This window comes from Ilyomonas limi (assembly GCF_005233845.1).
Taxonomy (GTDB): Bacteria; Bacteroidota; Bacteroidia; order Chitinophagales; family Chitinophagaceae; genus Ilyomonas; species Ilyomonas limi.
Genome location: NZ_SZQL01000002.1, coordinates 57672 through 288357, shown reverse-complemented (window position 1 = coordinate 288357; position 230686 = coordinate 57672). Strand labels below are relative to the sequence as shown.

Genomic DNA, 230686 nt, shown 5'->3' with positions numbered 1-230686 from the left:
TGCGAGTGACCTGGGGGTTCTCAACCTCGGCGATTCTGCAACCTTTAATGTAAACATTCATTATGCCGGTGCAGCGTACGCCCCAACTGATATTACAGTAAACTTAGAAGTTGATGCTGCCGCACTTACCTCTTACAATGAAAGTGATGGTACAGACTACGTAGTACCACCAACGAGTGTTTATAACTTTCCTTCATCAGTAGTTATAAAAAAAGGTACACTCGAAAGCCAGATAAAAGTTGCCATTGTTCGTAATGCAGACTTTGATTTCGCTGCAAGCTATGCATTGCCTTTAAAGATAGCGTCTGTTTCAACCGGCCTTATCGGTTCTAATTATGGCACATGTATTTATTCCTTTTCTATCCGAAATGGATATGATGGTGTTTATGAGGTAACGGGTGATTTCGAGGACTTTGTTTTAGGTGCCGCTGCTACTTCTTCTTATCCTAAGACCATTGACTTAGTTACCTACGGACCTAATTCTGTTGGCTATTTTGATCCAAATTTAAATGGAGGTATTTATGGGTATTCTTTTGAAAATGGTGGCTCCGGCTCTTATTACGGAAATTTTGCCCCAATATTTGCATTTGATAATGATGGGAACGTAACGGGTGTAACTAATTATTATGGGCAGGGCACCAATCCGCAGGTAAGATCGGCTGAGTTAGATCCCTCAGGCGTGAACAAAATGACCTTCGATGGCACCACGCCGGTTAAGTTGGAAGTAAGTTATTTTATGATCCAGGCTGGAGCTAAAAGAATAGCTGTTTCAGAAGTGTTTACTTACACCGGAGCACGATAATAAAGTTCTTGAATGCATTGGAATAATATTTTACCCCTTGCAATTAGCAAGGGGTATTTTTTATTATTTATAGCGATGTTGTTACTGCATCAAGAAGTGCTGCTTACAGGTATTTGATTGATAAATACTATAAATAGGTTTTATTACTTTTTCTTAAAAGGTTGCTTTCTGATTGAAAGCAACCTTTTTATTTTATTACATTTGAAAACCTTAAAGAATTTGTTTATGCTTTATAAAAAATGCCTCTTAGCCGTGTGCCTGGCTATTGTTGTATGCCAAAGCTTTGCACAAGCTAAAACGGTAAAAAAGATGCTTTCACCGTCACTGGTAGAAAGTTACACTGTTTTGAAAAGCAATAAATATGTAAAGGAAGGTAGTTATATGGTAACGGATGCCGATAACCATGTGCTGGTACTGGGGCATTATAAAAATGGTAAAAAAGACAGCATCTGGAATTTTATGGATGCCGCCGGTAATGTAATACAGCAATACAATTATACCGATTCTGCTTTACTGCTCAACAACCCTGATAACAATACTATTGTACAGGCTGATTATAAGCTAACAGATGTAAATAATAGCGGTAAAATAGATGCGCCGGCACAGGTGGGTGGTGCCAATTATGGCTTTTACTTACTGTACGATCTCAAGTCGGTTCCTCCGCAGGTACTCAACCAAACTGCGGTAGTGAAGATGACCTATAACTTTGATATTGATAAAAGCGGAAAAGTAAAAGGCTGTACGGTTACCTATAAAGGAGCGGGTATTGACCTTACAGAAGCAATTCCGGCAAAAAAGTTTATGGATGAAGCCTATACCTTTTTGCCTGCCCGGGTGGATGGGCAACCGGTAGAAAGTAATCTATTATATACAGTAGATGTAAATATCAGCAAATCAAGACTGCCAAAGCAATATACTTCTCCTACATCGGACGGGGCCAAAATGAGCCAAGGCATTTATCATTAAGGAATTATAAAAATAATTATCTTAACCACAAGCCTCTCTGTATGCCAACAGAGAGGCTTGTGGTTTTTGCTGCGAATACATGTAAGATGCAAGTAGCAGTGGTTACTAATACTATTATATCTAAACCAAAGTAGCTTTTTATGGCCGTTTACCGTTCATCCAAAAATTACATTTTTTGCCCGGTCAGGGTGCAGCAGCGATGCCCCGCCCTATGTCTTAGCAAGTAGAGTATTATTTGCATTCTTAATTACCTATTTAAAACACCAATACATGAGAAGATTGATTTCTTTGATTTCAGCTCTGCTCTTTTCTGCCTTAAGCGTCTTTGCGCAGCAGCGCACGATTACCGGGAAGGTAGTGGACGACAAGAATGCCCCTGTTGCTAATGCATCTGTTGTAGTAAAGGGCACTACACAGGGAACTACTACTAATGAGGCCGGAGAGTTTACATTATCGGTTAATACTAAGGCTACTACACTGATAGTCAGCTCTGTAAACTTCACCACGCAGGAATTTGATATTACGACCAATACTTCCCCTGTTATTCAGCTAAAGCCGGGTAGCAATGCATTAAACGAAGTAGTGGTAGTAGCTTATGGCACGCAAAAACGTTCGGAGATAACCAGTGCTATTTCCACCGTAAGTGCGGATGCCATTAAAAGCCAGCAGGTTACTACTGTTGGCCAAGCATTACAAGGCACTGCTCCGGGCGTAATAGTGGTAAACACCAATGGTCAGCCCGGCGAAAACCCAACGATACGCATCCGGGGTGTTGCTTCTATATTGGCCAGTGCCGACCCGCTGATTGTAGTGGACGGCGTGGTTTTCAATGGCAATCTAAATATGATTAATCCTGCTGATATTGATAATTTCTCTGTTTTAAAGGATGCGCCGGCTACTGCATTGTACGGGTCGCGCGCAGCTAATGGTGTAATATTGATTACTACCAAAGCTGGCAAGAGAAATGCTGCACCGAGTATTACCCTGAGCTCTGTAGTGGGTATTTCTAAAAAAGCGGTGGGTGATTACTCTTATTTAAATACACAGCAGTTAATGGAATTAGGCTGGGAGGGTTTAAAAAATACCTATGAAGATGCTGGTGAGCCCAATGCTGCAGCACTGGCAACACAAAATTTAATTAACCCTGCATTCCGCTACAATCCCTATGGGCCAGCTTTTCCAAACCCCATTGATACAACCGGCAAACTGGTAGCAGGTGCGGTACCATTATGGAACGACAACTGGACTGATGCCTTGGAAAGAGACAATCCTATACGCAGAGATATTAACCTGGGAATAAGTGGCGGCACCGAAAAATCGAAGTATTATTTTTCTGTGGGTTATTTAAATCAGGATGGTTATGTAGCCCGCTCTAACTACGAAAGAGTATCTACTTTATTAAATTACACTACGTACTTAAAAAGCTGGTTACAGATAGGTGCCAAAGCTTCCATCGTTTCTTCTAAACAAAACTATCCCAACCAAGGCACCGGTAATTATGCGGATGTTATTCAATACGAAAGATCACTATCATCGGTATTTCCTATATATGCAAGAAACGACAGCGGTGTAATCATCAGGGATGCGAGTGGCAATCCAATATATGATTATGGTAAGCCTAATCCAAACCGTACTGTAAATATAAACAGACCCGTATTGCAGCCATCTAATGTAGTGGGTACTATATTTTTGGATGACTGGAACTACAAACGTCTGCTTACCGATTTGAATGCTTATGCTCAGATCAATCTTACGACTGGTTTATATTTCAGAAGTAATTTTGGTATTAACAGAAATTCTGTTGATCAGCTTCAATACCAAAACAGAGAGTTTGGTGATGCAGAATCAGTAGGTGGTCGTGTTTACCGCGAGCAAGACCTGACTACCTCCTGGACATGGAACAACATGCTGAATTATGAGCGCCGGTTTGGCGACCACCACGTAGAAGCTATGGCAAGCTATGAGGCATATAAGTATTTCTTTGAAACGCTGTATGGCTCCAAAACAGGCTTTCCTTTTTCGGGGCAGGAGCAACCGAGCAATGCTGCAACCATCGAAGACTTTGAAGGTTATACCACTACTTCTACCTTGCTTAGCTACCTGGGCAGGGTGAAGTATGATTATCAAGGCAAATATTTTGCAGAGTTTACTGCCAGAAGAGACGGCTCTTCCATTTTTGCGCCAGGTTTTCGTTATGGCTGGTTTCCGGCAGGTGGCGTTTCGTGGGTAATGAGCGAGGAGAAATTCCTGAAAAACTCCAATACTGTCAATTTTCTAAAAATACGTGCTTCTTATGGTGCATTGGGTAATAATGCATTAAACAGCTTTTTCCCGTATCTAAGCACCTATGCCTCCGGTTATAATGAACTAACAAACGCCGGTGTGTATTTAGACAATCTTGCCAACGCCCAAATACAATGGGAAAGGCAGTTGACTACCAATATTGGTATAGATTTCGGCTTTTTCAAAAATAAGCTGAGCGGTAGTATTGACCTGTTTGAAAAGAACTCAAAAAAGCTGTTGTTTAATCAACCACTACCGCCTTCTATCGGTTTTTCAAGTATCCAAACTAATATCGGAAAACTACAGAACAAAGGCATTGAGCTAAACCTTAATTACAGTGTTATCCGTAGCAAGGATCTTAACCTGAACCTGATGTTCAACATTACTTATGTAAAGAACACCATTAAAGAATTGCTGCCTGGACAGGACACTTCGGCTTCCAGTGGTGCTTTCAGGCGCGTAGTAGGCAAGTCGTTGTATGAATACTACCTGCCTGTGTGGGCTGGTGTTGATCCGGAAACCGGCGGTGGTCAGTGGTGGGTAAACGAAACCGATGCCAATGGAAACGCAACCGGTAAAAAAGTAAAATCGAATGACTATACCGAAGCATTGAACAGTGAAGAATGGGTAGGTTCCGGCTTGCCCAAAGTTACCGGTGGCTTTACTACCCGGCTGGGCTATAAAGGCTTCGACCTGAATATTTTACTCAATTACGCTTTTGGCGGTAAATACTACGATAACAACTATGCTAACCTGATGCACGGACTGTATAGTGGCTATGGTGCTCAAATGGATGTAGATGAACTAAGAAGATGGCAGAAACCTGGCGATATCACTGATGTTCCAAAACTGAATCCGAATAATAATGATGAAGAACAATTATCTACCCGCTTTTTATACAGCGGAGATTATGTGAGATTGCGTAATGTAACATTAGGTTATACTTTCAACCTCGATAAGAGCCAGAAGGTCTTCAAAAATATACGCGTGTATATACAGGCTGATAACATGCTCACCTGGGACAAACTGAAAAAAGGTTCAGATCCTGAATCTGCACTAAATGGTGATGCAGTAGGTAATGCTGTGATGTTTAAAACCTTTTCTGCCGGTCTTGACCTTAATTTCTAATACTAATTAAAGAGAAACACAATGTTGAACCAACAATATAGAATTCCTTTCTTTTTACTTTTACTATCTTTTACAGTGTTTTTAAATGCCTGTAAAAAAGACTTTATTAACGATGTGGCTCCTACCAATTCGGCAACGGCTGATCAGGTGTATGCTTCACCCGATGCTGTTCGTGTTTATTTTAATGGTATTTACAGGAGCATGCGTAGCCAGTGGCAGAGCATAGATGCCAGTGCTGGCGGATCAACAGACACCTGGGGCTATAACTCTATCAACCTGGCGCGCGATGCAAAAGGTATGGACATTGTAATGCCTTATAATAGCTGGTATTATTTTGATTATCAAAATGATAACCGGGAGCCGACTTACCGCAGAACAAGATTTACCTGGTATTTCTTTTACGAGCTTATCAATCAGGTAAATACTTTAATAAATGGTGTTCAAAACAGCACTACTATAACGGAAGAACAAAAAGCACCTCTTTTTGCAGAAGGAAGAGCACTGCGCGCTTTTTTGTATTTTGAATTAATCCGCGAGTTTCAGTTTGCTTACCTGAAAGATCCAAGTGCACCGGGTGTTCCAGTTTATACAGAGCCTGCCAGTGGCGAAAATCTGGAAGGAAAGCCGCGTGGTACTGTAAAGGATGTGTACAATCAAATTAATGATGACATCCAGTTTGCTGTTCAAAATTTAACCACAGACCGCGCTCTTAAAAGCCAGGTAAACCTGAATGTTGCCTGGGGTATGGCTGCCAGGATTTACCTTGAGCAAGGCAAATGGGCAGAAGCAGAAAATGCAGCCATTAATGCAAGAGAGGGCTTAAGCCTCGACGCTTCGGGCTATCCCGACAATTATAACGGGCTCACTTCCGATGAAGTGATCTGGGGCTTTCCGCAAACGATTGAAAATGGCGGTCAGAGTCTTTATTACGGTACACCAAGTTCCTTTTTCGAACAAACGGGTAATGGCTATGATGCATTTTGGATGAGCAGAGAATTAGTTGAAAACTTTTCTGCTACTGATATACGCAATACTTTTTATGTTTATGATCCTGATCCTACAGCAGCAGATTATCTAGCAACCAACAAATTTGGTATTAGCTCAGGGCAACCTGTTGAACTAATAAGCGGTAAAACGGTAGACTTGAAAACAATTGATTTCAATGAATCACTAAATATGATACGGGTTGGCGAAATGTATTTGATAGAAGCAGAAGCAAAAGCAAAGCAAGGCAAAGATGCAGATGCGGATAACATCTTATTCGAACTGCAAAGCAATCGCGATCCTAAAGCTGTACAATCTCATAAGACCGGTCAGGCACTGATTGATGAAATTTTACTGGAAAGAAGAAAAGAATTGTATGGTGAGTTGGGTATAGATTGGCTGGATGCTAAGAGGCTGCAGTTGCCTATAGACCGCACGAAATCTAACCATCCAACACCTAATGATTATTTCATTCCTGCCAATGATCCGGCATTTAATTTAAAAATACCACAATCAGAAATTCAGGCTAATGAAGCCTTGTCGGCAGCCGATCAAAATCCGTAGTTATTTAACTTACAACAATAAAGTAAAAGAAAAAATAAAAGGCAAACTGCATTAAAGTTTGCCTTTTACTTGTCACTAATCTTTGGTAAAGAATATTCAGCAGCTTTATAGAAAGCCATCACTTATGCTGCTTCATCTAATTCTTATTCTTCATCTATTTACAAAATCCATAATAACAGTTGGTATAAGGTGCTATGCCAGCTCAATAAGCGCATTTCTATTACCTTTAAAAATTGGATTATGGCTAAAGGCAGAAACAAACTTGATAATCCTACTGTCAGAAAAAGGAGTTGGATATTTGGCCAGTTTTGTTCTTTGTATATTTTATATACTTTTTTATAAAGCTGAATGCTTAAGAGTATCAGGGGTATATTTATGAATTCTGAAGTAACTGTTATGCAGATAAGTTTTGGTTGTATTTAAATATTTCAAAGAATATTTATTCATTAAAAATTCTTGTTGTGTATGTAGTAATTTCTGCCTCAAAAACAACTGTATTTGCAGTTCACCTTTTTAGTTTATAGCAACGTACATAACTCGTATCTTCGGCAAATTAAATAAAAACGTTTCTCATGTCCGATCAACAACCGCAAAATCAGATAAATATAGAGATATCAGAAGAAGTAGCAGAAGGGGCTTACGCCAATTTGGCCATTATTACACACAGTCATGCCGAGTTTGTGATAGATTTTGTGAATGTGATGCCGGGAACACCTAAGAGTAAAGTAAAATCGCGCATCATTTTTACACCCATGCACGCCAAACGCTTTATGAAAGCTTTGCAGGAAAATGTAATGCGCTACGAAGATGCGCATGGCACCATCAAGGATCTGGAGCAGATAGAAATACCACTTAATTTTGGCGGGCCAACTGCACAGGCTTAACTTTTCTTTCTTATAGAAGGCTTATTGACTACAATCTTATTTTTAGTTTTGACTAACCGCATTTGCCATTTAATTAACTGATGCAACCTCAGCAGGCAGTAAGTTAAATGGCATTTTTATGGTTACAGTATCAATTAACAGCAGGTATCAAAAGCTTTGGTTTATTTCTTTTTCAACGGCTCCAATAGACAGGAGAGTCCATTCAGTTTTATCTCGTACATCGTTGCCAGCAAAATGCCGAGCTTTCCTTTGGGAAAGCCTTTTCGCTGAAACCATTCTAAATAGGATATTGGCAAATCGCAAAGTACTACATCTTTGTATTTACCAAAAGGCATTTTCATAGAGACTAATTGTTCAAATAATTCTTTGTTAGCCGCATTATCCATATTATGGTTTTGTGATGTGAAGATAAATAGCTTTTTCATCCTGCAAGCGCAGCGAAGCAAAGACGCGTTTATTTTGCCGGAATGCAAAAGATGATTGATAGGAGTGATACACCAACTGCATCAGGCTTGTATTAAGCCGTAACGTAAACATAAAGGCAATAAAAAAGCCCCGCATTTTGCGGGGCTTTCAATTATTCAAAACCTGTAAAAAAGATCGTAATTACTTGTTGTTATTACCTTCTTCCTTTTTCAGTCTTTCTTTTATTTCAGCCAGTGCGCCTAAGTCGCCAAGCGTGGTTTTTTCCACTTTACTTTGAATGTTCTTCACGACTTTCTTAGCGTTTTCTTCTTCTTTTCTGGCTTCTTTACGGGCTGCCTCTTTTTCTTCCTGCTTAGCCTGTTCCCAAATACGGGAGTGGCTCAGCACGATGCGCTTTTCGTTACGGTCAAATTCAATAACCATAAATTCAGCAGTTTCATCAGCCGCTACGCTCTTACCATCTTCTTTTACGAGGTGACGGTTAGGCGCAAAACCTTCCAAGCCATAAGGGAGCAGTACTAATGCACCTTTATCGTCTTTGCGGATAACAGTACCCTCGTGGATAGTGCCTACTGCAAAGGTATCTTCCAGTGCATTCCAGGGGTCTTCTTCCAGTTGCTTGTGACCCAGTTGCAATTTGCGGTTTTCTTTATCAATGCTCAGGATAACCACATCTATGTCTGCGCCCACTTTGGTGTATTCAGATGGGTGGTTGAAGCGTTTGAGCCAGCTTAAATCGGAGATGTGAATCATACCGCCTATACCTGGTTCCAGTTCTACAAACACGCCGTATGGAGTAATGTTCTTCACCACGCCTTTGTGTTTGCTGCCTTCCGGATATTTGGTTTCGATAGTGCTCCATGGATCTTCGGTCAATTGCTTGATAGACAGACTCATTTTGCGGGCTTCTTTATCCAGCGTTACTACTTTCGCTTCGTATTCATCGCCCAGTTTAAAGAATTCCTTAGCGTTGATTGGCGTATTAGCCCAGGTGATTTCACTCACGTGCACCAGCCCTTCTACGCCAGGCATAATTTCGAGAAATGCACCGTAGTCTTCAATATTTACCACTTTACCCTTTACAGTGGCGCCTTCTACAATGTTTTCTGGCAATACATCCCAAGGATGTGGTGTTAATTGTTTAAGACCGAGAGAGATACGTTTTTTATCATCGTCAAAATCAAGCACTACAACATTCAGCTTCTGATCGAGTTTCAGCACTTCCGCCGGGTGAGAGATACGACCCCACGAAATATCGGTGATGTACAACAAGCCATCCAAACCACCGAGGTCCATAAAGGCACCAAAATCGGTAATATTCTTTACTGTACCTTCCAGCACCTGACCTTTCTCGAGGCGGCTGATGATTTGAGCACGTTGTGCTTCAATATCACTTTCAATCAGGGCTTTGTGCGATACAACGGCATTCTTAATGGCTTCGTTGATCTTCACCACCTTAAATTCCATTGTTTTACCTACAAACTGGTCGTAATCGGTTACGGGCTTCACGTCAATTTGTGAGCCTGGTAAGAATGTTTCCATACCAAATACGTCCACGATCAGGCCGCCTTTGGTTTTGCTGGTTACATGTCCCGTTACCACTTCACCGGTTTTGTGTACTTCTACAATGCGCTCCCATGCACGGAAGATGCGGGCACTCTTACGGCTCAGGTGCAGGTGTCCCTGACGGTCTTCTTTTTCTACTACCATCACTTCCACTACATCCCCGATCTGAAGATCTGCCAGGTCGCGGAATTCGTTCAGCGAAATCAAGCCGTCACTCTTAAAACCAATATTGATAACCGCATCGGTTTTGGTGAGTGCTACCACGGTACCATTTACAATTTCACCATCTTCAATCTGCACAAAAGTATCTTCATATACTTTGTCATATTTTTGCTGGTCTTCTTTGCTGTAATGGGCTACATTACGCTTGTCAATGCTCCAGTCGAAGTCGTCGTGAGCTGCAACAGTTTCAGCTACCGGTTCCTGTACTTTCACATCATTTTGTACTGGCTGCTCTTGTGCAGCATCGGGTTGTGCTTGTCCGTTGTTACCGTCAGCACCCTCCTGTGCAGGTTCATTTGTTGTCGCTGTAGCCTGCTCCTGTGGCTGTTGTGCCACCGGCGTTTGCTCCTGCTGTTCAGCGTTTGGGTTAACAATATTGTTTTCTTCCATAAAAATAAAATCCCGGTTTTTTATTCGGGGTTGCAAAGTTAAGATTTATTACAGTTAAAACGTGCGTAATATTTTCGTTGGATATTGCCATCTGCAATGGGATGATTACCAGTTAAAATAATCTATTTTCACTATATTTACTTACCTAAATTAATTCACAATTGTTGTCTTATTCGTGTACCTGAATTTTAAATATATTATGTATGATGTAAGCTTTTGATGTTTCATCTCCACCACTGGAGAATACCTATCCCGATACAGTCGCAAGGCACGACTGAAGGTTTCTTCTTACATTTGTGCCCTTTTTTCTAAAAATTCTCTTTTGCAGTCAGCTAAACAAAATTTCAGGGTTCAAAAATGGATAACACTGTTATCGGTGGTATTATTCATTGCAAAAATCATTGCGTATTACCTCACGCATTCGTTAGCGATTTTGACTGATGCGCTGGAAAGTATTGTAAATGTAATTGCGGGTTTTATTGGTTTGTATAGTTTATACATCGCTGCAAAGCCACGCGATGAAGGGCATCCTTACGGGCATGGCAAAGCAGAATTTGTTTCTGCAGCGGTAGAGGGTTCGCTAATTGTGGCTGCAGGTATTTTAGTACTGTATCAAACCGTACAGAACTTTTTTGAAGATAGGCCAGTAGGCTCATTGGATAAAGGGTTAATTTTAGTAGGAATAACCGGAATAGTTAATTATGTTGCCGGTTATATCTGTATTAAAATTGGCAGGCGTAATAAATCAGTTGCCTTAGAGTCGAGCGGTAAACATTTGCAGATAGATACCTATTCAACTCTGGCGGTGATTGCCGGTTTAATTATCATTTTATACACCGGGCAATATTGGCTGGATAAAGCAATTGCCATTACTTTGAGTGGGATTATCTTATACAATGGCTATCGTATCATCCGTACCTCATTGGCTGGCATTATGGATGAGGCAGATATGAAACTGCTGACCCGGATGGTGCAATTACTCAATGCTAACCGCCGCGAAAACTGGGTAGATATTCATAACCTGCGGGTAATAAAATATGGTAGTTTGTTGCACGCCGATTTTCACCTTACAGTGCCCTGGTATTTAAACATAAATGAAGCGCACGATGAAATAGATAAACTGAGAACACTGATCACCAGTGAGTTTGGAGACGCTTTCGAAATGTTTGTACACACAGACGGTTGCATACCACCTGCAGGCTGTGCCATTTGCATAAAAAGTGATTGCCCTGTTCGGCAGCACGTACTGGAAAAACGACTTGAGTGGACACTTGCCAATGTTCTCCTGAATGAAAAACATACATTGGAAACTGCACAGTTGAATGAAATGAAGAATAAGAAGCAAAATACAAGAACGGGAGAAACACGCGGTAAAGAATAAGCAACAAGCATAAAAGCTGCAACGGTGAAGATTCAGAAAAAGACATAAAAGTACAAGCGGGTAAATGCAAAGTTGTTAGCTATCACCTATTAGCTAATAATTGTCAACTATTCTTCACCACTTACTAACTACTTCTCTGCAATACCGTAGGCAATGCAATGCCAGCGTTGTGGTACCAATTTATTAAACAATTGTTCATCAACCGCAGCCAATATTTCCCGTTGTGGTTCGTTCTTGCCAAAGACAGATAAAAAGCCGGTAGTTGCTATGTCAACCGTCGAAAATTTTTTCATCAGGGTGTTGATTTCCTGCAGGGATACATACCGCCATTTGCTGCCCCATTGCCGGAATATTTTTCTTATAACATCATGCAATACCGATGACCTTAAGTTTTCTGCAAACAACAACTTGCCACCGGGCTTTAATGCTTTGTACATTTCATTCACGGCTTGCTCCTGTAACCTGTAATTGTTATTTTTCCCTATACCGCCCAGCACTGATTTAAAAACAATTACATCAAAATAATCTTCATACGGGATGCCGGCGGCGTCAATAGTTTCGTATTCTATTTTATCTGCCACTTTGTACTTTAGGTGTAGCTGTTCTGCTTCTTTTGAAATAACAATATCCGAGCAAATCACCTGCTTGTTTTTCAATGCCAGCCACAGGGATAAACCGCCTTCTCTTGCGCCGAGTTCAAGGCAGGTATTAACAGAAGACCAATCTATTTTTTTATCCCAAAAAAGAATGGCCTTACTCCAGGATTGAATGTCCCATTGTACTATGTCACGCATTAACTGTTTATCCATAGAGCTGGGAAAAATGCTAATGCCCGAATATAAAACAGAAAATGGCAAACAGCCTTTAATTAGCAGGTATATTTATGCAGAAATGTGCTTAACTGTTTGTTGGCGGGAGGATACAGGATTTTATAAAAGTTAAAACAATTACATGCAAAACATCACGGTTCAAGGATGTCAGCGTTCAAGGAAACCTGCTTTACCTTATAATACAATATTAATATTGAGGTGCTAAGACCACCAGTGTTTGAAACCTGCATTGCATGTTTGAGAGTAAAGCAACTTCGTCACTGCGAGATTAAGTAAAGCAGTCTGTGCATAGCCGTAAATCATTCTTAACAGGTTAATTGATGTTTATAATAAAGTTTATCATTGATTAGTGCATTAATACTGATGGCTTAGCCTGATTGTACTATCATCCACAGATTGCCTCACTCCGCTCGCAATGACGCAGCACAAGATTGCACTTCAGCAGCTTTCGAACACCTATGGTTCTAAAACCTCTTCATGCTTCTTAATCTTTACTATAACCGATTTAGAAGTTGGCTGATTGCTCACATCAGCTACGCAGCTTATCGGAACTAATACGTTTGTTTCGGGATAATAAGTGGCAACACACTTTTCTGGTATGTCGTATTGTATAACAATAAATTGATGGGCTATTCTTTCAACACCATCATACGTACTGCATATATCCACCACATCACCGTTATACAGTTTTAATGTAGCCATGTCAACGATATTCATAAACACAACACGTCTTTCGTTATGAATACCACGATACCGGTCTTCATATCCATAAATAGTGGTATTAAACTGGTCATGGCTGCGAATGGTCATCATTATCAATTCATCGTCCTTAATTTCAGGGAGCTGCAAGTTGGTAACGGTGAAATTTGCTTTGCCATTTGGAGTATCCCATGCTCTTATACGGCTGCCATTAGGCAAATAAAATCCGCCTTTTTGCCGTACCCGTTCGTTGTAATTATTAAAGCCGTTTACTACTTTTTCAATATCGTCGCGAATAGCGTCGTAATTTTTTTCATACTTATCCCAGTTTATTACTGATTTGGTGCCGAGAGTGGCTTTTGCCAGCCTGCAAACAATTACCGGCTCACTCAATAAATCATCTGATATAGGCTTTAAAATTCCCTTTGACATTTGTACAACACCTGTTGAGTTTTCGCAGGAAACAAACTGAACGATGCCATCATGCTCATCTTTATCGGTACGACCGAGACAAGGTAGAATAAGCGCCTCTTTGCCATGCACCAGATGGCTGCGGTTGAGCTTTGTAGAAACCTGAACAGTAAGATCGCAGTTTCTTAATGCTTCTGCCGTGTAAGTGGTATCGGGAGTTGCAGACAGGAAATTGCCGCCCATTGCAAAGAATACTTTTGCTTTGCCTTCGTGCATAGCGCGGATAGATTTTACAACGTCGTAGCCATGTGTTCTTGGTGGCTCAAAGCCAAATACTTTTTGTATCTGGTTCAGCAAAGCCTCGTGCGGTTTGTCAAGAATGCCTACGGTACGGTCGCCCTGTACATTGCTGTGCCCGCGTACAGGGCAGGTGCCTGCGCCGGGCTTGCCAATACATCCCTTCAGCAATAATAAATTTACAATTTCGCGAATGGTATCTACCGCGTTCTTGTGCTGGGTAATGCCCATCGCCCAGCAAATAATGATTTTGCTTTTACCTTTTAAAACATCCGCCACTTTTTTTATTTGTTCCAAAGGAACTCCAGAAGCAGTAGCAAGATAGTCCAGGCTGTATTTCTTAACCTGCGCAATAAACGCCTCGTAGCCGGCAGTATGTTCTTTTATAAAGGTAGTGTCGAATACAGTGCCGGGCGCCCGTTCTTCTTCTTCCAGCAGCAAATACTCAATGGCTTTTAGTAAAGCCTGATCACCGTTTATTTTGACCTGTAAAAAAATATCGGTCAGCTTTGAATTAATACCAAACACCCCTTTTAGTTTTTGCGGATTGCTGAAGCCAAGCAACCCCGTTTCGTGTAACGGGTTTACCGAGATAATGGTAGCGCCATTGGACCTGCCCTTTTGCAAAGCTGTCAACATACGCGGGTGGTTGGTGCCGGGGTTTTGCCCGATAATCATAATCACTTCTGCTTCATAAAAATCTTCCAGTTTTACCGAGCCTTTACCGATGCCGATTGCCTGCGCTAACGCAAACGAAGTTGATTCGTGGCACATGTTGGAACAATCGGGCAAATTATTAGTACCATATTCTTTGGTGAACAGCTGATACAGAAAAGCTGCCTCGTTGCTGGTGCGGCCCGATGTATAAAAGATGGCTTCATTAGGGTTTGCAAGCTTGTTTAAATGGTGCGCTATTTTATTAAAGGCATCCTCCCAGCTTATCGGCTGATAATGGGTGGCACCTTCCGGCAAATACATGGGTTGTGCAATGCGCCCGTTTTTACCAATGTGAAAATCATCTAATCCGGACAATGCCTTTACTGAATGTTGCGAAAAGAAATCGGGTCGCAACGCTTTGGTGGTGGCTTCATCAGCAACAGCTTTGGCACCATTTTCACAATACTCAGCAATGCCGGAGCGGTCATCATCCGGGTCGGGCCATGCACACGATGGACAATCATAACCCCCTTTTTGGTTGAGTGCTAATAATGCCTTCATTCCACGCCCTACATTCATCTCGCCAAATACATGCTGTGCAGCATGGTACACTGCCTCAACTCCGGCGGCAACTTTCATTGGTTCATCCACCTTTAAACCGCCGGTAAATGTTTCGGGGTTTTCGGCATTGGGCGTTTCCATTTCTTCCTTGTTCATATCAGCAAGCTTTTAAAGGATTTTCAAAATAGTCCGACTGGTCTTCACTTACATCGGCATCAATACATTTGAAATCTTTTTCTATTAAAAGATATAATGTGCCACCATTATGTACAGGCATGTTATAATCGAGCCCTACCATATTAGTAGCTGCCCATTGCTGTAGTAACTGCAGCGGAACATATAAGGTGATGTTTCCATCTGTAAAGTCGGCAGACAGTGTTTCGGTATTAGTGCTTTTAACTGCATAAATCAAAGTGCTGTTTACAAATTCAGTTCTTTCTTCTATATACCCTTTTTCTGCAAATACATCCACTTCCGATTTGGAGAGTCTTATACGAACCGAATTACCCTTGATACGAATTTTCATAATCAGAAATAATTATTCTATGTTCACCGGAATAAATATTAAAAACTTTTTCTCTTAAGAAGCCAATCAGTGTCATTCCAACTTCTTCTGCCATTTGAGCCGCAAGGCTGGAAGGCGCACCCACGGCAGCTACTATTTTAATACCTGCCATCCATGCCTTTTGAATTAATTCGAAAGAGGCTCTTCCGCTTAATAACAAAAGATAGCGATCTAACGGAAACAGCGATTGCGCCAGTGTTGCGCCAATGAGTTTATCTACTGCATTGTGTCGCCCAACATCTTCTCTTGCTAAAATTAAGTTTCCTGAAGTATCAAAAAGTGCGCAGCCATGCAAGCCGCCGGTATTTTCAAATATAGCTTGTGTGCTCCGCAAAAGGGCAGGTAACGTATAAATAGTTGCTGATGAAAACTGAAGTTCATTGTTCTTAATGGCGGGGAGGCGGCATACCGTTCTTACTGCTTCAATAGAAGATTTACCACAAACTCCGCAACTGGAAGTGGTATAAAAGTTTCTTTCCAGCTTACTTATGTCCACTGTTACTTCTTCTTTCAATTCTACCTTCACTACATTCTCGTGCAGTCCATTACAGTGCTTAATGCTATGAATGTCTGCAGCTTCTTTTATAATGCCTTCCGTAAATAAAAAGCCGGTGGCGAGTTCAAAGTCATTTCCCGGCGTGCGCATGGTTACGGAAATATTTTGCTGCTTTCTTTGCAAAAAAGCGCCAAAGCAAAGCCGTATCTCCAGTGGCTCTTCTGCGGCAAGCACATCATTAACGTGGCGTGTGGTGGTGCCATGTACTTTAATAACAGATTTTGATGAAATGGAAGACCTCGACATGAATGATGATTTTTTCAATGCAGAAGCAAGTTCTGCTACTTCAAAGCAAAGTAATGAGGTAAGTTAAGTATTTGCAACGATATAGAAAACAGTAATCTGTTTGCAACATACCGGTTTAGTAAAGGATGTAATTTTTTACAAACAAACTGCCGGGCTATTATTCTCTTTTTACATTGTCTTGCCGCTTTATATAGGATGTACATGAATAATGATATAAATATGATGATCTTTGGAATACAGACTTGCTGTTTTCATCATAGATGCTTAATTCAATTGAAAATCATACATTAAAAGACACCGCTGCTTCTTTTACTGCGCTTATTCAACACCCAAAAGCATTACATTCGCATTGCAAAAATAATATAACATGCAAGCCTGGAAAGACTATTTGGATCAACATAAAGACCGGTTTTTAGAGGAGCTGCTGCAACTATTGCGCATACCCAGCGTAAGTGCCCGCAGCGAGCATAAAGGAGACATGATTGCCTGCGCCAATGCTGTAAAGCAACGGCTGGAAGAAGCAGGTGCCGATACCGTAGCCATCTATCAAACAGCAGGTCACCCGGTAGTATTTGCAGAGAAAAAAACAGATGCCTCCAAACCCACCGTGCTGGTTTACGGGCACTACGATGTGCAGCCGCCCGACCCACTGGAATTGTGGCACAGCGGACCATTTGAGCCGGTAATAAAAGATGGTAAAATATATGCCCGCGGTTCTGCCGATGATAAAGGGCAGTTTTATATGCACGTAAAAGCACTGGAAATATTCACCAAAACCGCCTCGCTGCCGGTTAATATCAAATTCCTGATTGAAGGCGAAGAAGAAATAGGCAGCAGTCATCTGGAAGATTTTGTAAAAGCAAATAAGGAATTGTTGAAAGCCGATGTAGTACTCATCAGCGATACGGCTATGCTCAGTATGCAGAACCCAAGCATAGATGTGGGTGTGCGTGGCTTAAGTTATATAGAAGTAGAAGTAACCGGTCCAAACCGCGACTTGCATAGTGGTGTGTATGGCGGTGCTGTTGCTAATCCTATCACCATTTTAGCCAAAATGATTGCTTCGCTGCACGATGAAAACAATCATGTTACCATCCCGCATTTTTATGATGATGTGGTAGAATCGTCTGCTGCAGAAAGGGCAGAAATGGCAAAAGCGCCCTATGATGAAGAAGAATATAAAAATGATTTGGGGGTAAAGGAATTATGGGGCGAAAAAGGCTATACTACCAACGAGCGAACCGGCATAAGGCCTACACTGGAGGTGAATGGTATCTGGGGCGGGTACACGGGCGAAGGTGCTAAAACGGTATTGCCATCTAAGGCACATGCAAAAATCAGTTGCCGGTTGGTGCCCAACCAAAAGCATCAGGTAATTACAAAACTGGTGATTGATCATTTAAAAAAAATAGCTCCGCCTTCGGTGACTGTTAAAGCCGAAGAACACCATGGTGGAGATCCTTATTTAACGCCCATGGACAGTGTAGAATACAAAGCAGCTGCTAAGGCGCTGGAAACTGCTTTTGGCAAGCCACCCATTCCGGTGCGCGGCGGCGGCAGCATTCCCATTACAGCTTTGTTTGAAAGTGAATTGAATTGCAAAACGGTATTCCTGGGCTTTGGTTTGGATAGCGATAACCTGCATAGTCCGAATGAAAAATTTGAGTTGTTTAATTTTTACAAAGGCATTGAAACCATTCCCTATTTTCATCAGTATTATGCGGAAATGAAAGGATGAGTTTTAATTTGAACCACAGAGACACGAAGATCACAAAGTAGCGCGAAGAAATATAAGGATGATATACTTTGTGTAACTTAGTGTTCTCTGTACTTTGTGGTTCAAAAAATTCCTAACACCAAAAACTAAACTTCTAAATCAATCCATATGCAAAAGTGGTTATTCTTATGTATGCTGATGCCCGTTTTATTTTCCTGCAACTGGATGGGTGAAAGGGTGGAAGGGAATGGACAGCATGCAAATGAAAACAGGCAGGTTAGTTCTTTCAATAGTGTGGAAGCTTCGGGGCCAATGGATATTATTTTGCAAGACGCCCCCAATGCTGGCGTAAGAGTGGAAGCCGACCAGAATTTATTACCTTATATTCTTACTGATGTGGATGGAAAAACTTTACACATTAGAACAAAGAAAGGCTACAATCTTCACTCTGATAATCCTATGAGGGTGTATGTTGCAGCGCCGGTGTTTAATGAAGTGGTTTTAGATGGCAGCGGCAATATTACTTCGCAAGGTATGCTGGTGAACCCTGATGATATGACTTTGAAGTTGAGCGGCTCCGGCAATATTGATATGCAGGTAAATACGCCAGAACTCAAAAGCCTCATGAATGGCAGCGGCAACATAAAGCTGAGCGGCAGTGCCGATAAATGGGTTGCCGGTCTATCCGGTTCGGGCAATATTTATTGTTTTGGTTTAAATACACAAAAAGCTGAAGTAGGTATCAATGGCAGTGGTGATGCCGAAGTAATGGCTTCTAAACAACTGACCTTAAAAATAAATGGCTCCGGGCACATTAAATACAGAGGAAATGCTAATGTTGATTCACATATCAACGGCTCGGGCTCGGTTACTAAAGTGGAGTAATTAATAGTACTAAAAAGTGCAAGAAAATTAGAGATTTGATTTTGAAAGCAGCGAAATAAATGCCTGCAACGTAAGCGTGTTTACTTTAGGAAAAGTGATGTTCTTCAACATGTTGAAGTGAGCATCGTTGGTAATAATATAACCGGCATTAGCAGCAATGGCACAATCCACCAATTTGTTATCATCGGGATCAACTGTAATGAGATTTCAAGAGAAATCAGGCGTATAAAGCCTGACATTTGGTAACCGAAATAGACTTGTCAGTTCATCCTCTACCGAAAACAATTTATACCTAAACTTCAGTTGTTCTTCGTATTCCAAAGCGATTTCATTTGAAATCATCAAGTCTAACTTGTTATTCTTTATTAATTGATATACAAAGTGGTATTAAGATTTAGATGGAACGATTGCTATAAGCACATTCGTATTTACTACAACCCTCATAGGATTACTGGTTTCGATCGTTTAAAATAGCATCAAAATCTTCCTGTGTATAACCAAGTTTCTCAACTGCTGCATCAATTTTTTTCTGCAGCTTGTCCAAAAAATACCTGCCAATTAAATCCTTAATGGCTAATAAATCTTCATCAGATACATTATGGCTGTAAAGCCTTAACAATTCATGCTAAATATTGGTAAACTTGGTTGGTGGCGGAATATGCTCCGGTACAATCTGTTGCTGCTCTTCTGCCATAAAAAATTCATTTACTGTAAAAATAAAACAAAAAGCGGCGAAGTATTTCGCCGCTTTTCTATTTTCAAAACTTCAGTTATACCGTTTTCTCTTCTACTGCTTCCTGTTTCGGCTTTCTGAAAATGGCATATATTTCAATCACCAAACCTAATAAAATAATAATGGGAGCAACGGTAATGCGCATAGTACCATACACCAGCTTCGGATCAAACTGGTTTGGATTTTCATTTCTGCCACCACTCATCAAAAACATGCCTATGGCTACTACAATAGCACCCAGTGCCATCCACTTATAATTATCTTTAGTAAACAGCGAGGTTAAAGGCTGTTTGGCTTGCTTCGGCACAACGTTTCTCGGTGTTGAAGTTGTCCTTTTATTAGGCTGATAAGCCCTTTTTATTTCTGCCATAATAATTTTTCTACGATTAAGCTTGCAAGATTAAGATAAAAATGATAAGGTACAAGGCGCAATGCACAAGATACAGGTATTTAACAAGATTGAAATACACAAGATTGCTCCTGATGCAAGCGCTTCTTAATACAAATCATCCAGTTTTAGCTTCAAATACTTTACCACACTCCGGTGTGTGCTTATCAGTGAGATGCCAACGCCAATTACCAGCATACCACCAAACAGCATTAAGTTCAATTGTAAATCGTGAATGGCTTTCAGTTGCGGAATCCAGTTTTCTGCCCATTGAATTAATAAGAACAGCAACAGTATAGCAATGCCAGAGCTAATTAATCCATTAATCACCGCTCTTATATCCATGGGCTTGGTAATGAACTGCCGCGTAGCGCCCACCATCTGCATTGTTTTAATCAAAAACCGGTTGCTGAACATGGCAAGGCGAATGGTATTATCAATGATTACAATTACAATAATGCACAATATTATCGCTACTACCAAAAAGGCAACTCCAAAAGTTTTGGTCTTTTCATTCACAGTATTCACCAGTGTTTGCGGGTAGGTAATATCACTTATCTGGTCGGGATAAGTGCCCAATAACTGGTTGTTTATTTTTTGCAGGCTGTCTTTGTCAAGGTAATCCGCATTGGCATAAAAATCAATGCTTTCAGGCAGCGGATTGTAGTCCAAGATTTTATCCCAGTCTTCGTTGCCATCTTTATTCCACAAAGCTTTTGCTTTTTCCTTATCAATATATTCTACCTTTTTAGCATAAGGCTTCGTGGCAATAAACTGCTGTATCTGTGCAATCGTATCTTTATTCATTGTGCGCAGGTATGCGCTGATGCGAATGTCTTCTTTAAAAGAATTACCTACCTGCCTGAAATTTAAAAAAATCCAGCCCATCACACCTAACAAAAAGAGGATGAGCGATACGCCGATAATACTGTAAATGTAGCTTGCTTTGCTGCGTTTAGAAGAACCTTTGCCAAATTGCGCCATATGTAAAAGCGGTTTTAGAGGTCGGCAAATTTAGGGGTTTCACCTACATTTGCACACATTCTTAACGCAGCTTTTACGCGCTTAGTATGCAGGTGTTAGCCACAAAGTAGCAAAGACACGAAGAATACAGCTGTTTTTTGTTTTTGTGTATAAAAAGAAAACGAAGACAAAAATTTATTCAGTTAAAGAATAAGAGAGGTTGCGGCGAGCATCACATTCCTCAAAAATCTTTTTGTTTTTGAGTCTTTGTGGCAAAAATTAAAAAATAACAATGGAATATAATTTTAGAACAATAGAGCAAAAATGGCAACAGTACTGGGGGGAAACCAATGCCTATAAAGTAAGTAATAACAGCCCCAGGCCAAAGTATTACGTGCTGGATATGTTTCCCTATCCAAGTGGCGCCGGGCTGCATGTAGGTCACCCGTTAGGATACATTGCCTCTGATATTTTTGCCCGTTTTAAAAGATTGAAGGGCTACAATGTGCTGCACCCGATGGGCTACGATGCGTTTGGGCTGCCCGCCGAACAATATGCCATTGAGCACGGTGTGCACCCGGCAGAAAGCACCAAAAAAAATATAGAAAACTTCAGGAAGCAGTTAGATAAAATAGGCTTTAGCTTCGACTGGAGCCGCGAAGTAAACACCAGCGATCCCCAATATTACAAGTGGACGCAATGGATTTTTTTACAATTATTCAAAAGCTGGTATAACCGCGAAAACGACAAGGCTGAGTCTATCGACACGCTGGTAGCCATTTTTGAAAAAGATGGTAATCAGTCTGTAAACTATTACGATGCTGCATTATTTTCTGCTGATGAATGGAATACTTTTTCTGAAAAAGAACAGCAGGATATTCTGATGCAATATCGTCTTTGCTATTGCGGCTATGGCGAGGTGAACTGGTGCGAAGCATTGGGTACCGTACTGGCAAATGATGAAGTAGTAAATGGTGTGAGTGAGCGCGGTGGCTATCCCGTGGTAAAAAGGAAACTACGCCAATGGTACTTACGTATTACTGAATATGCTGACCGGCTGTTGCGTGGCCTGGATAATGTAGATTTTAGCGATGCCATGAAAGACATGCAAAGCAACTGGATTGGTAAAAGCTATGGTGCAGAAATAGACTTTGCCATTCGCAGCGATAAGTTTGCTACGATAGAAGATGAGCAGCGCCGTAAATTGAAAGTATATACGACGAGACCGGATACAATTTATGGTGTTGACTTTATGGTAGTAGCACCCGAGCACGAACTCATAGATTTGCTCACTACCGATGAACAGCGCGAAGCGGTGGATGAATATTTAGCGTATGTAAAAAGCCGCAGCGAGCGCGAACGCATGGCAGAGAAAAAAATTACCGGCGTGTTTACCGGCGGCTATGCCATCAACCCATTTAATAACCGCCATATTCCGGTTTGGATTTCGGAGTATGTGCTGGCTGGCTATGGTACCGGCGCTATTATGGCGGTGCCTTGCGGCGATGAGCGCGATTTTAAATTTGCAAAGCATTTCGATATACCCATTACTAATATTATAGGCGAACATTTTAATGGCGAGGAAGCCAATCCCACCAAAGATGCCATGCTCACCAACAGTGACTTTTTGGATGGTATGCTCATGCGCGATGCAATGAAAGTGGTGATGGATGATCTGGAAGGTTATGGCAAGGGCAAGCGTAAAGTGAACTATAAAATGCGCGATGCCGCATTTAGCCGCCAGCGCTACTGGGGTGAGCCATTCCCGATTATTTGGAAAGATGGTATTGCTTATCCACTGGATGAAAGTGAATTACCATTGGAATTGCCTTATGTAGAAAAGTATGGACCGGGACCGGAAGGGGAAGGTCCGTTGGCGAATGTAAAGGAGTGGTCCCTCATCCCCAGCCCTTCTCCACAGGTGGAGAAGGGGGCGTTGGGAGCAGCGAATGTGCCTAAATACAGCGTTTATACGCCTGCACAATATGAATTGGCAAAACAAATGCGCAAGGAGCATACCGAAGCAGAAGAAATTTTGTGGCAGGCTTTGCGCAACAATCAGTTAGGTGTAAAGTTTAGAAGGCAGCATCCGATTGATGCTTTTATAGTTGATTTTGTTGCATTGCAAAACAAATTGGTTGTAGAAGTGGACGGTGGTTATCATGAAACAGAAGAACAAAAGCTGTACGATGAGAATCGAACAAAAGTTTTGAATGAAATCGGCTTCACTGTTATTCGCTTTACCAATGAAGAAATATTACACAATCTTGATGCTTCTTTAAACATAATCAAAGAAGCCATTAACTTAGAAGTTGCCCCAAATCCCCTCTCCACCCGTGGAGAGGGGCAAGGGGTGAGGGAAACCAACACCATGCCTGGTTATGCCGGTTCTTCCTGGTACTTTTTGCGCTATATGGACCCGCACGATGATGCTATCTTTTGCAGCCGCGAAGCCAGCGATTACTGGAACCAGGTGGACTTATATATTGGCGGAACAGAGCATGCAGTTGGACATTTACTGTACAGCCGCATGTGGACAAAATTCCTGTACGATTTAGATTACATAGGTTTTGATGAACCGTATAGAAGATTGCTGAATCAGGGAATGATACAAGGGAGCAGCCGGTTTGTGTATAGGTTTGAACCTTTGGAAATCTCAGTTAACACATCAAGTCCAATCTTTATTTCACATGGATTATATGAGCAATGGAAGGAAGGAAATTTATCAACCCCCACAATTCTTGACTTACTAAATGAAATAATCCCTAATTACTGTAATAAAGAAAATTATTCTAAAGCGAAAATTTTAATTTCTAAACTTCATGTAGATGTAAATATTGTTGATGGTGTTGAATTAGACATTGAAGCGTTTAAAAAATGGCGTAATGGAGAATATGCAAATGCAGAGTTTATATTAGAAGACGGCAAATATATCTGCGGCATAGAAGTAGAGAAAATGTCTAAATCAAAATTCAACACCGTCAATCCGGATGACCTGGTAAACAAATACGGCGCAGATACCTTCCGCATGTACGAGATGTTTTTAGGTCCGGTAGAGCAAAGTAAACCGTGGGATACCAAGGGCATTGAAGGTGTGCATCGCTTTTTGAAAAAATTGTGGCGTTTGTTTTTTGATGAACTAAAAGGCAAAGTCTGGAATGAAGAAAAAGCTACGTCCCAGGAATTAAAAGTATTACACAAAGCCATTCAAAAAATAGAAGCCGATACCGAGCGCTTTAGCTTTAACACTGCCGTGAGTGCCTTTATGGTATGTGTAAATGAACTGAGCGATTTAAAATGCCAAAAGCGCGAAATACTGGAGCCATTGCTCATTTTACTTACCCCGTATGCACCACATATTGCAGAAGAGTTGTGGAAACAATTAAGCAATCAAAGCAGCGTGCTGGATGCTTCTTATCCAAAACTGGAAGAAAAATATTTAATAGAATCTACCAAAGAATATCCGGTAAGCATCAATGGTAAAATGCGTACTTCAGTAGTGCTGCCTGCCGATGTAGAACAGGAGCAAGCCGTGGAAGCAGTGATGAATAATGAGGTAGTGCAGAAATGGACTGTCGGCAAACAGGTCAAAAAGTTCATTTTTGTAAAAAATAAAATGGTGAATGTAGTAGTATAGGTAATTTTAAGAGAAGCGAACTAAACGCTTAGCCGGTTCCGAACCCTGCCAGCGTTATTTATAGTAAGGCATAGAGCAGCAATTGCTTCTATGCCTTTTTCTTTAGAGGGATATTATTGGTGCAGCATTCAATTTTACAGTTTTGTAACTTACATTTGCAGGCAGTATTTCAAATCCCAATCTTGTTGTATGACGTGGAAACGTGCTTTTACCTCCTCTATTGGTAGAAAAATTGTTATGAGTCTTACCGGTCTGTTTCTTATTCTTTTTTTGATTGTGCATGTGAGTATTAATGCCTGCATTTTCAATACTTTATTTGATGCAGGCGATAAAGGCGATACTTTCAACCGTGCTGCTTATTTTATGGGTTCTACCTTTTTGATCAGAGTAATGGAAATTGGACTGTTCGTCCTGTTTTTCATTCACATCATTCAAGGTTTAATGATTGCCTCCAACAACAGTACCAGGCGCGGTACGCCTTACCAGATAAAATATGGCAACCGTGGCAGTCGCTGGTACAGCCGTAGTATGGGCTTGCTGGGTACACTGATATTGCTTTTCCTTATTGTACATATTGCACAGTTTTGGGTGCCTTCGCGCTTTGGACAGTTAGAAGAAGTGCAGGTGCGCAATGGTACCGCAATGGTACATAACCTTTTCCTCCGCATGGAGCAGGTGTTTTCTCACTTGTGGGTAGTAATACTGTATGTACTGGGTTGCATCTCTTTGGGGTATCACCTGGCGCACGGCTTTCAAAGTGCTTTCCGTACATTAGGTGTGCACAACAAAAAGTATGTGCGTATGCTGGTAGTATTGGGCAACTGGTTCTCCATTCTCATTACTATTGGTTTTATATCTATGCCGGTAAGTATGTACTTCGGCTGGGTGCATCAATAGGTTAAATGTTGAATATTTGTTAGTTGAAAATCGGGAAAAAAATTGCTTACCGGTATAGTAAGTAAATGCTGATAAAGATGGATCATTGAGAATAAGTTTAAAGCGTCTGCTCATTACGTACATTTTAAGCTTCGTTATAAACAATCGCTGAATAATAAGCAGATGTTGAAGTGAGTTCCGCCACTGGCGGTTCCGGAAACCCGATGGCAACACAATAGTTCGTAACATTATAAAATAATAAAGCAAAGGGTGCAGCCCGATGCCTGAAAATATAAACCGCGTTTAGTATGTTGGATTCAAAAATACCGCCGGGAAGGCTTGAAGAAAAATGGACAGATTATAAAGGACATTGTAAGCTGGTAAACCCTTCTAATAAGCGTAAACTGGATATTATCGTTATCGGTACCGGGCTTGCCGGTGCCAGTGCAGCCGCATCGCTTGCCGAGCTGGGGTATCAGGTAAAAGCATTTTGCTTTCAGGATTCGGCACGCCGCGCACATTCCATAGCGGCACAAGGTGGCATTAATGCTGCTAAAAATTACCAGAATGATGGTGACAGTATTTTCCGACTATTTTATGATACAATCAAAGGCGGCGACTACCGCTCGCGCGAATCAAATGTGCATCGCCTCGCCGAAGTAAGTGGCAACATCATAGACCAATGCGTTGCTCAAGGCGTGCCTTTTGCCCGCGAATATGGCGGCTTGCTGAGCAACCGTAGTTTCGGTGGTGTGCAGGTACAACGTACTTTTTATGCAGCCGGGCAAACCGGTCAGCAACTACTCATTGGCGCTTACCAGGCATTGGAAAGACAAGTAGCTTTGGGCAATATAACAATGTACAGCCGTCATGAAATGCTGGAGATTGTAAAAATAGATGGCAAGGCTCGCGGCATCATTGCACGCAACCTCATTACCGGCGAGTTAGAAAGGTATTTTGGTCATGCGGTGCTCATTTGCAGCGGTGGTTATGGCAATGTATTTTACCTCAGCACCAATGCTATGGGCAGCAATGCAACTGCAGCCTGGAAAGCGCATAAACAGGGCGCTTACTTTGGCAATCCCTGCTTTACGCAAATTCACCCTACGTGTATACCGGTAAGCGGCGAACATCAATCGAAGCTGACGCTGATGAGCGAATCGCTGCGTAATGATGGGCGTATTTGGGTGCCTAAAAAGAAAAATGATACCCGCCGCGCCAATGAAATACCGGAAGATGAAAGGGATTATTACTTAGAAAGAAGATATCCTGCCTTTGGTAACCTCGTGCCGCGCGATGTAGCCAGCCGTGCTGCTAAAGAAAGGTGCGATGAAGGCTATGGTGTAGGTACGAGCAAGCAAGCCGTGTATCTCGATTTTGCTGCCGCCGTAATGCGTTATGGTCATATTGAATGTAATAAGCATGGTATTGCTAATCCTTCTGCCGAGCAGCAACGCGCATACGGATTGGAAGTAATTAAGGAAAAATATGGTAATCTCTTCGACATGTATGAAAAGATTACCGGCGAAAACCCTTATGAAGTGCCAATGCGCATTTACCCTGCTGTACATTATACCATGGGCGGCTTGTGGGTAGATTATGAACTGCAAACTACCGTACCGGGCTTGTATGCGCTGGGCGAAGCCAACTTTAGCGATCACGGTGCCAACAGACTCGGCGCAAGTGCCCTGATGCAGGGCTTGGCAGATGGCTATTTTGTAATTCCTTATACCATTGGTAATTATTTGGCCAATGAAATCCGCACAGCGCCTATACCCACCGACCATCCTGCGTTTGTGGAAGCAGAACAAAAAGTAGCAGACCGTTTGAACAGGCTGATGAATATAAAGGGTACCCAAACGGTAGAAAGTATGCACAAGCGCCTCGGCAAAATCATGTGGAACAAGTGCGGCATGGCGCGTAATGCAGCAGGCTTAAAAGAAGCTATTCAGGAAATACGAGCATTGAGGGAGGAATTTTGGAGGGATATACGCATCCCGGGCAGTATAAAAGGGGTGAATAATGAGTTGGATAAGGCAGGGCGTGTAGCTGATTTTCTGGAGTTGGGCGAATTGATGTGTATTGATGCGCTTGACCGTAATGAAAGCTGCGGCGGTCACTTTAGAGAAGAATACCAGACCGAAGAAGGGGAGGCATTGCGCGACGATGAAAATTACATGTTTGTATCTGCCTGGGAATATGCAGGTGATGGCAAATGGAATTTGCATAAAGAAGAACTGAACTACGAAGTGGTTAAGCCAACACAACGTACTTATAAATAAGAGAAGCCCTTCCCTGAAGGGGGCGGGGCAAAAACTAAAGAAATTAACTAAATAAGAAATAAACAGAGCTTTAAAATACCCTTTTAGGGATGGGGGCTTTTTATGGAACATTATACAATGAATCTCACACTCAAGGTGTGGAGGCAGGAAAATAGCACAGCACAAGGGCGCTTTGAAACATACCAGGTAAGCAATATCTCCAGCGAGATGAGCTTCCTCGAAATGTTTGATGTACTGAATGAACAATTGGTAATAGAAGGCAAAGACCCGATTGCATTTGACCACGATTGCCGCGAAGGTATTTGCGGTTCGTGTTCTATGTATGTGGATGGAAAGCCACATGGTCCCTGGCGGCATAATACTGTGTGCCAGTTGCACATGCGTGCTTACAAAGATGGCGATACGATTGTAGTAGAGCCGTGGCGTGCAAAAGCATTTCCGGTAATAAAAGATTTAATGACCGACCGCTCGGCATTTGACCGTATTGTACAAGCCGGCGGTTATATTTCGGTAAACACCGGCAATGCAGTGGATGGTAATGCCACGCCTATAGAAAAGGAAAAGGCAGATAATGCATTTGGCGCAGCTATGTGCATTCAATGTGGTGCATGTGTGGCAGCTTGCCCCAATACTTCGGCTATGTTGTTTACGGCGGCTAAAGTATCGCATCTGGCGCTGCTTCCGCAAGGTCATCCCGAGCGCAAAACGCGCGTGCTGGATATGATAGCACAGCATGATAAAGAGGGTTTTGGTTCCTGCACCAATATTGGCGCGTGTGAAGCAACTTGTCCAAAAGATATTTCGCTGAGCAACATCGCCCGCCTGAATAAAGAATACCGGAATGCAGCTTTGGTAGAATAATAGGAAAGACGGATGAAAATAACACATGCCAGCCTGCAGGCAGACAAGGATGACACGGACTAAAGCACAGATTTTAGACAAAGAATTGGAATTTATGTGTAACCAGATTAATCCACATTATAACTCATTCTTATCCACCATGCCGCTGCGGTATCCTCCGTATCTAAGTAATTCTCACCAATCATTCGTGTAAAAATAATCTGTGCTTTAGTCTGGTCATCCATATGCTAAGCCTCTGCTTTATACAAAGGAATATCTAAGATAAAAGTACTTCCCTTGCCCAATGTACTTTCTACCTTTATTTTTCCCTGATGCGCATCCACTACCTGCTTCACATAGCTCATACCTAAACCAAAACCTTTTACGTTGTGTACGTTGCCGGTGTGGGCGCGGTAGAATTTTTCAAAAATGCGCTTTACGGTTTCCTTACTCATTCCAATACCATTATCCTGCACCTGAATAACCAGATAGCGTGTAGTACAGTGTGTAGTAATTATCAGATGCAGATCTTCCTTGCTATATTTTACTGCATTATCTATCAGGTTATTAATAAGGTTGGTAAAATGCACTTCATCGGCACTGATGAGGTCATTTTTAGCATTCAGATGCAGCTCTGCCGTTCCACCTTTTTCTTCTAACTGTAGCTTAAAACCATTCAGTACTTTTTCGATGACAGCATGTGCATTGAGCGGCGCAAAGTTGAGTTTTAGTTCATTTTTATCCATCAGTGCAGCCTGTAATATCGTTTCTACATGCTTGTTCATACGCTTGTTTTCCTGGCGTATAATGCCACTGAAATAATTGCTTTTTTCGGGATTGCTTTGCACTTTGCTGTTTTGCAGCGCATCCACCGCCAACGATATGGTTGCCAGTGGTGTCTTCAGCTCATGCGTCATATTGTTGATAAAATCGTTCTTTATTTTGCTTAAATTCCGTTGGTTGATAATGGTTTTTACGGTAAGGAAAAAAGCAGCAATAACAATAATGGTAAAAGCTACCGAGCTAAGCAACACCCAGAGCAGCGAGTTACGTACTTCTTTATTAAAATTGGGTACCGAAATATAAATATGTTCAAAGGCTGGTTGGGGAATATCATTATTTACTTCCGACATTACCGGTGTATAAAACGTTCGGCTATTGATAGAATCGTTATACACACTAAAAAAATACTTCGACTGCATTTCCACTTCCATTTCGCTGGCATTGGAAGTAATGGCAAACTCAAAGGGCAGGTTTTTTAAACCCTCTTTGCTGAGTGCTTTTTGCAGCTTTACATATATTTCATTCGTTGTATAGCGCGAGGAAATGAGCGCAGGACGAACGGTAAAATTAAAATCAAACGGAAACAGGTGCATGCCCGAACGCGGTAACCGCATTGCCGGAACTGGCCCCTGGTTGCTTAGCTCACTGGCAACCGAAGAAATAGCCTTTGTTATTTTGATTTCATAATTATCCTGCTGTACCCGTAACAGGTTGTTGAGCCAGGATATCTGGATAACAATAATACCCAGCACCGAGAGCGCAACCAGCACTACAATAACAGGAAATATTTTTTTCATTGCGACAAAATAAAAACAACCTGTCATGTAAACAACAGGGTACAGGTTGTTTATAATCAATTTAACGGCCAAATGATTGTCCTTAACCTGCAAAGAGGAATTATTATCATCTTACAGAGCTGTGTGAGGACTAATAAGCGTAAATTGCTGCTCAGTCTTTTCTTACAACATTATCGCATTCAATACCAAATCCTGCCACATTCACTAATCCGGTTAACTAACGAGCCTTACAGTAATCTTCTTTCTGTTACCTTCACCTTGTGTTAATTTCTCAAGATACATTAGAAGCAATACTACAACAATCTGCAAATACTTTTCATCCGGTAGTGCCTTTTCATCCGGCAGAAGATAAATTATTGCGCATGGATTTTACGGCAACTAATAAAAATATCAAGGAAGAATGGTTATTAAATACCGAAACGTTTTGCAGTTACATAGATACTTTATTACAGCAAAAAAATTGCACGTACGGTATTGGCGGCTACAATGAGTACCGCACTATTTACAGCCGCAGTGATGTATTTGATGCCGGCAGTAGCAGCGAAGAGCCGCGCCGCCTACACCTGGGAATTGATATTTGGGGTAAAGCGGGTACGCCTGTGTTTGCACCGCTTAATGGCACCATACATAGTGTTGCCTTCAACGACCGTTTTGGCGATTATGGTGCTACTATTATAACGCAGCATCAGCTTAATGGCGAGCTGTTTCATATTTTATACGGACATTTAAGCCTTGCTGATTTAACCAATGTAACTGCTGGTAAACACATAACTGCGGGTGAAGTAATTGGTCATTTCGGGCAGCCATTTGAAAACGGTAGCTGGCCGCCGCACCTGCATATTCAGGTAATAAAAGATATGCAACATAACATTGGTGATTACCCCGGCGTATGTCGCTACAGTGAACGGGAAGTTTACCTGCACAATTGCCCCGACCCCGACTTCATTTTAAGAATGATGCAGTACGCTCAATAGCATAGGATGAAATTTGAATAATGATTGGACTGATAAAATGCGCCGGTGAAACTGATTCATCCACTTAATAAATTCTTTCTTGCACGCGCTGCAACCGTGCTATTTATATGCTCAAATGATTTGTGCAATTCTTGTAATTCACATTTGAGCAATTCGTGTATAAAAATCCGTGCTTAGTCCGTATCATCCCTGTCTGCCGACAGGCAGGCGTGTGCCGTAAACTGTTCAACCAGCAATTTCCATTCTTCCGGCAGACTTACATCAGGCATTGATTCACCAGCTCTGTTGTACCAATAATTTGCATTCCATTGGTCGCCTTCTACGCGATGCAAATAGGCATGTACACGAGCGGCTGTTTTATCCGAAAGATGATCTACCAAACTATGCGCTTTGTTCCAGTTGCCCTTGGCATCGTACCACAACGCTTGCAGATAAACCGATGCATCTTTTGGCGGCTGGTTTTGTGTAAGACTTTCTTCAAATTTTTGTAATGCAGACATACAATAATTTTAGCGTTTTTCTATCTGGTGGTAAAAGCCACCAAAGTTGTTTTTTTGCATCGCTTCTTCGTTAAAGAAGTCGTGCGGAAAGCCAAGTTCTATGGCACTGATGGCATTCAATCGTTCCATAGCTTCAACTGGCAAGATTATATCAATAACTTTCAGGTTATCTTCCAACTGGCTCAGCTTTGTAGCACCCACAATGGGTATGCAGTGAAAATCTTTTTGCATCGTCCACTTCAATGCCACCTGTGATGGCTGCACGCCCAGTTCATCAGCTATAGCAATCACCTCCCTGGTGATGCGTTCACTCCTTTCATTCAGCCGGTTGCTGCCTTCTTTCAATCGCCCACGATCGCCGCGCAGGTATTTGCCGGTGAGCGCGCCGCCGGCCAGCGGTGCCCAGGGTGTTACGGTTATTCCAAAATGTTTTGCCATGGGCAGCAACTCTCTTTCGGGTGTGCGTTGCAGCAAACTATATTCTATTTGCAGGGCAATGAATTTGCTCCAGCCCATCAGTTCCGCCATAGTGTTGGCTTTTGCCACAATCCAAGCCGGCGTATCGCTGATGGCGGCATAGTTTATTTTGCCTTGCCGCACCAAATCATCTAATCCGCGCAATACTTCATCTACCGGCGTCAAAAAATCCCAGGTGTGCAAATAGAGCACATCAATAAAACCAGTATTCAACCGCTTCAGGCTCGCTTCCACACTGCGCATCATGTTTTTGCGGTTATTGCCGCTGGCATTTACATTCGTCAGGTTATCGAACAACGAGTATTTGGTAGCAATCACAAATTGGTCGCGGTCGCGGTGGGTTACAAATTCACCAATAATTTTTTCGCTTGTGCCTGCTTTATAAAAATTGGCAGTATCCAAAAAGTTGCCGCCAGCATTGGCAAAGGCTTCCATAATGCTAAAGCTCGTTGCTTTATCCGCGCCCCAGCCGTTTTCGGTTCCGAAGCCCATGGTACCAAGGCATAGCTCGGATACTTTTAAGCCCGAAGTGCCTAAGAGTTTATACTTCATTGAATTTTTTTTAAATAAATATGAACTACACAAAGATAACTGCTAACATTCCATTGCCTGACGCAGGAGTGGCATTGGAGCACAAAAGTTGATTGAAGCTATATAGTTTACAATTTATCCGTTATCCTCATAGAAGTTCGCCCATCTGCTATTAGGATAGACAAGTGATAGCGGTATTTCTTTACTTCTTACTGCTAAATATTCCATTCGTATCTTTAGTATCAGGGTAAAAAGATCTAAACTGATTTGTCTGTCCTACCTGAATCCAAATCCTTCCACAATTTTCACACTCATAGATAGTTTGTGTTTTGTTAGCAAGATAACTTGTAAGGAGGTCGTGTATCATTTGTGACTTATTTAAATCTGTTGGATAACCAGGTAAAAATTTTCTTTTATCCATTCTGATTTTTTCCCGTTTTTTCCGCTTCCATAAGTGCGTCAATATTATCGGTATGGACATCCGACACATTGTAAATTTCTATCTCTGGTAAGATGTATCCCTTGAACGGAATATTATCTTTTTGGTCAGCAAGCGTGTGTCCACATTTACATCTTAGCTTACTCATATGTTTTTATTGAAATAGCCGCTTGTTATTGGTTTAAACCAGCCGCTAAGCTATTATATTTGTACCTTATCTTTACTGCATGACGCTTACCAGTTTATTGATTACAGCATCGGCGGCACTGCTGCTCATTATGCTTTTTGCAGGTGTAGAAACGGCTTTCATCAATGCCAACCGGCTGGGTATTGAACTAAAGAAAAAACAAGGGCGCCGCAGCGGCATTATCCTATCCAACTTTATAGAGGAGCCGGGAAAATTTATAAGCGCCTCTGTTGCCGCAACCGTTATTTTTATCACCATATTTTCGTTGTTGGTAGCCTGGATATTGCAAATAAGCCTGTGGACAGTGCCTTTTTTTGCGAGTATAGAAAATGAATACCTACGGCTGTTTATTGATGCATTGGTAGCCATCTCCATTGTACTGTTTTTTGTAGAGTACATTGCCAAAGCCATTTTCAAGGCAAAAAGCGATACGCTGCTTTCTTTCTTTGCCCCTGTAGCCCAATTTTTTTACCGTATTTTTTATCCTGTAGCTACTATTTTTATTGCTATTGCACAAGGCATTTTAAAGTTTTTATTCAATGTAAGAATAAAAGACAACGACCCTTTTGCAAAAGCTGATATTGAGCATTTTTACCAGCAAAGCAAAGAGCAGGATGAGGAAAATCCCGATCGCAACAAAGAGTTGTTTGAAAATGCGCTCTCACTGCCAATGGTAAAAGTGCGCCAGTGCCTGGTGCCGCGTACCGAAATTGAAGCGGTGGACATTCATACGTCCATTGCTGCAGTAAAAGAAAAATTAATTGAAACCAGGTTGAGCAAAATGGTCGTATATAATGGTAACCTCGATAATATTCTGGGCTACGTGCATCAGTTGGATTTATTTAAAAAACCTATTGATATACAATCGGTGTTGCTGCCCATACCTGCGGTGCCTGAGAGTATGAGCGCCACCGATCTCATCAATAAATTTTCGCGAGAACGGAAAAGTATAGCATGGGTGGTAGATGAGTTTGGCGGCACTGCCGGCATAGTAACAATGGAAGATGTACTGGAAGAAATTTTTGGCGATATACAGGATGAATACGATACAGAAGAACTGGTGGACAAGCAGTTGAGCGAAAATGAATACATTTTTTCGGGGAGAATGGAGCTGGATTACCTGAATGAAAAGTATGATTTTGATTTTCCTGAGAATGAGGCGGAAACACTTTCGGGCTATATTATAGAGCAGTACAAAAGTATTCCGCGGCAAAAAGAACGCATTATCATTGGGCGCTATGAGTTTGATGTGCTGAATGTAGGCAATACCCGTATTGAAACTATTAAAATGAAAGTATTGCGTTAACAACTGCACCCATACCTTTGCAACCTTTAAGACTGTTTTTTACCTAATGGCAAACTCTTTATTAAACCGCGGCGGACATGCAGATTCCGCGGAAATGTCTTTTATAGATCATCTGGAGGCGCTTCGCTGGCATATTATCCGTTCGGTTATTGCCATAGTTATTGTAGCAGGTGTTATTTTTTATTATCATGAGTGGGTGTTCGATTATATTATTGCCGGCCCCATCAACCCTGATTTTGTAAGTTATACTGCACTTTGCAAGTTCAGTCACTGGCTACATACAGATGCACTTTGTCTCAATGGCATCAACATAAAGATGCAGACCACTACTTATGGTGGCCAGTTTTTGGGTAGCATCAGTATGGCGCTGGTAGGTGGCGTTATTGGCGCTTTCCCCTATATATTCTGGGAGTTCTGGCGCTTTGTGCGTCCGGCTTTAAAGCCTAAAGAGTTGCGTAATACCCAATTCATCATTTTTTGGGTGTCTTTCTTCTTTTTTTTAGGCGCAGCCTTCGGCTATTTTGTTTTAGGTCCGTTCACTTTCAATTTTCTCGCATCGTTTAATATCGGCGGATCGGGCTTGCTGGTAACGCAACCTACCTTAGACGATTATTTAGATAATCTTACCAATATTATTTTGGGTTGCGGCTTAGCGTTCGAACTTCCGGTGCTGGCTTCAGTACTTACGCGTATCGGGCTAATCACCCCTATGCTTTTGCGCAGCTCGCGCAAGTATGCCATTGTAGTTATTCTTATCGTATCGGCAGTTATTACACCCAGTCCCGACTGGATAAGCCAGCTCATTGTATTTACGCCTCTTTTCCTGCTTTATCAGTTAAGCATCATTGTATCTGCCCGCGTGTATAAGCGCGACCAGGAGGAGGAGAAGAAAGAATGGGAATAATTTTTTAATGAATAGAAGTAACTACAAAGGCTAAGCTTTTCAACAAGCTTAGCCTTTATTATTAAAATGATTCTCTAACGCCAGCGTTTTATCAGTAGCCTCAATATTATTCAGTGCTTACTAAATTCAACTTCACAAAACTAAACAGCACCTTTTCATACCTTCAGGTAAGACATAATTCCTGTGAGTTGAATATTCACAATTGACAATTCACCATTCACAACTCACAATATTTTCACCCTTTCGCCGCATAATTATTCCGCATTGCCGTATTTGCAAAAAACGGAACAAGTTGGCGTTTATATTTGCGCCGCGCAATCTTATCACCGGCAAAGTGGATTGTTGTTTGCTATCACTACACACATTTGACTTTTTTATAACCAATCAATTTTATCATGATAACCAATCGAGTGAAAGGACTTTTATTTTTTTTGGGTATAATGACAGCACTATACTCCAATGCTCAAACTTCCAGTTACGACCAGCACGAAGCATTTGCGCCGATGTTTTATCCTATGTATGGCGATGAAGTAAGAGCTGCCGATGGTACGCCGGGACCTAAATACTGGCAAAACCGCGCCGATTACAACATTGACGCAAAGCTGGATGATTCGCTGCAATCTATCAGTGCTACAGTGCAGATAACTTACACCAACAACAGTCCGCAAACACTGCCGTATGTATGGCTTCAATTGGATCAGAACATTTACAACCAGCAGTCGCGCGCGGTGGCGGCAACCGCTATTGGCGGTGGCAGATGGGCAAACCGCAACAGCTTCAACGGTGGTTACAACATTCAATCGGTAGAAGTGGTCCAAAACGGCAAAGCGCAGAAAGCCGATTACCTCATCAGCGATACACGTATGCAGGTAAAGCTGGCAAACAGCATTAAAGCGCAAGGCGGCACCCTGCAATTGAGAATCAGCTACAATTTTGACATTCCCGAATACGGTACCGACCGCATGGGCAGATTAAAAACGCAGAATGGCTGGATAAATGAAATAGCGCAGTGGTACCCGCGTATGTGCGTGTATGATAATGTAAATGGATGGAATACCCTGCCATATCTTGGACAAGGAGAATTTTACCTGGAGTATGGCGATGTTACCTATAGCATTGATGCACCGGCAAACCAGATCATTGTTGGGTCGGGCGAATTATTAAACCCCAAAGACGTACTCACCCCCGAACAAATAAAAAGATGGCAGCAAGCAGAAAACAGCGATAAAACGGTAATGCTGCGCACTGCTGCCGAAGTAACCGATCCATCTTCACGCCCTACCGGCAAGAGCCGCGTTACCTGGAAATTCAGATGCACTAACACGCGCGATGTAGCCTGGGCCTCTTCGGCTGCTTTTGTGTGGGATGCTGCACGCATGAATTTGCCCGGCGGCAAAACAGCATTGGCTATGAGTGCTTACCCGGTAGAAGTGGCACAAGACACAGCCTGGAGCCGCAGCACCGAATATGTAAAAGGTGCTATTGAATTTTACTCCAAATATTTATACCCTTTTACCTATCCTACAGCTACCAACGTAGCGGGTATTGTAGGCGGCATGGAATACCCCGGTATTGTGTTTTGCGGCTGGAGGGCCAAAAAAGGTGGTCTTTGGGGCGTAACGAGCCACGAATTTGGGCACAACTGGTTCCCGATGATTGTAGGCAGCAACGAGCGCAAGTTTCCGTGGATGGATGAAGGCTTTAATACCTTTATCAATAGCCTTGCGGACAGTGCTTTTAATAATGGCGAATATTTAGATAGTAATGCTGCTAATCATCTGCGCTATGCAAGGTATTTCTTCCACGATAGCAGCGAAAGCATCTTTACCGTACCCGATATAACGCAACCACGTAACCTTGGGGCAGTAGCGTATAGTAAGCCCGGCATGGGTTTGACCTTGCTGCGCGAAAGTATTTTAGGCAGAGGCAGGTTTGATAGTGCCTTCAGTTTCTATGTGCATCAGTGGGCATTTAAGCACCCTACGCCATACGACTTTTTCCATTGTATAGAAAACTACAGTGGCGAAACACTGGATTGGTTTTGGCGTGGCTGGTTTATGAACCAGTGGAAAATAGATTTGGCTGTAGAAGACATAAATTATATAGGCAGAAATCCGGCTAATGGCAGTATTATTACCATTGCCAGCCTGGGGCAATTGCCAATGCCGGCTACAGTGGAAGTGACCGAGGCGAATGGCAAAACCAACCGTGTGCAGTTGCCGGTAGAGGTATGGCAGCATGGCGGCACCTGGAAGTTTAAGTATAACTCAACCAGCCCGATAACCAAAGTGGTGATAGACCCGGATAAAAGTTATCCTGATGTAAACAGGAGCAACAATTTCTGGATATCAGAATAAGTGTTTTACTGCTGATATAAATAAAAACACCCGGTAATATGCCGGGTGTTTTTATTTGGGTGATTACATTGATTTTAGTTTTTTCATAAACGTACCAAAGGCAGGAGCCAACGCTTTAAATAAAGAATATTTTCTGTTTTTTTGCATCACTTCACTAAATAGTTTTAACCCAAGAGCAAATTCAGCCGCCTCATTTTTATTGTTGAATATATTTTTCGCCTGTATTATTTCGATGATTGAGAATACATCATCATAATTATTGGACTCCGGTTGCAGAGGCTTATGTACCGCCCTGCTCCTTTTAACGTAGCAAAATGCTGTAATGTAACTTTATTGCTGTAATGTAATTTTATATTAATGTGCCCGCTTCTCCATAATATGTTTGTTGATTTAAGAAAAGAAAGTATAACGCCGTATAAAAACATACATCCTTTTATAAAGCAGTATCACTATTTGAAACCAAGATTCCTTTTTGTACACCACTTTATTGTATTATTGTTTCAATATTTTGCAAATATGAAATACCGTTTATTATCCTTATTAGCACTAACCACAACCATGAATGTACTTGCACAAAAGCCCGGCGCCTTTACAGGCACCTATCCAACCACAAAAACAGTAGTACAAACCGATGATTTTTTTGGCACCACCGTAAGCGATCCTTATCGCTGGCTGGAGAATGATACTGCTGCAGATACAAAAGCCTGGGTGAAAGAACAGGTGGCTAATACCAAGGCTTATTTATCGCAAATACCCTTCAGAGATGCCATCAAAAAACGCCTTACAGCATTGTGGAATTACGAAAAGTTTTCAGCCCCGTTCAAAGAAGGTAAATACACCTATTTTTATAAAAATGACGGCTTGCAAAACCAATCCGTTTTATATAGACAAACAGGAGAAGGGGAGCCCGAAGTGTTTTTAGATCCTAACCAGTTTTCTGCTGATGGCACTACTTCGTTGGCTGGTATAGACTTCACAAAAGATGGTTCGCTGGCGGCTTATCAAATATCGGAAGGTGGCTCCGACTGGCGCAAAGTAATTGTGCTGGATGCCGTTACCAAACAGCAAATTGGCGATACCTTGATGGATGTAAAGTTCAGTGGAATTGCATGGAATAAAAACGATGGCTTTTACTATAGCAGTTACGATAAGCCAAAAGAAGGCAGTCAATTATCGGGCAAAACGCAGATACATAAATTGTATTATCACAAGCTGGGCACGCCACAAAGTGAAGACAAACTTATTTTTGGGGGCGAAGCTACGCCGCGCCGTTATATTGGTGGCTATGTAACCGAAGACCAGCACTGGCTCATTATTTCTGCGGCGAATGCAACGTATGGTAATGAATTGTATTTGCAGGATTTAACTAAAGCAGCTGCGCCTATTATTCCTATTGCTACCGGTTACGATTTTGAGCAGGGCGTGGTGTATAGTCACAATGGAAAATTATACATTGCTACCAATCGCAACGCACCCAACCGCAAGCTGGTAGTTGTAGATGCGGCAACACCTACGCCCGAATACTGGAAAGATCTGATACCCGAAGCAAAATTTCCATTGGATATTTCTACCGGTGGCGGAAAGTTTTTTGCACAGTACCTTAAAGATGCGGTTTCGGAAATAGAGCAATATAGTTTGGATGGTAAAAAAGAAAACACGATAACGCTTCCGGGTTTGGGCACGGCAAGTGGTTTTAGCGGAAAGGAAGAGGAGAAAGAAGTGTACTACACTTTTACTTCGTATGTGTACCCGGCTACCATTTTTAAATATGATATTCCTACTGAAAAATCTACTTTATATAAGAAGTCAGGCGTTAATTTCAACCCTGATGATTATGAAAGTAAACAGGTGTTTTATACCTCGAAAGATGGTACTAAAATACCCATGATTATTACGCATAAGAAGGGACTGCAACTCAACGGTAAAAATCCAACCATGCTGTATGGTTATGGTGGTTTCAACATCAGCCTTACACCAGCCTTTAGCGTAAGTAATATTGTGTTTTTGGAGAATGGTGGCGTATATGCTGTACCTAATCTTCGTGGTGGTGGCGAATACGGCGATGCGTGGCACAATGCCGGTACCAAACTGCACAAGCAAAATGTATTTGACGATTTTATTGCAGCCGCCGAATTTTTAATTAAAGACAATATTACTTCCAAAGATTATTTGGCTATTTCCGGTGGCTCGAATGGCGGCTTGCTTGTGGGCGCCTGTATGACGCAACGCCCCGATTTGTACCGCGTGTGCCTGCCAGCAGTGGGCGTATTGGATATGTTGCGTTATCACAAGTTTACGGCGGGTGCCGGTTGGGCTTACGACTATGGCACAGCCGATGACAGTAAGGAAATGTTTGAATATTTATACCATTATTCACCGGTGCATAATGTAAAAAAAGGTACTTGCTATCCGGCAACGATGGTAAGCACTGCTGATCATGATGACCGTGTAGTGCCTGCACATTCCTTTAAGTTTGGTGCAGCATTGCAAGCGGCACAAAGCTGCGATAATCCGGTGCTGATGAATATTGAGACGAAGGCTGGTCATGGTGCGGGCAAACCTACTTCTATGATTATTCAGGAGCAGGCAGATAAATGGGCATTTACGTTGTACAATATGGGATTGAGTTATCCGCAATAAGTAAATTTTGATAAAAGAAAAGCCCGCTTTAACGCGGGCTTTTTAGTTGCTTATGACAGTATTTTTCTGATGTGTTCATTTTCTTCATCTGCATTTACCAGCTTGCCACCATCCTGATAGTATTGCTATTGTTTATCTAATTCAGTCCAGAAAGTTGCTGTGTATTCCCATCCGCCTGTTGCTAACTCTTCTTCAAAGAGTATATAGATTGCTTCTGCTTTTTATCTGCTGTTTTATGAATAGATTGATGCAGCTTTTGGCGAGCATTTGCAGCATCATAGCTACAACTTTAAACGGCTTTATTCCTAAACTGCCTTATCTCCCCTCCTTCTTCAATCCTCTTATTGCTTCAATAAACCTATTAATGTCTTCTTCCTGTATATCAAAAGAACATATCAGTCTTGCTTCGTTTATTGCTTCGTCCCAAATATAAAATGGCATTACACTTTGTAAAGCATCATACCAGGGTTTAGGTAAAATGGCGAATACGGCATTGGTATCTACCGGCTGCGTAATTTGAACTTCTTCAAATTGTTGCAAGCCTTTCGCCAGCAGCTTTGCCATGGCATTGGTATGCGTGGCTATTTTTTTCCATAAATCATTGCTTAGCATTGCTTCAAACTGGCAGGAAATAAAGCGCATTTTGGAAGCCAGCTGCATACTGCGCTTCAGCAAATAGCCGCTTTCGTTGTATAAGTCTTTATTTAAAAAAATAACTGCTTCGCCTATCATCATACCGGCTTTGGTGCCGCCTAATGACACTGCATCTGCACTTGCTACCGCTTCTTTTAAGCTACAGTCCAGTGCCACCGCCGCATTAAACAATCGTGCGCCATCAATGTGTACATATAAATTGCTTTTTCGTGCAATAGCTACCAGTTCTTTCATTTCTTCTAAGGTATAAACAGTACCATATTCAGTAGGTTGCGTAATGGTTAGCACTTTAGCCTGCGGAAAATGTATATCGCCAATCCGCGTAATAGCTTGCTCCAATTCCTGCGGAATAATTTTGCCGTCTTTTGTTTTTACCAGTAATAAACGACACCCGGTAAAAGCTTCTACCGCTGTGGATTCGCTTACAAATACATGTGCCATATCGGAACAGATGATGGCATTGTAAGAGCGCGTCATTGTACTTAATGCAAATACATTGGCGCCAGTGCCATTCAGCACAAAATGTATTTCGGCATCCTCACCAAATTGTGCTTTCATAACCGCTCTTGCTTTGGCTGTATAATTATCATTGCCATACGAGCGTTGATGCCCGCTGTTACATTGGATAATGGCATTTAAAATATCGGGATGAACGCCTGCATAGTTTTCGCTCGCAAGTGACAAATAGGTATCCTTCATAAGTATTGGCGTATTTAAAAATAATACGCAAAAGTAGGTGGTGGCGAATACGTTTTGCAAAAGCTGTTTAGATAGCAAAATGCAAACGATTTTACCTGTTATGACACTTATAATAAAACATGGTGATATCAGCCGAGACTTTTTCTTTTACTCAGCAACATCCATCCGCCTACGGCAGCAGTAAGCAGAATGGCTGCGGTGGTAATACGTTTTCTGCGCACTTCCGCATCAGCCGGCGAGTTCCAGCCACCGTAAATGCTGGTGCCATATTCTACGGGTTCAAACACATTGCCGCTGGATGGCAAGGCCGGTTCGGCATTTTTAAAGTAAGTGGTAAGCACGGTAGCAGCAATGCGCCTTGTAAGTCCGGGTGCCAGTTGATAACCCAGTTTGATTAAAGGCGACAAACCCGTTACCATAGAAGAAGGCTTTGGCTGCTGTGCCAGTTTTACCATAGCTTTTGCTATGCGCATCGGATCGAAAACAGGCGGTGCAGGCTTGAGTATAACACCTGTATAATTAGCCGCATGTTGTGTGCCAGGCGTATCCAGAAAAGCAGGATATAAATTGCATATATGAATATGTTTATAGCCATACAATTCGCCACGCAACGCCTCTGTAAAAGCACGCACACCATACTTGCTGGCAGAGTAGGCAATGCCATATGGCACCGGCATATAACCGCCAATAGATATGTTGTTGATAAGAATGCCTTGCTGTTGTTGCTTAAAATAAGGCAGTGCAGCATAAGCGCCGTATAAATAGCCTAATAAATTAGTTTCTATCACGCGCTTGTGTACTTCTACAGGCGTATGTGTAAACTCGCCTACGGCAAGCACCGCGGCATTATTAACCCATACATCTAATGTACCACCAAATGCAGCAGCTTCGGTAGCCAATGCTTTTACAGCATTGGCATCTGTTACATCGGTGGGAACGGTTTTAACGCTGGCACCAAATGTTTCGCATTCGGCAGCAATATCGTTTAATGCTGCTCCGTTGCGGGCTGCCAGTATAAGCGTGCATTGACGCTTTGCGAATTCGAGTGCAGCAGCGCGGCCGGCACCACTGGTAGCTCCGGTAATCACTACTACTTTTTCCTGCAATGGTTTATTGAAGCCTGTAGCCATATAATAATGTATTTAGCAGCATACATCTGTACAACATTTGAGCCATTAGCTAAATGGTATCTTTTGTTTTTTGTAAGTACCAATAAATAAAATAATACTGAATGAAGCATGTATGAAGGGCGCCTGTGGCATAAGCGATATGCTGGTTAATTGTATTGTTATTAAGAATGTTTATATAATAGCGAGTTAATTAAACGACTTCACGATAATAGATAATGTTATCTGTTTAACACAGTTTTAGATAAGTGTCATTAAATTAAAATCAGCGTGTAACATCCTATATACAAATGATTCATTAACCAATAAAACACTTAAATATGAAAAAGATTTTACACGCCATCCATAACTTCTTCAGCATCGAAAATGGTTATGTTGTTTTGCCAAGCAATATTTAATGGAACTCGGTTGATCTGCTTAAAAGCGTGGAATAATAAGCTGTTCAAAGTGGTGGATATGCCTTAAAAACAAGGTTCTGAACCGTTTAAAAAGTTTAGAACCTTTTTGCGTAGAACAGCCTTTCTCACCCGTCTTTTGCCACTAAACTTTTTTATCTTTCCGGTGTTCACTTATTGTTTTGTTATGCGTACGGATGAGGCAATTTTGTATCTTTTAAAATAATTATTTCCCTATTCTTAAACCTAAAAAACATGGCTTACAAACACAAGATTATCCGTAATGTAAAAACAGGGCAAGACATTTGTTTTTTGCAAACAAGTAAAGATACCAATGGTGCGCTCCTCGAAATGGAAGCTATCTTTAGTGCCAACTCCAAAGAGCCTGTAGCGCACTATCACCCCAGCCAGCACGAAGACTTTAAAGTATTGGCAGGACAAATAACTGTTAGAATAAACGGCGAACTAAGCGTGTTACGGGCAGGCGAGCAACTGCATATAGCTCCAAACACCGTGCATGCAATGTGGAATGATTCGGATGAAAAAGCAGTGATGAACTGGCAAATAAGACCAGCACTTAATTTTGAATACTTTTTTGAAACACTGTCGGGGCTGGCTGCTGATGATAAAACCGATGCAAACGGAAGACCCGGCATATTGCAAACAGCGCTTACTGCCAGCAATTTCTCAAATGTATTCAGGATAGCAAAACCTGCTTATGCCATGCAAAAAATAATATTCATGCTGCTTACGCCATTTGCTTACATGACCGGTTACAAACCCATGTATAAGCAATATCTGGACTAACGAAACCTGCACAATTTATGCTGGTTCACTTATAGCCTCATTTATAACGCAGCTATTGCCAGCCGCTCAGCCAAACAAAATAAGGTCGGTAATTATCGGCATTTGTCCAAATATCAGTTCCGCTTAAACTGTTGGTGCAATAGCCAACCAGCAATTCTCCGTTTTGTGTAAATTGGGTATGCGCAGTAGCATTATAAGTTATAATGTTGCCTTGTGTTTCGGGTGTTGTATATACTTTGCGCTTACGCGTAAACGGACCAACAGGACTGGCTGCATCCCATATATAAATATTGCTGCTTAGCAATATGCCTTCCTGTGATAGCAAGTAATATTTATTGCTGTATTTAAATACAGAATATTGTTCTGATACACCGCCCTGCAGTCTTGCACTTGCTGTTATGTCGGTGCTCCAGCCGCTACCGGTATAAAACTCTACTTTTTTAAAAGGGTTGCCAACAGCCGTGCGCATTACATGCATGTACTTGGTGTTGGGAAAAGTGCTGGTGCCTTCGGCGCCGTATATGTACACGTAATTACCTTCGGTAAAGGCAGCCGAAGACCAGTTTATTTTGTTGCTGGTTGTCATTACAGTTATCCTTTGGAGTGTCATATCGGGCAGGCTTAATACTGCAACAGCATTACCCGTTGTTTCAAAACCAAATATGCCGCCTTCGCCGGTCGCTTTTACACGCACCATCATTACATATACTTTGGTTTTTTGCTTATTTATAAAAGCACAGTTGGGCCAATAAAAATAGGGGTCTTTCGCATTGAAGAAGGGCTTAGGCTTGTTTGCTGTTCCTTTGTATAACGTAGTAAACAAACCTTGCGGGTCGGTAAGTACAATAGAGTTATGAATAAAAGGATCGAAAGGGCGATGACGATCTGCATACACCGTATCTACAAACGAATCGCCCCACAGCCACATAGACCTGCCATCGGGCAGTAACAACGAAAAAGCTACATCACCACCCGTCCATTCGCCGGCTTTATATCGTGTAAATAAGTCGTTGAAATAAGTTGCCCGCGTTGCGGTTGCAGCGAGTGTGTTTGCATTTTGTAATGATGTTGTTTCGCCGGCAGTTTGCAGCGCAGGCTTATCTGTTATTTGCTTGTTGCAGGCAGTTAATAATATGGCGGCAATACTGAACAGTTTTAAGAACTTACTCATGAGTTGGTTGGTAATTTGCCTGTAAGATAGGGTATTTTATATTATAATAAAAAGCCTACTATTATTACATAGCCATAATGAATGCATTAATTGCTTGTAATCTTCTAACAGAAAAAATACAAATTTTCTGTGCATACAACAGCGTTAACCCAAACAGCAACAGGTTTCAGAAAGTATATTTATAAGGGAACTGATTGTTCTACTTAAGAAGTAGAACGCTTTATAGTGAAGAAATGGAAATATATAGGTTTTTTTTATTCTTCTTTATGCCTAAATGGTTCAAACACAAGCACACTAAGCCGCATTAGTTCTATAACGTGCTTTGCGCGGAAAAAGCATCTCGGTTATAAAGATCAGCAACACACTTATTACGGTAGTGCCCCCTACTTTTCCAATAAAATACAAAAAGTCGCCAAATTGCATCCACTCTATAAAAATAAGATATGCATTATGGATAAGTGTAAGCAGCAATACATACACTAAGTACGGCGTAAATCCCAAGCTTTTAATACTTGGTTCGGCATAGCTGAATTCTGTTTTTTCCTGTGGTAATAAGAGGTTTAAAACAAAAGGCCGCAGGTAAGCAATGAGTACACATGGTGCAGCATGCAAGCCAGGCGTTCCCATAAAATAGTCCATGCTAAGCCCAAAAATAAAAGCTACTGTCAGTACGGCTAAGCGTGGCAAGCTAAAGGGGAGCCATAAGATAAATAAGAAATACAGCCACGGCTTTACAAAGTGGTGCAATGCCGGTACTTTATTGAGTACAAAAGCCTGCACCAATATAAATAATACAAAACGGATAATATTTTTCAGCAAGCTGCTCATCTTTCGTTTTTAGGTATTTGCGCTTCCAGGGCATGTTGCTCTGTCCATTGCGTATTTTCTATTAAATAAACGTATTGCAGGTTGTAAAAATTGGCTGCAGTTTTAAGGCGAAGCACATAAAAATTGCTGGACGGGTCGGTGGCAATATCATACACTGTTCCTACCATCAGCCCCTGCGGAAATGTGGTGGAAAAGTTGCTGGTAACAGCCGTATCGCCCTTCTTTACTTTCGCACTTTTCGATACGTTGTGCAGCGTTACGTAAGATGGATTTCTGCCATCCCAATCTACCGAACTATTACTGGCAGTATCATTTTTCAATCGGGCACTTATCTTGGAATTACGGTTGAGCATACTCATAATAACACTGTAGTTATCACTCACTAAAATCACACGTCCTACAACGCCATTAGCCCCAAGTACACCCATATCTTTCTTTACGCCCTGTTTGGCGCCGCGGCTGATGGTAATGTAATTATTCTCTTCGTTAACCGAGTTGTTGACCACGCGTGCTTCTAAAAAATGAAACCGCTGCACACGTCCCAAAGTATCGCGCAATAATGAATCTATTTTGAAGAAAGAAGCAGTATCAGCACCGCCATATTCGCTCTTGAGCAGGTTAAGCAATTCCCTGTTTTGCTGTGCCAGTTGTTCGTTTGTTTTCTTTAGGGTAAAATATTCATGCACTTTGTTATATTGCTTATCTATTCTGCCAATTATTTCGTTAGCATTATTGGCAAAAGCTGCCTCGTAAGTGCGGTTGTACTTTACCAGTATAGCAATGCTTAGTACCTGCAGCAGCAGGAATATAAACAGTACAAAAAAGCGCCTGATGAAAAGAATAATATTACGCATGAACGAGCAAAAATCAAAGTACAAGGTTCAAAAAACGAGGCACAAGAATTAAGATTCAAGAAACAAGAGACAGAGAACAGGCCGCGAGGTTTAGTGCGTTTTTGAAAGATTTAAAACATAACTGAATATTGATAAATGTATTTGCTTTAAACAATTCATTTTTCTGTTATATATTCCATCTATCGTGAGTAACTGTTTGTTTTTTCTTCAATGCTGATACTTGTATCTTGTCTTTCGTTTATTAATAATGTTATCTCATGATAAACGGATAACGCTGATAATGTTTTAAAGCGATACCGGTACCGCGCACTACGCTTTTCAGCGGGTCTTCGGCTATGTGCACCGGCAGTTTTATTTTCTGGCTTAAACGTTTATCCAATCCACGGAGCAACGCGCCGCCGCCGGTAAGATACAAGCCCCTGCGGTAAATATCGGCAGCAAGTTCAGGCGGCGTAGTTTCCAGCGCTTTTAAAACTGCTTCTTCAATTTTAAAGATGCTTTTATCCAGCGCTTCGGCTATTTCCTGGTAACTCACCATAATTTGCTTAGGAATACCGGTTACCAAATCCCGGCCATTTACAGGCAAATCGTCCGGCGGTGTTTCCAGATCTTTCATGGCAGCGCCAATCTGTATTTTTATCTGCTCGGCAGTACGCTCACCAATGAGTAAGCTGTGATAGCGGCGCAATGCTTCCATAATATCCATTGTAAACTCATCACCCGCTACACGGATACTCTGGTCGCACACAATACCTGCCAATGCAATCACCGTAATGCCGGTTGTACCACCGCCAATATCAATAATCATATTACCCACCGGCTCTTCTACATCTATACCAATACCTATAGCGGCTGCCATAGGTTCGTGCAGTAAATACACTTCTTTAGCGCCTGCCTGTTCTGCACTGTCGCGCACTGCACGTTTTTCCACTTCGGTAATGCTCGATGGTATGCAAATCATCATGCGCCAGCTTGGTGGAAAAAGTGGTTTTTTGGGATAAATCATTTTGATCATTTCCCTTATCATCAGTTCGGCAGCGTTAAAGTCGGCAATTACGCCATCTTTCAGCGGGCGAACGGTGCGAATGCTTTCGTGTGTTTTTTCGTGCATCAGCAGCGCGCGCTTGCCTACTGCCAGTACTTCTTTAGGATTGTTGCGGTTGAGCGCAACTATGGAAGGCTCGTTTACTACAATTTCTTCGTTATGTATAATCAGGGTATTTGCGGTACCCAAGTCCATCGCTATTTCCTGCGTAAATAAATTAAAGAGTGCCATTTATATTAGTGGATAAAAAAATTTTGAAATGCTGATTGATAAGGCTGCAAAATTGTACGAAATAAACTGAATAAACAAAGTGTGCAAAGCAATTTTCGCAGGTAAAAGAAATTAACAACCTTTTTGAATACACATTATTGATTATCAATAAGAGAATAACACATCAACTTTTGATTTCCTGTTTTGTTCAGCAGTACCTTTCTCCGTTCACCGGCGTTTAGCCCTAAAAAAGTCTTTCATCAACTGTGCACATTCGTGTTCCAAAACACCGTTGGTCAATGTAGTTTTTGGGTGAAAAGGCCATTGGTCTTGTGTTATATGTTTGTAGCCATTTTTATCATCACCGGTGCCATATACAATGCCACCTATTTTGCTCCAGTACGCTGCACCGCAACACATGAGGCAGGGCTCAACCGTTACGTACAAGGTAGCGCCGGGCAGGTATTTGGCACCAATAGCGTTGCAGGCCGAAGTAATGGCTAATATTTCGGCATGTGCTGTTGGATCTTTTAAAAGCTCTACCTGGTTGTGGGCGCGCGCTATTATTTTATTATTAATGACTATCACAGCGCCCACCGGCACTTCATCTTTTTCGTAAGCGTTGTGTGCTTCGCGTAAGGCATATTGCATAAAAAACTCATGGCTGTGCGGCAACATGCCGCTAAAGTAGTTATTCCAGCAATGTTGCAATAAAAAAGCAACCACATTGTGTAGTTGCATTTTTAGCTTTTGACATATAAATACCGGCTGTCTGGCACATTATTATTGATAATGCAGATTGCGGGAGTTATTTACCGGCCGTTACCACAGACCATGAAAAGAGTGCAAAACTTGCCAGGGAAGCAAATGTGCGTACCGTATGGAAAGTATCCCATTTATCACGGATGTCTTCCCAGTTATGTGGTATGATGGCTGTTGTCCATTGTTGTATCCTGTTATCAACAGGCACAAGTATCAATAAGGTAACCAGCAGTACGATGATAATTAAAACAAACGAAAGCAGTCCTGCATAAAAGCCTGCAGACTTTTTATCCTTATACTGCCATAGCGATAACAGCATGAGTAATATACCTGCAGGCATAATTATGCGCATGGGTACTGCCACATTTGCAATAATTACTTTACCTATATGGATGAATTCTGCTGCAGAAAAATCTTCAATAGAGCGGGTAAGTGTAAACCAGGTTCCCCAAAAGACACCAGTTATCAGCATCAACAGAAATAATGCGCTAAGACAAATAAATGAATGTTTCATGTTGATAATATTTATATGAATACAAATTGTTTGATGAGCACAATTGTTCAACAATCATCATTTATCCTCTTTAAAACATTCGTAATTGCCATATTACCTGTCAAAAAGAGCTTACTCAATCTTTACTTCCTGTGCCGGCTTTTGTGCTTCGGGTGTTTTAGGTAATGTAATAAGAAGCACACCATTTTCCTGCTTTGCACTAATATTAGCAGTATCTACCTGTTCATTCAAAGCAATTACACGCTCGAATGATTTGATGGGATATTCCTGCAGGCTGAAGTTGGGCAAATAGTTTTCATCCACTTCACGCGTACCGCTGATGTACAATACGCCATCGGCTACCGAAAGCCTGATGTTTTCTTTGGCAAAGCCTGTTGCATATACATGCACTTCGTAGCTACCGGCATTGTCAACAATATTAACAGGCACATTGTACTTTGGCCGCCTGAAGCCTGTTGCCCACGGATGGTTGCCAAACCGCTGGCGTGTAAAATGCCCATACTTGTGGAATGCGGGTCTGCTGCCTGCTGTGTTGCATTGTGAATACATATACTTGTTGTTTTAAAATTAATAATTGTGTTGTGGTGGCTGAGTATAAAAACTATCTGGTGGTGGCCCATAAGGTGGCTGTTGCCAGTAGGGGAGATGAGAATGCCAACGATGGTAATATCCTCTGCCATAATCGTGGTACCAGCCAAAATGATAGCGCGGACCTATAAAAGCAGTAAGGCTTGCATAGGTGATGATGGCTGCTGCAAAGCCTATAAAAAATCGCGTACCCCGTTTCATGATTACTATGTTTTAATTATTGTGGATTGGTGGCGGATTGTGTTCTGTTATAATTATGATAACCACAACCTTGATTTAAATTTTGTTTAAAACGGCTGTATTCTTCATCACTCATACTGCGGATATTATCGGTGAAACCTGTGTCGAAGCTGCGCCTGTAACCACGAAAACGCCCACCGATAAAGAAGCGGAAAATGGCGCCGATAATGAGGAAAAATAAAATGAACCGTATAAAAAAGAATGGCATAAAAAATAAGGCTGCGCCTATGAGTATGCCTGCGATAATAGGTTTGATAATGTTCATAATTTGTTTGTTTTTGTAAGGAAGACGAACGATGGGAGGAATTACTTTAAATGGTATTAATATTTTTCAGAGCGGCGAAAACCAAATTTCAGGCTCAGGGTATTCAAAAAAAAACAATAGGTAATTGAAAGTGTGTTTTATAGCGAAGTATGATAACACTCCTGATTAAGCAGTATGATATATGGTTGTATAAAGTGTTCAACTATTAATTATATATGCGTGACTCATGCGTTTGAATCTTAAACACTATCCTGCATCCTTCCCGCATATATTCTTGCCTTCTTCCCATTCTTAGCATTGAGTGCTATGTGTTTTAATCACCTTACCCTTCATCTGTAAGGTGATACTTTAAACTTTATTTTGAAAGGCTATTTATTTATAAGAGTTAAATTTGTAGCATGAAGCAAGTTTTTGTTATATGTGTTCCTTTGCTGTACCTTTTAGGATACATTTCTTCGCAGGCAAAGGCGGCTGTTATTACAAAAACTGAATACCGTAAGGAAAGTTCGAATATATTTCCTTTCCCCTTGCATCAGGATCAGCCTGCCAATGTTACACAACTCTTTCACTTTAATTGTATTGCTTTCAAGGTGTTAGACCAGAAGGCTTTGCCCGACTTAACAAGCCAGGATAGCCCTAATAACTGGTTGCATGATCAATTGGAAAAACATTCAAATATAAACCAGTTTCCAGTCTGTGTACCTTTAGTCAGGCTACTCCTATTTCCCAATCATTATTTCTGGTAATTATTGTTTTGGAATAAGATAAATCATTTTTAATGGTATAAATACGACCACCTTAATATTATCGTATTTACCTGAACAATTTAATAGGGCTACAATTGATAATAGCACTATTGGGCTGTATTGATTGTCGTAATCATCCAAAGTCATTCACGCAAAACCGAAAGAGAAAGTACGGAATTAATTTTCTATTTACCTGCATGAAGCCATCAGGTAAGCAAAAGCATTTCTATTTATAAAAGCCTTGTCCATCAATTGATGTTGTGAATGATAAAAAACAGAGAGTTTAATCATTAAAGGTGCTACGCTTTTGCAGGATTTATATTATCTTGATACTATCTGGAGGATAAAAGTTATCTGTTGCGAGGAAGCGTTCACATCAAACAAAAGGTCAAAAAGTACGTGCGTTTTACCGCGCAGATTAGGTAGTGATGAAGCATTAACAAGCTGCGACAGAGCAATTCTTACACTATTAAGATCAAACAGTTACTACATGGCCAACACCTGAAAAGAAAGGCTGGCTATGGTATGACTGAATAAAAAGTATAAAAACATTAACCAATTAAAATAAAAAATTTAAGCTATGGGGCATTTACCACATCTTATCACCGATCTTGCCTTGATATTGGGGGCTGCAGCCATTAGCACATTAATTTTTAAATGGCTGAAACAGCCGCTGGTATTAGGCTATATTATTGCAGGTTTTATTGTAGGTCCCTATTTCACATTTACACCCACTATTGCTGATAAAGAAAATGTAGAGACTTTAGCCGAAATAGGTGTGATTTTTCTTCTTTTCAGCCTCGGATTGGAGTTTAGTTTTAAAAAGTTAATAAGGGTTGGCGGCGCTGCTTCTATCACTGCCTTAATTGAAATCGTTTTTATTACCGTTGCCGGTTATTTTTTAGGTAAGATGATGGGATGGGCTACGATGGATAGCCTCTTCTTAGGTGGTATGTTGGCCAGTTCCTCCACTACCATTATTCTCCGTGCTTTTGATGAGTTAGGCGTAAAGACAAAAAAATTCGCCAGCATTGTCTTCGGGGTGCTGATTGTGGAAGATATAGTGGTCATTTTGCTGATGGTACTGCTCTCTACTTTGGCAGTAACAAGGGTGTTCGAAGGCACAGCTATGTTGCTGACCGTGCTTAAGCTGTTGTTTTTCCTGAGTCTATGGTTTCTGGCGGGCATCTTTTTGCTACCCACTTTTCTAAAAAGAGTTGCAAAACTGGTCAACGAAGAAATCCTGCTCATTCTATCCCTTGCACTTTGCCTCGGCATGGTAGTATTAGCTACAGTTGCCGGATTTTCAGCCGAGTTGGGAGCTTTTGTTATGGGGTCTATCATTGCCGAAACTACTTCTGCAGAAAAGGTGGAACACCTCTTAAAGCCGGTTAAAGATTTATTCGGAGCTATATTCTTTACATCGGTGGGTATGTTGATTGACCCGAAAGCAATGGTTGAATATGCGCAGCCTATCTTGTGGGTTACACTGCTTACATTAATTGGTAAACTTTTCAGCACTACGCTGGGTGCATTGCTTTCGGGGCAGCCGCTCAGGCAGTCGGTTCAAGTGGGTATGAGTATGGCGCAGATCGGTGAATTTGCCTTTATAGTGGCAACACTTGGGTTGTCTTTAGGTGTAACTTCGGCATTCCTGTTTCCTGTTGCGGTAGGTGCTTCTGCTATTACAACATTTGCAACACCTTATCTTATTAAATCATCAGGTTATGTTTATCAATGGCTTGAAAAACTACTGCCAAAAGCGGTCATTAACCGTTTAAACAAATACAGCACCGAAACAAACAGGGCTTCGCAAACAAATGAATGGCGGACGTTCATACGCACAGCCATTATTAATATTGTATTGCTAAGTATTATTATCATAGCTATTACCATTTTCTCCTCTTTGTATATCGAACCATGGATTGAAAAATTTGCGAATGGTAATTCTTTAGCCTTAAAGATTGTAGCTTGTTTGCTTACCCTTTTTATCCTTAGTCCTTTTTTATGGGCACTAGCCATTCGAACACCGACCGAAGTTTACCGTAAAATAATTGATACCTACCAGTACAAAGGCGTGTATTATACTATAAGATTATTGAGGCTTGCTTTAGTTGCTTTTTTTATCGGTTTCCTGCTGCACCGTTTCTTTAATATTTATACCGGTATTATCTTCACTGCGGTTACTATTGCTGTGCTTATTATTTTCTCTAAAAAAATACAGGCTTTTTACACAAGGCTGGAAACCCGGTTTGTTAGTAATTTTAATGAACGGGAAATTGAAACCTCCAGGCTTAACCGAAACGAATTAGCGCCATGGAATGCACACATTACCCCGATTATTGTTCCGCCTACAGCTGCCTGTGTGGGTAAAACCCTGCTGGAGTTGAGATGGCGGGAGATAATCGGTATAAATATCGTTACGATAAAGCGGGGCGATTATCAAATTGCAGCCCCCGGAAAAGAGCAAATGATTTTTCCCAATGATGAACTTTTGGTATTGGGAACAGACCTTCAGATACAACGGCTAAAAGTGCTCATTCGTCCCGAAATAACAGAGCCGCTTAGCGATATTGTTGATGTAGAGCTTTATACTTATACGCTTAATGAAGACAATGCACTTATTGGCAAAACCATCCGCGAAACGGGGATTCGGGAAAAAGCAAATGCATTGGTCGTGGGCATCGAAAGAAACAATGAGCGGCTTTTAAATCCTGAGTCTGAAACAATACTTCAGGAAAATGATAACTTGTTTATTGTAGCAAACAAAAAGAGAATAAAAGGCTTTCTTGCGCAATTTGATAAAAAGAAGGAAAGCATACAGTAATGTTATTAATAATTATTCAAATGCTATGCAAAAGCCAATTATACATGTGTTAGGTTTGAACCATGAAAATAAAATAGTAACCCACGGTTGGGGTGTTATAATCACTGATTATAACACGGAAACAGACTAAGCTTCTGAGCAAAGACACTGTTATCTGTATCGGTTCAGATTGCGGTGGGCGCGGATACCCGCCATAACCTTATAAAATACTACACCTTAAAAGATGTATATGGCAATCATCAAATTATTTCTGCTTGCATCAACGCTCCTCCTTTTTTCTTGCCGGAACAGTGGAGAAAATAATATTCGCCTTCCAAGTCAGGAGTATCACTACGTTGCATTGGATACAGCAAAATTTACAGTTGAGAAGGCTATCTATGTTCCTATTTATTCACATATTTATCTGAATACTGGTAACCGGGCTTTTAACTTAACAGCTACGATGAGTATCCGGAATATCAGCTATACTGATAGTTTCTATATTAAAAAAATTATTTACTACGGATCAAAAGGCGAAGAATTGAAGAAGTACATAGATTCTACTTTATTGTTGAAACCTATGGCTTCGTATGAATTTGTTGTAGAACATGACGAGTCGAAAGGCGGAGCCGGGGCTAATTTTGTTGTAAGCTGGGCTGCAAAAAACAATAAAACAGAACCACTGATTGAAGCTGTTATGGTTGGAGATTATAATGGCATGTCTTTCATAACGCAAGGTGTGGAAATTAAACAATAAACTAACCGGCGGTAAGTTGTCTATCAAAAAAACGGTTTTATCATTTTTTTATTCCTGAACAAATCATCTTCCAAAATAAAGTAATTTATTAAACTTCAAACTGTTTTTCCATTTGCAAACCCTTAAGCCTTCATGTTTAAACCCTAAGCATTCTGCATTTCTGTAAGTGCTTTGGCTCTGTGGTTCAAATCATTCATCTTGCTTTTCTTCTGGTGGTGGCGGCTGCTTTGGGCGGCAACGTTTTTGCCATTCACTTCTAAACTGTGCTTTTTCTTCATCACTCATATTCATCCATTTTTCACGAAGGTTATTGGATGGCCCAAATCGCCTGTGAGAAGGCGGCCCAAACCTAAAACCGCCAAATAAAATTCGGCAAAGAATAAGCAAGCCAACAGATTGACCATAACTGATCTTATTTACCTGCAACAATGAAGGCAAAATAGCATTCCACAACAGCATCACCACGGCGCTTAAGAGCAACACCATTACCATAAAGAATAAAAGAAAAAACGGCGGGCGTCCTCTTCTTTTGCCAAAACGATTGTTGTACATAAGCGTTGACCTTAATAGTTTAAAAATTCATTATACAGGGTTTGCAGTCGCTGGCGCAGATGCTTTACTGCATAGCCTTTGCGCGAGATCACCGTCTTCAGGTTTTCGCCCGTTGCATCGGCAATCTGCTGGAGTGTTTTGTCTTCCAGTTCATTCCAGATAAATACCTGGCGTTGATTTTCGGGCAGTTCGTCCAGTGCTGCAAATAATTCCTGCCAAAACAATTCACGAATGTATTCTGTTTCAGGATTGGTCGCATCGGCAAGCAAAATGTCTTTAAAATTGAACTCGCCATCTTCATTTTCGTAACTGTAATCATCCAATAGTTCGGGTGTTTTTTTGCGGTATTTGTCTGTTATTTTATTACGCGCCACCTGGTGCAGCCAGCCGCTCATTTGTTGTATTTCTTCCACGTTTGCTGCATTGCTCAACTGAAACCAAACATCCTGTAAAATATCTTCGGCATCTTCATCGTTGCGCACCTTGCCGCGTATAAAGCCAAACAGCCGTTTACCATATGCTTTTATAGTATTTACGATGGTATCGGCGGCGGTGTCGGGCATTAATATTTGTACTGGTTTGTTCAAGTTAAAATGAAGAAGACGTATAACGGAGCAAATTACTTTAAATTAATAATTGCCTGCAGGCTGCACAACTAAGCACAGAAAAAGCAATGCAATCATTTTAATTTCTGTATTGTAAGCGCCGCATACATGGTGTATCTGTATGCTTAGTCAATAATTTTTACGTCACTTTTGCTGCACAGTAATGTTTTAATTTTGGATTATGAACGAGAAAAAAGAAAAGCTGCGGATAGATAAATATTTATGGGCAATCCGCCTGTTTAAAACGCGCACGCTGGCCGCAGAAGCCTGCGATAGAGGTAAGGTAAAGCAGAACGGTACTTCGGTAAAAGCTGCCAAAACCGTAAATGTGGGCGATGAATATGAAGTGAAAACCGAGGCCCGCAAGTGGATAATAAAAGTTACGGGGCTGCTCGGCCAGCGTGTGCAATACAACGAAGCAGTAAATTATTATATAGACCTAACGCCAGCCGAAGACTTAGAAAAAACATCCTTTGCCAGCGCTTCTTTTCACACCGGCAAACGCCTGAGCAAAATAGGTCGGCCAACAAAAAAAGAACGCAGGGATTTGGATGATTATTTAGAAAAATAAGTGTGATAAAAATGAAGATTGATATTATAACTGTGTTGCCCGAATTGCTGGAAAGCCCTTTGAACCACAGCATCATGAAGCGCGCACAGGACAAAGGTTTATTAAACGTAAAGACATACAACCTGCGCCAGTGGGCAGTTAATAAATATGGACAGGTAGATGATTACCAGTACGGCGGCGGTGCAGGTATGGTAATGATGTGCGAGCCGCTGGCAAATGCCATAGACACCTTGCAAAAAGACACTAAATACGATGAAATAATTTACCTCACGCCCGATGGTATTACATTTAATCAAAAGATTGCCAATGCGCTTTCGCTAAAAGAAAATCTGCTGCTTATTTGCGGGCACTACAAAGGTATTGATGAGCGCATACGGCAGCAATATGTAACGATGGAAATATCAATTGGTGATTATGTATTGAGTGGTGGCGAGCTTGCTGCTGCGGTGCTGGTGGATGCTGTGGGCAGATTGTTGCCCGGGGTGCTAAACGATGAAACCTCTGCTTTGTTTGATTCTTTTCAGGACGACTTGCTGGCGCCACCGGTCTATACGCGGCCGGCAGACTTTAGAGGCTTGAAAGTACCGGAAGTATTGCTTAATGGCAATCCTAAAATAATTGATGAATGGCGCTATGAGCAATCAGTGGAAAGAACGCGCAACCGAAGGCCAGATATGTTGGATAAACCAGATGTGTTGGATAAAGCATAAGCTATTTGTAATTAAGCGAAAATTTTAATCTCAATTTTAATCCCGGGCAGGTAAAGCATGTGTGGATAATCGTTTACATTTGTTTAGCAATTGAATCCATCCGTTTTTAAATGCAATATCCTTTGATTGAAATCCTGATGTAATGCTTTCGAAGATTCAATGTTGCAAAAGAGACTGCCTCATTAGGTCAGTCTCTTTTTTATTCGGTAAGTTGAGCGTTTTTATGTAGGAACGGTTAGTATTTTATCTTCTCGCCCAAGCCTGCTATTTAAACCTGCAGATGTAATTATTTCGGAATGTACAGGTGCTTTCCCGAGGTTTTCCTGTTTTTCCTGGCATTTGCAACAGGCGCTTATATTTTATTCCCGAAATAAATGCGCCATTCGCGAAAGCCTGAATGATACCGGTGTCAAAGATCAATAAGTATTTTGGTGTTGAGTTTGGTATTTTTACCGGCATTTGTTAAAGCGCAGGTGAGCGGTCTGTTGTTATTAACTAACTTACCAAAATCAATGAACAAAGAAAATTTAAGTTCTAACCTTTTAAGGCCTAAACAACACTTCGTAATTTTAGATGGATTAAGAGGAATAGCGGCCTTAGCTGTTGTGATCTTTCATTTTATGGAATGGATTTTTCCGGATAACAGTAAAAATTTTTTTGGACGTGGCTTCCTGGCGGTTGATTTTTTCTTTTGTTTATCTGGTTTTGTTATTGGGTATGCTTATGACAATCGCATCCGGAAAATAGGAGTGAAGGCTTTTTTTATATCCCGGCTAATAAGGCTGCATCCTTTGGTGATTCTGGGTTCTGTTCTGGGCTTATTAGCCTTTTTGTTTGACCCTTTTTTAATACCTTCCGCATCGTACAGTACAGGTAAAATTACCTTACTGTTTCTCTGTTCTGTTTTGCTCATTCCTTTACCTGTAATGGAGGAGCGCGCGTTTAACCTGTTCAGCTTCAATGCTCCGGCGTGGTCGTTATTTTGGGAGTATGTTGCCAACATATTGTATGCTTTTGTGCTTTGCCGGATAAGCCACCGTGTTTTGGCTGTATTAACAATAGCTGCTGCGGCTGTATTGTGTTTTGTTAGCTACCGTGCAGGCAACCTGTTGGGCGGTTGGGCAGGAGACAATTTTTGGGATGGTGGCGCTCGTGTTGCTTACTCTTTTTCAGCAGGACTTTTAATATACCGGTCCAATTGGATTATCAAAAATAAACTTGGTTTTATTGGCTTGGCTGTTTTATTGTTTTTTGCTTTTGTTATGCCGTGGACCAAGCAGGAATGGCTTACAGAATTGATAATTGTTTGTATTTATTTCCCATTACTTGTTTCGTTAGGAGCCGGTTCTACTCTTACTCCTGCTTTAAAGAAGATTTGTGAATTTTCCGGAAATATATCTTATCCGCTGTATATGACCCATTATGCAGCAATATGGATTTTTGGGCATTATTATGAAAGTTATAAGCCTGAAACAACTGAACTTGCTTATGTTATTATAATTGGTATTTTCTTTCTGATTGGTATTGCTTATTTGGCGATGGTGCTTTATGACCTGCCGGTCAGGAAATACTTAACTAAGAAAAGGCAAGAAGCATTACGGTCTTAAAGGCTACTGGAGTAAACTGTAAAATAAGAATCAGAATGTTGCAACTAAACATACTCAAAATTTACAATTTTATTCCGGATGAATAGATACCATTCCATAGAGCAATGCTGATGTACATTTTTAACGAGATTTAATATTGCAAAAAGATCATCCAATGGTGGTGCCCTTTTTGCCTGAACCGGGATTGTACGCGATTATTACGATTAACCTGATTAATACAGCAACACCGTTAAATGTGGAGCAACATATATTAAAAGTAAATGTTCCGAACTTGTTAGGAATTCGGAACATTTACTTTCTTCTATCCTGCCAATCTTAATAATCGCATACAATCCCTGTTCGGATAATTACGGCTTTCTACGCTCGTTCTTTTGCGATTGTTCCTGTAATATTTTTTCGTTGGTATTGCCGGCATCATCTTTTATCGGTTCGGGTATTGGCGCCTGCCCATCTTCCAGCTTAAAGTCAAACACTTTTTCTACATAATTCCATTTGCCATCTTTCCATTTAAAACCTTCGTAGTCGCCATCGGGTATCAGCGTATATTTTTCGCTTTGATGATTGCTTTCGCTTATCAGGTGGTCAAAGATAATCATGTCCATTTCAGGATCGTAGTTGATGCGTGCCCGGGCATCTTTTTTATATTCCAAACAAAAACGGTAAGCAGGTTGTGCCGGCTTGATGCTGTCTTCGGGGTAGTTGAAATACTTGCCGCCAAAATGTGGGTTACCGGCATTATCAAACGTTAATACATCCACCCATTTGCGCGTGCTGGCAAAGTCGTTATCATCATAGCCAAAGAGTGTGTAATATTTTTTGCCCTGGTATTGCTTTTCAATAATATTATAATAAATAGCACCAATCCAGTTAGTATTGCTACGCACTGAGTCGGTGGGGTTTGTAGTAAATTGTGAAGCATCCAGCAGCGGAAACAATTTGAGGCTGCCATCTTTGGTTTTCATTTGTATGGCGCCGCGCTGTCTGAAATAGCTTTCATCCCGCTCAAACTGCCAGGTAAATATCCGGAAAGAGCTATCGGGTGCATATAGTTTGGATACGGTAATAATACTATCGAAAGGATAATTGAACGAATATGGGGTGCGTAATGCTTTTACAAACAGTCTTGTAAAGGTGCTGTCGGCAACAAGCCGGTCTTCTGTCAGGGGTGCAAAAATCATGTCTTTTGCGTAGGGCGCTATTACTGCTTCCTGCTGCTGCAGGCTTTGCAAATCGGCAGCAGATTGTGCCATAGCAGAAGAAGTAATAACCAATGAAAGGGCAACTAACAATTTATACATAGCACAAAGTACTACGTTGCAGCGCGGTAATTATTTTCTAAAGCAGAAATTTAAGTTTTTGTTGACGGGGTTTTGAACCACAGAGATGCAGGGGAGCACAGAGAAGACTTGTATATTGTTCATGCAAAGAACGCGAAGGTGTTCGAAAGATGGTTTGCGTGCTTTGCGCCTCTTGCATTGTGCTCCTTGCGTGAAAACTTGCTTCGCAACATTATTTTAAAGGAATAACTACATTTTACTTCTTAAATCTTTCACTCACTACCAAATCTTTACTGCCGGGTATGTAAGTATAAAATCCTTCGCCGCTTTTTACACCTAGTTTTCCGGCAGTTACCATATTGACGAGTAAGGGGCAAGGTGCATATTTAGGATTGCCGAAACCTTGCTGCAATACCTGCAAAATGCTTAAGCATACATCCAAACCAATAAAATCTGCCAATTGTAAAGGTCCCATCGGGTGTGCCATGCCCAACTTCATAATGGTATCAATTTCCTTCACACCGGCAATGCCTTCGTACAAGCTGTAAATGGCTTCGTTTATCATCGGCATCAAAATTTTATTGGCAATAAAACCAGGATAATCATTCACCACGCAAGGAACTTTGTCGAGTTGTTTGGAGAGTTCAACGATGGTATTGGAGACTGCTGCATCGGTTGCGTACCCATTGATGATTTCCACCAGTTTCATCACCGGCACGGGGTTCATAAAGTGCATACCAATTACTTTTTCCGGGCGTTTGGTGGCTGCTGCAATGCTGGTGATGGAAATAGACGAAGTGTTAGAAGCTAAAATACAATCCTTCGGAGCAACTTCATCCAATTGCCCGAATATTCTTAGTTTCAGTTCGGTGTTTTCGGTAGCAGCTTCTATTACCAATTGAGCATCTTGTGCGCCTTGCTCTACATTGGAAAAGGTATGGATGTTGCTGATTGCCTGTTGCTTTTGCTTCTCAGTAATAATTCCTTTAACAATCTGCCGCTCCATATTTTTAGTGATGGTTGCTACCGCTTTATCAAGCTGTATTGCATGTACGTCTATCAGGTTTACGGTAAAACTATGTTGAGCAAATACATGCGCAATGCCATTTCCCATGGTACCAGCGCCAATTACCGCTACGCGTTGTATCATTTATTTCTGGTTTGATGTTGAGTGAAAAATTTGCAGGTTTGTAAGTTCGCAAAACAGACAAACATGTACAAGTCGTAAACGATGGAGCTTGCAAACCTATTCATCCTCCTTATATTTAATTCCTGCTTTTTGCCGGATGGTGTCCAGCATTTCCATTAGTAATAGACTGTCGGCATGCGTCATTACGGGACTTTCGGTTAAGCCTTGTTGCAGACATTCACATACATGCCTTGCTTCGTGCTGATAGCCGTGACCCGGTTCTTTTTCCACCTGAATGATCTCGAGGCTATCGGGAAGACCACTATAATATTCTAATATAGTATCAGGCGAGTAAAAACGATGTGTGAGCCGGATGCGGCCTTTGGTACCGCAGATCTCTACTTCGGTGGGCATGTTGGCAGCAAAAGAAGAAAACAGTTGCGCCATAGCGCCATTGTTGTAGCGGAATAATACTGCGCATTGTTCATCTACGCCGGTGTGTGCAGGTGTCATCCAGGCATCTATGTGGTTTGGTTTTCCCAATATACTCAATGCCATAAACACATTGTAAATACCAATGTCCAGCAGTGAGCCGCCGGCCAATGCCGGATGGAACATGCGGGCAGGCACCGGCTCCTGCGGCCGAAAGCCAAAGTTGATTTGCAATGCTTTAACTTCTCCTAATAAACCATCGTGCAAGATGCTTTGCAGCTTTTGATATTGCGGTAAAAACTTGGTCCAAACGGCTTCCATGAGAAACAACTTTCTCTCTATCGCCAGGTTAATCATTTCCCTTGCCTGGCGGCTGTTTACGGCAAAGGCTTTCTCGCACAATACGGCTTTATTGTGCTGCAGGCAAAGCAGGGTATTTTGGTAATGCTCGCTGTGTGGCGTAGCTATGTAAATAACATCTACATATTCATTTTGCACTAAGGCTTCGTAGCTGCCATGTGTATATAAAACAGGGAAGTCTTTGGCAAATGCATTGGCATTGTCAATGCTGCGGCTGCCTACGGCAATGAGCTCGGCATCATCTACCAATTGGAGGTCGAGGGCAAATTTGCGGGCAATGCGTCCGCAGCCTAAGATGCCCCAGCGTATTTTTTGTTGCATAATGAGCGAAGATACATGGAAGAAGGTACAAGAAGAAAGCGGCAGGAGGTAAAGAAACAAGTTGCAAGAGGGCAGGCGACGAGAGGTGGACAGAAAAATATGGCCCGCGGATTTATTTGCAGGAAAAAAGAAGAGCCCATAACAATACTAACAGGAATTTAAACCTTGTTCGCGTTTAGAAAAGAATAATGATTTTGCAAGTATTTGCTGGTGAAAAGCTTGTTCGTGCGGGCACAGGTGTTAAAATGAGTGATGGCGCTTGTAGCGCCACAGGCTACACCAAATGTCTCATTGCAGCACTGCAGCTCGTTCTATAAAATGAAAAATGCCTGCATTGTTGTGCAGGCATTGGATAGCTTTTAAAAATTTACCTCAAAAATTTTTAAAGGATACTATTTCTTCTCGACAGCATAGGCCTTTTGGAAAGGTTCTGAGTTTTGCGGCTTTTTTGAATGTTCCACAAATCAGCTGCACTGAAAGTTCTATTGTGAGTAGCAAGGTTTGCTACGGTTTCTTTTACTTCAGTAGTCAGGTTTATCAGTTCTGCTGCGCCCATATTAATAATGGTACGTTTTGAATTGTTGTTCATACAATTTACATTTTAATGTTAACTAATAACACACAGCAAGCGCGTTAAATGCAATTGTTGAAAATCAAATCTCTGCAGAAGATTGATTAGGGTTGTTATCGAGTTACCGCGGTTTAACTTGTTTCAAGTTCCTTTTGAATTGCAATGCAAATGTACAATCGTTTGCACAAACTACCAAATAATAGCTGTTTAAACGGTTAAACAACCACCTTGAGCGGTTAATGTGTTCAGTAAATGGTACGATAAATGATTATAAGAATGTAACCTATAAATATATTTTAATGAGGATAGCTTTTCATGGCGCAGCGCGCACTGTTACCGGCTCTAAACACTTAATTACCCTACAAAATGACACTCAATTGCTGCTGGATTGCGGCATGTTTCAGGGATTGAGCGATGAACTGACCGATAGCCTGAACAGCAGTTTTGGCTTTGAAGCGGATAAAGTGAGTTATTTATTGCTTTCCCATGCGCACATAGACCATTCGGGGCTGATTCCAAAACTGGTAAAAGAAGGTTTTAAAGGAAAAATTATCTGCACCGCCGCTACACGCGACCTGGCAATGCTGCTGCTCCAGGATTCGGCTGACATACAAAGAAGTGAAAACCAGCAGCATCGTACACAACGTGGAAAGCAGGACGAAGTATTGGAGCCATTATATACCATGGAAGATGTGTCTAAAACTGCCGAACTGTTCGAAGTTATCTGTTTTGAAGAATGGGTACAATTGCAAGAAGGGGTAGAAGTATATTATACCAACACCGGACATATCATTGGCAGTGCGGCAATCACCATTCGCGTTACGGAAGAAGGGCAAACCAAAACGCTGCACTTTAGCGGCGATGTGGGCAGGTATAGAGATGTGTTGTTATGTCCGCCACAACCTTTTCCGAAGGCCGACTTTATTATTATTGAAAGTACCTATGGTAATAGTCTGCATGAAAATCAGTTTAGTACTACCGACCAACTGATGAAATGGATAAAACATACGTGTGTGGAAAAACAGGGTAAGTTGATTATTCCTGCCTTCAGTGTAGGGCGCACGCAGGAATTACTATATTTTTTAAACCAGCTAAGTTTAGAAAAGCGGCTGCCCGAAATTCCGGTAATTGTGGATAGTCCCTTAAGCTACGAAACGACGCAAGTGGTAAAAAAATATCCTGCGCTGTTCAATGAGCGCTTGCAAAAAGTATTGGAGATAGACGATGATCCGTTTAGTTTTCCGGGCATGCGTTTTACCCGGCACGTGGAAGAAAGTATGCAGTTGGAGCATTTTCATGATCCCTGTATTATTATTGCGGCCAGTGGTATGGCTGATGCGGGACGCATACGGCATCATATAAAAAACAATGTGGAGTTTGAACGTAATACCATTTTGTTGGTAGGCTATTGCAGTCCTTCTTCGCTGGGCGGACAGTTGATACACGGTGATAAACAGGTAAAAATAAACGGGCAGGAGTACAATGTACATGCTGAGATAGGCGTGATGCGCAGTATGAGTGCGCATGGTGATGCCGATGACCTTGCTCGTTATTTATCGTGCCAGGAAGCTGCGTCGGTTACAACTGTATTTTTGGTGCATGGCGAATATGACGTACAGCAGGACTTTCAGAAGAAATTAATGCTGAAAGGATATGAGCAGGTGCTTATTCCGGAAATGCACGCAGTATGCGGTTTAAATGAGATAGTTGCAGAAACTGCATAGATAAATGCAAAAAAATTTGCAGGATAAGTATTTGACGGTTACTTTTGCACTCCCAAAACAAAAACGGAGCGTTGGTCAAGGGGTTAAGACACCTCCCTTTCACGGAGGAATCACGGGTTCGATTCCCGTACGCTCTACCAAGGAAAAGGTTTTAAGTTGCAAAGTCCCGGTCTGATAAAGGCTGGGATTTTTTGTTGCGCACAGCTGAAATGTAGATTTTATAGGATTTTGTACAAAATGGTAACGGAATAGCTTATGCAGGTAGCCCTTTATTGAACAGTAGGAATCGTGCAGAATACTTCACAGAAAAAAATGCCAAAATAATGTTGATCAATACATGGTAATAAAGTAAAGTATTTATCCTTACTTCAATCTTTTATCTACTGCTAAAGGCTTCACCTCCACTACTTTTACCAAATCATAATAGTTTGGGAAAAGCGGATTCAGGACATAATTATAACTATCCTGCATCACTGCCGAACGAACTTTTATTCCTACAAATTTCTTTTCCATTAATATCTTATCACCCATTTCTTTTAGAAGAATATTTTCGGGTATGCGCCAGTTCGCAGGCAGGCTATCATCTGGTATAGAAAAGACAGGAGCATTATCTGCTACTGCAATAGTCATAATAAACATATCCGGCGGCAGCTCGCTTTCATCCACATGTACCAACACTTCCAGCATGGCGAGTGCACTGTGTTCGCTGGTATATAATGCGTAAACGCCTTCGCTGTTCCAGCGTCCGCCCTCATTATAAGCACCCGTTCCGGTAAGATCAGCAGTACGTTTTTCCGATTTTACAATCCTGTAAACCAACATGGATAAAATATTACACTAATTCAGATGAGTAGTATATTATATAGGCCTTAACCTCCCTGCTTGTCGCTCATAGGAGATCATCTAATTGAAATTGGTACTAAGTATAAACGCCTTCTTCAATTCTGCCAAGTAATTTATTCACCATTTTAATGCCCGTAGGCGTATTGAGCAAATCAAAAGGCTTTTTACCCTGTAATGCCCTGTTTTCTTTTTGCAACCAGCGACTGAATTTATCCATGTCTTCAAAAACTGCTAAGCCTTTTGCAACGGTGTTGGCAATTTCTATAGATAAAGAAGAAGAGAGGCTATCCAGTGTATCGGTTTTCTTTTTTCGCCCCAGCGTTTTGTACGATACATTCAGCAGTGTTGCCATATCTTTCATGGGTACATCAATTACTTCGGCAAGGTTGTGTACTGCTTGTTTGGGAATGCCTTTGTTGGTAGCAGTAATATAATCAAGAATGGTGGTAGGTACGGCGGACATAAATTGCTTGCCGCCTAATATAGCCCACGCCAGCGCATTGATGGAAGCACCTTTTGTGAGATAACTTTTTAACGTAACTGCAATAGCGGGTGCCTGCGCATTAGATATTTTATTTCTAATTATTGATGCCATAATAGACATTTTACCCAAAGGTAGGGGAAAAATGTCTATTCTAAAAAAGGCGATTGATGCCGGTACTTAAAAAAGAAATAAGCATCACGGAAGTGACAAATAGAGTAATATAAAATTATGCCGGTTAAACTTTCTTGCATACTATTCTATGCAGTTACTTATTTCGTAATTATTCAACTTTGTAAAAACAATTATAGCAAATGAATGTTATTAATCAAATAACCTTTTCACCGGAAGAACTTTCCCGTTATAGCCGCCATATTGCTTTACCGCAATTTGGTGTGGCAGCGCAGCAAAAGCTGAAAGCAGCCAATGTGCTGGTGGTAGGTTGTGGCGGCTTAGGCAGTCCATTACTGCTGTATTTGGCTGCGGCTGGCGTGGGCAGTATTGGTTTGGTAGATTTTGATAGGGTAGATGAAAGTAATTTACAGCGGCAGGTATTGTTTGATATACATGATATTGGTGAAGAAAAAGCAGTGGCAGCGCAGCATAAGATCAAAGCATTAAATCCACACATAAATACAAGGGTTTATGCCGAACGGCTTACTGCTGCCAACGCAATGAACATTATTAAAGAGTATGATGTAGTAGCCGATGGTACCGATAATTTTACAACACGTTATCTTGTAAATGATGCCTGTGTATTGCTGAACAAGCCTTATGTATATGCTGCTATTCACCAGTTTGAAGGTCAGGTTTCCTTATTCAATTGTGTAAATAATGATGGTGAAACAGGACCCAATTACCGCGACCTTTTTCCTCTGCCACCTGCCCCCGAGGCGGTGCCGAATTGTGGAGAAGCAGGCGTGCTGGGCGTATTGCCCGGCATCATTGGCAGTATGCAGGCATTGGAAGTTATTAAAGTGATAACAGGTATTGGTGAAACGCTGAGTGGACGTCTTTTTATTTTTGATACACTCTATTTTCAAACCAATATTTTTAAAATAAAACGTAATGCTGATAATCCTTTAAATGGCACACATCCAACTATTACCCAACTCATAGATTGTGAGCCATTTTGTAATGCTGCTGCGAAATCAATTAAAGAAATTACACCACAACAATTAAAAGATTGGCAACAGCACGAAGCAATACAACTCATTGATGTGCGCGAACCGTATGAATACGAGATTGTAAATATGGGTGCGCAACTCATTCCCTTAAATACTATAACAAACAATATTGCTACAATTGACCGCACCAAAAAAGTAGTGTTGCATTGCAAAAGTGGCAGCCGTAGCCTGCAAGCCATTCAACTGTTGGAAAAAGAATTTGGCTTTACTAATTTATACAATTTACAAGGCGGCATTCTGCAATACATTGATGAAATGGCGCCGCATCTTACCAAATACTAATTTTTAGCTAAGGTGCTCTCCCCTACACATTCGTGTATTACATTCGTAGTGCATCATGAAGCGCGCAACAGTTATTGTTTGTTTAGTTATATTCGCTATTACCGGTATTCATTTTATCAATGCCGGTAGTCGTGCTACATCTATCCCTTTTGAAGTACCACAAGGCTGGCCAAAACCGGTGTACGATTTCAGCCAAAACCCTGTAACCAAAGAAGGCTTTGAACTGGGCAGAAAACTGTTTTATGATGGCAGGTTGAGCAAAGACGGCAACTTCCCTTGTGCGAGCTGTCACCAGCAGTTTGGGGCATTTGCCACTTACGATCATTCGCTAAGTCATGGCTTCAACAATTCGTTTACTACCCGCAATGCATCCCCTTTATTTAATCTTGCCTGGCAAAAAGAATTTATGTACGATGGCGGCGTAAACCATTTGGATGTACAACCATTAGTACCCATTACTTCGCCCAACGAAATGCACGAAGTGATAGATAGCGTATTAATAAAATTGCGTGCAGATACAGCATATAAACGCCTGTTTAAAGCGGCTTTTGGCAGCGACCTCATCAACACACAACGGCTTACCAAAGCGTTGAGCCAGTTTTTGGTAATGATTGTAAGCAATAACAGTTTGTATGATAAAGTGAAAAGGGGAGAAGCTACATTCACTTTATCACAACGGTTAGGCTACGATATTTTCAAACAAAAATGTGCAGCCTGCCATACCGAGCCATTGTTTACCGATTTCAGCTATCGTAATGCAGGATTGCCGGTAGATAGTTTTTTGAATGATAGTGGGCGAATGCGCATTACCCGTTTAGCAAGTGATTCCCTGAAGTTTAAAGTGCCAAGTTTACGCAATGTGATGGTAACTTTTCCTTATGGGCACGATGGCAGGTTTTATAGTGTGTTGGACGTAATGAACCACTATCGCAACGGTATAGTGAATAGTTCAACTACCGATTCATTGATAAAAAATATGAAGCTCTCCAATTACGAAATAGGTCAGCTAACTGCTTTTTTATATACCCTTACCGATAGCACATTACTTACTGATTTGCGCTTTGCACCACCCGGCCTGAATAAAGCTGCATTGCCGCCGCTACAGGATATTCATAAACAATAAGTGCCTGTTTTTCATGCTTTTTGCTAGTTCTTTTCTTTTTAGTAAACACTTCCTATTTTGAGATAATAAATTCTTAAGCATAAGGCTAAAATACTGTGCAGTTTTTAATAATAATAAAGTTGATTTTAATATGTAGGTATGTAAAGCCACTCTATTTTTGTACCGTTAATGCAACAGCAACAATCCGGTTTTAAAATCCAATATCAAATCACAAATCCAATGTCATCATTCCAACAGGCACTCAAAAATCCAAAAACATTATTCAGCAAAAAATGGCTATTTCTTTAACCCGGAGATAGCCGCTTTGCAAGCCATGCAATGCACATCATCAGGCATTTACTTTTATACCTGAATTGCTACTGTATTGTTTTGTTTGCAAGGAAAAATAGGCTGAAAACTTATATAATGCGGCAGCAGTAATGCTTTTTTTTGTAAGCCGCTCCGCATTAGCCAGCTGTTGGATTTTGGGTAAGAGCTGTCTCTCTTTCGTGAGGGGCGGCTTTCTTGTTTTTATGAGCCCGCAAAGGCACAAAGAGCACGGGGGAACATAAACAAATTTATAGGATAAAAGTATTTTTTGTGTAACCTTGTCTTTGCCGGCAGGCAGGTTCTTTACTTTGTGTATTCGGGGTTCAATAAATATCTGTGCTATCTGTGAGAAATCCTACTCCGCCGCTTGTTTTTCCTCTACTGCTATCAAATCAGTCAATTCTACATTCATGGGCAACAAACCAATCTGTACAATAGCGCGGCGACCACGTATTTCCTTTACTTCCCCGACCTGGTGATTTTTTTTCATCTTCACCTTCATGCCAGCCTTTATTTCCTCGTCTGTTTCTTTGTATTTTTTATCTGCTTTTTTAGCCAGCTTATTATTTACATGTTGCTCATTCTTTTTAAAGAGGAGATTTTGTACCTGCTTCATCACCTCTTCCTTATTTTCTGCCTTACGCCATTCCAGCACAATCTGCTTGAGCTTGCGTTCGGTTTCTTTCATGTTGGCAATGCGTTCTTCGGTAATGCGGTTTTGCTGGTTTAAAATTTCTACCTGCTGGCGGTGGCGTTCTTTATCCATTACCACTTCCATTTCTTTTTTCAGGCGTTCATTTTCTTTCAGCAGGCGGCTTAGTTCTTTCTTTTCTTTATCTATGTGCTGTAAATCCTGTTCGGTTCTGTTTAATAATTTATCTAAACGAAAATGGTCTTCATCCACCAGTTTTTTAGCACGATTAATTAATGGCTGCGGCAAGCCAATGCGTTGTGCAATAGAAAACGTGTAACTGCTGCCGGGTTTGCCTACAATCAGCTTATACATCGGGCGAAGATTCACTTCATCAAAAGCCATGGCACCGTTTACAATACCTTGCGTATGGTTTGCCATTACTTTGAGGTTGAGATAATGCGTAGTTACAATGCCAATCGAATGTCTTCGTGCCAGTTCTTCCAATATCACTTCGGCAAAAGCACCACCTAAGTTGGGATCGCTACCGCTGCCCAATTCATCTATAAAAAATAAGGTTTTGCCATTGGCATTTTCTATAAAATGCTTCATGTGCAGCAGGTGCGAAGAATAAGTACTTAATTCAAACTCCAGGCTTTGCGTATCGCCAATATGGATAAACAATTGCTTGAAAATACCCATTTGCGAAGTAGGATGTACCGGCACCAGCAAACCACTTTGCAGCATCAGTTGATTCAAACCGATGGTTTTCATCGTTACGGTTTTACCGCCTGCATTCGGCCCGCTGATGATGAGAATGCGTTGCTTATCGTCCAATGTAATATCTACCGGAATGGTAAGTTTCCCCGATTTATTATTATATAAATACAACAGCGGGTGATATGCTTCTTTCAACTCCACATGTGCTTTGTCCAGCACATTAGGAAAGTTGCCATTTACATCTATTGCCAGCCTTGCTTTAGCACGTATAAAATCGTACTCGCCGGCAATTTCAAAATAGGTTTGCAAAAGCGCAGCATAGATAGAAAGCCGGTTGGTCAACTCACGCAAAATGCGCAGCACTTCTTTGCGCTCGTCATTCTCTAACGAAAAAATATCGTTATTAAGTTCTATTGTTTCTTCCGGCTCTATAAAAGCGGTTTTGCGGCTGTCACTTTCGCCATGTAAAATGCCCTTCACCTGCCGCTTATACTCGCTGAATACTGCCACTACGCGCCGCCCATTGCTAAAGCTTTCATCAATATCGGCAGTATAGCCTTGCTTGGCAAGCCGCGCTATTACGCGCTCAAATACACGGCGCTGCTCATTGCGCTTGCGGTACAAGCTCATGCGTATGCGTTGTAAATTTTCTGAGGCATTATCCTTTACATTACCACCTTCATCCAGCACTTCATCTATGAGTACGGCAATGGCTTTTTCGTAATAAGTGTTTTCAATTACTTTGGTCAATGCCGGATAAGCCAAGCGCCGTTCTGCATCAAACCAGCGGAAAATACTGCCAATGTTTTCTGCCAGCCTGCGCAGATTTATAAATTGCTCGCCGGTGAGCATACTGCCCGTAATGCCCAGCAGCTTTATATCGCGCTGAATATTCAGTGTAAAATCGTTGGGAAAATACATGCTGTGCATTTCTACCAGCTTGTATTCATGGCTTTGCTGCAGCTCCAGCTCTATATAATTTTTATGCGTGTGAATACGCAGGTTCTCCGCCTTGTTTTTAGCAAAGTCTGTTTTGCAGTGAGCTGCCAGCAGACTTTTCACTTTATCAAATTCCAGTTGTACAACTGCCGATTCGGGGTATATCTTCATTAGTCTTACTTACAATCAATTTAAGCCTGCGAAGTTCGTAAATATTTATTTGTGGTGCAATTTGTGTAGGCAATATAATGTTGTGATTTAGCTAAGAATTTCACCGTTATTTAAATGTTTTTAAAGGAAATTTTAATGCTTTTTAATTTAGTAAACAACAAAATACATATTAAATTTGCATCACATCCAATATCACATGAAATACATTATGCCATCCGAAAGGATAAAGCTTATTTTTAGCTTTAATCTTGCCCATACTACGTTACAGGCTTACAGCAATTTCTCTGATTTTATTTTACGCAAAAGTTTACGGTTTTATACCTCCGGTGCCCAAAACAGTGCTTTGGTGTTGAACTGATTTTTGCTTTAATAATAAAAAAGAGTTTTCCGCCTATGCCGGTGTGTTCTTCACCACACGTGTTGGGAAGAAAAGTTAAAACAGTTGCATTGAGGTGTCAGATACTGCTAAAGTGTTGTCGGACACCTCATTGTCTTTTAACTGATAAGTAAAAGAATATAGTTCCTAGCATTTCTTCCCAACACCTCTGAGGTATTCTTCGCCAGCAAAAACTTGCAGGTTATCGTGTTAATGAAGAGCATTCAGCACGGGTTAAAATCTGGAGTAGGATGCAGCATCCAAACTCCCCTTAAGAAGTAGGGCTTTTACTTAAAAATCACCGTTCCAAACTGTTTAGTGATTGCTTCCTGCATCATCTTTAGTTCTTTATGCACTTTGATGAGTTGCATCTGCTCTTCCAGCGATTTGCTTTCTTCCATATCGCGCTGGTTTTGCTCAAACATGTGCTTCAGTTTGCGCAGCTTGAAGTAGTGAATGCTTTTAAATACATCTTCGTGGCTATCCACCATGCCAATATTTTTTTTATCACTTTTTTCATTCCAGCGCATACTCAATTCAAACGGAAACATGGTAATTCCAACAATCAGCTCGCGTATCTCAGCATCTTCATGATAGAGCAACGTTTTAGCACTGGGTTCTAAGCCTTGCTGATACTGCCTTTCGTAAATATTATACAGTTTTTCCAGCGTTGGATTTTCAAAAGCATAGCCTTCCAGTTCGTCAAAGATATATTGTGCCATGGTGCGCTGCTCATCCCAGAGTTGCAAGCCATATTCCAGTAGCACGCGCAATACATCACGTTCCTGCAGGTCATCGCCATTAATTATTAAATCTATATTTTCCTGCACCAACGCAGCAGGAATTGCAGACGGTTCTACCGCTTCGAAAGGCAGCTTCTTTTCTTCTTTGGCAATGCGCTCGCGCTTGTATTTATTTACCAGTGTTATCAGCCCGCTTTCATCAATCCGCAGCAGTTGCGCGCATTGCCTGATGTACTCCTGCTGTTTGGTAAAATCTTCCGCTTTATTTATCCTGCTTAGCGTTTCGGCAACCTGATTAACAGCTTCATTCTTTTTATTTACATCATTACCAGCCTCGCGCAACAACACTTCCAGCTGAAATAAAACAAAATCTTTTTTGTTGCCGGCAATAAACTCGCGAAAGGCAGCCGCACCAATTTTCTTTACATAACTATCGGGGTCTTCCTTATCCGGTATCAATACCAGCTTTACATTCAGACTTTCTTCCAGCGCCATATCCAGCCCGCGCAGTGCCGCTTTCACGCCTGCCGCATCACCATCATAAATTATCGTAAGATTATTAGTGTATTTTTTTACAAGTCGTAGTTGTTCTGTGGTTAACGATGTACCACCACTGGCAACCACGTTTTCTATGCCTGCCTGGTGCAAACTGATTACATCGGTATAGCCTTCTACCAGCAGGCATTCATCCAGCCTGTCAATCATTTGGCGGGCAAAATAAGCGCCGTATAAAATGCGGCTTTTTACATACAATTCGTTCTCCGGCGTGTTGATGTATTTAGGGGCCTTTTCGGGTGCTTTGCCAATTACACGTGCACCAAAACCAATGATTTTTCCGGTATTGTTGTGTATGGGAAAGATAATGCGGTTGCGGTAGTTATCCTGCAGCGCTTCGTTGCGGGTAGTAACTAATCCGGTCTTAAGCAGTAGTTCTGCACTAAACTGATGTTGCAAAGCTGCTTTTGCAAACGTGTCTTTTGCTGAAGGATTATAGCCTAAGCTAAATTTTTCTATTACCTCTTTATTAAAACCTCTTTCTTCCTGCAAATAGGTAAGTGCAAATGCTTGTCCTTCTTCGGTTTCAAAAAGCTGTTGGGTAAAAAACTTTTGGGCGAAACCGTTGACGATATACAGACTGTCGGTAGCCAATTGCTGCTGACGTTGGGCATCGCTCACCTCTGTTTCTTCTATCTCTACATTGTAGCGGGCAGCCAGCCAGCGCAGCGCTTCTACATAACTATATTTCTCATGCTCCATCAAAAAGGTGATGGTATTGCCGCTTTTGCCGCAGCCAAAACATTTATAAATTTCTTTGGCTGGCGAAACAGTAAAGGAGGGCGTTTTCTCATTGTGAAACGGGCAAAGTCCAAGATAATTGGTGCCACGTTTCTTGAGCTTTACAAACTCGCCCACCACATCAATAATGTCAATGCGGCTGGTAATTTGCTGTATAGTTTGCGGCGTAATCATATGTGTGAAGCGAATTACAAATTTAGCAGGCATTCTCATTTGTTGTGTATCTTTCAATCTGAGATTTGAATAGGTTAATAAAATCAGAAGGCACGGGTAACATGTGCAGATATGCATTAATAACTTAGTAAAGGAAAATTTGAAAAAATGATATTGAATTTCCGAAAAGTTGCGTCATTTAGTAATTGAAACTTGTGCCGGAATGATAAATATCACAAGTCTTGTTATTTATTAATAATACAGCTACAGATAACACACAACGTACATGCAGGTAGATAAAACAACGGTTAATGACCTTTCTATATTTAATGCAGATGAAACGCTTTCGGTTTTTCACAGACTGGATTTTACAACTACTGTTGGTGGTAAAGATTGGCTGAGGATACTGCTGGCAAAGCCGTATGATAATTTAAAACAGATTGAGGATGTACAGCAAATGTTGCAAAGCCTGCTGCCTTTGTTAGACAATTTTCCAACTACTATCTCCAATGGCACCATCATGGTGATAGAACGTTTTTATGAAACGCCGCTCGACGAAATGCCTGCCCATGCAAATACGGTGAATAGCATTTCATATAAAATTTTTCACTCCGCCGATTTCTCGCTTACACGCTATTCTGTTGAGCATTTTATTAACTTTTTTAAGGGTTTGAACAGCGTTGCAGAATTGTGCGCCAATGCAGGCTCTTCCATCCTTATAAATATGAGCACCCGTATTGCTTCGCTCATTGCCAAGCCGGTGGTGCGGCAAATGGTTGCATGGGATAAAACAAAAAAACTGCCTTACCCGTTGATACTGCATTTTGGCAATTTTATGCGCCGCCAATACAAACCGGAAGCGTTGGAACTGGTGAATATTTACACTAAGCTGGATGCCTATTGCAGCATGGCTAAAGCTTGCAAGCAATATCACTTTTGTATTCCAAGATTTAAAGAAAGCAGCCAGCCTTGTATGCAGGCGGTGCAGTTATATCATCCATTGCTCACCACGCCGGTAGCGTATGATGTTCAGCTTACACCACAGCAGAATTTCTTGTTTATGACTGGTGCCAATATGGCTGGCAAAAGCACGTTTATCAAAGCTATCGGCGTATCGGTTTACCTCGCACATGTGGGCATGGGTGTGCCTGCGCAAAGTATGCAGTTATCCTTGTTTGATGGCTTGCTGAGTAATATTCAGGTAGTAGATAATATTGTGCAGGGCGAAAGTTATTTCTTTAATGAAGTGCAGCGCATCCGCAAAACCATACAGCAAATAAGTGATGGCAGAAAATGGCTGATATTGATTGATGAATTGTTTAAAGGTACCAATGTGCAGGATGCGATGAAGTGCAGCACGGTAGTGATAGAAGGCTTGCGTAAAATGCACAACGCGCTGTTTATTTTATCCACGCATTTGTATGAAATTGGACATACATTAAAGCAATATGATAATATTCAATTCCGCTATTTTGAAACAGAGGTAAAGGATGATCAGTTGCTGTTTAGTTATCATTTAAAAGAAGGTATCAGCAACGATAGATTGGGCTATTTGATATTGAAACGCGAAGGCGTAGTGGATATGCTGAACAAAATTCCTGATACGTTGCCGGAGGTGGAGAAGGGCGTGTGAGAATTTTGCTGAGGTAAATATTGTTGGATGATTATTGCAGTATATAGCTGTGCAGAAGTGTTTGACTTTATACTTTTTATGCAGCGGTGGAGACTCGCAGGAATATAAAAAATACAAAATCTCCAGATTTTATAGAGGTTTGCAACGTTTGCACCTTACACGCTGGTAGCATTCTAAACCCTGCCAGCATTAAACGCAGCTTATCTTTGCGCAACTTTACCTCTATGAATCACCACCAGTCAACAGCCATCATCATCGGCGCAGGCATTGCAGGTATTGCAAGTGCCATACGGCTTGCAGTACAGGGCTTTGCAGTAAAGGTGTTTGAGAAAAACAGTTATGCCGGCGGTAAAATAAATTCCTTTGAAAAAGAAGGCTATTGCTTTGATGGCGGACCAAGCTTGTTTACACAGCCGCAATTAATAGAAGAATTATTTGCACTGGCAGGCGAGCCAATACAACACTACTTTAATTATAAGCCGGTGCCCATAGCGTGTACGTATTTTTATGAAGATGGGGTAGTGATAAAAGGTTATACCAATGCAGATAAGCTGGCGGAGGAACTCTATAATAAGGTAGGTGAAGATAAAACTGCTGTAAAAAGATACTTACAACGTTCAAAGCAATTATACGAAACTACAGGCAGCATTTTTCTGAATTATTCACTGCATAAGATGAGTACTTTATGGAAAGCACCTGTTGCAAAAGCATTGATGAATACAAAGCCTGTTCATTTGTTTGCATCTCTTAATGCGTTTAATCAATACAGCTTTAAACAAGCACATACGATACAGTTGTTCAATCGTTATGCTACTTACAATGGCAGCAATCCCTACCAGGCACCGGGTATGTTAAGCGTTATACCGCATTTAGAATACAACGAAGGTGTGTTTTATCCAAAAGGCGGGATGATAAGCATAGCCAATGCACTATACCGGTTAGCTGTAAAAAAAGGAGTACAATTTTATTTTAATATGCCGGTAGAGCAGATCATTCATAAAGCAAATAAAGTAACAGGCGTAATGGCTAATAATGAAAAATACCTTGCTGATATAGTAGTAAGCAATATGGATGTATATTTTACTTACAAAAGGCTCCTCCGTAATGAGCAAAAAGCAGCGCACATTTTACGGCAGGAGCGTAGCAGCAGTGCTTTTATTTTCTATTGGGGTATTAATAAAACATTTCCTCAATTAGGCTTGCACAATATTTTCTTCAGTAAAAATTACAAAGAAGAATTTGACCATATTTTTAAGCTGAAGCAACTGTATAATGACCCTACGGTGTACATCAACATCACGAGTAAATGCGAGCCGGACCTACAAGCACCGCCGGACAAAGAAAACTGGTTTGTAATGGTGAATGCACCCGCGAATGTTGGTCAGTATGAATCTGCCATGCAGCAACAATTAAAGAAGCATATTCTCTCTAAATTAAGTAGCTTGTTGCAAACAGCTATTGAGCCGCTGATAGAAGTAGAAGCAACATTAAATCCGGTGATGATTGAAGAGCATACTGCTTCGTATATGGGCGCTTTATATGGCACCAGTTCCAACAGCAGGATGGCTGCTTTTCTACGTCATCCTAATTTTAGTAACCAACTAAAAGGCTTGTACTTTGTTGGTGGCAGCGTGCATCCCGGCGGCGGCATACCTTTATGCCTGCGTAGTGCAAAAATTATGAGTGAAATGGTAAAGAACGATAAAAGGGGTTGGAAGTATGCACACTAAAAGATTGTTTACACTACAGCACATTGCATTATTCGTTGTTTTGCTGTTTCATGTAAGTGGTGCTATTGGTATTTTATATACGCCATACAAAGATTGGTTTGTACAAAATACGCCTTTAAACCTCCTGATTATGGCAGTGTTGCTCATTATTACACAATTGCAAAAGAACATTTCTTTCTTTTTGTTTTTTGCTACTGCATGTATAACAGGATTTGTTGTTGAATTAATAGGTGTTGGTACCGGCCATTTATTTGGCAATTATCAATACGGCAAAGTGTTGGGCATACAATATGATGGTGTACCTCTTTTAATAGGTATAAACTGGTTTATCATTATGTATTGCACCGGCATTATTTCGCAAAGCCTGCAAAGCTGGAGCACCAAACAATTAGCGGTTATGCAGGCGGAAGTAAAACCATCTGTACAATTTATTTCGTTTATAACAGATGGTGCTTTGCTGGCTACTCTTTTCGATTTTGTAATGGAGCCGGTAGCCGTAAGGCTCGGCTACTGGCAATGGCTGGGTAATGGCGATATTCCGCTTTACAATTATACCTGCTGGTTTGTTATCAGTATGTTGTTATTAGCAATATTCAAATTATTACCTTTTGAAAAAAACAATCCGTTGGCAGTACATTTGTTCATCATACAACTATTATTTTTTTTATTGCTGAGAACTTTTTTATGATGTGGCTGTTGTATATATCTATTGTGCTGGCAACCTTCTTTTTAATGGAAGGCGCTACTTGGCTGATACATAAATATGTGATGCACGGTTTCCTGTGGTACCTGCACGAAGACCACCATAAAAAGTATCCGGGCTTTTTTGAAAAAAACGATGCTTTCTTTTTCATCTTTGCTATCCCAAGCTGGCTATGCATTATGTTGGGTATGCAGTCCGCACATTATTGGGTGGTGTGTATTGGTGTTGGCCTGGCATTGTATGGTGCAGCTTACTTTTTAGTACACGATATTATTATTCATCAGCGGTTTAAATGGTTTACACACAGCAATAATCGCTATGTAAAAGTAATTCGCTGGGCGCACAAAATGCACCACAAACACATCAATAAAGAGCATGGCGAAAGTTTTGGTTTTTTGTTCGTGGCAAGAAAATATTGGGATAAAGTAAAGCGGGACGAAGGAATACGGAAGAATAGCCATAAAGACACCAGGGCAAAATGAATTGAAGACTTGTGATTTAGTGCGCAGAATTTATCTTTATCCAAAACTGACGCCTTAAACTATTTCCCTTACAGCCATTGCATTCTTTTTCATCTGCTTTTTAAAATTTTGTCTCTTACTGCCTTTGTGGCTATATCAATTCAAGCTTTTTATATGCTGTCTTCTTAGACAATTCAATCATATCGCCTGGCTGCATTGTTCCTAATTCTATATGCACTATTCTTTGCCTTATCAATCGTAAGGTGGGGAAGCCGGCCTTTGCAGTCATTTTTCTTACCTGTCGGTTCTTGCCTTCCCGCAAAATCAGTTCTATCCAGGGGGCTGGAATCTCTTTTCTGAAGCGTACCGGCGGGTTGCGTTCAGGCACTGATAAATCATTACCCAAAAGCCTGGCTGTGCAGGGTTTCGTTTTATACATTTTGCCATCAATATTTATCTCAACGCCTTGCTGTAGCTGTTGTATAGCTTGTTCTGTAATCGTGCCATCTACCTGCACCCAATAGGCTCTTTCGTGTTCAAAAGCAGGATTTAACAACCGATGATTTAAAGCGGAATCATTGGTTAAAATCAGCAATCCTTCACTATCGTAATCCAATCTTCCAACAGCATATACATCCTTAGGAACATGGAAGAAATCAGCCAATGTTTGCTGCCCCTGTTGCGAAGTGAATTGCGATAAAACAAGGTATGGTTTGTAGATGATAAAGTAGCGTTTCATACCAATAAAAATCCCGCAGCGAGTGCGGGATTTACTATATAGATGGGTTAGTAAGTACCGGGAATAAAATTCCCAACACAATATTAAATATACTTTTCACCAATGCAAAAAAAAATCGCATATTTTTTATACACAAATTTTAAAACAGTATGTGCATTACGATGATCCTTTTGCATGAGAGATGCCCCGGCAAGTATGCCCCGCAATTTAGTGGCAGGCTGAAGTTCTTTGCTGGTAAGGCTTTCAGGGTATTGCAAGCCGCATTGCATATGCTGTAAGTGTAATACATACAATGTTGTTGTAAAAAATAATTTTTGCAAAGCGCTTCTTATGCATGGCTGCTATCTTTGGTGTAAGTAAAATAAAAAGCGAATGAGATTTCCTGCACCCGTAACAGTACAATGGCTTGCCGGTTTGATACATGCAGAAGTAGTTGGCGATGAAACCGCGCTGGCAACCGGCATCAATGAGATACACAAAGTAGAAAAAGGCGATGTGGTGTTTGTTGACCATCCTAAATATTATGATGCCTGCCTGCAAAGTGCAGCTACGCATATCATCATCAACACCAAAGATGTTTTACTGCCCGAAGGCAAAACATTGCTGGTAACAACACAACCTTTTGAAGCATATTTAACCCTCGTCAATCACTTCCGCCCATTTACACCGGCAACAAAATCCATCAGCGATTCTGCTGTCATTGGAGAAGGAACGGTGGTTATGCCGAATGTGTTTATCGGTAAAGACGTAAAGATTGGAAACAACTGTATTATTCATGCAAATGTTACAATTAACGATTACACCGAAATTGGCAATAATGTAGTGATACAAGCTGGAACAGTTATAGGCAGTGATGCGTTTTATTATAATACCAAAAAAAGCCGCGAAGTGTGGTACAAACGCATGCAAAGTTGTGGTAATGTAGTAATAGAAGATGATGTGGAAATTGGCGCAGGCTGTACCATTGACCGCGGCGTTACTGCATCCACGCGCATTGGCAAAGGCACTAAAATGGATAACATGGTGCATATCGGTCACGACAGCAACATTGGTGAGAACTGTTTGTTTGCTGCACAGGTGGGCATTGCCGGCGCTGTGGAGATAGAAGATGGCGTGGTACTATGGGGGCAAGTAGGTGTAAGTAAAACGCTTACCATTGGTGCCAATGCAATAGTGCTGGCGCAAAGTGGTGTACCTTCTTCCCTGCAAGGTGGCAAAACTTATTTTGGTACTCCGGTAGAAGATGCAATGACGAAGAAAAAAGAATTGGTATGGGTAAAACGCATACCTGAGATGTGGGAGAAACTGAAGAAAATGTAGAAGAAGCCCTAACCTCTAAAAGGGAGTTTTTAATCGTGAAGACACGAAAGTGCTAACAGTCTCGAGGGAATACAAAAGGTTCCGAATTTTTTAAAATTCGGAACCTTTTGTAGTTCAATAAATGTCTAAGAACTTTTGTGATCCTCTATGTTTTTTGTGTCTTTGTGGTTCAAAAAATCACTTGCCATGCTTGCTGCTCATATAAAAGGTAAGCTCACCACCATTCATGATTTCGTTATGTGTAATGTATCTTCTGTTGAGTGGTTTGCCGTTTAATAACACCTTTTGTACATACACATTTCTATCATTTTGGTTAAGAGCTTTTATAGTAAAAATATTGCCATTTTCAAGCGTTAAAGTAGCGGCATCTATAGCCGGACTTCCTAACCAATATTGGTCTGATGCCGGTGCAATAGGATAGAAGCCCAGCGTACTGAAAATGTACCATGCACTCATTTGCCCTGCATCATCGTTGCCACCCAAACCATCCGGTGTGTTTTTGTATTGCATAGGCAATATCTGGCGCACACGTGCCTGCGCTTTCCAAGGCTCATCCGTAAAATTGTACAGGTAAACAATGTGATGCGAAGGCTCGTTACCATGCACATAATTGCCAATAATGCCATCGCGGGTAATATCTTCTGTTTCGGCAAAATATTTATCGGGCAGCTCCATAGTAAATAGCGAATCCAGATGCGCGGTAAACTTTTTTTTGCCGCCCATCATGGCTATTAAAGTATCAGGTGCTTGTGGTACATACAAGCTATAATTCCATGCATTACCTTCTATAAAGCCTTCATCAATGGTGCGCATAGGATCAAACTCTTTTCTGAATTGTCTGTCACTCATCTTGGGTCGCATAAAACCAATAGAAGCATCCCATACATTTTTATAATTTTCCGAACGCTTTAGATATGCTTCATACACATCATTTCTGCCCAGTTTTTTAGCGGCTTGTGCTATACACCAGTCATCATACGCATATTCCAATGTTTTGGATACAGAGGAACCACTTTTGTCTTCGGGCACATAACCGTTATCTATATAATAACCAATACCTTCATAGCTGCGGTGATTGGAAGTTGCGATGCAGGCATCCAACGCTTTGTTTTCATCAAAGGGTGCATTGCCTTTTACAATTGCATCGCACACCACCGACACAGCATGATAGCCCGTCATGCACCAGTTTTCGTTGGCAGAATTGCTCCATACCGGTAGCATGTGCTCGGCACTTTGGTTGTAATGTGCCAGCATACTTTGCACCATATCGGCATTGCGTTTTGGCTGAATAATATTGAACAACGGATGCAATGCACGATAGGTATCCCAGAGCGAGAAAGTAGTGTAATTTGTAAAACCTTTTGCTGTGTGAATGTTTTGATCTAAACCTTTGTACGTGCTATCATTATCCATATAAATAGTTGGACTAATGAAAGCATGATACATCGCTGTATAAAAATTTTGCTTTTCTGCAGAACTGTTTGTAGTGATAATAATTTTACTTAATTCATTTTGCCACATTGCTTGACCTTGCCTTTTTACTGCATCAAAATCCCATGTTGGCGTTTCTGTGCGTAGATTAGCCAAAGCATTTGTTGTGCTTACCGGAGATAATGCAAATTTTATTTTTATCTTTTCGCCTTCCTCTGTTTTAAAATCAAAATACGCACGTATTTGCCTGCCAGCTATTTCAGGAAAATTATAACTCTGGTCCCACTTGCCCCAGAAGCCGCGATAGACTGTTTTCTTTGAGTAATTTGTATTGTCGTATTGGTAAAAAGGTTTAGAGAAAGTCATAGCAAAATATACCGTGCGTGTTCTTGCCCAGCCCGAAGTAACCCGGTAACCTGTTATTAAGGTGTCATTTTCCACACGCAGATAAGTCCACACATTTTTCTCATCATAGTTGTAAATACCGTGCATCAAATCGAGTATAATGTGCGCACTATCGCTTTTAGGAAAGGTATATTGATGAAAGCCTACGCGCGTGGTAGCCGTCAACTCTGCAAGAATATTATAGCTATCCAATTTTACTTTATAGTAATCCGCTGCTGCTACTTCATTTGCATGAGAAAAAAGCGAGCGATAACCACTTGCCGGATCTGCCTCGGTGCCTGGATTTAATTTTAAAGCGCCAACAGTTGGCATGATCAAAAAGTCTCCTAAATCGCTATGCCCTGTACCACTGAAATGCGTATGACTAAAGCCTACAATAGTAGAATCGTCGTATTGGTAGCCTGCACAATATTTATATACATCCGGGTTGTATTTGCCATTCATCTCATAAGGAATAGTATCTGTGTCGGGGCTTAATTGTACCATACCAAAAGGCACTGTAGCGCCGGGGTAGGTATGTCCCATGCGCTGTGTGCCAATGATTGGCTTTACATACTGTACAAGATTTTCAGCAGTTTTGTTTTGCGCAGCACATAGCAATACAGTGCTGCAGGTAAGCGTTGAGAGCAAACTTTTTTTCAACATGTAACTTTATTTACGTTCAGCAATTTTTATAAATCGCTAAAGTAAAGCAGCTATTGGATAACGGTGGAAATAAAATAGGAGCGTAAGCATTAACAGGCACTATTTTAAGACAGTGCAAACATTTAAATAGATCAAGCAAAGCAGTAATCAGTTTACTACTTTATCGGCGCAGCAACTGCTGGCAAAAGCTTCCGGTTTGGCTTTAAAAGCGAAGCCCATACCTAAGATGTAGCCCATTGCTTCTTTCAGCGCATCGTTGCTTTTAAATTGCGGATTAGTGTTGATGTCGGCATGAACCTCCATTTCTACACCATACTGAATAAATAAATCGCACAATTCATAAGCAATCTCAATACTCCTTGCAACTTCTACCAGCATCCGTTCTTTGATGTGGTATTTTTGCAACGTTTTATCGTTATGAATGTACATAAAGCCGCCATTGTGTTCGCGCAAAAAAACAATGACAGTTGCAAATTCTGTTTCTTCACCCTTTACCTGGCTATCGGTGCCAATACATACTTTTAGGCGTACTCCCTTTGCATGTTCTTTTTTTATAGCCTCTTCCACTGCCTCTTTTATCGGCAGGTTGATGCGATCACCATTAAATTTTCTCCAGCGCATATAATGTAGTTTAAATGAAAATTACGCAGTATTATAGATATCCTGTTTATTGTAGTGATAAAATATTATAAACATTTGGTGGATAAAAAGATGAATGATGTTATATATGTGTGGTGTACTATGTAGTTGATCAGGTTGAATGTATAAGCCTGATTGATGAATTAAAATAATGAAGCGCAATATTCAATTGAATGAAGCAACTTTAGTTTTAATGAATACTAACCCTTAGTAAATATATTATAGCTCATCACATCTTACATCATCCATAGCATCCTCCCAAATTCTTCCTGTATTAATACTGTCCGGTGCTTAGCAATACCAGTGTACACGCATTCATTGGCTGAATGTTGTTCTGTTTTGCAAGTGTTGCCAACTCAGGGTTTTCGGCACCAGGATTAAAAATAATACGTTTTGGATGCAGCGATAAAATGTAGTCGTAATATTGCTTTTGGTGCGTCGGATTAAGATACAATGTGATGGTATCCACATCATCCATCAAAGGATGTTCAGTTATAATTTGTATATCATCAACAGATCCCTTTTTTTTGCCGATAGCAACAACAGGATGGTCGTAAGATTTCAATCGTCGCACGGCTAAAAAGCTATATCGCATCGGGCTGTCCGAGGCACCAAGCACTACTGTTTTTTTAGGTGTATTTTTCATAGTTTGTTTTTAAAAAGTATTGTGAAAGCAAGATGTTCACAAATTATTATTTAAAAAAATACGCAAAAAATTTACCGGAATGTTTTTTGAATATGCAAATGTGTTATAACTTTCAATTATTATTTACTAAACACCCATCACATGGCAAAGTCAACTAAGAAAGCAGCGACAAAAAAAGCGTCTGCTAAAACCGCAACAGTTAAGAAAACGGCTACTAAAAAAGCCGCAACACCCAAGAAAGCCGCAACGAAAAAAGGAGCTGTAAAGAAGGCTGCGACAACCAAGAAAGCAGCAACGAAAAAAGGAGCTGTAGCCACTAAGAAAGGTGCCGCTAAAGTATCGGTAAAAAAAGCAGCCGCTCCTAAGAAAGCAGCAACGAAAAAAGTAGCTGTAAAGAAGGCTGCAACAGCAAAGAAAGGCGCTACAGCCACCAAAAAAGCAACTACTAAGAAGGCTGCAACTGGTGGTGGTACTAAGAAGGCTGCTACCAAAAAAGCATCCACCCAAAAAGCATCTGTTAAAAAAGCATCTACTAAAAAAGCATCTACCAAAAAAGCATCTTCCAAAAAGGCTGGTGCCGCATCATCGTCGCAGGACAACAACACGGCAGCACAAAATGCAAACATGCCGGTTTATGAGTCGCCAATGGAGTCTTCTACACCGGGCAACGACGTTAATGCGCCGGAAACACAAGAGTAAAGTACAGCGTTCAATAAGCTGCTTCAGGCTGTTGCAAATCATTTGCGGCAGCCTTTTTTGTTGCGCTACATAGTGCAACATGCAGGCATAGATAAAAATTTACAGAGAATTTTACTCTCTGTAAATGGCATGTTTATGCAGTAAAAAGATATTAAATAATAAAGAAGCTGGTTAAGCACTGCAAAAGATAAGAGACTAATTCATCTTAAACGGTACGATCATTTCAAACGGAGGAATATTTACAAAAAATATTGCTTTATTATGCAGGTTTTCCATTTTATACTGGCCGTGCATACGTCCTATTTCGGTGCGCAGGTTGCAGCCGCTTACATACTGAAACTGTTTGCCACTTTCTATTACCGGCTGCACGCCCACCACACCATCGCCTTCCACTTCGCGGTTTTGCCCATCACCGTCCAGTATATACCACTTGCGTTGCAGCAGTTTTACAGCAAAAAGATTATGATTTTCGATAGTAATGCGGTAGGCAAACATAAATTCATGGTTGGCAGGATTGCTGTATTCTGCCTGGTAAAAGGTTTCAACACTTACCTCTATGCCTTCTGAAATTTTAGATACCATGAGTAGCTGCTTAATGCGTAAAATTAATAAATAAGCGCAAGCGCTTTAAAAATATTTATTCATACAACCATTGTACCGTTTAATGTTTATGCCGCTATGTTCTCGATTATAGAGAATAATAATTGGGATATGCAGCCTTGCAACACTTACATCCTTCAGCAACATTACATAGCTTGCGCCGTACATTCATAAGTTCATTTCTTACAATTCGTCTGTTGCATCTCATCAAAATTATCCGCTTCTTACAATCATTTGCAACGGCCTCAAAAAAAGAACATTCGTTAATTATTACACTTTACTTTTGCTACAATATAGCTTTTACAGCCTTACACAGTTAATAATTGCTATATTATCCATTCAATAACAATCTGTCAACATCAAACCATTCCTATGAATCTTGTTGATTCTTTTGAAAAAATTCCGGTTGAAATATTTCCAACTGCAAAGAGCGGCTCGCAGCGTGTAGCTGCCGAGATAGCCGCACTCATCAGACAAAAAGAGCAAAGTGGTGCTATGTGTGTGCTGGGGTTAGCTACTGGCTCTTCGCCCATCAGCCTATATGCCGAGCTGGTGCGGTTGCACCACGAAGAAGGATTAAGCTTTAAAAATGTGATCACCTTTAACCTCGATGAGTATTACCCTATAGACCGGGAGGCGTATCAAAGCTATTACAGTTTCATGCACCGCCATCTCTTTGCTCATATTGATATTAAGCCGGAAAATGTGCACATCTTTAACGGCGAGTTGCCCAAAGAGCAAATAAAGCAACACTGTGTAGAATATGAGCAAATGATAGCAGACGCCGGCGGTATAGACCTGCAGATACTGGGCATTGGCAACAATGGGCATATAGGGTTTAATGAGCCGGGCGCTTCTATTCATTCTGCTTCACGAATGGTTGTGCTTGATAATAACACGCGCTCTGCCAATGCACGCGACTTTCAGAATATCTCCCGCGTTCCGCGCCTTGCCATTACCATGGGCATTGCCACTATAATGGAGGCACGCCGCATTATACTAATGGCCTGGGGCAATAAAGCTGCTATTGTAGCACGTGCGGTAGAGGGGAATGTAACCGAACAGGTGCCTGCCAGCATTTTGCAGCAACACAACAATTGTGTATTTGTAATAGATGAAAACGCCGCTACCGAGCTCACCCGTTTCAAACATCCATGGCTTACCGGTGCGGTAGATTGGACAGAGCAAATGATGAAGCGTGCGGTAGTGGATTTGGCATTAAAACAAAAAAAGCCGGTGCTGAGTCTTACCAATTATGATTATAATGAAAATGGGTTGGGTGAATTACTGGTAGAAAAAGGTGATGCTTACGAAATAAACCTGCAGGTGTTTTATATGCTGCGCGATAGTATTACCGGATGGCCTGGTGGTAAACCTAATGCTTTCATTCCAGCGCATCCCGAGCGTAGCGTGCCGTATCCAAAGCGCTGCCTGATCTTTTCGCCGCACCCTGATGATGATATCATTAGCATGGGCGGCACTTTTATGCGCCTGCACGATCAGGGACATGATGTGCATGTGGCGTATCAAACCAGTGGCAATATAGCCGTGACAGATGAGTTTGTGACGCGCTTTATAGATTTTGCCGTCAACTTTGAAGAACTGATTGGTAACGATACCGCTAAAAGCAGGCAAATATTATCGGAAGCAGAAGCCTTTATTTCTGCTAAAACAAAAAACCAAAGTGATACACTTACTATTCGCCAGATAAAAGGATTGATTCGCCGTAGTGAGGCAAAGGCTACCAGTAAGTACGTGGGCTTGAATGATGACCAGATCCATTTTTTAAATCTGCCTTTTTATGAAACCGGAACTATAGAAAAGAAGCCAATGGGTGAGGAGGATATAAAGATAACGATGGATTTGCTGCAACAACTAAAGCCGCAACAGGTGTATTGTGCCGGCGACCTTGCCGACCCGCATGGCACGCACAAAGTATGTTTGGATATTGTGTTTGAAAGCCTGCGCCGCCTCAAGAAAGCGGGCGAAAGCTGGATACCTGATTGCTGGGTTTGGCTGTACAAAGGTGCGTGGCAGGAGTGGGATATTGCTGATATAGAAATGGCAATTCCTATGAGTCCGGACCAGGTGGTAAAAAAACGTAACGGTATTTTTATCCATCAAAGCCAGAAAGATACGGTGCCTTTTCAGGGAACAGATAACCGCGAGTTTTGGCAACGCGCCGAAGCCCGCAACAGTAATACCGCTGAATTGTATGCCGAACTGGGTATGACCAGATATGCAGCGATGGAAGCATTTGTGCGGTGGCATTTTTGATAGTATAGTTTATTAAACACAAAAGAGCGCCGCGCTAATGCGCGGCGCTCTTTTGTGTTTAGTGGCTTATTACAATAAATATTACCGCGTTTATATTGCTTTATTTTCTGATTGTTTTTTGGTATAGAAAGCTATTAATAATGCCAGCAAAAAGGTAAATACGCGTGTAACAATAAAGAAAAGCATTCTGCAAACTCAAATAACTGATATGATCTTTTTACAACAAAAAAGCATCACACCATTGGCGCGATGCTTTACCGGCTATCACACATTCCTTTAACCTCACAATTGCTTAAGCCCTTCTTTTATCCAACACTACTAATGCTATGCCACCAATTACGGCAATAGCACCCGCATAGTTGGGCCAATCAATGGTATGCTTCTCTTTTTTATTTACTTCCAATGGTCCAACATCTACTACTTTTTCTTCTTTGGTAAAGCTGATGTTGGTGAAAATGAGCATCAATACGCCCACTACAATTAGTATGATACCTAATATTCTCATAACTGAAATTTTGAAGGTTACTTTTATAAATTGTTATCAGTATATGAATAACTCTTTAAATATCATGCCATTAATTTATTAGCAATTATCTATGGCTAACGTGCAAACTGTAGCCGCATACCTGTGTTGGATTCATTAAAATTGCCGCCTTCGTACACCAGGTTGCCATTTACAAACGTATGCGTAATGCTTGCCGGCATTACCATTTTTTGCAACGGACTCCAGGCACATTTATATAAAATGTTATCCGTGTCTATTGTAAAAGGCTGGTTCCTGTTCACCAGCACCACATCGGCAAAGTAGCCCTCGCGTATATAGCCGCGATCTTTTATATCAAAGCATTTAGCTACCGCATGGCTCATCTTTTCCACTACTTTTTCAATGCTTGTTTTTCCTTGTTGCACATAATGCAGCATCAGCGGCAAGGCGTGTTGCACCAATGGCAAACCCGCATGTGCCTTTTCATACGGCTCATTCTTCTCGTGCCAGGTATGCGGCGCATGGTCGGTGGCTATTACATCCAGTCTATCATCCAGCAAAGCTTCCCACAAAGCTACTTTGTGGTTGGGCGCTTTGATAGCCGGGTTGCATTTAATTAAGTTGCCCAGCAGCGCATAATCATCGGCTGTAAAGTGCAGGTGATGCACGCATACTTCGGCAGTGATGCGCTTTTCTTCCAGTGGCACCATGTTGGTAAACAGTTGTAATTCTTTGGTAGTAGTGATGTGTAAAATATGCAGCCGGCTGTTGTATTTTTTGGCAAATTGTATAGCTCTGAAGCTGCTTGCAAAACAAGCTTCCTCGTTGCGTATTACCGGGTGGTCGGCGGCTACAAACGTTTCTTTCTGACTTTTCAGCCATTCATAATTTGCCTTGATGATCGCTTCATCTTCGCAGTGCGTGGCAATCAGCAGTTCGCTGTCTTTAAATATTTTATCCAGCACCAGGGGGTTATTCACCAATAAATTGCCGGTAGAAGAACCCATAAAAATTTTAATGCCACATACATCTTTCTTCTTATCATTTGTTTTCAAAACCTCCTCTGTATTATCGTTGGAAGTGCCCATATAAAACGAATAATTTGCCAGCGAAAACTGGGAGGCAGTTTTATATTTATCTTCTAATAAATCCTGTGTGAATGCCGGCGGCACGGTGTTGGGCATTTCCATAAAAGAAGTTACGCCGCCTGCTACAGCTGCTTTAGCTTCGGTGTAAATAGTAGCTTTATGCGTTAGCCCCGGCTCTCTAAAATGTACCTGATCATCAATAGCACCCGGCAGCAGGTACAGCCCCGAGGCATTGATTTCAGTAGCTGCATTAGGTACGTTGATTTGTCCATCTATTTTTTCAATGCGATGATTTCTAATCCATACATCACCATGCGTAATGGTGCCTTCGTTTACAATAGCTGCATTTTTTATGATATATTCCATAGCTGCGTCTTTTGAAAAACTGCAAGGTAAACAAATGCTCAGGTGAATGGTGTTATGGTTGTGCTATTGAATGGAGAACAAGGTTGAAAATTGATGCTTTTTTAGCTGGATGAAATTTTAAACATACCGCTCTTACTATTATGCAGTTATAGAAAGATTTAAAAAACGCGTACCTCTGTTTATTTTCAGAATGATAATTTTCAAAACACAGCTAACAATATTTATCAGCTTCTATGATTAGAAAACATTAGATTTTATAACGTAAATCATTCCCCTTTCACATTCCTGCACTACTTTACAACCTGTTTCAAATAATGATATACTTATGAAAAATCATGTACTGTTTTTGTGTTGCTGCTTTGTTGTTCATACTGCATCCAATGCACAGTCCACCACCATCAGTGGCTTTAGCAATGCTGATGCACAAGCACAGTTATCCATTGAAAAACAGTTTGACCAAAACCTGAACGCCGCCAATATCGGCAACACAATAAAACAATTATCATCACATCCACACCACATTGGTTCGGCTGGTGGCAAAGCCGTAGCTGACTCTATTTACAACCGTTTTAAATCGTACGGCTGGGAAGTGCGGATAGATACGTATCATGTATTATTTCCCACACCCAAAACGCGCCTGCTCCAAATGACGGCGCCAACCACCTATAAAGCTTTGCTGAAAGAGCCTGCATTAAAAGAAGATGCTACCAGCGGCCAGCAAGATCAATTGCCAACTTACAATGCCTGGAGTGCCGATGGTGATGTAACAGCCGGATTGATATTTGTAAACTATGGCCTGCCCGAAGACTATGATATGCTGGACAGAATGGGCGTGAGTGTAAAAGGTAAAATTGTGATTGCCAAATACGGGCATAGCTGGCGCGGCATCAAGCCCAAAGTAGCACAGGAACACGGAGCTTTGGGCTGCATTATTTATTCCGATCCGGCAGATGACGGCTACTTTGCCGGCGACGTATATCCCAAAGGTGCTTTCAAAAACGAATATGGTGTGCAGCGCGGCAGCGTAATGGACATGCCCGTATATCCCGGCGACCCGCTTACACCCAATGTGGGGGCTACTGCCAATGCGCAAAGAATTGAACGCAGTGAGGCTGCAAACCTGCTAAAAATACCGGTTTTGCCCATTTCTTATCACGATGCGCAGCCTTTGCTAAAGGCTTTGGAAGGGCCTGTGGCACCTGCAGCCTGGCATGGCGGGTTGCCTTTTGCGTATCACATTGGCGGTGGCACTACGCAGGTTCATTTAAAATTGGCTTTCAACTGGGACATTGTTCCTTGCTACAACGTAATTGCTGCCATCAAAGGCAGTCAGTACCCTGATGAATGGATTGTACGCGGCAACCACCACGATGCGTGGGTAAATGGCGCCAACGACCCCATTAGCGGCATAGCCGCGATGCTGGAAGAAGCGAAGTCTATTGGTGATATGTTGAAAAGCGGCTGGCGGCCCAAACGCACACTTGTATATTGTGCCTGGGATGGTGAAGAGCCTGCTTTGCTTGGCTCTACCGAATGGGTGGAAGACCATTTGAAAGAGTTACAGCAAAAAGCAGTAGTGTATATCAATTCGGATGGTAATGCCAGAGGCTTTTTAAATGCCGGTGGATCACCCGCTTTGCAGCAAATGGTAAACGAAGTTGCTGCTACTGTAACCGACCCGCAAACCGGTGTAAGTGTATTAAAGCGCCGGCTGGCAAAAGAAACGGCGGATGCAACTACCACAAAAGCAAAAGAAGAAGCACTGGCCAAAAAAGAAATGGAGCTGGGCGCTTTAGGTTCGGGTTCCGACTTTTCTCCCTTTTTGCAATTTGCCGGTATTCCCTCCTTAAATATTGAGTATGGTGGCGAAGACGCCGGTGGCGACTATCATTCTATTTACGATTCGTACGATAATTACCGCCGCTTCAAAGATCCTTCATTTCAGTATGGTGTAGCATTGGCGCAAACTATTGGTCGTGTTGCTTTGCGCCAGGCAGATGCACAACAGTTGCCCTTTTATTACCAGGATTTTTATAAAGATGTAAATGAATATACCAATCAGTTGATAACACTGGCAAATGATATGCGCGAAAGTACGGCGTTGGAAACAGAACTATTAAAAGACAGCATTTATACTTTAGCCGCAGATACTGCTAAACATTTGTTGCCGCCGCAACCCAAAACAGCCGTGCCTTATTTTGATTTTGCACCCCTGCAAAATGCAGTAGCTCATTTGCAAAAAACAACAGACAGCCTGCACCAGGTATTGGTAAAAATGAATGACGCCAATACCTCCGATGTGCTCAACAAAACATTATACCAGGCTGAGCAGCAACTACTTCTGCCAGAAGGATTGCCACGGCGCGGATGGTATAAACATGCGGTGTATGCACCGGGTTTTTATACCGGTTATGGCGTAAAAACATTACCTGGCATTCGCGAAGCTGTTGAGCAGCGCAACTGGACAGAAGCGCAGGCGCAAATACAATTAGCTGCCGATGCTATCGATCGCCTGAATAATTATCTGCAACAGATTCATGACTAATAATTTGGTCATATAATTGCTTTGTTTACAGTATAACTAACCTATACATGTTACAACAACAGGTAGCCGTTGTGCTGGGCGCAACGGGTATGATAGGCAATCTGCTAACGCAGCGATTATTAAAAGATCCCGGTTTTAGCAAAGTGCGGGTGCTGGTAAGAAGACCTTTTTCTTATGAGCACCCGCGCCTGGAAGTGCAACTGACAGACTTTGACAGCACAAACGATATTCAAAGTAAATTAGGAACCGGCGACTGTATTTTTAGTTGTATTGGCACTACGCAAAAGGCTGTGCAAAATGATGAGGCATTGTATTGGAAAATAGACCACGATATACCTGTGCATGTAGCTACTTTGGGTAAAGCTGCCGGCTTTCATACTTTTTTGCTCGTATCTTCGGTAGGAGCAAATGCAAACACCACTAATTTTTATCTGCAACTAAAAGGAATTGTGGAGAAAGATATTCTCGCAGAAAACTATCGCAGCACACATATTTTTCGCCCATCATTATTGTTGGGCGAAAGGGAAGAAAGGCGTTTTGGCGAAGGCATTTTTCAAACCATTGTGAAGCCGCTTGCTCCTGTTATGTTAGGCTCCTTACAAAAGTATAAACCCATTTATGCCGAAGACATTGCCAAAGCCATGATTGCTGCTGCAAACAGGCGAGAGCCTGGTAAGCATATTTATGAGTATAAAGCCATCATGCAATTAGCACTATCTTCTTTGAATGCGACACAAACATCCAAAACAGCATAAATATTTAGTACAACAAACATTCAAATGTAGTTTTGAATGTTTGTTGTACTAAACAAAGCTGGAAGACTATTAACAGCTTTGTTTTTATGATGTATTGTTTTTGAAAGTGAGAAAGACGTTATTGTAGCAGGGGAAGTAGTATTTCTGTATTTATGAAATACAGTTTAAATGAAAAATAAATAACGTAATCAAAGGATAAAGGAATGAGGTGGAATTCCGGCGCCGTGTTTTCGTAATGTTCTTCCTAAGGTTTAGAAAACGTACAAATGTTACTCAAATCTATTGCGATTAAAAACAAGTGCAAAAAGGTTTTGACGACATTGTTTTGCAAGGCTTATATATGAATAAATTATTATGCCATAAATAAATACTGTTGTATCTTGTCTGACAGAAGAATACACTATTTAATGCGCAGGGTTTAATATGGTGAAATAATCATTCTATTCGTTTGGCTTGCCAGGAGATAATTAGATTAACATTAGTTTTCTTTTCCGTCTTCGCAGCAAAAACAACATTGAATTAGCAATAAACTCCGTCTATCTTTGCAGGTATCATGTACTTCAATTTAAATGATACGCTCAACCTGGCGAGCAAGTTTACGTTGCGCCGCCTGTGGAATGCAGCCAAGGTGGTTACTTCTTTTCAAATAACCCGTATTACAAAAAAGCCGGTGCAGTGGGGTTATCCCATTTCGGTGTCGTTTGAGCCTACTACTTCCTGCAATTTGCGCTGCCCTGAATGTCCCAGCGGATTGCGTGCTTTTACGCGCCCGACCGGTATGCTAAAGAAAGATTTCTTCAGGCAAACGATAGATGATATTTATAAAGACCTGCTCTATCTTATTTTTTATTTTCAGGGCGAGCCTTTCCTGAATCCTGATTTTTTAGATATGGTAAAGTATGCGCATGATAAAGGCATTTACACCGCTACTTCTACCAACGCACATTACCTTACCGACGAAAAAGCAAAACGTACGGTAGAGAGTGGACTGGACAGATTGATTATTTCAATTGATGGCACTACGCAGGATGTTTATAAACAATATCGCGTAGGCGGCAACTTAGAAAAAGTGCTGCAAGGCGCACGCAATATTGTAAAATGGAAAAAAGAACTGAAGAGTAAAACGCCATTTGTATTTTTCCAGTTTTTGGTGGTAAAGCCCAATGAGCACCAGATTGAAGATATTAAGCAATTGGCAAAAGAAATTGGTGTAGATCAGATACGGTTTAAAACCGCGCAGGTATATGATTATGAAAACGACCCGCACAACCTTATTCCTACCATAGATAAATACAGCCGATACCGCATGGGCAAAGATGGCAAAATGAAAAGCAAGAGCGGCCTTGGCAACCATTGCTGGAAGCTTTGGCATGCGAATGTAATTACCTGGGATGGCTTGGTAGTGCCCTGCTGTTTTGATAAAGATGCCATGCATCGTTTAGGCAATTTGCAAACGCAATCGTTCAAAGAAATCTGGAACAACGACAACTACAAGCAGTTTCGCCGGGAACTGATGACCAGCCGTAAAAACATTGACATTTGTGCCAATTGCAGTGAAGGCTTAACGGTGTGGGAAGACTGATGATTGATGAATGGTGATTTGTCAATTGTGAATAGTATGAGTAATAAGTTGCTAAGCATATTAATAGCTTGTTCCTAATATATTTGGCTTTGCGCTTAGCACCTTTTCCATTCTTTCCATTTCATCAATAAAAGTATAAGCTGCTGTTTGAAAAATGTAAACTAAATGGTTCAATAGCAAAACGCTTGTAGGACTTTTAACTCCATAACCTTTGTTTAAATAATTACCCATTGCGTTAGCAAACTGTAGTGCAGCAATAGAGTCTTTGAACTCCCATTCTTCAACATTCAAATTAGAATACCTGTATTTTCCAGCATGAGTTGGGCTACGTATTTCTATTTCGTGAACATTTATGCTGTCGAATATTTTACAATTGCTAATTCTTAAAGTATCTGTATAAAATTTTACTGACTTAGGCTGAAAGATAACTTTTACAAATGGAACAGTGGTGTCATCAGCAAAGGTGTAACCCATTTTTTGTGCTGTATCCCAAAATCTTCTAAAGCCATTTGTTTCACTGGAAATTTTATCAATACAAAGCTTTGCAAAACATGAATCCATTGATAAAGTATCCTTGTGCTTAGTATTCCCAACGTTTAAAAGTTTTTCGCTTTGATTTGATGAGGATGCTGCAAAACAAGTCAAAGCAATCATTAATGCTATAAAACGCATATTGTCGGTTCTTCATTTACCATAATACTGATAATTCGCAAACTGTATAAAATTATTCCAGTCGTACTTTGTTAAATCATGAATGCCTTCCCGCTCGTGATAGCCTAAAACGGAATGAATAATGGGCGAATTAACAGCCGGCATTTCAGTGGGTAGTGCAGCATGTTTGCCATATAAACCATACGCTGGCTGTGCATTCCACAATGAGAGATACATGCCTTTCGGATCAGCCCAGAGATCCTCGGATGCACTCGTTACATACAAAGGCCGCGGCGCAATAAGCGCCAGCAATTCATGCTGATCTACGGGTAAAGCATCTTCTTTATCATTAAACTTTTTATAGTTATCATTAAACCAATGTGGAAATTGGTTATTGATTAATTTGATAGTTTCACCAAACTTTCTTCTGGATAAAGCTGCACCACTATTACCGGAACAATTGGAAATCACTATGGCAAACCGCCGATCGTTGGCACCCGCCCACAACGCTGTTTTTCCACCGCGCGAATGCCCTACAAGCGCCACCTTTTTTGCATCTATAGCTTTATCTTTTTCAAAATAATCCATTACCCGGCTGGCAGCCCATGCCCATGCGCCAATGGCTTTCATGCCATTATCAGCTTGCAGTTGTTTGGGATACAACTGCAATACGCCGTTTTGATACGTGTCTTTATCATCGGGTGCTGCATCAGCCACCTGAAAAGCTGCAATGGCATAGCCGCTGTCAATCACCATTTCTGCGGGCCAAAATTCACTTTTAATCTTTCTGGTAGCATCCATAGTACTGTCTTCCCGATTATTGATTAACAGAAATGCAGGCACTGGTTTTTTGCGATTGTTGGGCGTAAACAAAACAAGATGAATATCTACCGACTTGCCCATCCGCCACACCGAAATAGTGACCTGCTTTAACTGGGCTCGTCCATCCATTGCATCGGCAACCTCGTTGGTAATTGTAAATCGAATACTATCAAAATCCTTGGGCATTTGCCCATATATGTTTTCTGCAAAAAGCGTTAATAGCTCTGGTCTTCGCACTTTCTCCCAGGCAGACTTATTATTAACAACATTTCCGCTTTCTGTTTTTAATACCTCCGGCAATGTATAGTCCGGCACTTTAGATTCATCGTAGTTCTGCGTCATGGCTTTGTTGAAGAGGAATAAAAGAATGAATAAAAATGGCATTGTTTTGCTCATAAGTATAGCTATTGTATATTAAATACTTTCGTACGGCTGAAGGAATTGAAGCTAAAATAAGCTTTATTTTTAACCTTATTTCAGGTAATAAAACTATTCCTTTTATAATTATTCTAATCTGCTTTAAAGATTATGCTGTGTAAAAACTTTTTGCAACCACTCTATTCATCCGCCTACTTTTGCACACAAGTATAATTTACATGAAACGCATAGCCATTTTTGCATCGGGGGCAGGCAGCAATGCCAAAAAAATTATTGAATACTTTACTCATCATGCTGCCATACAAGTGGCGTTGATTGTATGCAATAAACCCGGTGCCGGTGTATTGTCTGTAGCTACCCATTACGGCATACCTACTTTATTAATAGAGAAAGAACAGTTTTTTCGCGGCAATGCGTATGTAGATGAATTGAAAGCTGCACATATTGACTTTATTATTCTTGCTGGTTTTTTATGGAAAATACCTTCTGCACTCATTCAGGCCTATCCTAATAAAATCATCAATATTCATCCTGCCTTGTTGCCAAAATATGGTGGTAAAGGCATGTATGGTCAATTTGTACACGAAGCAGTGTTAGCTGCACGCGAGCTTGAAAGCGGCATTACGGTTCATTTGGTAGATGAGTTGTACGATCATGGGCAAATGGTTTTTCAGGCTCAATGCCCGGTGCTGCCCGGCGATACGGCTGCCACGCTTGCGCAACGCATACATGCACTGGAGCATAAACATTACCCCGAAGTAATTGAACAGTTTATAATGCAGCATTAATATCCATTAGCAAAGTATAGTTGTGCATGCAGGGCAAACACTACTTTTCTCCGGTATCATCTTTAAACTGTTTTTTATAGTTATTACCGCGCATCTTGTTAAACAAATCCAATCCAATTTTTACATTGCCATCATCTTTGCCTTTTGCCCGCAGGTAAATGCTGGCGCCCACTTTGCGATTGGCACCCCGGTTCTTTACCACATAATCGTCGCCACGCGATTTAAGGTTGCTTAGCGGCACCTGTATGCTGATGTCGGTATTGTTACCAAAGCTGTAAATGCCTTCTATAAAAAGCGTGAGCACATTAGTTTCTACCTCCATGCGCGGGATATATACTTCATCGCCTTTTATCTGCAGATTATCCTTTAGCTCGGCAAACTCAATATGCGAAAAGTCGCGGTTTTTAAAAATAAATTTCTGAATGTCTTCCAGCGGTTTAAAGCCTACCAGCGCACCTTTTTTCAACGAGAACTGAAGATTACCAAGCATGCTGTTTTTAATTAAGTTACCTTTTTCATCTATGCCCAGCTTTAAATTAGCAGTAGTATTTAAAACACCGCGTAAGTTGGTAGCGTTAAGGCTCTTCATTCCAAAATCGTCAAAGGCATAAAACAGCTTTTCAACATTGATATTACTTAAGTTTAGGTTGGCAGTAGCAGTATTATAATTATTGCTTGTCTGGTGCACTGTAGCATCCATCTTCACGCTGCCGCCGGCATGTTGCAGCGATACCTTTTGTATATCCATGTCGTTTTTTTCAAAAGCAATTCTTGCCTGTACATTGCTGGCTGTAAAGTGTTTAAGGTGTACAGCATCTGCCTGCAGCACCAGATTGAGTGTGCCGTTTTCCAATATATTATCTATTTGTACTGCTGGCTTTGCCACACCGTTTTTGCTCTTCCGCCGCACAACGGCCCGGCGTGCAGCAAAAAGCGTTTTAAAATCGGCTAAGTCGAGGTCGGGCGTATAAACCGTGCAAATAATAGAAGCTGCTCCCGGCAGTTTGGTACTACTCGCCAGTATATTTACATTTTGTCCCGCAATATCCACCTTAAAATGGTTAGTATTGAGGTCGCATTGCAGATTATGCACCAGCAGGTCGCTTTGCGAAAAGACTACTTCGCCATTGCAGTTATTGAAGGTAAGATTGCGCGGCTCGTACACTACTGCTCCATTTTTAATTTTCAGATTGCCGCTGAGATATTCCAGCAAGGCTGGGTCAGTTCCCAACGGACCATTGTACTGTACATTAAGCTCCGCTGTGCCCTTAGTAAAATGAAGGGTGGCAAGGTTTAATTTTTCATCCAGCGCAGTAAGGGTTGTTGCAGAGGAAAAATCGAACTGCAGTACAGGATGTACCAGGTTGGTAACAACAGTTGGGGTATTGGCTGCCAGCAGCAAGCCGCCCCATTTTGCAGAGAGCTTGTTCAACGCTATCTCCGAATTATCATCGGTACGCGGGTATTGCTTATTGCGTTCGTTGGTAAATGTGCCGGTAAAGCTGCATTCATCAAGTGTAAGCACAGGCGTAACCAACTGGTTTCGCGCCACCACCCATTCTACATTTATCAGCGGAATGGTGCGGAAAGACATGGGGCCTTCTATAGTGGCGGTGAGGTTTAAAGGGCGGGTCAGTTCTACTAAATTTACCTTTTTCGAAATATTCGGTGTCAATAAAGAAGCTGCATCTTTATAGTTGATGTTACTGGCTTTTGCCAGCAGCCTGAAGTGTGCGGTAAGTGTATCGGTCAAAAAGAAATCACCTTTTAGGATAAAGTTGGAAGGACCTATTTTTACCGGTGTTTCCTTAAACGACAATTGCTTTGAATGATTATTGAATGTTAATGCCCAGTCTGCTTTTACGGTTTTATCTTTTAAAAAATACCCTTTTTGCAGGTTGAAGCCCAGGCCTTTTATTAATGCGTTTGTTTCTAATGAAATGTTGATGATAGAATCGGCATAGTCCAAACCGGCATGAACATACCGGAAGCTAACGCCAAACCATTTATCTTTTATGGCATTTTCGGTTACAAAGCCTACGTTTTTTAGCTCTACTTCATCTATTACCGGCGCTTTTCCGGTTGCACTCTTTTTGTTTTTTTTCTTGAAAAGGTAAGTATTGCTGTAGCCATTTTTATCGGTAAATAAATGAATGATACCATCTTCTACAAACAGATTGTGAACATTCACATTTTTACTGATGAGCATTATCATATTGATGCGCGTGGAAACATACTTTGCCTGCAGCAAAGCTTTGTTATATACCGAATCTTTGATGACAATATCATTCACCGCAACATCTACGTTGGGAAAATACCGCCACACATTAATGGTTACATCCTTAATGGTTGCAGTCCCTGCCACCGCCTCGTTCAGTTTATTATTAACCAGTGTTACAAAAGCCTGCTTATGATGGTTGATATACACCTGAAAAATCATGAGCGCCACAGCAAGCACTATCGCCAAAGCGCCTAACACCCATAATATTTTTTCCAGAATCTTCTTTTGCTTTTCGCGCATATTCAATGAGCTATTAAAGTTTGTTGTTTATAAAGTAATTTTTTATTTAATGCTATTTTATTTTCTATAGCTAATTGTTTGTATTGATTTTACATAAAAAACAATGCTGCTATTTGGTGATGGGTATTAATGAAAAAATCCCGCCAAGTTTCAGCGGGAATGCTTGCATTAGTTTTTTGGGAGATTTTTATGATGCGCGGTTTCGCAGTATGTTTTTACAAGGTAGTATTTCTGGCTTCTTTGCGCCACTGCAGTTAAAAGTCTAAAATTTACTGCCCAGCACATACGGCAACATTTTGTACCAGGTAGGCCATTCATGCTTCATGTCCGTTCCCCAAATCTCCAGGTTGTGCCAGATGCCTTTGCTCCACAGTATGTCTGAAAAACGCTTGTTTTCTCCAGGCGCTTCATAGTCGCCGCTGCCAGAAAGGATATGTATGTGTTGGCTCGCCCGTATTTTATCCAGGTACCATTTGTCGTGCAGGTTGGGCATGTAATGCACCGGACTGTTGTAATACACCTGCTCGTCCCAGTAGCCGCGCGTATATTCGGTAAGGTCGTACACGCCACTCATAGCTATCACACCATTGATAATATCGGGGTGTTTCAAAAATAAATTCATGCTGTGCAATGCGCCAAAAGATGCACCGCAGGTGTAAACAAAAGTATCGTTGCCCACATTGTTACGTATAAACGGAATTACTTCGTTGATGACATAGTGGTTGAAGTTGTTGTGGTTAATGGCTTTATGTTCACCCCACATGTCGTAGTTCAGCCAGCTTTCCTTATTCATGCTGTTGATACTAAACACTTTTACTTTGCCCGCGTCAATAAAAGGTGCAATAGCATTAATAAGATTGAAGCGCTCATACTCCAGAAAATCGGCGCCGGCAGTAGGTATCATTAGTAAAGCAAAACCATAATGACCATAGGTAACGATAGGCATTTCCCGGTTGGTGCTGGGGCTATACCACGAAGTGATTTCTCTGCGCATGTATTTTTTGTTCAGGTTTTTGTATGATGAAAGATAAAGATAGCACGCTTACTGCCATAAAGGCATCAGGAAACCTGCTTAATTTATGTTGCACAGTTTTTTCTTTATAAATTTCGTGCCTTCGTGGCAACAAGTCTACTTTCAGCACAATTATCACGTTTCTTTATTACACTTATTTAGTAAATTCGTTATCCGATGCAGAACGAGCAAGTAATAACTACCGAAGTACAATTACCTAAATATACACTTACCGAAGAGCAGGAGCGTAAACTGATTTTACGCCATTATCGCGCTTTACTGCGCAGTCTTCGCCCCAAACTAAAAAAAGGTGATAAAGAGCTGGTGCGCCACGCTTTTGAAATGGCTGCCGAAGCCCACCAGACCATGCGGCGCAAGAGCGGCGAGCCGTACATTTTGCACCCACTGGCAGTAGCTATGATATGCGTGGAAGAAATTGGGCTGGGCGTGCGCAGCACTATCTGTTCGCTGCTGCACGATACCGTAGAAGATACCGACCTTACACTGGAAGAAATAGAGCACGACTTTGGCGGCGAAATAGCCCGTATTGTAGATGGATTGACCAAAATATCGGGCATTATTGACACGAGCAGCAGCCAGCAGGCAGAGAATTTTAAAAAGATATTGCTCACACTTACCGATGATCCGCGCGTGATACTCATTAAGCTTGCCGACCGACTGCACAATATGCGCACGCTCGATTACATGAAGCGTGAAAAGCAGCTAAAAATTGCGAGCGAAACCGTATGGGTGTATGCGCCCTTAGCACATCGTATGGGTTTGTACAATGTAAAAACCGAGCTTGAGGACTTGAGCATGAAATACCTTGAGCCGCAGGAATACAAAGACATTGCCCGCAAATTAGCAGAAACAAAAAGAGAGCGCACCCGTTATATCAACGAGTTTATTAAACCACTAAGAGAAAAGCTACAAAAAGGAGGCTTTGACTTTGAGATTTATGGCCGTCCAAAAAGCATTCATTCTATCTGGAATAAAATAAAAAAGAAAGCCGTTGATTTTGAAGAAGTGTACGATTTGTTTGCCATTCGCGTTATTCTCAACTCGCCGCCTGAGCGGGAAAAAGAAGATTGCTGGAAGGTGTACTCGATGATTACAGACGAATACACGCCCGCTCCGGAACGCCTGCGCGATTGGCTAAGCAATCCTAAAAGCAATGGCTACGAGGCGTTGCATACCACCGTGATGGGACCACAGGGCAAATGGGTGGAAGTACAGATACGCACCCGCCGTATGAACGAAATTGCAGAGAAAGGCCTGGCTGCCCACTACAAATACAAAGAGGGCAACAGCGATGAAGACCGCTTTGATAAATGGTTTGGGCAAATACGCGAAGTCATCAGCAGCCAGGATACTGATGGTGTGGACTTTTTGCAGGATTTTAAAACCAGTTTTCTTGCCGAAGAAATATATGTATATACGCCACGCGGCGATGTAAAAATGTTGCCGGTTGGTTCCACTACGCTAGACTTTGCTTTTTCTATTCACTCGGCTATTGGTACAAAGTGTATTGGTGCCAAGGTGAATCATAAGTTGGTGCCGCTCAGCTATAAGCTGCGCAGCGGCGACCAGGTGGAAATCATTACCAGCAATAAACAGAAGCCTACCGAAGACTGGCTGAATATGGTGGTGACCACCAAAGCCAAAAGCAAAATAAAGGATGCTTTAAAAGAAGAAAAACGCACCATTGCCGAAGATGGTAAGGCTTACACTCAACGCAAGCTGGAAGGCATGGGTGCAGCTTTTAACCAGGGGAATATTGATGAATTGGTAAGCTTTTATAAAGTGCCGTCGCAACTTGATCTGTTTTATAAAGTAGCGATAAAGCAGATTGATTTAAAGGAGCTTAAAGAGTTTCATGTGCTGGGCGACCGGCTGGAGATGCCCAAGCCTGTGAAGCCGGTAGTGGAAGTAAAGCCCGAAAGCGTTGAACACAAACATGCTGCTAACAAAAAAGAGTCGGAGCTTATTATTTTTGGGGAAAGCAGCGACCGCATTATGTACACACTTGCCAAATGTTGCAACCCCATACCGGGCGATAATGTGTTTGGCTTTGTAAGTACCGGCAAAGGCTTGATTATTCACCGTACCAACTGCCCCAATGCCGCTCAAATGATGGCGAATTACGGGCATCGCATTGTGAAGACAAAATGGGCGAAAAATAAGGAGATTTCCTTCCTTACCGGTTTGAAAATAGTAGGGCTTGATGATGTGGGCGTTATCAACAAAATTACCAATGTTATTAGCGGCGATATGAAAATTAATATTGCTGCGCTTACTATCGAGTCGGGCGAAGGACTCTTTGAAGGTACAGTAAAAGTGTTTGTGCACGATAAGGAAGAACTGGAAGAACTGGTTGACCGGTTGAAAAGATTAAATGGTATTCAAAACGTAGAACGGTTTGATACGGAGGAAGCAGTGGCATGAGTTATCAAAAAATAGTCATCATACAATGCCTTCAGCCTGAAGGCATTGTATATACAACTTATCCATTGCGTCTGTTTCTTTTTCTTTTGAAAAACGGTTTAGCACAAATGCTTTTCCTTTGCTGCCCATACGCATCCGTAATGTTTTATCATGGATGAGCAATTGTAGCTTTTTTACAAAGTCTTCTATACTAAAATTAGCTACTAAAAAACCCGTTTCACCATCAATAATCGTATCCCTTACGCCACCTACATTGGTAGCAACAACTGGTTTTTGAAACAGTTGTGCTTCTATCAAAGATACCGGCGTGCCTTCGTTATAAGAGGTTAGCACCACAATATCTATACTTTGCAGCGCTTCGGAAATATTTGTAATCCAAGAAGTGAAAATAACATTTGCTGGTGTTGCTGGTGCAGCACTGCCTTCGTACCAATTTATTCCTTTTTGCTGCATTTCCTGCTGCATGGTTGTTTTGCAGTTGCCATCGCCAATAATAAAGAAACAAACATCTTCGTGTTGCTGCTGTATTTGCTGAATAATAGGAATAAAAAGAGAAAGATTTTTTATACTTACTAACCTGCCGATGATGGCTATGATAATGGTATGTTCAGGAATGTTGTATCGTTGCCTGAAAGTGTTGCTATCAGCAGATTGCAGTGAATATCTTTCCTCATCAATACCAATGAAAATTGTACAGATTTTTAATAGCGGTGCAATGCGGTAAACCGTTGCTAACTCATAAGCCTGATGTGGGCTGATGGCAATAATGCGGGTAGAAATCGCTGCCAGTTTCCTTTCTATAAAAGCAATAAACCGGGAAATAGCTTTATTATAATAAGAATGAAATAAGTGCCCATGATAGGTATGAATAATCACCGGAACTTTTGTGTTGTACGCTGCTATTCTACCCAATAAACCGCTTTTAAAACCGTGCGTATGTACAATATCCGGCTGGTGCTTACGAATAAGTGTACGTATTTGTTTATAGCTCTGTATGTCTTTAAAAGGCAGGATAGCGCGGTGCAGCGTTTTTATTTTTATAAACTGAATATTTTCACTATTCAGTAGGAGCGGAGCTTCTTTTTCGTCTCTTTCTTTTTCGCCATACACAACCGTAATGTCGTATTTATCTTTTAAGTAAAAGGCCATTGACAGCGCATCCATCGAGCCGCCGGCTAATGCGAGCCGATTGATGATGAGGAACAGCTTTTTCTTTGGTATATTACGGATAGTCAATGATGTGAGTAGTGGGTTGTCAGTTGTGAGTTAAATTATATCAACATTGCAAGGTGCAAATGGGCATATCTGCTGCCAATAACTGCAAATACATTTTTTAAGCTTATGATATAAAAAGCTTTGCCATAAAGTAATATACATGGCAAGCAAACCGTCTATCTTACCACTTTGCGTTTGGGCAACTTTAAACTTTACGCATTAAACCTTAAGCAAATACGTACATTACATAATCATAGCACTACCGTAATACTTTTGCAATACTTCCGGTATGCGAATGCACTTCTCCGTTTGGTTATTCTCCAGCAAACAAGCCATGATGCGCGGCAATGCCAGCGAACTGCCATTCAGGCTATGCACCAACTGCATCTTGCCATCCGCATCTTTGTAGCGGCACTTCATACGGTTAGTTTGATAGCTTTCAAAATTGCTCACACTGCTCACTTCCAGCCAGCGCTGCTGTGCTGCACTATATACTTCAAAGTCATAAGTAAGCGCACTGGTAAAGCCCATATCGCCACCGCAGAGTTTTAAAATACGATAAGGTAAAGCGAGGCTTTGCACCAATCCTTCTACATGATGTACCATTTCGTCCAGCACATTGTAGCTGTATTTGGGAAGCACCAATTGAATAATTTCCACTTTTTCAAACTGGTGCACGCGGTTCAATCCACGTACATCTTTGCCAAAGCTGCCCGCCTCACGCCTAAAGCACGGCGAATAAGCAGTCATCCTGATGGGCAACTCATTTTCTTTTAAAATTACATCGCGGTAAATATTGGTTACCGGTACTTCTGCAGTTGGAATAAGATACAAATTGTCTTCGGTTACGTGATACATCTGTCCTTCTTTATCGGGCAGTTGCCCGGTAGCGTAAGCTGAGGCTTCGTTTACCATAAAGGGCGGCAAGTATTCGGTGTAGCCTTTAGAGGTATTATAATCTAAAAAATATTGTACCAGCGAACGTTGCAGCTTAGCACCATTACCTCTATACAATGGGAATCCGCTGCCGGTAATTTTAGCACCGGTTTCAAAATCTACTAAATTATATTCTTTTATCAGTTCCCAATGCGGCAACGCATTCTCGGGTAGTTGTGGTTTTTTGCCCCCTTCGCGTACCACCACGTTGTCTTCAGCACCTTTGCCCGCCGGTACTCTGTCGGCAGGCAAGTTAGGCAGCATAATGAGCTTGCCTTGCAGGTTTTTTTCTATTGTAGCCAATTGCTCGTTGAGCCTTGTGGCTTCGGCTTTGTTGCCGGCAATGCTGGCTTTCAGTCTTTCGGCTTCTTCTTTATTGCCCTGCGCCATGTATTGTCCAATATTTTTGGAGGCACTGTTGATGCTGGCTTGCATCGTATCGAAGGCAGTTTGCGTAGCCCGGCGCTCATCGTCCAGTGCAATAATTTCATCTACCAGTTCAGGATTCTTAAAATTTCGTATCGCTAATCTTTCTTTTACCCAGTCCGGCTTTTGTTTTATTACTGTTACTTGCAGCATGTAAATGCGTTTTGGCGACAAATATAACCTTTGCCGCCAAACCTTACCTTTGCGACCTATGAATGTACGTGATGATTTGCAGCAGCGCTGGTGGACGCTCGAAGCCAAACTGGTAGAGCGCTTTGACAAAAAGCCCGATATGGAAGCCATTCTTTTTTTGATAGGTATGCAGGAAACCGGCTTTGTAAAAGAAAAAATAACCAAAGAACAAAAGCAGGATTTGATGCATGTAGCAGTGTGTACCGTGCTTAGCTCCAGTGGTTATTACCAGTTACAGGGGCATGATGCGGAAGGGTGGCCGCATTTTGCGCAATTGAAAGAATTACCCAACTTTTCTTTGCACGAACAGGAAAATTTTTTGAAAGACCATATCTTGCTCTATTTTGACCAGATAGGTTTTTAAGGGAATGTAAGGAAAAGAAAATCTGATTGAAGGAATGATTATAAAAGTTCAGCGTTTAGGAATAATGAATAAAGTTTCGATTGCAATGTTTGCCGTATGTCTGTTTGCAATAAGTTGTGCAAGCACCAAAACTGCTAAAAATAGAACCGTAGCACCGCAGCTTGCAGAAATATCTACTAATTATGGAAATATGGTGGTAAAGCTATACGACAGTACACCATTGCATAGGAACAATTTTATAAAGCTGGTGAAAGAAGGTTTTTACGACAGTCTTTTATTTCATCGGGTAATTGATAGTTTCATGATACAAGGTGGCGATCCGGAGAGTAAAAATGCACCCGATTCGGTACAACTGGGTGCTGGTGAGGCGCCCGGCAGCCGCATTCCGGCGGAGTTTAACAGCAATTATTTCCATAAAAAGGGAGCATTGGCTGCTGCGCGCGACGATAATCCTGAAAAGGCGAGCAGCAACTGCCAGTTTTATATTGTGCAAGGCAAGCAGTACAACGATACATCTCTCAATATGATGGAGTGCCAGATACGTAACGAAAATCCGGGTTTCAGCTTTACCGAAGAGCAGCGAAAAGTATATAACACAGTTGGTGGCACGCCCTTCTTAGACCAGAATTATACTGTATTTGGCGAAGTAATAAAAGGGCTGGAGGTGATAGATAAAATAGCAGCGCTGCCGCGCGATACTAATGACCGTCCGCTGCAAAACGTGCGCATGAGCATTCGTATGTTGAGATAACGGATTGAAAGTATGATAACGAAAGCTTTATTTTATAAATAAAAATTTTCATCTTTATATATTAAGTCAGACCATTAAATAAAAAACCTTATGAACATTCCGCAGGAGCTTAGATACACCAAAGACCATGAGTGGATAAAAATGATTGATGATGAACATGCCTACATTGGTATCACCGATTTTGCCCAAAGCGAACTGGGCGATATTGTGTTTGTTGACATTGCTACTGAAGGACAAACGCTGGAAGCTGAAACCGTGTTTGGTACTGTAGAAGCAGTAAAAACCGTTAGCGACCTGTACCTGCCTGTGGCCGGCACGGTAGAAGAAGTAAACCCCGTGCTGAACAAACAACCTGAGTTGATAAACAGCGATCCTTACGGCGAAGGCTGGATGGTAAAAATCAAGCTTTCCAATGCCGGAGATGTAAACAACCTGCTTGATGCAGAGGCGTATAACAAACTGGTAGGTTAATAGTTAATTTTTTGCATTGCCTTTGCAGATAAACGCAATTTTATTTGCAAAGGCAATTATTTATATAGAGAGTGATGCATGACAAGGTTATATATTCCTTTGCAAAACCAGTTATCGTTCTCTCCTAAAATTTTAGTTGGTGTTATTTAGTTGCTGTGTGCTGCACGTTTATCCAACTCAATGAGACTTAACAATATGTATTGTTGATAAATTTCAGTTTTATATTTTATTGTAATCGTTATCTTTAATTTTTCATTGGCCTATTTATTTAAAAATTGCATTTGTAATTGCTTGCTAATTCCCACAATTGATTTGAAAATATGCTATGCAAACATTTTTAAATTAAAAACTTCATAGTTATAGTATGAAGCGAAAAATTAATCATGTTCTGCATGTTTATAGCCCTCATTGTGCAGGTTTTTTCGGCGTGCGATTGTTGAGAAGGGTAGGTGTAATTATAGCTTGTTTATTGCTGCATATAGCTGTTTTTTGCCAGCAGGGTACTACTATACAAAGAGCTAAAGTAGTGTATGGCGTTGCCAGCTTTTACAGCAAACACCTGGAAGGAAGTAAGACAGCCACCGGTGAAATTTTTCACCACGACCAAATGGTGGCAGCAAGCAACAGTTTTGAACTGAATAGTTGGGTGCGCATTACCAATATGCGCAATAATAAATCGGTAATCGTGCGCATCAACGATCGTATGAGCAAAGGAATGCAGGCATTAGGGCGCGTAGCAGATGTAACTATATCGGCTGCACAGCAGTTAGGCTTTATAAACAGAGGTCTGGCTCGCGTAAAGGTAGAACAGGTGCTGCCAGGAACAACAAAGTAAGAATTGTATTTAAATATATAGTTTGAATAACAACATCAGCAATTATTTGTTTTAATCGGTAAGCATCATTATCATCAGCATACGCCTTCATAAGTTGTGTTAATAAGACGAGGCGCCTCCGGTAAAACGGGGGCGCTTTGGTTTGTATAATATTGTAAAAGTTAAACTATTCAATATCCTTCAATAATCGTTCCGCTGTTTCTCTGCCGCTTATCAACGCTGCTTCCACGGTGCCTTGCGCATCGCCGGTATAAATTGCTTCGCCGGCAAAATAAATGGTGTTTTCAACTGGTTCTTTCAAAATGGCTTTGGCCTGTGCCGATTGGGTGGTATTGTAAGAATAAGCACCAAAAGTATAAGGTTGTTTTTGCCAGTTGGCTACATGCCATGCAGTAACGGGTGGTAGCTTTTTGCTGAACATGGAAGCAAGTGATTGTAATGCTATATCCAATATTTGCTCTGGCGAATAATCCTGCATAGCAAAGGCTTTGGGGCCGCCCAGCCAGCCGGTGAGCAGGTTGTTTTTTGCGGGATATTGCGTCCACCAGGTAGGTATTTTTTCTTCGCAAAAAAAGAATAGCGCATCTTGATGTACATCCTGCCAGAAGGCTTCTTCAAACTGGATTAAAACTTTGATGACCGCGCCAAAACCAATTTCTTTTACAGCGTTTATTTTCTCTGAAATAGCAGGTACAAATGCAATAGCTCCTTCGGTTTGCAACATGCTGATGGGTACTGTAATGATTATCTTTTCTGCACTAAATTGTTCATTATTTGCTGTAGTTGCTATTACTTTATTTTTATTCCAAACTACTTTATTCACTACCTCCCAAAAGTGGATTTCGCAATGCTGCCGCAGGCAAATCATTGTTAATGCATCTATTAATTGCATGTAACCACCCCCTATCCGGTATTGCACCTCTTCTTCATGCTGCCATTCGTTGCGCAATGCTATTACACCGGCTTTATTTTCATCTGCTACATCAAAACCTTGTGCAAACTGAATGGCTGATTGCCTGAGTTTTGTATATTTTTCTCCGTTGAAAAAGGTATTTAAAAAGTCGCTCAAAGTAATGTCTTCATTTAGCGCATCCATTTGTTGCATCATTTCATCCCAACCTTCTATTTCATCATCTGTATCCTGCCATTGACCATCTTTTTTACGCAGCGTACTGCCAGTTGCTTTTGTATATGGAATATTATTTTCTTTTAGGAGTTGCAGTGTAAGAGACAGGTTGCCATGTATAAATTCGGCGCCTGCTTCTACAGGTTGGCTGAAGTGCTTTTGCGGTAATGTATCAATGCGTCCGCCGGCACGGTTGCGGGCTTCCAGAATAATCACTTTTTTACCCCTGGCGGATAGTTCTTTAGCTGCCATCAGTCCGCTGGCTCCGGCACCAACGATAAGTATATCTGCATGGATCATATAGAATATGTTGATTGGCTAATGAAAGCAATAATTAAGCTACAATAAATCAGCCATCTATGTTTATGATGCTTGATTTATGGAGTCTTAAAACCTCGCAAAATATACGCTAAAATCCTGGTGTTCCTTTGTGTTATTCGTGTATCCGTGGTTCAGTGAAAGCATATAACTGGCATAAAACCTGTGCTGTTAACTTTCTTTTATGCAATTTATTTATCCGCTTTCGTGTAACTTACACCTATTATGATAGGACACCGATTTATACAATTTGATCCCAACGAGCAGGGCAAATCAAAGTTTGAGCAGCTGCTCGATTTGTTTATGCAACTGCTCACTTATACCAGTGGCGATGTAGCTGAAGCCATGCAGTGGATGAATCAGTTGGATAAGCAGTATCAACTGACCGATGATGAATATGGTATGGGTGATTTTATTGATGAACTGAAAGAAAAAGGCTACCTCACCGAAAATAACGAGAAGGGTACTATTGAAATCACTGCTAAAAGTGAGCAAACCATCCGCAAGCGCAGCCTCGAAGAGATTTTTGGCAAGCTAAAAAAGACGAAGCAAGGTGACCATTCTACTACTAAACCGGGACAAGGTGATGAAATCAGCCCCGATTACCGGCCCTTTCAGTTTGGTGATATGCTGGAGCAGATAGATTTTACGGAGAGTATTCGCAATGCACAAATCAATCATGGTATAGAAAGTTTTAACATGCAGGAAGATGACCTGCAGATACGCGAAACCGATTTTAAAGCGCAGACTTCTACGGTGCTGATGATTGACATTTCGCACTCTATGATTTTGTATGGCGAAGACCGCATAACGCCTGCAAAAAAAGTAGCCATGGCATTAAGCGAACTTATTCAAACAAAATACCCTAAAGACACACTGGATATTGTGGTATTTGGCAATGATGCCTGGCCAATAGAAGTGAAGGATTTGCCTTATTTGCAGGTTGGCCCTTACCATACCAATACCGTTGCGGGGCTGGAGCTGGCAATGGATATATTGCGCCGCCGTAAAAACGCCAACAAGCAAATTTTTATGATTACCGATGGTAAACCCACGTGTTTAAAAATTGGTAAGCGTTATTACAAAAATAGTTTTGGCTTAGACCGTAAAGTAGTGAATCGCTGTATTAACCTTGCTGCACAATGCAAAAAGCTAAAGATACCAATTACTACCTTTATGATTGCATCGGACCCTTACCTGCAACGGTTTGTAACGGAGTTTACCGAGACCAATAATGGTAAGGCATTCTTTGCATCGCTGGACAAGTTGGGTGCTTTTATTTTCAAGGATTTTGAAAGTGGTAAAAGGAAAACGGTGTATTAATTTTGATAAAAAGAAATGCAGGTATGAAAATAATGACTATTCAGGTGCCGGATGATTCAGTTGATTTTGTAGAGAAGTTTGTGGAGCGGATTGGAGGAAGTGTAGAAACAAAGGCGAAAGAGAAGAAGGAGAGTAAAAGGGTGCAGGTTAGGAAATATAAGCCACTTGACTTTTTTGGTACATGGTCAGATATTGATCTTGACCCCAAAATATACCGGAAGCAATTATGGCGAAAAGCACCAGAGTTAGAATAGTGGATACCGATAGATTGATTAAGATTTATCGCGGCGATAAGGAAAAGCAAAAAGTAATTGCTCCGATACAGGATCATCTGGCTATTTCCTTTATCATGGCTATTGAATTAATGGCTGGTGCAAAAACAATAAAAAAGCAATATAAAGTTGCTAAAACCCTAAAAGCATATGAGCTGATAGAAGCAAGTCCAATGATAAGTAAAACAGCTTTAGTACTTTCAAGAAGGTATGGTATGCTACATACTATTGGTGTAGCGGATATGCTGATTGCTGCTACAGCAATTGTAAGTGATCTGCCGTTATATACAGATAATATTCAGGATTACAATTTTATTGACGGGCTTGTTTTGTACAAGCCTGCGCAATAAATACATTTTTAAACATTCAGAATGAACATACACGACATAAAAACGTTAGGCGAACTAAAAAGAAGTGGTTACAAGCCCAAATCAATAAAAGAAGAAATACGCAGCAATCTTATTACTAAAATACGCAGCAAAGAGAATCCTTTTACCGGCATTATCGGTTACGAAGACACCGTAATTCCTGATACCGAAAGAGCTTTGCTAAGCCGGCATAATATCCTGTTTCTCGGCTTGCGCGGACAAGCAAAAACACGTATGGCAAGGCAAATGACCGACCTGCTGGATGAATACATTCCCGTAATTGCCGGCAGCGAAGTAAATGACGACCCGCTGAATCCATTAAGCAAATTTGCAAAAGATCAGATAGCCGAATATGCCGATGAAACACCCATCCGCTGGATGCACCGCAGCGAGCGCTACGGCGAAAAACTGGCAACACCCGATGTAAGCGTAGCTGACTTGATTGGTGATATTGACCCCATTAAAGCAGCTAATCTGCGTTTAAGTTTTGCTGATGAACGTGTGATTCACTACGGCATTATTCCACGCAGCAACCGGGGCATTTTTGTGATTAATGAATTGCCCGATTTGCAGGCGCGCATTCAGGTGGCTTTATTCAACATTTTACAGGAAGGCGATATACAAATCCGTGGTTTTAAACTGCGTATGCCGCTCGATATTTTGTTTGTTTTTACCGCCAATCCCGAAGATTACACCAACCGCGGCAGTATTGTTACGCCACTCAAAGACCGCATTGAAAGCCAGATATTAACGCATTATCCAAAAGATATCGAAACCTCGCTTGCTATTACCGAGCAGGAAGCGGATGTGCTGGAAGAACAGTTGCAAAAGGTAACGGTAAGTGACCTCATAAAACGCCTCATAGAGCAGGTGGCTTTTGAAGCACGTGGCAATGAATATGTGGACAAAAAAAGTGGTGTAAGTGCAAGGCTTACTATTGCTGCTTATGAAAATGCCGTAAGCAGCGCTGAGCGCCGAGCCATTATTCACAACGAAAAAAGTACACAGGTTTGGGTAAGTGACCTCACCGGCATTATCCCCGCAATTACCGGTAAAATAGAATTGGTGTACGAAGGGGAGCAAGAAGGTCCTTACCAGGTAGCAGTTAATTTATTGGATAAGGCAATCCGTACACAATTCATTTCTTATTTTCCTAACCCCGATGCATTGAAGAAAAAGCGTAATACCGGCAAAGCTTCGCAGCAGAGCCGCGCCGAAGATGAAAATCCGTACAAAAACATCACGCGTTGGTTTGATGCCGGCAATCATTTGGATCTTTTTGTAGATATGAAAGATGCTGATAAAGTGAATGCGCTTTATAAAGTGGATGGCTTGTATAGTTTTGTAAAGAAATATTTCCCGCACGCCAACGAAAAAGAAAATGCACTGCTCATGGAGTTTGTGCTGCATGGTTTATCGGCGTACTCGCTCATCAGCAAAAAGACGATTGAAGGCAAGATTGAGTTTAAAGACCTTATTGGCAGTATGATGAATCTGGGGCAGCTTAATTTGGAAGACGACGATTTTAATGAGGATGATTATAAGTAAAATGGAATTCATAAATTGCATACAGCGCCACGCATCGCGTGGCGCTTTTTATTTTTTGTAAAACGAACTGTAGTACTACTATCAAGCTGTTGGTATAGCCTGTGGCGCTACAAGCGCCATCACTCACTGCAACTGTAAAATATTCATTGCGCAATAACCAAAATCGGCGTTTTCTATTCACAATCATGCACATAAAGCATAATGGTCTGAAAATTGTTTCTTTAGTATATAAAATGTACAACTATGGAAAACAATCAAAAAAATGATAAACCTACTACCGATGCCATGAAAGGTTACAATCCTACTGACAGAGATTTTCAGCGCACACCGGAAGAAACGGACCGTATTGACCAATCGGAGATAGACGCAAATCAGGAAGAAGCTAATAAAAATACAGAAAGGGCAAATACAAAACCTGAGAAGGATAAGATGAATAACTAACTATTAGAAGTATAAAATGTTTACTAATGACCGATGTACTATATACGTCAGCCATTGTATAATAAATATTTATGGAAGAAAAGTTCAACGAATCAACCATTAACCGTCCTGAAGGCGAAAGGCTGTTGGATGCACCGTTTGTGATAGCCGATCTGGAAGCCTACATCAGGCAGATAACCGAAGAAGATGCGTGGTTTAAAAACGACCGCAATGCTATTACTTTATTTAAAAGTGATAATATAACGGTGGTGCTTATTGCCTTGCACGAAACCGCTCAGTTGCAACCACCATCGCCATCGGTGGGCATTGCTGTTATTCAGGTATTGAGTGGTGAATTAACTGTTGAAATAGAAGGGCAAACCTTTACGATCAAGCGCCATCAAATAGTAAACTTTCACGAGCAATTACAGTACTATATTGCTGCTAAAGAAGAATCTATTTTCCTGCTTACGATGTATAACCGGGATTAATTAAAAGTATTTTATATAAAGCGCTGACAGGGTTCAAAACCCTGTCAGCGCTTTTTGTTATTGCGAGCAAAGCGAAGCAATCTGTGCTATGCTGTAAATCATTATAGATGGCTTAGTTTGATGTTTATGGAAAAGTTTGGCATTAATTAATCATCACTACTGAAGGCTTATGTTGATTGTACTACAACTCACAGATTGCTTCGCTTTGCTCGCAATGACGTTCCTCTCTGTGGTTCAAAACGCAGGTACTCGCTTAAAAGCTCAATCTGTGTACTGGTGTTGAAGTGAGTGATGGCACTTGTAGCGCCACAGACTATACCAAAAGCTTGATAGCAGTACTACAGTTCGTTCTGTAAAAATAAAAAACACCTGGGGTGTTTTTATCTGTTTTAAGTGAAAGTGAATGTTATTCCAGTTAACCCGCTGCCAACACATCAATTCAAATTTTATATCCTCTTTTATTTTCCCGCACTTACATTTGCACAATTTGTTTTTACTATGCCAAAAGATACTTCTATTCAATCTGTGCTTATTGTAGGTTCTGGTCCCATCATTATTGGTCAGGCTTGCGAGTTTGATTATTCCGGTTCACAGGCAGCCCGTAGCCTGCGCGAAGAAGGGATAAAAGTGATATTAATAAACAGTAATCCCGCAACCATCATGACCGACCCGATGATGGCGGATAAAGTGTATTTGCTGCCTTTAACGGTAGAAAGTATTGAGCAGATTCTGGAAGAAACCCAGATTGATGCCGTGCTGCCAACCATGGGCGGACAAACCGCTTTGAACCTCTGTAAAGAAGCGGATGAACTGGGCGTTTGGAAAAAATATGGTGTGCGCATGATTGGCGTAGATGTAGCAGCAATTGATACTGCCGAAGACCGTGAAAAATTTCGCCAGCTGATGGTTGATATTGGAATAAAAGTGGCGCCCAGCCATGTAGCCAACAGCTTTCTGGAAGGAAAAGAATATGCACAGGAAATTGGTTTTCCGCTGGTAATCCGTCCTTCATTTACGCTCGGTGGTACCGGCGGCAGTTTTGTGCACGATAAAAGTGAGTTGGATGAAGCGTTGAAACGTGGTTTGGAGGCATCACCCATGCATGAAGTGCTGGTAGAGAAGGCAGTACTTGGGTGGAAAGAATTTGAACTGGAATTGCTGCGTGATAAAAATGATAATGTAGTTATTATTTGTACTGTAGAAAATGTGGACCCGATGGGGGTTCATACCGGCGATTCCATTACGGTGGCGCCGGCAATGACCTTAAGCGATACAGCATTTCAGGACATGCGCAACCAGGCTATGAAAATGATGCGCAGTATTGGCAACTTTGCCGGTGGTTGTAATGTGCAGTTTGCTCAAAATCCGGAAACGGAAGAGCTGATTGCTGTAGAAATCAATCCGCGTGTGAGCCGTTCTTCGGCATTGGCAAGCAAGGCGACCGGTTATCCAATTGCCAAGATTGCTGCCAAGCTGGCAATTGGATATTCACTGGATGAATTGAAAAATCAGATCACGAGAACTACCTCGGCATATTTTGAACCGGCACTGGATTATGTAATTGTAAAAATGCCGCGCTGGAATTTTGATAAATTTAAAGGTGCCAATGACACACTGGGCTTGCAAATGAAAAGTGTGGGTGAAGTAATGGGCATTGGCCGCAGCTTTACCGAAGCGATCCAAAAAGCTTGTCAGAGCCTGGAAAATGAAGCGGTTGGCCTGGGCTATTATGGTAAAAGCCTGATGAAAAGTGAGGAAATAATTGAGTATATCAAAACGCCAAAGTGGGATAGGATTTTCCGCATTAAAGATGCGCTGATGCAGGGGGTAACAATAAAGACCATTGTACAGGCAACCGGCATTGACCGCTGGTTTATTTATCAGATACAAAATCTCTGCAACATAGAAAAAGAACTCAGCCATTATTCCATTCAGGATTTGCCTGCTGACCTGCTGAAAGAAGCAAAGAAGAACGGCTTTAGCGATGAGCAGGTTGCACGCATTCTCAAATATCATTGCACCGATGACGAGGTATATGAAAAGAGAAAAGCCTTAGGCATTACCCGCGTATATAAAATGGTAGATACCTGCAGTGCGGAGTTTGAAGCAAAAACACCTTATTTTTATAGCACGTTTGAAGGATAGCATTTCTTTATATACAAATGCCCTTTTCGCTTGCTGGCGAAAAGGGCATTTGTATTTTTAAAATAAAGTAATAAAAACTACTTTTTAAAAATTCCATCGAAATCAAATTCAACAGAACAACTTTTATTCAAGACAAATTTATTCCTTTCAACACTTTTGTATTAATTGTCTATCAACTCAAATACTTCCACAGTTTCTTTGGTATAATCAGCCATGATGTAATATTTTACACCATTTTCCCGGTACAATTCAAACTTTATATTTCTATTTTTTACCAAGCTTGTTGATGATAATATTTCTACAATTAAAGCCGGCGGAAACTCTAAATAATCGGTTTCTATTTTACCACACACAATCATTACATCAGGTCTTACAACTGTCTCATTACTTATTTTCCAATCCAATCCTGTAAATACCATGCAGTTGCAGTTGCTATTTTTATAAAACTATCCATTGCCTGTTTTGATAATCTTACCTGCACACTATTATGTTGCCATCTTGCTGAAGGCAACAATTGATAAGGATAACCTTTGATCAATTCCCAATCTTCTTTCCATTGTGCATAATCGGCATACGTGTACCGGGGAATAAGTGATGTTTCCATATCTTTCTTTTCATAAAAATAAGATATTCATTTTCATCAGCCGTTCTATTCCCATATTCATTTTGAATTGTACGAATGTGTATCTTTCCTGCTAAAAACTAACTTCAACTACATTGAGAAAAGTTGCAACTATAATTATCTGCTGTCTTATCTGCCTATCTCTCTTTGCCCAAAAAAATGCAACCGTAAGCGGTCGCGTGCTTAATGAAGATAACAAACCTGTTGCAGGCACATCAGTGCAGATGCTCAATAGCAATAAAGGCATTGCTACCAACGATTCCGGCTACTTTGTGATACAGGTAGAGGCAGGCAGGCCTTTTGCATTGGTGTTCTCCTTTAGTGGCTATCAACCGGTACAGAAAAACTTTTTATTGAATAAGGGAGAGGAAGAAAAAGTAATGGTTACACTGAAGCGCGTTGTTTCACAATTAAAAGAGGTAACTGTAACCAACAGTACAGCACGCGAGCAGACCGGATTGATTAATGTGGATCCTTCCCGGGCGTTGGTTAATCCTTCGCCTTTGAACAATATAGAAAGCCTGATAAAAATATTTGTTGGCAGCAATAACGAACTCACTTCGCAATACAGCGTGCGCGGCGGCAACTACGACGAAAATTTAGTGTATGTAAATGATTTTGAAGTGTTTCGCCCGTATTTAGTGCGTAGTGGGCAGCAGGAAGGCTTAAGCTTTATTAACCCTGATCTGACAAGTGGTGTAAAATTTTACAACGGCGGCTATCAGGCAAAGTATGGTGATAAAATGAGTTCGGTTTTGGATATTACCTATAAAAAACCTACAAAAAACGGCGGCTCGGCTTACGTAGGTTTGTTAGAGCAAGGCTTGCATTTGGAAGGTGTTGCGCATAAGCAAAAAGTAACTTACCTCATTGGCGTGCGCAACCGCAGCAATAAAAATTTGCTCAGCAGCCAATCTACGCAAGGCAATTATATTCCCTCTTCTGCTGATGTACAAGGTTTGCTTACCTGGCAGGTGAGTAACCACTTGCGACTGGAAGCATTGGGTAATTATTCCCAAACACGTTTTACATTATACCCCGAAGAAAATAAATTATCTGCCAGTTCCTTTTCGCCTTTATATCCGCAAAACTTGGAGGTGAATATTGATTTTGCAGGGCGCGAAAAAGATAAATACAGCACCGGTTTTGTAGGCTTGTCCGCTATTCATGAGGTGAATAAAAACCTTCGCCTTAAATGGATGCTGAGTTATTTTGAAGACAATGAACGGGAGAATGTAGACATCACTTCTTTGTACATTTTTGGCGAGCGGGAGATGGATGAAAACAGCTCCTCATTTGATAATATAATCAATCCTTTAGGTAAAGGCGTATATCAAAACTTCTCCCGCAACCAACTCTATATCCGCTTGCTGAATGCGCAGCACAAAGGCTCGCTGGATGCCGGTAAGCATTATTTGCAATGGGGAAATTCCGTAGAACAACAAACTATACGCGACCACATCAATGAATGGCGATACAATGATTCGGCTGGCTATTCTCTGCCTTATACGCCGGACGGTAATCTGGAGTTGAGTGATGTGGTTAAAAGCAATGCAGCCATTAACATCACACGTTTTAGCGGTTATTTGCAGGATAACATACGCTTTAAAGATTCTGCCAGTTTTGTATTGCAGGCAGGTGTACGTTACAACTACAATACATTTACCAAAGAATTGCTTATTTCTCCGCGTATTGGCTTTTCGTTCAAGCCGGTGCGCTGGGAAAAGGATATTGTATTTAAGGGTTCTGCTGGCATTTACGATCAGCCGCCTTTTTATCGCGAATTGCGCCGCTACGATGGCAGCATCAACACCAGTTTAAAAGCACAAAAAAGCTGGCAGGCAGTGACAGGCATGGATTACAGCTTTGCATTATTTGACCGGCCGGCACGCTTTACCACCGAAGCTTATTATAAATATATGACCGATGTGGATCCGTATGATATAGACAATGTACGCATCCGGTACTTTGGTGCCAACAGCGCAACAGCTTATGCATATGGTATAGAGGGCAGATTCTTTGGAGAAGTAGTGAAAGGAGCAGAAAGCTGGCTGAGCCTTGGCTTTATGCGCACGCGCGAAAACATTGATAACGACACTTATACTACTTACTACAATAAAGCAGGTGAAACGATTACTTCCGCATCAAAAGATAAAGTGGTAGCAGATAGCAGTGTGAATGACATAGGCTGGCTGCGCCGCCCGACAGACAAACTCATAACTTTTGGGATGTTTTTCCAGGATTATTTGAGTACCAATAAAAACATCAAAGTGTATCTGAATGCCTTGTACGGCAGCAATTTGCCCTATAATATTCCGGGCAGCACACGCTATCGCAACGCACTGGAAATTCCTTCTTACATCCGCGTGGATATTGGGTTTAGTGCACTGTTGTTAGATGCAGAAAAACAGCGCAGGAGCCATTCTCCATTCCGCTCTTTTAAAAATATCTGGGCAAGCCTGGAAGTGTTCAATTTAATTGATCATCCCAATACAATCAGTTATTTACTCATTAAAGATTTTCAGAGCAATACATTTGCTTTACCCAACCGCCTTACACCGCGTTTAGTAAATTTTAAAATTGTAGCTAACTGGTAAGTGTGAGTGGTGAATTGTCAATTGTGAATGGTAAGTTGTTAGTTGTAAGCTTTTGATGTGAAGGAGTGATTGCAGATGAAATTAAACGTAAGTACCTTATTCACCTTTCCCCAATTGACAATTCACACCAAACGTTTACAAATTCACCACTGCAATCATACTGATTTCCACTTCTACGCCTTTGGGCAGAGCTTTTACAGCTACTGTTTCACGTGCAGGGTAATCGCCGTTGAAATAGCTGCCATACACGTCATTTACTGCGCCAAACAAGTGCATATCTGCCAGAAAAATAGTTGTTTTTACCACATGTTCAAATGTAAGTTTGGCTTCACTCAACACTGCTTTCAGATTTTCCATAATCTGTTTGGCTTCTGCGGTTATATCGCCGGTTATCAACTCATTACTTTCGGGATGGATGGCAACCTGCCCACTAAGAAATAATAGATTGTCCACCTTTACAGCCTGGCTGTACGGGCCAATAGGCATAGGTGCTTTGTCTGTTTTGATAATTTGCTTTGGCATAAGTAAGAAAGTTAAAGTTACACACTGGCAAGTTGCAGTTATTTCTGCAAACCTGCACGCCTTATTTTTGCGGCTCGTTGAGAAATGCGAATGGCAATCACTAAGTCGCAGAATGTGAAGTTACAACAAAGTCTTTTTTACACTTCTTTGAGTAATTTATGTTCTTTGTTTTTATAGTTCAAATATTATTTTAAACAGCTTTTAGTTATCAACCAGATCTCTTTCAATGGCTCTTATTTTAAATATAGATACATCTACCAATGTGGCTGCTGTTGGTTTTGCCAATGAAAATGGTATTATAGCTGTGCAAACAAGCGAAGACCAAAAGAACCATGCTGCTTTTGTGCAAAGTGCTATTCACCAGTTAATGCAATGGCATCAACTGGTACTGCAAAATATAGATGCTGTGGCCGTAGTAAATGGGCCCGGTAGTTATACCGGCCTGCGTGTGGGGCTTGCTTCGGCGAAAGGATTATGTTTTGCACTTAACAAGCCCTTAATTTTATTGAATACCCTGGAAGTAATGGCATTGGCTTCTGTTACTGCGTTTCCTGATGAAAATACATTGCATTGCCCAATGATTGATGCCCGCCGTATGGAAGTGTTCGCAGCTGTTTACAACCGGCATTTGCAGGCATTGTTACCGCCACAGCCGATAATTTTATCAGCAAATAGTTTTAATACTTTTTTGCAATTCCAAAAAGTTGTATTTTCGGGTAGTGGACAAAAAAAGGTGGAATCCATTATCAATCACCAAAATGCCATATTTTCCCAGGTTGCGCATACTATACAGCAGATAAATATGTTAGCACAACAGGCTTTTAATAATAAAAAGTTTGCAGATTTAGCTTATAGTGAGCCTTATTATTTAAAAAATTTTTATACTTTATAAAGATAATTCTAACTTTATTATAATAAGTTGTTTATTTGTAAAACTTACCTAATTATTCATACTCAATATCCTAACATACCAACAAATGATCACAACCGCACACACTCCCTATGTAAACCTCACGAATCCAGAATCGAAGGAACAAATTAAGGTTGATTTTTTACATATTAAGAAATCAGCCCTTATTCTCAGAGCCATGAATCATAAGCTGCGGCAGCAAATGATAAAATTGCTTGATGAGAACGGACGACTAACAGTAACCGAATTATACATCAAACTGCGTCTGGAGCAGTCGGTGGCTTCTCAGCACTTAGCTATTTTGCGCCGTGCCGGCGTTGTAGTTACCAAGCGTGATGGCAAGTTTATTTATTACGCTATCAACTACCCGAGAGTAGCCGAGATTAACCAGTTTGTGGAGAATCTCATTGCCTAAAGTCCTGTTACAAAAAGTTTTACGTGGCTGTGCCGCCGCTGTATGTGCGTTATCTTTGCTAAAAATAAGCACATGTATATACAGCAATTATACACCGGCTGCATCAGCGAGGCAGCTTATTATATAGAAAGTAACGGCGAAGCAGCAATTGTAGATCCGCTGCGCGACATTGACCCCTACCTATTACTGGCTAAAGAGCGCAATACTACTATACGGTATATTTTTGAAACGCATTTTCATGCAGATTTTATAAGTGGCCACCTCGACCTGTGTAAGGCTACCGGTGCGCCTATTGTTTATGGCCCCGATACACAAGCAAATTTTGATGTAATTGTAGCTGCAGACAACCAGGAATTTACTTTGGGAAACATTACCATACAAGTACTGCATACACCCGGGCATACACTTGAAAGTACTTGTTATCTGGTAAAGAATGAAGGTGGAAAGCCCTACGCTATTTTTACCGGTGATACCTTATTTGTAGGCGATGTAGGCAGACCCGATCTGGCTCAAAAAGGGGAAACACTTACTACCGAAGATTTGGCCGGCATGTTGTACAACAGCCTGCAGCAAAAAATTATGCCGCTGGCAGATGATATTATTGTTTATCCTGCACACGGAGAAGGCAGCAGTTGCGGTAAACATCTTGGCCCCCATAACTACAGTACTATTGGCGAGGAAAAAAAGAGCAATTATGCTTTGCAGCCGCAAACCAAAGAGGAGTTTATTAAAGCAATAACCGAAGGACTTGCTGTGCCACCGCAATATTTTCCGTTAAATGCTCAAATTAACAAAGAAGGCTATGAGGCGTTGGATGCTTTACTTGAAAAAGGACTGACTCCGCTGAATGTTGCTGATTTTAAGACCATTATCCGGCAGGAGGATAATATTTTGCTCGATACCCGGCCTACTGGTTTATTTACACAAGGATTTGTTCCCGGTGCTATTAATATCGGGCTCGAAGGCCGCTTTGCCGAGTGGGCAGGCAGTTTGTTGCCGTTTGACAAAAGCTTAGTGCTGATAACCGAGAATGGCAAAGAAAAAGAAACGATTGTACGGTTGGCACGTGTAGGTTTTGAGAAGTTTAAAGGTTATTTGGAAGGTGGCTATGAAGCATGGAAGGAAGCCGGTGAACCGGTAGATATGATTATTAACGTTGATGCTGATGAATTGGCAATGGATATTCCCTTTGATGAAAATTTGGTGATTATGGATGTACGCAAAGAAGTGGAATTTGCTGATGGTCATGTCAAGGATGCCATAAACATTCCCCTCAGCAATCTCACCGATCCGGGAAGTATGGCCAGCATCAATGATACTGATAACCTGTATCTGCATTGTGGCAGTGGCTATCGCAGTGTGATAGCCGCATCCCTGCTTAAACGCCAGGGCATTCATAACCTGCGCAACGTTAATGGAGGTTATACTGCTATTAAAAATGAACAAAAGATTGAAACTGAAAAAAGCAATGAAGTGCTTAATTAGTTTTAAAATACTATATAAAAAGAGGCAAATGGCTTAGCCATTTGCCTCTTTTCTTTTTCAGGATGAGCTTGTATGCAAGCACTTAGTTTTTGGGGTAGCTCGTAATGCCAAGAGCACCAGTACTCCCTTCAATACCCGTGGGTACATCGTGTTGCGAGTGTAGCAAAACAATGATGGGAAATTATTTTCTTGGTTTTGCTCTTTCGTACTGTACCGGCCAAGGTATCTCATCACCGAGCGTTTGTGCAGCGTGCAGCGGAAAATACGGATCGCGTAAGCTTTCGCGGGCTATAAGTATAATATCGGATTGCTCTTTTTCCAGAATCATATCGGCTTGTTGCGCATTGGTGATTAAACCTACTGCACCTGTAAGAATACCAGCTTCGGCTTTAATGCGTTCTGCAAACTCCACCTGATAGCCAGGCTTGAGCGGAATTTTAGCATGTACATTACCGCCCGAAGAAGTATCAATCAGGTCTGCACCTTTTTCCTTTAGCATGGCAGATAGTATTACTGAATCTTCAATATCCCAGCCACCATCGGTCCAGTCGGTTGCCGATATACGAATAAATAAAGGCTTATCATTCCCCCAGGTATTCCGCACGGCTTCGGTTACTTCAAGTAATAAACGAGCGCGATTTTTAAAAGTGCCGCCATATTCATCGGTGCGTTTATTACTTAATGGCGAATAAAATTCATGAAACAAATAGCCGTGTGCCGCATGAATTTCTACTACATCAAAGCCTGCTTTTATTGCCCTTTTGGCCGCTGCTACATAGTCATCAATTACTTTTTGAATGCCTGTTTTATCCAGTGCTGCCGGCAATCCGTCGCCTTCGGCAAAAGGTATAGGGCTGGGTGCTACTGTTTGCCAGCCATAGGGCTCATCAGCAGGAATGAATTTGCCACCATCCCACGGTTTTTGACGACTAGCCTTGCGCCCGGCATGTGCCAGCTGAATGCCTGCAAGTGTGCCTTGTGCATGAATAAAATCTACTATTTGCTTCAGCTTTTCTATCTGCTCCTCTTTCCACAAACCCATATCGGCGTAAGTAATACGCCCTTCGGGCGAAACGGCAGTCGCTTCCTGCATTACCAATGCGGCACCGCCTACTGCGCGGCTACCCAAATGTACGAGATGCCAGTAGTTGGCAAAACCATCAACAGAAGAATACTGACACATGGGCGAAATCGTAATGCGGTTTTTAAGTGTGGTATTTCTGATAATTAGCGGCGAGAATAATTTACTCATAGGTTTTTTAGAATAGTTGGAAAAATAAAAATGCAGCCTTATAAGCTGCATTCGTTTACCAATGCAAAGGTATAAACGAAAGTTACATGGGGCGTTTTGCTTTTTGCCCCGCTATAAATGTTTCAAACTGTTGCAGGCTGAAACTGCTGAGATTCTGCTGTTTGGTGAGCCCTGCTTTTTGTGCCACCAATACACCATAATAAATATCATTAAATCCATTAATGGAGTGTGCATCGGGGTCAATAGAAATAAGTACACCTTTTTCCAGTGCATAGTCAATATAGCGCCAATCCATATCAAGGCGGCGCGGATTGGCATTCAATTCAATAACAACATTATTAGCAGCACAGGCGTCTATAATGGTTTTATGATTTACCGGAAAACCGCTGCGGCTAAGCAACAGCCTGCCCGTCATGTGACCTAAAATACTGGTGTATGGATTCTCAATAGCAATAAGCAAACGCTTCATGGCTCTGTCTTCGCTCATCTTTAAGTTACTGTGAACAGAAGCAATCACCAAATCGAATGTGGTTAATACATCAGATGCATAATCCAAACTACCATCACTCAGAATATCACTTTCTATACTTTTAAAAATTTTGAAAGGTGCCAGTTTTGCATTCAGTTCATTAATTTCCTGATGTTGGGCGCTCACTTTTTCTTCGTATAAACCACCGGCATAAGTAGCTGTTTTGGAATGGTCGCTAATAACCAGATATTGAAAGCCTTTTTCTATAGCAGCTTTTGCCATTGCTGCAATGGTAAAAGAGCCATCGCTCCAGGTACTGTGCGAGTGAATAATAGCAGTAATATCTTTTGGTTGTATAACTTCAGGTAAATTATTATCTTTTGCCTTGCTAATAATAGCAGGACTTTCGCGCAAATAAGGAGGGATGAATGCTATACCGGCTTCAGTAAATATGATCTCTTCGCTGTTGTAAGATTCTTTAAGTGGAAATTGCTGTTGCCATGCTTGCAAAAATGCTTCGCTGCAACTTGTGATGAACAGTTTTGTAAATTGATTGGATGTATTTGCCAAATGAAATTGCACCTCTACATTATGCGGGCTTTTAAATGTAACTGTACTGCTATTGATAGAAAGCGTTTCGAATTGTTGGTTGGTAAAAAAATCTTGTAATTCGGTTACAGCAGCTGTTGTTATCCATTCTATTTGTTCTACTATTTCCAGGTGCCTTCTTACTGCGCCGGTAAGTAAAAAAGTGTTTTGAGGCAGTGCAGCCTGCAGTTGCTGTGTTAGTGCATCGGCATAACCACTTATTTCAGCATATAAATAACTGCCCTGATTTTGCAGATAGAATTCAATGGCTTCCTTAATGTTTTGCTGCGTTTTTTCACCAAAACCTTTATACAACATCAGCCTGTTTTCGTTGCAGGCATACAGCAATTCACCAATTGTTTCTATTTCTAATTCTTTCCAAATTGTACTGATCTTTTTTGCACCCAAACCTTTTATCTTCAGCATTTCTAAAACGCCTATCGGTGTTTTTTGTATATATTCATTCAGCAAGGGCAATTCACCGGTGTGTAGTTGCTGTAGTATTTTTTTACAAATAGCTTCACCAATGCCTTTAATGGATTCAATTTTTTCTTCAGGCAACTGACTTAACTCAGCCGGCAGTTTATCTATGGTAAAAGCAGCATTAGCGTACGACTTTGATTTAAAACTGTTTTCGCCATGTATATCCATCAGTTTGGCAAGCAGCGAAAAGTTATTGGCAATGGCACTGTTGTTCATGCCACGAATGTAGAAAGAAGCGCGAATATTGTGCCGCTACAAAAGGATATAGAGTATAAAAAAATCCCGGCGTTATGCCAGGATTTGAATTTACTTTCTTTACAAAAAACATCAGCTTACTTTGTTGCTCCTTTGGACGAAGCTTTTGATGTTGTCTTTGAGGCTGATGCCGTTTTTTTAGTAGCTGCTTTTTTTGTGGAAGCGGTGGTAGCTTTTTTAGCACTTGCCTTTTTCACAGGCATTGCTTTTTTGGTGGCTGTAGCCGCTTTCGATGTGCCAGCCGCCTTTTTAGGAGCAGCGGTTTTTTTTGTAGCAGTGGCGGCAGATGTTTTTGGCGCCGCTTTCTTTGCAGTTGCCGCTTTAGAAGTAGCAGCTTTTTTTGCAGTTGCCATGTTTGTACAATTTAGTGGTTAGTAAATATTCCATAAAAGTACATAACTTATGCCAACTACAAAAAATTTTCCACACTATGCAGTTGCTTCAGCAGCGTTTACAGAGATTGTGGTTTTGTTATCTTTTGTTTTTCTAAAAGTTACCACACCATCTGCCAAAGCAAATAAGGTAAAATCTTTACCAACGCCTACATTTTTACCCGGATGATATTGCGTGCCACGCTGACGAACGATGATGTTGCCGGCAATAGCAGGCTGGCCGCCATATATCTTTACACCCAGGCGTTTACTATTAGAGTCACGACCGTTCTTAACACTGCCTTCCCCTTTTTTATGAGCCATAAAAATCTATTTAATAATGTTGATGAAATTATTTAAGAGAATTAAGCAATACTGCTGATTTTGATTTGCGTGTACTGCGTACGGTGACCATGCTTTTTACGGAAGCCTTTACGACGCTTCATTTTAAAAGCAATTACTTTATCGCCCTTGATAAGGTCGTTGAGTATTTCGGCTTTTACGGTAGTTTTTACATCAGCACCGGTGGTGAGACCACCATTGTTATCCACCAGCAATACATCGCTAAACTCAACCGTATCGCCACTTTTGCCAGACAAGTGTGGTACATACAGGCTATCACCTTCCTGTACTCTGAATTGCTGACCTGCTATTTTTACAACTGCAAACATAACTTTTCTAAAATTAGGGTGGCAAAGGTAAGGATTTTAGATAAATGGAAGTAATTATTATGCTAAAACTTTTCTTATTTAATAGAATAGCACCCAAATGATGTTTATATACGATGTAAGATGTGTGGTGTGAAGGTGATAGTTACATGTGCTTTGTCGTAATTAGCTTTAATTTACAAAAGCATTACTATTCTGTACCAAACAGAATAGTACATTCCATTATTTTTGTCTATTACTTTTGTTGCTATATGAATATAAAATCCACACTTGCAAAGCCATTTGCCAACTACATTTATAATAAGACTAAAAAAGAAATGTACACGGCAGTGCAAGATCAGGAGCAAATACTCACTAACCTGGTAAAAAGTGCAAAAGACACCGTATTTGGTAAAGATCATGGATTTGATTCAATACGCACTTACGAAGATTTTAAGCGGCAGGTGCCCATACGCGATTATGAACAACTGAAGCGGTATATAGTGCTGGTAAAAGAAGGTAAACACAATATTTTATGGAGAGGCAAGCCAATTTATTTTGCCAAAACCAGCGGCACTACCAGTGGTATAAAATACATTCCTATTTCTAAAGATTCTATTGATAACCACATAGATACTGCACGCAATGCATTGCTTTGTTATATAGCACAATCGGGCAATGCGGCTTTTACCAACGGTAAATTGATTTTTCTCAGCGGTTCGCCGGTGCTCGATAGGGTAGGAGGCGTGCCTACGGGAAGGTTGAGCGGCATTGTAAACCACCATGTACCCCGGTATTTGCGGTCTAACCAATTACCTTCTTACGAAACGAATTGTATTGAAGACTGGGAAACTAAGCTGGACGCGATTGTAAAAGAAACTATTAACCAGGATATGACGCTCATCAGCGGTATTCCGCCGTGGATGCAAATGTATTTTGACCGGCTTACAGCAGTAAGTGGCAAAAAGATAAAAGATTTGTTCCCCAACTTTTCGGTGATGGTATATGGCGGCGTAAACTTTGAACCCTACAAGGCAAAACTGTTTGATAGTATTGGTAAAAAAGTGGATTCTATTGAAACTTTTCCTGCTTCCGAAGGATTTTTTGCTTTTCAGGATACGCCCGAACACCAGGGTTTATTATTAAACACTAATTCCGGTATTTTTTATGAGTTTGTGCCCGCCGGTGAAATTTGGAACGATACCCAAACACGCCTTAGCCTGAAAGACGTAAAAGTGGATGAAAACTATGCGCTGATTATTAGCAATAATGCCGGCTTATGGGCATATAATATTGGCGATACGGTAAAATTTGTCAGCATCAATCCATACCGGTTAGTAGTTACGGGGCGCACCAAACACTTTATCTCGGCTTTTGGTGAGCATGTAATAGCCGAAGAAGTGGAACAGGCATTGATGAAAGCGGCAGGGGAAGAAAATATTTCTATTATTGAATTTACCGTAGCGCCAATGATACAGCAGGGCGAAGGAAAAAGCTACCACGAGTGGTTTATTGAATTTGAAAATGAACCTGAAGATTTGCAGGCTTTTGCAGAAAAAGTAGATAATAACCTACGCGCAAAGAATGTGTATTACGATGATTTGATTGCCGGTAATATTTTGCAACGCTTACAAATAAGACCTGTACAAAAGTCTGGTTTTATTAATTACATGAAATCCATTGGCAAGCTTGGCGGACAAAACAAACTGCCAAGGTTGAGTAACGACAGGAAAATAGCAGAAGACATGAAAGCGTTTGAAGTGAAGTAATTTTGCCACTAAGGCACGAAATTACGAAGTATATTCTTAAGCCTCTTTGTGCCTTTATGGCAAAAGCAAAAGCCCGCTCTTATAAAAAAGCGGGCGGGTAAGCAAGCAATCAAAATCCACTCAATCGTTAGAGGCCTTTATTCGCGTAGAGCCTCGCGGGCAATTACAATTTTTTGTATCTCCGAAGTGCCTTCGCCAATCGTGCACAGCTTGGCATCTCTATAATATTTTTCTACCGGAAAATCTTTGGTATAGCCATAACCGCCAAAAATCTGTACTGCATCATTAGCTACTTTTACCGCCACTTCACTTGCATAGTATTTTGCCATAGCTGCCTGTTGCGTTACATTTTCACCCATCACTTTGAGATGACAAGCTTTTTGCGTAAGCAAATCTGCAGCTTCTATCTCTGTGGCCATATCAGCCAGCTTAAAACTGATGCCCTGGAAAGAAGCAATTGGTTTATCAAACTGGTGGCGTTCTTTGGCGTATTGCAATGCTGCTTCATATGCACCCTTGGCAATACCCAGCGACAAGGAAGCAATAGATATTCTGCCACCATCCAGTATTTTCATTGCCTGGTGAAAGCCGTCGCCTACTTCGCCCAGCATATTTTCGGCAGGTATGCGGCAGTTATCAAAGATCATCTCGGCAGTTTCGCTGGCGCGCATACCCAGTTTATTTTCTTTTTTTCCACCATAAAAACCTGGCGTACCCCGCTCTACAATAAAGGCTGTGCTGTTATTTTTGGTGCGCGGCTCGCCGGTGCGGGTGATGACTACTGCTACATCACCGCTTTTGCCATGCGTAATCCAATTTTTAGTACCGTTGATAATCCATTCATCGCCGTCCTGCACAGCGGTACATTTCATGTTGCCGGCATCACTGCCGGTATTGGGTTCTGTTAAGCCCCAGGCACCAATCCATTCGCCGGATGCCAGCCGGGGCAGGTATCTGTATTTCTGTTCTTCATTACCAAAGGTGAGAACATGATTGGTACAAAGAGAATTATGTGCTGCCACGCTCAAGCCTATAGAGCCACACACTTTGGCTATTTCTTCTATTACTACTTTGTACTCAAAATAGCTCAGTCCGGCGCCGCCATATTCTTCGGGCACCAGCACGCCCATGATGCCCAACCTGCCCATCTCTTGCAGCACTTCTTTTGGAAAGGTCTGACTTTCATCCCATTCCATTACATGCGGCTTAATGTATCGCTCAGTAAATTCGCGGGTAGCTTCTCCTATCTGCTGTGTTATTTCTTCGGTAACGAAATTCATACTAACTAATGTTAGTTTGCAAAATTAATGGAAGTTTTGTATGTATTAAAAATATATAAATCATTTTATAAAAATCTTTTGGTAAATGACTTTAATTATTCAATAGTTAAATAAGGCGCTACTTGTGTGTATATTTCATCATTAATAAATACAATCTTTTTGATATCTTCTATTGAAGAGAAATTGCCGTGTTGCGAGCGGTAAATAATAATCGCCTGTGCTATTTCCTCCGGGATGTGTGAATTGCTTTTAAACTGATTAAGAGAAGCGGTATTAATATTAATCTTTTCGGGCGGAATATTCTTTTGCGGAGCAGAGGCCATCTGTAAATACGGCTCGATTACCCGAAAGGCAGAATCTGACAAACCATAGGTTTGCTTTACTTGTGCAACAGATGTAAAGCCGCCTATTTTATCCCTAAATTTTACAATGCGGTTTGCCAGTGCATCGCCAATAGCAGGCAACGCTTTCCACTGTTCTATTGGAGCGGTATTTATTTCTATAACAGCCGGCTTAGGATTAGGATAGTTTGTTTGCGCTTTATCTTTTTGGGTAAATGTTGGTTGCAAGCCGGCAATATGTATGTATGGAATCAGGCGGTCTGCGTCTTCTTTTTGCAAGCCATATATTTTTCTTACATCCTCCGGCTTCCAAAAATGCCCGCCTTTACCGCGGTAATTGATGATAGTATGAATGATTTTATCCTGCAAACCAAGTTGCTTAAAGCCTGCTGCTGTCAAAGTGTTGGGGTCAAATTGAAAAAGTTCACCGGCTCTGATGTTTATTACTTCGCTTCCTTCTGAAGGAACGTAAGCTATTTGTTCATCAGCATTAGATGTTGTATCTATTTTTTGCTTTGCCAACTCCTGATCTAATGTAGTAATTATAACCAACGGCTGATTGCCGGAAGGATGATAGTAGAAAACACTAATAATAATTAATACAATCAGAAGTAACAGTATAATAGCGACATTTCTATCTCTTTTAGAGAAAGCCAGGTAAGCTTTCCAGTCTGTGCGCATAGCAGTTTTGGTTTTGAGTTCAGGCCTGAATAACCAGGTTATCGTATGCTAAAGATATGTTTTTTGGTAATATATCACTCACTTCTTCATGTTTTCCTAATTGATGACTGATATGTGTAAAATAAGCGCGGGGAATATTCAATTCTTCTACCAATGCAATAGCTTCGCTCAGGGTAAAGTGCGAAATATGTTCTTCGTTGCGCAACGCATTTACTACCAATATTTCAGATCCTTTTATCAATTCTTTTTGGTCGCTTTCTATTTTATTGGCATCGGTGATGTAGGTAAAATTGCCAAAGCGAAATCCATATACAATCATTTTGTGATGCCACACAGTAATAGGTGTTACCGGTATATCGCCAATCGTAAATGGTTGCTCATTAATAATATGCAAATGAATATCGGGAATACCCGGGTATTTATACTCAGCAAACACATATGCAAACTCTTTCTTCAATGCTTCGGCAGTTAATGCATTGGCATATACATCTATCGCAAGACCCGAAAAAAAATTGTAAGGTCGCACATCATCCAGTCCTGCAATATGGTCTTTGTGCGGATGCGTAAACAACACCGCATCTAATTTGTTGTTGCCAATGCGCAGCATTTGTTGCCTGAAATCGGGCGTAGTATCCACCACAATGGTAGTAGTTGGCGATTGTATTAAAATGCTGCTGCGCAGGCGTTTATCTTTTTCATCTTTAGATGTGCACACTTCGCAGTGGCAGCCAATCATAGGAATGCCGGTGCTGGTGCCGGTGCCGAGAAATGTTATAGTAAGTGGTGGAAACAAAAAATTTAAACTATCAATTTTAAGGATGTAAAATAATGCACTATGCTTTATGTGCTGCTTCTTTCTTTACTTCTTCATACAGCTTTTGCGATTCGTGCGTGAGTTTATCAACATTAATGGGCAACTGCGGTATTAGTTCCAGCAAAGTATTAACGCGCCCTTCGGTATCCAAAAACTTATTAAGCACAATAATACGTTTTTGCTCCAGCAGGCACCAGCCGCTTTGGAAAGTGCCACGCTCGTAGCGCATCAAATAATCTGCCTCGTGCACAATAGCCGATAATCTATCTAAACTCGCCTGTGTTGCTTTCATGCTCTTAATATAGCTGATGAAGTGTGCAAAAATATTGCATTCGGGGCATTAACGCTGATTGGGGTTTAAACCCTGCCAACGTTATCTGCGGTTGCGAACACAATAAGGCAACCTATGAATTGTAGTAAAATCAAAATATGCCAGCGATATTGAACACTTTTTATAATGTTCCTATTAAACTATTGATTATGGTTTATTGCTATTTACAGATTACCTCGCTACCGCTCGCAATGACGGCGTGCGTACTCTAAATATTTTCTAAAGTTGTGTAATAGCTATTTTTATAATGGATAAAAATTTCAATTCTTTACCTTCGCCGAAACTGGATTTTTTGTTATGTCCGAAACTGTAGTTGCTATTAATAATGCCAATATATATCAGGGCGAAAACCTCGTACTGGAGAATGTTAATTTTACTATATCCCGCGGTGAGTTTGTGTATCTTATTGGAAAAACCGGTTCGGGCAAGAGCAGCCTGCTGAAAACGTTATATGGCGAGTTGCCTCTTAAAGAAGGTACGGGTAATGTGGTAGGTTTTGACCTGAAGGGAATGAACTGGAAAAAAGTACCCTTTTTGCGCCGCAATTTAGGCGTGGTGTTTCAGGATTTTCAACTGCTTACTGACCGGAATATATATGAAAACCTGAAGTTTGTACTGCAGGCAACCGGCTGGACTGACAAGCGCCTGATGGAAGAAAAAATAAATGATGTACTGGATAAAGTGGGGCTTAAAAGCAAAGGCTTTAAAATGCCTTTTGAAATAAGCGGTGGCGAGCAGCAACGTGTGGATATTGCGCGTGCTTTGCTCAATTCGCCCAAACTTATTTTGGCAGATGAACCAACCGGCAATCTGGACCCCGAAACCAGTGACGAAATTATGCAACTGCTGTTCCGCATTGTTAAAGATTACGGTACGTCCATCATTATGGCAACGCACGATTTTATGGTTATTAAAAATTATCCTTCGCGCACACTCACTACCGAGCGTGGCAAGGTGCTGGATAGTGCTACTACCGCAATAGAAGCGTAATTATCTCTTTTTACAGCGTGGGGTGCTGTACTGCTATGAGGTTGATGACCTGGCAGGTTAGATTGCAAGTTTAAGGCTAACCTGTCATAACGCTGACAGGTTTCAAACCTTGTCAGCGTTATGACAGGTTCCACATACATTAGTTCACAGCGTTATATTTTAATTCATACATTCCATATTCAACATATCACCAAAATAGATTGTCTATGCTATTAAAAGATAAAGTTTGTATTGTTACCGGCGCAGCCCGTGGCATTGGCGAAGCAATTGCAATTAAACTTGCCGAAAACGGTGCGCACATTGCATTTACCTATGTTAGCAACAGCAGTGCAGAAAAAGCTGCTGCTTTGGAGCAAAAGCTAACCGGCATGGGCGTACAGGCCAAAAGCTATCAGAGCAACGCCGGCGATTTTGCTGCCTGTGAAGCCTTTGTGGGCGATGTGGTAAAAACCTTTGGAACGGTAGATGTATGTGTAAACAATGCAGGCATCAGCAAAGACAATCTCTTACTGCGCCTCTCACCCGAGCAGTGGGATGATGTGATGAATACCAATCTCAAAAGTGTATTTAATATGACTAAGCAGGTCATTCGCCCGATGATGAAAGCCAAAGCCGGCAGCATTATTAACATGAGTTCTATTGTTGGCGTTCGCGGCAATGCAGGGCAAAGCAGTTATGCTGCCAGTAAAGCGGGGATTATTGGCTTTACAAAATCCATTGCATTAGAGCTAGGCAGCCGCAACATCCGCTGCAATGCTATTGCGCCCGGTTTTGTAGAAACCGATATGACGCATTATTTAAAAGAAGGTAGCGGCGCAGATGAATTTCTGAAAAAAATACCACTGGGCAGGTTTGGCAGAGCAGAAGAAATTGCAGACGCTACGTTGTTTCTTGCATCAAACATGAGCAGTTATATTACCGGGCAGGTACTCAGTGTTTGCGGCGGATTAAATATTTAATGCCATACTGTGCTGCTATCTGTCATTATTGTCAACTACAATGTAAAGTATTTTTTGGAGCAGTGTCTTTGTTCGGTGCAGGCTGCTCTTGCAAATATGGAAGCAGAAATAATAGTAGTTGATAATTGCTCTGCAGATGGCAGCATTGAATATTTGCAACCTTATTTTCCTCGTGTTATATTCATCCAAAATAAGCTAAACGAAGGCTTTGCCAAAGCGAACAATAAAGCACTAAAACTTGCAAAAGGCGAGTTCATTTTATTTCTAAATCCAGACACTATACTGGCTGAAGATACATTGCAGCAATGTATTCATTTCTTTGCAAAGCATACAAATGCCGGTGCCGTGGGCGTGCGCATGATTGATGGTTCTGGTACATTTTTACCGGAAAGCAAACGTGCATTTCCTTCACCCTGGGTATCTTTTTATAAGCTTACCGGGTTAGCTGCTTTATTCCCAAAATCAAAAATATTCAATAGATATGCTCTGGGCTTTTTACCTCAGAATGCGGTACATGAAGTGGATGTATTAGCCGGCGCTTTTATGATGGTAAGAGAAAGTGTATTGTATACTGTTGGTGGCTTTGATGACCAATTTTTTATGTATGCCGAAGATATTGATTTAAGCTATCGCATTCAAAAGGGAGGCTACAAAAATTATTATTTGGGTGATATTACCGTTGTACATTTCAAGGGAGAAAGTACAAAAAAGGGCAGCCTGCGTTATGTGCGTATGTTTTACGAAGCCATGCGCTTATTTGTAAAGAAACATCATGGTGGAGCAGGCGCATGGCTGGTAAATAAAGGCTTGTACACCGGCATTTTATTGCGACAAATGGTAGCAGCTTTAGCTTTGCCATTTTATAAAAAAAGTACTAAAAACAATCCTATTGTTTTTCAAAAAGTCTATCTCACAGGAAGTACTTTACAAACTGAAACGGCAATAAAAATTATTAAGAAAAATCACCCGGAAACTGCTATACGTTTGGTGAATGATGTAAGGGAAATTACAGTTCCTGCTCAGGAAAATGCACTTGTGCTTTGCGCTGGCAGCAATTTGACCTACAAAGAAGCAATACAACTTTCTCAAATGTATGTTACAACTTCTTTATTGATGTGGAGTGGAAAGGGTAGCCGCAGCATTGTGGGGAGCAATGATAAAAATGCATCGGGTTACGTATGGTATTAAAACGTTTTGTTTTACATGAAAGCCATCAGCAGTGTTGCAATTACCAATACATCTACAAACAAGTTTTGAAAGGAATAATTATCTGAATTCATAGCCTACCTTTTTCATTTTTACTTTATAAAAACAAACACGGGGCCAAAAGTGTAGCTGTGCCGCCGTTGGCATCACAGCAATTGAAGCACAGGCAATTACAATGTTCTGTTTTTTATGTATCACAATAAAAAAGCGGCTTAATAATTTATAAGCCGCTTTACTAAGATAATTTTACCAACTACCACTCGCGCCACCGCCACCACTGCTGCCACCACCAAAACCACCAAATCCTCCACCGCCACCGCCGAAGCCGCCGCCTCCTCCAAAACCACCGCCGCCACCGCCCCAACCGCGGTTGCTGCTACCCAGCATGCTTGCCCAGAACAGTGGCCCCAAACCACCATATCCTCTGCGGCTGATCATTCCTCCACCGCGGCCGCCACGACCTCCGCCGCGTATTAAGAATAGCACAATAACGATAATAATAATGACTCCTAAAATGGAGCCGCCGCCTCCGCCGCCATTATCGTTACTCTTTCTTTCTCTTGCCGTATGGTATTCACCCGCAGCCGCTTTGCTTAAATCGTCCGTGGCAACGTTCAGCCCGCGGAAATAATTGCCCTCTCTAAAATTGGGTATAATATCGTTTTCAATAATACTATTAGCTGTTATATCCGGAATAGCACCTTCCAGCCCATAGCCAACTTCTATGCGCACTTTATGGTCTTCGATAGCCGCTACAATGAGCACGCCGTTATTGGTTGTTTTATTGCCAATGCCCCAGCTTCTAAACAGCTTTACTGCATAATCTTCTATGGGGTAATCGTTTAATGTTTTTATCAGTACAATGGCTATCTGGTTGCTGGTGCTGTCGTCCAGTGCTACCAGTTTTCTTTCCAGTGCATCTTCCTGCTCCGGTAGCAACGTGCCCGCAAGATCGTTTACCAGCCGTGGCGGATTTGGCCTTGGTGGTATAGGAATATTCTGACTAAATACCGCAATACTCATGACGAGCATGGCGGAAAGGAGAAAAAGATATTTTATGCTGTTGCTGCTTTTCAACGTAGCGAGTGGTTTTATATTATGGAGTGATTTTTCACCTCTTTTTACCGCAAAGAACAGGAGTAAATGGAGGTTTCGGAAATTTTTATGTAGAGGTTCATTCTTCCTGGAATGAGTATTCTATTTGCATCTTCTCTACGGAACCTCATCTCCTCTGCTCTCCGCGGTGAGAAAATCATTTGCCAAAAACGATATTATCGGGCAGCTCATTTTTATCGGTTGTTGCATCGTAAGGAAAATGATGTACTAACGCTTCACCAATCTTTAATACCGCACTGCAAATTCCCTCTGCAACATGCTCTTGCCTGAAGTGTTGTAGCATGGCAGCTACAGTACCAAGCCAATATTGCCTCCCGGCTTTGGCATGAATACCTTCATCGGCATACACTGCTACTTGCTTGTCATCTACCGCAACGTACACCAGCACGCCATTATGCAAGGTTGTTTTATCCATTTGCAACTGGAAAAATATTTCCGCTGCCCGATCCAGGGCATCTACAAAGCGGCACTTGCTTTCTACATACACGCGTACCTCGCCGCTGGTTTGCCGCTCGGCTTGCTGCACAGCCTGCACAATTCGTTGCTTTTGCTCTTCGGTAAAAAATGTTTTCGGCTTTTGCCATGGAAACAGCATGATTATAACAATTTATTTGCTGTTATTGGTATCGAAGTTTACGGTAGGAGCCCGCTCTGCACCCGGATCGGCCTGGAAAGGTTGCTTGGGCGTAAAGCCAAACCAGCCAGCGTAAAAATTGTTAGGAAAAGTACGGATAGCAGTATTGTACTCCTGCACGGCTGTATTAAAATCGTTGCGTGCTACCTTTATCCGGTTTTCGGTACCTTCCAACTGCGCTTGCAAACCGCGGAAGGCATCATTGGCGCGCAGGTTGGGATAATTTTCTGTTACTACCAGCAATCTGCCCAAAGCTTGCGACAACTGCCCTTGCGCCTGCTGAAACTGCTCTAATTTTTCGGGAGTAAGATCATTGGGATCTACTCTTACCTGCGTAGCCGAAGCTCTCGCTTTAATCACATTTTCCAGCGTACTTTGTTCAAAGTTAGCTTCGCCTTTTACGGTGCTTACCAGGTTGGGTATCAGGTCGCTGCGGCGCTGATATTCGCTTTGTACATTGGCAAACTTGGCTTTCACATTTTCGTCCAGGGCTACGCCTCTTTTCTGAAAGGAGACTGCACCGCAACCTACACATCCACCCACCAGCACTACCAAAGCAAGAATAACAATAAGCGCTAAGTTTCTTGTTTTCATGTTTTATGATTGTTTGCGATAAATAAACAAATTGTAATCCAAATTAATAGGCTGACATTATTGCTGAATGTAACACGGATGACATGAATACTCCTGCAGGGATTGAAAAGGGGTATTTAAACATGAATTATTCATATCTAATTACACGAATTGCACGAATTATTTTAACTCAAGAATAAAGATTTGATTATTAAGTAAATAAATCGGCCTTATCCGCATAATCAGTTTTATCCTTATTCAAAACAATCCGTGCTTTAGTCCGTGTTATCCGCGTTTTACAAACGAGCTTATTTAATGGCAGCAATACCCGGCAATTCTTTACCTTCAAAATACTCGAGCATAGCACCGCCGCCGGTGGACACATAACTTACTTTATCGGCATAGCCAAACTGATTGACGGCTGCCACACTATCCCCGCCACCCACAAGGGAGAACGCCCCATTTTGCGTTGCCTCCGCTACTGCTGTTGCAATGGCTTTGGTGCCGTGTTGAAAACATTCCATTTCAAACACGCCCATCGGTCCATTCCACAAAATGGTCTTAGCATTGTGAATGACTTTGGTAAAAGTGTCGCACGCCATTGTTCCAATATCAAGGCCCATCCAGCCATCAGGGATATTGGTGCTTAAAGAGCTGGAAATATTAGCATCGTTGGCAAATTTATCGGCAATCACCGAGTCGGCCGGCAGGTGAATGTTTACGCCTTTTTCTTCTGCCTTTTTCATAAGGTCTAATGCGGTTTGCACACGGTCTTCTTCGCAAAGCGAATTACCAATGTGACCACCTTCGGCTTTGAAAAAAGTATAAGCCATGCCGCCGCCAATGATAATGTCGGTTGCCCTTTCCAGAAGATTTTCGATAATAAGAATTTTATCAGAAACCTTTGCGCCGCCAATAATGGCAAGGAAAGGTTTTTCTGCTTTGTGCAGCACTTTTTCGGCGCTGGCTACTTCACTTTCCATCAGCAAACCAAACATTCTTCTTTCGGGTGGAAAAAACTGGGCGATCACCGCAGTAGAAGCATGGGCGCGGTGTGCGGTACCAAAAGCATCATTTATATACACATCGCCAAGGCGGGCAAGTTTTTCAGCAAACGTTTTATCGCCCTTCTCTTCTTCTTTATAAAAGCGGAGGTTTTCTAATAGTAATACTTCGCCGGGCTGCAGTGATTTTGCCATTTGTACCGCCTGCTCACTAATGCAATCTTCGGCAAACTTTACCGGCACATTGCCCAGCAGCTCGGACAGGTGATTTACCAAATGCTTTAACGAATATTTATTGGCTGGACCTTCTTTTGGTCGTCCCAAATGGCTCATTAATACTACGCTGCCGCCATCGCTGAGAATCTTTTTGATGGTAGGCACGGCTGCACGCATACGGGTATCGTCGGTGATTTCAAACTTGTCGTTTAGCGGTACATTGAAGTCAACGCGGATGAGGGCAGTTTTGCCTTGAAAATTAAAGTCGGAGAATTTGCTCATGGTGTTGGTAGTTCTATTTGTATAATGTTGTTATTAAAATCAATCAATAAATGCAAGGCTTTTTCTATATTCTTTGGAAGAATGGTATAAAGAAAGCGATTGGTGCAATTTCCAATTTTAATGTTAATCAATTCAGGCCGGGCACCATTTTGTTGATAATCTCTTTTATGTCTGAATCTCTTAAAGCAGTAATAATCCTGCCAGCTTCTTTTGCTTTCTGGTAAAGTTGAAAATCAGATAAAGTTTGCATTTGTAAACTATAAGCTAATTTGCCGCTCAAATCAAGGTCGTCTTTCAACTATTTACCAATAGTGGGAGCAATGTTATGGTCTAACCAGATTTACCAGTCAGGCAGCATTAATAATTATATCTTTTAATCTGAGAGATGCATACAGCAAAGAGGCTTGATTATCTCCTTTTCCGGGTAAAAATCTTCCAGAACTTCCTCATTCGTCATTCCACTCGCAAGCAGTTCAGGAATATCTGATACCCAAACCGCATTCCTCTGATGGTTGGTTTGCTGCCCATCAGTCCGGGAACGATCGTAATTCTTTTTAGCAATTCTGTTTGCATACAATTGCATTTACCTACAAAAATAAAAAAACCGCAGCACTAATGCTGCGGTTGCGTAAAACAGTTAAATACTATTGTTGTTTGTTAATCAGTTGCGCCATGTATTTTACGGTGCGCACTAACTGGCTTACATAACTCATTTCGTTATCGTACCAGCTTACTACTTTCACTACTTGCTTATCACCGGCAGAAACCACTTTTGTTTGCGTAGCATCAAACAAAGAACCGTAGTGCATACCAATTACGTCGGAGCTCACAATTTCATCTTCGTTATAACCAAAGCTTTCGTTACTGGCAGCTTTCATTATAGCATTTACTTCTTCGTAAGTTGTTTTTTTGCTGCAAACAGCCACCAGTTCGGTTACGGAACCCGTAATTACCGGTACACGTTGAGCGCCGCCATCCAACTTACCTTTTAGTTCGGGTAATACCAAACCAATGGCTTTGGCAGCGCCGGTGCTGTTGGGCACAATGTTGGCTGCTGCTGCACGTGCGCGGCGAAGGTCGCCTTTGGCATGTGGCGCATCCAATGTATTCTGGTCGTTGGTATAAGCGTGAATGGTAGTCATACTGCCTACTTCAATAGTTAGGGCATCGTTCAATGCTTTTGCCATTGGTGCAAGGCAGTTGGTAGTACAAGATGCGCAGCTGATAATGGTTTCGCTGCCATCCAGAATATTGTGGTTTACATTAAATACAACGGTTTTAAGATCGCCGGTAGCAGGTGCAGAAATCACTACGCGTTTTGCGCCGGCTTTCAGGTGCGCTTCAGCTTTAGTCTTATCGGCAAAGAAGCCGGTGCTTTCAATTACCACATCCACATCGTGTTCGCCCCAGGGAATTTGTGACGGATCTCTTTGCGCATAGATTCTCACTTCTTCGCCATTTACCGAAATGGAAGTATCAGTGAAGGTAACATCTCCTTCAAAACGTCCCTGTGCACTGTCGTACTTCAGTAAGTGGGCAAGTACTTTGGGGCTGGTGAGATCGTTTATTGCTACTACATCAATACCTTCCATGTTGTAAATCTGACGAAATACCAAACGGCCGATACGTCCGAAACCGTTAATGGCAACTTTTACTGTGCTCATATTAATTAGTGTTTATTTTTTGAAAAGCACCGCAAAATTAGCTGATTGCATAGGAATAATAAAGGATTTTTTAAGGAGTGCCGGTCTTTGCCACAGATACAAGTATTTATATAGCAATGAAAATGGGATGCTATTACAGATGGGTAGTATTTTTGCAGCTTATTATATTTTTCAATTACATGCAGATTATTCCACTTTCCGAGGGCGCATTCACAGTAGATAAAACAAAAGTGTTTTTACCGTTTGATGTAGAAGATGATCAATTGCAAAGCCGCTCCTCCGGTAGTTTGTTGGTAGAAATACAGCCGTTTGTTATAAAAACCGAAAAAGATATCTTATTATTGGATGCCGGTTTAGGTTTTTACAAAAACGGCGAGCTGCAACTGCATCAAAACCTTAGGGCCGCTGGCATACAACCGGAACAAATAACCAAAGTATTAATGAGCCATTTGCATAAAGATCATGCCGGTGGCGTAAGTAAAAAAGATAATTTGGGACATTATTACTTATCTTTCCCCAATGCTGTCTATTATATACAAGAGCAAGAACTGGCATTTGCGTTAGAAACTGGCTTTCCTTCTTATATGCCCGAAGAATTGTCTATGTTGCAAAACAGTTCGCAAGTGGTTTTGCTTAATGGAAACGGCATTATAGACAAATATATAGACTACGAAGTAACTGCCGGCCATAGCCGCTACCATCAGGTGTTTTGGATAAAGGAAGGTGGAGAAATCGTTTTCTTTGGTGGCGATGATGCGCCGCAATTACAACAGATGAAAAGCAGGTTTGTAGCGAAATATGACTACGACGGTAAAAAATGTATGCAACTGCGTCAGCAGTGGTGGGAGGAGGGTAAAGGAGAAAACTGGACGTTTTTGTTTTATCATGATATAAAAACACCAGTGAGCAAAGCGGTGTAGTGTATGGTATAGAATGACGCACGAATGACATGGATGTTCATGCACAGATTTTGAAGTTATATTTTTTATACGGTTTGGATGAGAACAGATTTTTGAATGAATTTTGTGAGTTTAGGTGAAAGGATGCAAGCAGCATTATTCGCTGCTATCCCTCATCTTTCAACTGTAAACTTCATCAATCACTAAATTATCAGCCAAAATTCATGTTTTTCTATTTAAAAAATATGTTTTTATTTTGTGTTGTATAAGTAATTATTTTAACCTTCACTCAACAGGCAAACCGAAATACTTACGATAGATTTGCCACTTTTACAAACTACATGGAATATAATACTGAAAGAAACTACCTGAGTATGCGCGAGTATGGCAGGCATATTCAAAAAATGGTAGAGTACCTCTTAACGATTGAAGACCGCACCAAGCGGCAGCAACAAACCCGTGCAGTGATAGAACTGATGGGCTTTTTAAATCCGCACCTTAAAAATGTAGAAGATTTCCGACACATGCTTTGGGATCATCTGTTTTTTATTTCCGATTTTAAGCTGGATGTAGATAGCCCGTATCCCATTCCGCAAAAAGAGACATATAAAGCAAAGTCGGAGCCAATGGGTTATCCTAAGCGTTATCCAAAATATTCACATCTGGGCAAAAACCTGGAATTGGTAATAGATAAGGCATTACACGAAGAAAATCCGGAAAAGAAAGCCGGATTTGCCAACGCAATTGCCTACTACATGAAGCTATCGTATAGCAACTGGCACAAAGAACTGGTACACGATGATGCCATTCGTAGCGAGCTGAACAATATTACTAAAGGTGAACTGGAATTTAGCAATACACCTTACATCAAACATAGGGCTCAAAACTTTGAGCGCGATGATTACCGACCGGCTACCCGCAACAGAAATTTTGCAGGTCGCGGCGGTGGTAGCAACCGTATGACTGGCAACCGCGATAACCGCGGCAGCAATAATATGCAGCGCAATGGTGGTAATGGTAACCGCAACAGTGGCGGCATGAATGGTAATAAAAACAACCGTAACTCCAACGGTGGTGGCTTTAAAAAGCGCTTTTAGTTGTTTGAACTGCTAAGACGCAGAGATTTATAAAGAGAATAGAAATGGTTCCGTACATCAATAGTACGGAACCATTTTTATTGATCTCTATCTTCTTTGTATTGTCTCATCTACCAACAGGCAGATTCTTCGATTGCATCTTAGCGCCTTCGAAGTTAAAGCAACCCTGAAAAATATTTTTAAAAGTCAGTAGTAGGCTCGCTTTTTTTACTTTCGCCCCAAACTGTTTTGTATGGCTTCATTTTATGTAAAAGGTGGTGTAGAACTGAAAGGAGAAATTGTTCCGCAAGGTGCTAAGAATGAAGCCTTGCAGATTATTTCGGCGGTATTGCTTACGAAAGATAAGGTAACAATTACCAATATACCGGATATAGTGGATGTAAATTTGCAGATAGAGTTGATGGCAGAAATTGGTGTAAAAGTAGAGCGTATTACACGCCATACCTGCACCTTTCAGGCAGATAATATCGATCCCGACTATTTAGGTTCTGAAGCTTTTCGTAAAAAAAGCGCACGCTTGCGTGGCAGTGTGATGATTGCCGGACCAATGCTCGCGCGTTTTGGAAAAGCGTATGTGCCCAAACCGGGCGGTGACAAAATTGGTCGCCGGCGGTTGGACACACATATTATTGGCTTTCAAAAACTGGGTGCGCGATTTAACTACGAAGACACTAATAGTTTAATGCAGCTCACTGCATCAAAACTGAGAGGAGCATACATGTTGCTGGACGAACCTTCGGTAACAGGCACAGCCAATATTGTAATGGCGGCTGTAATGGCCGAAGGTATTACCACCATTTACAATGCAGCCTGCGAGCCTTACCTGCAGCAGCTTTGCAATATGCTCAACCGAATGGGTGCCAAGATAAGCGGTATTGGCAGTAATCTGCTAACGATAGAAGGTGTACAGAAATTAAGCGGAACAGACCATGCCATGCTGCCCGATATGATTGAAGTAGGCAGTTTTATTGGCCTGGCGGCCATGACACAAAGTGAGCTGACTATTAAAAATGTGGGCTTGTCCTGTTTAGGCATCATACCAGAGAAGTTCATGCAATTGGGTATTCAAATGGAGTTTAAAGGTGATGACATTTTTATACCGGCACAGGAAGTGTACCAGATCCAAACCTTTTTAGATGGCAGTATTCTTACTGTTTCCGATCATCCTTGGCCAGGCTTAACTCCCGATCTATTAAGTATTATTTTGGTAACTGCCACACAAGCCATTGGCTCTGTTTTAATACACCAAAAAATGTTTGAAAGCCGGTTATTTTTTGTAGATAAACTGGTGGATATGGGCGCACAAATTATCCTTTGCGATCCGCACCGCGCCACTGTAATAGGCATTGGCCGCAAATATGCACTGCACGGCATTACGATGAGCAGCCCCGACATACGTGCCGGTGTTGCCTTGCTGATTGCCGCTTTAAGTGCCGATGGCTACAGTACCATTCAAAATATAGAGCAGATAGACCGAGGGTATCAATACATTGATACAAGGCTTAATAATTTGGGGGCTGACATTCAAAGAATAGCATAGAGCAAAATAATACAGTCAGTTTTATTTTTGTTACTCAGGTTTCATTAGCTTGTTGCAAGCTGTTGTTAGTACTGCCATTTAGCAACAACGAACAACTTGCCGTAGCAGCAGCGAATGTTGATTATGATGTTGCTTTTTACCCAAAAAGCATTATGTATCATTTACCTTAAGTTAATTAAAAAACTATATACTTTCGTAAACAATTGCAACAGCCAGCTTTAAACATCTTTTTACTTTTTGCTATTTAGCTTGCAATACATGGACAATAACTCAGAAGATAACAGGAAAATAGCCTCTTATGTTTTCTCCGGCGCCAATACCATGGTGGGAGTTTGCATCACCGTTATTACGCTTTTTCGTGTTATGAAAACTGGCATTCAAACGTATGCCGATGAAATATTAGCCTTTGATGTTTCGCTGTTTATTATTGCTTCTATTTTATCGTATGCCGTATTACGAAAAGATGAAAACAAACGATTGGAGAAATGGGCAGACATCTTTTATTATGCCGGCATGATTATTATGTTTTTTGTTGGACTGATTATTATTTATACAACCTATTAAGTATGGCAAAAAAGAGCGCTGGCTTGCTTGTTTATCATTATTTTAATGAGGTATTAAAGGTATTGCTGGTGCATCCCGGCGGACCATTTTTTATAAAGAAAGATGCTGGTGTATGGTCTATACCAAAAGGCGAATATGAAGATGGAGAAGACCCGTTAACAGTAGCAAAGCGCGAACTGGAAGAAGAAACCGGCAATGTGGTAATGAATGATAACTTTATTGCGTTAACACCTGTAAAAATTAAAAGTGGCAAAGTAATAAGTGTATGGGCTGCTGCCAGTTATTTTGAGCAACCGTTTATCAGCAGCAACTTATTCTCTATGGAGTGGCCGCCAAAATCGGGCAGGCAACAGCTATTTTACGAAACCGATAATGCCGCTTATTTTACCATTGAAGAAGCAAGTGAAAAAATGAACACGGGGCAATTGCCCTTTTTAGCTGAGTTGGTGAAAAAGCTGGAAGTAAAAGATTGATAAATTGTTCTTATACTTCAGTAACTACCTTTTCTTTTAAAAAAGCTATTAATTTATCCGTTGCTTTGCGGCGGTGGCTGAATAGGTTTTTTTCTTTCAGGCTCATTTCTGCAAAGGTTTTATTGCTGCCATCGGGCACAAAAACCGGGTCGTAGCCAAAACCTTGTTCCCCTCTGGGCGCACCAATAATATTACCTTCGCAAATGCCTTCAAAATAATGTTCTTCCTTATTCCAAATCAACGAAACAACGGTTCTGAAACGTGCGCTCCGGTCTGTTTTGCCTTGCAGATTATGTAACAATTTTTGTATATTCTCTTCAAAGTTCCTGTCTTCGCCGGCATAACGGGCACTCTTTACACCGGGCGCACCATTGAGCGCGGTTACTTCCAGTCCGGTGTCTTCGCTAAAACAGTTTTGTTGCGTAAGCTGATGAATGACAGATGATTTTGCGCTTGCATTTTCTTCCAGCGTATTATATGGCTCAGGAATATCCTGGTTGATGCCGGCTTCTTTGAGCGTAATAATATGGAAATCGGGAGGAACAATTTTTTTTATTTCTTCTATTTTATGCAAATTATTGGTAGCAAAAATGATAGTGATGGACATACATTTATTTTATCTGAGCTTTGATCTTTATTTTATTTATTAAAAACCGCTTTCAAGCAAGTCCACAACTTCCTTTTTTCTGCTTTTGCTTTATCATCATTGGCTTTCATATCATCAATGGAACACGCTTGTATAAAGGTGCAATCTTCGTAACGCTGCAATTGATAATTGGGTATAATAAAAGGCAGTTGCAATGCCTGCGTGCTGATGCCAAATAAAAGGCAAACACGCGGCTGTAACATTTCATTTATTTGCGAATACACCACCGGCGTACGATAATGATTGATGATAGCAGCATCTGCCAGCGTAAAATTTAATGCAGCTAATAAATTACTCAATAATTGCAGACTTTCATCATCGGTAAAAACATGCGTAGCATTGTTGAGTACAATGCAAATATGTTGTGCATTATTGCCAAAGTAGAACGGCTTTTCTTCCGTAACTGCTGCTGCAATTACTTCTTCGGCTGGTTGTATTGCCCCTTCATTCAGCACTACCAGCGAATCTTTGTACAGGTCAGCAATTATAAAATCGGGCAGCTTGATTTTCATGTTAATAAATGTTAACAACAGTTAGCTTTTCTTTTTTTTGTTTATTTGCAAACAAATGTACTACTATGACAGCAGCTATGGATATAGCGATCACAAAAGCTACAGAAAGCAAACTAAAAAGCACCTCTTTTGAAAAGCTGGTATTTGGTAAAGATTTTACCGACCACATGCTGGAAGCCGATTATGAAAACGGCGAATGGAAAAATGTAGAAATCAACCCTTTTGGACCTATACAATTTATGCCTTCGATGGCGGCATTGCATTATGGGCAGGCTATTTTTGAAGGCATTAAGGCCTATAAGAACGCAGACGGTGAAGCGTTTATTTTTCGTCCGTACGACAACTGGAAACGCTTTAATATTTCAGCACAGCGCATGCAAATGCCCGAAGTACCCGAAGAAATATTTATTGAAGGTATGAAGCAGTTAGTTGCGGTGGATGAAGACTGGATTCCTACCAAGCCCGATCATTCATTATACATCCGCCCGGTAATGTTTGCCACCGACGAAAGCCTGGGTGTACATGCTTCTAAAAAATATAAATTTTTGATCCTGTTAAGTCCGGCAGGAGCATATTATGACGCACCAATGAAGATTTATGTAGAAGAAACCTACACCCGTGCAGCGCCTGGTGGCGTAGGCTTTGCCAAGAATGCCGGCAACTATGGCGGTAGCCTGCTGGCAGCACAAAAAGCAAAAGAACAAGGCTATGATCAGGTGTTGTGGACCGATGCATTTGAACACAAATGGCTACAGGAGGTAGGTACCATGAACGTGTTTTTTATCATTAATAATGTAGCTATCACACCATCGCTGGAAGAAGGAACTATATTGAATGGCGTAACGCGTGACAGTGCCATTAAAGTATTGCACGAGATGGGCATACACGTAGAAGAAAGAAAAATCAATATTGATGAACTGATAGATGCGTATAAGGCAGGCACTTTTACCGAAATATTTGGCACCGGTACAGCGGCAACTATTTCGCGCGTTAAAGAATTGCGGTATCAGGATTTCTCTATGTATTTTGATTTGGAGAAATACAATATTGCTAAAGAATTAAAGCAAAGATTAACCGACATCCGCGAGGGCAGGGCAGAAGACACTTATGGTTGGATGCTCCCGGTTTGATTTATAGCGCCCGGATTAAAGCATGGATTTACCTTCAGCTCGAATGGTTCAAACGCCAATTACGCGAATTGTACGGATTGTTTGGAGTTTTTTAGAGGTAAATTAAAGCAGGAATAAATCGGTTTTATCAGATTTCCTCATCAGTTCTGTCCTCATTTTTCCTAATCCGTGCTTTAATCCGTGTCATCTGTGTGCTATCACTAAATTTTTACTTTTTGTTTTTGGAAGTTAAAACAAAGGCTGTTACCTTTGCCGTCCTAAAAATTTTAATTGGTTTATAATGCCAACAATACAGCAGTTAGTAAGAAAAGGTCGTGAAATAATAAGGGCAAAGAGCAAATCGAGAGCTTTGGATGCTTGCCCGCAGCGCCGTGGTGTTTGCACCAGGGTATATACTACTACTCCAAAAAAGCCAAATTCAGCGCTTCGTAAAGTAGCAAAAGTGCGTTTGACAAACAAAGTGGAAGTGATTGCTTATATTCCTGGTGAAGGTCACAACTTACAGGAGCACTCTATCGTATTGATACGCGGTGGTCGTGTGAAGGACTTGCCGGGTGTGCGCTATCATATTGTACGCGGTAGCCTGGATACTGCCGGTGTAAAAGACCGTAAGCAAAGCCGTAGTAAATATGGTACTAAAAAGGCAAAAGCCGGCGCAGCCGCCGCACCTGCAAAAGGTAAAAAATAAATTTAAGTAAGCTATTATAATTGTATATACACAATGAGAAAATCTCAAGCCAAGAAACTTCCGTTAGCACCGGATTCGCGTTTCAATGATAAGCTGGTTACACGTTTCATTAATAACCTGATGTGGGATGGCAAAAAAAGCACTGCTATCAACATCTTCTACGATGCAGTAGATAAAGTAGGTAAAAATACCGGCGAAGATGGCTACGAAATATGGAAAAGAGCTTTAGCCAATGTAACGCCTGCCGTAGAAGTACGCAGCCGTCGTATTGGTGGTGCTACCTTCCAGATTCCTACCGAGGTACGTGCCGACCGTAAAGTTTCTTTAAGTATTAAATGGCTCATCCGCTACAGCCGCGAAAGAAATGGTCGTACCATGGCAGATAAACTAGCGAATGAAATTGTTGCAGCCAGCAAAGGGGAAGGTGCCGCCTTCAAAAAGAAAGAAGATACCCACCGTATGGCTGAAGCTAACAAAGCATTCTCGCACTTTAGAGTGTAGTGCTCTTAGATTTTGATGTTGCCTGATGTTGGTACTGATTAACCTGATAGAATAAAGATATAATTTGGTTTCTATATATATAGAGGTCCCGAACTTTTTAAAAGTTCGGGACCTTTTATTTGTTAAACGCTGACAGTATTCTAAACCATAGATGTTTTAAACCTGAGATTGCTAATAAATAAGCCTGAGAGGCTGACATTATTATAGTAAAAACAGGCAGGCTGGAATGTAAATCCCAAACGATAGCAGAAAATTATATCACTTCTCCGGAGTTTTTCTTTGAAAAAGCAACCATTTTCTATAATCATTTCATCCCTTCGGGATAGCTAAAAGATTTCTAACACCTATGGTTCTGAACTCCGTCTGCGCTCTTTGTTATGCTTCGCTATATCTGTAATGAAGCCCTTCTCTATACTCCGCCGGGTGCTCTCTGTGGTTCAACTCACATACTCGCTTAAAAGCCCGACAGATAGTCTTTAGTTGCAGTGTGCGACGGCGCTTGTAGCGCCACAGGCTGCCACCGGAGCTTTATAGTATCACAAATGCTTGACCCAAAAAAAAGCACCTTTTGGTGCTTTTCAATTAATTAAAAGTAAGCAAAAATATTACGATACCAGCGTGCCTACATTCATACCTAATACTACTTCCAGCAGGTTGCCGGGTTTGTTCATGTCAAATACAATAATAGGCAAATTGTTTTCCATACACAGCGTGAAGGCAGTCATGTCCATTACTTTCAGGTTGCGGCCAATACACTCGTGGTAAGTAATTTTTTCGTAGCGGGTAGCTGTTAAATCTTTTTCCGGATCGGCAGTATAAATACCATCTACGCGCGTGCCTTTCAAAATCACATCGGCTTTTATTTCAATCGCGCGCAAAGAACCGGCTGTGTCGGTAGTAAAATAAGGATTGCCTGTGCCGGCCCCGAATATCACTACCCGGCCTTTTTCCAGGTGGCGGATAGCTTTGCGACGAATATACGGTTCGGCAATCTGCTCCATTTTAATGGCACTTTGCAGCCGCGTATAAACGCCAATTTTTTCGAGCATTGCCTGCATGGCCATACCATTAATCATCGTTGCCAGCATACCCATGTAATCGCCGTGGGCACGCTCAATGCCACTTTCGGCTTCATTCATACCGCGATAAATATTGCCCCCGCCAATTACAATGGCTACCTGTACGCCAAGGTCGGTTACGGTTTTAATGTCATTTGCATATTGTTCAATAATCTCGGGAGAAAAAGGATCGAAGCCGTTTGATTTGTTGCCTAAGAAAGATTCACCTGATAATTTTAAAAGAATGCGCTTGTATTTAGGAAGCATGTATAATATAATGTTTGGTTTGCAAATAGACAGAATTTTTGCACAAGTGCCAAGCGGAGGGGGAATAAAAAAAGCTTAGAATAATAGTATCTGGACATTCTTGTATGTTTTATACCGTTGAATTAAATAAGATTTAATGTTTTATTGTTTATTATTGTACTGTTTAAATTTGTATTCTTTAAGTGATGTATTTAATGAAATTTCCTTCTGTTATTATATTGCTGTTAATACTGTTGGGCTGTAAAGGAAATACCGATAAGGCCAATGTTTCCAAAGCCGACTGTACTGCCTGCAAAGCACCTTCTTCAAGAGCCGCACTCATCAAAGCCGCCTCGCATCAACATACTGCTGTAGTTAAGGCAGATACTACCGGAATGGTCTTTATTAAAGGGGGCACTTTCCGGATGGGCTCCGATGATTTTGCAGACAGCAAGCCCATCCATACTGTATCAGTCAATAGTTTTTACATGGACGAACATGAAGTAACCAATGCACAATTTGCACAATTTGTAAAAGCTACCGGCTATGTAACCGTTGCAGAACAGCCGCTCAATCCTGCCGATTTTCCCGGCGTGCCTGCAGATAAACTGGTGCCTGGTTCGGCAGTTTTTACCCCACCTTCTTACGCTGTATCATTGAATAATCCTATGCAATGGTGGACGTATCAGGCAGGCGCCAATTGGAAACATCCGCAAGGTCCTAATAGCAGTATTGCCGGAAAAGATAGCGACCCGGTAGTACAAGTATGTTATACCGATGCTGCAGCTTATGCAAAATGGGCAGGCAAGCGCTTACCCACCGAGGCAGAATGGGAATATGCAGCGCGCGCCGGGAAGCATTTTGATAAATATTATTGGGGAAAGGAGTTTAAGCCCAACGGCAAATTGGTAGCTAATATTTTTGAAGGTTCTTTCCCCTGGAAGAATACAAAAGAAGATGGTTATACAGGTGTTGCACCAGTAAAGTCTTTTCCACCCAATGCGTTCCATTTGTACGATATGGAAGGCAATGTGTGGGAATGGTGCAGCGATTTGTACCGCCCGGATTATTATGCACAAAGTGCTGCCAATAACCCGCAGGGCCCGAAAGACAGCTACGACCCCGATGAGCCCGATTTGGAAAAACACGTGCAGCGCGGCGGTTCTTTCCTTTGCAGCGATGATTATTGCATTCGTTACAAAGCAGGTAGCCGCGGCAAAGGTGAAACCAACAGCGCTGCCAACAACCTTGGGTTCAGGTGTGTAATGGATGTAAAGTAGTTTTGAATTATCTTGTCTAAATTAAAATTAAGAGTGCAGTTTAAAGCTTCTCATAAAGCGTAAATATATTAATACAGTTCTTGCTCTTTTTATGTACAATATTTAATAAGGTTTACGATTTTACCAAATCTCTGTTGATAAGTAAAAAGTTTTGTTCAAAAGGATGACATTCAAAGTTGAACTGACTAAATGCTGTAAAGAATGACAGGCTACAGCCTTCTTTTTTTCTGTCATGAAGCTCAAGTATAATTATTTTGCTTTTGGCTATCCATTCAATATTATCAGAAAACAGTTCTTTTTCTGCGCCTTCAATATCTATTTTTACTATATCAATTATGGAGATCTGATACATTCGTATAATATCAGTTATGGAAATAGCCTTAAAGCTGTTAGGGTTATCTGCGCTGGTCTCTTTTACCATAAAACCTGTAGATCCTGAGCCGGAATCCACCACCTCCAGTACTGCTGGCTTTGGCCAAAGTCCTGCATTAATAGGCTTTATGTTGGGATAGTTTTTTGTATTCCGGCTAAGCATTTCGAAATTTTCCTTTTCTACTTCCACGGCAACAATAACAGCTCCGGGAAACCGATTGGCAAAATAAAGCGCCGATAATCCAATATTAGCGCCTGCATCTATAATAAACTGCGGCTGTACAGGGGTATTAAAATTATACTCTTCATGAACGAATATTTGCTTGAAGAGAAGTTTATCTGCCCTGGTATTGCGTAATGCAATCTCATTTTTTAAACCTGCTACCTGTATATTTTTTGTGCTGCCGGTTTTAAGTTTTAAATAAACTATCAGCCCGTTTAGCCCATAATTTTTTATAATTTTTTTTATTGTACTCATATCTGTGGTAAAGTAAAGATTTATTTCATGTGCATGCAATTAACATCGTGCAATTATATTGTAAACGAACAATTGATTTTGATTTAGGCATGTATCTGTAAACTTGGCGAACAGATAGTTTAGTTTGGGTATCTGGTTATTTCTATGTTGATTTGCTGCATGTATGTAATAGGAGCAATTCTACCACACACAAAATTATTTGGCGGTGTACGCCGCTTTTTTGAGCTGGGAGAGCGATTTATACAGCAAGGTCATCAAATGATTATTCTTACACCTGAAGGATTACCACCAGAGTGGTTCCATTTTTCGGGGAAGATGGATAGGCTGGAGAATATGCAGCAGCACCATTTTACGGCGTTATTTATAACAGAAACGGTTTTTATAAACGAACTGCTGTTGGCTAATGCACTTCTAAAAATATTTTATCATGTGATACCTACTGCAAAGATTGATAAGATATTGCAACATAAGGAAATTACAATCTTTGTAAATTCGACCAGTTCTTTTGAATATGTGAAAAAGAGGTATGGAATTGAGCTAATAAAACAAATAGGCGGGATTAATTTACCTGCGCAAACAAAAGACTTACACCAGCCCGAAGACGTGTTTACTATTATGTGTTATGGCCGTCTTAGCCGCAAAAAGAAAGGGACACGGATAGTGGTAAAAGCCGCCGAAAAGCTCCACCGGTTAGGCTACCCAGTTAAGCTGCTCCTATATGATACGCCTATTGATGAAAAATCAAAACAACTGATAAATAACTTTCATCCCAAAGCGCCTTTTGAATTTGTACTTAATCACCCGGTGGATAAAAATGATGAACTTTTTAAAAGGGCTTCTGTATTTGTAGCTGTAGAAAGAAAAGCAGGCTGGACCAATACAGCCGCCGAAGCTATGGCTTCTGGCATACCAGTAATAGGAACAGACATAGGTACGAAAGATTTTTTAATACCCAATGAAACAGGTATTGTAGTAAAACGGTATGCTTACTTTGTAAGAAAGGCTTTGGAAAAATTGATTAACGATAAAGCGTTGCGTATAAAGCTTGGCGAGAATGGACGCAGGAAAATAGAAGCTTTTAGCTGGGATATTCTTGCAAATAATATTTTGGCTTTCATAGCACAAAAAATTGGTAATAAATCGTGATAGTTAACCAATCTTCTGCTCTATTCTTTCTTAGCTTTTCACTATACCAAAGTCAGTCCAGGTGCGCTTGTCTTTTTTGGTAGCATCGCGAATCGCCTGATTGCTGGCAAGGTCTTTATCGTTTTTGTAGCCACGCGAATGGTCGAGGTGTATGCAAATAGCGCTGTATCTTATTTGCAATCCTTTAATACCATTATTCATCAGGCGCTCACCCATCTCGCGGTCAAGCGCGCCGTAACGCATCCGTTCATCAAAGCCATTTACATTCAGTATATCCTGCTTCCATGCCGATGAGTTGTGTCCGTTCCAGGAAGCATTAGTAGGAGTAATAAGATTAAGTAAATTGGCCTTCCAGCCCGATGCAGTAAACTTGCTATTCTTAAAACTATCGGGTAAGCCATTCCTTTTTAACCAGTTAACATCAAAACACCGTTGCGTTAAAATATCCTCTTTCGTTATCTGCTTTGATAATTGCATGGGCAGCTTGCTGTATCCGCCCGATAAAAAATAACCCTTTTTTCTTCTGGTAGCATGCACCTGCAAAAAGTCGTTGCGTGGTATGCAGTCGCCATCCGATATTATAAGATAATCGGCAGATGCTTCGCTGATAGCTTTATTTAAAATAGTGCATTTGCGAAATCCTTCGTCCTCATGCCATACGTGCTTTACCGGATAAAACACGTCTTTGCTCATACGCGCTATCAATTGTTTTGTAACATCGTTAGAGCCATCATCGGCAATCACCAATTCAAAATTGCGAAATACTTGCGCCTGATAGCCCCACATTACTTTTTCGAGCCATTCGGCAGCATTGTAAGTAGTAATTATAACAGATAATTCCATTGGCTAATACAGGATTATAAACAATAAAAGTAAAGAAGCACTTATTTTGCAGCTATTCATTTGCAAATGTACAATACTTCATCGCCGGTTATTTATACAATTATTGTTACCTACAATGGTGCGCAGTGGATACGAAAATGTTTATCGGCACTGGCGCATAGCTCTGTACACGAGTTTACGATTGTAGTAGATAATGCTTCTGAAGATGATACGGTAAAGATTATAAAAACGGAATTTCCATATATCGAATTAATACAAAATAAAACCAACCTCGGCTTTGGCGCTGCCAATAATATAGCTATAGAAATTGCGCTCCGGCGAGAGGCACACTTTGTGCTACTACTTAACCAGGATGTATATGTTTACCAAGACAGCATTGAGCAATTGCTGAGTGTAATACAACAGTATAAGGAATATGGTATTGTAAGTCCGGTACAGCAAAGCGGTAATGGCAAAATGCTGGATAACAGTTTTAAAAAATACCTTGAACGTCTATGTACGGGCGATGAAGTAAAAGCAATTGAAAAAAAAATATATGCCGGTAAAAAGATAATACCGGTGCGGTTTGTAAATGCGGCGGCATGGCTGATGCACGCAGAAGTGGTGCGAAAAGTGGGTTATTTTCATCCGCTTTTTTTTCATTATGGAGAAGATAACAATTACAGCTCACGCGTGCAGTACCATGGTTTTAAGGTCGGCATTTGCCCGGGTAGTTATGTGATACACGATAGAAATCAACAGGCAGATAAACAAAGGGAGTTGCTACGCAAAATTAAAACCATTGTACGTTATACCGCAACGGATATTCGTAAAAGCTTTGCTGCTGCTTATTTGCAGGCTTTATGGAAGTATTTCTCTTTGCGGCGGAAAGCGGCTGCTTACCGCAGCAATTACATACGCGATGCACTGAAAGATGAATGGCTGTTTTTGAATAATATTGCTGATATCCGGCATTACCGGAAACAGATGAAATTACCCTTATAAACTAAGTTATGTCAGTATTTGAGAACGATATAGAGCAATGTCTTACTGTACTTAAAAGCGGCGGTACTATTTTGTATCCTACCGATACCATTTGGGGTATTGGTTGCGATGCTACAGACGCTAATGCAGTTGAGAAAATTGTTGGTTTAAAACAACGCCCCGATTATAAAAGTTTTGTGGTGTTGGTGGCTGATGAAAAAGAAGTACTGCAATATGCCGCCTCGCCCGACCTTGCCGTGTTTGATTACCTGCAGCAGGCAACAAAGCCCACTACTGTTATTTACGAGCATGCGCTTGGGCTTGCAGATAATGTGATAGCTGCCGATGGCTCGATAGCTATACGTATTTGTAAAGATGAGTTTTGCAGGCATTTGATCAAGCGTTTGCACAAGCCGCTGGTAAGTACATCGGCAAATATTTCGGGTGATGCCTCACCGGCAAATTTCTCTGAAATAAGTGTGGACATTATTAATGGAGTAGATTATGTAGTGCAGTATCGCCGCGATGAAGCAGCATTGTGCGCACCATCATCCATCATCAAATGGCAATACGGACAGCCGTATATCATTCGTCCGTAACACAGGTTTGTAATTACTTATACTGTGATAAGCTTTGAGCAAAATACATCCTATGTTATGCTCTTAAAAATAGTATTACTTGCTTTTATTTTAAACAAAGAAACACCTTTTTAGCTGTGGAGTTGGGGAAGAACACAGCGCCGCACATAGATAAAAAACAAACAGTTCCGAACCTTTATGAAGTTTGGGAACCGTTTATAAATCAGACAATTCCTATAATTTTTTCAATGGCCCAACAATCACCTCCAAATCTCCGCCTGCTTATTCCAGTTCGGCGGTATCCTTGTGCCCGGTAAAGATAACGCCCATGTCTTTGGATTGATAAATAGCACGGTTTAACTTATTGCCTAAAACAATAATGGTAGCGGTATCCTGCATAAATCTTGTAAATACGGTGTTGCTGCCATGCCATTTCCCATTGTGATACACCAGCGTGTCGCCATTATTAAAATATAAATGCCAGCCAAGTCCGTAGTTGTGCATAGACTTTCGTTCGTTGCTGCGTGGCAGAAAGGCGGAGTCTAAAGCTGTTTTAGTTACAAAAGTGTGCTGATACAAGGCTTTATCCCATTGCAGCAAGTCACGTACGGTGCTGTACACATTTTTATCGCCGTATGTGCAATCTAAATGGTCCATGGGATAAGGGCGGCTGCCTGCATAAGTAGGAACATAACTAAGCGTATCCTGTATGGAAAAGACAAACGTATTGTTCATACCCAAGGGGGTAAATACACTGTCTTTCATAAATTGCGGAAAAGGCTGGTGCGTTACTTTTTCTATTATCAGCGCCAGCAATACAAAATTGGTGTTGCAATAGTGATATACGCGATTGGGCGGAGCGTCGGCTTTGGGCTGGTGCGCAATCATGAAGTTTAACACATCTTCGTTGGTAGCTTTTTTCTTTTTATCCCAAACCGAATCCATGAAGTACAGGTAATTGGGCAGCCCGCTCCGGTGGTCGAGCAACATGCGGATATTGATGCCATGATAAGGAAACTGCGGAAAATATTGTTGCAGCGAATCGTTAAGCGACAGTCTGCCTTGTTCCCATAGTTTTAGCACTTCCATGCCGGTAAATGTTTTGGATATAGAAGCTAAATGAAACGGCGTATTGGATGTAACTGGCGTAAGCTTTTTGAAGTCGGCAACACCACGGTAATCTTCAAACACTATCTGTCCGTTCTTTGCTAACAGTATGGCACCATTAAAACCGGTTTTCCCCAGGTGCGAATCGTAATAATCTTTAGTTGCCTGTGCATAGTAATGTTCTTCTGCAGGTGCCAGTTTTCTAAAGTGAAAATCACCGGCCGAGGTCAGCCTTTTACGGTGATTAAGTTCGTTCGTTTTTTCAGCCTGAGAAGTGCAGCTAACGGTAGCTACAGCGATATTGAAAAAGAGAAAAAAATATAAAAAGCCTTTCATAAGAGATGGGCAAATGTAAGGTGAAACACAAAAGGCAAAAATTGTATTAGGAAAGTTGTAACAATAAGTTCACCAATGTTGTTTAAGGTGTATTCCACATGCCCGATTTACATTTTTCTTGATACTTATTGTTTTTGTTTTATTGTTTATTCTTTCTGCTATAAAAAATTATTCGTAACCAATGCAGCAATATGTTGTTAAACTTGTCTAATTTTATGTGGTAAATAATTTGCCTACGAATGAATATTGATGCACTGATTTTGGGTTGCATACAAAACGACCCTGCTGCACAACGTGAGCTATACAACAGGTTCAGCCCCAAAATGCTGCCCGTATGCTACCGCTTTGCACAAAGCAGGGAAGATGCCGAAGATATGTTGCAGGAGGGCTTTATCAAGGTATTTATGCAAATACATACTTTTGAAAACAAAGGTGCATTTGAAGGCTGGGTAAGACGCATTATTGTACACACTTGCATTAATCTTTTAAAGAAGAACAAACGCTTTAATGAAAGCCTTGATCTGGAGCATGCCAGCGCCCTGCATGTAAAAGAAGAAACCCTGCCTTCTATTATGCAGGCAAAACAGGTAGTAGAATGTATAAGACTACTGCCAATTGGTTATCGCACTGTATTAAATCTGTATGCTATAGAAGGATACAGCCACAAAGAAATAGCAGAAATGCTGGATATAGAAGAGAGCACCAGCCGTAGCCAATATACGCGGTCGAGAAACATGCTTGAAGCTATACTGATTAAGAAAAGAATTATTGAGAAGCCCAATATGGATGCTGGTTTTATTGCATCCCTTGGCGCCACTACAAACTGAACTGAGATGAGGACCCCATTGTACAATGATGAACTGGAAGATTTTCTGCGGAAGCAGGCAGATGACCATCGGATGTATCCATCGGATAAACTGTGGCGAAACATACAGCTTACGCTACATGGCGAAACCCGGTGGCCGGCACTCACTTACATTTCTATTTTCATTATCGCCTCGCTTGTGGCAAGTACACTGCTGATGAAGCCGGAAGAACGCATGAAAAAAAATGTAGCTGTTTATACTACTGCCTCAACTATTGCTAATACCGAAACTGCACTCGCCAACCGTACCAATGCTGCCGAAAATTCGCCTGTACAACACGCTTATACCGATAAAATAACACAAAATACCATTGAGGCTGTAAATGATAAAGTGAATAAAGAACAGCTTAGCATTATCAGCAAACACGGTATAGAAAATTACGCAGGTAAAGGTGATGTCGCTTTAATTCAGGCTAAAGCGGCTATAAACCCTGCCAGTATAGCGACTGCCGTTGTAAAAGCACCGGCATTAACGGCTCTGGAAATTGCAGCAGCCAGAAACAGCAACGAGGAAGTTGCAACTGTTCCTAATGCAGGTAAGCCGGCCTCTATGTATTTCAGCACCTTAGGCTTGATGAATTTTCCAGGGTTAAAATCTGGTAGCCTGATGCAATATTCGTTGGCAAATATTGATAATGAAGAAATATGGAGAAGCTACCCGCTGCTGAATGCCAATGATATTATTCTTAAAAAGCTCTCTAAATTCAATTTCCAGTTTTACATTACTCCTTCTGTTAGCTACCGCCAGCTTACCGATGCAAAAGGTAAGGCAGCAAGAGCTTATACCGCTATACCTTTATCTGCCAATTACAAAATTGACATCAATAATATAGTAAAGCATACACCTTCTATTGGTGCTGAAGTGGGTTTTGCATTGGGCTACCAGTTGAATAACCGTTTTACGGTAAAATCGGGTTTGCAGTTTAATGTAAGGCAATATAATATAGCAGCGTATCCGGCTGCCTGGCCGCCTGCACCCAACGATATTCAGGAAGGCAGCAGTGCAACTACAGATGCGCTTGCTACATCGGCACATTATACACAAAACAATGCAGATCCTATTGTATTGCGCAACCGGTATTATGAGATAGCTGCACCAATAGGAATGGATTACAAAGTGTTTGCCGGCACAAACGGTACAGTTACCATCAATGTAGCTGCTACGGTACAGCCTACATATACTTTTGATAAAGAGCCCTTTGTTATTACCACCGATTATAAAAACTATGCCGATGGCTCACTGCTGATGCGCAACTGGAATATCAACTCCAGTGTAGAAGCCTACATTAGTTATAAACTGGGTGCATTTCGCTGGCAAATCGGCCCGCAGTTTCGCTATCAGCACTTGCCTACTTATGGCGGCGGCTATCCTATTCGCGAACATTTGCTGGATTATGGTATAAAGCTGGGCTTCACCAAATCGTTACGTTAGTTCGTGTTGTAATTTAATTATCTTTTGCATCAGCCTGCAATCTTGCTGCTGAAATACACCATTCATCCAAAAAATAATCAACCGGTACATGCCGGTTGGTGTACTATTAACTGCTACCATTAGTTTTGTGCGCATGAGCAGCATGGCAGCCTCGTTACAATTACAGGTTTCTACCAGTTACCGGCATATCCTTAAATTAGCTATGCCTATAGCTGCTTCTATGCTGGTGCCGCAGCTCAACTTTATTACCAACAATATTTTCATCGGGCATTTTTTACCAACCGAATACCTGGGCATTGCGGCTATTACCGGCGTGTATTATTTAATATTCTCCTGCATTGGCCTCGGGTTAAACAATGGTTTGCAGGCGCTTATCGCAAGGCGTGCCGGCGAAAACCGGATTGCAGCTATTGGCAGTTTGTTTCAAAATGGGGTACTGATTTCTCTTGTAATAAGTGCCGTTAATATTATTATTACTTATACTGTTGCACCGGTTGTATTACGTTATGTACTACACAATCCCGACCATGCTCAAAAAGCACTGAGCTTTCTGTATATCCGTATGTGGGGCTTGCCTTTTTTGTATTTATATCAAATGCGCAATGCACTGCTGGTAGGCACCAATAACAGCCGTTTTTTGGTAATTGGCACCTTAGCCGAAACAGTTGCGAATGTTTTTTTCGATTACAGCCTGATAACCGGCGCTTTCCTGCTTCCTAAGATGGGCTTTAATGGTGCAGCGCTTGCTTCTATCATTGCAGAGTTTACAGGTTTGGCAGTAATATATGCACTAATGAAAAACCGCGGCATCAGCCGACAGTTGCACCTATTTACAGGACTGCATATCAACAAGCAGGAAATAAAACTCGTCCTTACGCAATCGGCGCCACTCGCTCTGCAATTTGCTATCAGCCTTACAAGCTGGGAGTTTTTTTATATTCTTATTGAGCGCAACCATACCGTTACCGATCTGGCTATATCCAACAGTATGCGCAATGTATTTGGGCTTTTTGGGTGTTTCGGATGGTCGTTTGCCGCAGCGGGCAACGCCATGGTGAGCAATGTGATAGGGCAAGGGCGGCAAGAGGAAGTACTGCCTTTGATAAGAAGAATTGTAAAGCTTGGCGTACTGGTAGCTTTAACAGTTTGTACCATTTTGAATATGATACCACACTTATTTTTTTCTATTTACGGGCAAAGTGAAAGCTTTATTGAAGGCGCTATACCAGTTATGCACGTAGTTTCAGCAGCACTGGTCATGCAGCCTGTAGCTGCCGTTTGGCTGAATGCTGTGGTAGGTACTGGCAATAGCCGGATAAATTTATATACCGAAATGCTGGCTATCACATTGTACTGCATTTATGTATGGCTTGTATTTGAGGTACTGCATTTATCTATTGTGGTGGGCTGGATGAGCGAGTGGCTATACTGGATTTCTATTTTTACCCCTTCATTTTTATATATGCGTAGCGGCAGGTGGAAAAACAAGAAAATATAAGGCTGCCGGAAAGTACAGGGCATTAAACTGCGCTATTAAAGGTAATAATGCTGGATTCAGACAAACTATAAAAGCTGCAAGCTGTAAACTATAAGCTTGGAACTTTGAATTAAGCATACATTCACGCTACTTAATTGAAAATGGTATTATACCATTTATGTACATAATAAAGATAACGGAAATAAAAATTGTGAGACACCTTACAAATGAGGCCCGCCCTAAAAAGAGCTGGCCGTTGCTAACCTATGAAAAACACCAAGTTTATATTATAAATAATAATCTTCTATTTTTTGGAGACCACCAGTAATAGTTTTAGAAAAATTACTCCTATTGATCATCTTTACGCCGGTTCTTTAGTTCGTTCTTAAGCAGTGCAATAAATTTTGCCTCTGCTGTATAAGCTTTATTTACCCGCTCGTCTGAGCCTAACACATCTTTAAATTCCGGCTTGTACTTTTTACGAATATTCACCAATTTTTCCTGAAATGCTACAATATCGTTGGGGCTTTGCTGTTGCGCTTTCTTTACCTCGCTAAAATAACGGTTGTAAATAGGCCAAAACTTTTGAGCTTCTGCGGGGGTTAAATTGAGCTGATTAGTTATATACGCAATCTTTACAGTATTTATATCGTCCTTTCCCTTCTGCGCATTACAAAAGTAAGCAGTGCTAATACACAAAAATAATATTAATAAAATTTTCCTCATATTTAATCGAGATTTAAATGCCTTTAATGTCTTTTTCACCCGGTTGCTGATTTTCCTGTAAATATTCCTGAATATCGGAGTCGCTTACATCCTGTAACAATTGTTCTGTAAGGCTGCCGGCGTTTATTTTACTATCGTCATAAACTGGCAGTACTATATCCATATTTGCCGGCGATTCCTTAAGATAGCTGGCAATTGCATTATCGCTTACCGAAGATAAGGACGGAATGTATTTTGTTATAGTAACAGCAGTATCATTTATTGCAGTATCATTTTTAAGCAAGAACATTCCACTTATTGCTATTACGCCCACAATCACTGCTGCTGCTGCGTACCGCGCCCAATGGGTCGTTGGCCGCATAGCCACTACTTTTGTTTTTTCTGCTGTTGCCGGTACGTTTACTTTAAAGTTAGCAAAATAATCTGCCGGTACGGTATAAACGTTTTCTTTTTTTATCCCTGCCACTAAAGGCGAGAGCTCGGTTAATTCGCTGGTTACTTCGTTATTTGCCTCAACAATAGTACCATTGCTTTTTATTTTGTTTAGTATAGTGCCCGCAAGTCCGTCAAAATAGTCGGGAGCAGGTGGGGTAAGCGGCAATTGTGTAAAGGGCAACTGTATTTTGCTCATTACTTCACCGGCAACATCTTCAAAATAATTATCCGGAACACGATAGCAGTTTTCGTTGCCAATATTGGCAAGCGAAGCCGCTATTTCCTTCAACTCATCTCTTATTTCGTTCCTCATAATGTAATTAAAAATTTACTATCAACAAATTACGACTTATAGTCTGTTTTATAGTTTAACGATTTTTGATAAACTCCTCTATTTTTTTTACTGCATGATGGTAGCTTGCTTTTAATGCGCCTTCGCTGGTTTCCAGCACCCGGCTCATTTCTTCGTAAGGCATCTCATCATAATAGCGAAGGTTAAATACCGCGCGTTGCTTTTCAGGCAGTTGCTGAATAGCCAGTTGCAGCTTCCATTCTAATTTATTTGCATCAAAGCCGGTGTCAGCTTTCACTTTGTTGGATAAACCGCTTTCCACATCACTCAGGCTTACTGCCGACCTGCGCTTTTGCTGCTGCAAAAAAGTAAGCGATTCGTTGGTAGCTATGCGGTACAGCCAGGTATATAACTGGCTGTCTTCTCTAAAGTTGTCCAGTGCATTCCATACTTTGATGAACATATTTTGCAGCACATCATTCGCATCGTCATGGTCCACTACCATGCGCCGTATGTGCCAGTATAGTTTTTCCTGGTACTTTTTTATAATAGCTGTAAACGCCTTTTCCTTTGTTGCCGCTTGCCTGAATTGTTGCAAGAGTTCCTGATCATCTAAATGCATGCAGGGGAATTTTTAATACTGAAAAATTAAAAAACCCATCTATTCGATAGGCTTCAGTAACCAATGTTTAATTTATATCTTTTTTTAAGCTGTAAATGCAGTGATTTTGTCGCCCTGTTAACACAATCCGGCACCGGCAGGTGAGCAATAAGTGTGTTTTTAGCATTTATTTTCCGGCTTTAGCAAAACAACAAAATCATTCCTTTTTTCTACTATGAATTTCAATAAAATATATCCATATGGCTCACTATTACAATAGATATACAAATCAAGAAAGAGCTGCAATATATAACTAACTTGCCAGAATAAAAAAGGAGGTTGCTGTTGCAGCAACCTCCCCGCTCAAAAATATAGTTCTTAAAAGTCAAGTCCTAATGAGAAATAATACACCGGCTCTCTAAACAAGCCGCGCATCGGATAGCCTACATCAAATTTTAAGAAGTAGCCGAGCAAGGTGCTGCGTGCACCAAAGCCGTAGCCCCCTGCCAAAGGTCCTAAACCGCCGGCTTTCAGTCTTACTTGTATAGGGTTATTATTGGCATTCAGATCGGTGTTCGGGTCGGGCGAATACACCCTTGTAGGACGTTTGATATTGGTAAAACTACCTTCCCAGGCTGTGCCTAAATCAATGAACTGAATCAGTTGAAAATTACGGATAAAGGCATTATTAATAGGTTTGTTGAATAAGGTGGTAAATACCGGCAACCGCAGTTCGCTGTTAAGCACAATATTGTTGTTGCCATTGGCAATATTTTGCTTAAAGCCACGCATATTTACCGCCAGCGTTTGATATGCATAGTGATAATTGCTCTTTGGTGGATTATCGCCATAATATTTGGGGATCACCCATCCGTCCATGCCACCGAGGTAGTAAATCATTTTGGCTTCCCCCAACGAAAAATCGGCAGCAGCACGGGTAGCCCATATAAAGTTGCGATAAATACGTACATAATTACGGGCATCTACTCCTACATTCAAAATATGTTTTCCTTTTAACGAAGACTGCCCCATTGGCACCTGGAAGTCAGCATAAATTTTCCAGCGCAAGCCGTTCCAGATATTCTGGGCGGGATTAATGGTATTGTCGTACACATATTCGAGGCGTGTAATCAGTGTTTTAGCAACAGAATCTTTTAACCCGAAGGCATTCGCATCCGGAGTTTGGTTATATAAGTCGTATGGACGTATTACTCCTTTGTCGGTGCGCAAGCCGGCTATTAGCCGGATGCTTCTTACTTCATCAAACGGAAAGGAAGCATTAGCCTGATAAAGATTAGTAATTACATTATTTCCATAAGTAGCCTTGCTGCCTGGAGCTGAATTGAAATAAGACCCGTAAAAACCCTCATAATCATGAATATTACTGCGGTAATACGTAATGCCCCAGTCTATGCGCTTGCGCAGGTTTTGCAAAGACAGAAATACATCTTTATCGGCAATGCTGGTACCAAAACGGAAGCCACCTATCAGTTTAATGTCTTCCATTATATCACTTACGCCCACGCGGAAAGTCCAGCTTACATCGTTGCCATTATTTAAACGTACCGGCAGGTTGCCACCGGTATAAGGCTGGTAACGGTTGATAAGCACATTGTTTGTAAAACCTGCCAATACATAATCGGCACTAAACTTCAAGCCATAATTAAACAGTCCCGCTGTTGCCAGTACACCTGGCTTGGATGCCGGTGCTGTGGGCTCTTGCAGCGATTGTAATGTTGAATCTTTGTTATTTGCCGGTTCGTTTTCAAACTCAGTTTGAAACCCGCTGTTTTTATCTGCCGGCTGCTGTGCTGTGGTATCCTGAACGGTAACCGTGGCAGGTTGCCCAAGCCTTTCCTGCTGCAATATTTTCTTCATGTAATCGGTAGGGCGTGCATTTACATTGCGGCGGCGGAGTGCAACAGAATCCACTCTCAGTTTGTATAAAAATTTATAGTCACCTTCCCGGCGTACTTCGCTCACCTGTCCGTTGTTGCCGGCAGTACGGGTTTCGAGTAAACTGCTTTGATAGTTGGTAATGGGGAAAGTGTAAGTCGAATCTTTATACGTTTGGAAATAACTTACACTATCCGGCTGATCTTTTTGCCAGGCCTGTAAGGTAGAGTCCAATTCCTGCGGTTCGGGGTTGCGGAGCACTTCATCGCCAATGTACAGCAGCGTATCTAACCCGGTTCTTTGGGTAGAAAAGAAGCCTGCCCAGCGATTGCCAATACCGTTTTCATCGCTCACAAAAGTAAAGTGGTTGGTGTTGTATTGCGATGGATACATAGCGTTGCCATGCTTTACATCGGTCAACTGACTTATTTGCTTTATATCGTTGGTGTTATTTAGATCAATTAAGAAAATATTGAAAGGGTATCTGCTGGGTAAAGCTGTATCGCTGCCGGGGGCATTTGGACCAGGACGGTTTGATGCGAATATAATGCCCGAGCGGTTGGGGAAAGCAACAATAGATGGGTTAATGTCATCATATACGTCATTGGTCAGTTGCTTTGTTCTGCCATTATCTATTTTAAAAGTAAATAAATCACTATGCCCGTTTTTTACTGCACTTAGCAGCAGCGTGTTGGCATCAAACATAAAGCCTGCATCCAGTATCTGGCTGAAGCCTTCGATAGTTTGTTTAAAGCGTTTGATGCCGGCAATCGCATCGTACACAAACATGTTTATTTTGCCGTCTTTCCAATACATTACCAGTAGGCGCGTGCCTTTGCCATCCCACGCCAGAATTGGATAGTTGGGGTTTATGTCGCCTTGCTGTGTTTTTACACCATATTTCAGCAGTATGTGATTTTCGTACAGGTTATCTACATATTTTACCTGGTACACACCCTTGGTAAATTCCACCACCGCATACGAGTTGTTTTTAGCATTAGGATTGCCCACAAAACGGTAATAATCATGATCTTTTGATACCTCTTCCACTACGCTCAGCTTGCCTTTAGGCGCATTACGGCGTTTGCGGATATCCTGGTAATATTTATTGGATTCATATTCCATAAAATCGGCCAGTACATCTTTAAATTTCTTTTTGGCAATGCGCTGCGAAGCAGTATTCAGATTTTTGTATAAACGAGCCAAGTATAAAAAGTAAGTAACGTTCTCCTTTTTATACTTTTCACCTATATAATACCAAAATGCATGACCCGCCAGCAGCGGCTGTTCGAAGGCAAACTGGTAAAAATTGCGGTAAGTGCCACTCAGCATCGCACTTTTCAGTTGATCGTCCAATGCAGTGCTCCAGTTTTCGGCTGTGTATGCCACATAACCATCGGTAAGCCATTTGGGCAGGTCGAGCAAGGCCGCATTGCTTGCCACTTCGCCAATATCATCCCCAAACAGAATATTATCGGTGAGTATGCGGGCAATGCCTTCGCGCACCTGCTCTTTCAGGTGGTCGTGGTTGCCATCGTAGTATAGTACTACTTTGTTATTTACCAGCTTGGTCAGCCCGCCGGCATTTTGCCAGTCTATGCCCAGTCCAATGTTGCTGGTTTTATAGTCATCATACGAATTATAAACAATCAGGTTGGCACGGCGTTGCAGCGAGTACTCCGTAGCTTCTTCAATACTTCTTAGTTCGTCTTCGGCTACCTGTGCTACAAACTTGCCCAACTCCAAACCATCTTGGTTGAAATAAGTATTGAAGTTTTGTGTTTGATAAAATTTCCATTTGAATTTTTTATACTGGATACGGTTTTTTCCGTAGTCCACGGTATTCACCTGCGATGAAGCCAGAAAAGGCAGGCAAGCAGTTAGAAAAATAAAAACGCCAATCAATAAGCGATTAACTTGCATATCCGGTCATTATAGTGTTTAAAATTAGCACAATTCAATTAAGGTTGTAAAAATAAGTTTATGATTCAAGTAGCCACTTTTACTTTTAATCCTATACAAGAAAATACATACGTACTCACCAACGAAAAAGGGCAAGCGCTTATTATTGATCCCGGTTGTTACTTTACAGCAGAGGAAGCAACTTTAGAAAAATATTTAGAGGGAAACCATTACACACCGGTACAACTCATCAATACGCATTGCCATTTCGATCATGTTTTTGGGAATGATTTCATAAATAAGAAATATGGTTTGGAATTAATGATTCATCCAAACGAAGAAATGTTGCTTCAGCTTGCTCCTGCTTATGTAACTCAATTTGGGCTGAACTTTACCAATTACAACGGCAAATTGCATTATTTAAATGCCGGAGATATTATACAGTTTGGGGATAATGAATTAAAAGTGTTGTTTACGCCAGGTCACTCACCCGGCAGCATTAGTTTGTATTGCGAAGCGCAACATTTTGTGATTGGTGGCGATGTGCTTTTCAGAGAAAGTGTTGGACGAACCGATTTGCCCGGCGCCAATGCAGATCATTTGGCACAAAGTATTCGCACACAATTATATACGCTGCCGGATGAAACTATTGTTTATCCCGGCCACGGCGAGCCAACAACCATTGGATATGAGAAAAAACATAACCCTTTTGTGAGGGATGAGCGTTTGAACTGATAAGGCACAGAGACGCAAAAAATATCAAAAGCTTGAATACTAATACTTTTTTAGGTTTTTGCATTTTTACGCCTTAGCGGATATGATTATTTTTCAACCAGGGAAATTTAATAAGCTGTGTTGGCTTGCCGTAAAAATATCGCGCCAGATGCGGTTGATGGTAGATGATTGATCAGCAGCTATCATTCCGCAAAAAGGGTATAGTTCCTGCACTAATACTCTTGCTTTGTTTACCATTTGGCGGCTTGCAATGCTTACGTTTTGCAAGGTTTTCAGGTCTTCTTTTTGAGTGGCTGCAAAAATATTCCAGGATATTTCTACCGCAGTATAAAACTGCTGGCGAAAACTGTTCAAGTCTGTAATTGCTTCTTGCAATTTTTTAATTAGTAATGCGGAAGCCTTATTTTCTTTTTGTTTAAATATAATTTCACATTCATCTAAAAAATGTTGCGCCATGCCCAGTGTGTTTACGGCGATTGTGGTCTCGGCAAATTGCAAAAAAGGGTAATGGTAAACAGGATTGGGTAAGGTTGCGTGCTCACTGTCTATAGTGAAACTTCTGATTGGCGCTACCTGTACATTTTTTACTTCAAAAGAATGGCCGGCAGTCGCTATTAATCCCATAGTATTCCAGTCTTCGTGAATGGTAACTTCTTTCCTTGTAAAAAAGAAGGATTGAATAAGCGGGTTACCATCCTCATTTTGTAAAGTGATTCCATCTTTTTCTATAACACAATTAGCTGTAAAGATGGTATTGTGTGGTGCACCGGTAGCGTAGTGCCAGCGGCCGGTTACTTCATAACCATAATCATTTAGTTTGGCAATTCCGGAAGCACGCCCACTGCCACCAAAGCACACTTTTTCATCTGCAAAAATTTCACGCGCAACATTGGGTTGCAGATACCCAACAAACATGGTAGCACCGCTGCATAAAGTAACTATCCATCCAAGACTACCGTCAATAGTAGCTAATGTCTCTTCAATTTTTAAACCTTCAGGCAGCGATAATGCTAACCCCCCATACGCTTCCGGAACAAATAGTTTGAACCATTTTTCTTTATAAATAACATCCAGCTGTTCCGTAATTAACGTGCCCATACATTCTGCAATGGCAGCTTCCCTACGAAGCTCATTTATTGTATCCTGATTAATAATCATTAAGAAAAAGTTTAGTAAAATTTGTTCTGTGAAATAGCTAAGCAATTAATGAAAAGCAGCCTGCTGAGCTTGTTTTATTGAAAAGCAACCGCAGCTTTTGAACGGTTTTTGTGTGAAACAGCAATAACCTTTTTCCATTTAAGAAACCCTTGTACCGCTATGATAAATAAGAATAATGTAAGCAGCGCATACAATGGCAGATGCTTGTGAAAAAGCAATGGAATAGCAAAAGCATTGCTGATGTTGAGCAGTATCCAGTTTTCAATTTTTCTTTTTGCCAGCAACCACATGCCTGCCCATGCAGTAGCGCTTACCCACGCATCCCAAAAAGGCACAGTTGAATTGGTGAAACGGGATAATAAAAAATAAAGTAATGCAAAGCCGATAAAGACAATGCTTAAAGTAACCATCCAGTCTCTTTTGGAAGACCAACTCACTGGCAGTGGCGGCTCATTTTTCTTTTTTATCCAAAACCACCAGCCATAAATACTCATGACTAAATAGTAGCCATTTAATGCACTTTCGGCATATAATCCCGAAACAATAAATATATAAGATGATAATACAACGGAGATAATGCCACACGGATATAGCCAGATTTTATTGGCTTTTGCAAACAGCACTTCTGCCACGCCGAAAGCTACCCCGAGCCATTCTATAATAGAAGTTTCTTTAAGCTGTACAATAAACAAACGAAACCATTCTGAGATATTCATACTGCAGAATTAAGAATGAAAAAAATTCTTAGTACCGCGGGATGATTGCACAAATAAAGAAGATACCATGATATGCTCTTTTCCTACGCCGGCATTACCCGGTTCAGGTGTATGAAAGCTGCGTGATAATGTGTACGCAAATCTTTCAACGGGTATAATCTCAGCCTGTGTTTCAGTTCCGATTAAATCGGGACAAGGCACCCCACGATTACCGCGAAAGTAAGGTAATTGGTGGTAATGTTTGTTTTATTTCCTTGCGCGACAATGGGCGGAACATAATCACTTCATCAATACGGTTGAAGAACTCAGGACGTATAGTTTGTCGCAGCATATCAATCACAGCATCTTTGGTACGCTCTACTACTTCCTCCATATTCTTTTCATCTATATCTTCAAAGGCATCCTGAATTACCTGGCTGCCCACGTTGCTGGTCATAACGATAATGGTGTTTTTAAAGTTTACCACGCGACCTTTATTGTCGGTAAGGCGACCATCATCCAGCACCTGCAGCAATACGTTGAACACATGCGGATGTGCTTTTTCTATCTCATCCAACAGTACTACACTGTATGGTTTGCGGCGCACCGCTTCCGTTAATTGTCCACACATTAAGTTTCTGCAATAAAAAAGTAAATTGTTCCTTTACTTGTGTGTTAATAGTAGATAGACAGAAGTATATATGAGATCATGTTTCAATCTTTTTCTTCAGAATGCGTTTCGCTAACAATGAGAGAATAATAGCGCTACAGTATAAAGTGGAAACCCACGCCTAATGATGATAACGCTGATGAATTTAAACTTGTACTGAAAGTAAAGCTTTTATCTGTAACAGGTACAAATGCAGGTCTGTCTGAGGTTTTCAAATACTGGATTAAAACAATATTCGGAATAGTTATTTCTATGTGCAATTTGTTTAATATTCTGTAGGAAATACCAGGCGCTAAGTTTAATTGTCCACCCCACTGTTTTACTGTTCCTATATTAACATTATTAGTATCGTCATATACTTGTTTCGTGTTATTATAAGCTACTCCGCTTTCTGCAAAGAAATAAAAGTCTTTTGCCAATTTTTTATATTGCCTGTTGAATATACCTACACTATATTGTTTAGTATCTACATCAAAGAAAGATGAGCCGTTATATGTATTTTCTGAAGTGGAAGGTGCATACGACACATTAAAACCAAACACAGAATTGTCTTTTACTGCTTTTCCAATTGAAACATTAAATACACCGGCTTTATACTTTTGAGTAGCTTGAGTTCCGGCATAATCGTAATTGGAATTTTGATAAGAAATCTGTCCGCCCAGCAATACTGAGTTGTTGGTTATTTGTCCCTTAACTATGGTAATACAAGCAAGCAGTGTTAGCAAAATGGTAATTGTTTTCCTAGTCATGGTTTATTGGTTTAGATTGAATAATGCAGCCTTAGGTTTTATTATACCAGCTTATTAAGAACAGCCTTATTGCTACTGTGCAAGTGTTGGTATAATAATATAGTGTGTAAATGTATTTTTTATCCTTTGATATATAATTGTAAAATAAAGTTATAAACCACCCTAAAAACTGACGGATATTTTAAACCCTTTATGATGAAACATTGACTAATGGAAAGAAGTCCATATGTAATAACAATATTATGTTTAGAAAATCAGACTAATTAACGCAAATCGCCTCTGGTGTTTTTTAACACAGGTATTGGGAATACAAATTAAAGGCGTCATAGCAAACGAAGTGAAGCAATCTGTAGATGGTAGTACAATCAACATATGCCATCAGCAGTGATCTTAAGCTACTCACAGATTACTTCATTTCGTTCGCAATGATGTTACTCGAACAGGTAATGCTGTTGTAGCATTTTTTACAACATCGCTGGTGCTTTTCACCAGCAAAGGCACAAGCTTATTTGGTTTCAAATCAAACTAATTCATCAACCCATAAGATTAGCAATCATCCTCCTTAACTTTGCAGCATGAAATACCAGGTGGGAGACGAAATTATTGTGCTGCACAGCAATGAGGAAGGCAAAGTAATTGAAATCATGAACGATAAAATGGTGATGATAGAGGTGCGTGGCGTTAAGTTTCCGGCTTATACCGACCAGATTGACTTTCCTTATTTCCATCGCTTTACCAAAAAGCCCGTAGTGCAGGAAAAAAAGAAACCACAGAAGCAGTACATAGACCAGTTGCCAAAAGAAAAACAACCACAAACCAACATCAAGGCAGCCGAAGGCGTGTGGCTGTCGTTTGTGCCTAAGTTTGCAATGGATGAGTTTGGAGATGAAGTGGTAGAATTGTTCAAATTGTATCTGATAAACCGCACCAACAGCGGTTATCATTTTATATACAAGCAACAGTTTTTTGGCCGCACCGATTTTGAATTGAAAAACGAAGTGCTGGCGCAAAAAGATTTTTACCTGCACGATATTTCTTTTGAAAGCCTCAACGATAACCCATCGTTTATTTTCGAGTTTTCGCTGCTGCATCCGGATAAAAATAAAGCCGATTATTTTGAAACGCATGTAAAAGTAAAGGCAAAGCAAATGTTTCAAAAGATTGAGGAAATAAAAGAAAAAAATGAGCCTACTATTTCCTATCCGCTGTTTACTATCTATCCCAATAAAGCAGAAGAGAATAAGATAGAATTAAGTTCATTGGCAGCTAAAGGCATTAAGGTATATGATGTATCTAAGGTGCGGCAAAACCTGCCGCCGGCACGCAGCGTGATAGACCTGCACATGGAAAAGTTAAGTGATAACTGGAAGAACATGAGCAACCTTGAAATATTGGGAATGCAGTTGAATGAGTTTGAGAAATGGTACGAGTTGGCAATAGCACATCATCAGCCTAGTTTGATAGTAATTCATGGTGTGGGTAGTGGCAGGCTGAAAGAAGAAATACATGATAACTTAAAGACTAAAAAAGAAGTAAAATATTTCGTAAACCAATACGATCCGCGCTTTGGCTACGGCGCTACGGAGATATTTTTTCAATATTGAATTGGTAATAAATAACTCGCCATAGCCAACAGGTTTTCGTCAATGCGAGCATAGCGAAGCATTCTGTGGTTATTTGTAAAATCAAAATATGCCACCACTATTAATTTGTCCGTTAATGGAGCGTTTTATTATAAAGTTTAAATCAAGTTGTCTGTAATAATTCATAGCTATCCACAAATTGCTTCACTCTGTTTGCAATAGCGCACTTTCTCTATGCTCCTCCGTGTGGTTAAGTGCTGCCTGGATTCACGAAAACAAAAAACTCCGTACTTTCATTGCTCCATACAACAAGCGTGTTATGAGTGAACTGGAAGAACCCATTAAGAATATTGAGCAAAAACTAAAGGAAGTAACCAGGCGATACAGCGCCCTTAAAAAAGAAAACCTGCGCCTGCAGGCCGAAGCGCAAAAACTAAATAATATCATTGCGCAAAAAGAAGAAGAGTTGCAACAGCTTCGGCAGCAAACAATTATCCTAAAGTCGGGCATACAAAGCTGGCAGCCGGAGCAAAAGAAGCTGTTTGTAAGGCGTATAGATGCTTACCTTAAGGAAATAGATAAATGTATTGCACTGTTAAATGAATAATATGAACGACCTGATACCGGTAAATGTAACCATCGCCGACCGCACGTATCGTGTGCGGCTTAGTCCGGATGATGAAGAAGTAGTACGCAGCAGTGTAAAACTGATCAACGATAAAATTGCAGAGTTTAAATTATTATATGCCGGCAAAGATGCGCAGGATTATATTTCGATGGTATTGCTTTGGTTTGCCACCGAGCAAACAAAACCTGGCAACAATACAGTGGCAGCTACGGAAGATACTATAAAAAAGCTGCATCACATAGAGGATTCGCTGGATAAGTTACTGCAAGAATGACTGGTGTGAGTGGTGAGCTTGTGAATGGTGAATAGTCAATAACGAATGAAGGCTGTTCCCATTTTCCACATTTCATTTCTCACATTGTTCTATCACTCACCCCCAGCCATTCACAACTCATAATTCACTATCACCACTTCTCCTTTTGCCACTTATTTTTGCCGTCGTAAATAATACCTTATGAAAGAAACCACCGCTGCCATTCTTACCATTGGAGATGAACTATTAATAGGACAAGTAATAGATACCAATAGTGCCTGGATTGCCCAGGAATTAAACAAATCTGGCATTTGGGTGGCTCGCCGGACTGCAGTAGGCGACGTGTGGGACGAAATATGGCAGGCACTTGACGAAACACTTACCCATGCAGATATTGTATTAATCACCGGCGGCTTGGGTCCCACTGCCGATGACATTACCAAACCCTTGCTGGCAAAGTATTTTGGAGGTACAATGATAACCGATGAAAAAGCACTTGCCAACGTAAACAATATTTTTAAAAACATACTTAAGCGCCCGATGCTGGAAGCAAACCTGAAGCAAGCCGAAGTGCCGGACACCTGTACTGTTATTCAAAATGCCAATGGTACCGCACCAGGTATGTGGTTTGAAAAAGAGGGCAAAGTAGTAGTAAGTATGCCGGGCGTGCCGTACGAAATGCAAGGCATGATGACGAACTATGTATTGCCAAAACTAAAGGAACATTTTACACTGCAACATATTGCGCATCGAACTTCTTTGGTGGCGGGCATTGGCGAGTCGTTTTTAGCAGAAAGAATAAAAAATTTTGAAAACAACTTACCGGCGCATGTCAGGCTTGCCTATTTGCCGCATTATGGTTTGGTGCGCCTGCGCCTTACCGCAAAAGGAGAAGATGCAACTGCCATTGAAAAACAGTTGGATAACCTGCAGGCACAACTAAAACCATTAATACAGGATGTACTGGTTGCAGCACAGGATGTGAGCATGGAAACAGTACTTGGCACTTTATTAAACGACCAGAAAAAAACCGTAGCTACTGCCGAAAGCTGCACCGGTGGTTACATATCGCACTTGCTCACTGCCAATCCCAACTCGTCTTCTTTTTTTACCGGCAGCGTGGTGTGCTACGATAAAAAAGTAAAAGAAACGGTGCTGAAAGTAGATAAGCAGGTTTTGGAAGAAAAAGGTACGGTTTGCAAAGAAGTAGCAGAGCAGTTGGTAAAAGGCGTAATTGAGCTGGTCAACAGCGATTATGCCATTGCCGTTACTGGTCTCATGGGGCCAGATAATGGCGGCGAAGACAAGCCCGTTGGCACAGTATGGATAGGCGTTGGCAATAAAGAAAAAGTAGAGGCGCAGGAGTTTCATTTCCGGTACGACAGAAGAAGGAATATAGAAATGACTGCTATTACTGCTATGAATAAAATGCGGTTATTTATTCTCAATAACCAATAGCCGGTATTCTCATTCATAAACTTTACTTTTGAAGCAGTAAACAGCTTGCTGCACTTTGTGTGGTTACAGGTTATTTTCTTTCAACAATTATTATTTATTTCGTTTATAAAAACTACTTTATGGCTGTAGTAGATTTAGTAATGCCTAAGCTGGGTGAGAGCATCATGGAAGCCACTATTTTAAAGTGGCATAAGAAAGCCGGGGATACGATAGAAAATGATGAAACCGTGCTGGATATTGCTACAGATAAAGTGGATAGCGAAGTACCTTCTACCGCTGCCGGTACTATTACCGAGTTGTTGTACAAAGAAAACGATGTGGTGCCCATTGGTGCGGTGATTGCCCGCATTGATACTAATAATACGCAACAGGCAGATGATAATCAGGCAGCAAGCCCCACCCCTTACATACAGCAGTCACAACAACACCAGCAAGACGAAGAAGCATTGGCTGCAGCCGTGCCATATGTGCCGCAGCCAACGCCTGTTATTAATAAACCCGCTGCAGCCGCTAACCGTTTTTATTCACCATTGGTTTTAAATATCGCTAATAGTGAAGGCATTTCAATGCAGGAATTAGAAAATATTCCCGGCACCGGCAACGAAAGCCGCGTTACTAAAAAAGATATGCTGGCTTATGTAGAGCGAAAGAAAGCAGGTAAAGCACCGCAACAACAGGTGCAACAATCACCGCAGCAATCAGTGCCTGCTACACCTACAGAACAGCCGAAAGTAAAAGAAGAAGCACCAGCGCAGGCGCCGCAGCAGGACGAACAAAATTATGGCGGCAATGTGGAAATAATAGAGATGGACCGCATGCGCAGGCTGATAGCCAAGCACATGGTTGACAGCAAGCATACCAGCCCGCATGTAACTTCTTTTTCAGAAGCCGATGTAACCAACATGGTGCTGTGGCGCGAAAAAGTAAAGACGGATTTTGAAAAAAGGGAGAATGCTAAAATCACTTTTACACCGCTGATCATTGATTGCATTGCGCGCATTATCAAACGTTTTCCGATTATCAACAGTTCGGTAGATGGCGACCGGATTATTATAAAAAAAGATATTAATATTGGTATGGCTGCAGCTATGCCAACGGGCAACCTGATTGTTCCTATAATAAAAAATGCCGATTATCTCAATTTGGTGGGATTAAGCAAAATGGTGAGCCAGCTTGCCTACAATGCCCGTAATGGCAAATTAAAACCTGATGATACGCAGGGCGGCACCTTTACTTTTACCAACGTGGGTACTTTTGGCAGCCTCATGGGCACACCCATTATCAACCAACCGCAGGTAGCTATTTTAGCAGCCGGCGCTATCAAAAAGAGACCGGTAGTCATAGAAAATCCCGCTGGTGATACCATTGGCATACGCCACATGATGTATCTCTCACTCAGCTACGATCACCGCATTATTGATGGCAGTACTGGTGCATCTTTTTTAACGGCCGTAGCCAACGAGTTGGAAAGCTGGGATGTTAACAGGCAACTGATATAGTTTTGAGCTACCAGTATTTATACCAAATTTATTTGCAGTAAAACAGCGCTGAGTGTCATAGCTTTCATTATTTAAAAAAACATATAAAGATTAATTTATAACTCTAAAGCTAAAGCCAGCGCCGCTAAAATAAGCGCTTACAGGGCTGTTATATACTCCCGGTTTCGAGGCATTAAACCAGATCATTAAATTATTTTCTTTCTTTACATTGGTATTAATCAATTTTATCTATATATTTATTTTCTTAAAAGGAATTAATACATCTTTTCTTGCAAAATATCATATAGAGAAAGTAAAACACTGTTTTGTTAAACATCAGCATATAAAATATCAAAATTAACCCCATAATGCAAAACCCAAACTGCATCCGCGTACTTGTAGCCGACGACAATGTTATTAATCAAATTTTACTTACCAAAATGCTTTCCGTATTGGGTATAAACGCAGATGTGACAGATAACGGCATGAAGGCATTGGAAGCCTGCCGTTCTCAACCTTATGATATAATATTTATGGATTATCAGATGCCAGGAACAGATGGCGTGGAAGCTGCAAAAAATATTAAAGATATAAACCGTAAGCCAAAGCCAGTAGTAATTTTAATGACTTCCAACTTGCTGATAAATGATTATTATCTATCGCACCCCGGCACAGTGGACGACTTCCTGAAGAAACCGTTTACACTACAGGAAATTGGAGCTATCATTGAAAAATGGGAGCCAACATTTGCTACTTATCCATCCTCTAAAAATGAATAACAGCGCTTAACCCATTCTACATTCCGCGTGGAAATAGGATCTGCTCAATTAAAGTGGCAGGTGTATTGGCCTGTTGTGTTTTTACAACCACAGCAGGCTTTTGCATGGCAGCGCAATTGCTTGCTCTGATATTAGTAACGAGCGGCAGCGCCAGCATACACAACATCATCCATTTCAGCTTTTTCATAATATCGGGGTTTACTTCTTTTTCTTCTTGCTTAGAAACAGTGCAAATTTAAAAAGCAGTAAACCCCTTTAAAACCGCATAAACATGCGATGCTGTATGAAATAGTGAAATGCTGAAGTGTGTTTAGTATTTCCAAATAAATTACCTATAAGCTACAAGCCGCGAGCATGGAGCTATGGACTGTAAGTGGAAAGCATAAATGCTATGTAATTAAAAACAGTATTATGCCTGCATGACCAAAGCCGGCCAGCCAAACTGCACATTCATCTGTATATCGGGGTGGATACTTTTGGCAACCGGGCATGTAAGTGCCGCACGCTCCAAAATGGCGCGTTGTTTTTCATCGGCCTGCACGCTGTCCGGAAAAGTGAAGCGCACTTCTATGCCGCTGATGCGCCTTGGATTGTCTGCCATTATTTTGGTAATGCCAATGGTGGTATCCTCGAGATTTACCTGCATATCGCGCGCTTTAATGCCCATGATGGTCAACATACAACTTCCCAGGGCTGTTGCCACAATATCGGTAGGTGAAAAACGTTCTCCATTACCATGATTATCTACTGGCGCATCGGTTTCAATTACTGTTTGACTTTGCAGGTGTGTAGCTTCGGTCCTTAAGTTTCCTTTGTATATTATTTGTGAAGTCATTACTCTATTTTTACAATATCTTTATAAGTAACAAAAGTATCAAATCTATCAACGTGAAGAAGTTATCGCTCCTATTGTTTTTTATTGCATTAACTGTTTTTTCATTTGCTCAGGATAAAACAAGAGAACAAAAAAGACGGGAAAGAAATGCGCGCATCAACGAGATGATGAAAGAGGAAGAGGAAGGCGCATTGGTATTTAATAAGCAAAATGCTTTTGGCGGCAAACTCAATACCGATGGCTACGGCATTTTTTATGAGCATGGCAAATACAAAACTATTGCTATTACCAACCTTTGGTGGATAGAACTGGGCGAGCGCAAAGACCCCAAAGAAAGCAGAAGTGTAACCGGTGATGGCGCCGGCTTTCAGATAGGCAACCCATATATCTTTGGCAAAATCAATAACTTGTATTACCTCAAGCTGGGCTTTGGGCAGCAGCGCCTGATAGGTGGCAAAGATGTAAAGAACGGGGTGGCAGTTTCGGCTATTTATGGCGGCGGCATCAGTGCCGGTTTTTTGAAGCCTTATTATGTGGATGGGCGGGATACTGCCGACCAACTGCAAAGAGTGAAGTATTCACCCGAAACAGCTTATACTTTTCTCAATCCTATCAGCGGCGTTAGCTTCACCAAAGGCTTTAACGAAGTAAAGTTTGTACCAGGCATTCATGCGCGTGCTGCATTACGCTTTGATTATGGACACTTCAACGATTTATTATCGGCAATAGAAACCGGTGTTAATGCATCTTATTACACCAAAAACATGGATATGATGTACAACATACCGGGAAAGAAATTCTTTTTTAACGCGTATGTAGCCATTGTGCTCGGCAAGCGAAAGTAAGCTACCTTTGCGGAGCTTTTTGATAAAGACAATTGAATGAGACGTCTTCATTCGGCAATCTTATCGTATCTGAGCAAATATTTTAAACAGCATTTACAATGCAGGAATTACCTATTATACAAGCACAAAATAATACAACAGAAACGGTTATAAAAAAACCCAGCTGGCTTCGCGTAAAGTTACCAATCGGTGAGAACTATAAGCATGTGCGCAGCCTGGTGGATACGCATAAATTACATACTATTTGCGAAAGTGGCAATTGTCCCAATATGGGCGAATGCTGGGGGGCAGGTACAGCTACCTTTATGATTTTGGGTAATGTGTGCACGCGCAGTTGCGGCTTTTGTGCGGTTGCTACCGGGCGTCCTGATGCAGTAGACTGGGATGAGCCGCAGCGTGTGGCAGAAGCTATTTATCTGATGAAAGTAAAACATGCGGTTATTACCAGCGTGGACAGGGACGAACTGAAAGATGGTGGTTCTATTATCTGGAACAATACCATCAAAGCAGTAAAAACGCTTAATCCGGGTACGACGTTAGAAACATTAATACCCGATTTTAAAGGTCAGACAGAAAATATACAACGTGTAATTGATGCTGCACCGGAAGTAGTAAGTCATAATGTAGAAACAGTAGAAAGGCTTACCAGGCAGGTACGCATACAGGCAAAATACCGCCGCAGTATAGAAGTATTGCGGTTGCTGAAAGAAGGCGGCATGCGCACCAAAACCGGTATTATGCTGGGCTTGGGCGAAACAAAGGAAGAAGTAGTGCAAACACTGGAAGATTTGGCTGCCGCAAACGTAGATGTGATAACACTTGGACAATACCTGCAGCCTACTAAAAAGCATTTGCCCGTTCAGCGTTTTGTGCATCCCGATGAGTTTGCAGAGCTGCGCGAAATTGGCTATAGCCTTGGCTTTGATTATGTAGAAAGCGGGCCATTGGTAAGGTCTTCGTACCACAGTGAAAGACATGTAATAGAAGGCTACGGGCGCAATAAATGGCTGGAAGAAAAAGCGGCGCTGGCGTCTTAGTTTTTTCTTTCACCACAGAAAAAGAAGTAAACAGCGCTTTTGCAGAGAGAACCATTTTTTTTCTTTTAAAGAAATACCGGAGTATAAAACAAATAGTTATTCTACTATATTACTCTGCGGGGGACTCTTTTATCTCTGTGCTCTATGGTGAAAAAAGTGCATTACAATTGCCGTTGCATTCTTATGAAAACAAAGCATGGCGCAAAAAAATTATTATCAGCTTTTACATGTACATCCACAGGCTACCGCACAGGAAATAAAGGCGGCTTACCGCAAACTGGCTTTTAAATACCATCCCGACAGAAATAAGGGCGATGGACTTACCGAGGCAGTTCTAAAAGAAATTAACGAAGCATACAGCGTTTTATCCAATCCAGAAAAAAGAAAATTTTACAATGCTTCTATTGCGGTAAATACACCTTATTATAAGCGACAAGCGCCCGTTACTCCCCAAACCATTCTGCAAAATGCAATTAAGCTCAAGCAGTTTGTTGAAAGCTCAAATGCGTTTAACATCAATCAGGATATGGTATTTCATAAAGTACAAATATTATTATCCGACTATCATCTGAATGTCTTATTACTGGAAAATAATACATCGCTTATTCATCAATTTATTCAGCAGATACTCATTTGCCTGCAACCACTTCCTTCCAAAAACATACAATCTTTTCGTACACCATTACAAAAATTAGCAGCAAAAAATGAAGTGGTGATAAAAGAGATACAAACTTTTTATCAGCATAAAAAAGAAGAAGCTTTTTGGCAACGGTATAAGATAGTGATAGTATTCATTATTGCTTTATTATTGTGTTTGCTTATGTATTTCTTATAACTTTCCTGTTACAAATTATTTTCTTCGTATCAATATACATGTACTGCATTATTACCATAGCCCGTTATAAAAAGTCAACAGCTTTTTTCGGCTTTTTATCTATGGCTTTTTTCAGAATATTTTTATTAAAGAATAAAACTATTCCTTTTTATAAATTAATGGGCTGTGGTAAAAACGGCACTTTCGATATTCGCCCCGATGTGCAACAATGGGCAGTTTTAATAACTACTAATGAACTATTTACTAATTACCAATCCTTATACGGAAGATTTATTGCGGCCTGGTGGAAACGCTTTCACTGCGAACTGTTTACTGTGGTGCTGCAACCAACCGAGGGACATGGCTTATGGGATGGTAAAATGCCATTTGGTAATTTGCCAAAGCAAACCAGTGAAGACGGAATAACAGCCGTGCTTACAAGAGCAACTATACGACCATCCAGGCTCAAAGCATTTTGGCAAAACGTATCAACTGCGGGGGCTCATTTGCAAGAGGCAGAAGGATTTATTATGTCTGTTGGTATAGGAGAAGTGCCGTGGATAAAGCAGGCAACATTTAGCATCTGGCAAAACAAACAGCTGATGAAGCAATATGCCTACGGCACCATGCAACATGCAACGGTTATTGCTAAAACAAGAAAAGAAAAATGGTACAGCGAAGAACTGTTTGTGCGGTTTAAAGTGGTGCAGACAACCGGAACAATAAACGGCATTAATCCTCTAAAGGAGTATCTTTCTTAATCCTCTGAATCGTTGGTTGCAACATCTTCTCCTTCCAGCCCAAAACCTTCGGTGCCGTTTTGCAGGTCGTACTTTTCTTCTATATCCATGAACTTGTTGCCGAGCAGGCTTTTAGTACCATATTGTTGTGGACCAATACCTTCTACGCGCACCGTAGCCGGATACGTAATTTTACTGTTTTCTTCTTTACTTACATGAATCAACTCTATCAAAAAAGTCCAGTTTTTAGCAAAGTCATACACGTAAATAAACTTTTGGTTGGTATCGCGTATTTCGCTGCCAATCGTTGTTTTGTCCATTAGCAATGGCTCTGCCTGATAAGGCTTGTTGTATTTTTCAAGCGTTATCTCACGTCCTCTTTGCCAGTTATCGTTGCTGCGAAAAAAGGTAGCTCCGTGTTTATTATCAAACTCAAAGGCTTTTAAAATACCATTGTGTAGCTCTTTAAATGACTGCGTATGTTTTATCATTACATCCCTGTACACCGCATCATCCTCTTCTAAGTAAATTCTAAATTTTAATACGGCCATTCCAATGCTTATTTAAGATTACAGATATACGATTTGTTTTTATCAGAAAACAGAAAATTGTAGGTAAGTATTGCTATTTATTTTTAATAGCTTTAGCAAAAGTAGGATTTATTTGGGTGTGCCTTAGTTTGCAAGAAAGTTTAATGTTTAAAGCTTAAGGTTATGTAATTGCTTACAGGAAGAAAGGTCAAATGTAAGAAAATAACGATCGCATTCGGTAAATGATACCACCAAACGGTAATTAAAACATTCAATATTCCATCAACTTATTCAATATTTGGATTAACTATTAACAATTGACATTATCTCTTCTTCTGCTACTTTTTTCTCTTCCTTAAAAGCCACACGAGGCTTCAGTCCCAGCATTTGAAACATGGCGTTGTCTTCGTCAAAAGCAGGGTTGGGCGTAGTAAGCAATTTATCACCTGCAAAAATAGAATTAGCACCAGCCATAAAGCACCATGCCTGTTCTGCCACACTCATCTCCGCACGGCCAGCGCTCAGGCGTACCATACTTTTGGGCATTAAAATACGGGCAGTAGCAATCATGCGTACCATATCCCAAATGTCCACTTTTGGGTTGTTTTCCAGTGGTGTACCTTTTACCCGCACCAGTGCGTTTACCGGCACACTTTCGGGGTGCTGCGGCATTGTGCTCAGCGTGTGCAACATGCCAATTCTATCTTCATGCGTTTCGCCCAAACCTATTATTCCACCACAACAAACCGATACGCCTGCCTTGCGTACATTATCCAATGTTTGCAACCGTTCGTCGTACGTGCGGGTGGTAATAATAGCTTCGTAATAACCCGAGGAAGTATCCAAATTATGGTTGTACGCATACAAGCCGGCATCGGCCAATTTTTGTGCCTGTGTTTCGGTGAGCATACCCAGTGTACAGCACACTTCCATCCCCATTTCGTTTACGCCTTTTACCATATCCAGCACCCGATCAAAGTCGCGGTTATCACGCACTTCGCGCCAGGCTGCGCCCATACAAAACCGGGTACTGCCGGCTTCTTTAGCTTTCTGTGCATAAGACAATACTTCGCTTTTTTGCATCAGTGCATGCACCTTTACACCTGTATGATAACGGGCTGCCTGCGGGCAATACGCACAATCTTCGGTACAGCCGCCGGTCTTTATGCTCAGCAGTGTACACACCTGCACTTCGGCAATATCGTTGTACTCGCGGTGGATGGTAGCCGCACGGTACACCAGCTTAAGCAGGGGCATATTGTAAATGTCTTGTATTTCCTGTACCGTCCAATCGTTTCTTAATCCGTTATTCATAAAAGGTATTTGCAGCGGCAAATATAATAAGTTGCATAGAATAGGGGTTTGAAATAAGGACTCTATGTTTGAAAATAAAAACAATAATCGTTACTGCCATCTCCCCAAAGACAAGCAGGTGTACCCGGTATATACTACACTGCACAGTTATCCATAGTTATAACTAAGGCTTATAAAGTACAACTTACCATAGTTGGTTTCTCCTGTTTCCATCTTCCTGTTTTATCCGATACATAATACGTATTGCACAAGCGGGTTCAGCCCGGCAAATACACATCCCGGTAGCCGAAAAGGGATTTTTTGAGAGTAGGCAGCTAAAAACCTATTGTATGAACAAATCATTTCAGATTTTGGTGTATGTATTTTCCGTTATCGCAGGCGGATTGATGTTTATCTTTACCAGTGACGGGCATATTTTAAAAATATGCATTGCCTGCAATTCTTTTGTAGAAGACATTTTTGGCATTGCCTCCATCGTTCTTGGTGTGATAGGTTTGTCGGGAACTATTTTCTCCAGAAAAACGGAATTGAACAGCAGATATACCAGCAATGCATAAGCAGGCTTTTACTATTGCCTGTTCCCGTTCTACTTCGCATTTTCACCACGATATTAGGAATAAAGGCTCCATAAAGGTATCCGAAACATGGTACATTGTTCCTTCTGCCAGTTCAATTCCAAAATTAAAAGGCTTTTATCTCCCGTTAATACGGCACAGGCATCAACTTAATTGGAGAATAAAGGCTGATTGAGAGCATTAGGGAATTTGCAAAAGAGGTTCAGACAAGGGAGTAAAATAAAACAGAAGCAGTTACTTGTAATAAAATCATCCTCACAAGATGAAAACAAGCAACTGCTTAAGGAGCAAAGTAAAAGAGCAGTTAAAGCAGTTTTTCAATATGGGTATCATTAATCCTTTAAGCGGGCAGGTTTGTTTTGCGTAAAGCATTTAAGATAACCCATTTGCATTTGCAATGGATTTAATCCAAAGCTGTTGCAGGCGTTGTAATATTTAGAGATATTTAAATGTAATACAATTTTAATCTTGATTTATGTTCTACTTATAGGTTCTGCACAAAGTGACCGCTGGTTTCAAATTTGTGTAAGTACGCATGGGTGGCATTTGCAGAATGATGCGTACAATTACTATAATTTAATTTGATAAAGTTTTGCCTACTTAAACTGTATTGCCTTTACCGGCTTGATGGCTTTTACAAACAGCGTTGGCAGGAGTAAAGCAATATAACACACCACCAGCGTAGCCGCACATACCACTGCCACCTGCCACCAGATAATCACCACCGGTGCTTCGCTTACATAATAGGCACTTTCATCGAGTTTAATGAAGCCGGTGTATTGCTGTAATAAACACAAGCCAACGCCGCCCACCAAGCCAATGATAATACCACTGCCAGCTATTAAAGTAGCATAGTATAAAAATATCTTTTGTATCGTCCAGTCAGTACTGCCTACGGCTTTTAGGATGCCTACCATTCGCGTGCGTTCCAGCACCAGTATTAATAAACAGGTTATTAAATTGATAATCGCCACTACCGACATTACTATGAATATTACATCCCTGTTTACATCCTGAATGCTTAACCAATCAAAAATATTAGGATATACATCTTTAATCGGCCGGCTTATCCATGCACCAGGCAGTTGATATTTGTCGTACAGCATTTCATTTACTGTATCTGCTTTGTGATAGTCTTTCAAAAAAACTTCATAGCCACCAATCTCATCATTGCTCCAGTTGTTTATCCTCCGCAACAATCGCAAATCGGTTAATGCAAATAGTTTATCATATTCTTCAATACCGGTTTTATAAATGCCGCATACATTCATTTTGCGCACGGTACTCTTGCCTTCCGATGCTGTTATAAAATACACCTGCACGGTATCATTTACTTTTATCCCTAACTCCAATGCTATCTGTTGTGAAATCACAATGTCTTTGGAGTACAAACTATCATTAAAATTAATCCATCTTCCTGCTTTTAAAAACTGTTGCAGGTTGCTGAAGTCGTAATCACTTTCCACCCCTTTTATCAGCAGACCTTCAATTTCCGATTTATAACTGATAACCGCGCTTTTGGTAGCAAAAGCCTGTATCGTTTTTATTTCGGGTACCTTACGAAGTACGCGTAATACTGTATCGTTTTTTTGCAGCGGCGTTTCTTCTGCTGTTATAGCTTTGTCCTGTTCAAACTGCTGCACGCGCAGGTGCCCCCAAAAGCTGTACACTTTATTGGCTACCGTTTGCTGAAAGCCGGTAACAAAAGCGATGGTAATAATCATGGCGGCGATACTCAAAGCGGTAGCCGCAGTTGCCAGCCTGATAATGAAGCGGGAAAAAGATTTTTGCCTGTTAAAAGCAATGCGTTGGGCGATGAAAGTAGCAACATTCATGATGTTGGGGCGAAACTACGATTTTATGTTTGCTCACAGATGTTCGATTGCCTCACCTGTCCGGTTCAAAAACCTGGCAAATTAAAGATTACAGATACTGGATGGTAAAATATATGTTTCACCTCACTCACACCTCACCATTCACACCTCGCAAAAAGCATCTGTACTTCTGTGAGCAACTTATTTATTTATTCAACAACCACTCTTTCAAATCATTAAAATCTGCATTCATTCGAATGCTTTTTTTCTCCAGCTTTAGTAAGTGGGCAGCACTTTCCGGCACGGCAACCGGACTGCCGGTTACTGCTTCTACTACATCAGGAAATTTAACCGGATGCGCTGTTTCCAGTAAAATGCCATACCAATCATTGTGTTCCTGTAAGTACTCGTTTAAAGCTTTATAAGCAACCGCACCATGCGGGTCTAAGGTGTATTGATATTTTTTATACACATCACTAAGTATTCTTTTCGTTTCCTCATCGCTCACTGTTACGCTGCTTACTTTCTCCTTTAGTTGTGGAAGCTGGTGCTGAAACAATTCCAGTATTCTAATGAAATTGCTGGGATTGCCTACATCCATTGCATTAGAAATGGTGGCAACGGATGGTTTAGGCTGATAATTGCCGGTTTGTAAAAATTGTGGTACTACATCATTAGCGTTGCAGGCTGCAATAAAATGCTGTACCGGCAAGCCGGAAATGTGGGCTAAAATACCGGCGCAAATATTGCCAAAGTTGCCGCTTGGTACGCAAATTACGGGCAACCCGTTGTCGTGCCATTGCTGTAAGGCAAAGAAATAGTACAACTGTTGTGGCAGCCAGCGCGCTACATTTATAGAGTTGGCAGAAGTAAGAATGAGTGTATTGTTTAAATCTTTATCGGCAAAAGCCTGCTTTACCATTGCCTGGCAATCATCAAAAGTGCCGTTGATTTCCAGTGCGGTAATGTTTTGTCCGCAGGTGGTAAGCTGCAGTTCCTGCACCGTGCTTACTTTTCCCGAAGGGTACAAGATCACCACATCCACACCTTCTACACCCAAAAAACCATTGGCAACTGCGCCGCCGGTATCGCCGGAAGTGGCTACAAGTACGGTTGTTTTTTGATCTTTATTTCTATTAAAAAAACCCAGGCAACGGCTCATAAACCGCGCACCTACATCTTTAAAAGCGAGCGTGGGACCATGAAACAATTCCAGCGAATAAATGTTATCATTGATTTTTACCAGAGGAAAATCGAAACTAACTGTTTCGCTTACAATGCGTTCCAGTTCATTATCATCGAGGCTGCCCGCTACATAAGGTTTCATCACTTCTACACCAATTTCTTCTTTGGTGTGCCTGCTGATGTTTTTTATAAAATTGTGCGATAACGTAGGAATTCTTTCGGGAAAATAAAGTCCTTTATCAGGAGCCTGTCCGCGTATGGTAGCTTCTTCAAAAGTTACAGATGGTGACTGCCTGTTGAGACTGTAATAGTTCATGGGATAAAATAAAATAAATAATCCGACTAAAAGCCGGAGCGCAAAGTTGCTCTTTTTTGGTAAACAAATCTTAATTGCACACAGATGATACGGATCGAAACACTGATTGGAAAAGATTATTTAATACACGGATTGCACGAACTCTTTTGATACACAGATAAGATAGCTGCGGCGCGGATAAGGGATTTATTAAGTGAATGAATCAGTTTAATCAGCAGTTCTCACCAGTATAATCATTATCCAAGGTAAATCCGTGTCATCCGTGTACTGTATCATTATTCCACTGTTACACTCTTTGCTAAGTTTCTCGGTTTATCTACATCCAAATCTTTTGCAATGCCAATGTAATAAGCTAATAATTGCAACGGAATTACACTCAGCATGGGTGCAACAATTTCGTCTGCCGCAGGTACAGCTATTACATCATCTGCCAGTGTAGGGATAACGGCATCACCTTCAGTGATAATGGCGATTATTTTTCCCTTACGTGCTTTTATTTCCTGCATGTTGCTTACAATCTTTTCGTGATATGCGTCTTTTGTAGCAACAAATACTACAGGCAGGTTTTCATCTACCAACGCTATTGGTCCGTGTTTCATTTCGGCAGCAGCATACCCTTCGGCATGGATGTAAGTAATTTCTTTCAGTTTTAATGCACCTTCCAATGCAACCGGGAAGTTATATCCACGACCGAGATATAAAAAGTCGCGCGCGTCTTTATATTTTTTTGCTAATGCTTTTATTGCCTCATTTTGCTGCAGCACCAGTTCTACCTTTTCAGGTATGTCGGCTAATTCTTTGCACAATGCCTGAAAGCGTTCGATAGACAATGAGCCTTTTGCATGTCCAATCTTTAAGGCTACCATCGTGAGCACGGCAAGTTGAGCGGTAAAGGCTTTGGTACTGGCAACACCGATCTCCGGACCTGCATGCGTGTAAGCGCCGGCGTGGGAAACCCGCGCAATGGAAGAACCAACTACGTTTACAATACCCAAAATAATGGCACCTTTTTCTTTTGCATTTTCAATAGCAACCAACGTATCTGCTGTTTCGCCACTTTGCGAAACAGCAATGATCACATCGCCTTTATTCACCACCGGGTTGCGGTAGCGAAATTCAGAAGCATATTCCACCTCCACTGGTATGCGACAGGTTTCTTCAATAATGTATTCGGCTATTAAACCGGCATGCCAGCTGGTGCCGCAGGCAACAATAATAATGCGTGGCGCATTCATAATTTGTTGCGCATATTTATCAATGCCACTCATAACGATGTTAGGTACATTGGCATCTAACCTTCCGCGCAGGCAATCATATATCGTATTAGGTTGTTCAAAAATTTCTTTTAACATGAAGTGTTCGTAACCACCTTTTTCTATGGCTGCCAACTCCATGTTGAGTTTGGTAATGAATGGTGTTTGTTTATCATTACCCAAATTCTTCAACACCAGTTCATCGGGTTTTACAATGGCTATTTCATAATCATTTACATACACCACTTCTTTCGTGTATTCAATTATCGGTGAAGCATCAGAGGCAAGAAAATGTTCGCCCTTGCCAATACCAATCACCAGAGGACTTCCTTTTCTGGCAGCAATAATGGTTTCGGGATCATCTCTGTGAATGAGCAAGATACAATAAGCGCCCACCACTCTTCGCAATGCAATACGCACGGCTTCTTCCAATAGGCAGCCGCTCTCTTTTTTTACTTCTTCAATAAAGTTGAGCAACACTTCAGTGTCTGTATCACTTTTAAAAGTATAGCCTTTCTTTACCAACTCTTGTTTTAGCTGTACATAATTTTCAATGATGCCATTGTGTATCATTGCCAACTCGCCGCTTTGCGAAAGGTGCGGATGGGCATTGCGGTCGCAAGGCTCGCCATGTGTAGCCCAGCGGGTATGACCAATGCCAATATAACTGTGAACATCTTTGCCAATCACATTGTTTTCCAACTCGGCTACTTTTCCGGCTTTTTTATACACTTTTAAATTGCCGTTTTGCAGCGCCACACCGGCACTGTCGTAGCCACGATATTCCAGTCTTTTCAATCCTTTTAAGATAACAGGATAGGCTTCCCGCCAGCCTGTGTAACCAATAATTCCACACATAATAGTTTAGGTTTGATGTAAGAATAATAATTTTATCGCATCATCATGCGCAAACAAAAATATGACTATTGACTTCAACTGCAACAACGACTATATTTTAGAAGATGAACGCGTACTTCTGCGTCCTTTGGAAGAAGACGATTATGAATTACTATTACCTTTTGCCTTGCAGGAGCCGGATTTGTGGACCTATTCGCTGGTAAGTCCTGCCGGCGAAGCAGGTATGCAATCGTATATTTTGCAGGCATTAAGAGCCCGCGCCGAATGCAGGGAATATCCGTTTGTCGTATATGATAAAAAGACGGAACAATATGCCGGCAGCACCCGTTTTTATGATATTCAACCGCAGCATAAAACGTTGCAATTGGGATATACCTGGTACGGAAAAGCATTTCAACGCACCGGCTTAAACCGTCATTGCAAATACCTGATGCTGTCTTTTGCTTTTGAAGACATAGGTATGGAACGGGTGGAGTTCAGGGCAGATCATAACAATGCCAAAAGTATTGCCGCCATGAAAGCCATTGGCTGCACAGTGGAAGGGGTGTTGAGAAGTAACCTGCCCATGTATGATGGCACACGCAGGAATTCTATTGTGTTGAGTATTTTAAAAGAGGAGTGGTTTAGCAGGGTGAAGAAAGAGTTGATGGTGAAAATGTATTGAATTAATGCACGTTTTAATTCGGTATTGTGTAATTTAACTCTAATTGTTTTATTTCTTACCGGATACGGGGCATACACGTTTTAATTTTATATGCTGTTACTGAGCTCCGCAGGAGCGATATGTTAGCAGAAAAACACGCTAATAAAATCATCAGCTCCGTAGAAGTGATACCTTTACAATAGCGGCATCAAACATATCGCTTCTAAAGGGTTTGTGATCGTTATGTTGTTATTCCTACTGCTAACTTATAGTCCTTACAGGGCTATAATACGGCTTAACTACTACAAACGCTGACAGGGTTTAGAACCCTGTCAGCGTTATATCAAAAATTCATGTTTAAAATTGTTTATCCATATGCTATAAAAAAGGCTCCGAAACTGTAAAAATTTCGGAGCCTGTATAATATAGACCTTGGTAGACCTCTGTGTCTCAAAAAACGTTCAACAAAAAATTAAATATTCTCCTTGATATCCTGCATCAATTTTCTCGCAATATTATCGGCGGTTGTTTCAAAACTACTTTCTGCATAAATACGGATGATTGGTTCGGTATTGCTGGTACGGAGATGCACCCAGTCTTTATCAAATTCTATCTTCAATCCATCATCAGTATTGGAAGGATTGTTTTTGTATTTCTGTTGAATGCGGTCAAAAATATCCTGCACATTCACGCTTTTGCCTAAATCAATTTTGTTTTTGCTGATAAAATAATCCGGGTAATTGCGTCTTAATTGTTTGATGCTTTTTTTACTTTTTGCCAACAGACTTAAAAACAGAGCGATACCAATCAAAGCATCTCTGCCATAATGCAAATCGGGAACAATAATGCCGCCGTTACCCTCACCGCCAATTACTGCATCTACAGCTTTCATTTTATTCACCACATTCACTTCGCCAACAGCACTGGGGTAGTATTCACCACCATTTTTTAGTGTAATATCTTTCAACGCGCGGGTAGAACTCATGTTGCTTACGGTGTTGCCTTTGCGGTGTTGCAGTATATAATCTGCCACGGCAACTAATGTATATTCTTCGCCAAAAAAAGAACCGTCTTCGCATACAAAACAAAGCCGGTCCACATCGGGGTCAATGGCAATGCCAAGGTCTGCTTTTTCTTTGTTTACTTCGGTTGATAAGCCGGTAAGGTGTTGTGGTAAGGGCTCGGGGTTGTGGGCAAATTTGCCATTGACTTCTCCATTGAGTACAATTACGTTTTCCACACCCAATTTCTTAAGCAATGGTGGCACTGCCAATGCACCCGTACTGTTAATAGCATCTACCACAATCTTAAAATTGCGTGCTTTGATGGCCGCTATATCCACCAGTTCATAATTCAATACGGTTTCTATATGTTTATCAAGGAAAGTATCGTTTACGGTAGTGGTTCCCAATTTATCTACCGGTACAAAATTGTACTCATCATTAGCTGCAATTTCCAATATTCTTTGCCCGTCCTCGCTACTCAAAAATTCGCCTTTGTTGTTCAGCAGTTTTAGTGCATTCCATTCCTTTGGGTTGTGACTCGCGGTGAGAATAATACCACCCGCTGCCGCTTCAAACAAAACCGCCATTTCAATCGTTGGCGTGGTGCTCAATCCGGCATCAATTACGTTCAGGCCTACAGCATTCAAAGTACTTACTACCAACTGCTGCACCATGGCGCCGCTTACTCTTCCATCTCTGCCTACCACAATATTTTTGTTGGGATGTTCCTGTTGCAAAATCCAGGTGCCGTAAGCGGCTGTAAATTTCACAATATCAATAGGGCTAAGGGTTTCGCCAGGCTTCCCGCCAATGGTGCCTCTAATTCCCGAAATACTTTTTATCAACGGCATAAGTTCAGTTTGCTTTAGCTATGCAACAAACATAAGGTAAAAATTATCGTCATGCAAAAGTCGTTTTTGCAATGGATATTCTTGCTTAAAAACCAATAGCTTATATAACTGCCATACTTTTCTGTAAGTATGTGGCAAAATTTATTTGACATACAGGCACAAACGAGAGATAACCCAGGGCTTCAGTCTTAGTTGATTGTACACATACTTATTGTATAAATACCTCGCATTGATAACGCTTTGACGCCTTGTATTTCCCTTATCTTCGTTTTATCACTTTATTGTTGCCCGGAAATCTTATAAACGAACTATATGAAACGTACTATAAAAAAAGTAGCTGTGTTAGGCAGTGGCATCATGGGCTCGCGCATTGCCTGTTTGTTTGCAGGTATTGGTGTACAGGTATTATTGTTGGATATAGTGCCAAAAGAAGCTACAGAAAGTACCAATGTTTTAGCAAGGAATAAGGTGGTAAATGATGCGTTGCAGGCTGCCATCAAAAGCAATCCTTCGCCGGTATATACGCCCGATGTAGTAAAGCGTATTACCACCGGCAACTTTGATGATAACCTGAAAGACATTGCTGCCTGCGATTGGGTGATAGAAGTAGTGGTGGAACGATTGGATATAAAACGCTCATTATACGAGAAAGTAGAACAATATCGCAAAAAAGGCACGCTTGTTACCTCCAACACTTCCGGCATTCCCATTCACCTGTTGGCAGAGGGTAGGAGTGAAGATTTTAAAAAACATTTTTGCGGCACGCACTTCTTCAATCCGCCACGCTATTTGCGCCTGCTCGAGATTATTCCTACAAAAGACACCGACCAATCAGTTACAAATTTCCTCCTGCACTATGGCGATTTGTATTTGGGCAAAACAACGGTGCTGGCAAAAGATACACCCGCGTTTATTGCTAACCGTGTAGGCGTGTTTGGCATCATGAATATCTTTCATGTAATGCAAAAACTAGGATTGAATATTGATGAAGTGGATGCGTTGACAGGTCCTGTTATTGGTCGCCCCAAATCGGCTACTTTTCGAACCGCAGATGTGGTGGGCATTGATACAATGGTAAAGGTAGCGAAGGATTTGAGGAACAACCTGCCGGATGATGAAGCTAAAGAGATGTTTGTTATCCCGGCATGGCTGGAAAAGATTGTTACCAATAATTGGCTGGGCGATAAAACTGGAGGAGGTTTTTTTAAGAAAATAAAACTACCACTTGCCGAAGGCAGCCCCGAAGAACAAAAGCGCGATACGGAGATACAAACGTTGAACTTAGATACTTTTGAATATGCGCCCCGCAATAAACCAAAATTTGCAACACTTGATGCGGTTAAGCCAATAGAAGACGTGCGGCAGCGCATTCCTGTGTTGTTCGCTGGTACTGATAAGGCAGGGGAGTTTTACGGGCAACTGTTTTATGCACTGTTTTCTTATATTTCTTACCGCATACCCGAAATAAGTGATGAAAGCTACCGCATAGATGACGCCATGAAAGCTGGCTTTGGATGGGAGATAGGTGCGTTTGAAACCTGGGATTTGCTGGGTGTAGCAAAAACTGCGGAAATGATGAAAGCGGCAGGTTTTACGTATGCTTCGTGGGTAGATGAAATGCTGGCTGCCGGTAATACTTCTTTTTATAAAACAGAAAAAGGTAAACGGTTGTATTATGATATTCCTTCTAAAACATATCAACTCATTCCTGGTACCGGGGTGTTTATTGTTTTGAGTAATTATACCGATAAGGTTGTTTGGAAAAACAGCCATGCAGCTTTGTATGATATTGGCGATGAAGTAGTGGCGTTGCAATGGAATACCAAAATGAACTCCATTGGCAGCGAAGTGTTGGACGCTGCAAACAAAAGCATTGCCATAGCCGAAGAAAAGTACAAAGGTTTGGTGATTGCCAATGATGGCGCCAACTTTAGTGCAGGTGCCAATGTAGGTATGATTTTCATGTTTGCAGTGGAACAGGAATACGACGAATTAGACCTTGCTATCCGTATGTTTCAAAATACCGTAATGCGGGTAAGATATTCTTCTGTTCCGGTGGTGATTGCACCGCATGGCTTAACCCTGGGCGGCGGTTGCGAAATGAATTTGCATGCCGATAAAGTGTGCGCTGCTGCGGAAACATATATTGGTTTGGTAGAGCTTGGCGTGGGGCTAATACCCGGTGGTGGTGGCACCAAAGAATTTGTGCTGCGCGCTGCTGATGAAATGCATGAAGACGAGCCGGAAACCATTACGCTGAAAAACCGTTTTCTCACCATTGCCACTGCTAAAGTAGCTACATCAGCATTGGAAGCATATAGCCTGGGCATCTTACGCAAAGGGTTGGATGAAGTAGTAATGAATCAAAACCGTCGCATTACCGAAGCAAAAAGAAGTGTGCTGGAAATGTATGATAGCGGCTATGTGATGCCTGTACCGCGTAAGGACATCAAAGTATTGGGGAAAAGTGCATTGGGTGCGCTGCTGGTGGGCGTTAATGGAATGCAGCGTGCCGGTTATGCCACCGCACATGATGCGCTGGTAGCACGTAAATTAGCGTACGTTATGTGCGGTGGCGATTTGAGCGAGCAAAGCCTGGTAAGTGAACAATATCTGCTCGACTTAGAACGTGAAGCTTTTCTTTCACTTTGCGGCGAGCGCAAAACATTGGAGCGGTTGCAAAGTGTATTAAAAACAGGCAAGCCGGTCAGAAATTGACGTAGATTTGGGGAGATTGACAAGATGAGCAGGATGAAGAAAGGTTGCTTAATTACTTCGCGGCTTGTGATATACTTTTGAAAGCTACAGGAATATCCTTATTGCTTTGCGTGCCTCAGCGCTTAAACTCATGTTCCTCTGCGATGAAAAACGTACTTGCTTAAAAGCTCAGGCATGTAGAGGTGTTGACGTGAGTGACACACCAATACCTCAATAGTAGCACTGCAGTTCGTAACATCATAAAAATAACTGTTGCTTTAGCAACGGTATTCCTGTTACATTTGGCTATTTAATTCAATCAATGAAACCCATCATCAGTATGCGTCACCTGCGCAAAAGTTATGGCAGCAAGCAGGTGCTCAAAGACATTTCGCTGGACATTTATCCCGGTCAGGTAATCGGTTATATTGGCTCGAATGGCGCTGGCAAGAGCACTACCGTTAAAATTTTGTGCGGGCTGATAAGCGATTATGAAGGCGAAGTATATGTTAATGACATCAACCTGAAAGAAGATGTGTTGTCGGTAAAGGGCAGCATTGGTTATGTACCCGAAATGGCAGAACTGTATGATATGCTCACGCCATCGGAGTTCCTGCAATTTACCGGCAGTTTGTATGGGATGAGAGCAGAAGTTATAAGCGAGCGCATACAACGCATGATGACTGCATTTGGAATGGAGCAAAATATTCATCAGCGGATGGATAGTTTTAGCAAAGGCATGCGGCAAAAAGTGCTGATTATTTCAGGATTGCTGCACAATCCAAACATTATTATCCTCGATGAACCGCTAAGCGGATTGGATGCAAATAGTGTGATTATTATTAAGGAATTAATCAGCCGGCTGGCAAAAGAAGGCAAGACCATTTTTTATTGCAGCCACATGATGGATATTGTAGAAAAAGTAAGCGACCGCATTGTGCTCATCAGCGATGGAACCATAATAGCCGATGGTTCTTTTGAAGAACTGAAACTACAACAAGGCAACAAAAGCCTGGAGCAGATTTTCTCTAATCTTACTGCCAACAACTCGCTCAGCGGCGTAGCCGATGAATTATTTAATGCTATTGAACAGTCGTAATCTTTATGAACATTATCAATACAATCTTACTCAGGCTGGTGCTGCTGCCGAGGAAACTATACAAAAAGTTGGGCATAGATACCGCGCAACTTCAAACTATTGTATCTGCCAAACTGCTGATAGACGACCGGCGACCGAATACGTTTCAGCAGGCAGGCGGCAAGCGCAAAAAGCAGGCAGCCACCAAAGCTACTTTAGGCACTATGTTGGTGAGTGTAATACTAGGGGCTATGTTTATGTTTTCCTTTTCCGTAGGAAACAATATTACAACACAGCTTACGCTGTTTTTTTCCATGTTCATTTTTATGCTGGCTGCTACGCTTATTTCCGATTTTACTTCGGTACTGATAGACGTGCGTGATAACTACATTATACTGCCCAAACCGGTGAATGATAAAACAGTTGTTGTTGCAAGATTACTGCACATTTTTATACATATATGTAAGATTGTATTGCCGATGGTATTGCCGGGCGTCATCTTTATGTTTGTTGAGCGAGGTGTTACAGCAGGATTGCTCCTGTTTATACTATCCTTGTTTGCAGTGCTGTTTACGTTGTTTTTAATCAATGCCATTTATATTCTTATTCTTCGTATTACCACACCCCAAAAGTTTCAGAATGTTATCTCTTATTTTCAGATAGTATTTGCTATTGTATTGTATGCCAGCTATCAGTTCATACCAAGAGTAATGGGTTCAATGGAAAATATAAACATTAATTTTTCCAACTACCCGGCTATGCTGCTGGCGCCACCTTATTGGTTTGCGGTGGCGTGGCATACTTTATATACTTTATCGGGCAATGCGGTTACGGTTGCATTAACCGTATGCAGCTTTTTAATTCCCGTGTTGTGTATGATAGTAGTAGTAAAATATTTTGCGCCGAGCTTTAATAAAAAATTGGCACTCATTTCCAGTTCCGATGCAGGCAGCACACCTGTTGCTAAAAAGATAACAAAGCAACCTGCTGCTACTTATTCGCAATGGCTGGCAAACCTTTTTACCAAAAGCAGTGCAGAGCGGACCGGCTTTTTGTTTACGTGGAAAATGACTGCCCGCAGCAAAGATTTTAAAATAAAAGTATATCCATCGGCAGGTTATCTGGTGGTGTATGTTTTTTTGATGTTTTTTAATATGCACCATTTTTCATTACAAAGTTTGCAAAGCGATTCATCACAAAGCAGAGGCATTATTGTGCTTGCATTGTACATGACCAGCCTGCTGGTATTGATGGCGCTTAACCAGATGATTTATTCGGAAAAATTCAAAGCAGTATGGATATTTTATACAGCACCCGTTGCCGAACCTGGAGCCGTTATCAGCGGAGCGGTAAAGAGTGTTATTTTAAAGTTTTATATGCCGGTGATTTTGATAATTGCGTGCACGGGCTTTGCACTGATCGGTGTTCCGTTTTTGCCCAATTTATTATTGGCAGTTTTAAATGTTATTTTTGTTAGTGCAATGTCGGCTTATCTTAGTTTTAAAGCGTTGCCATTCTCCAGACCGCAAAACACCAGCCAGCAATCGGGCAGCTTTATAAAAAACCTGTTCAGGATGGTGATATTAATTGTACTGGGCGTAATACATTATCTGCTGTATCCTGTAACACCGGTCATTATTATTTTAGCCATACTGGCTGCCATTGCTACCTGGTATGTGATGGATAGTATCAAAAAGACAGGCTGGAGCCAATTAACTGCCGCTGAAAATATATTGTAATTAATAACTCTACTTAGGCCAGTATGTTGCAGTTGCTGGATTTTTAAATAATTAAAACGCACCTTTTTAAATCTCTTTTATCCAACAGATCTCCTTCGGACTATTAATGTAGAATTAACAACTATAAGTCCTATTTTTGTAGGTTGATGCGATTGATAAAACAAGGGTATGCTTTCTAAAAAAACACAGTATGCTTTTAAGGCTTTGATGTACCTGGCGCAGCAGCGCGGCGGCGAGCCGGTGCTCATTGCCGAAATTTCGCAGAAGCAAAATATTCCACTTAAGTTTTTGGAAAACATATTGCTCGAACTAAAAAAGCAGGGCATACTGGATAGCAAAAAAGGCAAGGGCGGCGGCTATTATCTGGCTAAGCCGCCGGAGAAAGTTTTTTTAGCCGAAGTATTGCGACTGATAGATGGACCCATAGCCTTGCTGCCCTGTGTAAGTCTGCACTTTTACCAGCGATGCGGGCACTGCGATGAAAATAATTGTGGACTGCGCGACATTATGTGCCAGGTGCGCGATGCTAACCTGGCCATTCTTGAAAACAAAACGGTAGCCGACATTTCTTATGTGTCTTTGCCTACGGGGAAATAAAGTTTAAACTTCTATTTTTTTGCTTAAAGCCCGGGATTTATAGATCGCAGTTATTACAATCTAATGGCTTTTTGCATATGCTTTTTGAACATTCTCCAGCATATCTTTTGTCATTTTTTCCAAATCATATTCCGGCTTCCAGTGCCAGTCTTTTTGCGCAATACTATCATCAATGCTTTGCGGCCAACTGTTGGCAATGGTTTGGCGGTAGTCTGGTTTATAATCAATGGTAAAATCGGGTATATACTGTTGAATACTGGCTGCAATTTCGCCCGGAGAAAAACTAATGCCAGCCAGATTGTATGATGTGTGTACCGAAATATTTTCGGCTGGCGCCTCCATCAATTCGATGGTGGCGCGAATGGCATCGGGCATATACATCATGGGCAAATAAGTATCTTCGGCCAGATAGCAATTGTAGTGTTTATCTTCTACTGCTTCGCTAAATATTTCTACGGCGTAATCGGTAGTGCCGCCGCCGGGTGCCGACTTATAACTAATCAATCCCGGATAGCGCAAGCTGCGAACATCTACGCCCCAACGCTGGTGATAATAATTGCACCAAAATTCGCCTGCATATTTACTAATGCCATACACCGTAATCGGCTCAATAATAGTTTGCTGCGGACAATTGTGTTTAGGTGATGTAGGTCCAAAAACCGCAATGCTGCTGGGCCAATATATTTTGGTTAATTGTTCTTCTCTTGCAATGTCCAGTACATTCAGCAAGCCCTGCATGTTGAGGTTCCAGGCGAGATTTGGATTTTTTTCACCCGTGGCAGAAAGAATGGCTGCGAGTAAATAAATCTGCGTAATATTTTGGCGAATTACCTGTACATGCAGCATTTCTTTGTTCATTACATCCAGCGATACATACGGCCCGGTGCCTTCGAGCAGCGGGTTTTGTTCGCGCAAATCAGAAGCAATTACATTGGCATTGCCATATATTTTGCGAAGCGCCATTGTTAATTCAACACCTATTTGTCCCGAAGCACCTATTACCAGAATCTTTTCTTTGACAGCCATATAGCTAAACTTTTGGAGCGCAAATAAAAGACAAACAATTGTTTGTTTATCTTCTGTGTTTAACTTTTTTACTGCAATGCTGTCTTATGGCAACAATTGGTGAATACAGAATAACTACGCGGTAAGCTACTATTGAAGAGATTTTAAACAAACACTGTAAAGATTCGTTTATCTTGTTGTAATAAAACAATGAATATGCTTTTTAAAATTTGCTCCATAATACTAATACTCATTCCTTTTTTGTCCTATAGTCAATCGGTTGATAGCTGGAAGTTGTATCTTAATGAAAAACAACTTGCATCGGCAACAGAGGATAGCATACCAACGGTGCAGGTACATAAAAGGGATACTTCTGCTTTGAAGTTTGTATTTGCAGGGAGCGATACTGCTTTTATAAGAAAAGTTATAGTAATGAACAAACAACGCAATGGCATTGACAGTAAAACAGCAGCTGCCAATGCCATAAAAGTTGTTTTCAATGTTCAGGAGCTCAACCGGCTATCCCATGGCGAAGACCTTATTTTTTATATTGTAAAAATACCGGCCAACCCTGCAAAAGCTGCTCTTGTGCGGGTAGCACCCCGACCTATCTGCAACCTGCAATGGATACCATAAAACTTACTGCATATTTTGGTGAATTGCCTGTGCAGAATCGAGATGTTTTTGTAAAACAGGTACTGTTTTAGCCGCAAAACTTCTGATGGCAGTATCAGTAACATTTTGGGCAGCGTCTTTAAATTTATCTACATCTTCTTTATGGTCATCCACCATCATATCCATATAAGCTTTATCAAAATCTTTTCCTGTTTTACTGCTCAGGTCGTCTATGTGTTTCTTTTTGTCGTCCGACATACTATCGGGTAATGCAATATTTTGTCTTGCTGCTATTGCCTTTAATTCGTCGTTGGCTTGTGAGTGATCTTTTACCATCATGGCTCCAAAGTCCTTCACGCGCTGGCTTTGGGCTTTTTGCTGCGCCATTTGTCCCAACTGCACTTCCATCATGCCGCCACTGGCTGCTTCCGTTGCAAAATCAGAGGTATTGTTGCTCACAACATTTGTACTATCATTTACATCCTGTGCGCTGTCAACACTATCCTGGTTGTTGTTGGATGCACTGTTACATGCTAATAGCATCCAGCTACTAACAAATACAATCATAATTTTTTTCATAACATAAATTTTTGAGGTTACTCTATCTGCCTATCAAAGTATAAGCCATAACCGGGTAGATTAAGTGAATATCCGGGTAAACAGCAGCCTCAATAAGGGATTACGGCGACTTGCAACTGACTTGCAACTGAAATGTATTTGCCTAAAAAATGTTAAACGAACACCTGATAGCTAAACGATTCTTGCAGCAGCAGGTCTTTATTACAACTAAAATTTTACGGGTATGAAAAGAATTTTTTACACTGTACTTTTATTAATGTCCGTTGCTTTTACCATCACCAATGCATCTGCACAACCACGTTTTCCTAGGGCCTACGATCATTTGCGTTTGGAATCGTTTTTCTATTATCCGCAAACTAATGTGTATTACAGCTTCCGTACACACCAGTATATCTATCCATCGCACGGAGGCTGGCAAATAGCGTATCGGTTGCCGCATCATGTACGCATTGGCAAAGCAGATCGTATAACTATCGAACACCGTGGTTTTGATGTGTGGAATGACAATGCAAAGCACCAATATGCATATGGCAGGCGTTACAATACTCCACCTGCAATTGTATATACACCCGACAGGCGGTACAATGGCTTTTAACTGTATTTGAAGTTTGTGTGGTATGTTAGGTTTTACAAGGTTGCCTTTTCAGGCAGCCTTTTTATGTTGATATCGGATAATATTGTAGATCCCGCACGACTAAATCCGTTAAGACTAAGGCGCAGATTGAAATAAGCTGATAAGAGAATGGCACTAAACAGGTGTTTTAAAGTGGTATTTTTATTTAGCTCTTTTAAAAAGTTAAGGTGCAATTACCTAGTATATATGTAATAAGCATGGATAGCATTCGGGAATAATAGGTGCTTTTTTGTTCGAAACATAGTATGTTACATTGCACTTATCCTTCGCAGCAATATTGCACCTGTATGTTAATATTGCAGCATTATGAAAATTGTTATCGTTGGCACCGGCAATGTTGCTCAGGTGTTAGGCAAAATGTTATCAAAGGCAAACCATACCATTTTGCAGGTATTTGGCCGTAATCAGCAAAGTTTAAATGAATGTGCAGCTATTTTGCAGGCAATGCCCATTACCGGCTTTAACCAAATAAATACCGAAGCAGAAGTATGCATAATAGCTACCAGCGATAGTGCCATTGCTGCCATTGCTGCGCAGTTGCATTTGCCCAATACCATTATTGTGCATACGAGTGGCGGCATTTCCATCAATGTGTTGCAAAAGCATAAGCAATATGGCGTAATGTATCCGTTACAGAGTCTGCGCAAAGAGTTGCCTTATCTTCCGGAGGTTCCGCTTTTTGTGGATGGAAATAATGAAGAGATAATAGCGACCATAACTGCATTAGCCAAAACAATAGCTGCAGAAGTGCATTGGGCAGGCGATGCTGAACGATTAAAACTACACATAGCGGCTGTTTTTTGCTCCAACTTTATAAATCATCTGTTTGCGCTGGCAAATCAGTTTTGCAACAGTGAGCATTTGCATTTTAATTATTTAAGGCCTTTGATACACGAAACAGTGCATCGTATGCAGTTTGAAGCGCCGGAAAACTTGCAAACCGGCCCGGCGGTGCGTAACGATGAAACAACAATTCAACGGCATTTGCAGGTATTGCAGTCCTATCCTTTGCTGGCAAACGTATATGAAGTGCTTACGCTAAGTATTAAGAATTGGCAGGTAAAAGGTTGAATCATGACCTTTGGTGTATATCAAAAAACCCCGCCGGAAAGCCAGCGGGGAATTATGAGCAAGCAACCGATCTTTAAATACCATGTATAAAACAATGAAAACCAGAAGCGAAATTCATTGATTGGATAAAAGTAAGTAGAATTTTTATTATGCAGTATAAATTTCTTAACAATTATTTCATATTGTAAAAGCTGCTGAAAGAAGTGCCAGCTATTTTTAGAATACTTTTGCCGCCCAAATGAGGTGAGTAATGTACACGATAAAGATAAATTTTGAACAGAAAGGATTAGCACCTGCAATACTGCACAATATTGAACCTGACCAAAGCCTCCTGGAAGTATGCCTGCATAATGATATTGAACTGCATCACAACTGCGGTGCCGTATGCGCCTGCAGTACCTGTCATGTATATGTAAATGATGGAATGGATTACCTGGAAGAAATAAGCGACAGAGAAGAAGATTTCATTGACCGCGCCGTTAATCCACGCATCAACTCCCGGCTTGGTTGCCAGTGCGTGCTGCTGGATGATAAAGGTGAAATAGAAATAACACTGCCCGATCAAACCCAGTTTTTAGGCGAATAATTATCAAAAATAACGTACTTATGTCTCACTTTGAGCCACCAATCACCTGGAACGATCATGAAGATATTGCCATGAAGCTGTATGAGCGTTTTGGGGATGCATTCAATGAAAGTAAAATATACCGCATACGCTTTACCGATTTGCTGGAATGGGTGCTGCAAATTCCCAACTTTGCGGGTACGCGCGAGCAAAGTACCGAGGGCCACCTGGAAATGATACAAAGTGCCTGGGTGTATGAGTGGCGGGATAACCAGTAACCCCAAACCCTAAAGAGGACAATTATCAGCTTGTACATTTCTTGAGTAGTATAAAAAGATGAGCATGAATAAAAATAGTTTGAATAACTCCCCTTCAGGGGAAGGTGGCAACATCTTATCTCTTTTGAAGAAGGTCACTACTTTTGTTTTTGATGTAGATGGTGTGCTTACAAATGGAACTATTTTGATAATGCCCGATGGCTTAATGGCACGTAAGATGAACATAAAAGATGGGTATGCTTTGCAACTGGCGGTTAAAAAGAATTATCATATAGCAATTATATCCGGGGGTAATTCGGCAGAGGTGAAAGAAAGAATGCAATTGCTGGGTGTACAGGATGTGTATATGCGCATTACAGATAAGAAAACATGTTTGGAGGAATATATGCTCGTCAATAACCTGCGCCGGGAAGAAGTGTTGTTTATGGGCGATGATATACCCGACTATACAGTAATGCAATATGCCGGCGTTGCCTGCTGCCCTGCCGATGCAGCGCAGGAAATAATTAGTATTGCGCATTATGTTTCGCCCCTCAAAGGAGGTGAAGGTTGTGCCCGCGATGTAATAGAAAAAGTACTAAAACTGCGTGGTGACTGGCAGGTAGATACACACATCAAATCCCGATAAATTATTTATTTGAAACAAATTACCGCTTTTTTAAGATTAATACGGTGGCCCAACCTGCTGTTCATCGCACTTACGCAAATATTGTTTGTGTATTGCATAGTAAAGCCGTTGTATGTAGCTGCCGGCAAAGTGCCGGTGGTGCATGGCAAAACTTTTTTCCTGCTGTGCCTTTCGTCGGTATTGGTGGCTGCAGCAGGCTACATTATCAACGATTATTTTGACCTGAATATTGACCGCATTAACAAGCCGGAAAAGCTGGTGGTGGAAAAAATTATTCCGCGCCGCTGGACCATTGTGTTGCATTTAGCATTAAGTGCAGTAGGTATTCTCATTGGCTTTTATATTGACTTTACCACGCCTATTTTATTTCTTGGATTAGCTAATGCAGCATGTGTGTTATTCTTGTTTGTATATTCTATTTCTCTAAAGAAAAAATTACTGGCGGGCAATATATTAATCTCGCTGCTCACGGCATGGGTGGTGCTGGTGATTACGTGGTGCGAAGTGGTGAGCTTTCCGCATATACGCGGTGTGGATATTGCCAAACTAAGCCGTTATACTTTTTTATATGCTGGTTTTGCTTTCATTATTTCTATTATCCGCGAGGTAATAAAAGATATGGAAGATATAGAAGGTGACCGCAAATACGGCTGTACCACAATGCCCATTGTTTGGGGAGTACACGCGTCTAAAATTTTTGTTGCCGTGTGGCTGGTAGTACTTATTGGCATACTTACTATGTTGCAGTTTTATGTGCTTGCGTTTAAATGGTGGGTGAGTGCGGTATATTGCATTGTGTTTATTATTGCGCCGCTCATCAATATTTTACGCGACCTTTTTAAAGCGAATGCGCCAAAAGATTTTCACCGCTTGAGCACCTTGGTAAAACTGGTGATGTTTACCGGCATTTTATCTATTATTTTCATTAAATTTTATTCATAATAAACTATGCAACGTGTTGTTTTGGCATCCGGGTCGCCGCGCCGTAAGCAATTACTGGAGTGGGCAGAAGTGCCTTTTGAGGTGATGGTGGCAAATACCGATGAATCTTATCCTGCCAACATTACGGCTATACAGGATATACCGGTGTATATTGCCCGCAACAAAGCGGCGGCAGTGCAGCACAAAGTAAAAGACCGTAATATTATTGCTGCCGATACCATTGTGGTCTTGCATAACGAAGTGATTGGCAAACCTATAGACAGAGAGCATGCCATTGAAATATTACAACGCCTTTCGGGACAAAACCACCTGGTGATAACGGGTGTGGTTATTAAAAGTGGTGAAAAAGAAATTGCTTTTGCAGATATAACTGAGGTTAGTTTTCATGAATTAACAACTGAGCAAATTACTTTTTATGTAGATAAGTACAAACCCTACGATAAAGCCGGCGCATACGCTATTCAGGAGTGGATTGGAGTAGTAGGAATAAAATCTATTAATGGCGATTTTTACAATGTAATGGGCTTGCCCGTAAGCAGGGTAGTGCAGGCATTGAATGATTTGCATCATGTTTCTTCCGATTCTTTCTGATTGATCCGGGGTAGTATAGTTTGAATTGAAACTGGGAGATATTATAAATTGAGTTGCTTACATGCAAGGTGCCGAATTTTTAAATATCCGGTACCTTTTTATTTATTTCTTTTAATATATACTTTTTACTTATTGCTTACCTTTCTACCTGAACTTTATTCCTGACTTTTCTCTATTTATTGCTTCCTGAATCTTAATAATTTCATCTTCCTACCGAAGGCATAACTGCAAGACTTTCGTTACCATCTGCGCTTACACTTTGCACCGCAAAAAAATAATTGTCTTTGCTGTATGGCAATTGCATGGAAGTATCAGTTGTATAAAATTTCTTCTGCCATACTGCACTCGTGGTTTCGCGCATTAAAACGTAATACGCTGCCACGTTGCCAGTGGTGGGTGCATTCCAATGTAAAGTGGTACTATTGGTTAAGTTTTTTACATCAATAGTTACTGCTTGCGGCGCAGCCGGTGCCTTGGCGAGATTGGCTAAGGTGGATAGATTAACTGTTGTATTTTTCCGTAAATATTCAAAGTCCATAAACGCTTCCAGATCGCCGTACTGAATATTGTTTTCGGTGCGAATATCCTGATGCTGATGATAAAAGTTTTCATTCATTTCAGTAATGCGCACTGCAGGAAAGCCATTTTCTACATACGGCAAATGGTCGCCGCCACGCAAAAAGCGGTCGTTACGGTAGATCATCATTACTTCTATATTAGGAACATACCGTTCGCCCACTTCTTTTACATAGCGCGCCAGTTGCCGCGATTTACCATCGTTTTCAAGGCCTAAAAAACGGATTGTCTTGGCATTTTTATCCAGCTCGTAAGCCGGCAATCCTTCGCTGAAAACACGCAACCTGGTGTTATCAGTAATGTTGGTTTCGTTGCTGTTGTTGCTGCCCACAATATCGTTGTTCAATACGGCTTGTATATTCCAGGTATCTTTTTTGGCTTTGTTTGCCATATAGGTAGAGCCAAGCAAACCTTGCTCTTCGCCGCTCACTGCTACAAAAATGATGGTTGCCGGAAAACTTCTTTTACTCATCACTCTTGCACATTCCAGCACGGCCGCTACGCCGCTGCCATCGTCATTAGCACCGGGCGCATCGCCGGTACGGTCCATTACATCAGTGCGGCGGCTATCTAAGTGCCCGCTGATAATCAAAATGCGATTATCGTTCGGGTCTGTTCCTTTTAGCGTAGCTACCACATTGCCCAGCAATGTTGGTTTATCTACCCGTTTCCCGTCTGGCGGTATGGTGGTAGTGTCTATAAAAGCAGTGAGCCGGCCACCACTGTTTGCAGCAAAAGCATTAAATTTATGGAGTACCCAGTTGCGTGCCGCACCAATACCCTTTTTATTATTATCCTGTGCACTTAGCGTGTTGCGGGTGCCAAAGCTTACTAAAGTATGTATGTATGATTGTAAAGAGTCGGCGTTTACTTCGCTTACCATTTGCGCAATAGCAGTATCTTTTTTTATAATGGTTTGAGAAAATGAAGTAGTACAAAGTGATAGGGTGACTGCTATTAACCAAGGATATTTCATAGGAATTGCCTGATGTATTTTCTGTAAAAAATTATTGCGAATAAAAGTAAACATTGATACGCAAAAGTTATTGTGCAGTATATAAATGTTTATGATAGTATCGTATCTAATTGTTGTGCTATCGCCTGCAGCAATCCGGTATCTAAAGAGTGCAATTGTTTTGCATCGGCATTGGGTGCCAGTGCACGGAAATCTCCCGCATCATCGCGTTCAAAAAATACTTCAGTATCATTTACCACAGTTCTGAATTTGTAAGTATAACCTGTTACAATTAGTTGTGTTTCAAAGTCGTGCTGCTGCCCGTGGTAAGGTACAGTTAGCGTAAATGGCTCATCCATGTATATTAAATATTTGCTGTTGTGTAAGCATGTATATATTATTGGTAATAATCAGTTGGTAGTTGTACTGTACAAGCTATTTTAACGAGAAAAACTTTAGACATTCATTACAAAACTAAACCCTTAAGACAATCAACTTATCAATCGTCTTAAGGGTTTTGCCTAAAATCTTCACCTTATAGGTCGTTAGTCATATCATTGCGCTATGTTTTATCAGGAAGTAACTTTTGCTTTCATTGCCCTCATTGCTTTTAGTGCTTTCTTCTTTTTATTTTTACTGGAGGAAAACGCTATTGCTGCCGTTATGATGGCTGCGCCAATCAATGCTTCTTTAATAACGCCTTTTCTGTTGTACTTCCATTCTGCTTTCCAGCCGCGTTCTTCAATAATGTTGGGAATATGACCACGCCTCAAATCGTCAATCACGCCTTCTACCATATTTACCCGGTCGGCTAATATCAATCCCATCCAGTGCATAGCATTGGCTTCGCTGTACTTAAATGCTGCACGCCGTATGGCACCGCTTAAGCCTTTGGGTGGCAATCTGTCGCTGGTAACCCGGCTAACTGTCGGGCGCTCGATAGAATGTAAGATTTCGACAGTTACCGGTTGCTGTGGCGGCTTTTCATAATTAATCCGTTGATGGTCGGCACCATTGTAGTGCCGCATGGGATAAGCCGGATCATGATCATCGGCATCCATGCCCCAGCCAGGTATATGCTTATATTGGTCTGCCAGCATGGTATCGTCGGCTGCCAGCTTGTTATTATGTGTATGCGGCACATCAGTAATACTATTAGCCGCGGTATTGGTATCCGTAACAGGATTTAGTGTATTTGCCATAACAAAATGTTTTTATGCCACATTGGCTTTTGGGGGAATAAGAACTGCTTTTATAATATTGTCGCGCTTTGCCGAAAACATGTGATAACCTTCCGATACTTCTTCGAGTGGCATACGATGGGTTATTATATCTTTCGGGCTTAAGCGCCCTGTCATAATATGGTCAATCAGGCGGGGCAATAGGCGCTTTACCGAAGCCTGATTCGTGCGTATGGTAATACCTTTATTCATCGCACTGCCTATTGAAAACAAATTCCACGGCGGACCGTACACGCCAATAATAGAAAGAATACCACCTCTTTTAACCGAGTTTACCGCCCAGTGCAATGCAGTGGCAGAACCGGCCTGCAGCAACAATTTTTTACCCAGCACTGTTTGAAACGCACTGCCCGATGCATCGCAGCCGACGGCATCAATTACTACATCGGCACCCCACCAGTCGGTAGTTCTTTTCACAAAAACAACCGGGTCGTCCATTTCTTTAAAATTATAAGCTTCGGCAAACGAAAACTTTCGGGCAAACTCCAGCCGGTATTCCAAATGGTCAATCACAATCACTCTGCCAGCACCAAACAGCCAGGCGCATCTTGCAGCCATCAAACCAATTGGCCCCGCGCCATACACTACTACCGTGTCACCTTTTTGTATGCCACCCATTTCTGCTGCCTGGTAGCCGGTAGGCGTTACATCGGTGAGCAATACAGCATCTTCTATATCCATACCATCGGGAATCTTAATGGGGCTGATATCGGCATATGGCACCCGCACATATTCTGCCTGTCCGCCATCGAAACCGCCAGCGGTGTGCGAGTATCCAAAAATGCCTGCGACGGCTGTTGCCATTGAGTTTGATTCGGCACAGTTGCCATACATTTCCTGCTTGCACAGCGGGCATGCGCCGCATGCAATGTTGAATGGCACCAATACATGATCACCAACTTTTAATTTTGTCACTTCCGATCCTACTTCCTCCACAATGCCTGTAAACTCATGGCCGAAAGTGCTTCCAATGCGTGTATCCGGCACCAGTCCGTGATACAAATGCAGGTCGGAGCCGCAAATGCAGGAGCGCGTTACACGTACAATAGCATCCTGGGGATGCAAAATTTCAGGCTCCGGTTTGTTACGGTCAACCCGTATCCGGTACGGTCCCCGGAAGTTCATTGCAATCATAGGTTATTTGTTTTTAGGTGTTTTTAAAATGGCTTATTTATATTTTATCAACCGTTTGTAAGAAGTAATTATAAGCGTTTGCAAAAGCTCGGATTGAGTAATTGTAAAGATGTATATTCAATAAAAAACATGCCATTACTATTGCAATAAAATGAAATTGCGTTATGTAGCGTAAAATGATAATGAGGAATATACAGATACTGAGCAGCATAAGTGGTTTATATCCTTAATATAATTTGGTAGTGTTTCCATGAGCTATGGTTTTTATTCCTCATCCCTTTCACAATTGCATATATGCAGTTATTATTTATATTGATGAAAAGGAATGACTTAATTGTTCAATCAACGCCTTGGTATAACACTTGTTTGCTCTACCGGAAAGGTGAGGGTAGGTTATGAATAAAGGTGTGTATAGCGCTGGCCGTTTAACCGCAAAGCCCCATGGAAAACCTGCAAACGATACGATGCCCACTGGTGTTCAATCGCTTCAGTTACATAGCAAAAAAGAAAGTTTCATATATGTTCCACAACAATACAATGCCGCAATACCAGCTTCGCTGGCGATAATGTTGCACGGCTCCGGCGGCATTGCCGGGCATGGGCTGTATTTGATAAATCAATATGCCGATGCAAATAATATGATTGTGTATGCGCCGGCTTCGCAGGATTATACCTGGGATATTATTGCCGGTGATTCTTTTGGTATGGATGTCAGCTTTTTAGACCATGCGCTCCAAACTATTTTTGAAAATTATGCCATAGATGCCACACCTGTTGCTATTGGTGGCTTTTCAGATGGTGCTTCTTATGCGCTATGTCTTGGTTTAATTAATGGCGATTTATTCAACAATAGTATAGCTTTTTCACCAGGATTTTTCTATGTAACGAAAGAGCATGGCAAGCCCGCAGTCTTTATTTCGCATGGCGTTCACGACAGGGTGTTGCCCATTGGTAGTTGCAGCCGGCGCATTGTGCCACCGTTAAAAAGAAAGGGGTTGGAGGTCTCCTATCATGAATTTGATGGGGAACATGAAATACCTGATAATCTCAGGCAGGAAGCGGTAACATGGTTTGAAGGGAAGGAACGTGAATGATATAATTAAAGTTTATAAATGTCTATTCAGCCTAATATTATTCAGTAAAGAAGTAGTACAGTTCTGTAAGGTGTTATATAAGTAGAAGTAAACAGGAATGTATGTTATTCCAAGCTCCGCAGGAGTCCATTTCCCAATACTTTCTTAATTACAATTCACAGCTATCCACATTATTTTCCCAACAGTTTTACATCATTTCTTAAAGGCATACCTTTGCGCTTTCTAAAAAAGTGGTCACCCAATATATGAATATATTTGAACAGCAGGATACCGAATTTGAGAGACGGCATATCGGTCCTGATGAAACAGAAGTAAAGGAAATGCTCACCACTATTGGTGTAGAAAGCATAGACGAACTAATCAACAAAACTATTCCTCCCGGTATTCATTTAGAGCAGCCGTTGCGCTTGCCGGCTGCCATCTGCGAATACGAGTATTTAAATGAATTAAAGCAGGTTGCACTTAAAAATAAAGTGTATAAAACATGGATAGGGCAGGGGTATTACAATACCATTACGCCCAGTGTTATCCTCCGCAACCTGTTTGAAAACCCCGGGTGGTACACCCAATACACACCGTATCAGGCAGAAATTTCTCAGGGGCGTTTAGAAAGTTTACTCAACTTTCAAACGATGATTGCCGACCTGACTGGTTTGCAACTGGCGAATGCTTCTCTATTAGATGAATCAACGGCTGCTGCGGAAGCTATGGCAATGCTCTTTCATCACGTAAACAATCCGGGCAAAATCACCAAGCCTAAATTTTTTGTAGATAATCACATTTTTCCCCAAACAAAAGATGTGATTATCACCCGCGCAACGCCTATTGGTGTGGAACTGGTATTTGGGGAATATAAAAGTGCACAGTTAGATGAAACGTATTTTGGGGCATTTATACAATATCCCAACAACAACGGCTCAATAGAAGACTACAAGACTTTTATAGAACAGGTACATGCCGTAAAAGGCTATGTAGTAATGGCTGCCGATTTATTAGCCTTAACCTTGCTTACACCTCCCGGTGAGTTAGGGGCGGATGTGGCTGTTGGCTCGGCACAGCGTTTTGGCGTGCCGCTGGGGTATGGTGGTCCGCACGCGGCTTTCTTTGCTACAAAAGATGAATTTAAACGTGGTATTCCCGGTCGCATCATTGGCGTAAGTGTGGATGCGCAAAACAACCGTGCTTTGCGCATGGCATTGCAGACCCGCGAGCAGCACATCAAGCGCGAAAAAGCCACCTCCAATATTTGTACTGCACAGGCTTTATTGGCAAATATGGCTGCGATGTATGCCGTGTACCATGGACCTAAAGGTTTAAAAGGGCTTGCAGAACGCGTAGCATTATTGACGCAAACCTTAGCCGAAACGCTGGAAGAGTTAGGTTTTAAAAACGAAAACCAATTTTATTTCGATACCATAAAAATTAAAGGCGATGCCGCAACCATTCGCCCGATAGCAGAAAATGCGCAGATCAATTTCCGCTATTTGGAAGACGGAACTATCGGCATCAGCCTCGATGAAACCACAACGCAAAAAGATGTGCTGGATATTGCGTATGTGTTTGCATCTTTGAAAGATTTGGCAGATATCGCCGTGAGCTTCGATACAGAAGGGTACGAACTGAAAGGTCTCCCGGCATTTGCCAAACGTACTTCTCCTTATTTAACGCATCCGGTTTTCAATATTCACCGTAACGAAACGCAGATGATGCGGTATTTAAAGCAACTGGAAAACAAAGATTTATCGCTTAATACCAGCATGATAAGTCTTGGCAGTTGCACGATGAAGCTGAATGCAGCTACCGAAATGATTCCTGTAACTTGGCCCGCTTTCAGTCATTTGCATCCCTTTGTACCTGCCGACCAGGCGCAGGGTTATCAATATATTATTGAAGAGTTAAGCAAATACCTCTGTAAAATTACCGGCTTTGATGCCTGCAGCCTGCAGCCCAACAGCGGTGCGCAAGGCGAATATGCCGGCTTGCTTACCATTATGCAATACCACAAAGCACAAGGCAATGCACACCGCAATGTAGTGCTGATACCCATTTCGGCACACGGCACCAATCCTGCCAGTGCAGTAATGACGGGAATGAAAGTAGTAGTGGTAAAAAGCGATGCCGAAGGGCATATTGATATAGAAGATTTAAAAGTAAAAGCGGAACAATATAAAGAAACGCTTGGTGCGCTGATGGTTACCTATCCATCTACACACGGCGTGTTTGAGGGAGGCATTCAGGAAATGTGCAACATTGTACACGAGCACGGCGGACAAGTATATATGGATGGTGCCAACATGAATGCACAGGTGGGGCTTACCTCTCCCGCAACCATCGGTGCCGATGTTTGTCACTTAAACCTGCATAAGACATTCGCTATTCCGCATGGCGGTGGCGGTCCGGGCATGGGACCTATTTGTGCACGCGAACACCTGAAGCCTTATTTGCCTGGACACGTTTTTACCGCAAAGAGCAATGAACCGGCAGCAAACGGCTATCATGCAGTAAGTGCAGCTCCATTCGGCTCTGCCAGCATCTTACTTATTAGTTATGGTTATATCAGAATGTTGGGAGTAACCGGCGTAAAGAAGGCAACAGAAATTGCTATTCTCAATGCCAATTATATGAAGGCAAGGCTGCAACAGCATTACCCGGTATTATTCACCGGCAGCAATGGTACGTGTGCACATGAGTTTATTGTGGATTTGCGTCCCTTTAAAGCAACAACAGGCGTTGAAGCTGAGGATGTTGCGAAGCGCTTGATAGACTATGGCTTTCATGCCCCAACCATGAGTTTTCCGGTACCGGGCACCATTATGATTGAGCCTACCGAGAGTGAGGACAAAGCCGAACTGGACCGTTTTTGCGAAGCACTTATTAGTATAAGAGATGAGATAAAAGCTATTGAAGAAGGTAAAGCTGATAAAACGGATAATGCTTTGAAAAATGCTCCGCATACGCAAGCTATGGTTTGCGCGGATGAATGGAACCATCCGTACAGCCGCAAAGAAGCTGCTTTCCCATTGCATTACGTAATGCTGAATAAGTTTTGGCCATCTGTTGCACGCATTAATAACACTTTTGGCGACCGTAATCTGGTGTGCACCTGCGAGCCGGTATCAGCTTATATGAGTTAAAAGCTATTTCTATTGTTGAGCATAAATAAAGCCTTGCAATAGTGCAAGGCTTTATTGTTTTAAATAAGTTATATGCAAATACAAAAACTTTTCTTGAACAATAAACAGGAAGCTTTTGAACTCACAACTGGCTACTCATAAGTGACACCTGCGAAATGTGTTCTGAACATAAGCTCAACTTCTCCTTTGTGTCCACCAGAGTACTGAACCTATTAAAATAAATATGGGTACTACTAAGTACAGCGAGTTGGTGGTAGTACTATTTTTTGCGAATAACGTATTATCTGTATTGGAATAAGTAGTAATTGCATAGTCAGATACGTTATCTATTTCCTTCAATTTACTAAAATATTGTGGCGCCTCGGCAGGTGTAATTGCATCTTTTAAGTTTTCGAAATCATAAGCCAGTACTACCTTCCGCCACGATGTTGTACATTTTACTTTATACACAAAACCACTGCATTTTATCACTGCATCATAAGGCTTTAAATTCCAGTCTTCGGGTAGGTTTATTTCCACTTCTTCGTGGTATTTTGCAGGGTAGGAAAGATAAAACGGCATGGTGCGCGATTTATCTTTCGGCTTTTTAATAACACCATTGATAACATAAGAAGTAAAGGAACTTTTCAATCCTTTTGTTTCCATGTTCCAAAAGCTGTCTATTGTATAATATTCGGTGGTGGTAAAGGTACCACTGATGCTGTCGTCATTATAGGTAAGGCTGTCGCTGATAATGCCGCTGAAATAACCCTGGTAAAATTGTTTAAACTCATTAAGCAATTCATAATTGCTGCTGCTGTTAAACTCATCGCGCATATCATCGGCATAAGACCCTTTATATTCTGTTATTACTTTCAAGTCAGCTTTTCCCAGCATGTTTTTTATAGAAAAAATTTCTCTCACGCGCTCTTCACTTTGCTCATGCAATGCAGTAGGCGTAAGTGCAAAAGTGGTATCGGTAATCACCAGTCCCGTTTTGTAATCCGGATAAGAAATGTCTTTCAAACTGCCGCGCTGATAACTGATAGTCGGGTCAAACCAATGCTCGCCATCCTGCAAGATAACTTTCACAGTGGCATGGTCAAAGCATTGCGCAGAAGGCAGCCAGTTATTGATGGCTTGCGTGTAACCGGAATTGATTAAAACCGGATAAGCTTGAATGCCCATTTTGCGCAGCATGGTTACCAGCAGATAACTTTTTTCTTTACAATCGCCAAAGCGCCGCGCAAATACTTTGTCGGGAGTGGCGGGCAAGTGCGAATGGACGCCCATTTCCAGACCCATATAGCGTATATCATCCTGCACAAAACGTAAGGCGGCTTTTACTCTGTCTGCTTCTGTTTTATTTATAGTATTTATCTCTTCTATCTTTTTTTGCAAGGGTGCAGATAGTGAAGTTGGCGTTGAAAACAAGCTGGCAGCCCACGCATTCACCTCTTTCCAATCTTTAAATTCACTTACCATAATGCTGCTATACGGGTCGTACCACGAAGGCAGCGCATCCTGCACATGCAATGCATGTATATCATCCATTTTCCACTCATATACCGTTTGAGTCGCTTCGGTATGTATGCCTGGCGCAATAGTATCCCCACTATTGCGAATGTTAACGGCGCGGCCGGCAGGAACAATTAACTTATAATATAGATGATATTGGGGAGTAGAAAATTTTGTATTATAAAAATCGCTGTATTTGTTCTTGAAAATCGGATTAAAGCCCTTTAGTGTATAGCTATATTCCACAATGTCATTTTTACGTACATCCTCCAAAAACAAAACAGACTTCAGCGTGCCGTTGTAAATAAAACGGTTCAGTTCGGATTCTTCCTGAATGGTTTTTATTTTACTTAAATCCAGTTTGTTGATGGTTTGTCCATCACGGATAATTTTTATGGTATGAATAGTAAGTGACTGATAGGTAGGATCGAAATAAAAAGACAGTTGCGACATATTTTGTACGCCGGCTTCAGATAGAATTTTATAAGCTTCCTTTATATATACGCTTTGTGTAGCAAGCGAAACCTGCTTTTGAAAATCAAGATCTATATACCCATCTTCTGCTTCGCGGTGTAAAGTGGTTTTATTATAATCTGCAGATACAAGAGTAATCCAGGATGGCTCTTTGCCCGAAAGTGGTTTGTTTTGTGCATTGGATACCGGGATTAAAATCAACAGACTTAAGGCTAGGGTTAAGCAGCGCTTGGCGCAATAACAATAATTCATGCAGGCAAATTATTATTTTCACAAAATATCACAATTAAATTTCTTTAATAAGTAGTAATAGTTGAGACTTTTTTGAATAAGTAAATTACCGGAGCAAAGACTGGATAACAATCGTTCTAGGCTTGTTTTGTTGCATCAATAATTAGGCATACTATTCTATTTAGCATCATTTTTTGCGCTTTGTGGCGTACATTTGTGAGATTAAATTAAAAGGAGAAGATAGTATTATGGCACGTCCCGTACGATTTAATATTCATCCTAAAAAAGCAGATATTCACGATAATATTGCCATCGCCGATATGCCGGAAGGCTCACAGGGCGAAGGCTATTTTGCTACCAACTTTGAAAAGATAGTAGGCCTGGCGCGTAAAAATTCCCTTTGGCCATTACCTTTTGCTACTTCCTGCTGTGGCATCGAGTTCATGGCCACCATGGCACCCCATTATGACCTTGCGCGTTTTGGTGCTGAGCGCTTGGGCTTTACGCCGCGCCAGTGCGATCTCCTGATGGTGATGGGAACAATTTCAAAAAAAATGGCACCGGTGGTAAAGCAGGTATATCTGCAAATGGCAGAACCCCGTTGGGTGATGGCTGTAGGTGCTTGTGCCTGTTCCGGTGGTATTTTCGATACCTATTCGGTATTGCAGGGTATTGACCAGGTTGTACCCGTTGACGTATATGTTCCCGGTTGCCCGCCACGCCCCGAAGCTATTATTGATGGCGTATTGCGCATCCAGGATCTGGTACATAACGAAAGTTTGCGGCGCCGGAATACACCGGAATACAAAGCATTACTAAATAGTTACGGTATTCAATAAATTTGGGACAATGCAATTAATGAATGTTAGTTGCATTTTTCTTTTATAGCAGTATGGTTGCCGAGCCTGTTTTCTATATTATTTTATACGAAAAATATAAAAAACAGATTGTTTCTTTGCCGGGAAATTACGTTTTATAAAACTGGATTATGTCATTGACTAACGAAATAGTGCAACAGCGCCTGACTGAATATTTTGGAGAGGCGGTTTTCAATTTTACAGCGCCTTACGGAATGCTAACCTTTGAAACGCCCAAAGAGAACAACCTCAAAGTGTTGCAGTTTTTATATGATGAGCTGGGCTTTCAGTTTTTGACAGATGTAACAGCCGTGCACTACCCCAATGATAAAGGCCGTGAACTGGCTGTAGTGTATCACCTGCACAACCTGGTAGAGAATATCCGTATCCGGTTCAAAGTGTTTACCGATATTAATACACCGGATGTGTTTACGGCAACCCGCCTGTTCGAATCTGCCAACTGGCAGGAACGCGAAACCTATGATTTTTATGGCGTGAACTTCGTTGGTCATCCCAACCTCCGGCGTATTATGAATGTGGATGAAATGGATTACTTTCCACAACGTAAAGAATACCCTGTGGAAGACCAGACGCGTCGTGATAAAGATGATGAAATGTTTGGCAGGGGTGGCGATACGGCTTTTACAAAGGATGTTTATTAATTCAATTTATTTTGATAGTAGAGGATGCAGATAAAGAGGCAGCAGCTTTGTTCAAAAAACGACTAAAATGTTAGTATTAAAATAAATACCCAATCAAAAAAGTTTGCCGGGTGTAATAAAAAATCCTGAGTTGTTAAAGCGAATAAAACGGACTGAAGAAGGCTGGTCCGAATTTATCAGCACAGATATTGAAGGTTTAAAAACGAGCTTAGAAAGAATTAAGTTGGTGGATAAAGAACCATCCAAAAACAGTACTCAGGATAGTTGAACTGATACATGCTGTTATTTGAAGGCATAGTAAAATCGGAACCGCTTATAGCTAATTGGATGGGTTATCAAGGCAAAAGAATAACAGATGAACACAGGTTGGTTTATGAAGTAGATAATGGAATAATAATCATTGTAGCGCTGAAAGAGCTTCTTGGAAAAAGAAAATATGGTAATAATAAAATGTTCGGCAGAAACAGCAATACAGCTTTTATAAGAGGTCTATCAACTTGAGGTGTACTATTACATGTTTTATATTGTATCGCAGATTTAGATAATATTTGAAATAAACGTGCTGAATAATAACCTTTGCTCTGCAAAGGATTTTTAGAATTATAAACAACATGCAGCATTTAGAAATACAACCACAAAATATTAAGCTGCCGGAAGGCTCTATTGAAAAACAAACTACTACGCTTAACCTCGGTCCTACACACCCGGCTACGCATGGCGTTTTTCAAAACATCCTGGAGATGGATGGTGAGCGTATTGTTTCGGCAGAACAAACAGTTGGGTATATACACCGTGCTTTTGAAAAATTAGCCGAGCGCCGCCCGCTGTACCAGATAACGCCGCTTACCGACCGCCTGAACTATTGCAGCAGTCCCATCAATAATATGGGCTGGCATATGACCTGCGAAAAGTTGCTGCGCATTCAACTGCCCAAAAGGGTAGATTATATGCGCATCATTATTATGGAACTGGCGCGCATTACCGACCACCTCATTTGCAACTCCGTGGTAGGTGTGGATGCCGGTGCTTTTACAGGTTTTTTGTATGTAATGCAATACCGTGAGCTCGTGTATGAAATATATGAAGAAATATGCGGTGCACGCCTTACTACCAACATTGGCAGGATTGGCGGCTTTGAACGTAACTTCAATAATACCGTATGGACAAAGCTGGAAAAATTTTTGGATGAATATCCAAAAGCTTTGGGTGAGTTAGATGGTTTATTGCTACGCAACCGCATCTTTATGGAACGCACCATTGGCGCAGGGCCAATAAGCGCCGACCGTGCTTTGAATTATGGCTTTACCGGCCCCAACCTCCGTGCTGCGGGTGTGGATTATGATGTACGCGTGCATACGCCATACAGCAGTTACGAAGATTTCGATTTTATTATTCCAACCGGCAAAACGGGCGATTGTTACGACCGGTTTTTAGTACGCGACGAAGAAATGAAACAGTCGCTGAGTATCATCCGGCAGGCATACCAAAAAATACAGGAGTTTAAAGGTCCTGAAGCCGAAGTGTTTCATGCAGATGTTCCGGAGTATTATTTGCCCAAAAAGGAAGATGTTTATACAAAAATGGAAGCGCTGATTTGGCACTTTAAAATTATTATGGGCGAGGTAGAAATGCCGAAAGGCGAAGTGTATCATTGTGTAGAAGGCGGTAATGGTGAGCTTGGTTTTTACCTTATCAGCGATGGGGGCAGAACGCCGTATCGCCTGCATTTCCGCCGTCCTTGTTTTATTTACTATCAGGCATACAGCGAAATAACTAAAGGCTCCATGCTGAGCGATGCCGTTATTACCATGAGTTCGCTTAACCTGATTGCCGGAGAAATGGATGCATAAAATACAATTTATTTGACTATCGCATCAAACGACTTTAAACAGAAAATAGAAATGACTTTTTCACCCGATAAATTAAATAAGGTTCAGGAAATCATTGCCCGCTATCCTGAAGAACGGCAAAAGAGCGCACTGCTGCCCGTGCTGCACCTGGCGCAAGAGGAATTTGGCGGCTGGCTGAGTGTAGAAGCAATGGATTACGTAGCAAGCCTGCTGCAACTGGAACCGATTGAAGTATATGAAGTAGCTACTTTTTACAGCATGTACAACTTAAAGCCGGTAGGCAAGTATGTGTTTGAGGTGTGTCAGACCGGTCCCTGTATGTTGCGCGGCAGCGATGATATTATTGCCTATATCCAGCAAAAGCTTGGTATTAACGTGGGCGAAACAACACCCGATGGCTTATTTACGCTCAAAGTGGTTGAGTGCCTCGGCGCCTGCGGCTATGCCCCAATGATGCAGTTGGGCAAATTTTACCGTGAGCATTTAACAAAAGAAAAAATAGATGCAATTATAGAAGAGTGCATACAAAATGCGGCAATAAATAATTAAAGGATAAGCTGCAGGCGAATAGCTCACAGCTCATAGCTTATACAATATGTCAGTAAAATTATTATTAGATAAAGCAAATATAGAAGGCATCCGCTATTACGATGCCTGGCGTAAGAACGGCGGCTATGCTGCGGTAGAAAAGGCGTTGAAGATGACGCCTGAAGCCATTGTGGACGAGGTGAAAAAAAGTGGTTTGCGTGGTCGCGGCGGTGCTGGTTTTCCCACCGGTTTAAAGTGGAGTTTTATTGCAAAGCCCGAAGGCGTGCCGCGCCATTTGGTGTGCAATGCCGATGAAAGCGAGCCCGGTACTTTTAAAGACCGCTACCTTATGGAGTTTCTGCCACACCTTTTAATAGAAGGTTTAATCATCAGTTCATTTGCGTTGGGCAGCAATGTTACTTACATATATATCCGTGGCGAATATGCCTGGATACCTGATATTCTCGAGCAAGCCATTGCCGAAGCAAAAGCGGCTGGCTGGCTGGGCAGAAATATTTTAGGCACCGGCTTCGACTGCGAAATTTATGTGCAACGCGGTGCCGGCGCATACATTTGCGGAGAAGAAACTGCTTTGATAGAAAGCCTCGAAGGCAAGCGCGGCAACCCGCGTATTAAGCCACCATTTCCGGCCATTAAAGGTGTGTGGGACCGCCCAACAGTAGTAAATAATGTAGAAACATTGACGGCGGTAGTGCCCATCATCAATATGGGCGGCGAAGAATACGCAAAAATTGGCGTGGGAAAATCTACGGGTACTAAACTCATTTCTGCCTGCGGCAATATCAACAAACCTGGGGTGTATGAAATAGATATGACCATTTCGGTAGAAGAGTTTATTTACAGCGATGAATATTGCGGCGGCATTGCCAACGGCAAACGCTTAAAGGCTTGTATTCCCGGTGGTTCCTCTGTGCCTATTTTACCTGCAAACCTGTTACTCAAAACAGCAAAAGGTGAAACCCGCATGATGAACTATGAAAGCCTTAGTGATGGTGGTTTTGCTACCGGAAGTATGCTGGGTAGCGGCGGTTTTATTGTGTTTGATGAAGACCAGTGCGTAGTACGTCATACACTTACATTAGCCCGTTTTTATCGCCACGAAAGCTGTGGTCAATGTTCGCCTTGCCGGGAAGGAACCGGCTGGATGGAAAAAATTCTGAAAAACATTGAATTTGGCAAAGGCAAACTGAGTGATATCGATTTATTGTGGGATATTCAGCGCCGTATAGAAGGCAATACCATTTGCCCGCTCGGCGATGCCGCTGCCTGGCCGGTTGCTGCTGCCATTCGCCATTTTCGCGATGAGTTTGAGTGGCATGTGCTCAACCCCCAGGAAAGTCAGGTAAGAAATTACGGGCTGGCACATTATGCCGATGAGCGTAATGTGGTTGCTTAGTAATATAAAGCAGGGACTGTTTTATATGATAGTTAATAGTGTTGTTTAGGTAAAAAGAATTTGTACAATGGCAGAAGGAACTCCTTTGTTTAAAGTAACCATAGATGGCAGAACGGTAGAAGTACCGGCAGGTACTACTATTTTGCAGGCAGCCCGTAAGATTGGCGGCGAAGTAACGCCACCAGCAATGTGCTACTATAGCAAATTGCAGGGTAGCGGCGGTAAATGCCGCACCTGCCTCGTAGAAGTAAGTAAAGGTTCTGATAAAGACCCGCGCCCCATGCCCAAACTGGTGGCCAGTTGCCGTACTACCGTAATGGACGGCATGGAAGTAAAAAACGTTACCAGCGAAAAAGTGCTGGATGCACGTGCCGGTGTGGTGGAATTTTTATTGATTAATCACCCGTTGGACTGCCCCGTTTGCGACCAGGCAGGTGAATGCCACTTGCAGGATTTAAGTTATGAGCATGGTAAGGCAGACACCCGATATGAGTTTCAGCGTCGCGTATTCGAAAAGCATAGCCTTGGGCCTTATATACAACTGCACATGACGCGTTGTATTCTTTGCTATCGGTGTGTATATACAGCCGACCAACTTACCAACAAGCGCCAGCACGGTATACTAGACCGTGGCGACCATGCTGAAATTGCGACCTATATTGAGAAAAGTCTGGAGAATGATTTCATTGGTAATGTGATAGACGTTTGCCCGGTGGGGGCTTTAACCGATAGAACTTTCCGCTTTAAAAACCGCGTATGGTTTTTAAAACCGATGAACGCACACCGCGAATGCCCAAATTGTTGTGGCAAAGTAACGCTTTGGAACCGTGGCGATGAAGTATTTCGTGTAACAGCGCGGAAGGATGAATGGGGTGAGATAGAAGACCTGCCCGATGGTAAAACAGCATGGATATGTAATGAGTGCCGATTTGAAAAAAAGAAAACCAGCGACTGGGTAATAGAAGGTCCGCGCGAGATAAACCGTCATTCCGTTATATCGCAAGGGCATTATGTAAATGCCGTGGTACCAAACGAAACATTTCCCGAAGTAATGGGACGTGAACCCCGTATCAAATTGCAGATTCACGATGTAAGTGAAGTGAACGAACCTGACAGGAATATAAGCCTCATAGAAGGCCCGGCACATTCGGATGATTTTAAAGATTGAGTAGAATACGAATTGATAGTACAATTTTTTGTACACGAATTATCGAAAATTCGAATTGCACGAATAAAGGAAATGAACACACAGGAAAACATATTACAGGAGATTAAGCAAGCTGTGCTGTCTGTGGATGCTACTGCCGATGTATTACTGTTTGGGTCGCGTGCACGTGGCGATTTTGATGAAGAAAGTGATTGGGATGTGTTGATATTGACGAATGAGGAAGTAAGTGATGCAGTTCGGCTGAAATACATAGAAGTTTTAATTCCGTTACAAATAAGATATATAACAGCAATCAATGCCATTATTAAAAATAAAATCAAGTGGAGAGCGCAGGTTAATTCTGATTTATTCATAAATATTCATCAAGACGGTGTTGTATTATGAATAAAGAGAAAATTGATCAAAGACTCAAAAAATGCAGACAGGCTTTAGGTGATGCGTATTACCTTTTACAGGATGAAAGATATTTAGCAGCCGTAAACAGAATGTATTATGCAGCATTTTATGCAATTACTGCTTTCTTCGCTTCAAAAAACTGGGTTGTAAAAACGCATAGTGGTGTAAAATCAAAGGTGTATATTGAACTAACTTCACAAAATCTGATAACAATAGAAGAGTCTAAAACATTTGATTTATTATCTTCAAAAAGGCATGAATTTGATTATGATGATGAAGTTGATTATAATGTGAAAGATATCCTACATCTTTATGAAAAAACTAAAGAATTCATTATTAAAATAGAATCTCTAATTATAAATGATTAATTTATCTGCTGTATTACTCGCTTTCGACTGGGGGTTTTTATTGCAAAAGCTCATACTCATTATTATCATTGTTTCTGTATCGCTGGTGGTAGCTATGTACGAGACATATCTCGAACGTAAAGTAGCTGCATGGATGCAGGACCGTATTGGTCCCAACCGTGCTGGTCCGTTTGGTATTTTACAACCGATCGCCGATGGCGGCAAGCTGTTTTTTAAAGAAGAAATTATTCCTAATACATCCAACAAAACATTATTTGTTTTAGGTCCCGGACTTGCTATGCTTGCTGCCCTGATGACCTGTGCAGTAATTCCCTGGAGCAGCCACTTACAGTTTGGCGATACTACTGTACAACTGCAAATTGCCGATGTGAACATTGGCATTTTATACATTTTCGGTGTAGTAAGCCTTGGTGTGTATGGCATTATGATTGGCGGCTGGGCAAGCAACAATAAGTTTTCTTTAATGGCAGCTTTACGTGGCGCTTCGCAAGCCATTAGTTATGAGCTGGCAATGGGCATTTCGCTTATTGCATTGCTTTTTATTACCGGCTCACTCAGTATGAGAACTATTGTAGAGGAGCAAATGAAAAATGGCATCTGGAATGTGGTGTATCAGCCATTGGGATTTCTTATCTTTTTAGTGTGCGCTTTTGCTGAGTGCAACCGTACTCCTTTTGATTTGCCTGAAGCTGAAAGCGAACTCAACATGGGATATCATCAGGAATATTCTTCCATGAAACTTGGCTTTTATCTTTTTGCCGAATATATCAATATGTTCATCAGCAGTGCGGTGATGGCTACGTTGTTTTTTGGTGGTTATGATGTGCCTTTTTTGGATGAAAGTACGCTGGCACCCAATGTTGCGGCAATTATTGGATTGATAGCATTCATGATAAAAATCGGCTTTTTCATCTTCCTGTTTATGTGGGTACGCTGGACTATTCCGCGTTTTCGCTACGACCAGTTGATGAATTTGGGCTGGAAAAAATTATTGCCTTTAGCATTGGTAAATATGCTCGTAACAGCCGCTGTTATGTTGTGGCTGCACAAATAAGTTTAGCATATTAGATAATGGCACACTGATAACACGGATGGAAAAGGATATAGTAAGTAGATGAACATGTTTAATCCTCGCCTGGAGGGCTTCAGTCGGGCAGGAGTCATATATTAGTGATATCATTATTCAAAAATAATCTGTGCTTCAATCTGTATCACCTGTGTTCCACTAACGTGTACTATAAAAAACTTGGAAGCATACTTACATACAAATACTTTTGTAACCGATTAAGGGAAAGGGATAGGAAAAAGAAATGCAATCATTAACAAATAGAAATAAACCGGTTGACCGGGCACCCATGAATTTTTGGGAGCGTCTTTATCTTCCTGAAATTTTTAAGGGAATGATAATAACGTTGCGGCACCTTTTTAAGAGAAAGGCAACCATACAATATCCCGAACAAAAAAGAGAGTTTAGCCGTGTGTGGCGTGGGCTGCACGTATTGAACCGGGATGAAGAGGGGCGTGAACGCTGCACGGCGTGCGGGTTATGTGCGCTGGCTTGCCCTGCCGAAGCAATAACGATGGAAGCAGCAGAAAGGGAACTGGGCGAAGAAAACCTGTACCGCGAGGAGAAATATGCTGCTAAATACGAAATAAATATGCTGCGCTGCATATTTTGCGGCTTGTGCGAAGAAGCTTGTCCAAAGGATGCCGTTTACCTGAGCGAAACAGTAGCACCTGCCGATTACGCACGTAAAAAGTTTATATACACTAAAGAAGATTTGCTGATACCCAATCCCGTGACCGAACCGGAAGCATATGCAAAAGCAAAGGGATTAGAACCGAATGAAAATAGATTAACTGGAAAACGATAATCATTTTCAATATTTCATCCCGACAAGTCGGGGCAAACAGACCAACTTAGATGAGCATTACTGAAATACTTTTCTGGTTTTTAAGCGTACTGACACTTGTAAGTGCCATTATGGTGCTGATAAGTAAAAATCCGGTGCATAGTGTATTGTGGCTGATTGCAACTTTCTTTGCTATTTCGGGGCACTATATTTTGCTGAATGCCCAATTCCTTGCTATTGTAAACCTGATTGTATATGCAGGCGCCATCATGGTGTTGTTTTTGTTTGTTATTATGCTCATGAATCTGGATGTAGCCATTGAACCAAAACGCAGCATGTGGATGAAGTTTGCCGGCGTAATATCCGGTGGTTTGTTGCTTGCTGTGCTGCTTTCTGTGGTGCGTACTTCTGTAGATTTAACCAACAAAACAGCACAGTTAAATACCGGGGATATAGGATTGATTAAAAACTTAGGGCATACTTTGTTTACCCAATATGCTGTGCCATTTGAGGTAAGCAGCATATTGTTTTTAAGCGCTATGGTGGGCGCAGTAGTTATAGGAAAAAAGAATTAAACGCCCCGCCCCTAAAGGGTGAAAGGCAGAAAACATTTTTAACTTTTAAAGTTCCTTTGGGAATTTAAAGCTTATGCCAATTCAATACTATATCGCCTTATCGGCAACATTGTTTTGCATCGGGATTGTTGGTGTGCTTACGCGGCGCAATGCTATCGTCATTTTCATGTGTATCGAGCTAATGCTGAATGCCGTGAATTTGCTGCTGGTGGCGTTTTCTAAAATGCAGCCTGTTGCAGCCGCAACGAATACTGCCGCACGCAATGCAGCCAATGTGGGTATTGATGGGCAAATATTTGTATTCTTTATTATGGTAGTAGCAGCGGCAGAAGTGAGTGTAGGATTGGCTATTATTGTAATGATGTATAGAAACACCCATTCGGTGGATGTGAATTTTTTGAATCGCCTGAAAAATTAAGGAGGCGCAGCCCCGGCCCTAACAGGAGAAATACCGGCGGCACTTCTAACTATAAAAACTCCCGCGGGGGCTTATGAATTTAGTTTACTTAGTACCATTATTTCCGCTGCTTGGTTTTCTCATCAATGGATTGCTGAGAAAATCATTGTCCAAATCATTAATTGGCATCATTGGCAGTGGTGCTATACTCGCTTCTTTTATTGTAAGTATTCTTTTGTTTTTGCAGGTAAAAGAGCAAGGTGCTTTGCCGGTTGAACCCTTATTTACCTTTATTAATACAGGTACTTTTAATATCGGTTTTGCTTTTCAGGTTGACCAGCTTTCTACTATATTTTTATTAATCATTACCGGTGTTGGTTTCCTCATTCATGTATATTCTACTGCTTATATGCACGATGAAGAAACGAAGCATTTTGGCAGATACTTCGCTTATCTCAACCTTTTTGTTTTCTCCATGTTATTGCTTGTGTTGGGCGCCAACTATCTCATCATGTTTCTCGGCTGGGAAGGTGTGGGATTATGTTCGTATTTATTGATAGGTTTTTGGTTTAAAGTGGATAACTACAATGTGGCTGCAAGAAAAGCTTTTGTAATGAACCGCATTGGCGATGTTGGCTTCTTGCTCGCTATGTTCTGGTTGCTACAAAAATTAGGCACCCTCAATTATGCAGATGTTTTTGCTAATTATAAGAACTTAAGCGGAACTGATATAACCGGCATTACTTTATTATTATTTCTGGGCGCAGCCGGTAAAAGCGCACAAATACCTTTATATACGTGGCTGCCCGATGCAATGGCCGGCCCTACGCCGGTATCTGCACTCATCCATGCCGCAACAATGGTTACTGCCGGTATTTATATGATAGCCCGCAGCAATATTTTATATACACTGGCTCCGCTTACCGAAAATGTAGTAGCCATCATCGGTTTGGCTACAGCTATATTGGGCGCAACGATTGCATTGAAGCAAAATGATATTAAAAAAGTGCTGGCTTACTCTACTGTTAGTCAGCTTGGTTATATGTTTTTAGGATTGGGTGTTGGGGCTTATACCGGCGCAGTTTTCCATGTAATGACACACGCTTTTTTCAAAGCCTGTTTATTCCTCGGCGCAGGCTCTGTTATTCATGCAATGAGCGGCGAGCAGGACATGCGCTATATGGGCGGGCTGAAAAAGTGGATGCCTATTACTAATATTACGTTCCTGCTTTCTTGCTTAGCCATTGCAGGCGTTCCGCCTCTCTCCGGTTTCTTTAGTAAGGATGAAATTTTAGCTGCGGCAGACTTACACAATCCCGTTTTGTATTGGGTTGGTGTTGCGGGTGCATTAATGACCGCATTTTATATGTTCCGTTTGTATGCCGCTACTTTCCTGGGCAAGTTTAGAGGTACGCACGAGCACCATCTGCACGAAAGTCCTGCTGCTATGACCATCCCATTGATTGTGTTGGCAATCCTTGCAGTTGTTGGCGGCTTTATTGGTATTCCCGAAGTATTTGCAAAAGATGCGCACTGGCTCGAGCACTTCTTGGCGCCTGTATTTGCACAATCAAAAGCGCTGCAGCCAGAGCATTTGGGCGATGCTACACACGAGCTAATGTTAATGGGCATTGTAACCGTGTTAAGTATTGTAATGATCGTATGGGCATGGCGTAAATACAGCAAGTATCAGCCCGCCGCAGAAGAGGAAACCGGGCTGGGCAAAGTGCTGGAAAATAAATGGTATGTGGATGAAGCTTATAACGCCGCAGTTGTAAAGCCGGTAAATAGCTTTGGCGGCTTCCTTAAAAATGTAGTTGAAAAGTCTGGCATAGATGGCATAGTGAATGGTGCAGGCCGGTTTGTGCAGTATTCTGCACGGCAATTACGCTTGCTGCAGAGCGGGCAGGTAGGCAGTTACCTTCTGTTCATGGTGCTCAGTATTGTGGTGTTGTTCCTGATATTCTGGAATCAGGGAATCATCATTGCTTTTATTCAAAAAATATTTTAAGATCTCATCCAAACCTTTCTTCACTGGAGAAGGGTAAGAAGTAAATAGATATGATTGCACTTTTTTTGATACTGATACCATTATTTGCCGGACTTGTAGCTGTATTTGTAAACAGCGGAAAAGGGGCTAAAGGATGGTCACTCATTGCTTCGTTTGCAACACTGGCATTAGCTATTCTATCTGTTTATTCAACCAACCACAACCAACTGTTTTTTAATGGTGCGTGGCTTCCGCAAATGGGCAGCAATTTTAGCCTGTCGCTGGATGGAATGAGCAAAATGCTGGCATTGCTCAATGCCATAGCATTGCCTATTATTATCATCTCTACTTACAGGAATGATTATAAAAATCCAGGCCGCTTTTACAGCCTCATGCTGCTGATGCAGGCTGGCATGATGGGTGTGTTTTTGGCATCGGATAGCCTGTTATTTTATTTCTTTTGGGAACTGGCATTGGTACCGGCCTACTTTCTTTGCTCTATGTGGGGCGGCGAGCGGCGCATACCTGTAACCTTTAAATTTTTCGTTTATACGTTCTTAGGCTCGTTGCTGATGCTCATTGGTATTTTGTATTTATATTTTAAAACGCCGGGCGCACACTCTTTTGCACTGCAGGCATTTTACGACTTGAAGCTCACACAAGCAGAGCAAAACTTTGGCTTTTGGATGTTTTTTATTGCATTTGCCATTAAAATGCCCATTTTCCCTTTTCATACCTGGCAGCCCGATACATACGAGCAGTCAACCACTGCCGTTACTATGATGTTGAGTGCTATAATGGTAAAGATGGGTATTTACGCAGTAATTCGCTGGTGTGTACCTGTATTTCCGTTGGCTGTTGCAAAATTTGATGGACTTGTTGTGGTACTCAGTGTTATAGGAATTATATATGCTTCACTCATCGCTATCAGGCAAGATGATATGAAGCGTTTGATCGCTTATTCTTCCATAGCCCATATTGGACTAATGAGTGCCGCCATCTTTGCCGGTAAAGAAGCCGGGCTGCAAGGGGTAATGATCCAGATGTTCAACCACGGCATTGTAGTATTGGGTTTGTGGATAGTTGCCGATGCAATAGAACAACAATTTGGTACGCGCAAGTTCAGCCAGTTGGGCGGTTTGGCACAAAAGGCGCCGGACTTAGCAATTTTATTTGTAGTAATGGCTTTTGCTAATATATCGTTACCGCTAACCAATTCGTTTGTTGGTGAATTTTTGATGTTAAATGGATTATTTCAGTACAATTGGATTGCTGCGGCCGTTGCAATCGTTAGTATTATACTCGCTGCAGCTTATACATTGAGTATGGTGCAAAAAATATTTTACGGACAAACATCCGAATTGACTATGCAGGCAAGAGATAGCGCTGCCAGCGTGAATGTAGCATTGGCAGTATTGGTGGTGCTGATATTGTTCTTTGGGGTATATCCGCAACCGATGATTGAGTTAACGAGTGATACGGTAAAGACCTTATTGGCGCAGGTAAAAACATTTTAAATTTTATTGTAGGTAAGCAATATGAATGCAATCATACTTTCGGTTATTATAGGTGTCGTTATGATGTTCTGCTCTGTTTTTGTGCCTAATAAAAACAGCTATCGTCATATTGCAAGTATTGGCTTAGTCTTACTGCTCGCTGGCAATATTGCCGAAATGCACGGCTTTTCGCTTTTTCATATCAATACCAAAGGCATGCTCAGCTACGACAACTTTGGTCTTTTTTTCAACACTATTGCCATTGCCTCTACCTTAATATATGTGCTGCTTTCCGGCCGTGATATACAAAAGATTGGCACCTATGTAGCGGAATACTTTGTATTGATTTTTTTTGTGCTGTGCGGCATTGCTATTTTATCTTCCTACAACAACTTATTAATGCTGTTTTTAGGTATAGAAATACTGTCTATTCCGCTATATATTTTAACCGGTAGCGATAAGCGCAATATGATGAGCAATGAAGCCGCGCTGAAGTATTTGTTAATGGGTTCTTTTTCTACCGGTTTAATGCTTATGGGCATTGCACTCATTTATGGTGCTACCGGCTCTTTTAATATCGAAGTAATACATGCCGCCAGCCCGCAACAAGGCGCTAATGGTATGTCTGAGTTATCGGTTTCTTTTTTAGAAATCATGGGTATGCTATTGCTGATGGTCTCTATTGGTTTCAAAGTATCGGCAGCACCTTTTCATTTCTGGACGCCCGATGTGTACGATGGCGCGCCGGCAGTAATTACTTCTTTTATGGCAACCATTGTAAAAGTGGCTGGCTTTATTGCTTTTATCAAACTGTTCGATGCCCGCATGTTGGGCACCAGCGTAGAGACCAACAAACTTATTGGCGTTGACTGGAAATTGCTTTTTGCTATCATCATCATTTGTACTTTGCTTGTTGGTAATGTAACTGCCGTTTTTCAGCAGAGTGTAAAACGTATGCTGGCTTACTCCAGTATTGCGCAGGCTGGCTTTATGCTGTTTGCTTTGTTTAGTATGAATGATGTTGCCAAAGAAGGTATATTGGTGTATTCCGTTGCCTACAGCCTTGCAACCATTGGTATTTTTGCCATATTGGTAAAGATGAAAGACTTTACTTTTGAAGGCTATAATGGACTGGGTAAAACGCAGCCGGTACTTGCTTTTACCAATACCATTTTCCTGTTGTCACTTGCAGGTATTCCGCTCACAGCGGGCTTTTTTGCCAAGTTTTTCATGCTGGAATCTGCTATTAAAACCGGTACTTACCTGTGGCTGGTGATTGCAGCCGTGGTATTCGCAGCCATTAGCGTGTATTATTATTTCAGAGTAATACAAGCTATGTATTTCAAAGCCGGCGATGCGGCAGTAGTAGAAGCACCAACTATGTCTTTCAAAATTGGATTACTGCTGTTGGCTGCTATTATTATTTACTTTGGCATTTTTCCGCAGGCTTTATTAAGCTGGTTTTATTTCTAATTTGCTTACTACTCACGTTTGGTATATGGCCGTTGCATTGCAACGGCTTTTTATTTTTAACTTGGTATAACGCCACAAAAACTCTAAAACACAAAGAGTACAAAATATTAAGATATTATTGCATGAGTAACAAAGAAATAAGCGCCCAAATTTTGGATGTG

General features: G+C 41.3%; 211 protein-coding genes, 1 tRNA gene and 1 pseudogene (1 of these 213 running past the window's edge). 118 read left to right on the top strand and 95 right to left on the bottom strand.

Going from position 1 to position 230686, the window contains the following annotated elements:
• The 5 genes from FC093_RS04635 to FC093_RS04615 all read left to right on the top strand — a co-directional run.
• On the top strand, positions 1–802 hold the 3' portion of the coding sequence (locus tag FC093_RS04635) for a DUF1735 domain-containing protein (RefSeq protein ID WP_137260572.1). The gene continues 170 nt to the left of window position 1, outside the view; 802 of the gene's 972 nt are visible here — the last part of the coding sequence; the start codon falls outside the window, past its left edge; its stop codon occupies positions 800–802.
• Positions 803–1027: 225 nt separating this feature from the next.
• A complete protein-coding gene (locus FC093_RS04630; RefSeq protein ID WP_137260571.1) occupies positions 1028–1768 on the top strand; it encodes a hypothetical protein in 741 nt (246 codons plus the stop codon).
• A 270-nt stretch (positions 1769–2038) separates the two neighbouring features.
• Positions 2039–5179 (top strand): SusC/RagA family TonB-linked outer membrane protein, encoded by a 3141-nt coding sequence (locus tag FC093_RS04625; RefSeq protein ID WP_137260570.1) that lies wholly within the window; start codon positions 2039–2041, stop codon positions 5177–5179.
• 21 nt (positions 5180–5200) lie between these two features.
• Positions 5201–6727 (top strand): RagB/SusD family nutrient uptake outer membrane protein, encoded by a 1527-nt coding sequence (locus tag FC093_RS04620; protein WP_137260569.1) that lies wholly within the window; start codon positions 5201–5203, stop codon positions 6725–6727.
• Between the two features lie 572 nt (positions 6728–7299).
• Positions 7300–7611 carry a DUF3467 domain-containing protein gene (locus FC093_RS04615; RefSeq protein WP_137260568.1) on the top strand — a complete coding sequence of 104 codons (312 nt, stop codon included), beginning with the start codon at positions 7300–7302 and terminating at the stop codon, positions 7609–7611.
• 161 nt (positions 7612–7772) lie between these two features.
• On the opposite strand, the gene FC093_RS04610 is transcribed toward FC093_RS04615, so the two are convergent.
• Positions 7773–7997 carry a DUF3820 family protein gene (locus FC093_RS04610; protein ID WP_137260567.1) on the bottom strand — a complete coding sequence of 75 codons (225 nt, stop codon included), beginning with the start codon at positions 7995–7997 and terminating at the stop codon, positions 7773–7775.
• A 220-nt stretch (positions 7998–8217) separates the two neighbouring features.
• Positions 8218–10215 carry a 30S ribosomal protein S1 gene (gene rpsA / locus FC093_RS04605; RefSeq protein WP_137260566.1) on the bottom strand — a complete coding sequence of 666 codons (1998 nt, stop codon included), beginning with the start codon at positions 10213–10215 and terminating at the stop codon, positions 8218–8220.
• 322 nt (positions 10216–10537) lie between these two features.
• Here rpsA and FC093_RS04600 point away from each other — a divergent pair, with 322 nt between their 5' ends.
• Positions 10538–11596, top strand: coding sequence for a cation diffusion facilitator family transporter (locus FC093_RS04600; RefSeq protein WP_137260565.1), 1059 nt, complete (start codon positions 10538–10540; stop codon positions 11594–11596).
• 128 nt (positions 11597–11724) lie between these two features.
• On the opposite strand, the gene FC093_RS04595 is transcribed toward FC093_RS04600, so the two are convergent.
• The 4 genes from FC093_RS04595 to fdhD form a co-directional block, all read right to left on the bottom strand.
• Complete coding sequence (locus FC093_RS04595) at positions 11725–12405, bottom strand: class I SAM-dependent methyltransferase (protein ID WP_137260564.1); 681 nt, start codon at positions 12403–12405, stop codon at positions 11725–11727.
• A 477-nt stretch (positions 12406–12882) separates the two neighbouring features.
• Complete coding sequence (locus FC093_RS04590; protein ID WP_137260563.1) at positions 12883–15207, bottom strand: FdhF/YdeP family oxidoreductase; 2325 nt, start codon at positions 15205–15207, stop codon at positions 12883–12885.
• A 1-nt stretch (position 15208) separates the two neighbouring features.
• On the bottom strand, positions 15209–15577 hold the full coding sequence (locus FC093_RS04585) for a DUF7009 family protein (RefSeq protein WP_137260562.1): 369 nt from the start codon (positions 15575–15577) through the stop codon (positions 15209–15211).
• The gene (gene fdhD, locus FC093_RS04580) at positions 15555–16418 is read right to left on the bottom strand and encodes a formate dehydrogenase accessory sulfurtransferase FdhD (RefSeq protein ID WP_137260561.1); all 864 of its coding nucleotides are present in this window, start codon (positions 16416–16418) and stop codon (positions 15555–15557) included. The genes FC093_RS04585 and fdhD overlap by 23 nt, the downstream gene beginning before the upstream one ends.
• A gap of 367 nt (positions 16419–16785) precedes the next feature.
• Between fdhD and FC093_RS04575 the strand changes: the two genes are divergently transcribed.
• Together FC093_RS04575 and FC093_RS04570 are read left to right on the top strand one after the other, a co-directional pair.
• A complete protein-coding gene (locus FC093_RS04575) occupies positions 16786–18156 on the top strand; it encodes a dipeptidase (RefSeq protein ID WP_137260560.1) in 1371 nt (456 codons plus the stop codon).
• A gap of 147 nt (positions 18157–18303) precedes the next feature.
• A complete protein-coding gene (locus FC093_RS04570; protein ID WP_137260559.1) occupies positions 18304–19020 on the top strand; it encodes a head GIN domain-containing protein in 717 nt (238 codons plus the stop codon).
• Between the two features lie 27 nt (positions 19021–19047).
• Here the strand turns inward: FC093_RS04570 and FC093_RS23990 are convergent, their stop codons facing one another.
• The 4 genes from FC093_RS23990 to FC093_RS04555 form a co-directional block, all read right to left on the bottom strand.
• A complete protein-coding gene (locus tag FC093_RS23990; protein WP_206106502.1) occupies positions 19048–19191 on the bottom strand; it encodes a hypothetical protein in 144 nt (47 codons plus the stop codon).
• Between the two features lie 277 nt (positions 19192–19468).
• Positions 19469–19639: a hypothetical protein gene (locus tag FC093_RS23680; RefSeq protein ID WP_170970993.1), complete on the bottom strand. Its 171-nt coding sequence runs from the start codon at positions 19637–19639 to the stop codon at positions 19469–19471.
• A 151-nt stretch (positions 19640–19790) separates the two neighbouring features.
• The gene (locus FC093_RS04560; RefSeq protein ID WP_137260558.1) at positions 19791–20123 is read right to left on the bottom strand and encodes a DUF3098 domain-containing protein; all 333 of its coding nucleotides are present in this window, start codon (positions 20121–20123) and stop codon (positions 19791–19793) included.
• A gap of 126 nt (positions 20124–20249) precedes the next feature.
• Positions 20250–21125, bottom strand: a complete 876-nt coding sequence (locus tag FC093_RS04555; protein ID WP_137260557.1) for a cell division protein FtsX — start codon at positions 21123–21125, stop codon at positions 20250–20252.
• Positions 21126–21396: 271 nt separating this feature from the next.
• Here FC093_RS04555 and FC093_RS24210 point away from each other — a divergent pair, with 271 nt between their 5' ends.
• The 4 genes from FC093_RS24210 (at position 21397) to FC093_RS04515 (ending at position 28760) form a co-directional block, all read left to right on the top strand.
• Positions 21397–24741: a leucine--tRNA ligase gene (locus FC093_RS24210; RefSeq protein ID WP_240743182.1), complete on the top strand. Its 3345-nt coding sequence runs from the start codon at positions 21397–21399 to the stop codon at positions 24739–24741.
• 189 nt (positions 24742–24930) lie between these two features.
• Positions 24931–25638, top strand: a complete 708-nt coding sequence (locus tag FC093_RS04525; protein ID WP_137260556.1) for a succinate dehydrogenase cytochrome b subunit — start codon at positions 24931–24933, stop codon at positions 25636–25638.
• A 287-nt stretch (positions 25639–25925) separates the two neighbouring features.
• Positions 25926–27899 (top strand): fumarate reductase/succinate dehydrogenase flavoprotein subunit, encoded by a 1974-nt coding sequence (locus FC093_RS04520; RefSeq protein WP_137260555.1) that lies wholly within the window; start codon positions 25926–25928, stop codon positions 27897–27899.
• 117 nt (positions 27900–28016) lie between these two features.
• Positions 28017–28760: a succinate dehydrogenase/fumarate reductase iron-sulfur subunit gene (locus FC093_RS04515; RefSeq protein WP_206106501.1), complete on the top strand. Its 744-nt coding sequence runs from the start codon at positions 28017–28019 to the stop codon at positions 28758–28760.
• 227 nt (positions 28761–28987) lie between these two features.
• Here the strand turns inward: FC093_RS04515 and FC093_RS04510 are convergent, their stop codons facing one another.
• On the bottom strand, positions 28988–30319 hold the full coding sequence (locus tag FC093_RS04510) for a sensor histidine kinase (protein WP_137260553.1): 1332 nt from the start codon (positions 30317–30319) through the stop codon (positions 28988–28990).
• Between the two features lie 260 nt (positions 30320–30579).
• On the opposite strand from FC093_RS04510, the gene FC093_RS04505 reads away from it, so the two are divergent.
• Positions 30580–31293: a peptidoglycan DD-metalloendopeptidase family protein gene (locus FC093_RS04505; RefSeq protein WP_240743181.1), complete on the top strand. Its 714-nt coding sequence runs from the start codon at positions 30580–30582 to the stop codon at positions 31291–31293.
• Between the two features lie 173 nt (positions 31294–31466).
• Here FC093_RS04505 and FC093_RS04500 read toward each other — a convergent pair whose 3' ends face one another.
• Together FC093_RS04500 and FC093_RS04495 are read right to left on the bottom strand one after the other, a co-directional pair.
• Positions 31467–31793, bottom strand: a complete 327-nt coding sequence (locus FC093_RS04500) for a hypothetical protein (protein WP_137260552.1) — start codon at positions 31791–31793, stop codon at positions 31467–31469.
• A gap of 9 nt (positions 31794–31802) precedes the next feature.
• Entirely contained in the window at positions 31803–32822 is a 1020-nt protein-coding gene (locus FC093_RS04495; protein ID WP_137260551.1) for an aldo/keto reductase, read from the bottom strand.
• 645 nt (positions 32823–33467) lie between these two features.
• On the opposite strand from FC093_RS04495, the gene FC093_RS04490 reads away from it, so the two are divergent.
• The 3 genes from FC093_RS04490 to FC093_RS04480 all read left to right on the top strand — a co-directional run bounded on the left by FC093_RS04490 (position 33468) and on the right by FC093_RS04480 (position 37994).
• A complete protein-coding gene (locus tag FC093_RS04490; protein ID WP_137260550.1) occupies positions 33468–34733 on the top strand; it encodes a hemolysin family protein in 1266 nt (421 codons plus the stop codon).
• A 46-nt stretch (positions 34734–34779) separates the two neighbouring features.
• A complete protein-coding gene (tatC, locus tag FC093_RS04485; RefSeq protein ID WP_137260549.1) occupies positions 34780–35637 on the top strand; it encodes a twin-arginine translocase subunit TatC in 858 nt (285 codons plus the stop codon).
• A 395-nt stretch (positions 35638–36032) separates the two neighbouring features.
• Positions 36033–37994 (top strand): M1 family metallopeptidase, encoded by a 1962-nt coding sequence (locus tag FC093_RS04480; protein WP_240743180.1) that lies wholly within the window; start codon positions 36033–36035, stop codon positions 37992–37994.
• Positions 37995–38057: 63 nt separating this feature from the next.
• On the opposite strand, the gene FC093_RS24540 is transcribed toward FC093_RS04480, so the two are convergent.
• Complete coding sequence (locus FC093_RS24540; protein WP_137260656.1) at positions 38058–38318, bottom strand: DUF3861 domain-containing protein; 261 nt, start codon at positions 38316–38318, stop codon at positions 38058–38060.
• A 192-nt stretch (positions 38319–38510) separates the two neighbouring features.
• On the opposite strand from FC093_RS24540, the gene FC093_RS04470 reads away from it, so the two are divergent.
• Positions 38511–40634 (top strand): prolyl oligopeptidase family serine peptidase, encoded by a 2124-nt coding sequence (locus tag FC093_RS04470; RefSeq protein WP_137260548.1) that lies wholly within the window; start codon positions 38511–38513, stop codon positions 40632–40634.
• A gap of 315 nt (positions 40635–40949) precedes the next feature.
• On the opposite strand, the gene FC093_RS04465 is transcribed toward FC093_RS04470, so the two are convergent.
• Complete coding sequence (locus FC093_RS04465; protein WP_137260547.1) at positions 40950–41987, bottom strand: threonine aldolase family protein; 1038 nt, start codon at positions 41985–41987, stop codon at positions 40950–40952.
• A gap of 128 nt (positions 41988–42115) precedes the next feature.
• Complete coding sequence (locus FC093_RS04460; protein ID WP_137260546.1) at positions 42116–43117, bottom strand: SDR family oxidoreductase; 1002 nt, start codon at positions 43115–43117, stop codon at positions 42116–42118.
• Positions 43118–43764: 647 nt separating this feature from the next.
• Here FC093_RS04460 and FC093_RS04455 point away from each other — a divergent pair.
• Positions 43765–44316, top strand: a complete 552-nt coding sequence (locus FC093_RS04455) for a cupin domain-containing protein (protein WP_137260545.1) — start codon at positions 43765–43767, stop codon at positions 44314–44316.
• A gap of 52 nt (positions 44317–44368) precedes the next feature.
• Here FC093_RS04455 and FC093_RS04450 read toward each other — a convergent pair whose 3' ends face one another.
• From FC093_RS04450 to FC093_RS04410, 9 genes are all read right to left on the bottom strand, one after another.
• Positions 44369–45487 (bottom strand): DUF5005 domain-containing protein, encoded by a 1119-nt coding sequence (locus FC093_RS04450; protein WP_137260544.1) that lies wholly within the window; start codon positions 45485–45487, stop codon positions 44369–44371.
• Between the two features lie 294 nt (positions 45488–45781).
• On the bottom strand, positions 45782–46315 hold the full coding sequence (locus tag FC093_RS04445) for a rod shape-determining protein MreD (protein ID WP_137260543.1): 534 nt from the start codon (positions 46313–46315) through the stop codon (positions 45782–45784).
• Entirely contained in the window at positions 46312–47169 is an 858-nt protein-coding gene (gene mreC, locus FC093_RS04440) for a rod shape-determining protein MreC (RefSeq protein WP_137260542.1), read from the bottom strand. Before mreC ends, FC093_RS04445 begins: the two co-directional genes overlap by 4 nt.
• 250 nt (positions 47170–47419) lie before the next feature.
• Entirely contained in the window at positions 47420–48445 is a 1026-nt protein-coding gene (locus FC093_RS04435) for a rod shape-determining protein (protein WP_137260541.1), read from the bottom strand.
• Between the two features lie 207 nt (positions 48446–48652).
• Entirely contained in the window at positions 48653–49165 is a 513-nt protein-coding gene (locus FC093_RS04430; protein ID WP_262711013.1) for a nucleoside deaminase, read from the bottom strand.
• A 67-nt stretch (positions 49166–49232) separates the two neighbouring features.
• Positions 49233–49700 (bottom strand): anthrone oxygenase family protein, encoded by a 468-nt coding sequence (locus tag FC093_RS04425; RefSeq protein WP_137260540.1) that lies wholly within the window; start codon positions 49698–49700, stop codon positions 49233–49235.
• Positions 49701–49811: 111 nt separating this feature from the next.
• Entirely contained in the window at positions 49812–50249 is a 438-nt protein-coding gene (locus FC093_RS04420) for an Hsp20/alpha crystallin family protein (protein ID WP_137260539.1), read from the bottom strand.
• Between the two features lie 18 nt (positions 50250–50267).
• On the bottom strand, positions 50268–50489 hold the full coding sequence (locus FC093_RS04415) for a hypothetical protein (protein ID WP_137260538.1): 222 nt from the start codon (positions 50487–50489) through the stop codon (positions 50268–50270).
• Between the two features lie 16 nt (positions 50490–50505).
• On the bottom strand, positions 50506–50793 hold the full coding sequence (locus tag FC093_RS04410; protein WP_137260537.1) for a hypothetical protein: 288 nt from the start codon (positions 50791–50793) through the stop codon (positions 50506–50508).
• A 1326-nt stretch (positions 50794–52119) separates the two neighbouring features.
• Here FC093_RS04410 and FC093_RS04405 point away from each other — a divergent pair.
• A complete protein-coding gene (locus FC093_RS04405; protein ID WP_137260536.1) occupies positions 52120–54366 on the top strand; it encodes a cation:proton antiporter in 2247 nt (748 codons plus the stop codon).
• A 229-nt stretch (positions 54367–54595) separates the two neighbouring features.
• Complete coding sequence (locus FC093_RS04400; RefSeq protein ID WP_170970992.1) at positions 54596–55102, top strand: DUF3124 domain-containing protein; 507 nt, start codon at positions 54596–54598, stop codon at positions 55100–55102.
• Between the two features lie 189 nt (positions 55103–55291).
• Here the strand turns inward: FC093_RS04400 and FC093_RS04395 are convergent, their stop codons facing one another.
• Positions 55292–55654, bottom strand: a complete 363-nt coding sequence (locus tag FC093_RS04395) for an HMG-box domain-containing protein (RefSeq protein WP_170970991.1) — start codon at positions 55652–55654, stop codon at positions 55292–55294.
• 11 nt (positions 55655–55665) lie between these two features.
• Positions 55666–56217: an RNA polymerase sigma factor gene (locus tag FC093_RS04390; protein ID WP_137260534.1), complete on the bottom strand. Its 552-nt coding sequence runs from the start codon at positions 56215–56217 to the stop codon at positions 55666–55668.
• 223 nt (positions 56218–56440) lie between these two features.
• On the opposite strand from FC093_RS04390, the gene FC093_RS04385 reads away from it, so the two are divergent.
• From FC093_RS04385 to FC093_RS04375, 3 genes are all read left to right on the top strand, one after another.
• Positions 56441–56830, top strand: a complete 390-nt coding sequence (locus FC093_RS04385; RefSeq protein WP_137260533.1) for an RNA-binding S4 domain-containing protein — start codon at positions 56441–56443, stop codon at positions 56828–56830.
• An 11-nt stretch (positions 56831–56841) separates the two neighbouring features.
• On the top strand, positions 56842–57540 hold the full coding sequence (trmD, locus tag FC093_RS04380) for a tRNA (guanosine(37)-N1)-methyltransferase TrmD (protein WP_137260532.1): 699 nt from the start codon (positions 56842–56844) through the stop codon (positions 57538–57540).
• A gap of 440 nt (positions 57541–57980) precedes the next feature.
• Complete coding sequence (locus FC093_RS04375; protein ID WP_240743178.1) at positions 57981–59147, top strand: acyltransferase family protein; 1167 nt, start codon at positions 57981–57983, stop codon at positions 59145–59147.
• A gap of 347 nt (positions 59148–59494) precedes the next feature.
• Here FC093_RS04375 and FC093_RS04370 read toward each other — a convergent pair whose 3' ends face one another.
• The 4 genes from FC093_RS04370 to FC093_RS04355 all read right to left on the bottom strand — a co-directional run bounded on the left by FC093_RS04370 (position 59495) and on the right by FC093_RS04355 (position 63255).
• Complete coding sequence (locus FC093_RS04370; protein WP_137260531.1) at positions 59495–60445, bottom strand: hypothetical protein; 951 nt, start codon at positions 60443–60445, stop codon at positions 59495–59497.
• 235 nt (positions 60446–60680) lie between these two features.
• Entirely contained in the window at positions 60681–61574 is an 894-nt protein-coding gene (locus FC093_RS04365; protein WP_206106500.1) for a 3-hydroxyacyl-CoA dehydrogenase NAD-binding domain-containing protein, read from the bottom strand.
• 96 nt (positions 61575–61670) lie between these two features.
• A complete protein-coding gene (locus FC093_RS04360) occupies positions 61671–62666 on the bottom strand; it encodes a Gfo/Idh/MocA family protein (protein ID WP_137260530.1) in 996 nt (331 codons plus the stop codon).
• Positions 62667–63048: 382 nt separating this feature from the next.
• A complete protein-coding gene (locus FC093_RS04355) occupies positions 63049–63255 on the bottom strand; it encodes a hypothetical protein (protein ID WP_137260529.1) in 207 nt (68 codons plus the stop codon).
• Between the two features lie 281 nt (positions 63256–63536).
• Here FC093_RS04355 and FC093_RS04350 point away from each other — a divergent pair, with 281 nt between their 5' ends.
• Together FC093_RS04350 and FC093_RS04345 are read left to right on the top strand one after the other, a co-directional pair.
• Positions 63537–64961 (top strand): MBL fold metallo-hydrolase RNA specificity domain-containing protein, encoded by a 1425-nt coding sequence (locus FC093_RS04350; protein WP_137260528.1) that lies wholly within the window; start codon positions 63537–63539, stop codon positions 64959–64961.
• 65 nt (positions 64962–65026) lie between these two features.
• Positions 65027–65101: transfer RNA gene (locus FC093_RS04345), tRNA-Glu, on the top strand.
• Positions 65102–65324: 223 nt separating this feature from the next.
• Here FC093_RS04345 and FC093_RS04340 read toward each other — a convergent pair.
• Both FC093_RS04340 and parS read right to left on the bottom strand, forming a co-directional pair.
• Positions 65325–65783 carry an RES family NAD+ phosphorylase gene (locus FC093_RS04340; protein ID WP_137260527.1) on the bottom strand — a complete coding sequence of 153 codons (459 nt, stop codon included), beginning with the start codon at positions 65781–65783 and terminating at the stop codon, positions 65325–65327.
• 97 nt (positions 65784–65880) lie between these two features.
• Positions 65881–66399, bottom strand: a complete 519-nt coding sequence (gene parS / locus FC093_RS04335; RefSeq protein WP_170970990.1) for a type II RES/Xre toxin-antitoxin system antitoxin — start codon at positions 66397–66399, stop codon at positions 65881–65883.
• A 200-nt stretch (positions 66400–66599) separates the two neighbouring features.
• On the opposite strand from parS, the gene moeB reads away from it, so the two are divergent.
• Complete coding sequence (moeB, locus tag FC093_RS04330) at positions 66600–67754, top strand: molybdopterin-synthase adenylyltransferase MoeB (protein WP_170970989.1); 1155 nt, start codon at positions 66600–66602, stop codon at positions 67752–67754.
• A gap of 55 nt (positions 67755–67809) precedes the next feature.
• A complete protein-coding gene (locus FC093_RS04325; RefSeq protein ID WP_137260525.1) occupies positions 67810–68877 on the top strand; it encodes a cytochrome-c peroxidase in 1068 nt (355 codons plus the stop codon).
• Between the two features lie 664 nt (positions 68878–69541).
• Here the strand turns inward: FC093_RS04325 and FC093_RS04320 are convergent.
• A complete protein-coding gene (locus FC093_RS04320) occupies positions 69542–71647 on the bottom strand; it encodes an endonuclease MutS2 (protein WP_137260524.1) in 2106 nt (701 codons plus the stop codon).
• Positions 71648–71843: 196 nt separating this feature from the next.
• Between FC093_RS04320 and FC093_RS23675 the strand changes: the two genes are divergently transcribed.
• Entirely contained in the window at positions 71844–72005 is a 162-nt protein-coding gene (locus FC093_RS23675; RefSeq protein ID WP_170970988.1) for a hypothetical protein, read from the top strand.
• Between the two features lie 305 nt (positions 72006–72310).
• Here FC093_RS23675 and dnaG read toward each other — a convergent pair whose 3' ends face one another.
• Positions 72311–74269: a DNA primase gene (dnaG, locus tag FC093_RS04315; protein ID WP_240743177.1), complete on the bottom strand. Its 1959-nt coding sequence runs from the start codon at positions 74267–74269 to the stop codon at positions 72311–72313.
• A 232-nt stretch (positions 74270–74501) separates the two neighbouring features.
• Between dnaG and FC093_RS04310 the strand changes: the two genes are divergently transcribed.
• The 4 genes from FC093_RS04310 to FC093_RS04295 all read left to right on the top strand — a co-directional run bounded on the left by FC093_RS04310 (position 74502) and on the right by FC093_RS04295 (position 78763).
• Positions 74502–75848 carry a MutS-related protein gene (locus FC093_RS04310; protein WP_137260523.1) on the top strand — a complete coding sequence of 449 codons (1347 nt, stop codon included), beginning with the start codon at positions 74502–74504 and terminating at the stop codon, positions 75846–75848.
• A 224-nt stretch (positions 75849–76072) separates the two neighbouring features.
• Positions 76073–77578: a 1-hydroxycarotenoid 3,4-desaturase CrtD gene (crtD, locus tag FC093_RS04305; RefSeq protein ID WP_137260522.1), complete on the top strand. Its 1506-nt coding sequence runs from the start codon at positions 76073–76075 to the stop codon at positions 77576–77578.
• Entirely contained in the window at positions 77568–78266 is a 699-nt protein-coding gene (locus tag FC093_RS04300; RefSeq protein WP_137260521.1) for a carotenoid biosynthesis protein, read from the top strand. Before crtD ends, FC093_RS04300 begins: the two co-directional genes overlap by 11 nt.
• Positions 78263–78763 carry a sterol desaturase family protein gene (locus FC093_RS04295; protein ID WP_137260520.1) on the top strand — a complete coding sequence of 167 codons (501 nt, stop codon included), beginning with the start codon at positions 78263–78265 and terminating at the stop codon, positions 78761–78763. Before FC093_RS04300 ends, FC093_RS04295 begins: the two co-directional genes overlap by 4 nt.
• A gap of 130 nt (positions 78764–78893) precedes the next feature.
• Here FC093_RS04295 and FC093_RS04290 read toward each other — a convergent pair whose 3' ends face one another.
• Complete coding sequence (locus FC093_RS04290) at positions 78894–79481, bottom strand: pseudouridine synthase (protein WP_137260519.1); 588 nt, start codon at positions 79479–79481, stop codon at positions 78894–78896.
• A 372-nt stretch (positions 79482–79853) separates the two neighbouring features.
• Between FC093_RS04290 and FC093_RS04285 the strand changes: the two genes are divergently transcribed.
• The gene (locus tag FC093_RS04285) at positions 79854–80801 is read left to right on the top strand and encodes a UDP-3-O-(3-hydroxymyristoyl)glucosamine N-acyltransferase (RefSeq protein WP_137260518.1); all 948 of its coding nucleotides are present in this window, start codon (positions 79854–79856) and stop codon (positions 80799–80801) included.
• 177 nt (positions 80802–80978) lie between these two features.
• Here FC093_RS04285 and FC093_RS04280 read toward each other — a convergent pair whose 3' ends face one another.
• The 3 genes from FC093_RS04280 to FC093_RS04270 all read right to left on the bottom strand — a co-directional run bounded on the left by FC093_RS04280 (position 80979) and on the right by FC093_RS04270 (position 84567).
• Positions 80979–83282: a GH92 family glycosyl hydrolase gene (locus FC093_RS04280; protein WP_137260517.1), complete on the bottom strand. Its 2304-nt coding sequence runs from the start codon at positions 83280–83282 to the stop codon at positions 80979–80981.
• A 147-nt stretch (positions 83283–83429) separates the two neighbouring features.
• Positions 83430–83903, bottom strand: coding sequence for a ribonuclease H-like YkuK family protein (locus FC093_RS04275; RefSeq protein WP_137260516.1), 474 nt, complete (start codon positions 83901–83903; stop codon positions 83430–83432).
• 292 nt (positions 83904–84195) lie between these two features.
• Positions 84196–84567 carry a CoA-binding protein gene (locus tag FC093_RS04270; protein WP_137260515.1) on the bottom strand — a complete coding sequence of 124 codons (372 nt, stop codon included), beginning with the start codon at positions 84565–84567 and terminating at the stop codon, positions 84196–84198.
• 141 nt (positions 84568–84708) lie between these two features.
• Between FC093_RS04270 and FC093_RS23670 the strand changes: the two genes are divergently transcribed.
• Entirely contained in the window at positions 84709–85266 is a 558-nt protein-coding gene (locus FC093_RS23670) for a histone (RefSeq protein WP_170970987.1), read from the top strand.
• A gap of 195 nt (positions 85267–85461) precedes the next feature.
• On the opposite strand, the gene apaG is transcribed toward FC093_RS23670, so the two are convergent.
• Entirely contained in the window at positions 85462–85848 is a 387-nt protein-coding gene (gene apaG / locus FC093_RS04260; protein WP_137260514.1) for a Co2+/Mg2+ efflux protein ApaG, read from the bottom strand.
• A 390-nt stretch (positions 85849–86238) separates the two neighbouring features.
• Between apaG and nagB the strand changes: the two genes are divergently transcribed.
• Entirely contained in the window at positions 86239–88143 is a 1905-nt protein-coding gene (gene nagB, locus FC093_RS04255) for a glucosamine-6-phosphate deaminase (protein ID WP_137260513.1), read from the top strand.
• Between the two features lie 292 nt (positions 88144–88435).
• Here nagB and FC093_RS04250 read toward each other — a convergent pair whose 3' ends face one another.
• Positions 88436–88648, bottom strand: coding sequence for a hypothetical protein (locus tag FC093_RS04250; protein ID WP_137260512.1), 213 nt, complete (start codon positions 88646–88648; stop codon positions 88436–88438).
• A 95-nt stretch (positions 88649–88743) separates the two neighbouring features.
• Entirely contained in the window at positions 88744–90081 is a 1338-nt protein-coding gene (locus FC093_RS04245) for a dihydroorotase (RefSeq protein WP_137260511.1), read from the bottom strand.
• 325 nt (positions 90082–90406) lie between these two features.
• On the opposite strand from FC093_RS04245, the gene FC093_RS04240 reads away from it, so the two are divergent.
• The 3 genes from FC093_RS04240 to FC093_RS04230 all read left to right on the top strand — a co-directional run bounded on the left by FC093_RS04240 (position 90407) and on the right by FC093_RS04230 (position 94963).
• Positions 90407–92626 carry a M28 family metallopeptidase gene (locus tag FC093_RS04240; protein WP_137260510.1) on the top strand — a complete coding sequence of 740 codons (2220 nt, stop codon included), beginning with the start codon at positions 90407–90409 and terminating at the stop codon, positions 92624–92626.
• Between the two features lie 47 nt (positions 92627–92673).
• The gene (locus FC093_RS04235; protein ID WP_137260509.1) at positions 92674–93381 is read left to right on the top strand and encodes an NAD-dependent epimerase/dehydratase family protein; all 708 of its coding nucleotides are present in this window, start codon (positions 92674–92676) and stop codon (positions 93379–93381) included.
• A 553-nt stretch (positions 93382–93934) separates the two neighbouring features.
• Positions 93935–94963 (top strand): radical SAM/SPASM domain-containing protein, encoded by a 1029-nt coding sequence (locus FC093_RS04230; RefSeq protein ID WP_137260508.1) that lies wholly within the window; start codon positions 93935–93937, stop codon positions 94961–94963.
• A 60-nt stretch (positions 94964–95023) separates the two neighbouring features.
• Here the strand turns inward: FC093_RS04230 and FC093_RS04225 are convergent, their stop codons facing one another.
• Both FC093_RS04225 and FC093_RS04220 read right to left on the bottom strand, forming a co-directional pair.
• Positions 95024–95635 carry a hypothetical protein gene (locus FC093_RS04225; RefSeq protein ID WP_137260507.1) on the bottom strand — a complete coding sequence of 204 codons (612 nt, stop codon included), beginning with the start codon at positions 95633–95635 and terminating at the stop codon, positions 95024–95026.
• A gap of 12 nt (positions 95636–95647) precedes the next feature.
• Positions 95648–96832, bottom strand: coding sequence for a glucuronyl esterase domain-containing protein (locus FC093_RS04220; RefSeq protein ID WP_137260506.1), 1185 nt, complete (start codon positions 96830–96832; stop codon positions 95648–95650).
• A 200-nt stretch (positions 96833–97032) separates the two neighbouring features.
• Here FC093_RS04220 and purN point away from each other — a divergent pair, with 200 nt between their 5' ends.
• Positions 97033–97602 (top strand): phosphoribosylglycinamide formyltransferase, encoded by a 570-nt coding sequence (gene purN / locus FC093_RS04215; RefSeq protein ID WP_137260505.1) that lies wholly within the window; start codon positions 97033–97035, stop codon positions 97600–97602.
• Between the two features lie 40 nt (positions 97603–97642).
• Here the strand turns inward: purN and FC093_RS04210 are convergent, their stop codons facing one another.
• Entirely contained in the window at positions 97643–100123 is a 2481-nt protein-coding gene (locus FC093_RS04210) for an AsmA family protein (protein ID WP_137260504.1), read from the bottom strand.
• A gap of 262 nt (positions 100124–100385) precedes the next feature.
• Positions 100386–101117, bottom strand: a complete 732-nt coding sequence (locus FC093_RS04205) for an esterase family protein (protein WP_137260503.1) — start codon at positions 101115–101117, stop codon at positions 100386–100388.
• 195 nt (positions 101118–101312) lie between these two features.
• Between FC093_RS04205 and FC093_RS04200 the strand changes: the two genes are divergently transcribed.
• A complete protein-coding gene (locus FC093_RS04200) occupies positions 101313–103580 on the top strand; it encodes a RelA/SpoT family protein (RefSeq protein ID WP_137260502.1) in 2268 nt (755 codons plus the stop codon).
• A gap of 18 nt (positions 103581–103598) precedes the next feature.
• Here the strand turns inward: FC093_RS04200 and FC093_RS04195 are convergent, their stop codons facing one another.
• Together FC093_RS04195 and serS are read right to left on the bottom strand one after the other, a co-directional pair.
• The gene (locus tag FC093_RS04195; RefSeq protein ID WP_137260501.1) at positions 103599–104816 is read right to left on the bottom strand and encodes a glycosyltransferase; all 1218 of its coding nucleotides are present in this window, start codon (positions 104814–104816) and stop codon (positions 103599–103601) included.
• Positions 104817–105038: 222 nt separating this feature from the next.
• Positions 105039–106310: a serine--tRNA ligase gene (serS, locus tag FC093_RS04190; RefSeq protein WP_137260500.1), complete on the bottom strand. Its 1272-nt coding sequence runs from the start codon at positions 106308–106310 to the stop codon at positions 105039–105041.
• A gap of 58 nt (positions 106311–106368) precedes the next feature.
• On the opposite strand from serS, the gene FC093_RS04185 reads away from it, so the two are divergent.
• The 4 genes from FC093_RS04185 to FC093_RS04170 all read left to right on the top strand — a co-directional run bounded on the left by FC093_RS04185 (position 106369) and on the right by FC093_RS04170 (position 108770).
• Complete coding sequence (locus FC093_RS04185) at positions 106369–106713, top strand: hypothetical protein (protein ID WP_137260499.1); 345 nt, start codon at positions 106369–106371, stop codon at positions 106711–106713.
• Between the two features lie 34 nt (positions 106714–106747).
• Positions 106748–107464, top strand: a complete 717-nt coding sequence (locus FC093_RS04180) for a peptidylprolyl isomerase (protein ID WP_240743176.1) — start codon at positions 106748–106750, stop codon at positions 107462–107464.
• Positions 107465–107554: 90 nt separating this feature from the next.
• Positions 107555–107935 carry a glycine cleavage system protein GcvH gene (gene gcvH, locus FC093_RS04175; RefSeq protein ID WP_137260498.1) on the top strand — a complete coding sequence of 127 codons (381 nt, stop codon included), beginning with the start codon at positions 107555–107557 and terminating at the stop codon, positions 107933–107935.
• A 364-nt stretch (positions 107936–108299) separates the two neighbouring features.
• On the top strand, positions 108300–108770 hold the full coding sequence (locus FC093_RS04170; protein WP_137260497.1) for a septal ring lytic transglycosylase RlpA family protein: 471 nt from the start codon (positions 108300–108302) through the stop codon (positions 108768–108770).
• A 166-nt stretch (positions 108771–108936) separates the two neighbouring features.
• Here the strand turns inward: FC093_RS04170 and FC093_RS04165 are convergent, their stop codons facing one another.
• Positions 108937–110196 (bottom strand): flavin monoamine oxidase family protein, encoded by a 1260-nt coding sequence (locus FC093_RS04165; RefSeq protein ID WP_137260496.1) that lies wholly within the window; start codon positions 110194–110196, stop codon positions 108937–108939.
• A gap of 243 nt (positions 110197–110439) precedes the next feature.
• Here FC093_RS04165 and FC093_RS04160 point away from each other — a divergent pair, with 243 nt between their 5' ends.
• The 7 genes from FC093_RS04160 to carB all read left to right on the top strand — a co-directional run bounded on the left by FC093_RS04160 (position 110440) and on the right by carB (position 116781).
• On the top strand, positions 110440–111537 hold the full coding sequence (locus FC093_RS04160) for a vWA domain-containing protein (RefSeq protein ID WP_137260495.1): 1098 nt from the start codon (positions 110440–110442) through the stop codon (positions 111535–111537).
• A gap of 23 nt (positions 111538–111560) precedes the next feature.
• On the top strand, positions 111561–111791 hold the full coding sequence (locus tag FC093_RS04155) for a hypothetical protein (RefSeq protein WP_137260494.1): 231 nt from the start codon (positions 111561–111563) through the stop codon (positions 111789–111791).
• Positions 111764–112159 carry a PIN domain-containing protein gene (locus FC093_RS04150; RefSeq protein WP_137260493.1) on the top strand — a complete coding sequence of 132 codons (396 nt, stop codon included), beginning with the start codon at positions 111764–111766 and terminating at the stop codon, positions 112157–112159. Before FC093_RS04155 ends, FC093_RS04150 begins: the two co-directional genes overlap by 28 nt.
• Before the next feature lie 21 nt (positions 112160–112180).
• Positions 112181–113725 carry a sigma 54-interacting transcriptional regulator gene (locus FC093_RS04145; RefSeq protein ID WP_137260492.1) on the top strand — a complete coding sequence of 515 codons (1545 nt, stop codon included), beginning with the start codon at positions 112181–112183 and terminating at the stop codon, positions 113723–113725.
• Positions 113726–113968: 243 nt separating this feature from the next.
• Positions 113969–114166 (top strand): hypothetical protein, encoded by a 198-nt coding sequence (locus tag FC093_RS04140; protein ID WP_137260491.1) that lies wholly within the window; start codon positions 113969–113971, stop codon positions 114164–114166.
• A gap of 71 nt (positions 114167–114237) precedes the next feature.
• Complete coding sequence (locus FC093_RS04135; protein WP_137260490.1) at positions 114238–114636, top strand: cupin domain-containing protein; 399 nt, start codon at positions 114238–114240, stop codon at positions 114634–114636.
• A gap of 498 nt (positions 114637–115134) precedes the next feature.
• Entirely contained in the window at positions 115135–116781 is a 1647-nt protein-coding gene (gene carB, locus FC093_RS04130) for a carbamoyl-phosphate synthase large subunit (protein ID WP_137260489.1), read from the top strand.
• A 161-nt stretch (positions 116782–116942) separates the two neighbouring features.
• Here carB and FC093_RS04125 read toward each other — a convergent pair whose 3' ends face one another.
• Both FC093_RS04125 and FC093_RS04120 read right to left on the bottom strand, forming a co-directional pair.
• Positions 116943–117200, bottom strand: coding sequence for a Uma2 family endonuclease (locus tag FC093_RS04125; protein WP_137260488.1), 258 nt, complete (start codon positions 117198–117200; stop codon positions 116943–116945).
• Entirely contained in the window at positions 117170–117385 is a 216-nt protein-coding gene (locus FC093_RS04120; RefSeq protein ID WP_137260487.1) for a hypothetical protein, read from the bottom strand. Before FC093_RS04120 ends, FC093_RS04125 begins: the two co-directional genes overlap by 31 nt.
• Before the next feature lie 113 nt (positions 117386–117498).
• Between FC093_RS04120 and FC093_RS04115 the strand changes: the two genes are divergently transcribed.
• Positions 117499–120000 (top strand): TonB-dependent receptor, encoded by a 2502-nt coding sequence (locus tag FC093_RS04115; RefSeq protein ID WP_137260486.1) that lies wholly within the window; start codon positions 117499–117501, stop codon positions 119998–120000.
• A gap of 135 nt (positions 120001–120135) precedes the next feature.
• Here FC093_RS04115 and FC093_RS04110 read toward each other — a convergent pair whose 3' ends face one another.
• A complete protein-coding gene (locus FC093_RS04110) occupies positions 120136–120522 on the bottom strand; it encodes a RidA family protein (RefSeq protein WP_137260485.1) in 387 nt (128 codons plus the stop codon).
• Between the two features lie 226 nt (positions 120523–120748).
• Here FC093_RS04110 and tsaB point away from each other — a divergent pair, with 226 nt between their 5' ends.
• The 3 genes from tsaB to FC093_RS04095 all read left to right on the top strand — a co-directional run bounded on the left by tsaB (position 120749) and on the right by FC093_RS04095 (position 123332).
• The gene (tsaB, locus tag FC093_RS04105) at positions 120749–121414 is read left to right on the top strand and encodes a tRNA (adenosine(37)-N6)-threonylcarbamoyltransferase complex dimerization subunit type 1 TsaB (protein WP_137260484.1); all 666 of its coding nucleotides are present in this window, start codon (positions 120749–120751) and stop codon (positions 121412–121414) included.
• Positions 121415–121499: 85 nt separating this feature from the next.
• A complete protein-coding gene (locus tag FC093_RS04100; protein WP_137260483.1) occupies positions 121500–121847 on the top strand; it encodes an ArsR/SmtB family transcription factor in 348 nt (115 codons plus the stop codon).
• 72 nt (positions 121848–121919) lie between these two features.
• Positions 121920–123332 carry an MBL fold metallo-hydrolase gene (locus tag FC093_RS04095; protein ID WP_137260482.1) on the top strand — a complete coding sequence of 471 codons (1413 nt, stop codon included), beginning with the start codon at positions 121920–121922 and terminating at the stop codon, positions 123330–123332.
• A gap of 181 nt (positions 123333–123513) precedes the next feature.
• On the opposite strand, the gene FC093_RS04090 is transcribed toward FC093_RS04095, so the two are convergent.
• Together FC093_RS04090 and FC093_RS04085 are read right to left on the bottom strand one after the other, a co-directional pair.
• Positions 123514–124584 carry an NADH:flavin oxidoreductase/NADH oxidase gene (locus tag FC093_RS04090; RefSeq protein WP_137260481.1) on the bottom strand — a complete coding sequence of 357 codons (1071 nt, stop codon included), beginning with the start codon at positions 124582–124584 and terminating at the stop codon, positions 123514–123516.
• An 82-nt stretch (positions 124585–124666) separates the two neighbouring features.
• Positions 124667–126340: a DNA polymerase/3'-5' exonuclease PolX gene (locus FC093_RS04085; protein WP_137260480.1), complete on the bottom strand. Its 1674-nt coding sequence runs from the start codon at positions 126338–126340 to the stop codon at positions 124667–124669.
• Here FC093_RS04085 and FC093_RS04080 point away from each other — a divergent pair.
• Positions 126281–126754: a hypothetical protein gene (locus tag FC093_RS04080; protein WP_137260479.1), complete on the top strand. Its 474-nt coding sequence runs from the start codon at positions 126281–126283 to the stop codon at positions 126752–126754. The two genes, FC093_RS04085 and FC093_RS04080, sit on opposite strands and share 60 nt — an antisense overlap.
• A 53-nt stretch (positions 126755–126807) precedes the next feature.
• Here FC093_RS04080 and rpmA read toward each other — a convergent pair whose 3' ends face one another.
• Both rpmA and rplU read right to left on the bottom strand, forming a co-directional pair.
• Positions 126808–127074, bottom strand: a complete 267-nt coding sequence (gene rpmA, locus FC093_RS04075; RefSeq protein ID WP_137260478.1) for a 50S ribosomal protein L27 — start codon at positions 127072–127074, stop codon at positions 126808–126810.
• 41 nt (positions 127075–127115) lie between these two features.
• The gene (gene rplU / locus FC093_RS04070; protein WP_137260477.1) at positions 127116–127421 is read right to left on the bottom strand and encodes a 50S ribosomal protein L21; all 306 of its coding nucleotides are present in this window, start codon (positions 127419–127421) and stop codon (positions 127116–127118) included.
• 248 nt (positions 127422–127669) lie between these two features.
• Here rplU and FC093_RS04065 point away from each other — a divergent pair, with 248 nt between their 5' ends.
• Positions 127670–129166, top strand: a complete 1497-nt coding sequence (locus FC093_RS04065) for a GH3 auxin-responsive promoter family protein (protein WP_137260476.1) — start codon at positions 127670–127672, stop codon at positions 129164–129166.
• A gap of 137 nt (positions 129167–129303) precedes the next feature.
• Here FC093_RS04065 and FC093_RS04060 read toward each other — a convergent pair whose 3' ends face one another.
• From FC093_RS04060 to FC093_RS04045, 4 genes are all read right to left on the bottom strand, one after another.
• Complete coding sequence (locus FC093_RS04060; protein WP_137260475.1) at positions 129304–130446, bottom strand: acyl-CoA dehydrogenase family protein; 1143 nt, start codon at positions 130444–130446, stop codon at positions 129304–129306.
• Positions 130447–130541: 95 nt separating this feature from the next.
• Positions 130542–131468, bottom strand: coding sequence for a helix-hairpin-helix domain-containing protein (locus tag FC093_RS04055; RefSeq protein ID WP_137260474.1), 927 nt, complete (start codon positions 131466–131468; stop codon positions 130542–130544).
• 19 nt (positions 131469–131487) lie between these two features.
• Positions 131488–132261, bottom strand: a complete 774-nt coding sequence (locus FC093_RS04050) for an MBL fold metallo-hydrolase (protein ID WP_240743174.1) — start codon at positions 132259–132261, stop codon at positions 131488–131490.
• A gap of 40 nt (positions 132262–132301) precedes the next feature.
• Positions 132302–132574: a hypothetical protein gene (locus tag FC093_RS04045; protein WP_137260473.1), complete on the bottom strand. Its 273-nt coding sequence runs from the start codon at positions 132572–132574 to the stop codon at positions 132302–132304.
• Between the two features lie 336 nt (positions 132575–132910).
• Between FC093_RS04045 and FC093_RS04040 the strand changes: the two genes are divergently transcribed.
• The 3 genes from FC093_RS04040 (at position 132911) to FC093_RS04030 (ending at position 135750) form a co-directional block, all read left to right on the top strand.
• Entirely contained in the window at positions 132911–133603 is a 693-nt protein-coding gene (locus FC093_RS04040) for a cell division ATP-binding protein FtsE (protein WP_137260472.1), read from the top strand.
• 206 nt (positions 133604–133809) lie between these two features.
• Entirely contained in the window at positions 133810–134562 is a 753-nt protein-coding gene (gene fabG, locus FC093_RS04035; protein ID WP_137260471.1) for a 3-oxoacyl-[acyl-carrier-protein] reductase, read from the top strand.
• 9 nt (positions 134563–134571) lie between these two features.
• On the top strand, positions 134572–135750 hold the full coding sequence (locus tag FC093_RS04030; protein ID WP_137260470.1) for a glycosyltransferase family 2 protein: 1179 nt from the start codon (positions 134572–134574) through the stop codon (positions 135748–135750).
• Between the two features lie 264 nt (positions 135751–136014).
• Here FC093_RS04030 and FC093_RS24350 read toward each other — a convergent pair whose 3' ends face one another.
• The 6 genes from FC093_RS24350 to gap all read right to left on the bottom strand — a co-directional run bounded on the left by FC093_RS24350 (position 136015) and on the right by gap (position 141257).
• Positions 136015–136845 carry a TPM domain-containing protein gene (locus tag FC093_RS24350; protein ID WP_262711012.1) on the bottom strand — a complete coding sequence of 277 codons (831 nt, stop codon included), beginning with the start codon at positions 136843–136845 and terminating at the stop codon, positions 136015–136017.
• 175 nt (positions 136846–137020) lie between these two features.
• Positions 137021–137479, bottom strand: a complete 459-nt coding sequence (locus FC093_RS04020; protein WP_137260469.1) for a TPM domain-containing protein — start codon at positions 137477–137479, stop codon at positions 137021–137023.
• Positions 137480–137491: 12 nt separating this feature from the next.
• Complete coding sequence (locus tag FC093_RS04015; protein WP_137260468.1) at positions 137492–138112, bottom strand: LemA family protein; 621 nt, start codon at positions 138110–138112, stop codon at positions 137492–137494.
• Positions 138113–138399: 287 nt separating this feature from the next.
• Complete coding sequence (locus tag FC093_RS04010; RefSeq protein WP_137260467.1) at positions 138400–139593, bottom strand: phosphoglycerate kinase; 1194 nt, start codon at positions 139591–139593, stop codon at positions 138400–138402.
• A gap of 127 nt (positions 139594–139720) precedes the next feature.
• Complete coding sequence (locus FC093_RS24345) at positions 139721–139843, bottom strand: hypothetical protein (protein WP_262711011.1); 123 nt, start codon at positions 139841–139843, stop codon at positions 139721–139723.
• Positions 139844–140237: 394 nt separating this feature from the next.
• Positions 140238–141257 carry a type I glyceraldehyde-3-phosphate dehydrogenase gene (gene gap / locus FC093_RS04000; protein ID WP_137260466.1) on the bottom strand — a complete coding sequence of 340 codons (1020 nt, stop codon included), beginning with the start codon at positions 141255–141257 and terminating at the stop codon, positions 140238–140240.
• Positions 141258–141373: 116 nt separating this feature from the next.
• Between gap and FC093_RS03995 the strand changes: the two genes are divergently transcribed.
• The 5 genes from FC093_RS03995 (at position 141374) to FC093_RS03975 (ending at position 145830) form a co-directional block, all read left to right on the top strand.
• Complete coding sequence (locus FC093_RS03995; protein ID WP_240743173.1) at positions 141374–142177, top strand: MBL fold metallo-hydrolase; 804 nt, start codon at positions 141374–141376, stop codon at positions 142175–142177.
• Positions 142178–142497: 320 nt separating this feature from the next.
• The gene (locus FC093_RS03990; protein ID WP_137260465.1) at positions 142498–143253 is read left to right on the top strand and encodes a DUF4290 domain-containing protein; all 756 of its coding nucleotides are present in this window, start codon (positions 142498–142500) and stop codon (positions 143251–143253) included.
• A gap of 232 nt (positions 143254–143485) precedes the next feature.
• Positions 143486–144793 (top strand): UDP-N-acetylglucosamine 1-carboxyvinyltransferase, encoded by a 1308-nt coding sequence (gene murA / locus FC093_RS03985; protein ID WP_137260464.1) that lies wholly within the window; start codon positions 143486–143488, stop codon positions 144791–144793.
• A gap of 258 nt (positions 144794–145051) precedes the next feature.
• Entirely contained in the window at positions 145052–145357 is a 306-nt protein-coding gene (locus FC093_RS03980; RefSeq protein ID WP_137260463.1) for a hypothetical protein, read from the top strand.
• Between the two features lie 2 nt (positions 145358–145359).
• Complete coding sequence (locus tag FC093_RS03975; RefSeq protein WP_137260462.1) at positions 145360–145830, top strand: NUDIX domain-containing protein; 471 nt, start codon at positions 145360–145362, stop codon at positions 145828–145830.
• 10 nt (positions 145831–145840) lie between these two features.
• Here FC093_RS03975 and rdgB read toward each other — a convergent pair whose 3' ends face one another.
• Both rdgB and FC093_RS03965 read right to left on the bottom strand, forming a co-directional pair.
• Positions 145841–146437: an RdgB/HAM1 family non-canonical purine NTP pyrophosphatase gene (rdgB, locus tag FC093_RS03970; RefSeq protein WP_137260461.1), complete on the bottom strand. Its 597-nt coding sequence runs from the start codon at positions 146435–146437 to the stop codon at positions 145841–145843.
• A 32-nt stretch (positions 146438–146469) separates the two neighbouring features.
• Positions 146470–146988, bottom strand: coding sequence for a hypothetical protein (locus FC093_RS03965; protein ID WP_137260460.1), 519 nt, complete (start codon positions 146986–146988; stop codon positions 146470–146472).
• Between the two features lie 65 nt (positions 146989–147053).
• Between FC093_RS03965 and FC093_RS03960 the strand changes: the two genes are divergently transcribed.
• The 3 genes from FC093_RS03960 to rpsG all read left to right on the top strand — a co-directional run bounded on the left by FC093_RS03960 (position 147054) and on the right by rpsG (position 149307).
• A complete protein-coding gene (locus tag FC093_RS03960) occupies positions 147054–148118 on the top strand; it encodes a branched-chain amino acid aminotransferase (RefSeq protein ID WP_137260459.1) in 1065 nt (354 codons plus the stop codon).
• A gap of 280 nt (positions 148119–148398) precedes the next feature.
• Positions 148399–148806: a 30S ribosomal protein S12 gene (gene rpsL / locus FC093_RS03955; RefSeq protein WP_137260458.1), complete on the top strand. Its 408-nt coding sequence runs from the start codon at positions 148399–148401 to the stop codon at positions 148804–148806.
• A gap of 33 nt (positions 148807–148839) precedes the next feature.
• Entirely contained in the window at positions 148840–149307 is a 468-nt protein-coding gene (rpsG, locus tag FC093_RS03950; RefSeq protein ID WP_137260457.1) for a 30S ribosomal protein S7, read from the top strand.
• A 605-nt stretch (positions 149308–149912) separates the two neighbouring features.
• Here the strand turns inward: rpsG and pyrH are convergent.
• Positions 149913–150632: a UMP kinase gene (gene pyrH, locus FC093_RS03945; protein WP_137260456.1), complete on the bottom strand. Its 720-nt coding sequence runs from the start codon at positions 150630–150632 to the stop codon at positions 149913–149915.
• A 194-nt stretch (positions 150633–150826) separates the two neighbouring features.
• On the opposite strand from pyrH, the gene FC093_RS03940 reads away from it, so the two are divergent.
• Positions 150827–151891: a formylglycine-generating enzyme family protein gene (locus tag FC093_RS03940; RefSeq protein WP_170970986.1), complete on the top strand. Its 1065-nt coding sequence runs from the start codon at positions 150827–150829 to the stop codon at positions 151889–151891.
• A 112-nt stretch (positions 151892–152003) separates the two neighbouring features.
• Here FC093_RS03940 and FC093_RS03935 read toward each other — a convergent pair whose 3' ends face one another.
• Complete coding sequence (locus tag FC093_RS03935; RefSeq protein WP_137260454.1) at positions 152004–152741, bottom strand: FkbM family methyltransferase; 738 nt, start codon at positions 152739–152741, stop codon at positions 152004–152006.
• Between the two features lie 144 nt (positions 152742–152885).
• On the opposite strand from FC093_RS03935, the gene FC093_RS03930 reads away from it, so the two are divergent.
• Positions 152886–153887 carry a glycosyltransferase family 4 protein gene (locus tag FC093_RS03930; protein WP_137260453.1) on the top strand — a complete coding sequence of 334 codons (1002 nt, stop codon included), beginning with the start codon at positions 152886–152888 and terminating at the stop codon, positions 153885–153887.
• Positions 153888–153917: 30 nt separating this feature from the next.
• Here FC093_RS03930 and FC093_RS03925 read toward each other — a convergent pair whose 3' ends face one another.
• Positions 153918–154730, bottom strand: coding sequence for a glycosyltransferase family 2 protein (locus FC093_RS03925; RefSeq protein ID WP_137260452.1), 813 nt, complete (start codon positions 154728–154730; stop codon positions 153918–153920).
• A 66-nt stretch (positions 154731–154796) separates the two neighbouring features.
• Here FC093_RS03925 and FC093_RS03920 point away from each other — a divergent pair, with 66 nt between their 5' ends.
• Positions 154797–155714, top strand: a complete 918-nt coding sequence (locus FC093_RS03920) for a glycosyltransferase family 2 protein (protein WP_137260451.1) — start codon at positions 154797–154799, stop codon at positions 155712–155714.
• Between the two features lie 8 nt (positions 155715–155722).
• Entirely contained in the window at positions 155723–156292 is a 570-nt protein-coding gene (locus FC093_RS03915) for an L-threonylcarbamoyladenylate synthase (RefSeq protein ID WP_137260450.1), read from the top strand.
• Positions 156293–156553: 261 nt separating this feature from the next.
• Here the strand turns inward: FC093_RS03915 and FC093_RS03910 are convergent, their stop codons facing one another.
• Positions 156554–157714 carry a serine hydrolase domain-containing protein gene (locus tag FC093_RS03910; RefSeq protein ID WP_137260449.1) on the bottom strand — a complete coding sequence of 387 codons (1161 nt, stop codon included), beginning with the start codon at positions 157712–157714 and terminating at the stop codon, positions 156554–156556.
• A gap of 239 nt (positions 157715–157953) precedes the next feature.
• On the opposite strand from FC093_RS03910, the gene FC093_RS03905 reads away from it, so the two are divergent.
• The 3 genes from FC093_RS03905 (at position 157954) to FC093_RS03895 (ending at position 161509) form a co-directional block, all read left to right on the top strand.
• Positions 157954–158541 (top strand): RNA polymerase sigma factor, encoded by a 588-nt coding sequence (locus FC093_RS03905; protein WP_137260448.1) that lies wholly within the window; start codon positions 157954–157956, stop codon positions 158539–158541.
• Between the two features lie 6 nt (positions 158542–158547).
• Positions 158548–160011 carry a porin family protein gene (locus tag FC093_RS03900; protein ID WP_137260447.1) on the top strand — a complete coding sequence of 488 codons (1464 nt, stop codon included), beginning with the start codon at positions 158548–158550 and terminating at the stop codon, positions 160009–160011.
• Positions 160012–160099: 88 nt separating this feature from the next.
• A complete protein-coding gene (locus FC093_RS03895) occupies positions 160100–161509 on the top strand; it encodes an MATE family efflux transporter (RefSeq protein WP_137260446.1) in 1410 nt (469 codons plus the stop codon).
• Between the two features lie 327 nt (positions 161510–161836).
• Here FC093_RS03895 and FC093_RS03890 read toward each other — a convergent pair whose 3' ends face one another.
• The 4 genes from FC093_RS03890 to FC093_RS03875 form a co-directional block, all read right to left on the bottom strand.
• Positions 161837–162214: a hypothetical protein gene (locus FC093_RS03890; RefSeq protein ID WP_137260445.1), complete on the bottom strand. Its 378-nt coding sequence runs from the start codon at positions 162212–162214 to the stop codon at positions 161837–161839.
• A 13-nt stretch (positions 162215–162227) separates the two neighbouring features.
• The gene (locus tag FC093_RS03885; RefSeq protein WP_137260444.1) at positions 162228–162962 is read right to left on the bottom strand and encodes a hypothetical protein; all 735 of its coding nucleotides are present in this window, start codon (positions 162960–162962) and stop codon (positions 162228–162230) included.
• 55 nt (positions 162963–163017) lie between these two features.
• Positions 163018–163563 (bottom strand): RNA polymerase sigma factor, encoded by a 546-nt coding sequence (locus FC093_RS03880; RefSeq protein ID WP_137260443.1) that lies wholly within the window; start codon positions 163561–163563, stop codon positions 163018–163020.
• A 357-nt stretch (positions 163564–163920) separates the two neighbouring features.
• Positions 163921–167361: a TolB-like translocation protein gene (locus FC093_RS03875; RefSeq protein WP_137260442.1), complete on the bottom strand. Its 3441-nt coding sequence runs from the start codon at positions 167359–167361 to the stop codon at positions 163921–163923.
• Between the two features lie 60 nt (positions 167362–167421).
• Between FC093_RS03875 and FC093_RS03870 the strand changes: the two genes are divergently transcribed.
• The gene (locus FC093_RS03870) at positions 167422–168075 is read left to right on the top strand and encodes an MBL fold metallo-hydrolase (protein WP_137260441.1); all 654 of its coding nucleotides are present in this window, start codon (positions 167422–167424) and stop codon (positions 168073–168075) included.
• Positions 168076–168168: 93 nt separating this feature from the next.
• Here FC093_RS03870 and FC093_RS03865 read toward each other — a convergent pair whose 3' ends face one another.
• The 4 genes and pseudogenes from FC093_RS03865 to FC093_RS03850 all read right to left on the bottom strand — a co-directional run bounded on the left by FC093_RS03865 (position 168169) and on the right by FC093_RS03850 (position 171347).
• Positions 168169–169233 carry an acyl-CoA dehydrogenase family protein gene (locus FC093_RS03865; protein ID WP_240743172.1) on the bottom strand — a complete coding sequence of 355 codons (1065 nt, stop codon included), beginning with the start codon at positions 169231–169233 and terminating at the stop codon, positions 168169–168171.
• A gap of 74 nt (positions 169234–169307) precedes the next feature.
• Positions 169308–169949: a nicotinamide riboside transporter PnuC gene (gene pnuC / locus FC093_RS03860; protein ID WP_137260440.1), complete on the bottom strand. Its 642-nt coding sequence runs from the start codon at positions 169947–169949 to the stop codon at positions 169308–169310.
• Between the two features lie 244 nt (positions 169950–170193).
• Positions 170194–170553 (bottom strand): annotated as a pseudogene (locus FC093_RS03855) (AAA family ATPase); the annotation flags it as partial.
• 140 nt (positions 170554–170693) lie between these two features.
• On the bottom strand, positions 170694–171347 hold the full coding sequence (locus FC093_RS03850) for a hypothetical protein (RefSeq protein WP_137260439.1): 654 nt from the start codon (positions 171345–171347) through the stop codon (positions 170694–170696).
• A gap of 575 nt (positions 171348–171922) precedes the next feature.
• Between FC093_RS03850 and FC093_RS03845 the strand changes: the two genes are divergently transcribed.
• From FC093_RS03845 to FC093_RS03820, 6 genes are all read left to right on the top strand, one after another.
• On the top strand, positions 171923–172951 hold the full coding sequence (locus FC093_RS03845) for a Smr/MutS family protein (protein WP_137260438.1): 1029 nt from the start codon (positions 171923–171925) through the stop codon (positions 172949–172951).
• Positions 172952–173249: 298 nt separating this feature from the next.
• Positions 173250–173537 carry a hypothetical protein gene (locus tag FC093_RS03840; RefSeq protein WP_137260437.1) on the top strand — a complete coding sequence of 96 codons (288 nt, stop codon included), beginning with the start codon at positions 173250–173252 and terminating at the stop codon, positions 173535–173537.
• A gap of 1 nt (position 173538) precedes the next feature.
• Positions 173539–173832: a cell division protein ZapA gene (locus FC093_RS03835; protein ID WP_137260436.1), complete on the top strand. Its 294-nt coding sequence runs from the start codon at positions 173539–173541 to the stop codon at positions 173830–173832.
• 180 nt (positions 173833–174012) lie between these two features.
• Positions 174013–175269, top strand: coding sequence for a competence/damage-inducible protein A (locus FC093_RS03830; protein WP_137260435.1), 1257 nt, complete (start codon positions 174013–174015; stop codon positions 175267–175269).
• 119 nt (positions 175270–175388) lie between these two features.
• Complete coding sequence (locus tag FC093_RS03825; protein WP_137260434.1) at positions 175389–176768, top strand: dihydrolipoamide acetyltransferase family protein; 1380 nt, start codon at positions 175389–175391, stop codon at positions 176766–176768.
• 347 nt (positions 176769–177115) lie between these two features.
• A complete protein-coding gene (locus FC093_RS03820) occupies positions 177116–177526 on the top strand; it encodes a response regulator (protein ID WP_137260433.1) in 411 nt (136 codons plus the stop codon).
• A gap of 16 nt (positions 177527–177542) precedes the next feature.
• Here the strand turns inward: FC093_RS03820 and FC093_RS23665 are convergent, their stop codons facing one another.
• Both FC093_RS23665 and FC093_RS03815 read right to left on the bottom strand, forming a co-directional pair.
• Positions 177543–177713 carry a hypothetical protein gene (locus FC093_RS23665; RefSeq protein ID WP_170970985.1) on the bottom strand — a complete coding sequence of 57 codons (171 nt, stop codon included), beginning with the start codon at positions 177711–177713 and terminating at the stop codon, positions 177543–177545.
• Between the two features lie 222 nt (positions 177714–177935).
• Positions 177936–178361: an OsmC family protein gene (locus tag FC093_RS03815; protein WP_137260432.1), complete on the bottom strand. Its 426-nt coding sequence runs from the start codon at positions 178359–178361 to the stop codon at positions 177936–177938.
• A 53-nt stretch (positions 178362–178414) separates the two neighbouring features.
• Between FC093_RS03815 and FC093_RS03810 the strand changes: the two genes are divergently transcribed.
• The 4 genes from FC093_RS03810 to FC093_RS03795 all read left to right on the top strand — a co-directional run bounded on the left by FC093_RS03810 (position 178415) and on the right by FC093_RS03795 (position 181818).
• Entirely contained in the window at positions 178415–179206 is a 792-nt protein-coding gene (locus FC093_RS03810) for a hypothetical protein (protein ID WP_137260431.1), read from the top strand.
• Between the two features lie 98 nt (positions 179207–179304).
• Positions 179305–180243 carry a lipoyl synthase gene (gene lipA, locus FC093_RS03805; RefSeq protein ID WP_137260430.1) on the top strand — a complete coding sequence of 313 codons (939 nt, stop codon included), beginning with the start codon at positions 179305–179307 and terminating at the stop codon, positions 180241–180243.
• Positions 180244–180439: 196 nt separating this feature from the next.
• The gene (locus FC093_RS03800; RefSeq protein ID WP_137260429.1) at positions 180440–181078 is read left to right on the top strand and encodes a J domain-containing protein; all 639 of its coding nucleotides are present in this window, start codon (positions 180440–180442) and stop codon (positions 181076–181078) included.
• A gap of 38 nt (positions 181079–181116) precedes the next feature.
• A complete protein-coding gene (locus FC093_RS03795) occupies positions 181117–181818 on the top strand; it encodes a spheroidene monooxygenase (protein WP_137260428.1) in 702 nt (233 codons plus the stop codon).
• On the opposite strand, the gene FC093_RS03790 is transcribed toward FC093_RS03795, so the two are convergent.
• Together FC093_RS03790 and bioB are read right to left on the bottom strand one after the other, a co-directional pair.
• Positions 181815–182348, bottom strand: a complete 534-nt coding sequence (locus FC093_RS03790; RefSeq protein ID WP_137260427.1) for an IS1096 element passenger TnpR family protein — start codon at positions 182346–182348, stop codon at positions 181815–181817. The two genes, FC093_RS03795 and FC093_RS03790, sit on opposite strands and share 4 nt — an antisense overlap.
• Positions 182349–182630: 282 nt before the next feature.
• On the bottom strand, positions 182631–183641 hold the full coding sequence (bioB, locus tag FC093_RS03785) for a biotin synthase BioB (RefSeq protein ID WP_137260426.1): 1011 nt from the start codon (positions 183639–183641) through the stop codon (positions 182631–182633).
• 329 nt (positions 183642–183970) lie between these two features.
• Here bioB and FC093_RS03780 point away from each other — a divergent pair, with 329 nt between their 5' ends.
• Positions 183971–184198 carry a hypothetical protein gene (locus FC093_RS03780; RefSeq protein WP_137260425.1) on the top strand — a complete coding sequence of 76 codons (228 nt, stop codon included), beginning with the start codon at positions 183971–183973 and terminating at the stop codon, positions 184196–184198.
• A gap of 614 nt (positions 184199–184812) precedes the next feature.
• Here the strand turns inward: FC093_RS03780 and FC093_RS03775 are convergent.
• The 3 genes from FC093_RS03775 to glmS form a co-directional block, all read right to left on the bottom strand.
• Complete coding sequence (locus tag FC093_RS03775; protein WP_137260424.1) at positions 184813–186051, bottom strand: ABC transporter permease; 1239 nt, start codon at positions 186049–186051, stop codon at positions 184813–184815.
• A 184-nt stretch (positions 186052–186235) separates the two neighbouring features.
• Positions 186236–187531, bottom strand: a complete 1296-nt coding sequence (gene thrC / locus FC093_RS03770) for a threonine synthase (RefSeq protein ID WP_137260423.1) — start codon at positions 187529–187531, stop codon at positions 186236–186238.
• Between the two features lie 275 nt (positions 187532–187806).
• On the bottom strand, positions 187807–189642 hold the full coding sequence (glmS, locus tag FC093_RS03765) for a glutamine--fructose-6-phosphate transaminase (isomerizing) (RefSeq protein ID WP_137260422.1): 1836 nt from the start codon (positions 189640–189642) through the stop codon (positions 187807–187809).
• Between the two features lie 61 nt (positions 189643–189703).
• Here glmS and FC093_RS03760 point away from each other — a divergent pair, with 61 nt between their 5' ends.
• Positions 189704–190306, top strand: coding sequence for a GNAT family N-acetyltransferase (locus tag FC093_RS03760; protein WP_137260421.1), 603 nt, complete (start codon positions 189704–189706; stop codon positions 190304–190306).
• A gap of 451 nt (positions 190307–190757) precedes the next feature.
• Here the strand turns inward: FC093_RS03760 and glmM are convergent, their stop codons facing one another.
• Positions 190758–192140, bottom strand: coding sequence for a phosphoglucosamine mutase (gene glmM / locus FC093_RS03755; RefSeq protein WP_137260420.1), 1383 nt, complete (start codon positions 192138–192140; stop codon positions 190758–190760).
• A gap of 312 nt (positions 192141–192452) precedes the next feature.
• Here glmM and FC093_RS03750 point away from each other — a divergent pair, with 312 nt between their 5' ends.
• From FC093_RS03750 to FC093_RS03735, 4 genes are all read left to right on the top strand, one after another.
• Positions 192453–194858, top strand: coding sequence for a 3-hydroxyacyl-CoA dehydrogenase/enoyl-CoA hydratase family protein (locus FC093_RS03750; RefSeq protein ID WP_137260419.1), 2406 nt, complete (start codon positions 192453–192455; stop codon positions 194856–194858).
• A gap of 301 nt (positions 194859–195159) precedes the next feature.
• Positions 195160–195936, top strand: coding sequence for an ABC transporter ATP-binding protein (locus FC093_RS03745; protein WP_137260418.1), 777 nt, complete (start codon positions 195160–195162; stop codon positions 195934–195936).
• A gap of 5 nt (positions 195937–195941) precedes the next feature.
• Positions 195942–197654, top strand: coding sequence for a hypothetical protein (locus FC093_RS03740; RefSeq protein WP_137260417.1), 1713 nt, complete (start codon positions 195942–195944; stop codon positions 197652–197654).
• A 168-nt stretch (positions 197655–197822) separates the two neighbouring features.
• Positions 197823–198251, top strand: coding sequence for an RrF2 family transcriptional regulator (locus FC093_RS03735; RefSeq protein ID WP_137260416.1), 429 nt, complete (start codon positions 197823–197825; stop codon positions 198249–198251).
• A gap of 60 nt (positions 198252–198311) precedes the next feature.
• Here the strand turns inward: FC093_RS03735 and FC093_RS03730 are convergent, their stop codons facing one another.
• The gene (locus FC093_RS03730) at positions 198312–199277 is read right to left on the bottom strand and encodes an NAD-dependent epimerase/dehydratase family protein (RefSeq protein WP_137260415.1); all 966 of its coding nucleotides are present in this window, start codon (positions 199275–199277) and stop codon (positions 198312–198314) included.
• Between the two features lie 195 nt (positions 199278–199472).
• Between FC093_RS03730 and FC093_RS03725 the strand changes: the two genes are divergently transcribed.
• A complete protein-coding gene (locus FC093_RS03725) occupies positions 199473–199892 on the top strand; it encodes a hypothetical protein (protein ID WP_137260414.1) in 420 nt (139 codons plus the stop codon).
• Between the two features lie 3 nt (positions 199893–199895).
• Here the strand turns inward: FC093_RS03725 and FC093_RS03720 are convergent, their stop codons facing one another.
• Positions 199896–200450 (bottom strand): DUF4142 domain-containing protein, encoded by a 555-nt coding sequence (locus tag FC093_RS03720; RefSeq protein WP_137260413.1) that lies wholly within the window; start codon positions 200448–200450, stop codon positions 199896–199898.
• Between the two features lie 223 nt (positions 200451–200673).
• Between FC093_RS03720 and FC093_RS03715 the strand changes: the two genes are divergently transcribed.
• The 7 genes from FC093_RS03715 (at position 200674) to FC093_RS03685 (ending at position 205159) form a co-directional block, all read left to right on the top strand.
• Positions 200674–201045: a hypothetical protein gene (locus FC093_RS03715; protein WP_137260412.1), complete on the top strand. Its 372-nt coding sequence runs from the start codon at positions 200674–200676 to the stop codon at positions 201043–201045.
• 345 nt (positions 201046–201390) lie between these two features.
• A complete protein-coding gene (locus tag FC093_RS03710; RefSeq protein ID WP_137260411.1) occupies positions 201391–202155 on the top strand; it encodes a Rossmann-like and DUF2520 domain-containing protein in 765 nt (254 codons plus the stop codon).
• Between the two features lie 250 nt (positions 202156–202405).
• Positions 202406–202741 carry a 2Fe-2S iron-sulfur cluster-binding protein gene (locus tag FC093_RS03705; RefSeq protein WP_137260410.1) on the top strand — a complete coding sequence of 112 codons (336 nt, stop codon included), beginning with the start codon at positions 202406–202408 and terminating at the stop codon, positions 202739–202741.
• A 20-nt stretch (positions 202742–202761) separates the two neighbouring features.
• Positions 202762–202998, top strand: a complete 237-nt coding sequence (iscX, locus tag FC093_RS03700; protein WP_137260409.1) for a Fe-S cluster assembly protein IscX — start codon at positions 202762–202764, stop codon at positions 202996–202998.
• A 64-nt stretch (positions 202999–203062) separates the two neighbouring features.
• Positions 203063–203626: a KdsC family phosphatase gene (locus FC093_RS03695; RefSeq protein WP_137260408.1), complete on the top strand. Its 564-nt coding sequence runs from the start codon at positions 203063–203065 to the stop codon at positions 203624–203626.
• A 9-nt stretch (positions 203627–203635) separates the two neighbouring features.
• Positions 203636–204568, top strand: a complete 933-nt coding sequence (locus FC093_RS03690; RefSeq protein ID WP_137260407.1) for a geranylgeranylglycerol-phosphate geranylgeranyltransferase — start codon at positions 203636–203638, stop codon at positions 204566–204568.
• A 6-nt stretch (positions 204569–204574) separates the two neighbouring features.
• Positions 204575–205159, top strand: coding sequence for a Maf family nucleotide pyrophosphatase (locus tag FC093_RS03685; RefSeq protein WP_137260406.1), 585 nt, complete (start codon positions 204575–204577; stop codon positions 205157–205159).
• A 202-nt stretch (positions 205160–205361) separates the two neighbouring features.
• On the opposite strand, the gene FC093_RS03680 is transcribed toward FC093_RS03685, so the two are convergent.
• The 4 genes from FC093_RS03680 to FC093_RS03665 all read right to left on the bottom strand — a co-directional run bounded on the left by FC093_RS03680 (position 205362) and on the right by FC093_RS03665 (position 209065).
• Entirely contained in the window at positions 205362–206711 is a 1350-nt protein-coding gene (locus FC093_RS03680; RefSeq protein ID WP_137260405.1) for a M20/M25/M40 family metallo-hydrolase, read from the bottom strand.
• A gap of 89 nt (positions 206712–206800) precedes the next feature.
• Entirely contained in the window at positions 206801–207049 is a 249-nt protein-coding gene (locus tag FC093_RS03675) for a hypothetical protein (protein WP_137260404.1), read from the bottom strand.
• A 213-nt stretch (positions 207050–207262) separates the two neighbouring features.
• On the bottom strand, positions 207263–207892 hold the full coding sequence (locus tag FC093_RS03670) for a hypothetical protein (RefSeq protein ID WP_240743170.1): 630 nt from the start codon (positions 207890–207892) through the stop codon (positions 207263–207265).
• Positions 207893–207904: 12 nt separating this feature from the next.
• On the bottom strand, positions 207905–209065 hold the full coding sequence (locus FC093_RS03665) for a zinc-dependent alcohol dehydrogenase (RefSeq protein ID WP_137260403.1): 1161 nt from the start codon (positions 209063–209065) through the stop codon (positions 207905–207907).
• 395 nt (positions 209066–209460) lie between these two features.
• Between FC093_RS03665 and FC093_RS03660 the strand changes: the two genes are divergently transcribed.
• Together FC093_RS03660 and gcvP are read left to right on the top strand one after the other, a co-directional pair.
• Positions 209461–210159 carry an alpha/beta hydrolase gene (locus tag FC093_RS03660; protein WP_137260402.1) on the top strand — a complete coding sequence of 233 codons (699 nt, stop codon included), beginning with the start codon at positions 209461–209463 and terminating at the stop codon, positions 210157–210159.
• A gap of 245 nt (positions 210160–210404) precedes the next feature.
• Entirely contained in the window at positions 210405–213293 is a 2889-nt protein-coding gene (gene gcvP, locus FC093_RS03655; protein WP_137260401.1) for an aminomethyl-transferring glycine dehydrogenase, read from the top strand.
• Positions 213294–213467: 174 nt separating this feature from the next.
• Here the strand turns inward: gcvP and FC093_RS03650 are convergent, their stop codons facing one another.
• Entirely contained in the window at positions 213468–215465 is a 1998-nt protein-coding gene (locus FC093_RS03650; RefSeq protein WP_170970984.1) for a DUF3857 domain-containing transglutaminase family protein, read from the bottom strand.
• A gap of 278 nt (positions 215466–215743) precedes the next feature.
• On the opposite strand from FC093_RS03650, the gene FC093_RS03645 reads away from it, so the two are divergent.
• The 16 genes from FC093_RS03645 to FC093_RS03570 all read left to right on the top strand — a co-directional run bounded on the left by FC093_RS03645 (position 215744) and on the right by FC093_RS03570 (position 230525).
• Positions 215744–216334 carry an NADH-quinone oxidoreductase subunit B gene (locus FC093_RS03645; protein ID WP_137260399.1) on the top strand — a complete coding sequence of 197 codons (591 nt, stop codon included), beginning with the start codon at positions 215744–215746 and terminating at the stop codon, positions 216332–216334.
• 149 nt (positions 216335–216483) lie between these two features.
• Positions 216484–217014, top strand: a complete 531-nt coding sequence (locus FC093_RS03640; RefSeq protein WP_137260398.1) for an NADH-quinone oxidoreductase subunit C — start codon at positions 216484–216486, stop codon at positions 217012–217014.
• 276 nt (positions 217015–217290) lie between these two features.
• Positions 217291–217515: a type II toxin-antitoxin system YoeB family toxin gene (locus FC093_RS03635; RefSeq protein ID WP_137260397.1), complete on the top strand. Its 225-nt coding sequence runs from the start codon at positions 217291–217293 to the stop codon at positions 217513–217515.
• Between the two features lie 110 nt (positions 217516–217625).
• The gene (locus FC093_RS03630) at positions 217626–218864 is read left to right on the top strand and encodes an NADH-quinone oxidoreductase subunit D (protein ID WP_137260396.1); all 1239 of its coding nucleotides are present in this window, start codon (positions 217626–217628) and stop codon (positions 218862–218864) included.
• A 12-nt stretch (positions 218865–218876) separates the two neighbouring features.
• Positions 218877–219413, top strand: a complete 537-nt coding sequence (locus FC093_RS03625) for an NADH-quinone oxidoreductase subunit NuoE family protein (protein WP_240743169.1) — start codon at positions 218877–218879, stop codon at positions 219411–219413.
• Between the two features lie 46 nt (positions 219414–219459).
• On the top strand, positions 219460–220809 hold the full coding sequence (gene nuoF / locus FC093_RS03620; RefSeq protein WP_137260395.1) for an NADH-quinone oxidoreductase subunit NuoF: 1350 nt from the start codon (positions 219460–219462) through the stop codon (positions 220807–220809).
• Between the two features lie 67 nt (positions 220810–220876).
• Positions 220877–221977, top strand: a complete 1101-nt coding sequence (locus FC093_RS03615; RefSeq protein ID WP_137260394.1) for a 2Fe-2S iron-sulfur cluster-binding protein — start codon at positions 220877–220879, stop codon at positions 221975–221977.
• Between the two features lie 72 nt (positions 221978–222049).
• Positions 222050–222361, top strand: coding sequence for a nucleotidyltransferase domain-containing protein (locus tag FC093_RS03610; RefSeq protein ID WP_137260393.1), 312 nt, complete (start codon positions 222050–222052; stop codon positions 222359–222361).
• Positions 222358–222741: a HEPN domain-containing protein gene (locus FC093_RS03605; protein ID WP_137260392.1), complete on the top strand. Its 384-nt coding sequence runs from the start codon at positions 222358–222360 to the stop codon at positions 222739–222741. Before FC093_RS03610 ends, FC093_RS03605 begins: the two co-directional genes overlap by 4 nt.
• Positions 222734–223795, top strand: coding sequence for an NADH-quinone oxidoreductase subunit NuoH (gene nuoH / locus FC093_RS03600; protein ID WP_137260391.1), 1062 nt, complete (start codon positions 222734–222736; stop codon positions 223793–223795). The genes FC093_RS03605 and nuoH overlap by 8 nt, the downstream gene beginning before the upstream one ends.
• 256 nt (positions 223796–224051) lie before the next feature.
• Positions 224052–224615, top strand: a complete 564-nt coding sequence (nuoI, locus tag FC093_RS03595) for an NADH-quinone oxidoreductase subunit NuoI (protein ID WP_137260390.1) — start codon at positions 224052–224054, stop codon at positions 224613–224615.
• 50 nt (positions 224616–224665) lie between these two features.
• Entirely contained in the window at positions 224666–225169 is a 504-nt protein-coding gene (locus FC093_RS03590) for an NADH-quinone oxidoreductase subunit J family protein (protein ID WP_137260389.1), read from the top strand.
• A 73-nt stretch (positions 225170–225242) separates the two neighbouring features.
• Positions 225243–225587: an NADH-quinone oxidoreductase subunit NuoK gene (gene nuoK / locus FC093_RS03585; RefSeq protein ID WP_137260388.1), complete on the top strand. Its 345-nt coding sequence runs from the start codon at positions 225243–225245 to the stop codon at positions 225585–225587.
• Positions 225588–225660: 73 nt separating this feature from the next.
• The gene (gene nuoL / locus FC093_RS03580; RefSeq protein ID WP_137260387.1) at positions 225661–227577 is read left to right on the top strand and encodes an NADH-quinone oxidoreductase subunit L; all 1917 of its coding nucleotides are present in this window, start codon (positions 225661–225663) and stop codon (positions 227575–227577) included.
• A 50-nt stretch (positions 227578–227627) separates the two neighbouring features.
• Positions 227628–229073, top strand: coding sequence for a complex I subunit 4 family protein (locus tag FC093_RS03575; RefSeq protein ID WP_137260386.1), 1446 nt, complete (start codon positions 227628–227630; stop codon positions 229071–229073).
• A 21-nt stretch (positions 229074–229094) separates the two neighbouring features.
• The gene (locus tag FC093_RS03570) at positions 229095–230525 is read left to right on the top strand and encodes an NADH-quinone oxidoreductase subunit N (RefSeq protein ID WP_137260385.1); all 1431 of its coding nucleotides are present in this window, start codon (positions 229095–229097) and stop codon (positions 230523–230525) included.
• Positions 230526–230686 lie beyond the last annotated feature (161 nt).

What these genes read in the sequence shown, in the direction of transcription:
- FC093_RS04625 (WP_137260570.1), top strand. Translation starts at nt 2,039, where the DNA reads ATGAGAAGATTGATTTCTTTGATTTCAGCTCTGCTCTTTTCTGCCTTA.
- FC093_RS04450 (WP_137260544.1), bottom strand. Translation starts at nt 45,487, where the DNA reads ATGAGTAAGTTCTTAAAACTGTTCAGTATTGCCGCCATATTATTAACT.
- FC093_RS03725 (WP_137260414.1), top strand. Translation starts at nt 199,473, where the DNA reads ATGCTTTTTAAAATTTGCTCCATAATACTAATACTCATTCCTTTTTTG.
- mreC (WP_137260542.1), bottom strand. Translation starts at nt 47,169, where the DNA reads ATGCGTAATATTATTCTTTTCATCAGGCGCTTTTTTGTACTGTTTATA.
- FC093_RS23665 (WP_170970985.1), bottom strand. Translation starts at nt 177,713, where the DNA reads ATGAAAAAGCTGAAATGGATGATGTTGTGTATGCTGGCGCTGCCGCTC.
- FC093_RS04480 (WP_240743180.1), top strand. Translation starts at nt 36,033, where the DNA reads ATGATAACCAATCGAGTGAAAGGACTTTTATTTTTTTTGGGTATAATG.
- FC093_RS04320 (WP_137260524.1), bottom strand. Translation starts at nt 71,647, where the DNA reads ATGAAGATATACCCCGAATCGGCAGTTGTACAACTGGAATTTGATAAA.
- FC093_RS04015 (WP_137260468.1), bottom strand. Translation starts at nt 138,112, where the DNA reads ATGAAAACAAGAAACTTAGCGCTTATTGTTATTCTTGCTTTGGTAGTG.
- fabG (WP_137260471.1), top strand. Translation starts at nt 133,810, where the DNA reads ATGCTATTAAAAGATAAAGTTTGTATTGTTACCGGCGCAGCCCGTGGC.
- FC093_RS03570 (WP_137260385.1), top strand. Translation starts at nt 229,095, where the DNA reads ATGAATGCAATCATACTTTCGGTTATTATAGGTGTCGTTATGATGTTC.
- FC093_RS04230 (WP_137260508.1), top strand. Translation starts at nt 93,935, where the DNA reads ATGTACTTCAATTTAAATGATACGCTCAACCTGGCGAGCAAGTTTACG.
- FC093_RS03780 (WP_137260425.1), top strand. Translation starts at nt 183,971, where the DNA reads ATGAACAAATCATTTCAGATTTTGGTGTATGTATTTTCCGTTATCGCA.
- FC093_RS24210 (WP_240743182.1), top strand. Translation starts at nt 21,397, where the DNA reads ATGGAATATAATTTTAGAACAATAGAGCAAAAATGGCAACAGTACTGG.
- pyrH (WP_137260456.1), bottom strand. Translation starts at nt 150,632, where the DNA reads ATGCTTCCTAAATACAAGCGCATTCTTTTAAAATTATCAGGTGAATCT.
- fdhD (WP_137260561.1), bottom strand. Translation starts at nt 16,418, where the DNA reads ATGTCGAGGTCTTCCATTTCATCAAAATCTGTTATTAAAGTACATGGC.
- FC093_RS04630 (WP_137260571.1), top strand. Translation starts at nt 1,028, where the DNA reads ATGCTTTATAAAAAATGCCTCTTAGCCGTGTGCCTGGCTATTGTTGTA.
- FC093_RS03820 (WP_137260433.1), top strand. Translation starts at nt 177,116, where the DNA reads ATGCAAAACCCAAACTGCATCCGCGTACTTGTAGCCGACGACAATGTT.
- FC093_RS04575 (WP_137260560.1), top strand. Translation starts at nt 16,786, where the DNA reads ATGCAAGCCTGGAAAGACTATTTGGATCAACATAAAGACCGGTTTTTA.
- FC093_RS03875 (WP_137260442.1), bottom strand. Translation starts at nt 167,361, where the DNA reads ATGCAAGTTAATCGCTTATTGATTGGCGTTTTTATTTTTCTAACTGCT.
- FC093_RS03615 (WP_137260394.1), top strand. Translation starts at nt 220,877, where the DNA reads ATGGCAGAAGGAACTCCTTTGTTTAAAGTAACCATAGATGGCAGAACG.
- FC093_RS04295 (WP_137260520.1), top strand. Translation starts at nt 78,263, where the DNA reads ATGATGTGGCTGTTGTATATATCTATTGTGCTGGCAACCTTCTTTTTA.
- carB (WP_137260489.1), top strand. Translation starts at nt 115,135, where the DNA reads ATGCCAAAAGATACTTCTATTCAATCTGTGCTTATTGTAGGTTCTGGT.
- FC093_RS04065 (WP_137260476.1), top strand. Translation starts at nt 127,670, where the DNA reads ATGAATATAAAATCCACACTTGCAAAGCCATTTGCCAACTACATTTAT.
- FC093_RS03760 (WP_137260421.1), top strand. Translation starts at nt 189,704, where the DNA reads ATGACTATTGACTTCAACTGCAACAACGACTATATTTTAGAAGATGAA.
- pnuC (WP_137260440.1), bottom strand. Translation starts at nt 169,949, where the DNA reads ATGAATATCTCAGAATGGTTTCGTTTGTTTATTGTACAGCTTAAAGAA.
- FC093_RS04290 (WP_137260519.1), bottom strand. Translation starts at nt 79,481, where the DNA reads ATGAAACGCTACTTTATCATCTACAAACCATACCTTGTTTTATCGCAA.
- FC093_RS04060 (WP_137260475.1), bottom strand. Translation starts at nt 130,446, where the DNA reads ATGAATTTCGTTACCGAAGAAATAACACAGCAGATAGGAGAAGCTACC.
- thrC (WP_137260423.1), bottom strand. Translation starts at nt 187,531, where the DNA reads ATGAACTATTACAGTCTCAACAGGCAGTCACCATCTGTAACTTTTGAA.
- FC093_RS03910 (WP_137260449.1), bottom strand. Translation starts at nt 157,714, where the DNA reads ATGAAAGGCTTTTTATATTTTTTTCTCTTTTTCAATATCGCTGTAGCT.
- FC093_RS04145 (WP_137260492.1), top strand. Translation starts at nt 112,181, where the DNA reads ATGAACATACACGACATAAAAACGTTAGGCGAACTAAAAAGAAGTGGT.
- FC093_RS03935 (WP_137260454.1), bottom strand. Translation starts at nt 152,741, where the DNA reads ATGAGTACAATAAAAAAAATTATAAAAAATTATGGGCTAAACGGGCTG.
- glmS (WP_137260422.1), bottom strand. Translation starts at nt 189,642, where the DNA reads ATGTGTGGAATTATTGGTTACACAGGCTGGCGGGAAGCCTATCCTGTT.
- serS (WP_137260500.1), bottom strand. Translation starts at nt 106,310, where the DNA reads ATGCTGCAAGTAACAGTAATAAAACAAAAGCCGGACTGGGTAAAAGAA.
- FC093_RS03750 (WP_137260419.1), top strand. Translation starts at nt 192,453, where the DNA reads ATGAAACGTACTATAAAAAAAGTAGCTGTGTTAGGCAGTGGCATCATG.
- FC093_RS04415 (WP_137260538.1), bottom strand. Translation starts at nt 50,489, where the DNA reads ATGAAACGGGGTACGCGATTTTTTATAGGCTTTGCAGCAGCCATCATC.
- FC093_RS04470 (WP_137260548.1), top strand. Translation starts at nt 38,511, where the DNA reads ATGAAATACCGTTTATTATCCTTATTAGCACTAACCACAACCATGAAT.
- FC093_RS04170 (WP_137260497.1), top strand. Translation starts at nt 108,300, where the DNA reads ATGAAGCGAAAAATTAATCATGTTCTGCATGTTTATAGCCCTCATTGT.
- FC093_RS03660 (WP_137260402.1), top strand. Translation starts at nt 209,461, where the DNA reads ATGAATAAAGGTGTGTATAGCGCTGGCCGTTTAACCGCAAAGCCCCAT.
- FC093_RS04325 (WP_137260525.1), top strand. Translation starts at nt 67,810, where the DNA reads ATGAAGCGCGCAACAGTTATTGTTTGTTTAGTTATATTCGCTATTACC.
- FC093_RS04615 (WP_137260568.1), top strand. Translation starts at nt 7,300, where the DNA reads ATGTCCGATCAACAACCGCAAAATCAGATAAATATAGAGATATCAGAA.
- FC093_RS04395 (WP_170970991.1), bottom strand. Translation starts at nt 55,654, where the DNA reads ATGTACAACAATCGTTTTGGCAAAAGAAGAGGACGCCCGCCGTTTTTT.
- nuoF (WP_137260395.1), top strand. Translation starts at nt 219,460, where the DNA reads ATGTCAGTAAAATTATTATTAGATAAAGCAAATATAGAAGGCATCCGC.
- FC093_RS04495 (WP_137260551.1), bottom strand. Translation starts at nt 32,822, where the DNA reads ATGAAGTATAAACTCTTAGGCACTTCGGGCTTAAAAGTATCCGAGCTA.
- FC093_RS03915 (WP_137260450.1), top strand. Translation starts at nt 155,723, where the DNA reads ATGTCAGTATTTGAGAACGATATAGAGCAATGTCTTACTGTACTTAAA.
- apaG (WP_137260514.1), bottom strand. Translation starts at nt 85,848, where the DNA reads ATGGTATCTAAAATTTCAGAAGGCATAGAGGTAAGTGTTGAAACCTTT.
- glmM (WP_137260420.1), bottom strand. Translation starts at nt 192,140, where the DNA reads ATGCCGTTGATAAAAAGTATTTCGGGAATTAGAGGCACCATTGGCGGG.
- FC093_RS03925 (WP_137260452.1), bottom strand. Translation starts at nt 154,730, where the DNA reads ATGGAATTATCTGTTATAATTACTACTTACAATGCTGCCGAATGGCTC.
- rpsG (WP_137260457.1), top strand. Translation starts at nt 148,840, where the DNA reads ATGAGAAAATCTCAAGCCAAGAAACTTCCGTTAGCACCGGATTCGCGT.
- FC093_RS03920 (WP_137260451.1), top strand. Translation starts at nt 154,797, where the DNA reads ATGTACAATACTTCATCGCCGGTTATTTATACAATTATTGTTACCTAC.
- FC093_RS03715 (WP_137260412.1), top strand. Translation starts at nt 200,674, where the DNA reads ATGAAAAGAATTTTTTACACTGTACTTTTATTAATGTCCGTTGCTTTT.
- FC093_RS04100 (WP_137260483.1), top strand. Translation starts at nt 121,500, where the DNA reads ATGATCACAACCGCACACACTCCCTATGTAAACCTCACGAATCCAGAA.
- FC093_RS04080 (WP_137260479.1), top strand. Translation starts at nt 126,281, where the DNA reads ATGTATATCCATCAGTTTGGCAAGCAGCGAAAAGTTATTGGCAATGGC.
- FC093_RS04120 (WP_137260487.1), bottom strand. Translation starts at nt 117,385, where the DNA reads ATGGAAACATCACTTATTCCCCGGTACACGTATGCCGATTATGCACAA.
- FC093_RS04155 (WP_137260494.1), top strand. Translation starts at nt 111,561, where the DNA reads ATGAAAATAATGACTATTCAGGTGCCGGATGATTCAGTTGATTTTGTA.
- murA (WP_137260464.1), top strand. Translation starts at nt 143,486, where the DNA reads ATGGCTTCATTTTATGTAAAAGGTGGTGTAGAACTGAAAGGAGAAATT.
- FC093_RS03695 (WP_137260408.1), top strand. Translation starts at nt 203,063, where the DNA reads ATGAATAAAAATAGTTTGAATAACTCCCCTTCAGGGGAAGGTGGCAAC.
- FC093_RS04420 (WP_137260539.1), bottom strand. Translation starts at nt 50,249, where the DNA reads ATGTATTCACAATGCAACACAGCAGGCAGCAGACCCGCATTCCACAAG.
- FC093_RS04225 (WP_137260507.1), bottom strand. Translation starts at nt 95,635, where the DNA reads ATGCGTTTTATAGCATTAATGATTGCTTTGACTTGTTTTGCAGCATCC.
- FC093_RS04270 (WP_137260515.1), bottom strand. Translation starts at nt 84,567, where the DNA reads ATGAAAAATACACCTAAAAAAACAGTAGTGCTTGGTGCCTCGGACAGC.
- FC093_RS04500 (WP_137260552.1), bottom strand. Translation starts at nt 31,793, where the DNA reads ATGTCTGCATTACAAAAATTTGAAGAAAGTCTTACACAAAACCAGCCG.
- bioB (WP_137260426.1), bottom strand. Translation starts at nt 183,641, where the DNA reads ATGAATAACGGATTAAGAAACGATTGGACGGTACAGGAAATACAAGAC.
- dnaG (WP_240743177.1), bottom strand. Translation starts at nt 74,269, where the DNA reads ATGCCTGCTAAATTTGTAATTCGCTTCACACATATGATTACGCCGCAA.
- FC093_RS03840 (WP_137260437.1), top strand. Translation starts at nt 173,250, where the DNA reads ATGAGTGAACTGGAAGAACCCATTAAGAATATTGAGCAAAAACTAAAG.
- FC093_RS03635 (WP_137260397.1), top strand. Translation starts at nt 217,291, where the DNA reads ATGCTGTTATTTGAAGGCATAGTAAAATCGGAACCGCTTATAGCTAAT.
- FC093_RS04435 (WP_137260541.1), bottom strand. Translation starts at nt 48,445, where the DNA reads ATGGCACTCTTTAATTTATTTACGCAGGAAATAGCGATGGACTTGGGT.
- FC093_RS04055 (WP_137260474.1), bottom strand. Translation starts at nt 131,468, where the DNA reads ATGCGCACAGACTGGAAAGCTTACCTGGCTTTCTCTAAAAGAGATAGA.
- FC093_RS04205 (WP_137260503.1), bottom strand. Translation starts at nt 101,117, where the DNA reads ATGCGCAGAGAAATCACTTCGTGGTATAGCCCCAGCACCAACCGGGAA.
- FC093_RS04585 (WP_137260562.1), bottom strand. Translation starts at nt 15,577, where the DNA reads ATGAAAATTCGTATCAAGGGTAATTCGGTTCGTATAAGACTCTCCAAA.
- crtD (WP_137260522.1), top strand. Translation starts at nt 76,073, where the DNA reads ATGAATCACCACCAGTCAACAGCCATCATCATCGGCGCAGGCATTGCA.
- FC093_RS04250 (WP_137260512.1), bottom strand. Translation starts at nt 88,648, where the DNA reads ATGAGAATATTAGGTATCATACTAATTGTAGTGGGCGTATTGATGCTC.
- FC093_RS03995 (WP_240743173.1), top strand. Translation starts at nt 141,374, where the DNA reads ATGAAAATGGGATGCTATTACAGATGGGTAGTATTTTTGCAGCTTATT.
- FC093_RS04110 (WP_137260485.1), bottom strand. Translation starts at nt 120,522, where the DNA reads ATGCCAAAGCAAATTATCAAAACAGACAAAGCACCTATGCCTATTGGC.
- FC093_RS04430 (WP_262711013.1), bottom strand. Translation starts at nt 49,165, where the DNA reads ATGCAACTACACAATGTGGTTGCTTTTTTATTGCAACATTGCTGGAAT.
- FC093_RS04045 (WP_137260473.1), bottom strand. Translation starts at nt 132,574, where the DNA reads ATGAAAGCAACACAGGCGAGTTTAGATAGATTATCGGCTATTGTGCAC.
- FC093_RS03610 (WP_137260393.1), top strand. Translation starts at nt 222,050, where the DNA reads ATGAACACACAGGAAAACATATTACAGGAGATTAAGCAAGCTGTGCTG.
- tatC (WP_137260549.1), top strand. Translation starts at nt 34,780, where the DNA reads ATGGCAAACTCTTTATTAAACCGCGGCGGACATGCAGATTCCGCGGAA.
- FC093_RS04455 (WP_137260545.1), top strand. Translation starts at nt 43,765, where the DNA reads ATGGCTTACAAACACAAGATTATCCGTAATGTAAAAACAGGGCAAGAC.
- FC093_RS03895 (WP_137260446.1), top strand. Translation starts at nt 160,100, where the DNA reads ATGCCGGTTGGTGTACTATTAACTGCTACCATTAGTTTTGTGCGCATG.
- rpmA (WP_137260478.1), bottom strand. Translation starts at nt 127,074, where the DNA reads ATGGCTCATAAAAAAGGGGAAGGCAGTGTTAAGAACGGTCGTGACTCT.
- rpsL (WP_137260458.1), top strand. Translation starts at nt 148,399, where the DNA reads ATGCCAACAATACAGCAGTTAGTAAGAAAAGGTCGTGAAATAATAAGG.
- FC093_RS04425 (WP_137260540.1), bottom strand. Translation starts at nt 49,700, where the DNA reads ATGAAACATTCATTTATTTGTCTTAGCGCATTATTTCTGTTGATGCTG.
- FC093_RS03870 (WP_137260441.1), top strand. Translation starts at nt 167,422, where the DNA reads ATGATTCAAGTAGCCACTTTTACTTTTAATCCTATACAAGAAAATACA.
- FC093_RS03815 (WP_137260432.1), bottom strand. Translation starts at nt 178,361, where the DNA reads ATGACTTCACAAATAATATACAAAGGAAACTTAAGGACCGAAGCTACA.
- FC093_RS04490 (WP_137260550.1), top strand. Translation starts at nt 33,468, where the DNA reads ATGACGCTTACCAGTTTATTGATTACAGCATCGGCGGCACTGCTGCTC.
- FC093_RS04135 (WP_137260490.1), top strand. Translation starts at nt 114,238, where the DNA reads ATGGAAGAAAAGTTCAACGAATCAACCATTAACCGTCCTGAAGGCGAA.
- FC093_RS03900 (WP_137260447.1), top strand. Translation starts at nt 158,548, where the DNA reads ATGAGGACCCCATTGTACAATGATGAACTGGAAGATTTTCTGCGGAAG.
- FC093_RS04245 (WP_137260511.1), bottom strand. Translation starts at nt 90,081, where the DNA reads ATGGAATATATCATAAAAAATGCAGCTATTGTAAACGAAGGCACCATT.
- FC093_RS23670 (WP_170970987.1), top strand. Translation starts at nt 84,709, where the DNA reads ATGGCAAAGTCAACTAAGAAAGCAGCGACAAAAAAAGCGTCTGCTAAA.
- nuoK (WP_137260388.1), top strand. Translation starts at nt 225,243, where the DNA reads ATGCCAATTCAATACTATATCGCCTTATCGGCAACATTGTTTTGCATC.
- FC093_RS04020 (WP_137260469.1), bottom strand. Translation starts at nt 137,479, where the DNA reads ATGCTGTTTCCATGGCAAAAGCCGAAAACATTTTTTACCGAAGAGCAA.
- FC093_RS04275 (WP_137260516.1), bottom strand. Translation starts at nt 83,903, where the DNA reads ATGCGCTGGAGAAAATTTAATGGTGATCGCATCAACCTGCCGATAAAA.
- FC093_RS03905 (WP_137260448.1), top strand. Translation starts at nt 157,954, where the DNA reads ATGAATATTGATGCACTGATTTTGGGTTGCATACAAAACGACCCTGCT.
- FC093_RS04590 (WP_137260563.1), bottom strand. Translation starts at nt 15,207, where the DNA reads ATGAACAAGGAAGAAATGGAAACGCCCAATGCCGAAAACCCCGAAACA.
- FC093_RS04240 (WP_137260510.1), top strand. Translation starts at nt 90,407, where the DNA reads ATGAAAAATCATGTACTGTTTTTGTGTTGCTGCTTTGTTGTTCATACT.
- FC093_RS04280 (WP_137260517.1), bottom strand. Translation starts at nt 83,282, where the DNA reads ATGTTGAAAAAAAGTTTGCTCTCAACGCTTACCTGCAGCACTGTATTG.
- FC093_RS03740 (WP_137260417.1), top strand. Translation starts at nt 195,942, where the DNA reads ATGAACATTATCAATACAATCTTACTCAGGCTGGTGCTGCTGCCGAGG.
- FC093_RS03825 (WP_137260434.1), top strand. Translation starts at nt 175,389, where the DNA reads ATGGCTGTAGTAGATTTAGTAATGCCTAAGCTGGGTGAGAGCATCATG.
- FC093_RS03745 (WP_137260418.1), top strand. Translation starts at nt 195,160, where the DNA reads ATGAAACCCATCATCAGTATGCGTCACCTGCGCAAAAGTTATGGCAGC.
- gap (WP_137260466.1), bottom strand. Translation starts at nt 141,257, where the DNA reads ATGAGCACAGTAAAAGTTGCCATTAACGGTTTCGGACGTATCGGCCGT.
- FC093_RS04520 (WP_137260555.1), top strand. Translation starts at nt 25,926, where the DNA reads ATGTTGGATTCAAAAATACCGCCGGGAAGGCTTGAAGAAAAATGGACA.
- FC093_RS04180 (WP_240743176.1), top strand. Translation starts at nt 106,748, where the DNA reads ATGATTATAAAAGTTCAGCGTTTAGGAATAATGAATAAAGTTTCGATT.
- FC093_RS04185 (WP_137260499.1), top strand. Translation starts at nt 106,369, where the DNA reads ATGAATGTACGTGATGATTTGCAGCAGCGCTGGTGGACGCTCGAAGCC.
- FC093_RS04405 (WP_137260536.1), top strand. Translation starts at nt 52,120, where the DNA reads ATGGGGCATTTACCACATCTTATCACCGATCTTGCCTTGATATTGGGG.
- FC093_RS04365 (WP_206106500.1), bottom strand. Translation starts at nt 61,574, where the DNA reads ATGATACAACGCGTAGCGGTAATTGGCGCTGGTACCATGGGAAATGGC.
- parS (WP_170970990.1), bottom strand. Translation starts at nt 66,399, where the DNA reads ATGGCATCAATAATTAGAAATAAAATATCTAATGCGCAGGCACCCGCT.
- FC093_RS04560 (WP_137260558.1), bottom strand. Translation starts at nt 20,123, where the DNA reads ATGGCAGAAATAAAAAGGGCTTATCAGCCTAATAAAAGGACAACTTCA.
- nagB (WP_137260513.1), top strand. Translation starts at nt 86,239, where the DNA reads ATGAATCTTGTTGATTCTTTTGAAAAAATTCCGGTTGAAATATTTCCA.
- FC093_RS04200 (WP_137260502.1), top strand. Translation starts at nt 101,313, where the DNA reads ATGCAGAACGAGCAAGTAATAACTACCGAAGTACAATTACCTAAATAT.
- FC093_RS04360 (WP_137260530.1), bottom strand. Translation starts at nt 62,666, where the DNA reads ATGCAACAAAAAATACGCTGGGGCATCTTAGGCTGCGGACGCATTGCC.
- gcvP (WP_137260401.1), top strand. Translation starts at nt 210,405, where the DNA reads ATGAATATATTTGAACAGCAGGATACCGAATTTGAGAGACGGCATATC.
- FC093_RS04525 (WP_137260556.1), top strand. Translation starts at nt 24,931, where the DNA reads ATGACGTGGAAACGTGCTTTTACCTCCTCTATTGGTAGAAAAATTGTT.
- FC093_RS03775 (WP_137260424.1), bottom strand. Translation starts at nt 186,051, where the DNA reads ATGAATGTTGCTACTTTCATCGCCCAACGCATTGCTTTTAACAGGCAA.
- FC093_RS03675 (WP_137260404.1), bottom strand. Translation starts at nt 207,049, where the DNA reads ATGGATGAGCCATTTACGCTAACTGTACCTTACCACGGGCAGCAGCAC.
- rpsA (WP_137260566.1), bottom strand. Translation starts at nt 10,215, where the DNA reads ATGGAAGAAAACAATATTGTTAACCCAAACGCTGAACAGCAGGAGCAA.
- FC093_RS04570 (WP_137260559.1), top strand. Translation starts at nt 18,304, where the DNA reads ATGCAAAAGTGGTTATTCTTATGTATGCTGATGCCCGTTTTATTTTCC.
- FC093_RS03965 (WP_137260460.1), bottom strand. Translation starts at nt 146,988, where the DNA reads ATGAAAATCAAGCTGCCCGATTTTATAATTGCTGACCTGTACAAAGAT.
- FC093_RS03665 (WP_137260403.1), bottom strand. Translation starts at nt 209,065, where the DNA reads ATGATTGCAATGAACTTCCGGGGACCGTACCGGATACGGGTTGACCGT.
- FC093_RS04515 (WP_206106501.1), top strand. Translation starts at nt 28,017, where the DNA reads ATGAATCTCACACTCAAGGTGTGGAGGCAGGAAAATAGCACAGCACAA.
- FC093_RS04355 (WP_137260529.1), bottom strand. Translation starts at nt 63,255, where the DNA reads ATGAACAACAATTCAAAACGTACCATTATTAATATGGGCGCAGCAGAA.
- FC093_RS03630 (WP_137260396.1), top strand. Translation starts at nt 217,626, where the DNA reads ATGCAGCATTTAGAAATACAACCACAAAATATTAAGCTGCCGGAAGGC.
- FC093_RS03800 (WP_137260429.1), top strand. Translation starts at nt 180,440, where the DNA reads ATGGCGCAAAAAAATTATTATCAGCTTTTACATGTACATCCACAGGCT.
- purN (WP_137260505.1), top strand. Translation starts at nt 97,033, where the DNA reads ATGAAACGCATAGCCATTTTTGCATCGGGGGCAGGCAGCAATGCCAAA.
- FC093_RS04390 (WP_137260534.1), bottom strand. Translation starts at nt 56,217, where the DNA reads ATGCCCGACACCGCCGCCGATACCATCGTAAATACTATAAAAGCATAT.
- FC093_RS03940 (WP_170970986.1), top strand. Translation starts at nt 150,827, where the DNA reads ATGAAATTTCCTTCTGTTATTATATTGCTGTTAATACTGTTGGGCTGT.
- FC093_RS03685 (WP_137260406.1), top strand. Translation starts at nt 204,575, where the DNA reads ATGCAACGTGTTGTTTTGGCATCCGGGTCGCCGCGCCGTAAGCAATTA.
- FC093_RS04165 (WP_137260496.1), bottom strand. Translation starts at nt 110,196, where the DNA reads ATGATCCATGCAGATATACTTATCGTTGGTGCCGGAGCCAGCGGACTG.
- FC093_RS04410 (WP_137260537.1), bottom strand. Translation starts at nt 50,793, where the DNA reads ATGAACATTATCAAACCTATTATCGCAGGCATACTCATAGGCGCAGCC.
- FC093_RS03730 (WP_137260415.1), bottom strand. Translation starts at nt 199,277, where the DNA reads ATGGCTGTCAAAGAAAAGATTCTGGTAATAGGTGCTTCGGGACAAATA.
- FC093_RS04445 (WP_137260543.1), bottom strand. Translation starts at nt 46,315, where the DNA reads ATGAGCAGCTTGCTGAAAAATATTATCCGTTTTGTATTATTTATATTG.
- FC093_RS24345 (WP_262711011.1), bottom strand. Translation starts at nt 139,843, where the DNA reads ATGCAAACTTTATCTGATTTTCAACTTTACCAGAAAGCAAAAGAAGCT.
- FC093_RS04610 (WP_137260567.1), bottom strand. Translation starts at nt 7,997, where the DNA reads ATGGATAATGCGGCTAACAAAGAATTATTTGAACAATTAGTCTCTATG.
- FC093_RS04160 (WP_137260495.1), top strand. Translation starts at nt 110,440, where the DNA reads ATGATAGGACACCGATTTATACAATTTGATCCCAACGAGCAGGGCAAA.
- FC093_RS04595 (WP_137260564.1), bottom strand. Translation starts at nt 12,405, where the DNA reads ATGGATAAACAGTTAATGCGTGACATAGTACAATGGGACATTCAATCC.
- iscX (WP_137260409.1), top strand. Translation starts at nt 202,762, where the DNA reads ATGTCTCACTTTGAGCCACCAATCACCTGGAACGATCATGAAGATATT.
- nuoI (WP_137260390.1), top strand. Translation starts at nt 224,052, where the DNA reads ATGCAATCATTAACAAATAGAAATAAACCGGTTGACCGGGCACCCATG.
- FC093_RS04300 (WP_137260521.1), top strand. Translation starts at nt 77,568, where the DNA reads ATGCACACTAAAAGATTGTTTACACTACAGCACATTGCATTATTCGTT.
- FC093_RS04085 (WP_137260480.1), bottom strand. Translation starts at nt 126,340, where the DNA reads ATGAACAACAGTGCCATTGCCAATAACTTTTCGCTGCTTGCCAAACTG.
- FC093_RS03640 (WP_137260398.1), top strand. Translation starts at nt 216,484, where the DNA reads ATGTCATTGACTAACGAAATAGTGCAACAGCGCCTGACTGAATATTTT.
- FC093_RS03680 (WP_137260405.1), bottom strand. Translation starts at nt 206,711, where the DNA reads ATGAAATATCCTTGGTTAATAGCAGTCACCCTATCACTTTGTACTACT.
- trmD (WP_137260532.1), top strand. Translation starts at nt 56,842, where the DNA reads ATGAAGATTGATATTATAACTGTGTTGCCCGAATTGCTGGAAAGCCCT.
- FC093_RS03865 (WP_240743172.1), bottom strand. Translation starts at nt 169,233, where the DNA reads ATGATTATTAATCAGGATACAATAAATGAGCTTCGTAGGGAAGCTGCC.
- FC093_RS03960 (WP_137260459.1), top strand. Translation starts at nt 147,054, where the DNA reads ATGACAGCAGCTATGGATATAGCGATCACAAAAGCTACAGAAAGCAAA.
- FC093_RS04010 (WP_137260467.1), bottom strand. Translation starts at nt 139,593, where the DNA reads ATGAGCAAATTCTCCGACTTTAATTTTCAAGGCAAAACTGCCCTCATC.
- gcvH (WP_137260498.1), top strand. Translation starts at nt 107,555, where the DNA reads ATGAACATTCCGCAGGAGCTTAGATACACCAAAGACCATGAGTGGATA.
- FC093_RS03645 (WP_137260399.1), top strand. Translation starts at nt 215,744, where the DNA reads ATGGCACGTCCCGTACGATTTAATATTCATCCTAAAAAAGCAGATATT.
- FC093_RS03830 (WP_137260435.1), top strand. Translation starts at nt 174,013, where the DNA reads ATGAAAGAAACCACCGCTGCCATTCTTACCATTGGAGATGAACTATTA.
- FC093_RS04040 (WP_137260472.1), top strand. Translation starts at nt 132,911, where the DNA reads ATGTCCGAAACTGTAGTTGCTATTAATAATGCCAATATATATCAGGGC.
- FC093_RS04310 (WP_137260523.1), top strand. Translation starts at nt 74,502, where the DNA reads ATGCAGGTAGATAAAACAACGGTTAATGACCTTTCTATATTTAATGCA.
- rplU (WP_137260477.1), bottom strand. Translation starts at nt 127,421, where the DNA reads ATGTTTGCAGTTGTAAAAATAGCAGGTCAGCAATTCAGAGTACAGGAA.
- FC093_RS03990 (WP_137260465.1), top strand. Translation starts at nt 142,498, where the DNA reads ATGGAATATAATACTGAAAGAAACTACCTGAGTATGCGCGAGTATGGC.
- FC093_RS03885 (WP_137260444.1), bottom strand. Translation starts at nt 162,962, where the DNA reads ATGAGGAACGAAATAAGAGATGAGTTGAAGGAAATAGCGGCTTCGCTT.
- FC093_RS03835 (WP_137260436.1), top strand. Translation starts at nt 173,539, where the DNA reads ATGAACGACCTGATACCGGTAAATGTAACCATCGCCGACCGCACGTAT.
- nuoL (WP_137260387.1), top strand. Translation starts at nt 225,661, where the DNA reads ATGAATTTAGTTTACTTAGTACCATTATTTCCGCTGCTTGGTTTTCTC.
- FC093_RS04385 (WP_137260533.1), top strand. Translation starts at nt 56,441, where the DNA reads ATGAACGAGAAAAAAGAAAAGCTGCGGATAGATAAATATTTATGGGCA.
- FC093_RS03880 (WP_137260443.1), bottom strand. Translation starts at nt 163,563, where the DNA reads ATGCATTTAGATGATCAGGAACTCTTGCAACAATTCAGGCAAGCGGCA.
- lipA (WP_137260430.1), top strand. Translation starts at nt 179,305, where the DNA reads ATGCAGGAATTACCTATTATACAAGCACAAAATAATACAACAGAAACG.
- FC093_RS03790 (WP_137260427.1), bottom strand. Translation starts at nt 182,348, where the DNA reads ATGGCCGTATTAAAATTTAGAATTTACTTAGAAGAGGATGATGCGGTG.
- FC093_RS03850 (WP_137260439.1), bottom strand. Translation starts at nt 171,347, where the DNA reads ATGACTAGGAAAACAATTACCATTTTGCTAACACTGCTTGCTTGTATT.
- FC093_RS03670 (WP_240743170.1), bottom strand. Translation starts at nt 207,892, where the DNA reads ATGGCAAATACACTAAATCCTGTTACGGATACCAATACCGCGGCTAAT.
- FC093_RS04465 (WP_137260547.1), bottom strand. Translation starts at nt 41,987, where the DNA reads ATGAAGGATACCTATTTGTCACTTGCGAGCGAAAACTATGCAGGCGTT.
- moeB (WP_170970989.1), top strand. Translation starts at nt 66,600, where the DNA reads ATGAATGTTATTAATCAAATAACCTTTTCACCGGAAGAACTTTCCCGT.
- FC093_RS04095 (WP_137260482.1), top strand. Translation starts at nt 121,920, where the DNA reads ATGTATATACAGCAATTATACACCGGCTGCATCAGCGAGGCAGCTTAT.
- FC093_RS04400 (WP_170970992.1), top strand. Translation starts at nt 54,596, where the DNA reads ATGGCAATCATCAAATTATTTCTGCTTGCATCAACGCTCCTCCTTTTT.
- nuoH (WP_137260391.1), top strand. Translation starts at nt 222,734, where the DNA reads ATGATTAATTTATCTGCTGTATTACTCGCTTTCGACTGGGGGTTTTTA.
- FC093_RS03735 (WP_137260416.1), top strand. Translation starts at nt 197,823, where the DNA reads ATGCTTTCTAAAAAAACACAGTATGCTTTTAAGGCTTTGATGTACCTG.
- FC093_RS04220 (WP_137260506.1), bottom strand. Translation starts at nt 96,832, where the DNA reads ATGAGCAAAACAATGCCATTTTTATTCATTCTTTTATTCCTCTTCAAC.
- rdgB (WP_137260461.1), bottom strand. Translation starts at nt 146,437, where the DNA reads ATGTCCATCACTATCATTTTTGCTACCAATAATTTGCATAAAATAGAA.
- FC093_RS03975 (WP_137260462.1), top strand. Translation starts at nt 145,360, where the DNA reads ATGGCAAAAAAGAGCGCTGGCTTGCTTGTTTATCATTATTTTAATGAG.
- FC093_RS03720 (WP_137260413.1), bottom strand. Translation starts at nt 200,450, where the DNA reads ATGAAAAAAATTATGATTGTATTTGTTAGTAGCTGGATGCTATTAGCA.
- FC093_RS04150 (WP_137260493.1), top strand. Translation starts at nt 111,764, where the DNA reads ATGGCGAAAAGCACCAGAGTTAGAATAGTGGATACCGATAGATTGATT.
- FC093_RS23675 (WP_170970988.1), top strand. Translation starts at nt 71,844, where the DNA reads ATGAAATACATTATGCCATCCGAAAGGATAAAGCTTATTTTTAGCTTT.
- tsaB (WP_137260484.1), top strand. Translation starts at nt 120,749, where the DNA reads ATGGCTCTTATTTTAAATATAGATACATCTACCAATGTGGCTGCTGTT.
- FC093_RS04620 (WP_137260569.1), top strand. Translation starts at nt 5,201, where the DNA reads ATGTTGAACCAACAATATAGAATTCCTTTCTTTTTACTTTTACTATCT.
- FC093_RS04210 (WP_137260504.1), bottom strand. Translation starts at nt 100,123, where the DNA reads ATGCGCGAAAAGCAAAAGAAGATTCTGGAAAAAATATTATGGGTGTTA.
- FC093_RS03890 (WP_137260445.1), bottom strand. Translation starts at nt 162,214, where the DNA reads ATGAGGAAAATTTTATTAATATTATTTTTGTGTATTAGCACTGCTTAC.
- FC093_RS03980 (WP_137260463.1), top strand. Translation starts at nt 145,052, where the DNA reads ATGGACAATAACTCAGAAGATAACAGGAAAATAGCCTCTTATGTTTTC.
- FC093_RS04090 (WP_137260481.1), bottom strand. Translation starts at nt 124,584, where the DNA reads ATGAGTAAATTATTCTCGCCGCTAATTATCAGAAATACCACACTTAAA.
- FC093_RS03605 (WP_137260392.1), top strand. Translation starts at nt 222,358, where the DNA reads ATGAATAAAGAGAAAATTGATCAAAGACTCAAAAAATGCAGACAGGCT.
- FC093_RS03705 (WP_137260410.1), top strand. Translation starts at nt 202,406, where the DNA reads ATGTACACGATAAAGATAAATTTTGAACAGAAAGGATTAGCACCTGCA.
- FC093_RS04510 (WP_137260553.1), bottom strand. Translation starts at nt 30,319, where the DNA reads ATGAAAAAAATATTTCCTGTTATTGTAGTGCTGGTTGCGCTCTCGGTG.
- FC093_RS04370 (WP_137260531.1), bottom strand. Translation starts at nt 60,445, where the DNA reads ATGTATAAATTGTTAGTTGCCCTTTCATTGGTTATTACTTCTTCTGCT.
- FC093_RS03575 (WP_137260386.1), top strand. Translation starts at nt 227,628, where the DNA reads ATGATTGCACTTTTTTTGATACTGATACCATTATTTGCCGGACTTGTA.
- FC093_RS04140 (WP_137260491.1), top strand. Translation starts at nt 113,969, where the DNA reads ATGGAAAACAATCAAAAAAATGATAAACCTACTACCGATGCCATGAAA.
- FC093_RS04350 (WP_137260528.1), top strand. Translation starts at nt 63,537, where the DNA reads ATGAGGATAGCTTTTCATGGCGCAGCGCGCACTGTTACCGGCTCTAAA.
- FC093_RS04125 (WP_137260488.1), bottom strand. Translation starts at nt 117,200, where the DNA reads ATGGTATTTACAGGATTGGATTGGAAAATAAGTAATGAGACAGTTGTA.
- FC093_RS04460 (WP_137260546.1), bottom strand. Translation starts at nt 43,117, where the DNA reads ATGGCTACAGGCTTCAATAAACCATTGCAGGAAAAAGTAGTAGTGATT.
- FC093_RS04235 (WP_137260509.1), top strand. Translation starts at nt 92,674, where the DNA reads ATGTTACAACAACAGGTAGCCGTTGTGCTGGGCGCAACGGGTATGATA.
- FC093_RS03795 (WP_137260428.1), top strand. Translation starts at nt 181,117, where the DNA reads ATGTACTGCATTATTACCATAGCCCGTTATAAAAAGTCAACAGCTTTT.
- FC093_RS03930 (WP_137260453.1), top strand. Translation starts at nt 152,886, where the DNA reads ATGTTGATTTGCTGCATGTATGTAATAGGAGCAATTCTACCACACACA.
- FC093_RS03845 (WP_137260438.1), top strand. Translation starts at nt 171,923, where the DNA reads ATGAAATACCAGGTGGGAGACGAAATTATTGTGCTGCACAGCAATGAG.
- FC093_RS03710 (WP_137260411.1), top strand. Translation starts at nt 201,391, where the DNA reads ATGAAAATTGTTATCGTTGGCACCGGCAATGTTGCTCAGGTGTTAGGC.
- FC093_RS04555 (WP_137260557.1), bottom strand. Translation starts at nt 21,125, where the DNA reads ATGGCGCAATTTGGCAAAGGTTCTTCTAAACGCAGCAAAGCAAGCTAC.
- FC093_RS04340 (WP_137260527.1), bottom strand. Translation starts at nt 65,783, where the DNA reads ATGTTGGTTTACAGGATTGTAAAATCGGAAAAACGTACTGCTGATCTT.
- FC093_RS04285 (WP_137260518.1), top strand. Translation starts at nt 79,854, where the DNA reads ATGAGATTTCCTGCACCCGTAACAGTACAATGGCTTGCCGGTTTGATA.
- FC093_RS03590 (WP_137260389.1), top strand. Translation starts at nt 224,666, where the DNA reads ATGAGCATTACTGAAATACTTTTCTGGTTTTTAAGCGTACTGACACTT.